This is a genomic window from Streptomyces sp. Act143 (genome assembly GCF_003143935.1).
GTDB lineage: Bacteria > Actinomycetota > Actinomycetes > Streptomycetales > Streptomycetaceae > Streptomyces.
The window spans coordinates 8,448,850-8,644,242 of sequence record NZ_QFRX01000001.1; the positions used below are offsets into that span (position 1 = coordinate 8,448,850).

A 195,393-nucleotide genomic window follows, 5' to 3' on the forward strand; every position below is an offset into this window, starting at 1 on the left:
CTGGCCGACGAGGCCGCCGCCGCGTACGACGGGCTCGACGTCGTCTACAACAACGCCGCACTCCAGCGCTTCGGCCCCATGCCGGACTTCTCGGTGGAGGACTGGCGCATCACGGTGACCGGTGAACTCGACATCCCCTTCTTCGTGTCGAAGTTCACCTGGCCGCATCTGGTCCGCCGGGGCGGCGGCGTCATCATCAACGTCGCGTCGGTGGCCGGCCTGATCGCGGGCGCCACGCCCCCCATGGTCGCGCACACGGCGGCCAACGCCGGCGTCGTCGGCATGACGCGGCAACTCGCCCTGGAGGGGGCCCCGCACGGAATCCGCGCGGTGACGATCAGCCCCGGCCCGACACTCACCCCGGCCAGCGACCGCGACTTGGGCGACAACCAGGCCGCCCGGGACGCGATCACCAGCAAGACGCTCCTGAAGCGCTTCGCCCGCCCCGAGGAGATCGTCGAACTGGCCGCGTTCCTCGCCTCGGACCGGGCCGGCTACATCACGGGCGCCAACTACCCGGTCGACGGCGGCGCGAGCGCCTGGTGACGCGATCGGTCCCCGTGCTCCGCACGACCAGCGTTCTGTCCCGGTCGGGAGGCGGCTGTGCCGCCCCCGGCCGGGACAGCCGCGCATGAGGGCCGTACCCGGACCTGGCAGGTGTCGACGGGCCACATGGCCGGGCCAAGGCAGGTGTCTGCTGTCGTCCCGCGCGCAGGGGACGCGCGGTGCCGCCCCTCAGTCCTGTTTCTTCAGCCGCTCGGCGACGGTGTTCAGCAGTTCGTCGGACAGGTTCTCGTCGGCCACGGCGCGGGACATGAGGACAGCTCCGACGAGGGCGCTGAGCGTGAGCATCGCCTCGGCACGGGCGTCGTCGGTGACCTCACCGCCGAGACCGGCGATCAGGTCCAGATAGGTGCGGACCTGCTTCTCGTAGGCCTCTTTGAGTTCCTGCTCACCGCGTCCGGTGGCGGCTCCCAGGGTGACCAGCGCACAGCCGGTGGCCGGAGCGTCGCGATGCCGGGCGGCGAGGTAGGCGTCGATCAGGCCGGCGCGGGGGTCCTGGTCGTTCTTGCGGGCGGACCGCTCCATCTTCGCGGTGCCGTCGGCGAGTGCCGTGGCCGCGGCCTGCGTGATGAGGTCGTCGCGTGAGGCGAAGTGCTTGTAGAAGCCGCCGTGGGTGAGGCCGGCCTCCTTCATGAGATCCGCGATGCCCGGGCGGTTGAGGCCCTCGGAGCGGACCTTGCGGGAGGCGATGCGCAGGACCCGTTCACGGGTCGCCGCCTTCTCCGCCTGCGAGTGGCCCATGGCCGACCTGCCTTTCGTCGGGGCGCGAACCGGAAAACACCGCGCAACTGGATGTTTTGCATCATACAACCCGGCTGTCAAACCCTCCGTGAGCTAAACCTCCCTTGACTTTCTGGATGTCGAGGATAATCCTCAATCTAGATGACGCACAGCATCCAGATTGGAGTGGGAGCCATGTCTGTCACCTACGACCCCCGCCACACGGCAGTCCTGCTGGTCGACCCCTACAACGACTTCCTGTCCGAAGGAGGCAAGGTCTGGCCCCGTTTGCGGACGATGGCGGAGGAGACCCGCCTCCTCGACCACCTCCGCGCCGTCGTCGGCTCCGCCCGCGAGAACGGCATGCCGGTGGTGTTCGTCCCGCACCGGCGCTGGCAGCCGGGCGACTACGAGACCTGGGCGTTCCCCAACCCCACCCAGCTCGGGATCATGGAACGACAGAGCTTCGCCCGCGGCACCTGGGGCGGGGAGTTCCACCCCGACTTCCAACCGCAGCCGAACGACATCGTGGTCGCGGAGCACTGGGCGCAAAGCGGCTTCGCCAACACCGACCTCGACCTCCGCCTCAAGCAGCACGGCATCACCCATGTCGTGCTCATCGGCCTGCTCGCCAACACCTGCATCGAGTCCACCGGCCGGTTCGCCATGGAACTCGGCTACCACGTCACCCTCGTCCGAGACGCCACCGCCGCGTTCCTGCCCGAGATGATGCACGCCGCACACGAGCTGAACGGCCCCACCTACGCCCACGCCATCACCACCACCGACGAGCTCACCGTCGCATTCAAGGAAGCGAGGTCATGAAGACAGTCGCCTGACCGATGCACTCCCTCCCTGCCCGGCAGATGCTTGGAGCCTGTGAACACCTTGCTGAAGGAGCGAGCCATGAGCGGACCCGACGCCGGCACCGAGAAGGAGATCCTCGGCCGCATCACGCAAATGATCTCTGAAGAGAGGCACCTGCGTGACAGCTTGGCCCAGCACACCATCGACCAGACTGCGGAGCACTCCCGTCTGGCAAGGCTGGAGACCGAACTCGACCAGTGCTGGGACCTGCTGCGCCAGCGCCGGGCCCTGGCCGCCGCAGGCCAGGATGCGTCAACCGCGCAGGTACGGCCGGCGTCTCAGGTGGAGCGGTACCTGTCCTGATCACAGGGTCCGGGGACGCCCCGCACACCCGTGATCAGCAGGCCGTACCGCGACAGCCGGTTCGCGGTACGGCAGGTCGCGTGGACGCGTAGCAATCCTCCCGGAAGGACACCGAGTAGCAGCCGTCTCCGAGGCCCTGACGGACCCCACCGAACCGTCCTTCACCGCGCCGCCAGACCGGTGTCCGGCATCATGAGGTTGTGGACTTCGAGCCGTACCGGGGTGAGTTGGTGGCGTTCTGCTACCGGATGCTGGGGTCGGTGCACGAGGCCGAGGATCTGGTGCAGGAGACGTTGCTACGTGCCTGGAAGGCCCGTGACCGCTACGATCCGGCGCGCGCGTCGGTGCGGACCTGGCTGTACCGGATCGCGACCAATGTGTGCCTGACCGCGCTGGAGGGGCGCGGGCGGCGTCCGCTGCCGTCCGGACTGGGGGCACCGAGCGACGATCCCGAGGCGCCGCTGGTACCAGCGCTCGACGTGCCCTGGCTTCAGCCGTTTCCTGACGCGCGGTTCGATGTGGAAGTCAGGGCCGATCTGCGGCTCGCCTGGGTGGCGGCGGTACAGGTCCTGCCCGCACGGCAGCGGGCAGTGCTGGTGCTGCGCGAGGTGCTGGCGTTCAGCGCGGCCGAGGTCGCCGAGCAGTTGGGTACCACGGTCGCGGCGGTCAACAGCGCGTTGCAGCGGGCCCGTGCCGCTCTCGCCGACGTGGGTGATGCCGACGCGGTCACCGAGCCGGACGACCCCGAGGTACGGGCGGTCATCCAGCAGTACCTGCAGGCATTCGAGGCGGCGGACGTACCCGCGCTGGTGCGGCTGCTGGCCCACGACGCGGTACTGGAGATGCCGCCGGTGCCGCTGTGGTACCGAGGCAGCCGCGACTACGGCCGGTTCCTGGAGCGGGTGTTCCGTGTACGCGGCAGGGGCTGGGCCATGCGGGAGCTCACCGCAGGCGGGCAGCCCGCGCTCGCCGCATACGCGCCGCAGCCCGGTGGCAGCCACCGGCTGCACACCCTCCAGGTCTTCACCGTCACCGGCGGCCGCATCGCGCACAACATCGTGTTCGCCGATCCGCGCGTCTTCGACGCCTTCGAGCTGCCGGATGAGATTCCCGCAAGCGAGTTCCGCCAGGAGCGATGAGTCGGGGCGGTGCGGCCGGTACATACCGGTGAGCACCGAACCGAAGGGAAACTCACCGTGAGCGTCATCGTCATCGAGTTCACCACCCTGGACGGAATCGTCACCGACCCCGACGGCTCCGCCGGCACCCCTCTGGGCGGCTGGGCCTTCCGGCACGGCCCCAAGCCGGTCGCCGGGGACAAGTTCCGGCTCGGCCGCACACTGGACGAAGGGGTACTGCTGCTCGGGCGCGCCACCTGGCAGCTGTTCTCACAGATCTGGCCGGGCCGCGACGACCCGTTCGCCGCGCGGATGAACACCGTCCCGAAACTGGTCGCCTCCCACACCCTGACCCACGCCGACACATCGGCATGGGCGAACTCCCAGCTACTCGACGGCGACCTGGTCGACGCCGTCAAGCGCGAGCGCCGGGACGTGATCGTCACCGGGAGCCTGAGCATCGTGGACAGGCTGAGGGCCGCGGACATGATCGACGAGTACCGGCTGCTGACCTTCCCCACCGTCCTCGGCACCGGCCGGCAGCTCTTCCCGACGGACGGCCATCACGCCGAACTGGAATGCCTGTCCGCCGAACAGATCGGCGCCGCCCTCCTCACCCGCTACCGCAGGACCGCCCGATGACCACTCGCTCCACCGCCCAGCACGAGACACCCGCCAACCCCACGGCATCCGACTGCCACTACCGCACCGCCCACATCCCGCCGGCCCACCGTCTCCCCAGCACGATCAGCATGCTGGAGGCGACCTTCTCCCGTACGCGTACCGAACGAGACTGAGCAACTCCTGCCGTCCGCGTCCGCGAAGACACCCACTCGCCCGAGCGTCCGAAAGCAACCAGCTGCCGACGCTCGGGCGAGCCGACGCAGCGCGCCAGCTCACGGCGCCGATCGCGGCTCCGCACGGCACTTGGGCCGTATGGCAGTGCGCGCCCCGTGAAGCCTCATCTGCAGCATGTACTCACGGCTGCGGCGATTGACCTTGTGCGGATCGACGCCTGGCTGGATGAAACACCCACAGCACCAACCCGCACGTCCCACTTCGCCTCCCTGCTGTTCACCGGGTAATGCCGGAAAGGGACTTCGCCGACAGGGGCAAGGATCGACGGGCCGTCACGAACTGTCGAGGCCAGGTCGAGGTCGAACACGGTTGCCGACCGGCCGCGGCGCTCGGTAGACCCGGGAGCCGCGGCCGCATCCTTGGAGTCCTGGAGGAACCAGCGCTGGTCGGGTGAGCCTTCGACCTCGTCCTGCGCGAACAGCCCGCCGCCCTTCTGGGGCGCCGTGAGGTACTGCTTGGTCTTGTAGTTCTGCAAGGTCCAGGTGCCGTCGCCCTCGTAGGAGATGCCGAAAAGCGGGGGTAGTTGAGTCCGGGTTTTCGAGGGGCGAGGAAGATGGGTGAAGCTGACTGGTACTAATAGGCCGAGGGCTTGTCCTCAGTTGCTCGCGTCCACTGTGTTAGTTCTGAGGCAACGACCGTTGCCGGTTTTTTGAGCAGAACGCATCACTAATAACTACAGAGTGTGCTTGTTCGCTCGAAACCATTAGGGTTTCGGTGGTCATAGCGTGAGGGAAACGCCCGGTTACATTTCGAACCCGGAAGCTAAGCCTTACAGCGCCGATGGTACTGCAGGGGGGACCCTGTGGGAGAGTAGGACGCCGCCGAACAATCTTTGGAAGGACCCCTGGTCCCAGCGTTCAGCTGGGACCAGGGGTCCTTTTGTTTTTACAATGCTTGCAGTACCGAGACAGGAGTCACCGATGTCCACCAACTCTCCCGACGACCGACCGGAGCGCGACCAGCGGCGACGGGACAGTGGGGACCGTGGCGATCGCGGCGACCGTGGTGGTTTCCGGCGCGATGACCGCGGTGTCCGTGGCGACCGTGGTGGCTTCCGGCGCGACAACGACCGGGGTGGCGACCGCGGTGGTTACGGTCGGCGCGACGACAACCGGCGTGACGACAACCGGGGCGGCGGCTACGGCCGGCGCGACGACCGGCGTGGCGATGATCGTGGTGACCGCGGTGGCTTCCGGCGCGATGACAGCCGTGGAGACAACCGCGGTGGCGGCTACGGCCGACGGGATGACCGGCGCGATGACCGGCGCGGCGACGACCGCGGGCCTCGTCCGGCGTTCCGGCGTGACGACCGCCCCAGCGGCCCGCGTCGGGACGACCGGGACCGTGGCTTCCGCCGGGACGACCGGGACCGGGACCGGCCTGCCTTCCGCCGCGATGACCGGGACCGGGGCGAGCGTCGCGACGACGACCGTGGGCCTCGTCCGGCGTTCCGGCGTGACGACAACCGGGGCGGTGGCTACGGCCGCCGCGACGACCGGGGTGGCGACCGTGGTGGCTTCCGGCGTGACGACAACCGGGGCGGCGGCTCGTACGAACGGCGTGACGATCGCCGTGACGACCGTCGTGACGACCGGGGTGGCGACCGCGGTGGTTTCCGGCGGGACGACCGGGACCGTGACCGCGGATTCCGCGGCGATGACCGCGGCGACCGTGGTGGTTTCCGGCGCGATGACCGCGGTGACCGCGGGGAGCGTGGCGGGTTCCGTCGGGACGACCACCGCGGTGGCTCGTACGACCGGCGCGATGACCGGCGTGGCGATGACCGTGGTGACCGCGGTGGCTTCCGGCGCGATGACAGCCGTGGGGACAACCGCGGTGGCGGTTCCTACGAGCGGCGTGACGACCGTCGTGACGACCGGGGCGGGTTCCGTCGGGACGACCGCGGCTCCCGCGGGCCCCGTCGCGACGACCGCGGTGGGCGTCCCGGCGGGTTCCGTGGACGGGACGACCGGCGTGACGACAACCGGGGCGGCTACGACCGGCGCGACGACCGGCGCGGTGGCTTCCGTGGGCGGGACGACCGGGACAGGGACCGTGAGCCGATCAAGCGGCTGCCGATCCCCGAGGACGTCACGGGCGACGAGATCGACGGCGATGTGCGGCAGGAACTGCAGAGCCTGCCGAAGACGCTGGCGGACGACGTCGCGCGGAACCTGGTGATGGTCGCCCGGCTCATCGACGAGGACCCGGAGGGCGCGTACGGCTACTCCAGGGTGGCGCTGCGGCTGGCGTCGCGGGTCGCCGCCGTACGCGAGGCGGCTGGGTTCGCGGCGTACGCGACCCAGAAGTACTCCGAGGCGCTCGCCGAGTTCCGGGCCGCGCGGCGGATGACCGGCAGTGCTGAGCTGTGGCCCGTCATGGCCGACTGTGAGCGTGGGCTCGGGCGGCCGGAGAAGGCGCTGGACATGGCCGGGGCGCCCGAGGTGAACAAGCTGGACAAGGCCGGGCAGGTCGAGATGCGGCTCGTCGCGGCCGGTGCTCGGCGTGACATGGGGCAGCTGGACGCGGCCATCGTGACGCTGCAGAGCCCCGAGCTGGCCTCCAACTCGGTGCAGCCGTGGACCGCGCGCCTGCGGTACGCCTACGCTGACGCGCTGCTTGCCGCCAAGCGCGAGGACGAGGCGCGGGAGTGGTTCGCCAAGGCCGTCGAGGCCGACCGGGACGGCAGCACGGACGCCTCGGACCGGCTGGCCGAGCTGGACGGTGTCGAGTTCGTCGACGCCTTCGACGACAGCGAGGGCGAGGGCGACAGCGCGGGCGAGAGCGGCGGCGACGGTGACGTCGAGGTCGTGGTGGACGACGAGGACGTTCCCGCCGAGGACGACGACAAGGACTGACGTTCCTCAGTGAAAGGGCGGGACCCCGGCCTCGGGGTCCCGCCCTTTCGCGTGTTCAGAGGTCCAGCGCGCGCAGGACCAGGCCGGAGGCCGGTTTGGGGCCGAAGGACGTCGACTTGCGGGGCATCGTGACGCCTTGGCGGGCCAGGTCGCGGACGACCTCCTCGCGGACCGGGTGCATGAGGACGGCCGTACCGCCGTCGCGTTCCGCCTTGCGGACGGTGGCGGCGGTGTCGTGGATGTAGGCGATGCGGGCGGGGTCGTCCTCGGGGATGTGCCAGACGTGGTCGAGGAGGGTGGCGTGCAGGACGGTCGCGTCCAGGGTGCGCCACGCCGCCGGGCGGTCGGCCGGGATCGTGCGGGCGAGGAGGTCCGGGTCGGGGCGGTCGACGAGGTGGAAGGCGCCGTCGCCGGCGAGGAGGAACGCGTTGCCCGCGCAGGCGGCGTCGGCCAGGACCTCCAGCGCCTCGGGGAGAGGGCTGTGCAGGTGGCGTACGCGGAACAGGCCGTCGAGTGCGGCCAGGGCGTCCGTCACCGGCAGGCCGTGCAGGAGGCGGTGGATGGCGCGGACGCGGAGCGGATAGCGGGCCGTGTCGACCAGGAGGACCAGGCCGTAGTCCCAGGGGCTCGGGGAGGGGTGTTCCGCGCGCAGTCGGCGGTAGGTCGCCCAGCGGTGGTGGCCGTCGGCGATGAGGGCCTGGTGCCGGGACAGGTCGGACTGGATGCGGGCGACGTCCGCCGGGTCGGTGATCGACCACAGGCGGTGGCTGTAGCCGTCCTCGGTGGTCGTGGAGAAGAGGGGCTCCTGCTCGGCCGTGCGTTCGACCACGGTGGTGGTGTCGGCGGCCGTTCCGTTGCCGCGGTACGTCAGGAGCAGCGGCTCCAGGTTGGCGGAGGTGGCGCGCATGAGGGCGGCGCGGTCCGCGATGACGTGCGGCATGACGTCTTCGTGGGGCAGGACCACCTGGTCCGCGGGGTCCGAGACGCGCAGGGCGCCGATGATGCCGCGCTGCAGCATGCCCGCGCCGTCGCGCTGCTCGTACACGTACAGGCCCGGCACCGGGTCGGCGGCCAGGACGCCTTCGGAGAGCCAGTGGCGCAGGGTCGCGGCGGCCTGTTCGTTGCGGGCGGCGGGGGTGGCGGCCTGCGGGAGGATCAGGCGGACGATGTTGTGCGGGTCGTTGGACTGCAGGTGGTAGAGGCCGTCGGGGCGGACGACGACGTCGTACGGCGGTGATGTCACGGCGGCGAGGCTGCCGACCCGGTCGGGGTCGTAGCGAAGGCCGCGGAACGGGGTGAGTTCCAGGCCCCGGCGCGCCGTTGCTTCCGAGTGACCTGCGGTGTTCATCCCGGCATCGTACGTGTGTCAGTGGTGTGCGAGATGATCGGGGGAAAGCCGTCGAGCGAGGAGCGATGTGGAATGAGCCAGAGCGTCAGGACGAGGCCCGCGGGCAGTGGCCAGGCCCTGAGCGAGGCGTACGACACCGCGCTGCTCGACCTCGACGGTGTGGTGTACGCGGGCGGGAACGCGATCGTGCACGCGGTCGAGTCACTGGCCACCGCTCGGGCGGGTGGGATGCACCTCGCGTACGTCACCAACAACGCGCTGCGGACGCCCGACACCGTGGCGGAGCATCTGACCGAGCTGGGGATACCGACCGGGGCCGACGACGTCATCACGTCCGCCCAGGCTGTCGCGCGGCTGATCAGTGAGCAGGTGCCGGCGGGGGCCCGGGTGCTGGTGATCGGTGGTGAGGGGCTGCGGGTCGCCTTGCGGGAGCGGGGGCTCGTGCCGGTGGAGTCGGCCGATGACGATCCCGCGGCCGTGGTGCAGGGGTTCGGCGGGCCCGACCTGCCGTGGGGGCGGTTCGCCGAGGCTTCGTACGCCGTCGCGCGCGGGGTGCCGTGGTTCGCGTCCAACACCGACCTGACGATCCCGAGCGGGCGGGGGATCGCACCGGGGAACGGGGCCGCGGTGGAGGTCGTGCGGATCGCGACCGGGGCCGAGCCGCAGGTCGCGGGCAAGCCGTTGCCCCCCATGCACCGGGAGACGATCCTGCGTACCGGTGCGGTACGGCCGTTGGTGGTGGGGGACCGGCTGGACACGGACATCGAGGGGGCGTTCAACGGCGAGGTCGACTCGCTGCTCGTCCTGACCGGGGTGACGGACGGGGCGCAGCTGCTGGCCGCGCCGCCGCAGCACCGGCCGACCTATGTCGACGCCGATCTGCGGGGGTTGCTGACCGGGCAGCCCGAGGTCGTCGCGGCGGACGGCGGGTTCCGGTGCGGGGGATGGACCGCCGCGGCCGGTACCGAGCGGCTGGAACTGGACGGTGACGGGGACGCGTTGGACGGGCTGCGGGCGTTGTGCGCGGCGGCCTGGACGGCGGCGGGGGCGGGAAGCTGCGAGCTGGACGGGGGGAAGGCGCTGGCGCGGCTCGGGCTGTGACGCCCCCGCGCGAGTCGGGCTCCCTGTGAACCCCGGCAGCGGGATCGTGGCCGGATTGGAGGGTAGGCTAACCTAACTGCGTGTTGGTCGACAGTCCTCCCGAACAGCGCGCGGCGACCGCCCCCGCGCCCCCGACCCGCCGGGCGATACGCGTCCTCGGGTTGCTCGTGTCCGTCGTGATCCTGGTGCTCGTCGCGCTGGCGAGCATCGCGATCGGGGCCAAAGAGCTGTCGATGGGGCAGGTGTGGCACGGCCTGTTCGAGGACTCGGGGACGTACGGCGATGTCGTGGTCACCGAGCGGCTGTGGCGGACGTTGCTCGGGCTGCTGGCCGGCGCCGCGCTCGGGCTCGCCGGGGCCGTCCTCCAGGCGCTCACCCGCAATCCGCTGGCCGACCCGGGACTGCTCGGCATCAACGCGGGCGCGTCCGCGGCGGTCGTCACGGCGATGACGTACTTCGGGGTGACGAGCCTGAGCGGGTACGTGTGGTTCGCGTTCTTCGGCGCGGCCGCGGTCGGGGCGCTCGTATGGTTCCTCGGCGGGAGCCGCGGGGCGACGCCGGTGCGGCTGGCGCTGGCCGGTACGGCGATCAGTGCCGCGCTCTACGGCTATCTCCAGGCCGTGATGATCACCGACGAGGCGGCGCTCGGCAAGATGCGCTTCTGGACGGTCGGTTCGCTGACCTCGGCGAGCGAGTCGACGATCCTTCAGGTCCTGCCGTTCCTGGCGGGCGGCACGCTTCTCGCCCTGGCGCTCGCCCGGCCGCTGAACGCCATGGAGATGGGCGACGACACCGCCCGGGCCCTCGGCGCCCACCTCAACCGCACCCGGGCGCTGTCGATGCTCGCCGCCGTGGTGCTGTGCGGGGCGGCGACCGCGGCCTGCGGACCGATCGTGTTCGTCGGGCTGATGGTGCCGCACGTCGTGCGCTCGTTCACCGGACCCGACCTGCGCTGGATCCTGCCGTACGCGGCCGTCCTGTCGCCGGTGCTGCTGCTCGGCGCCGATGTCATCGGCCGGGTCGTCGCGCGGCCCGCGGAGCTTCAGGTCGGCATCGTCACCGCGATCATCGGTGGCCCGGTCTTCATCTTTCTCGTACGACGGCGGAGGACGGCGCAGCTGTGAGGACCAACCCTGCCGAACGCGCTCATCGGCCCCACCGTGCCGTCCGGACGCCGGGCGGGCTGTCGGTCCGGCTCGACGTCCGGGCCTTCGTGGTCGTCGTCCTGCTGGTGGCCGCCGCGCTCGCCGCGAGCGTCGTGCTGATCGGCACCGGCGACTTCCCGATCTCGGCCGGGGACGTGCTCAAGACCCTGGCCGGGGACGGGAACGCCGGGCAGGAGTTCATCGTCAACGAGCTGCGGCTGCCGCGTGTTCTCGTCGGGCTGCTGGTCGGTGCCTCGCTCGGGCTCGGCGGGGCCCTGTTCCAGGCCGTGTCACGCAACCCGCTGGGCAGTCCGGACATCCTCGGGCTGGGGCAGGGGGCGACGGCCGGGGCGCTGACCGTGATCGTGTTCTTCTCCGGGAGCGCGGGCGAGGTCACCGTCGGAGCCCTGCTGGGCGGGCTGGGGGCCGGGCTCGCCATCTATCTGCTCGCCTGGAAACAGGGCGTGCACGGATACCGGCTCGTGCTGGTCGGCATCGGGGTGTCCGCGATCCTCACGGCGGTCAACGGCTATCTGCTGACCAAGTCCACCATCACGGAAGCCGCCCAGGCCGTCGTCTGGATGACCGGCTCGCTCAGCGGGCGGGGCTGGGAACAGGTGTGGCCGCTGCTGTGGCTGTGCGCCGTGCTGGTTCCGCTCGTCCTCGGCAACGCGCGGGCGCTGCGGATGATGGAGATGGGCGACGACGTGTCCAACGCCCTCGGCGTGCGCGTCGAGCGCACCAGGGCGCTGCTGATGGTGGCCGCCGTGCTCCTCACCGCCACCGCCACCGCCGCCGCGGGGCCGGTCAGCTTCGTGGCGCTCACCGCGCCGCAGCTCGCCCGGCGGCTGACCCGCTCGCCCGGCCCGAACCTGCTGCCGTCGCTGTGCATGGGCGCGGCCCTGCTGGTCGCCGCCGATCTGCTGTCGCAGAAGGTCTTCGGCGCCGACCAGATGCCGGTGGGCGTGGTCACCGGCGTGCTCGGTGGCGGCTATCTGCTGTGGCTGCTGGTCACCGAGCGCAAGGCGGGCCGGATATGAGTGCCGCCGACCGCGCCGACCGCACCCTGGACAACCGAAGGAGCACCGTGAACCGCCTCTCCGCCGAGGACGTCACCCTCGCCTACGACCAGCGCGTCATCGCCGAGCAGCTGTCGGTGGAGATCCCCGACAACTCCTTCACGGTGATCGTCGGCCCGAACGCGTGCGGCAAGTCCACGCTGCTGCGGGCGCTGTCACGGATGCTGAAGCCGAGTCGGGGCCGGGTGCTGCTCGACGGGCAGGTCATCCAGTCGATGCCGGCGAAGAAGGTCGCGCGAACCCTGGGGCTGCTGCCGCAGTCGTCGATCGCGCCGGACGGGATCACCGTCGGCGACCTGGTGGGCCGCGGCCGGTACCCGCACCAGGGCCTGCTGCGGCAGTGGTCGACCGAGGACGAGCGGGTCGTCCAGGAGTCGATGGCGCAGACCGGCGTCGCCGAGCTCGCCGACCGGTATGTGGACGAACTGTCCGGCGGCCAGCGGCAGCGCGTGTGGATCGCGATGGCGCTCGCCCAGCAGACGCCGCTGCTGCTCCTCGACGAGCCGACGACCTATCTGGACATCCAGCACCAGATCGACGTGCTGGACCTGTGCGCCGAGCTGCACGAGGAGCAGGGGCGCACGCTGGTGGCCGTCCTGCACGACCTCAACCACGCGGCCCGGTACGCCACGCATTTGATCGCCCTCAAGGGCGGCAGCGTCATCGCCGAGGGCGCGCCGAACGACATCGTCACGGCCGACCTGGTCGAGGAGGTCTTCGGGCTGCGCTGCCAGGTGATCGACGACCCGGAGACGGGGACGCCGCTGGTGGTGCCGGCGGCGCGGAAGGCGCGTGAGCGCGTGACCGCTAAAGAAGCTTCCTGAGCTGGAAGAGGTCCTTGAGGCCGGCTTCCAGCTTCACCCGGCCCGCGCCCCAGGCCTTGGCGAAGTGCAGCTCGCCGTTGACCAGGGCCACCAGGTCGTCGCCCTTCATGGTGAGCCTGATCTGCGCCTTCTCCTTCGGAGCGCCCTGGATCGTGTCCTGGACCACGATCCGGCCGCCCGTCATACGGCCCACGAAGGTGATGTCGAGGTCGGTGATCCGGCAGCTGACCGAGCGGTCCAGGGCGGTCGCGGCGGCGACGTCCCCTTCGGCGTGCTGCATGGTGTCGGAGAGCTTCTCGAGTGCGGCGCGGCACTCCTCGATCGTGGCCATCGCGATCGACGGTACCCCAGGGCTTCGGGGTAGCGTCTGGGCATGAGCGACTCTGTGCCCGAGGCCACGGAGGCGGCGGAACCCGTCGACGTCGAACCCGCGGACGACCCTGCCGCCCCTGCCCCTCTGAACGTCCCCCGGACCCCCACCGGCAACCCCGAGGTCGACGCCCAGCTGGAGCGGCTGACCGACGCCGACCACCTCGCCACGGACGGACACGTCGAGGTGTACGAGGATGTACACCGGGGGCTGCGCGACGCGCTCACCGCGCTCGACGCCCGGCCGGGACCTCCGGCGCCCCCGTCGTCGTACCGGAACAGGAGCTGAACCGAACGTGGCAGGAGTCGCACGTCGCCGTCTGGACGCGGAGCTGGTCCGCCGGAAGCTCGCGCGGTCGCGTGAGCACGCCAGCCAGCTGATCGCGGCCGGGCGGGTCACCGTCGGCAAGACCGTGGCGACCAAGCCCGCCACGCAGGTGGAGACCGCGGCGGCGATCGTGGTCCAGAGCGACGACAACGACCCCGAGTACGTCTCCCGGGGCGGGCACAAGCTCGCGGGCGCGCTGGCGGCGTTCGTGCCGCAGGGGCTCGTCGTGGAGGGGCGGCGGGCGCTGGACGCCGGGGCGTCGACCGGCGGGTTCACCGATGTGCTGCTGCGGGCCGGGGCCGCGCACGTCGTCGCCGTCGACGTCGGCTACGGACAACTCGCGTGGACTCTGCAGAGTGATGAACGCGTCACCGTCAAGGACCGTACGAACGTACGCGAGTTGACGCTTGAAGCGATCGATGGGGAACCTGTGGATCTTGTCGTGGGGGATCTGTCCTTCATTCCGCTCGGGCTGGTGCTGCCCGCCCTGGCGGGGTGCGTGAAGCCGGACGCCGACCTGGTGATGATGGTCAAGCCGCAGTTCGAGGTGGGCAAGGAACGGCTGGGCAGCGGGGGAGTCGTACGGAGTCCGCAGCTGCGGGCGGAGGCCGTGCGGGGAGTGGCGGAGAAGGCGTGGGAACTCGGGCTCGGGGTGAAGGGCGTCACGGCCAGTCCGCTGCCCGGGCCCTCGGGCAATGTCGAATACTTCCTGTGGCTGCGTGCCGGGGCGCCCGCCCTGGACCCGGCCGACGTTGACCGTGCAGTGGCGGAGGGGCCTCGTTGACACAGAACCGAGCTCGTACTGTTTTCCTGCTCGCCCACACCGGCCGGCCCGCGGCGATCCGCAGCGCCGAGCTGGTGGTGAAGGGGCTGCTGCGCGAGGGCATCGGCGTGCGGGTGCTGGAGTACGAGGCCGCGGACCTGCCGCTGCCCGAGGAAGTGGAGCTCGTCAAGGAGGCCACCCCGCAGTGCCTCGACGGGTGTGAGCTGCTGATCGTGCTGGGCGGGGACGGGACGCTGCTGCGCGGCGCCGAGTTCGCCCGGGCGTCCGGGGTGCCGATGCTGGGCGTCAATCTCGGACGGGTCGGGTTCCTCGCCGAGGCCGAGCGGGACGACCTCGACAAGGTCGTCGACCGGGTGGTGACCAAGTCGTACGAGGTCGAGGAGCGGATGACCGTCGATGTGGTGGTCCACAGCAACGGGGACATCGTGCACACCGACTGGGCGCTGAACGAGGCGGCGGTGCAGAAGGCCGGCGCCGAGAAACTGCTCGAGGTCGTCTTGGAGATCGACGGGCGGCCGGTCACCGGGTTCGGGTGCGACGGGATCGTGCTGTCGACGCCGACCGGGTCCACCGCTTACGCGTTCTCCGCGGGTGGTCCGGTGGTGTGGCCGGAGGTCGAGGCCCTGCTGATGGTGCCGATCTCGGCGCACGCGTTGTTCGCCAAGCCGTTGGTGACCTCGCCGGATTCCGTGCTTGCCGTGGAGGTGCTGCCGCACATTCCGCCGGGGGTGCTGTGGTGCGACGGGCGGCGGACGGTCGAGCTGCCGCCGGGGGCCCGCGTGGAAGTGCGGCGGGGGGCCGTGCCGGTACGGCTCGCCCGACTGCATCACGCTTCGTTCACGGACCGACTGGTGGCGAAGTTCGCGCTGCCGGTGTCCGGATGGCGGGGGGCGCCTCACTAGCCGGGGTACTCCACTCGGGCGGGTGACAGGGCGCCTCGCGCTTCTTGCTTCCTACCTCGTAAGGTCTTCACCGTGCTGGAAGAGATGCGGATACGGTCGCTCGGAGTCATCGACGATGCCGTCGTCGAGCTGTCGCCCGGGTTCACCGCTGTCACCGGTGAGACGGGTGCGGGCAAGACCATGGTGGTCACCAGCCTGGGACTGCTGCTTGGTGGGCGGGCGGACCCGGCGCTCGTGCGGATCGGGGCCGAGAAGGCCGTGGTGGAGGGGCGGATCGCGCTCCCCACGGGTGCCTCGGCCGTGCTGCGGGCCGAGGAGGCCGGGGCCGAGCTCGACGACGGGGCGCTGCTGATCAGCCGTACCGTTTCCGCCGAAGGGCGGTCCCGGGCGCACCTGGGCGGGCGGAGCGTGCCGGTCGGTGTGCTCGCCGAGCTCGCCGACGAACTGGTCGCCGTGCACGGGCAGACCGACCAGCAGGGACTGCTGAAGCTGTCGCGGCAGCGGCAGGCGCTCGACCGGTACGCCGGGGACGCCGTCGCCGTGCCGCTCGCCAAGTACGGCGAGGCCTACCGGCGGCTGCGAGCCGTCTCCACCGAGCTCGACGAGATCACCACGCGCGCGCGTGAGCGGGCTCAAGAGGCCGACATGCTGCGGTACGGGCTCGACGAGATCGCCGGGGTCGAGCCGCGCGCGGGTGAGGACGTCGAGCTGGCCGAGGAGGCCGAGCGGCTCGGGCACGCCGAGGCGCTGTCGTCCGCCGCCACGGCCGCCCACGCGGCGCTCGCCGGGAACCCCGAGGACCCCGAGGGCATCGACGCCGCCACGCTCGTGGCGGGAGCTCAGCGGGCCCTGGACGCCGTGCGGTCGCACGATCCGGCGCTGGCCGCGCTCGCCGACCGGATCGGGGAGGTCGGGATTCTGCTGGGGGACGTGGCCGGGGAGCTGGCGGGGTACGCCGACGACCTCGACGCCGATCCCCTGCGGCTGGCGGCCGTCGAGGAACGGCGGGCCGCCCTCACCGCGTTGACACGGAAGTACGGCGAGGACGTCGCCGCCGTGCTGGCGTGGGCCGAGCAGGGTGCCGCGCGGCTCACCGAGCTGGACGGGGACGACGAGCGGATCGGTGAGCTCACCGACGAGCGGGACGCGCTGCGGGCCGAACTGGGCGGGCTGGCGCAGGCGTTGACCGATGCGCGGGCGGAAGCGGCCTCGCGGTTCGCGGCTGCCGTGACCGCCGAGCTGGCCTCGCTGGCGATGCCGCACGCGCGTGTGTCCTTCGACATCCGGCAGACCGAGGACCCGGACGGCGTCGAGGTCGGCGGTCGGGCGGTCGCCTACGGTCCGTCCGGCGTCGACGAGGTCGAGCTGCTGCTCGCGCCGCACCCGGGTGCTCCGCCGCGGCCCATCGCCAAGGGGGCCTCCGGTGGTGAGCTCTCGCGCGTGATGCTGGCCGTGGAGGTCGTGTTCGCGGGGACCGACCCGGTGCCGACGTACTTGTTCGACGAGGTCGACGCCGGTGTCGGTGGCAAGGCGGCGGTGGAGATCGGGCGGCGGCTGGCGAAGCTGGCGAAGACCGCGCAGGTCGTGGTCGTGACCCATCTGCCGCAGGTCGCGGCGTTCGCCGACCGGCAGTTGCTCGTCGAGAAGACCAACGACGGGTCCGTCACGCGGTCCGGTGTGAAGGTGCTCGAAGGGGAGGAGCGGGTACGGGAGTTGTCCCGGATGCTGGCTGGACAGGAGGACTCGGAGACGGCTCGGGCCCATGCGGAGGAGTTGTTGGCGGCGGCGCGGTTGGACGCGTGAGGCTGTTGCGCCGCTCCGCGGCGAAGACCTGACCGCTCCGCGGTCCGCGCTTCGCCGCTCCGCGGCGGCTCCCCACCCGCCCACCCGCGTTCACCGGCTCCACAGCCGCCCACATCCGGCCCGCTCCGCGGGCCCAAGCGGCGGGCCAAGATAAGCGGCTCTCTCAGGGTGATCACATGATCAACCGCCCCGACAGCCCCCACTGGCACCGCGACAACTACGCCGGCCGCACCGTAGACCTCCACGCCGGCCCCGCCACCGCCGTCGCCGCCACCCTCACCGCCGCCCGTGTGCACCCCGCAGCCGCCCTCGCGATCGCCACTGCCGGTGCCTGCGGTGCCTACGACGACATCGCCGGTGCCACCGACCCCCGCCGCGGTTTCCGCGCCCACCTCTCCGCCCTGCGTGGCGGCGAAGTCACCAGCGGAGCCGTCAAGTTGTTCGGGATCTCCGCCGCCGGGCTCGTCGCCGGGGCGATGCTGAAGGAGAAGGCGCTGGACAAGATCCTCGCCGGAGTCGTCATCGCCGGTGCCGCGCACTTCGTCAACCTCGTGGACGTGCGCCCGGGACGGGCCGCCGCCGCGGTCATCGGCCTCGGCGTGCCGGGGATGCTCCGCAAGGGACCCGGCGGTGAGTTGGCCGCCGCGGCGGTGGGGGCCGCCGCCGCTGTCCTGCCGGACGACCTCGGGGAGCGCTCGATGCTCGGCGACACGGGGGCGCACACGCTGGGCGCCGCCCTGGGAGCGGCGGTCGTCGCGGGCAACGGGCGGGCGGGGCTGGTCGCGCACGCCGTCGCGGTCGTTGCCGCCGCCGTGTACGGGGACCAGGTCACCGAGGCGGCTCGGTCCCTGTGACAGACCCCCGCTCCCTCACCCGTGTGGGTGACCCACGCCACCTCCACCCCGAACCCGCACACCCCCGCCGTTCCCGGAACACCCGTACGTGCTGGCATCCTTGGCCCAGCACGCAGTACGCGTAGGAAGCGCGCGGTACACCCCTCCGCTCGATACCTTCTGTACGTTTCCTCGTGACCGCCCGACGCCGAACCAGGAGCCCCGGCCACGTGAGCCCCGTGAGCAGCCACTCACCGCACGGTCAGTCACCGCTCGGTCAGTCACCGCTGCGCACCGTGCAGGTGCTCGGCGGCGGCAACGCCGGCAGCAGCGCTCATGTGCGGTCCCTGACCTCCGGGCTCGTCGCGAGGGGCGTGAAGGTCACCGTGTGCGCCCCTGTCGAGGCGGATCGCATCTACGACTTCACGGGGGCCGGTGCCGAGCATGTGCATGTGCCGAGGAGCAGCGATCCCGGGTCGGTCGCCGCGCTGCGGGCCGCCTGCGCGGACGCCGATCTCGTGCACGCGCACGGGCTGCACGCCTCCTTCCGTGCCGTCCTCGCGCTCAGCGGGCGGCGCACTCCGCTCGTCGTGACATGGCACGACCGGGCGCGTGCCGAGGGCGCGCGGGCCCATCTCGTGCGGCTGTTGGAGCGCCGGGTCGTGAAGGCCGCCTCCGTGGTGCTGGGGGCCACCTCCGCCCTCGTCGACCGGGCCCGTGCCACCGGTGCCCGGGACGCGCGGCTCGCCGCCGTCGCCCTGCCCGCCCGCCGCCGGACCGCCGGGCCGGAGGACCCCGACCGGCCGCGGCCCAAGGTGCGGGCGGAACTCGGCGCCACCGGGCGGCCGTTGCTGATGGCCGTCGGCTCGCTGGACCGGCATCGTGGGTACGACACGCTGCTGGACGCCTCGCGCGTGTGGCTCGCGCTCGACCCGGTGCCGCTCGTGGTGATCGCCGGGGAGGGGCCGCTGCGGGGCGAGTTGCAGCGCAGGATCGAGGACGAGGGGCTGCCGGTCCGGCTGATCGGGCGGCGTGACGACGTCGCCCAGTTGCTGACCGCTGCCGACCTCGCCCTGCTGTCGAGCAGTTGGGAGTCGCGTTCCCTGCTCGCCCAGGAGGCCCTCCACGCGCGCGTGCCGCTCGTCGCGACCGACGTCGGCAGCATGCCCGAACTCGTGGGCGACGCCGCCGAACTCGTGCCGTACGGGGATGCCGAGGCGCTCGCGGACGCCGTCGTGCGGCTGCTCGGTGATCCCGAGCGGTGCGAGGAGCTGCGGGAGAAGGGCGTACGACAGGCCGCCACCTGGCCGACCGAGGACGAGACCGTCGCCCAAGTGCTCAGCGTCTACGACGAGTTGACCCAGCCGCGCCCCATGATCTAGGCCACGTGCCTGCGGGCTCGCAGTGCCAGGCTCAACGCCAGTACCGTCTGCGGGTCGTCGAGGTCCGTGCCCAGCAACTCGCCGATCCGGGCGAGGCGGTTGTAGAGCGTCTGGCGGTTGAGGTGGAGCTCGCGGGCCGTCTCCGCCTTGCGGCCGGCGTGGGCCAGGTAGGTCTCCAGGGTCGGCAGCAGCGGGGGCTTGGAACGGGCGTCGTGGTCCCGTACCGGGCCGATCGCGCGGTCGACGAAGGCCGCGAGGTCGGGATGGTCGCGCAGCCGCCACAGCAGCAGGTCGATGTCGAGGCGCCGGGCGTCGTACCAGGGGCGGTCCGACAGGCCCTGGGCCGCCGTCGCCGTCTCGGCCGCGTGCCTGAGCCCCGCCGAGGCCGCCGCCCAGCCGCCCGCCACCCCGGCCACGACGACCGGCGCCTGGGCGCCCGGCCGCTGCATCCCGGCCCGCTCCACCCCGGCCCGCAGCGCCGCCGCGACCCGGTCCGCGACCGCCGACCGCTCCGACTCCGAACGCAGGCCCAGCAGGACCAGGACGCGGCCTTCGAGGGGCCGTACGCCCAGCAGGACCGGGACCCCCACCGAGGCCAGCTCCTCGGAGACCGCCCTCGCCAGGACCGCCCAGCCGCCGCCCGGCGACAGCGTGTCGCCGAGTCTCATCACCACCGGCATGAGCGGGCTGCCGCCCGGCTTGAAGCCCAGTACGCGGGCCTGTGCCGGGGCGTCGTCCGCGGTGATCCGGCCCTCGGCGAGGTCGGTGAGGAAGTCGCCGCGGCCCCGCGCGGCCAGCTCCTCCTCCTGGCGGGCCTGCATCAGCACCACGGCGAGGATGCCGGCGGCCCGCTCGGCGGCGATCCGGTGGACGGGGGCCAGCGGGGACCGGACCGGGAGCAGGACCAGACGCGCACGTACCGAGCCCGTGCCGGGCCCGCCGCCCGGTACGTCCACCAGCACCGAGCCCGCCGGCGGCGCGTCCTTGTGCTGGGCCCGCAGCCCCTCCCACACCTGGAGCGGGTCCGCGCCCTCGGGCCCGGCGCCGGCGGCGTAGAGGAGCTGGCCGTCGGTGGTCTCCAGGAAGACCGGGTTGTCGCTGAAGCCGGCCAGGATGCCCAGCACCTGGGGGACCCCGCCGCCGCCCAGCAGGGCCTCCGTGCAGCGGCGGTGGACCTCCTCGGCGCGCTGGAGGAGCGCGTAGTGGCCGTTGACGATCTCGGTGTGGATCTCCTCCGTGACCGTCACGAAGGGCACCTCGCGGTGGAGTTGGACGAGGGGGAGGCCGGTCGCGCGGGCCGTGTCCACGAGGGCCGCGGGCAGGCGGGTGAAGCGCGGGCCCAGTTCGATGACGAGGGCCGCGATGCCGCGCTCGGCGAGGGTGCGGACGAATGCCCGCTGTTCGGCCGGGCGGGTGCCGAGCCCGTAGCCGGTGGTCAGCAGCAGCTCGCCGCCCTTGAGGAGGCTGGCGATGTTGGGCACCTCGCCCGCGTGCACCCAGCGCACGGACCGCTGCAGCCGGTCGGCGCCCGCGAGGATCTCGGGCAGCCCGCTGCGCAGGCCGGGCAGCTCCAGCGCGCGTTGAACGGTGATGCCGGCGCCCTGGTTGTCGAATCTGCTGTCCATGAGCCGGACGGTACCCGCGCGCATGCTTCGACGACATCTCCGGGCGGTTACGGCGACGATCACCGCGGCCCTGTACACGACAATCCGTCGCGCCCGCGGCCCAATTGCACGACCGCGTGTCGCTTGTGGCATCTGTCACTCCGCCGCCACACTGGCGCATCCGAAAGGCAAGGCGTATTTCGGCTTCGGATTTCGTTGCGCAAGCACGTTGAGAGGGGCGGGAATGGCAGAAAAACCCACGCGAGAAGTGCACCGGCTCAAGGCGAATTCCGTAGGTCTGGTGGGCGTGGTCTTCATGGCCGTCGCCACCGCCGCGCCGATCACCGCGATGACCGGCAACCTGCCGATCGCCGTCGGCTTCGGCAACGGCACGGGCGCGCCGGCGGGCTATCTCTTCGCGACGCTCGTCCTGACGGTGTTCTCCGTCGGATACGTCGCCATGGCCCGGCGGATCACCGCCGCCGGTGCCTTCTACGGCTACATCTCGCACGGCCTGGGCCGGATCGCCGGCATGGCCTCGGGGATGCTGGCCGTGCTGGCGTACGTCGTCTTCGAGGCGTCCATCGTCGGCGTCTTCTCCTACTTCGCGAAGACCACCGTCCACGACCAGCTGGGCGTCGATCTGCCCTGGGTCCTGTACGCCGCCGCGATGCTGCTGGTCACGGCCGTGCTGGCCTACTTCGACATCAACCTCACCGCGAAGGCCCTCGGCGTGATGCTCATCGCCGAGATCGCCGTCCTCTTCGCGGTCGCCACCGCCGTACTCCTGCACGGCGGCGGCCCCGACGGCATCCCGGTCGAGCCCGTCAACCCGAAGAACGCCTTCACCGGCGCCTCCGCCGGGCTCGGCCTGTTCTTCGCCTTCTGGTCGTGGGTGGGCTTCGAGTCGACCGCGATGTACGGCGAGGAGAGCAAGGACCCCAAGCGCGTCATCCCGCGCGCGACCCTCATCTCGGTCGTCGGCGTCGGCCTCTTCTACATCTACGTCTCCTGGATGACCATCGCGGGCAACGGCCTGGAGAAGTCCGTGGCCGTCTCCGCCGGGACCAGCCCCCTCGACCTCTTCTTCGACCCGGCGCACTCCTTCATCGGCGCCTGGGCCGTCGACGCCTTCCAATGGCTGCTGATCACCGGGTCGTTCGCCTGCGGGATGGCCTTCCACCAGTGCGCGGCCCGCTACCTGTACGCCATCGGCCGCGAGGGCTTCCTGCACCCGGCCCTCGGCCGTACGCACGCGCGGCACGGCTCGCCGTACCTCGCCTCCTTCGTGCAGTCGGTCATCGCGGTCGCGCTCGTGGCGGCCTTCTGGCTGACCGGTCAGGACCCCTACATCCACCTCTACACGCTGCTGGCGATCCTCGGCACGATGGCCATCCTCATCGTGCAGACCCTGTGCTCGTTCGCGGTCATCGGCTACTTCCGCAAGAACCACCCCGAGGACCGCCACTGGTTCCGCACCTTCACCGCCCCCCTCCTCGGCGGCATCGGCATGATCGCGGTCGTCGGGCTGCTGGTGACGAACCTCGACACCGCGGCCGGTACGGCGGCCGACTCGCTCTTCTTCAAGGCCATCCCGTGGATCGTGGGCCTGGTCTTCTTCGGCGGCCTGGGCCTGGGCTTCTACCTCAGGGCCCGGCAGCCGGAGCGCTACGAGATCATCGGCCGGATCGTCCTGGAGGACGCGGCCGAGCGCACGGACGAAACCCCCGTCAACGTCTGAGGAGCGTGGCCGTCGTGTCCCGAACCCCTTCGATGCACGTCCTGCGTTCCCTGTTCGCCGACCACGCCGCCGCCGAGCGGCTCGGAGTGCCCGTGGCGGAGGCGCGGGTGCGCCGCCGCACGGTCCTGAAGGGCGCGCTCGGCGCCACCGCCGTGACGGCGGCCACGGCCCCGAGAGCCGTCGCCGCCTCCGCGCCGCGGATCGCCGTCGTCGGCGCGGGGATCGCCGGTCTGACCGCCGCGCTCACGCTCGCCGACGCCGGCTACCGCTGCACGGTGTACGAGGCCCACCCCGACCGGGTCGGCGGCCGGATGTACACCCAGCGCGACCACTGGTCGTGGGGCCAGACCTCGGAGATCGGCGGCGAGCTGATCGACACCAGCCACAAGAAGATGCTGGAACTGTGCCGCCGCTTCTCCCTGCCGGTCGAGGACTTCCTCGGCGGCGGGCCCAACGGGGCCGAGGAAGTCCTGTGGTTCAACGGCGAGTACTACCCGCGCGCCCAGGCCGACGAGGACTTCAAGGACGTCTACCAGGCCCTCCACAAGGACTTGCAGGACTCCGGCGAGGTGTTCTGGAACCAGACCACCCCGACCGGCACCGCCCTCGACACCATGTCCCTGTACGACTGGATTGAGTCCCGCGTCCCCGGCGGCCACGACTCGCCGCTCGGCCGGTTCTTCGACGTGGCCTACAACGTCGAGTACGGCGCCGACACGACCGACCAGTCCTCGCTGGCCCTGGTGCTGCTGATGGGTTATCAGACCAATCCGGGCAACTTCAACATCTGGGGGCTGTCCAACGAGCGTTACCACATCGTCGGCGGCAACGACCGGCTCCCGCACGCCATCGCCGACTCCCTGCCCGACGGCACGGTCCGGCGGGGCTGGTCGCTGACCGCGGTCAAGGCGAACGGGGACGGCACCCAGACCCTCACCTTCGAGGAATCCGGCGCCGTACGGACGGTCACGGCCGATCACACCGTGCTGTGCGTGCCGCTGCCCGTCCTCCAGCGACTCGACCTGAGCAAGGCCGGGTTCGACACCCGGATGACCAACCTGCTGCGGGACGCCCGCATGGGGTACTGCACCAAGCTCAACATGCAGTTCGCCGGCCGCCCTTGGCGCGGCACCGGCCCCTGGCCGGGCGTCTCCGCGGGCGACTGCTTCACCGACGGCCGGGTCCAGCAGACCTGGGACACCACCAAGGTCCAGCCCGGCACGGGCGGCATCCTCCTCCAGTACGGCGGCGGCAGCCTCGCCAGGTCGCTGACTCCGGCGACGCCGTTCGCGTACGAGAGCGATCCGTACGTCACCAAGCTCGCGACCACGTACCTCGCGGACATCGACGCGTTCTTCCCGGGCACCTCCGCCGCCTGGACGGGCCGCGCCCAGCTGTCCGCCTGGCATCTCAACCCGTATGCGCTGGGCGCCTACTCGTACTGGCCGGTGGGCTACCTCCACCGGTACGCGGGCTACGAGGGCGTGGCCCAGGGCAACATCCACATCGGCGGCGAGCACTGCTCCTACGACTTCCAGGGGTTCATGGAAGGCGGCGCGACCGAGGGGGAGCGGGCGGCCAAGGAGGTGATAGCCGCGGTGAGTTAGACCCGCGGTGCAGCGCATGGATCTCGGCGTGGCCGCCGGCACGGTCGGGCCGTACCGGCGGCCACGGGCGAGGCGGCGGGGGAGCGGACGCCGATGGCGCTCGCGCCCGCGCCGCGCCGGTCACGCCGGTCTGATGTTGTGGTTGAAGCGGAACACGTTGTCCGGGTCGTACCGCCGCTTCAGGGCCGCCAGCCGGCCGGTGTTCTCGGCGCCGACCCCGGCCACGACCCGGTCGGTGCCCTCGTCCCCGATGAAGTTCAGGTAGACCGCGCCGGTGCTCCACGGCCGGGTGTCCGCGCGGACGTCCCGCACCCACTGGATCACCCGCTCGTCGTCCGCCGGGTCCTCCCACATCGCGAACGGATGGACGGCCCACGGCGCGTCCCGATAGGGCACCGGGTACTCGCGCGGCCCACCGGCGATCGCCCCGCCCTGCGGGAGCAGGACATGGAGGGTCCCGGTGGGTACCGGCATCGACGCCGCCCGGGCGCAGAAGACGTCCAGCAGCGCGTCCGGCGCGCCCGTCAGATACTCCGCCGACCAGTAGTTCCGCATCCCCGGCGGATCGTCGAGCATGCACTGGACGTCGGCGTACGGCATCGCCCCGACGATCTCCGTCTCGTGCGGCAGCGCCAGCAGCGGCTCGGCGAGCTTGCGCAGGTCCGCCTCGGCGCCCGCGTACGTCAGCATCGCCCCGCACAGCAGGGTACCGACCAGCTGCGGCGGGACGAACTCCTCGGGCGGGCCGGTGAGATAGATGACACCGCCGCCCGCCTCGTCCGGGCCGGTGGCGATGATGTCGCGGAAGGTGCGCACCACCTCGGGGCCGAACTCCGGCAGGTACAGCAGGAACGCGATGGAGAACTCGGGCAGCGCGTGCAGCCGGAGCGTGAGCGCGGTGGCGATGCCGAAGTTCCCGCCGCCGCCGTGCAGTCCCCAGAACAGCTCCGGGTTGTCGTCGGCGCTCGCGTGCACCCGGCTGCCGTCGGCGGTGACCAGGTCGACGCCGAGCAGGTTGTCGACGGCGAGCCCGCACCAGCGGTCCAGCCAGCCGGTGCCGCCGCCGAGGACGAAACCGCCCACCCCGGTGGTGGAGACCCGGCCGCCGGTGGTGGCGAGACCATGCGGCTGGCAGGCGCGGTCCAGGTCGCTCATCGTGGCGCCACCGGCGATCCGTACCGCCCGCGCCGCGGGATCGACCGTGACCGACCGCAGGTGGCGCAGGTCGACGACCAGACCGCCGTCGTTCAGCGCCATGCCCGCCACGCTGTGCCCGCCGCCGCGCACCGCGATCGGCAGGTCCAGGTCCCGGCCGAAGCGCACCGCCCGCACGACGTCGGCCTCGTCCACGCACTGGGCGATCACCGCCGGACGCCGGTCGATCATCGCGTTGAAGACGGTACGGGCCGCGTCGTAGCCCGTGTCCCCCGGGGCGAACACGTCGCCGACCAGTTCCTCGCGCAGTGCGGCGAGCGCCGCACCCGCCTTCGATGGGGAGGCCATGGGGCGCCCCCTTTCGTGCAGGGGCAGATGGTTACAGCGTAGGCGCGGCGAGGGCGCCGGTCCTGTTGTGCGCTCAGGAAGTGCCTGTGGTGCCCAGGAACAACGGGAGGCATCCGAGGACCCGCTCGGCGCGGCGGGCGGGCGGGTGCCGGCAGGCGGTCAGCCGGCCGATGTCGCCACCACGAGTCCGAGGCCGATCAGTACGCCCCCCGTGGCCCAGGTGAGGGCGCCGTGCACCCGCGGCCGTCGCAGCACGGGCCCCGGCCCTGGCCGGCAGCAGCACGCAACCGCCGAGCCAGGTCAGGGTGAGGGCGGCGTGCAGCAGGACGAGGAGCGCCCTGGCCCCGGCCACGGGCAGGCGGGGCGGGGCCAGGGTGGGAAGGTGCCAGGACGCGGGCTTCGAACCCGACGTGCGGTTCGAGACCACCGACCTTCTGCTCCGTCTGCGGCTCGTGGAGCAGGGCCACGCGGCGGCCTTCCTGCCCGACCTCGTGTGGTGCGGGCGCCCGCCGACCGTCCCCGTGCGGCGGCTGGGGCGCACGCGGCGCGTCTTCACCGTCGCACGCCGGGGCCGGGGCGCGCACCCGGCGATCGTGGCGTGCCGCGCCGCGCTGCGGCAGGCGGCGGCACGCCGTGAGGCCGGTCGCCCCCCTCGTATGCCCGTGAGGCCGGTCGCCCCTTCGGTATGTCCGTGAGGCCCGTCAGCCTCCGTAGGCCCCGGACGCCGTCAGCCGCAGTGCCGTGTCGATCAGCGGGACGTGGCTGAAGGCCTGCGGGAAGTTGCCGACCTGGCGCTTCAGGCGCGGGTCCCACTCCTCCGCGAGCAGACCGAGGTCGTTGCGCAGCGCGAGGAGCTTCTCGAACAGCTTGCGGGCCTCGTCGACGCGGCCGATCATCGCGAGGTCGTCCGCCATCCAGAACGAGCAGGCCAGGAACGCCCCCTCGTCACCGGGCAGGCCGTCGACACCCTCGCTGTCGCCCTCGGTCGGGTAGCGCAGGATGAAGCCGTCCGAGGTGGACAGCTCGCGCTGGATCGCCTCGATGGTGCCGATGACCCGCTTGTCGTCCGGCGGCAGGAAGCCCATCTGCGGGATCAGCAGCAAGGAGGCGTCCAGCTCCTTCGAGCCGTACGACTGGGTGAAGGTGTTGCGCTCCTTGTCGTAGCCCTTCTCGCAGACGTCCCGGTGGATGTCGTCGCGCAGCTCGCGCCAGCGCTCCAGCGGGCCGTCCGCGTCCCCGGACTCGATGAGCTTGATCGTGCGGTCGACGGCGACCCAGGCCATGACCTTGGAGTGCACGAAGTGCCGGCGCGGACCGCGCACCTCCCAGATGCCCTCGTCCGGCTCGTCCCAGTGGTCCTCCAGGTAGCGGATCAGCTTGAGCTGGAGCAGGGAGGCGTAGTCGTTGCGGGCCAGGCCCGTCATGTGGGCCAGGTGCAGGGCCTCGGTGACCTCGCCGTACACGTCCAGTTGGAGCTGGTGCGCCGCGCCGTTGCCGACCCGGACCGGCGCGGAGTTCTCGTAGCCCGGCAGCCAGTCCAGCTCCGCCTCGCCCAGCTCCCGCTCACCCGCGATGCCGTACATGATCTGCAGGTTCTCGGGGTCGCCCGCGACCGCCCGCAGCAGCCACTCGCGCCAGGCGCGGGCCTCCTCGCGGTAACCGGTGCGCAGCAGGGAGGACAAGGTGATCGCCGCGTCCCGGAGCCAGGTGTAGCGGTAGTCCCAGTTGCGGACGCCGCCGATGTCCTCGGGCAGCGAGGTCGTCGGGGCCGCGACGATGCCGCCGGTCGGGGCGTACGTCAGCGCCTTCAGCGTGATCAGCGAGCGGACGACGGCCTCGCGGTAGGGGCCGTGGTACGTGCAGTGCTCCACCCAGTCGCGCCAGAACTCCTCGGTGAGCTCCAGGGACTGCTCCGGCTCGGGGAGCGCGGGCGGTTCCTTGTGCGAGGGCTGCCAGGAGATGGTGAACGCGATCCGGTCACCCGGGGCGACCGTGAAGTCCGAGTACGTGGTCAGCGACTTGCCGTAGGTCTCGCAGTCGGTGTCGAACCACACCGAGTCCGGGCCCGCCACGGCGACCGTGCGCCCGTCGTGCTTGTGCACCCACGGCACGACCCGCCCGTACGAGAACCGCATCCTGAGGGCCGAGCGCATCGGGACCCGGCCCGAGACGCCCTCCACGATCCGGATCAGCTGCGGCGCGCCGTCACGCGGCGGCATGAAGTCGGTGATCCGGACCGTGCCGCGCGGGGTGTCCCACTCGGACTCCAGGATCAGCGAGTCGCCGCGATAGGTCCGCCGGGCCGCGGTGGGCGGCTCGGCGTCCGCGGCATGCGCGGGTCCCAGGCGCCAGAAGCCGTGCTCCTCGGTGCCCAGCAGACCGGCGAAGATGGCATGCGAGTCGAAGCGGGGCAGGCACAGCCAGTCCACTGTGCCGTCCCGGCAGACCAGCGCAGCGGTCTGCATGTCTCCGATGAGTGCGTAGTCCTCGATGCGCCCGGCCACGTGCAACTCCAGTCGAACGGCCACGTCACCCCCTCAGGGAAAAGGGGGCTGTCGCTAGTGCGGTCAAAGGGTCGTTGTAATGCGTCGTTGAGCGGTGAAGCAAAGCAGTCGCTCTGCCGCTGGGCAAAACGACGATCTCTTCTCAACGAACTGACGAGCTCACGTTGTTCCGGTGCTTACGGGCGGGGGGTGGTGCCGTGTTGCCGGCCGGGCTCGGCAGCGAATGTCCGAGCAGGATACGACGCACGTAGATGATCTGTGTGCCGCTCCGGGCAACGCGGGTGAGCCGAACGGGTGAGCAGCTGGTAAGAAACCCGTGACGGGTGAGCGTCTGTGTCGACACGAGCGCGGAGCGTGGCCGGAAGCCATCCCCCCGAGGCGCTGATACCCTGGTAGCCCGTGGACCGGTGGTGGACAAAGCCCCCGACCGCAGCGACGGCGACGCCGGGAATCCCCGGCCGCAGCGCCGCCCCGCACCCCAGATCGCGACCACGGGAGCCCCCTCTTGGCCATGCCGCCGAAATCTACGACGACCAAGCACATCTTCGTCACCGGGGGTGTCGCCTCCTCTCTCGGCAAGGGCCTGACGGCCTCCAGCCTGGGGATGCTGCTCAAGGCCCGCGGCCTGCGCGTCGTCATGCAGAAGCTCGACCCGTATCTGAACGTCGACCCGGGCACGATGAACCCCTTCCAGCACGGAGAGGTCTTCGTCACCAACGACGGCGCCGAGACCGACCTGGACATCGGACACTACGAGCGCTTCCTCGACCGTGACTTGGACGGCAGCGCCAACGTCACTACAGGCCAGGTCTACTCCACGGTCATCGCCAAGGAGCGGCGCGGCGAGTACCTCGGCGACACCGTGCAGGTCATCCCGCACATCACCAACGAGATCAAGCACCGCATCCGCCGTATGGCCACCGACGAGGTCGACGTAGTCATCACGGAGGTCGGCGGCACGGTCGGCGACATCGAGTCGCTGCCGTTCCTGGAGACGGTCCGCCAGGTCCGCCACGAGGTCGGCCGTGACAACGTCTTCGTGGTCCACATTTCCCTCCTGCCGTACATCGGCCCGTCGGGAGAGCTGAAGACGAAGCCCACCCAGCACTCGGTTGCGGCCCTTCGGAACATCGGTATCCAGCCGGACGCGATCGTGCTGCGCTGCGACCGCGAGGTGCCGACCGCGATCAAGCGCAAGATCTCCCTGATGTGCGACGTCGACGAGGCCGCCGTGGTCGCCTGCCCCGACGCCCGCTCGATCTACGACATCCCCAAGACCGTGCACGGCGAGGGCCTGGACGCCTACGTGGTCCGCAAGCTGGACCTGCCGTTCCGCGACGTGGACTGGACGACCTGGGACGACCTGCTCGACCGCGTCCACAACCCCGACCACGAGATCACCCTCGCCCTGGTCGGCAAGTACATCGACCTGCCCGACGCCTACCTCTCGGTCACCGAGGCGCTGCGCGCGGGCGGCTTCGCCAACCGGGCCCGCGTGAAGATCAAGTGGGTCACCTCGGACGACTGCAAGACCCCGGCCGGTGCCGCGGCGCAGCTCGCCGACGTCGACGGCATCTGCATCCCGGGCGGCTTCGGTGACCGCGGCGTGCTCGGCAAGGTCGGCGCGATCCGCTACGCCCGCGAGAACAAGATCCCGCTGCTCGGCCTCTGCCTGGGTCTGCAGTGCATCGTGATCGAGGCCGCGCGCAACCTCGCCGGCATCCCGGACGCCAACTCCACCGAGTTCGACTCCGCCACCGCCCACCCGGTCATCTCCACCATGGCCGAGCAGCTCGACATCGTCGCCGGTGAGGGCGACATGGGCGGCACCATGCGGCTCGGCATGTACCCGGCCAAGCTGGCCGAGGGCTCGATCGTGCGCGAGGTGTACGACGGCAAGGAGTACATCGAGGAGCGGCACCGCCACCGCTACGAGGTGAACAACGCCTACCGCGCGGAGCTGGAGAAGAAGGCGGGCATCCTGTTCTCCGGCACCTCCCCGGACGGCAAGCTCGTCGAGTACGTCGAGTACCCGCGCGAGGTCCACCCCTACCTGGTCGCCACCCAGGCGCACCCGGAGCTGCGCTCGCGGCCGACGCGTCCGCACCCGCTGTTCGCGGGCCTGGTGAAGGCCGCGGTCGAGCGGAAGACTTCGAAGTAACACAACAGTTGTACGGTGGCCGGGGCGTCCGCATTCAAAGGCGGGCGCCCCGGTTTTCCTGGTGCACGTGCGGAAGGACAGGGCATGACGATCAAGGACACCCCCGAGGAGTGGGAGATCCGGGCGACGGAGACCCCCTTCGTGGGCAACAAGACCTCCGTCCGCACCGACGACGTGGTCATGCCCGACGGCACGGTCGTCCGCCGCGACTACCAGGTCCACCCCGGCTCGGTCGGCGTCCTTGCCCTCGACGACGAGGGCCGGGTGCTGCTGATCAAGCAGTACCGCCACCCGGTCCGGCAGAAGCTGTGGGAGATCCCGGCCGGCCTGCTCGACGTGCCCGGCGAGAACCCGCTGCACGCCGCTCAGCGCGAGCTGTACGAGGAGGCGCACGTCAAGGCCGAGGACTGGCGGGTGCTGACCGACGTCTACACCACGGCCGGCGGCTGCGACGAGGCCGTGCGGATCTTCCTGGCCCGCGATCTGTCCGAGGCCGACGGCGAACGCTTCGAGGTCGAGCACGAGGAGATCGACCTGGAGTACGCGCGCGTGCCTCTCGACGAGCTCGTACGGGGTGTCCTCGCGGGCGAGCTGCACAACAACTGCCTGGTGGTGGGCGTGCTTTCGCTGGTGGCCGCGCAGCAGGGCGACGGGCTCGACGCCCTGCGCCCCGCGGACGCCCCCTGGCCGGCCCGTCCCTTCGCCTCCTGAACACTCCCGGTGTGACCATCGGTTGATCCGATCGGGCGACCTGTCCGCCGCGCTCCACCAGGAACGTTGCAGAGCGTGAACTACGCTCTGTAAATGCCCGTTCGGAGTCCCGGCGGGCTTGCGCGTGCGGTGGGACGGGAGTGTGGCCCGTGACGGATCAGGCGGTGGACACGAGCGGCGTTCAGCTGTCGGCCGAGGGTCATTTCCTGGGCCGGACACGGGAGTTGAAGGAGCTCCGCGCCGACATCGAGCGGGCGGGTCTCGACACCCTGTCCGGGAAGAAGGCGCCCCGCGCGCGTGTGCTGCTCATCGCCGGCCGCCCCGGCTCCGGCCGCACCGCGCTCGCCGAGGAGCTCGTACGACAGGTCGCGGACCGTTACGGCGACGGAGTGCTCAAGGCCCGCCTGAGCGAGCCCGACGGCACCCCCGTCCCCGTCGAGCGCACCGCCCGTGAACTGCTCGCCGCCCTGGACCGGCCCACTCCGGCCGGTGCCGCCGAGGACGACCTCACGGCGGCGCTCCGGGAGGCCCTCGCCGACCGCAGCGCGCTGCTCCTGCTCGACGACGCGGTGACCGTCGACCAGGTCGACGCCCTCCTCCCGGACACCCCGGACTGCCTGGTGGTCGCGGTGTCCGACGGCCCGCTCACCGGCATCTCCGACGTCCGCCCGTGCACCCTCGGCGGCCTCGACACCAAGTCCGCCCTGGAGCTGCTGACCCGGCACACCGGCTCGGTCCGCATCACCGTCGACCCCTGTGCCGCCGAGGGCCTGGTGGAGGTGTGCCAGGCCCAGCCCGCCGCGCTCACGATGGCCGGCGGCTGGCTCGCCGCCCGGCCGAAGGCCGCCGTCGCCGACCTCGCCAAGCACCTGCACGCCGAGGGCGACGAGGGGACGCCCCTGACCCGGGTCTTCCGCCTCGCCTACGGCTCGCTGCCCAGCCCCGCCGCCCGGATACTGCGCCTGCTCTCCCTCGCCCCGGCCGGCCTGGTCGACCCGCACACCGCCTCCGCCCTCGCCGGCTGCTCGGTGGGCGGTGCCCGCACCACCCTCGACGACTTCGTCGCCCTGGGCCTGCTGCACGCCGTGGAGTCCCCGCTGCCGCAGTACGAGGTGCCGGCCTGTCTGCACCCCCTGCTGACCTCCCTCGCCGAGACCCAGGACCGCCCCGCCGAGCTCCAGCTGGCCCGCGCCCGGATGCTGGAGCGGACGGTACGGCTGCTCCAGTCCTGCCGTGCCATCACCGAGACGGACAACCCCGAGGCCCGCGAGAAGCTCCAGGGCATGCCCCGCTCCCTGCGCTTTCCCAGCCCCCGGGCCGCCGAGGACTGGCTGCGCATCCGCAGACCCGCCCTGCTGGCCGCCGCCCGCCTCGCGGTCGCCGACGGCGAGCTCGACACCCTGGCCCGACGGCTGATGTCCCAGCTGGTCAGGGCGATGGTCGCGCACTTCGGCACCCAGGCCGCGGCCCCCGACCTGTACGGCATCCACCGGCTCGTCCTGGACGTGGCCGAGCGCCGGGAGCTGCCCCGGGAGAAGGCGGCGGCACTGCTGAACCTCGGTGATCTGGACGCGCAGACGGGGCGCACGGCCGACGCGCTGGTCCGCTATCGGGCCGCCCTGGACGCCGGACGCGCAGCAAATGATCCGTATGCGACCGGCCGCGCGATGGAATCCGTAGGCGGCGCGCATCTGGAGCTCGGGGACTACGACCGGGCCGCCGACTGGTTCGGCCGCGCCCTGGCCCAGCGCCTGGCCCGCGACGAGCGCGCGGACGCCGCCCGGCTGTACGGCCGTATCGCCGCCGCCCACACCTACGCGGGCCGCTACGGCGAGGCGCTGCGGGGCTGGCGGGCCGCGGTCGCCGGGTACCGCAAGGAGGGCGATGTCGGCGCCCACGCCCGGGCGTTGAGCGAGCTCGCGCGCGTCCAGGAGTACGCCGGACGCCCCGAGGAATCGCTGCGCACCTGCCAGGAGGCGGTGGAGTGGGCGCGGCGCGCGGAGGACGTACGGCTGCAGGCCGCGTTGCAGCTGAGGCTGGCCGACACCCTGGAGCACCTGGGCGATCCCACCGCCGCGGCGCTGCACCGGGGGGCCGCGGAGCGGCTGCTGGGGGAGGAGCTCGCGGAGCCGGAAGCGGAACCGGAACGGCCCGATCCTCCGAAACATGACCCTGATGCCTGCGAAATCCGTAGTACACCCGCTGAAGATTGATGCAATGAAAGGCTAGACAGCGGGAACACCTTCATTAGACTGGCTCTGCCGCACCTTCTCCTGCGGTGCATCCTGGTGTGCTCATGCATGGCCGGGTATGTGTTGTATTGCCCCCTGTGGCGCCTTCTGTATTGCCCACACCCTCTGAGCCAAGGACCGTGATCGACGTGAAGGTCGGCATCCCCCGCGAGGTCAAGAACAACGAGTTCCGGGTGGCCATCACCCCCGCCGGCGTGCATGAGCTGGTGCGCCACGGCCACCAGGTCGTCATCGAGCAGGGCGCCGGTGTCGGCTCGTCGATCCCGGACGAGGAGTACGTCGCCGCGGGCGCACAGATCCTCGGCACCGCCGACGAGGTGTGGGCCACCGCCGACCTGCTGCTGAAGGTCAAGGAGCCCATCGCCGAGGAGTACCACCGCCTCCGCAAGGACCAGACGCTCTTCACCTACCTGCACCTGGCCGCCTCCAAGGAGTGCACCGACGCGCTCATCGAGTCCGGCACCACCGCGATCGCCTACGAGACCGTCGAGCTGCCGAGCCGCGCCCTGCCGCTGCTCGCCCCGATGTCCGAGGTCGCGGGCCGCCTGGCCCCGCAGGTCGGCGCCTACCACCTGATGCGCTCGGCCGGCGGCCGCGGCGTCCTGCCCGGTGGCGTCCCCGGCACCCAGCCCGCGAAGGCGGTCGTCATCGGCGGCGGCGTCTCCGGCTGGAACGCCACCCAGATCGCCGTCGGCATGGGCTTCCACGTCACGCTGCTCGACCGCGACATCAACAAGCTCCGCGAGGCCGACAAGGTCTTCGGCACCAAGGTCCGGGCGATCATGTCCAACTCCTTCGAGCTGGAGAAGGCCGTCCTCGACGCCGACCTCGTCATCGGCGCGGTGCTCATCCCGGGCGCCAAGGCCCCGAAGCTGGTCACCAACGAGCTCGTCGCCCGGATGAAGCCCGGAAGTGTCCTTGTCGACATCGCGATCGACCAGGGCGGCTGCTTCGAGGACTCCCACCCGACCACGCACGCCGAGCCGACCTTCCAGGTCCACGACTCGGTCTTCTACTGCGTCGCCAACATGCCCGGCGCGGTGCCCAACACCTCCACCTACGCGCTCACCAACGCGACGCTGCCCTACATCGTCGAACTGGCCAACCGCGGCTGGGTGGAGGCGCTGCGCCGCGACCCCGCGCTCGCCAAGGGTCTCAACACCCATGACGGCAAGGTCGTTTACCGCGAGGTCGCCGAGGCGCACGGCCTGGAGCACGTGGACCTCGAGACGCTGATCGGCTAAGTCACCTTTTCGTAAAGGCGATACGTCAACAAGGCGCGTCAACGACGCACACGCGGCCGGACCTTGCCCGACAAGGTCCGGCCGGATGTGTGTATGGTCACTTTGCGGCTCTCGGCCAACTCGCCTCGAACGTAACCCTTTGGTCGATTCGCACACCGGTGAAACCTGCCGTGCGACGGCCGTACGCCCTTGACAGCGGGATGTTTCATTGCCGACACATCGGGCCGGGTCCGGTGGATTGTGTTGCTGCGGACGCCCGACACGCCATAGAGTCGCCGACTGTCGGCATGGTGCAACGCTGACCTGTCTAGAAGTTTCCTGGTCACCAAGGAGGTAAGACGACTTGTGAATGAGTCGACATTTACTCCCGGGGGTGGTCAACCAGGAATGCCGGTACGGGACCAGGGTCCCGCGGGGTTCGAGGCTGTCGGCTCCGTTGCGGTGCGCACCTTCGCAGCCCACCAGAGTCACCAGACGACAGGGACGACTCTGTCAGCACACCAGAGCATGGATGGCCATCACGTGAACGCCATGGCCGGCGACGGAAGTGGCGCGCCCCACAACCACTTCGCCGACTACGACGAACTGCCCGAGGGGCACTTCTACGACCCCGACGCCGAGTACGAGCCCGACCCCGAGTACGCGGCCACGCTCGCTCCCGACGCTGCCCGCCAGCGCCGCGAGCGCATCGGCCCGACCGGTCGCCCGCTGCCGTACTTCCCGATCCCGGGCCCGCTGACCGACCACGGACCCGCGAAGATCATCGCGATGTGCAACCAGAAGGGTGGCGTCGGCAAGACCACGTCGACCATCAACCTGGGTGCCGCGCTCGCGGAGTACGGACGCCGGGTGCTGCTCGTGGACTTCGACCCGCAGGGCGCGCTGTCGGTGGGTCTCGGTGTCAACCCGATGGAGCTCGACCTCACCGTCTACAACCTGCTCATGGAGCGGGGCATGGCGGCCGACGAGGTCCTGCTGAAGACCGCGGTCCCCAACATGGACCTGCTGCCGAGCAATATCGACTTGTCGGCGGCGGAGGTCCAGCTGGTCTCCGAGGTCGCCCGTGAGTCGACCCTGCAGCGCGCCCTGAAGCCGCTCATGGCCGACTACGACTACATCGTGATCGACTGCCAGCCGTCACTCGGCCTGCTGACCGTGAACGCGCTGACGGCCGCGCACAAGGTGATAGTGCCACTGGAGTGTGAGTTCTTCGCGCTGCGTGGTGTCGCCCTGCTGACGGAGACCATCGAGAAGGTCCAGGAGCGGCTCAACCCCGACCTGGAGCTCGACGGCATCCTCGCCACGATGTACGACTCGCGCACGGTCCACAGCCGCGAGGTCCTGGCCCGCGTGGTCGAGGCGTTCGACGATCACGTCTACCACACGGTCATCGGGCGCACGGTCCGCTTCCCGGAGACCACGGTCGCCGGTGAGCCGATCACCACGTACGCCTCCAACTCCGTCGGTGCCGCCGCCTACCGCCAGCTCGCCAGGGAGGTGCTCGCCCGGTGTCACGCCGAGTGAGTCTGCCGGGGGCCGACGAACTCTTCCGTACGACAGGGGGAATGGCGCTCCAGCCGTCCACTCCGCGGCGGGGGGCCAACGGCGACGCCCGGGTGCCCGCGCCCGCCGGTGAGAGCGACGGGGTGGTGGCGGAGGACGCGCCGCACTCCGTGCCCGCCCAGGGCGGGGACGGCGACGGGGCGGAGCACGTGGCCACGGAGCCGACCGAGACCGGGGAGTCCCGCAGCCGGGGCACCACGGCCGAGCGCTCCACGCGACGTCAGGACGCGCAGGAAGGTTCTGCCGCCGCCGCGCCGCGCAAGCAGCGGGGCGGCGGAAGGGCGGCAGCGCGCCGCCCCAGTGGCCGTGAGCGGCACGACGAGAAGATCACCGTGTACGTCTCCGCCGAGGAGCTCATGGACCTGGAGCACGCGCGCCTGGTCCTCCGCGGCGAGCACGGACTGGCCGTCGACCGCGGGCGCATCGTCCGCGAGGCGGTCGCCGTGGTGCTGGCCGATCTGGAGTCCCGCGGAGACGCGAGCATCCTCGTACGACGGCTTCGCGGGCGGTAGCGGTAGCCTGCGGGGGCCATGACCTCGAACGACGTTCCCGTCCCCGCCTCCGGCGCAGCCGCCGGTCGGCGGCGTGCGCTGGGCCGGGGGCCGGGGGTGTCCGAGGCGCCTGAGGTACATGAGGTGCCAGAGGTGCCCGAGCCGGTCGTGGTCGAAGAGCCGGTCGTGGTCGAAGAGCCGGTCGCGGAAGAACCCGACGGCGGTGTCTTCAAGGTCCGGCTCGCCAACTTCGAGGGCCCCTTCGACCTCCTCCTCCAGCTGATCTCCAAGCACAAGCTGGACGTGACCGAGGTCGCGCTGTCCAAGGTCACCGACGAGTTCATGGCGCACATCCGGGCGATGGGCCCGGACTGGGACCTGGACCAGACGACCGAGTTCCTCGTCGTCGCCGCCACCCTGCTCGACCTGAAGGCCGCCCGGCTGCTGCCCGCCGCCGAGGTCGAGGACGAGGCCGACCTGGCCCTCCTCGAGGCGCGGGACCTGCTCTTCGCGCGGCTGCTCCAGTACCGCGCGTACAAACAGATCGCGGACATCTTCAACCAGCGCCTCGACGACGAGGCCCGCCGCCACCCCCGTACCGTCGGCCTGGAGCCGCACCACGCCGAGCTGCTGCCCGAGGTCGTCATCAGCATCGGGGCGGAAGGATTCGCCAAGCTCGCCGTGAAGGCGATGCAGCCCAAGCCCAAGCCGCAGGTGTACGTCGACCACATCCACGCCCCGCTGGTCAGCGTGCAGGAGCAGGCCGGGATCGTCGTCGCCCGGCTCAAGGAACTCGGCGAGGCCAGCTTCCGGGCGCTGGTCGAGGACACCGACGACACCCTCACCGTGGTCGCTCGGTTCCTGGCGCTCCTTGAGCTGTACCGGGAGAAGGCCGTCGCCCTGGACCAGGAGACCGCGCTCGGGGACCTGATCGTGCGCTGGACCGGTGGCGAGGGGGACGAGACGCCGATGGTGACCGACGAGTTCGACCGGCCGCCCGAGCCGCCCAAGGAGGACAAGCCGTGAGCGAGGAGACCACCGAGATCCCGGCCGGGCTGCGCACCGTCGCCGGCCTCGACCTCAAGCCGGCCCTGGAGGCCGTCCTCATGGTCGTGGACGAGCCCGCGACCGAGGAGCACCTGGCGAAGATCCTCCAGCGGCCCAAGCGGCAGATCGGCGACGCGCTGCGGGAGCTGGCCGACGAGTACACCGTGCAGGGGCGCGGCTTCGAGCTGCGGCTGATCGCCGGGGGCTGGCGGTTCTACTCCCGGCCGGAGTTCGCGGCGGCCGTCGAGGGCTTCGTCCTGGACGGGCAGCAGGCCCGGCTCACCCAGGCGGCGCTGGAGACGCTCGCGGTCGTCGCCTACCGGCAGCCGGTCAGCCGCAGCAGGGTCTCGGCGGTGCGCGGAGTGAACTGTGACGGGGTGATGCGCACCCTTCTCCAGCGGGGTCTGGTCCAGGAGGCGGGCACGGAACCCGAAACAGGTGCGATCCTGTACACGACGACGAACTACTTCCTGGAGCGGATGGGCCTGCGCGGTCTGGACGAGCTCCCGGAGCTCGCGCCCTTCCTCCCGGAGGCGGAGGCGATCGAGGCCGAGACCCAGGAAGGGGTGCCGTCGTTCGATCCGGACGCTCCGGATTCCGAGGACGCAGACGACAAGACGGAACTTTGATGCGAAGCAGCAGCGGCAGGAACAGCAGCGGAAACAACGGCGGGAGCCGTGGTGGCAACAGCGGCGGCCGCGGCGGGAGCAGCGGTGGCCGCGGTAACTACCGCGGCGCCGGCAACTCCCGTGACGACAAGCAGGGCGGCCGGCCGAAGAAGCCGCGCCCCGAGGAGCGCCAGTACGACGTCGGTCCCGGAGCCTCTCCGCAGGGTCCGAAGTCCGGGCGCGGCGCTTCGGCGCGCGGCGGCGCCAAGGGCGGACCCAAGCAGGGTGGCACCGGGCGTGGCCGCTGGGTGCCGGCGACCTCCCGTGAGTACGAGGCGCGGGCCGAGGAGCGCAACCGGGAGCGGTACGCGAACAAGAAGGACGTGAAGCTCCCCAAGACCTTCCCGGGCGCCGAGCAGGAGGGCGAGCGGCTCCAGAAGGTCCTCGCGCGCGCGGGCTACGGCTCCCGCCGGGCCTGCGAGGAGCTCATCGAGCAGGCGCGGGTCGAGGTCAACGGCGAGATCGTCCTGGAGCAGGGCAAGCGCGTCGACCCGGAGAAGGACGAGGTCAAGGTCGACGGCCTGACCGTCGCCACCCAGTCGTACCAGTTCTTCTCGCTGAACAAGCCCGCCGGTGTCGTCTCCACCATGGAGGACAACGAGGGCCGCCAGTGCCTCGGCGACTACGTCACCAACCGGGAGACGCGGCTCTTCCACGTCGGCCGGCTCGACACCGAGACCGAGGGCGTCATCCTGCTCACCAACCACGGCGAGCTGGCGCACCGCCTGACCCACCCCAAGTACGGCGTGAAGAAGGTCTACCTCGCGCACATCGTCGGCCCGATCCCGCGCGACCTGGGCAAGCGGCTCAAGGACGGCATCCAGCTGGAGGACGGGTACGCGAAGGCGGACCACTTCCGGGTCGTCGAGCAGACCGGCAAGAACTACCTGGTCGAGGTCACCCTGCACGAAGGCCGCAAGCACATCGTGCGCCGCATGCTGGCCGAGGCCGGCTTCCCGGTCGACAAGCTGGTGCGCGTGGCATTCGGCCCGATCACCCTGGGCGACCAGAAGTCGGGCTGGCTGCGTCGGCTGTCCAACACCGAGGTCGGCATGCTGATGAAGGAAGTCGACCTCTAGGCCCTTCGCGGGTTTCCTTGGACGTTCCTCGGGTCTGCCCGTGGCCGTGCGCACCGATGTGTTCTGGCCCTCTCGCCGGTCTGTATGTGTGATCGGCGAGAGGAGTGGCCATGAGGAGCGCCACCAGCATGTGTCTGACGGCCCTGCGGGGCCGCGGGCGACGTCCGCTGCCCGCGGGGCTCGGGAGCCGCTCAGCGGCGCCTGAGGAGCCGCTGAGGGCCTCCGCGCCGACGGGGGTGCCGGCGTGAACGTGGGGGAGCTGCTGGAACGGTCGCTCGCCTACGCGCTCGGGAGCGTCGCCGGCGCGGAGTCCATGGGCCTCGGCCGGGCCACTCCGTGCGCCGAGTGGGACCTGGGGGAGCTGCTCGGGCATCTCGACGACTCCCTGGACGCGTTGCACGAGGGGCTGACCGGCGGCCGGATCGGGCTGCTGCCGCAGGCCGACCGGGGCTGCGGCTTCCGTACGCGCGCGTGTGCCGTGCTCGGCGCCTGGGCGGCCGGGGCCGAGGGTGCGGTGCTGGTCGGGGAACGGCCGCTGGACGTGCGGGTGATGGGCGCGGTCGGCGCCGTCGAGATCGCCGTGCACGGCTGGGACGTCGCCCAGGCGTGCGGCCGGTCACGGCCCATCCCGGCGGCCCTGGCCGCCGACCTGCTGCCGGTGGCCCGGTGCGTGGTCGCGGCGGAGGACCGGGGTGTGCGCTTCGCCGCGCCGGTCGCGGTGGCGCCCTGCGCGCCGCCGGACGCCCGGTTGTTGGCTTTTCTGGGGCGCCGCGACGTCCTTCCGGGATGAGTCCGGTGCCCGCCTTGCGTGCGGGACCCTCTCGGCTTCCGTCCGAGACGCCCTGCTGACCGGGAGACCGGTGCGACCGGCGAGGTTCGTCGGCTACTGCTCCCGCACCGACTTCCCCGCCTGCCGAGGACCCTCGCTGCGGGCGCCGGCGCGCCTCGTAGCCCCCGGCGCCGGGCCGGCAGCGCCCGCGTCGTCCCGTGCCGCCGTGCGGTGAGCGTCCCGTGCCAGCAGGTGCTGCATGGTCTCGGCCGCGCGGACGGCCGCGGTGCCGCAGCAGTTGTTGAACAGCACGTGCAGCGCGTCGACCCGCCCGGCCAGCGAGCGCAGCCGGGGCAGCCACTCGGCGAGTTCGGCCTCCCCGTACTCGTACCGGAACCGGTCCTCCTTGCTCCCCGTGCCCCAGGCGGAGCTGCGTCCGTGGAAGCGCACGACGGACAGGCGTCGCGAGGTGACCGCGGCGACGGGCGGGATCGACGAGGAGAGCGACTGCGTCATGTCGACGGCCACGGCGGCCATGCCGTACCGGGCGAGCAGGGCGGTGGTCACGTCCGCCCACTCCCGGCGCCACCAGCCGGGATGCCGGAACTCCACGGAGACCGGCCACCCGGCGGTCCGCTCGGCGCACTCCCGCAGGAAGGCCCCGGCCCGCTGTCCGGGCCGGAACCAGGGCGGGAACTGGAACAGCACGCTGCCGAGCCGGCCGGCCGCCCGCAGCGGTTCGATCCCCTCGGTGAAGCGCGCCCACACCGCGTCGAGCACCGCCGGGTCCCCGGGCTCGGCGGGCAGCCCGCCCGGCATCACGGAACTCCGGGTCGGATGACCGGTGAGCAGTGAGAACGCCTTCACGTCGAAGACGAAGCCGCTCGGCGTCCGCTCCACCCACCGCGCGCTGGTGCGGGCGTCGGGCAGCGCGTAGTACGCCGAGTCGGCCTCCACGACGGGGAACCGCCCGGCGTAGTGCCGCAGCCGCCCCTCGGCGTCCCGCCGCCCCGGCGGATACCAGCCGCTGCCGGTCAGTGCCCGGTCGGTCCACGAACACGTGCCCACGAGGATCTCGCCCATGCGGATGCGGTTACCCGGGTTGTGCCGACCCATCCCGCCTCTTTATAGTCGTCCTGACTATTAAAGGAGGGGGGCTGGGCATGGCCGCTTACGACAAGTACGCCTACGAGCCCTTCGCCGTCACCGTCGACCTCGCCGTCCTCACCCTGCGCGCGGGCGCCCTGCACGTACTGCTCGTCGAGCGCGGGGAGGAGCCGTACGCCGGCCGCTGGGCGCTGCCCGGCGGCTTCGTGCGGCCGGACGAGTCCGCCGAGACGGCGGCCCGGCGCGAACTCGCCGAGGAGACCGGCCTGTTCGACGTCTCCGGGCTGCACCTGGAGCAACTGCGCACCTACAGCGAGCCCGACCGTGACCCCCGGATGCGGGTCGTCTCCGTCGCTTTCGCCGCCCTGCTGCCCGACGCGCCCGAGCCGCACGGCGGCAGCGACGCGGCCGACGCCCGCTGGGTGCCGTACGGCACGGCCCGGCCGCTCGCCTTCGACCACGACCGCATCCTCGCCGACGCGCACGACCGGGTCGGCGCCAAGCTGGAGTACAGCTGCCTCGCCACCGCCTTCTGCCCGGCCGAGTTCACCCTCGGTGAGCTCCAGCAGGTCTACGAGACCGTGTGGGGCACCGCGCTCGACCGCCCCAACTTCCGCCGCAAGGTGCTTGCCACGCCCGGCTTCGTCGAACAGGTCCCCGGCGCCGCGAGATTGACCGGCGGCCGCGGCAAACCGGCGGCCCTCTACCGCGCGGGACCGGCCACCGCCCTGCACCCGCCCCTCCTCCGACCGTCCCGGGAAGGACGCCCCGCATGACCGCTACCACCGTCAGGAAGCGCGCCGCGACCGGCACGCTCATCGGGCTCGCCCTCGGGGACGCGCTCGGCTTTCCGACCGAGTTCAACGACGTGCCGTCGATCCTCGCCAAGTGCGGGCCGTGGCGGGAGATGCCGCTGCCGAGCCGCGCGTTCGTCTCCGACGACACCCAGATGACGCTGGCGGTCGGGCGCGCTCTGCGGACCGCCACGGACCGGGGGGCGCTCGGCCCCCAGGGGCTGGCGGCCGCCCTGCGACCGGAGTTCATCGCCTGGAACCGCTCCCCGGAGAACAACCGCGCTCCGGGACGCACCTGCCTCGCGGCGTGCGATCTGCTGGAAGGCCCCGGTCCTTGGCAGGACGCCAGCCAGCTCGGCTCCAAGGGCTGCGGCGCCAACATGCGCGTCGCGCCCATCGGGCTCGCCCCCGGCCTGAGTGACGAACAGCGTTCCGGCGCCGCCCAGTTGCAGTCCGCGCTCACCCACGGCCACCCCACCGCGCTCGCCGCCTCCGACCTCACCGCGCACGCCGTACGGCTGCTCGCGCAAGGAGCCGAGCCGACCGGGCTGGTCGGGCTGCTGCGGTCGTACGCCATCGAGAACCGCGCCCGCTACCAGGAGCGTTGGCTCGGCGACCTGTGGACCCGGAGTCAGGACCCGACGCCCGAGCACTTCATCGCACGCGGCTGGGACGAGTGTCTGCAGATCCTGGACCGGCTGCGGGAAGCCGTCCGTACCGTCTCGCCGGAGACCGACCCGTGTCTGGCCACCGGCGCGGGGTGGATCGCCGAAGAGGCACTGGCGACCGGGCTGTTGTGCTTCCTGCTCTTCGTCGACGAGCCGGTGACGGCGCTGCGGCGGGCCGCTTGCAGCTCCGGTGACTCCGACTCGATCGCCTGCCTGACGGGCGCGTTCGCGGGGGCGTACCACGGCGCCGACGCCTGGCCCGTCGCATGGGCGGACCGGATCGAGTACCAGAGCGAGCTGGTGACGCTCGGCGCGCTCTGGGACTAGGGCGTGTTTTAGAACTCGCTGACCTGCTTGGTGGGCCGTCCGGGGAAGTCGCGGGCGGCCATCTCCCACGTGATCAGCCCGTCCGCATCCGCCCGGGCCTGCAGCCGGGTCAGCAGTTCGGGCCAGGTACCGTCACGTTGCCAGCGGCGAAAGAGCCCGTAGACGGTCTGCCACGGCCCGTACCCCGACGGCAGATCCCGCCACGGAGCACCGGTCCGCACCCGCCAACGGATCCCGTCGATCAGTCTCCGCCGACCCAACGATGGCCGCCCCAGCACCGCGACCGGCAACAGCGGCTCCAGCACAGCCCACTGCCCGTCAGAAAGATCCCCTCGCCCCACACCGCGATCATCACGGCACAGGGCAAGGGGCGAGGCCCACTTCTAAAACACGGCCTAGCGGAGCGGGGCTAGGCCAGTTTGATCGAGTCGCCCTCGACCGCGATCTTCTTCTCGGCCAGGGGGCGGGGCGCCGGCGGGTGGACCACCGAGCCGTCCTTGATGCTGAACTTGCTGCCGTGGCAGTTGCAGTTGATGGTGCCGCCCGACACGCTCGCCACCGGGCACTGCTGATGGGTGCAGATGTTGGTGAAGGCCTTGAACTCGCCCTTCTCCGGCTGGGTGACGACGACCTTCTCGTCCTCGAAGATCTTGCCGCCGCCGACCGGGATGTCGCTCGTCTTCGCCAACTCGGTTCCCGCGGAGGCCTCGACCGTCCCGGAGCCGGAGTCGTTCTCGTCGCCGTACTGGCCGCACCCCACGGTGAACGCCGCCGCGCCCGTCGCGAGGAGCACCGAACGTCGCGTCGGGCCTTGCATCGTCATGTCGTCACTCCGAACGTGCGGAAGAACCAGAGGGCGGAGGTCAGCCAGAGGATCGTGAGCGCGGCGAAGACGAGCCCGCCGACGATCGGCAGCAGCCAGTCGGGAAGGCGCTCCGAGCGGAGCAGCAGCATCTTGGCACTGAAGGCGCCGAAGAAGAAGCAACCCAGGAGGGAGTGCCAGAAAACGCGCGTTTCGTACGTCTGATAGCCGAGCGCGTACAGGCAGTGCACCGCCACCGGCACCGCCACCAGGAACGCCGCCCGGCCCGACCAGCGGTGCAGCGTCCCGGACCAGCTCGGGCCCGGCAGCTTGCCGTACATCATCAGCGCGGAGGTGAGCTGGACCAGCGCGAAGAACACCGCGACCGTCGCCAGCCAGGACTTCACGGCTCCCGTGCTGCTGAAGCCGGCGAGGTTGAAGGCGGTGCCCGCCGGGTCGTGGACCTTGCCGTACACGCCGAGGGCAACCGCCACCGCGGCGGCGACCAGGGCCGGGATCAGATAGCGGGCCGCGCCCGGCTGCCGGTGGTCGGGCTGCGGGGACGGAAATCCTTGGGTGGCGGCGTTCGGGTCGACGGTCATGGTCGGCTCCCAGGGCTGAAGGCGATCAGGGTGTGACGGGGCGGGCCGTGAGCTGCCGGCCGTCGATCGTCACCGCGCCGGTCTCCGGGTCGATCTCGGGGGCGGGGGAGGGCTTGCCGTTCTTGTTGAGGATGCCGACCTGGGTGCCGTCCTTCAGGACGATCCAGCCGCCGTCGAACTTCGCGCTCCGCACGGTGGCCGTCGCCCGGTACAGGCCGGACGGTTTGATCGCCTTGTCCGCGGTGAACGTGTAGTGCCCGCCGCCGATGTCGACCGTGCCGCTGATCCGCTTGCCCTGCTTCAGCGTGCCGTTCAGCTCGGCGCCGCCCTTGCCGGTGAGCTTCATGCTGCCGTCGTCCTCGACGTCACCCTTGAGCCACGACTCCTTGTCCCGGCCGTCGCAGAAGTACGCGATCGCCCTGCCGTCGCGCAGGGACACGGCGACCGCGGAGGAGTCGTCGTCGGTGCGGCCGGCGTAGTCGGCGTTCGGGACCGGCGACTTCGAGGGCGAGGGCGGCGGGGACGGCGACGGGGTCGTGGGCGGTGACGACGCCTTGGGGCTCGGTGACTCCGTCACCGACGCCGACGTCTTCTTCTCGCCCGTCGTCGCGTTGAGCGACAGCATGAACAGGCCTAGCAGCAGACCCGCGAGAAGAGTGAGCAGCGGTCCGGAACGCTTCATGAAAGGGCCTCCCCCGAGGCGGGCTTCCTGTCATGAGAGCGGAACCGGGGCCCCGAGTCCAGGGGCGCATCGGTGCGTTTTCGCCCCAAGTAGCGGAGCTGTGACATTCGGGTGACATTGTCTGCATCCGCACTCCCGAAAGGCGTCTGATCATGGCGGGAAATGATCTCGGTGGTCTGCTGGGCAGTCTGCTCGGCTCGGGCGGCAGCGCCCACGGGGGCGACATCCTGGGCGCGCTGCTCTCCGCCCTCGGCAAGCAGGGCGGCAACGGCGACAACCCGCTGGGCGGACTGCTCGACACCCTGGCCAGGTCGGGTCTCGCCGAGCAGAAGGACTCCTGGCTCGGCACCGGCGAGAACCAGCCGGTGACCGGTCCGCAGCTCCAGCAGGCGCTGCCCGGCGACACCCTCCGGCAGGTGGCGGAGGAGGCGGGCGTCTCCCCGGACCAGGCCGCCGACGCACTCGCCCAGGAGCTGCCGCAGGCCGTCGACCGGCTGACCCCGAACGGGGAGGTGCCCGCCTCTCTGGAGGAGCTCATCAGGCAGCAGACCGTGTAGCGGCGCGCAGCGCACCGCGCCCGTCTCAGCGGGCGGGCGCCGTGCGCCCGCCCCCACGCGGGCTGACTAGGCTGGATGTACCAAGAGCCGTACATCAGCAAGGAGCATCGCCGTGGCGGTACGAGCGGTCCGGGGCGCCGTCCAGCTCGAACGGGACGACGCCGGTCACATGGACGAGCAGGTCGGAGCCCTGCTCACCGCCGTCCTGGAGCGGAACGACCTCACCGCGGACGACGTCATCAGCGTCTGGTTCACGGCCACGCCGGACCTGCACAGCGACTTCCCGGCCGCCGCGGCCCGCAAGCTCGCCGGGTTCGCCGACGTACCGCTGATCTGCGCCCAGGAACTCGACATCGAGGGCGCCATGCCCCGCGTCGTGCGGATTCTCGCGCACATCGAGTCCGACCGGCCCCGCGCCGACATCAACCACGTCTACCTCGGTGCCGCCGCCGCCCTGCGCAAGGACATCGCCCAGTGAGAACCGCACTCGTCATCGGCACCGGCCTCATCGGCACCTCCGCCGCGCTCGCCCTGACCCAGCGGGGCGTCACCGTGCACCTCGCCGACCACGACCCCGAGCAGGCCCGTACGGCGGCAGCGCTGGGCGCCGGCACGGACGAGGCCCCGGACGGTCCCGTCGACCTCGCGATCGTCGCCGCCCCGCCCGCCCATGTGGCCGGCGTGCTCGCGGACGCCATGCGCCGCGGGCTCGCCCGCGGCTACATCGACGTGGCCAGCGTCAAGGGCGGCCCGCGCCGCGAGCTGGAGGCGCTGGGCCTGGACCTCGCGTCGTACATCGGCACGCACCCCATGTCGGGCCGCGAGAAGTCCGGCCCGCTGGCCGCCACCGGCGACCTCTTCGAGGGCCGCCCCTGGGTGCTGACGCCGACCCGGGACACCGACACCGAGGTGCTGAACCTGGCCCTGGAGCTGGTCTCGCACTGCCGCGCGGTGCCGGTGGTCATGGACGCCGACGCCCACGACCGCGCCGTGGCGCTCGTCTCCCACATGCCGCACCTCGTCTCCAACATGGTCGCCGCGCGTCTGGAGCACGCCGAGGAGTCCGCCGTACGGCTGTGCGGGCAGGGCATCCGGGACGTGACCCGGATCGCCGCCTCCGAACCCCGGATGTGGGTCGACATCCTGTCCGCCAACCCCGGGCCGGTCGCCGACCTGCTCTCCGACGTCGCCGCCGACCTGGAGGAGACGGTGCAGGCCCTGCGGGCCCTGCAGTCCTCCGACGAGGCCAAGCGCGGGGTCGGTGCCGTCGGCATCGAGGACATCCTGCGGCGCGGGAAGGCCGGCCAGGTGCGGGTACCCGGCAAGCACGGCTCGGCGCCGCGGGCGTACGAGATCGTGGCCGTCCTCATCGACGACCAGCCCGGTCAGCTGGCCCGCATCTTCGCGGACGCGGGACGGGCCGGGGTCAACATCGAGGACGTACGCATCGAGCACGCGACCGGGCAGCAGGCGGGTCTGGTGCAGCTGATGGTGGAGCCGCAGGCGGCGCCGGTCCTGACGGCGGCCCTGCGGGAGCGGGGCTGGTCCATCCGCCAGTGACTCCGCCGGGCCGGAGGCGGTTCATCCGCCCGTAAGGACGCCTCTGGCGAGCCAGTACCCTTGTGCGGGGCACTTTCCCGCCCCGTCACCCCACCACACCGCACCAGGAAGGTGTCCCCCCGTGGAAAACGGCGCCGCCCAGCCCGTGATCGTCGCCATCGACGGTCCCTCCGGCACCGGCAAGTCGAGCACGTCGAAGGCCGTCGCCGCGCAGCTCGGTCTGAGCTACCTGGACACCGGCGCCCAGTACCGGGCGATCACGTGGTGGATGGTGACCAACGGGATCGACATCGAGGACCCGTCCGCGATCGCCGCCGTGGCGGGCAAGGCCGAGATCGTCTCCGGCACCGACCCGGGCAACCCGACGATCACCGTCGACGGCACCGACGTCGCGGGCCCGATCCGCACCCAGGAGGTCACCTCGAAGGTCAGCGCGGTCAGCGCGGTGCCGGAGGTGCGGGCCCGGGTCACCGAGCTGCAGCGGTCCATCGCCGCCTCCGCGGAGAACGGCATCGTCGTCGAGGGCCGGGACATCGGTACGACCGTGCTGCCCGACGCCGACCTCAAGATCTTCCTCACCGCCTCGCCGGAGGCGCGCGCCGCCCGCCGCAGCGGTGAGCTCAAGGGCGCCGACGTCAACGCCACCCGTGAGGCCCTCGTCAAGCGGGACGCGGCGGACTCCTCCCGCAAGACCTCGCCGCTCGCCAAGGCGGACGACGCGGTCGAGGTGGACACCACCGAGCTCACGCTGGCGCAGGTCATCGAGTGCGTCGTCACCCTCGTCGAGGAGAAGCGGGCCGGGAAGTGACCACTCCCTCCGTGAAGGGCGCCGAGGTCGGGCGGCGGATCGGCGTCGGCCTGATGTACGGGCTGTGGAAGCCGCGGGTGCTGGGTGCCTGGAAGGTGCCCGCGTCCGGCCCGGTGATCCTCGCGGTCAACCACTCCCACAACATCGACGGCCCGATGGTCATGGGTGTCGCGCCCCGGCCGACGCACTTCCTGATCAAGAAGGAAGCGTTCATCGGCCCGCTCGACCCGTTCCTGCTCGGTATCGGACAGGTCAAGGTCGACCGCTCGGGTACCGACCGCACGGCCATCACCCAGGCCCTGGACGTGCTCTCGGCCGGCGGTGTGCTCGGGATCTTCCCGGAGGGCACCCGCGGTGAGGGCGACTTCGCCGCACTGCGCGCCGGGCTCGCCTACTTCGCGGTCCGCAGCGGCGCCCCGATCGTCCCGGTCGCGGTGCTGGGAAGTTCCGAGAAGCGGGGACGGTTGATAAAGGGGCTGCCTCCGCTGCGCAGCCGCGTCGACGTGGTCTTCGGCGACCCGTTCGAGGCGGGCGACGGCTCCGGGCGGCGCACCCGCAAGGCCCTCGACGAGGCGACCGAGCGCATCCAGAAGCAGCTCACCGCGCACCTGGAAAACGCCAGGCGCCTGACCGGGCGCTAGGCGACACTGAGTAGTGGATCAAAATCGGAGAAACCGGTTGATCCACCGATCACCACGATGAACGAGGTACGGACTTCATGAACGACCACATCCATTCCGATGGCTCGGGCGAGCAGCACGACCACGGAGCGCTTGGCGACGCCGAGTACGCGGAGTTCATGGAGCTCGCCGCGGAAGAGGGCTTCGATCTCGAGGACGTCGAGGGCGCGATCGAGGAGGCCGGTCATGGACCGCTGCCCGTGCTGGCCGTCGTCGGCCGCCCGAACGTCGGCAAGTCGACCCTGGTGAACCGCATCATCGGCCGCCGTGAGGCCGTGGTGGAGGACAAGCCCGGCGTCACCCGGGACCGGGTCACCTACGAGGCCGAGTGGGCGGGCCGCCGCTTCAAGGTCGTCGACACCGGCGGCTGGGAGCAGGACGTCCTCGGCATCGACGCCTCCGTGGCCGCCCAGGCCGAGTACGCGATCGAGGCGTCCGACGCCGTCGTCTTCGTCGTCGACGCCAAGGTGGGCGCGACCGACACCGACGAGGCGGTCGTACGACTGCTCCGCAAGGCCGGCAAGCCGGTCGTCCTCTGTGCCAACAAGGTGGACGGGCCCAGCGGGGAGGCGGACGCCGCCTATCTGTGGTCCCTCGGCCTCGGCGAGCCGCACCCCGTCTCCGCCCTGCACGGCCGCGGCACCGGCGACATGCTGGACGCCGTCCTGGAGGTCCTCCCGGACGCGCCCGCGCAGACCTTCGGCGGCGCCGGGATCGGCGGCCCGCGCCGCATCGCCCTCATCGGCCGCCCGAACGTCGGCAAGTCCTCCCTCCTGAACAAGGTGGCGGGCGAGGAGCGCGTCGTCGTCAACGAGCTGGCGGGCACCACCCGCGACCCCGTCGACGAGATGATCGAACTCGGCGGCGTCACCTGGAAGTTCGTCGACACCGCCGGTATCCGCAAGCGCGTCCACCTCCAGCAGGGCGCCGACTACTACGCCTCGCTGCGCACCGCGGCCGCCGTCGAGAAGGCCGAGGTGGCGGTCATCCTGATCGACGCCTCCGAGTCCATCTCGGTGCAGGACCAGCGGATCGTGACGATGGCCGTCGAGGCGGGCCGTGCCATGGTCATCGCCTACAACAAGTGGGACACCCTCGACGAGGAGCGCCGCTACTACCTGGAGCGGGAGATCGAGACGGAGTTCGGCCAGGTGGCGTGGGCGCCGCGGGTCAACGTCTCGGCGCGCACCGGCCGCCACATGGAGAAGCTGGTCCCGGCGATCGAGACGGCGCTGGCGGGCTGGGAGACGCGTGTCCCCACCGGCCGCCTCAACGCCTTCCTCGGTGAGCTGGTCGCCGCCCACCCGCACCCGATCCGGGGCGGCAAGCAGCCCCGCATCCTCTTCGGTACTCAGGCCGGCACCAAGCCGCCGCGGTTCGTGCTCTTCGCCTCCGGCTTCATCGAGGCCGGCTACCGCCGCTTCGTGGAGCGCCGCCTGCGCGAGGAGTTCGGCTTCGAGGGCACCCCGATCCACATCTCGGTGCGGGTCCGCGAGAAGCGCGGCGCCAAGAAGAAGTAGGCGCCAGGATGAAGTAGGCGTACGACAGGCGCGAAGGGCGGCCCCCGTTTCAGTGGGGGACCGCCCTTCCGGCTTTCTCAGAAGCCCCGGCGCTGACCCGGTGGCAGCGCCGGCACGTGCTGCACCATCGTGCCGTGCTGCCCGACCTGTCCGACGCGCTGCCACTGCGACTGCTGCTGCCCGACCCGGGCGCTGTGCGCCCCCGCGCTGTAGGCGCTGTACGAGCTGCTGAACGACCCCGGCCGGTGTCCGCCGTACGAGTCCGCGCCCTGCGGGAGGTTCCCGAGGACCCCGAACGCGGTGAAGTCCAGGCCGTCCTCACCGCTGCGGTCACCCGGCAGTGTCCGGAAGGACTTGACGTACTCGGCGTAGAGCGCGTCGTAGATCGGTGTGGCCGATGGGCCGCCCAGCGGGTCCGGGGCCGACCGCGACGACGGGATCGGCTGGAAGGACGGGCGGCGGGGAACGTCGTAGGTGTGCACGTATGTCCAAACGACCGCGGTGTTCAGGGGATGCGGGCGCGTTCGGGCGCACGGCGGCGGCGGGCTCAGGTTCCGGCGAGCGGGAGGGCCGAGGCGACCAGCTTGCCGTTGGCGGCGGCCTTGTCGATCGCGCCGCGCAGCAGATCCTCGCGCGGCTGACGGCCGATCGACCCCACCGGCGCCGCGAACATCAGCACCTGCTGGTGCTTGTTGGCGGCGGCCCGCCAGCCCTCCGTGACCTGGAGCGGCTGGTGCGCCTGCCACCAGGCCACCGGCTGCCCGCCGTTGGCCGACGGCTGGAGCACCGCGTGCAGTTGGCCCATGGCCAGCAGCACCGACCAGCCGTGCAGCACCGGCGGCACCTCGGTCAGCTCGGTGACCGGCATGAACCCCTGCTCGATGAGGAGCGGCAGGAAGTCGTCGCCGGCGCCGGTCGCACCCGGGCGCACGATCGGTCCCGTCGGCTCGACCACGAGCGCCGGGTGCAACTCCCCGGCGATCAGCACGAGTCCGCTGGTGACGCCGAGCACTGCCTGCTCGGGCGCGACCTTCGCGGGCTCCAGGTCGACGGAGTCGCCGGTGATGGACCGCACGGCCCCCTGGAGCTGCTCCTCGGTCACCTGGACGACCTGCGAGGGCAGACAGGTGGCGTGGGCGAAGGCGAGCACCGCGGTCTCGTCGCCGATGAACAGGACGGTGCTGGTGCGCTCCGCCTCGGAGTCGCCCGGGGTGCGGCAGGACGTGCAGTCGTAACTGCCGGGGGCGTTGTCTCCGGCGAGCAGCCGGTCGGCTTCTTCGTCGCCGATCTCGGCGCGAACTTCGTCGCTGACGTCGAGCAAGCGCGGCACGGGTGACTCCCTCGGGAAGCGGCGCCCGGGTGGGTCCCGGGCTCATGAAGAAGACAACGGGCGATCTGTGGCGGGAGTCACGCTCCAGAGCGAACGGAATCGAACCATCCGGCGCAACGGGTCACCGCCGGTGCGGAATCGGGCACTCAACGTCAAGTCTTCGGAAATCCAAGGAAGTTGGTTGCGTGAAGTGGGTCACAGATCGCGATGGCGGCTGGTTGAAAAATCAGGAAATAAGCGAATGAAGTGGGTGGCCGGAAAATGCCGCTACCTTCGGTAACGTCGAACTGGCCTGGAATGACAAGGAGTTGGTTGATACCGGGCAGCCGCCCTCTCTACATTCCTCGGCCGTGTGCAACGAGCACCGCTCGGGTTCGTCCGCCGGCCGCACCAGCCAGCTCGAAGCACCAGTCTCCGGCGGACGGGGCGGAGCGCCACGGCCCTGTCCCTGTGCAGGGTGTGCGCCCCGCCTTGGGGGACCCCGGGTCCTTCGAGAGGGAACTTCATGTCCGAATGTGCCGATACCACGCACGACAACGCTCGTAAGACTCCGGTCCGCACGACGGCGGTCCTCGCCGGGGCGGCCCTGCTCGCCCCGCTCGGACTGCTGGCCGCGACCGGCAACGCCGCAGCGGCGGACGGCGGAGTGTGGGACCGCATCGCCCAGTGCGAGAGCGGCGGCAACTGGCACATCAACACCGGAAACGGCTACTACGGCGGGCTCCAGTTCTCCGCCGGCACCTGGCGCGCGTACGGCGGCACGGCCTACGCGGCGACGGCCGACAAGGCCGGCAAGGCTCAGCAGATCGCCGTGGCGACCAAGGTCCAGCGCGCGCAGGGGTGGGGCGCGTGGCCGACCTGTTCGGCACGGGCAGGGGCCTACGGCAGCGCACCCTCGGTCTCCTCCGGCTCGGCCACCACCCGATCCGCCCCCTCCGAGCCGTCGAAGGCGCCGGCGCGTTCCCGGAGCCACACGGACCGCAGCGCGTCCCGTGGCGACTACACCGTCCGCGTGGGAGACACGCTGAGCGGGATCGCCGCCCGGCACGGCACCACCTGGCGGCAGCTCTACGCCGCCAACAGGGACGTCATCGGCGGTGATCCGAACATGATCGTGCCCGGGCAGCGACTCGCACTCTGAGCTGCTCCCCCTCCCCGGGCACGGGGCCCCGCCCGGACGGTCCGCCGACCGGGTGGGGCCCTGTTCGCGCCGGTCGCGTATCGACGGCCCGGCGGGACGGGCCGCTTAGCGTGGGCCGATGTTCCGCAAGCTTCTCGCCGTGGCCTGCCTGCTCACCGCACTCGCCCCCGGCCTCGCGCACGCGGCCCCGCCGCCCCCGGCCCCCGGCCCGAACCCGACACCCGTGCGGTACGACTGCGCCCGCGACGGCTGGCCCTGGGCCTGCGTCGCGGAGTGCGAGAGCAGCGGGCGCTGGAACGTCAATACCGGCAACGGCTTCTACGGCGGGCTCCAGTTCTGGCAGCCCACCTGGGAGGAGTTCGGCGGGCTCACCTACGCCCCGCGCGCGGACCTCGCCACCCGCGCACAGCAGATCGCGGTCGCCCAGGAGGTGCTGGCCGTACAGGGCTGGGGGGCCTGGCCGGTCTGTTCGCGCCGGTACGGGCTCCAGGGCCGGATGCACACCGTGAAGCGCGGCGACACGCTCTCGGTACTCGCCCGCACGTACCGCGTCCCGGGCGGGTGGCGGGCGCTGTACCGGGCCAACAAGGACATGATCGGGCGCTATCCGGACCGGCTGAACGCGGGGACGTTGCTGGTCATTCCGAAGGGCTCGGGGGGTGTGCGGGGCGCGAGCCGGGCTGTCGCCGTGTTCGGGGCGCCGCTCGCTCCGGTTCCCGCTCGGCCGCCTCTCCGCTGAACACCACCGCGCCGCGCCGCAGTTCGTACACGAGGACCGGGGTCCGGGGCGCCGCCCGATCGCGCAGGGCGGGTGGCAGACGTTGTTCCGCCAGGACCACGCAGGCGTCCAGACCGGCCAGCAGGGCGTACGTGCGGGCCGCGACCGCCGGCGACATGCCCTGCGTGGGCTCGTCGACGAGGAGGACACGCGCGCGGGTCAGCAGCGCGCGGGCGAGGGCCAGCATGCGCTGCTCGCCGCCGGAGAGGGTGCCCGCGCGGCGCGCGAGGAGGGCCTCCAGCTGGGGGTACGCCTCGAAGGCCGGGGCGTGGGCGTGGGCCGGCGCGGCCAGTTCGAGGTTCTCGCGGACGGTGAGGGAGCCGAACACCGCCTGGCGTTCGGGGACCAGGTGGAGGCCGCGGCGGGCGCGTTCGTGGGCGGGGGTGCGGGTGATGTCGGTGCCGTCCCAGACGACGGCGCCGCCCGACAGGGGGACGGTGCCGGCGAGGGCGCGCAGGGCGGTCGTCCGGCCGGAGCCGTTGCGGCCCAGCAGCACGGTGAGGCCGGGGGCGGGGGCGGCGAGGGTGATGCCGTGGAGTGCCTCCAGGGGGCCGTAGCGCACGCGCGCGTGGCGCAGGGAGAGGGCCGTCATGGGGCGGGCTCCCGGGCACCGAGGCGGTCGAGTACGTGCTCGGGTGGGCCGGAGGCGATGATGCGGCCCGCGGCCATGACATGGACGACGTCCGCGAGGTCGGCCACGAGGTCGAGATCGTGCTCGACGACGAGCAGGGCCGTGCCGTCGGCGGCGAGGGCCTTCAGGACACGGGCCAGTGCGGTCACCTCGGTGGTGTCGAGGCCGGCGGCGGGTTCGTCGAGGAGGAGGACGCGAGGGGCGCCGGCGAGGGCTCTGGCGAGTTCCACCCGGCGGAGGGTGCCGGTGGGGAGGTCGGCGGCGGGGAGAGCGCTGAGCGGGCCGTCCAGGGCGAGGAGTCTGAGGGCCTGGTGGGTGGCGGCGGCCGGGTCGGGGGCGTGGCTCTGTTCGGCGCCCACGCGCACGTTCTCGGCCACGGTGAGGGTGGGGAAGACGGCGAGTTGCTGGAAGGTGCGGGCGACACCGAGGCGGGTGCGGGCGTGGGCGGGGAGGCGGGTGATGTCCTGGCCCGCGTAGCGGACTTCGCCGTGGGTGGGGCGGTGGGTGCCGGCGAGGCAGTTGAAGAGGGTGGTCTTTCCGGCGCCGTTGGGCCCGATGACGGCGGTGATGCGGCCGGGGTGGACGGTGAGGTCGACCCCGTCGAGGGCGGTGAAGGTGTCGTAGCGGGCGCGGAGACGGTGCGTGGTGAGCACACGGCCCGCACCCGCGCCCGGTTTCCCGCCCGCACGACCCGTGCGGGTCTCGTGGCCGGGCGCGGGTGGCCCTTGCGGGGGTTGAGCGGCGTCGGCGGTTGCGGCTGCGGTTGTGCCGGGTTTCCTGCGTGTGTGGGTGGTGTGGGTCTCGTCGTGGGGTGCGGGTGGTGCTTGAGGGGGTGGGGCGGCGTCGGCGGTTGGCGCCGTGGTCGTGCCGGGTTTCCTCTGCGTGCGGGCGGTGCGGGGCTCGTGGCCGGGTGTGGGTGGCTGCGGGGGTTCGGCGTCCGTGGCGGTACGTGCGGGCGGCGCTGCGTGCCGTTGCGTGGACCTGAGCCGTTCCCGTACCTCCACCCCGGCCGCCGTCAGCCGTACCCCCCTCCGCAACCGCAGCCGTTCCACCCCAGCCCTGAGCGCTTCGTACGGTCCCCCCGGGAACCGGCCCACCAGCACCGCCAGCACGCCGATCAGCGCCGCCGCCACCCCGCCCCGGGCCCCCGCGTCCAGGCCGACCAGCAGGGCCGCCGCGGTCAGGGCGCCCAGGGTGCTGTCGGCGCCCAGGACCATGACCGCGGCGAACCAGAGCAGGCCGCGGACCGGGTCGAAGGCGCCGGGGTCGAAGGCGCGTACGCCCATGCCGAGCATGCCGCCGCCCAGCGCGGCGAGGGCGGCGCCCGCCACGAAGGCCAGGAGCTTCAAGGACGGGACCTGCACGCCCGCCGCCGACGCTCCCGACTCGTGGTCCCGCATCGCCGCCAGGGCCCGGCCCGTGCGGCCCGTACGCAGCAGGCGGGTCGCGCACAGGGCCGCCGCCAGCAGGGCCAGCTCCAGGACGTAGTAGGCGCGGTCGCCTTCGAAGCCCGCCGGGCGGCCCAGGCCCAGGCCCGCCGTGGCGTACGGCTGGGCGAAGACGAAGCGGCTCACCCCCACGCCCACCGCGAAGGTGGCCAGCGCCAGGGCCAGGCCGCGGCGGGTGATCGCCGGCCAGCCCGTCAGGAGGCCCAGCGGGGCGACCAGGAGGACCGACAGGGCCAGGGCCGGCAGTTCGGGCACCTGGGGGAGGCCCGGGAAGCGGCCCGTGGACAGCAGCGCCGTGAACAGGGCGCCCAGGCCCGCGTACGCCGCCTGGCCGAGGGAGATCTGGCCGCCCCTGCCCGTCACCACCACCAGCGACAGCAGCACCACGCCCAGCGCCGGCACCTGCACCGACGTGTGCAGGTCCGAGCCCGCGAAGCCCAGCGGCAGCAGGAACAGCACCACCGCCACGATCCAGGCGCCCGGCGGTGTCGGCACGCGCGCGGTGGCCGTGCGGGGCAGGGCGTCCCGGGTGCCGATGCGGGGGAGGGCCAGAGCTGCCAGCAGCAGGGCCACGACGAAGAGGTTCGCGCCCATCGCCTGGAGCAGCGGCTCGGCCCAGCCGGACGGGTGCAGACGGGTCAGCTGGCTCTGTCCCACACCCACGGCCAGCGCCACCAGCACCGCCACCGGCAGGCTGCGCATCCGGGCCGCCACCGCCACCGCCACCACCTCCATGACCAGCAGCGGCAGGCCGTACGGGTCCAGGCGCACGTACGGCGCCAGCAGCACGCCCGTCAGACCCGCCGTGAACGCCCCGAACGCCCAGCCCGCCGCGGCCACCCGGTCCGCGTCGATGCCGCCGAGCACGGCCAGGTGACGGTCGTCCACCACCGCGCGCAGCTCCCGGCCGAAGCGTGTCCAGCGGATCACCGCCCCCACGCCCGCCGCCAGGACCAGGGCGACCGCCAGCTGACCCCACGGGTCCGCCGACACCAGCTCCGGCGCGTCGTCCCTCGCCCCCTGCCCCCACACCAGCGCGGCCCCGCCCACCAGCAGCACGAACACCCCGATGGACGCCACCAGCGTCTGCGCGGGATCGTCGCCCAGCACTGACAGGGGGCGGAAGACGAAACGCTCCAGCACCACCCCGAGCCCCGGCGCCAGCACCAGCAGCGTCGCCGTCGCCCCCGCCCACAGCGGCCAGCCCCACTCCACCACGCACTGCCGCAGCACGTACGCGCACACCATGGCGATCGCCCCGTGCGCGAAGTTGAGGACGCCCGTCGCGCGGTACGTCACGATCAGGCCGATCCCGGTGAGCGCGGCGGCGCTGCCGACGGACAGGCCGGCGAGCGTGAGGTCGTAGGTGAGGGAGGACATCGGCGGCGGCGCCTCAGTCGGTCTCTTCGGCGGGCTCGCAGATGGGGCAGGCGCCCAGCTCGCCGCTCGCCACCAGCTTCGCGTCCACCGGAACCGCCTCCACCTTCCCGGCCACCAGAGGACAGTCCGCGCGGTGCCACAGGGTGCCGCCCGGCACCATCAGCAGATCCACGCTGATCGCGAGGGGAGCCGTGGCCGGTTCCGCAGGTGTCTCCGGCTCGGCGGCCACCAGGAGGCCGTACAGCTCCTCCACGCGCGCGGCGGCGATCGTGTCCCGGCCACGCGCCAGCAGCACCGCACCCGCGACGATCAGCGCGGCGCCGGGGATCGTGCAGGAGGCCAGATAGGGCAGCTGGCGTTCGGCGAACCGCTCGCCGGAGACGCCGTACCAGCCGAGGACGCACAGCACCGCACCCGCGGCGAGCGCGGCCCAGCCCGCCCACTGGGCGGGGTGCACGGTCCGCAGTCGGGCTGTCCGCATCTCTGGCTCCCACATGTCGCGTGGCTGTCCATGCCGGCCAATCTTTTGCACTATGCCTTCTGGAAGCTGACCCTGAAAGCACCGGGCGCACATGGCCCGGACCGACACCCGGTGGTGAGCCAGATGGTTCTCGGGAGCGACCGCAAGTGGGGGAACGGCAGCCGGGGGCTGGTGGCGGTGGTGTTCGTCCTCGCCGCGTCCCTCACGGCCTGCAGCGACGACAGCGGTGGCGGCAGCGACAGCCCGCCGCCCACCCCGACCCCGGAGACGACGACGAGCGCGCCCGCCAGTCCCTCCGCGAGCGGGCCCGCCGACGAGGCGGCGGCCGAGAAGGAGATCAAGGAGAACTGGCAGAAGTTCTTCGACCCCAAGACGTCCACCAAGGACAAGCAGGCCGTCCTGGAGGACGGCGACAAGATGGGCCCCGTCCTGGCGGCCTTCAGCGGTGACGACCGGGGCGGGCAGGTGAAGGCCCAGGTCACCGAGGTGGAGTTCACCGCGCCGACCGAGGCGAACGTGACGTACACGCTGCTCCTGAACGGTGCCACCGCCCTGCCGGACGCCTCCGGGAAGGCCGTGGCGCAGGACGGCACCTGGAAGGTGTCCGTGACGACGCTGTGCGCCCTGGTCCAGCTGAGCGGGAATGCGTCGGCGTCGGCCCTGCCGGGCTGCTGAGGCCGCGGCCGTGGTGCTGCTGCTCGCCCTGGGGACGGCGTGCGGCAGCCGGCTCCCGGAGAGCGACTTCGAGGCCCGCGACCGGACCACGCCTGCCCAGGACGCCGGCCCGATCCGCGTCGGCATCGTCAGCAGCGCCACCAGCCCGGTCGGCGGCGACACCTTCACCGGCCCCCGCGACGGCGCCAAGGCGTACTTCGAGCGTCTCAACGCGCGCGGGGGCATCGACGGCCGCCCGGTCGAGGTGCGGGAGTGCGACGACGGCGGCAGCGGCGTCGGCAACAACACCTGCGTCCACCGGCTGATCGACGAGGACCGGGTCGTCGCCCTGGTCGCCACCACGTCCCTCGACTACGCGGGCGCCTCCCGCGTCTCCCACGCGCGCGTGCCCGACATCGGCGGCCAGCCCATCGGCAACGCCTACGACACCTGGCCGCACCTCTACGGCATCTACGGCAGCCTCGCGCCCCGCAACGGCACCACCGGCTGGGACGGCAAGCAGTACGGCGGCACCGAGGTCTACCGGTACTTCAAGCGCGAGCACGGGGCGCGCACGGCCGCCGTCGTCTCGTACAACCAGGCCGCGTCCGCCGCCTACGCCCGGCTCGTCGTCCAGGGACTGAAGGCCGAGGGGTACGAGGTCGTCAACGAGCAGGTCGACTTCGCGCTGCCCAACTTCCGTGCCGTCGCGGCCGACCTCAAGGACCGGGGCGTCGACCTCGTGTTCGACGCGATCGACACGCACGGCAACGCCCGGCTGTGCGAGGCGATGGACGACGCCGGAGTCCGGGTCACCGCCAAGGTCACCAACGTCCAGAACTGGACCTCCGACGTCCCCGACGACTACCAGGACTCCCCGCGCTGCCGCAACGCCCTGTGGGCCACCGGGTCCAGCCGGAACTACGAGGACACGGGCCAGGCAGCCGTACGGGAGTTCCGGGACGCCACCAAGGGCCTGAAGTCGCACTCCCAGTGGCAGCTGGAGGGGTGGGCGGCGGCGATGTGGTTCACGGACACCGCGAGGGCCTGCGCGAAGACGGCCGGCGGCATCACGCGCGCGTGCGTCGACGACCGGATGAACCACGGCGCGGACCACACCGCGGACGGGCTGCTGCTCCCGGTCCGGTTCGAGCGGCTGGCCGAGCCGCCGAAGACCCGCCGGACCTGCCTGTCCGTGGCCCGCTGGCAGGACGGGAAGGGGTGGGTCTCCCAGGGCGACATGAACGACACCTGCTTCGACGTTCCGCAGCTTTCCTATCGGCAGTAAGGCAACCAAAAGGCAAAGTCGTGGGTCTAACCAGGCAGCACAGCCGAGGAAGGATCCGTACCGCATGACAACGTTGGCCCGGCCGACGGCACCCCTGCGTGCCGACTGCATCGCCGACACCGCGGGCGGGCTGACCTTCGACGTCACCGTGGACGCGAGGGGCGGCGCCGCTCACCTCGTGCTGCGCCGACGCGAGGGGCACCAGGAGGTGTTCCTGCCGCTCACCCCGGGCACCGGCGGCAGGCTGCGCGCCGCGCTGCCGAGCAGCGTGCTGCTCCCGGAGGGCTGCTGGGACGCGTACGCGCGCGTGGCGGACGACGAGTGGCGTCTGATGCCCGGCGTCATGGACCTGCGGGCCGCCGACGGCCGCGTCCCGTACGAGACCCGCCACGGCAACCTCAGTCTCCGCTGCGGCCCCGCCGGCTGACCCGTTGCGGACCGCGGCTGTCCTCGATCGCTGGCAGACTCGGCCCCATGTTGGAGACCTCGGCACGACTCCTGCGCCTGCTCTCGCTCCTCCAGGCCCACCGCGAATGGTCCGGCGCCGACCTCGCCGACCGCCTCGGTGTCACCCCGCGCACCGTGCGCCGGGACGTCGACCGGCTGCGCGAGCTGGGCTACCCCGTCAACGCCAGCCCCGGCACCGGCGGCGGCTACCAGCTGGGCGCGGGCGCCGAGCTGCCGCCGCTGCTGCTGGACGACGACGAGGCCGTCGCCGTCGCCGTCGGCCTGCGCACGGCCGCCGGACAGGGCATCGAGGGCATCGGCGAGACCTCGGTACGCGCCCTCGCCAAGCTGGAGCAGGTCCTGCCGAACCGCCTGCGCCGCCGGGTGGGCGCGCTGAACGCGTTCACCGTGCCGATGCTGCGCGGCCCGCAGCCGAGCGCCGTCGACCCGGCCGTGCTGACCGAGCTCGCCAACCTCTGCCGGGACGCCGAGCGGCTGCGCTTCGAGTACAGCGACCACGGGGGCGCGCCCAGCCGCCGTACCGTCGAACCGCACCGCCTGGTGTGCACCGAGCGCCGCTGGTACCTGGTCGCCTGGGACCTCGACCGGGACGACTGGCGGACCTTCCGCGTCGACCGCGTCACCCCCAAGCCGCCGCACGGCCCCCGTTTCACCCCGCGCACCCCGCCCGCCGAGGACCTCGCCGCCTACGTCTCCCGGGGCGTCTCCACGCGCGCGTACGCCGCCCATGCCGTCGTCCGGCTGCTGGTGCCCGTCGAGGAGGCCGCCGAGCGGATCTCACCGAGCGCGGGGCAACTGGAGGCGGACGGACCCGACGCCTGCATCCTGCGCACCGGGGCCGCGAGCCTCGACGTGATGGTCATTCACGTGATGATGACCGGCTTCGAGTTCGAGGTGCTGGAGCCCGCCGAGCTGACGGAGGCGATCAGGACGGCTCACGGCCGGCTTGCTCGGACTCTGGCTCGGGCTGCGGAGCCAGCGCCGCGTACTCGGGATGGTGCAGGTCGAACGCCGGGGACTCGGAGCGGATCCGTGGCAGCGTCGTGAAGTTGTGCCGGGGCGGCGGGCAGGACGTCGCCCACTCCAGCGAACGGCCGTAACCCCAGGGGTCGTCGGTGTCGACCTTCTCGCCGTACTTGGCGGTCTTCCAGACGTTGTAGAGGAACGGCAGCGTCGAGAGGCCGAGCAGGAACGCGCCGATCGTCGAGAGGGTGTTCAGGGCGGTGAACCCGTCGGCGGCGAGATAGTCGGCGTACCGGCGCGGCATGCCCTCGGCGCCCAGCCAGTGCTGCACCAGGAACGTGGTGTGGAAACCGACGAACAGCGTCCAGAACTGGATCTTCCCGAGCCGCTCGTCGAGCATCTTGCCGGTGAACTTGGGCCACCAGAAGTAGAAGCCGCCGAAGATCGCGAAGACGACCGTGCCGAACACGACGTAATGGAAGTGCGCCACCACGAAGTAGCTGTCCGAGACGTGGAAGTCCAGCGGCGGCGACGCCAGGATCACCCCGGTCAGACCGCCGAACAGGAACGTCACCAGGAAGCCGCACGCCCACAGCATCGGCGTCTCGAAGGACAGCGAGCCCTTCAGCATGGTGCCGATCCAGTTGAAGAACTTCACGCCCGTCGGGACGGCGATGAGGAACGTCATGAAGGAGAAGAACGGCAGCAGCACCGCGCCGGTGACGAACATGTGGTGCGCCCACACCACGATCGACAGGCCGGTGATCGCCATCGTCGCCGCGACCAGCGTCAGATAGCCGAAGAGCGGCTTGCGGCTGAAGACCGGCAGGATCTCCGTGATGATCCCGAAGAACGGCAGCGCGATGATGTAGACCTCGGGATGCCCGAAGAACCAGAACAGGTGCTGCCACAGCAGCGCTCCGCCGTTGGCCGACGCGAACACCTGCGAGCCGAACCGGCGGTCGGCCTCCAGCACCAGCAGCGCGGCCGCCAGCACCGGGAACGCCATCAGGATCAGGATCGACGTGAACAGCGTGTTCCAGGTGAAGACCGGCATCCGGAACATCGTCATGCCGGGCGCGCGCATCCCGATGATGGTGGTGATGAAGTTGACCGCACCGAGGATCGTGCCGAAACCGGCCAGCGCCAGGCCCATGATCCACAGGTCGGGGCCGACACCCGGCGAGCGTTCCATGCTGTTGAGCGGCGCGTAGGCGAACCAGCCGAAGGCGGCCGGTCCGGACGGCACCAGCAGCGAACCCATCACGATGAGACCGCCGAACAGGAACAGCCAGTACGACAGCATGTTCAGCCGCGGGAACGCCACGTCCGGCGCGCCGATCTGCAACGGCATCAACTCGTTGGCGAAGCCCGCGAAACTCGGCGTCGCGAACAGCAGCAGCATGATCGTGCCGTGCATCGTGAACAGCTGGTTGAACTGCTGGTTGTCGAGGAGTTGCAGGCCCGGCCGGGCGAGTTCGGCGCGCATCAGCAGCGCCATGACCCCGCCGATCAGGAAGAACACGAACGACGTGATCAGGTAGAGATGGCCGATCTTCTTGTGGTCGGTGGTGGTGAGCCAGTCGACGACGACCCGGCCGTGATGCCTGCTCCGCACGGGTCGTACCGTCGTCTGCACGGTCTCGGTCCCCATCGCTGGTTCGCCCCTTCGCTTGTCGCGCCTCGGGTGTCGTCATGATGCTCGCGTCGCCGTGCACAGCGACAGAGGGCGTACGGGGGTTCTGGGGCGGATCCGTGTTTTTCCTGTGCGGCGTCAGATCCACCGGCCCCGCACGGAATCGGAAGGAAAAGGTTCCGGCGACACATCTCCTGGCACTTTCCGGCCGGTTATCGGAAGGCCATCCACGACACGCGGGAATTACGTCCGATTGCGCGCGAAAGGCCTAGGGAACCGCTCGTACGTGTGACGCGGACCCGGGGAAACGGCTGTCGGGATCTTGTGACAGAAGCGTGACCGGAGGCGGACCAGTGACCGACAGCGGCCTGATCCCTGGCCCGGGCACGCGCGGAGGGCCTAGCGTGGCCGTATGGCACCGATACCGACACCCCCTGCCGAACCTCACGACAGCCCGGACGCGTACGTCGGCCTCGACCAGGCACGGGCCGAGCGGCTCGCCCGCGAGAAGGGCTGGACGACGGTCCGCTCGCTGCCGCCCGGGACGATCATCACGATGGAGTACCGCGTGGGACGGCTCAACTTCGAGGTGAAGGACGGCCGGGTGGCCCGCGCCTGGAAAGGCTGAGGGTCCCGCGCCCGAAGTTGCCGACGCACGACGACGGCCCCCACTCGAAGGGAGTGGGGGCCGTCGCTGCGGGGTGGGTGTGTGCGTACCGTCCCCGCTGTCCGCCGGCGGGCTCAACCGCCTGTCAGGGGGCGGGCCGCCGAGGCCGTACCGCGTGCGACGCGGTCGGGATGGGGTGGCCGGCGAGGGCCGACCGGGGTGACCGGGGTGCGCTCCGAGCGGCTGGTGTGCGGGCCCGGCGCCAGATAGGCGGGCGTCCGGGTGGAGCGGGCCGCGGGTTCGCTCTGCGGAGCGGTGCGCGGCTTGAGCGGCACCGGGACCTCCACGGGCTTGACGGCCGCGGGGACCGCGCGGCGGGCCCGCCAGCGGTCGCGCAGGTCGAAGATCGCGGTCTCGGCACGGGCGATGAGCGGCTCGCACCACGGCAGCGCCAGCAGGACCAGCAGACCCGCGGTCCAGCCGAGGAGGACGTCGCTCAGCCAGTGCGTACCGAGATAGACGGTGGCGAGGCCGACGCCGAGCGAGGTCACCGCGGAGACGGCGGACAGCCATCTGCGGGCTCTCGGGGTGGAGGCCAGATAGGCCAGGATGCCCCAGGTCACCACGGCGTTCGCGGTGTGGCCGCTGGGAAATATATCGCCGCCCAGACCCATCTCGTTCGAGCCGATGGTGGTCGCGTAGTGCGGTCCGAGACGGCCCATGCCGATCTTGGCGGCGCCGACGGTGATGTTCAGCAGGAGCAGTGAGGCGCCGAGGGTGAGCAGCGGACGCAGGGTGTGCTGCCGCCAGGAGCGCCAGCCCAGCCAGGCCGCGACCATCACGGCGGTCGGGCCGCGCTGGCCGAGCACCACGTAGTAGTCCACGAACCAGTGGATCTCCGACCACTGCTGGTACGGCCGGAAGAACATGACCTGCCAGTCCAGCCGGACCAGCCACGACGTGTCCACCACGAGCCACACGATCGCCAGGTAGAAGGCGAGGGTCCCCGCGAGCAGGGCGACCCGGTGCCGGCTCATCTTCGGCACGTCGAGGTGAGCCGGTCGTTCCGGCTCACGGTCCAGCCTGGCGAACACCCGGTCCAGACGGGTGAGGTTTCGTTCGGTACGCACCCAATCGACGTTACAGCGAGTGAGCTCAGTTCCCGGTCGAATCCACGGCTTTGTGATGACGATGTGATGTGGGATTCCTCTCAGGAAGAGGTTTATTTCCGAGGAATCCACTATCGAGTCACGCCCGCCCCTTCAATTCCTTTGATCATTCCGGGTTCCGGTTTATTGCCGCTTATGAATTCGTTCACCGAATCATGGGGCGGAATTCTCCGGGCGCTCATCGGGGCCGCCGGCCCGGTCATGGCGGGCCGGAACCGTTCAGCCAGAACGCCCCGTACACCGCCGACGCCAGGGCGACACCGCCCACCACCAGCGCCGACCTGGACGTCCGCGACCGGGCCAGGGCCCGGGCGAGCGGCAGCAGCAGCGGGAAGGCGGGCAGCAGCAGGCGCGGTTTCGAGCCGAAGTAGCTCGACGCGCACAGCGCGAGGGCGGTGACGACACCGGCGTACACCAGCAGCGGCAGCGGCTGGCCCTGGCGTACGCAGACGACGTACAGCCACACCACGAGCCCGACCCCGGCGATCAGACCGACGCCCGCGAGGGCCGCCGGGAACGACGTGAACTTCTCGGCGACGAAGCGGGCGAAGGCGTAGCCGCCGTCGAAGCCGTTGCGCCAGCCCGCCTGGACGTCGAGATAGCCGAGCGGGCCGTCGCCGGTGCGGTGGCCGACCCACAGGACGTAGCCGGCGGCGCCGAGGGGGGCGAGGAGCATGCCCAGGGCGCGTCGCCGGGCCGGCGCGCCCCCTCTTGGCATGTCAGGGGTGGGGGAGGGGGCGTGTTCCGTGTCGTGGGCGCCCTGCGCGGCGGCCGTGCTGCGGTGTCGCCCGAACGAGGCAATACCGGCCGCCCACACCGCCGCGACCACCGCGAGCCCCACCGGCCGGGTCAGTCCCGCCAGTGCCGCCAGGGTGCCCGCGGTCAGCCAGCGGCCGGTGAGGACGGCGTACAGCGACCAGGCGGCGAGCGCGGTGAACAGCGACTCGCTGTACGCCATCGACTGCACGATCCCGACGGGCAGCACGGCCCACAGCAGCACGGCGCAGACCCCTGCCCGGCGGCCGTGCACATGGTCCGCGACCGCGAAGATCCCCCAGGCCGCCGCGAGCGAGGCGAGCAGGCTGACGACGAAACCGGCGTCGGCGTACGACAGGGGCGTCACCGCGGCGACGCCCCGCTCCAGCCACGGCAGCAGGGGGAAGAAGGCGAGATTGGAGTGCACGTCCCCGTTGGGGAGCCGGACCTCGTAGCCGTATCCCAGCTCGGCCACCCTCGTGTACCAGAGGGAGTCCCAGCGGGCCGTCAGCAAGGTGTACGCGCTCTTGTCGCGCGCCGCGCTCCACAGCACCAGCGCGAGCAGGCCCAGGGCGCGCACGGCCGTGTACCCGAGGAGGGCCGGGGCCGCGCGGCGCAGGGCGGTTCCCGGTGGCGCCGCGCGCGTCTCAAGATCGGTCACGGGCCTGATTATCGAACGCCGGGTGAACCGCCGGCGCCGCAGGGGCGTGTCCGCAAGAGGACGACGGAGGGATGGAGCGTGGCGTACGCCACACGTGTTCTCGCCGGAGTGTGAGAGGTCCACCACTTGGCCGAGGCGTGAACTCGCGTACGCTGACGTGTCACTCGCCTTCGTTGCGCGGGCCGGAGATCACCGCTCTTCTCCGGCCGAGATCACGGGGAGTCCCCACCCCGCGGTGCCCGCCGAACGCGAGGGAACATCTGGGAGGTACGTACATGTCCGGGACGACCACGGCCGCCGCAGCGCTGCGCCGTCGGGCGGCCGGGGCCGGTGCCGACCGCTGGGTCGTCCTCGTCGTCCTCTGCGTGAGCCTGCTGCTGGTCGCGGTCGACGCGACCGTGCTGCACGTGGCGGTCCCCGCCGTCACCGAGGACCTCAAGCCCGGCGCGATAGAGCTGCTCTGGATCGTCGACGTCTACCCCCTCGTCTGCGCCTCGCTGCTGATCCTCTTCGGCACGCTCGGCGACAAGGTCGGACGCAGACGTGTCCTGCTCCTCGGGTACGCCCTTTTCGGCCTCGCCTCCGGCCTGGCCGCCCTCGCCGACAACGCCCAGGTGCTGATCGTGGCGCGGGCGCTGCTCGGGGTCGGCGGCGCGATGATCATGCCCGCGACGCTGTCGATCCTCCGCCAGGTCTTCCCCGACCGGCGGGAGCGGGCCCTCGCCATCGGCATCTGGAGCGCGGTCGCCGCGGTCGGCGCGGCGGTCGGCCCGCTCCTCGGCGGCTTCCTCCTGGAGCACTTCTGGTGGGGCTCGGTCTTCCTGGTCAACATCCCGCTGATGCTGGTCAGCCTGCCGGTCGGGCGGCTGCTGCTGCCCGAGTCGAAGGGCAGCGGCCAGGGCCCCTGGGACGTGGTCGGCGCGCTGATGGCCGCGGCCGGTCTGTTCGGGGTCGTGCTGGGCGTGAAGCGGCTCGGCGGCGGGGAGATCGACGGGATCACCGCGGTGCCGCTGGTGGTGGGCGCGGTACTGCTGGTTCTTTTCGTACGACGGCAAAGGCGCCGTACGCATCCGCTGGTGGACCTGCGGATGTTCGCGCGGCCCGCCTTCTCCACCTCCGTCGGCTGCATCGTGCTGGCGATGCTGGCGCTGGTGGGCCTTGAGCTGATCGCCGCGCAGTACCTCCAGCTGGTGCTGGGGCTGTCCCCGCTGGAGACCGGACTGCGGCTGCTGCCGCTGACCATCGCGGCGATGGCGTCGGGGCTGGCCGGGGCGCGGATGCTGCGGCGGTTCGGGCCGCGGCGGATGGTGTGCTTCGGGTTCTGCCTGACGGCCGGGGCGGTGCTGACGCTGCTCGCGATGGGCGGCGAGGACAACGCGTCGCTGCTGCTGGTCGGGTTCGTGCTGCTCGGGTTCGGGCTGGAGACGACGCTGTTCGGGGCGTACGAGTCGATGCTGAGCGAGGCTCCGCCGGAGCAGGCGGGGGGCGCGGCGGCGATCGGGGAGACGTCGTACCAGCTGGGCGCGGGCATCGGGATCGCGCTGCTGGGCAGCGTGATGAACGCGGCGTACACGCCTGGACTGTCGTCCGTGCAGGGAGTGCCGGCGTCGGCTTCTGCCGCGGCGGGGCATTCACTGGGGGAGGCCTACGAGGTCGCCGGGCGGTTGGGGGGACCGGCGGGGGACGTGCTGCGGCGCACCGCCCGGGACTGCTTCGTGCACGGGCTGCATGTGACGTTGCTGGTGAGTGCGGGGTTGTTGCTGCTGGGGGCGGTGATGGCGTTGCGGTTGCCGCGGGTCATGCAGTGCGAGGCGGTTCCGGCCGAGGTGGAGGTGCCTGCGCCGCGGGACGTGATGGAGTCCCGCGTCTCCGCGTGAATCTCCCACCCGCGCACCGTCCGTGACGGTCGGCTGGAGGGTGGGCGTTTCCTGTGGGGGTGCTTCGCCGTTGGCGGCTGCGGGTGCTTCCACTGGACGGGCGTCACACCGCCCCGTAACGTCTGGACCCAGTTCTGATTAGCGGTGCTAGTTTTCTGTGTCGGAGGGTGTTCCCATGTCCGCGTCCGCGAAGCTGCCCCCGTTCGACCCCGCCGATCCCCTCGGCATCGACGATCTGCTCGAACCCGAGGACCTCGCCGTGCGGGACACCGTGCGGGCCTGGGCCGCGGACCGGGTGCTGCCGTATGTCGCCGAGTGGTACGAGAGCGGGGAGCTGCCCGGAATCCGGGAGCTCGCCCGGGAACTCGGCGGTATCGGGGCGCTCGGGATGTCGCTCGACGGATACGGGTGCGCCGGGGCCAGTGCGGTGCAGTACGGGCTCGCCTGTCTGGAGCTGGAGGCCGCCGACTCGGGCATCCGGTCCCTCGTCTCGGTGCAGGGCTCCCTCGCCATGTACGCCATCCACCGCTTCGGGAGCGAGGAGCAGAAGCAGGCATGGCTGCCGCGGATGGCCGCCGGCGAGGTCATCGGCTGCTTCGGGCTGACCGAGCCCGACCACGGGTCCGACCCCGCGTCCATGCGGACGTACGCGAAGCGGGACGGCGCCGACTGGGTGCTCGACGGGCGCAAGATGTGGATCACCAACGGGTCCGTCGCCGGGGTCGCCGTCGTGTGGGCGCAGACCGAGGAGGGGGTGCGCGGGTTCGTCGTGCCGACCGACAGCCCCGGCTTCTCCGCCCCCGAGATCAAGCACAAGTGGTCGCTGCGGGCGTCCGTGACCAGCGAGCTCGTCCTCGACGACGTACGGCTGCCCGCGGACGCCGTGCTGCCGGACGTCGTCGGACTCAAGGGGCCGCTGAGCTGTCTGTCGCACGCCCGGTACGGGATCGTGTGGGGGGCGATGGGGGCGGCGCGCAGCTGTTTCGAGGCCGCCGTCGACTACGCGAAGACGCGGGAACAGTTCGGGCGGCCCATCGGCGGGTTCCAGCTGACCCAGGCCAAGCTGGCCGACATGGCGGTCGAACTGCACAAGGGGATTCTGCTCGCCCACCATCTGGGGCGGCGCATGGACGCCGGCCGCCTGCGTCCCGAGCAGGTCAGCTTCGGCAAGCTCAACAACGTGCGTGAGGCCATCGAGATCTGCCGGACCTCGCGGACCATCCTCGGTGCCAACGGGATCTCCCTCGAATACCCCGTCATGCGGCACGCGACGAATCTGGAGTCGGTGCTGACGTACGAGGGGACCGTCGAGATGCACCAACTGGTGCTGGGCAAGGCGCTCACCGGGCTCGACGCCTTCCGGTGAGGCGTCGTCGAACTGTGTGAGCCTTACGGACACCTGCGCGGGGGCAGGGCCGGTGAGCGGCCCTGCCTCAGCTCTGGTTGAAGAAACCGTCCGTGCGGTGCGCGGCCGGGTCGCCGTTCACGATCTCCGTGTGGGCGGGGGTCAGCAGGAACACGCGGGTCGAGACACGCTCGATCGAACCGCGCAGTCCGAAGATCAGGCCGGCCGCGAAGTCGACGACACGCTTGGCGTCGGCCGGCTCCATCGCCGTCAGGTTCATGATGACGGGAACCCCGTCCCGGAAGAGCTCGCCGATGGCGCGCGCGTCCCGGAAGCTGTCCGGGGTGACCGTCCCGATCCGGCGGCCCTTCTCCTCGGCCACGTCCGAGGCCACCTTGACCCGGGGGTCGGTGACCCAGGCATCCCCGGCCTCGGTCCCTTCGGAGTATCCGTCGTCGTCGTAGTAACGCTCGTCATCGTTGTCGTCAACGAGGCCCAGCCAGGCACTCGCCTTGCGCACCGATCCCATGGACGCCTCCTCTCACAGCGGTCTGTTTTGCTTTCCGCATCCCTATGGTCATCCATGATGCGGACGTCGCGCCAAGTGGATAGACGCCGCGCGGGGGGTTTGTGACGGTACTGGTGCACAGCGAATCCGTACAGAGCCCGGGTGCCCCAAGGGTCGTTTCCCATACGGCTGCTGACTGTGAGTGAAATATGATTCTTCGCGGCGTATGGGTGACGGGCGGAGCGTACGGGTGAACGGCGTGATCGGCGCGGTCGATACGATGCCGCCGCTGAACGTCACCAGCACCACGGGGGATCGCCATGTTCGGAATCGTCAGACCCTGCCGCCATCGGCTCGGTGAGCAACTCAAGACCCAATGGATGGCGCATTTGTGCGGGCTGTGTCTCGCACTGCGCAAGGACCACGGGCAGTTCGCGCGGATCGTCACCAATTACGACGGGCTGCTGATATCGGTTCTGACGGAGGCTCAGGCGCCGAGTGCCGCCGGGGGGAGGCGTACGGCGGGGCCCTGTCCGTTGCGCGGAATGCGCACCGCCTCCGTCGCCGACGGTGAGGGGGCGAGGCTCTCCGCCGCCGTCTCGCTGGTGCTCGCCTCGGCCAAGGTCCGGGACCATGTCGCCGACGGGGACGGGCTGCTGGCCCGCAAGCCGGTCGCGCTCGCGGCGCGCCGGGTCGCGTCGAGCTGGGGCGCGGCGGGGGCGCGCAGCGGGTCCGCGGTCGGGTTCGACACCGCCGTACTCGTCGACGCCGTCGACCGGCAGCTCGGCATCGAGGCGCTCGCCGGACCCGGGACGCCGATCCTGACCGTCACCGAACCGACCGAGACCGCGACGGCGGCCGCCTTCGCGCACACGGCCGTGCTGGCCGGGCGGCCGGGCAACGCCGCACCGCTCGCCGAGGCCGGGCGGCTCTTCGGGCGGCTGGCGCATCTGCTGGACGCCGTGGAGGACAGGGAAACTGACGCCGCGTCGGGTGCGTGGAACCCGCTGACGGCCACGGGGACCTCGCTGACGGAGGCGCGGCGGCTCGCCGACGACGCGGTGCACGGGATTCGGCTGGCGTTGCGGGAGGTGGAGTTCGGCGACGCCAAGCTGGCGCATGTGCTGCTCGTGCATGAGCTGCGGGGGTCCGTGGACCGTGCCTTCGGTTCGGCGTCGTGCGGACACGGGGGTGCGGCCACCCTGTCCTCGCCGTACGCCCCTTCCGGCCCCGGTGGCCCCGGCGTTCCGCCGCCCCCGGAGCCGCCCCGCCGGGACCGGCGCGGGCTGCTCGCGGGGTGTGCGGTGTGGCTGGGGCTCGCCTGCACCTGCCAGATGTGCTGCGGGGAGTTCGAGGACCCGTGGAGCCGGCAGCGCCGGGAAGGGCTGTGCAATCAGTGCGACGGGTGCGGCGACTGCGGTGACTGCTGCAGTTGCTGCGAGTGCTGCGGGAACTGCTGCGACGGCTGCGACTGCGGGTGCGACTGCTGAACCGCCGCAAACCGGCCGCCCGGTGCCGCGGCACCGCCGTGAGGGCGTTCCGTCCGGGGCGTCTACGCGGCCCGGCGGCTGGTCGCGCTGGTCCGTGAAGGGGTGCGGGGCGTAGGGCCCTGGCCCTCCGCCCCCGAGAAATGGCCAACTCTTGGTCGACACATGGGTGGTTCAAAGCTTGACGGCCGAAAGGCGCCCTTGCGCCGACCGGTCGTTCGGCCGAATACTCCCCCCAGCGCTTGTCAGGGGCACGGCGTGTTCGGAATCCGGACATGCGAGGTCCCTGGCTGCGCCTCACGGGCCCCGACCCCACGCGGGCCCCCGACTTCCCCTGGGAGGGAACGAAAAGTGAGGATCAAGCGCACCACCCCCCGCAGCGGTATCACGAGACGGACCCGGCTGATCGCCGTCTCCACCGGACTCGTGGCCGCCGCCGCGATCGCGATCCCCAACGCGAGCGCATCGGATGTGTCCACCTTCAGCACCACCCAGCTCAAGAGCGCCAGTAACTCGGTGCTCAAGGCCGACATCCCGGGCACCGCCTGGGCGGTCGACAGCAAGACCAACCGTGTCGTCGTCACCGTCGACAGCACCGTCTCCAAGGCCGAGATCGCCAAGCTCAAGCGGCAGGCGGGCGCCAACGCCGATGCGCTGACGATCAAGAAGACCCCGGGCAAGTTCCAGAAGCTCATCTCCGGCGGCGACGCCATCTATGCGAGTAGCTGGCGCTGCTCGCTGGGCTTCAACGTCCAGGACAACAGCGGGAACTACTACTTCCTGACCGCCGGTCACTGCACCGACGGCGCGGGTACCTGGTGGTCGAACTCGTCCCACTCGACCACGCTCGGCAGCACCGCCGGCTCCAGCTTCCCGACCAACGACTACGGCATCGTGCGCTACACGAACACGTCGGTCACCAAGTCGGGCTCCGTGGGCAGCCAGGACATCGCCAGTGCCGCCACGCCTTCCGTCGGCACCACGGTGTACCGCCGCGGCTCCACCACCGGCACGCACAGCGGCCGGGTCACCGCCCTCAACGCGACCGTCAACTACGGCGGCGGCGACATCGTCTACGGCATGATCCAGACCACGGTCTGCGCCGAGCCCGGCGACTCCGGCGGCCCGCTGTACGGCGGCACCGTCGCCTACGGTCTGACCTCCGGCGGCAGCGGCAACTGCACCTCCGGCGGGACGACGTTCTTCCAGCCGGTCACCGAGGCGCTGAGCGCGTACGGGGTCCACGTCTACTAGGCCTCGGCCGGTAGTCGCCCAGCGTTCACGAGCCCCCGTACGCGACTCGCGTGCGGGGGCTCCCCCTTGGTCGCGTGGCGGAGTTACCGTCGAACCACGGGAAGTACTCCCTGTGCACGTCCACGACGGACCCTGGGGGCCGTGATGGTCGAGGAGTTGGTGGCGGCGGGGGTGGCTCTCACGTCCGCCGGAGCGGTGTACGCGATGGCCGCGGCGCGGGTCGTCAAACAGTACGAACGGGGTGTGGTCTTCCGCCTCGGCAAGCTCCGCTCACAGGTGCGCGGCCCGGGATTCACCATGATCATCCCGGGCGTCGACAAGCTCCGTAAGGTCAACATGCAGATCGTGACGATGCCGGTGCCCGCGCAGGAGGGCATCACCCGGGACAACGTCACGGTACGGGTCGACGCCGTCGTCTACTTCAAGGTGACCTCGCCGGCCGAGGCGGTCGTGCGGGTCGAGGACTACCGGTTCGCCGTCTCGCAGATGGCGCAGACCTCGCTGCGGTCGATCATCGGCAAGAGCGAGCTGGACGACCTGCTCTCCAACCGCGAGAAGCTCAACCAGGGGCTGGAGTTGATGATCGACAGCCCGGCCGTGGAGTGGGGTGTCACCATCGACCGCGTCGAGATCAAGGACGTCTCCCTGCCCGAGACCATGAAGCGCTCCATGGCCCGGCAGGCCGAGGCCGACCGGGAGCGGCGGGCCCGGGTCATCAACGCCGATGCCGAACTCCAGGCGTCGAAGAAGCTCGCCGAGGCCGCCAAGGAGATGTCCGAGCAGCCCGCTGCGCTGCAACTGCGGCTGCTGCAGACGGTCGTGGCGGTCGCCGCCGAGAAGAACTCCACGCTCGTGCTGCCCTTCCCGGTGGAGCTGCTGCGGTTCCTGGAGAAGGCCCAGCAGGGCGTCGCGGCGGCCCCGCCGGCGTCGGTCGGTCCGGCGGCGCAACCGGTGCAGGAGCAACGCCCGTCCCCGCAGCCCCGCTTGGACCCGGACCCGGAGGGGTCGATTTCAAGACAGGACTAGACCTCGCAGGCTGACGGGCAGTTACTCGCTCGTAGTGTTTGCGGTGCGAATTCGCCTGGTCTGACTGTTTGCGGTCAAGTTCGCGGGGGCGTGCAACCGCGTTCTACGCGCGTCCGGAAGTCAACCTTGTGCACTCCCTGCGGGGTTCGGAAGAGTAGGCGCTCGTCAACCAGCCTTCCGGCCCGCGAGGTCCCCACAACCGACCGGGCCGACCCCCCACAGGAGGACGCGAGTTGAAGCACCGACGCATACCCAGGCGGCGGGCCGCCGTGGCAGGTGCGGGAATCGCCGCACTGGTCGCCGCGGGAGTCACCTTCCAGACTGCGAACGCCAGCGAGCCCGCGAACGACCCCACGCCGAAGGTTCTCTCGGCTCTCGCGGCCGGAAACCTCGCCTCGACGCTCGACAAGGAACTCGGCGGCGACGCGGCGGGAACGTACTACGACGCGAAGAGCAAGGCCCTCGTCGTCAACGTCCTCGACGAGGCCGCGGCCTCGGTCGTCGAGGAGGCCGGCGCCCGGGCCCGGGTCGTGGAGAACTCCCTCGCCGAGCTCAGAAGCGCCCGTGCGACCCTCAAGGACGACGCGACCATCCCGGGCACGTCCTGGGCGACCGACCCGGCCACCAACAAGGTGGTCGTCACCGCCGACCGCACGGTCTCCGACGCCGAGTGGGCCAAGCTCACGAAGGTCGTCGACGGGCTCGGCGGAACGGCGGAACTCCAGCGGACGAAGGGTGAGTTCAAGCCCTTCATCGCCGGTGGCGACGCCATCACCGGCGGCAGCGGGCGGTGCTCGCTCGGCTTCAACGTGAGCAAGGGCGGCGAGCCGTACTTCCTCACCGCCGGGCACTGCACCGAGGCGATCTCGACCTGGTCGGACTCGAGCGGCACCCAGATCGGCACCAACGAGGTGTCCAGCTTCCCGGACAACGACTACGGGCTGGTCAAGTACACCGCGGACGTCGACCACCCGAGCGAGGTGGACCTCTACAACGGGTCCGCGCAGGCGATCACGGGCGCGGCTTCGGCGACCGTCGGGATGAAGGTCACGCGCAGCGGGTCCACGACCCAGGTGCACGACGGGACCGTCACCGGGCTGGACGCCACCGTGAACTACGGCAACGGTGACATCGTCAACGGGCTGATCCAGACCGACGTCTGCGCGGAGCCGGGGGACAGCGGTGGGTCGCTGTTCTCGGGGAGCAACGCGATCGGGCTGACGTCGGGGGGCAGTGGTGACTGCACCTCCGGTGGGGAGACGTTCTTCCAGCCGGTGACGGAGGCTCTGTCGGCCACCGGTACGTCCATCGGCTGACGGCTCGTTGTGGTGCGGGTGGTTCTTGGTCTCCCACCCGCATCATCCGCACCACCCGTGCGACTTTCGTCGTCGAGTGCGGGCGGCCCCTGTGCGGGTCGCCCGCCGTCGGCGGCTGCGGGGCCCCGCGACTGCGGGGCCCCGCGACTGCGGGGCCCCGCGACTGCGGGGCTCCGCAGCCGACCGCGGGGCTTACGGTGTCCGTGTCGGCAGGGCTTCGCCCTCGCGTCGTGCGCGCAGTACCGACGCTCCCAGCGTGATCGCGATCCCGGCCGCCGCCCATGCCGACAGCACCAGCAGGGCGGCGGTCGTGTCGTTGCCCTTGAAGTACGCGATCGAGCGGGCCACCCAGGTGCCCGCGCCCGGCGGCAGCGCCGGGCCGATCGCCTTCCAGAACGGCGGCAGCATCGGCAGCGGGAAGGCACCGCCCGCGCTCGGATTGCCCGCGATCACCACGAGCAGGATCGCCAGGCCGATGCCGACGATCCCGAAGACGCCCTGGAGGGCCAGGGTCGCCGCCCCCACCGCGAAGGTGACCAGCGCGCCCAGCCCCCAGAAGGCCATCACGCTGCCGGGCAGCGCGTCCAGGATCGGGCCCACGATCACCGCGCCGCCGAGCCCGCCGGCGATCGACACCAGCGCCATCACGACCAGCCGGATCAGCGCGCGGCGCGGGTTGGCGGGCCGGGCGCCGGTGCTGATCGCCAGGATCGAGGCGCACAGATAGCCGCCGACGCACCAGCCGACGACGACGTAGAACGACGACAGTCCGTCGAAGTCGGTGGCGGAGGCCGGAGCCACGTCCACCGTGCGGATGCCCCGCTGCTGGGAGGCCTCCAGGGCGGTGAGGTACTTCTCCAGGGTGGTGGCGAGGACGGTGCCGCCGCCGCTCGCGACCAGGAGCGTGTCCTTCGCCCCGGTCACGTTGACGATCAGCGCCCCGTCGATGTCCCGGTTCATGATCTGCTCGCGGGCCGTCGCCTCGTCGGCCACCGTGCGCGGGTCCAGGGGTGAGCCGGGCAGCTGCTCCAGCCGGGTCACCGCCTGCTGGGCGGCGGCCCGCGGTGCCACCACCCCGAAGGGCACGTCTTTCGGCTTCGGATTGTGCAGCGCCCCCACGTAGGAGGCGATGAACAGCAGCTGGAGGGCGAGCACGCCGAGGACGAGCACGGTGGCCCGCGGGGTGACCGCGTCCTTCACTTCGGCGAGGAAGCCGCCGGTCTGGGTGCCGTTCTGTGTCATGTCCCCACAGTCCGAGGCGGCGGACGTTTTCGCAGGTGGGAGGCGGCCGAACGGTTATCGCACAGACGTTCGGGATAGGAGGTATGGTGGGGGTGAGGCTGTTGGGAACTGATGTTCGAAAATGGAGGCGCGGGTGCCCGGGTTCACGCATCTGCACACCGTCTCCGGGTTCTCCCTGCGGTACGGGGCTTCCCACCCGGAGCGCCTTGCCGAGCGTGCCGCCGAGCGGGGCATGGACGCCCTCGCCCTCACCGACCGCGACACCCTCGCGGGCACGGTCCGCTTCGCCAAGGCCTGCGCCAAGGCGGGGGTGCGGCCGCTGTTCGGCGCCGAGCTGGCCGTCGAGGAGTACGAGCCGGTACGGCAGGAGCGGCGCCGTGCCCCCGTCCGCGGCGGTGCCTTCATCGACGAGTCGACCCCCCGCGTCACCTTCCTCGCCCGGGACGGTGCCCGCGGCTGGGCCGACCTGTGCCGGCTGGTCACGGCGGTGCACGCGGGGGAGGGCGGGGTGCCGCTGCTGCCCTGGGCCGAGAGCCGCGGCGACGGCCTGACCGTCCTGCTCGGCCCCGACTCCGACGTCGGCCGCGCCCTCGCCGCCGGCCGCCCCGACCGGGCGGCCCGGCTCCTCGCCCCCTGGCGGGAGCGGTACGGCGACGCGCTGCGCCTGGAGGCCGTCTGGCACGGCCGCAAGGGCACCGGCCCCGGCTCCCTGCGCCTCGCCGCCCGCACCGTGGGCTTCGCCGCCGAGCAGCGCGTACGTCCCGTGCTCGGCAACGCCGTCCGGTACGCCGACCCCGGCCAGGGCCCGGTCGCCGACGTCCTGGACGCCGCCCGCCGGCTCGTCCCCGTCGGCGCCGCCAAGGAGCTGGACTCCGGCGAGGCCTGGCTCAAGGACGCGCCCGCCATGCTGGCGGCGGCCGAGCGGATCGTGGAGGCCGCGGGCTTCCGGCGCGACACCGCCCACCGGCTCCTGGAGCAGACGCAGGCGACGGCCGCCGAGTGCCTGGTCGACCCCGAGGACGACCTCGGCATCGGTACCGTCCACTTCCCCGAGCCGCACCTCGTGGGCGCGGGCCGCCGCACCGCCCAGCGGACGCTCGCCTCCCGGGCGGCGGCCGGGATGGTGCGGATGGGGTACGCCGGCCGGTACGCCTACTGGGAGCGGATGCATCAGGAGCTGGACATCATCGCCCACCACGGCTTCGCCTCCTACTTCCTGACGGTCGCTCAAGTGGTGGACGACGTGCGGGGAATGGGCATCCGGGTGGCCGCGCGCGGCTCCGGCGCGGGGTCGCTGGTGAACCACCTCCTCGGCATCGCCCACGCCGACCCGGTCGAGCACGGGCTGCTGATGGAGCGGTTCCTGTCCAAGCGGCGGCTGGTGCTGCCCGACATCGACATCGACGTGGAGTCCGCGCGCCGGCTGGAGGTCTACCGCGCGATCATCGGCCGGTTCGGCACCGAGCGGGTCGCGACGGTCGCGATGCCGGAGACGTACCGGGTGCGGCACGCGGTCCGGGACGTGGGGGCGGCCCTGTCCATGGACCCCGCCGACATCGACCGCATCGCCAAGTCCTTCCCGCACATCCGGGCCCGTGACGCCCGCGCCGCGCTGGAGGAACTGCCCGAACTGCGGTCGCTGGCGAAGGAGTTTCAGCGGGAAGGGGCGGAGCACGGGCGGCTGTGGGAGCTGGTCGAGTCCCTCGACGCCCTGCCGCGCGGTGTCGCCATGCACCCGTGCGGGGTGCTCCTGTCCGACGCCTCCCTGCTCGCCCGTACGCCGGTCATGCCGACCAGCGGCGAGGGCTTCCCCATGTCGCAGTTCGACAAGGACGACGTCGAGGACCTCGGGCTGCTCAAGCTCGACGTGCTGGGCGTGCGGATGCAGTCGGCGATGGCGCACGCCGTCGCGGAGGTGGCGCGGGCGACGGGAGAGGCGGTCGACATCGACGCGATCGCCCCCGGTGACCCGGCGACGTACCAGCTCATCCGGTCCGCCGAGACATTGGGCTGCTTCCAGATCGAGTCGCCGGGGCAGCGGGACCTGGTCGGGCGGCTCCAGCCGGCCACCTTCCACGACCTCGTCGTCGACATCTCGCTGTTCCGGCCGGGTCCGGTCGCCGCCGACATGGTGCGGCCGTTCATCGAGGCACGGCACGGGCGGGCGCCCGTCAGGTACCCGCACCCCGATCTGGAAGGGCCGCTGAAGGGGACGTACGGGGTCGTCGTCTTCCATGAGCAGATCATCGACATCGTCGACATCATGACCGGCTGCGGACGCGGCGAGGCCGACCGGGTGCGGCGCGGGCTGTCCGACCCGGAGTCGCAGGGGCGGATCAGGTTCTGGTTCGCACAGCACGCGGCGGCCCGGGGCTATGACGCGGAAACGATTCAGCGGACCTGGGGGATCATCGAGGCCTTCGGGTCGTACGGCTTCTGCAAGGCGCACGCGGTCGCCTTCGCCGTCCCCACCTACCAGTCGGCGTGGCTGAAGGCGCACCACCCGGCCGCCTTCTACGCCGGACTGCTCACGCACGACCCCGGGATGTATCCGAAGCGGCTGCTGCTGGCGGACGCGCGGCGGCGCGGGGTGCCGATCCTGCCGTTGGACGTGAACAAGTCGGCGGTCGCACACCGTATCGAACTGGTGTCTGATTCGGGGGTGTGGGGTCTCCGGCTCGCCCTTTCCGACGTGCACGGCATCAGCGAGGCCGAGGCCGCGCGGATCGCGGACGGACAGCCGTACGCCTCGCTGCTCGACTTCTGGGAGCGGGCCCGGCCCAGCAGGCCGCTGGCCCAACGGCTTGCTCAAGTGGGCGCGTTGGACGCCTTCGGTGCCAACCGTCGTGATCTGCAACTGCACTTGACCGAGCTGCACCGGGGTGCGCGGGGCGGTGGCGGCGGTCAACTGCCGCTGTCCGGCGGGCGGAGGACCGCCTCCGCCGGGCTGCCCGACCTCTCCTCCGCCGAGAAGCTCAGCGCCGAGCTGGGAGTGCTGTCCATGGACGCCTCGCGCAACCTCATGGACGACCACCGGGAGTTCCTGGCGGAGCTGGGGGTGGTCGGCGCACGCCGGCTGCGGGAGGCGCGGCACGGGGAGACGGTCCTCGTCGCCGGCGCCAAGGCGGCCACCCAGACGCCGCCGATCCGGTCCGGCAAGCGGGTCATCTTCAGCACCCTGGACGACGGCACCGGCCTGGTCGACCTCGCCTTCTTCGACGACTCCCACGACGCCTGCGCCCACACCGTCTTCCACTCCTGGCTGCTGCTGGTGCGCGGGACGGTGCAGCGGCGCGGCCCGCGCAGCCTCAGTGTGGTGGGCGCCGCCGCCTGGAACCTCGCCGAACTGGTCGAACTGCGGGCCGAGCAGGGCCTCGACGCGGTGGCGGCACGGCTGGCGGAGCCGGTGCCGCAAGCCGCCGGGGATTCGACCGGCGGCCGACGCATCCAGATGCCGACGGGATACGAACTGCATCCGTGGGCCGATCTGCGACCTGCGGGTCAAGAGACTTCACAGCCAAGGAAGTTGTGGCACCAGAGTCCGGGGAGTGCGGGATGACCATCCTCTGCGTACGTTTCCAGCTGCCGCCGGCGCACGAGGCGGCCCTGCCGGGCCTGCTCGGGCTGCTGGAGGACTTCACCCCCGTGGTCGAGGCGCTGCCACCGGACGGGGCGCTGGCCGATCTGCGGGGCGCCGAGCGGTACTTCGGACGCGACGCCGTCGAACTGGCCTCGGTGATCCGGGTCCGCACCCTCGCCCACCACGGCGTCGACTGCATGATCGGCGCCGGACCGGGACCGATGCTGGCCCGTATGGCGCTGCGCGACGCCCGCCCCGGGGTGACCCGTGTGGTGACCGAGGCGGAGGGGGCGGACTTCCTCGCCGGGAAGCCGGTCGTCGCGCTCCCCGGCGTCGGCGCGGCCACCGCCCGCACCCTGTGCGAGTACGGCCTCGACACCCTCGGCCGGGTCGCCGCCGCACCCCTGTCCACACTCCAGCGCCTGGTCGGCGCGAAGGCGGGCCGCGAACTGCACGAGAAGGCGAACGGCGTCGACCGCGGCCGGGTCGTGCCCAATGGCGTCTCCCGCTCCCTGGCCACCGAACGCCCCTTCAGCCGGGACGAGTTGGACCCCGACCGGCACCGCCGCGCCCTGCTCTCCGCGGCCGGCGAACTGGGCGCCCGGCTGCGCGCCCTGGACAAGGTCTGCGGCGCCCTCACCCTCACCGTGCGCTACGCCGACCTCCCCCGCTCTCGAACAGGCTCGAGCGGGGGGACCCCCATCTCGACGACCCGCACCCGCACCCTGAAGGAACCGACCGCCCACTCGGCGGCGTTGACCAGGACCGCCTACGAGATGTACGAGGCGCTCGGCCTCCAGCGCGCCCGGGTCCGCGCGATGTCGCTGCGCGCCGAGGGCCTCGGCCCCGCCGAACAGGCCTCCCACCAGCTCACCTTCGACCCCACCGACGACAAGCTCCGCCGCATCGAGGAGGTCGCGGACCGCGTGCGAGCCAAGTTCGGACCGCGCGCGGTGATGCCGGGGACGCTGGCGGCGTGACGCCCCCGGTGGCCGCGCTCAGTTGGCCCACGGCGGAGTGATGACCGAGCCGTCGGCCAGCGTCGCCGACAGGCCGATGGACGTGGTGACCCAGGTGACGGCGGTTTCGTCGGTCGGGTTCTCGACGCTCAGGGTGGCGCCGGGGTTCACGATCACCGTGTCGCCCGGGGTGACCCGGTGGGTGTCGCCGTCGAGGGTGATCAGCAGCTCGCCGGCCAGGAGATGGAGGATCTCCTCCCGGTTGACCGTGTGAGCGGGGGCCTTCGTCCCCGCAGGGATCTCCCCGCGCCAGGCGCACAGCTCCTCGCTGCCGCTGAGGGGAGTGGCGTACGAGACGAAACGGGCGCCGTGGATCTCGTGGGTGACGGCTTCGGACGGGTGGATGACAGGCATGGGTGGCCCCCCGGATCGGTAGATGGTCAAGCAGGTTGACTATGTGCTCCTATGGTCAAGCTGCTTGACCAATTCGTCAAGGGTGTTTCAATGCGGGTGTGCAGAACTCCGAAGCCCTCGCCCTGACCGCCGTCCTGCTCGCCGCCGCGGGTGATCTGACGCAGCGCATCAACGACGGTGTCGTCGCGCGCGGATTCGAGGCGCGGCCCGCCTGGGGGTTCGCGTTCACCCGGCTCTCCGCGGGCGGTGCCACGGTCACCGAGCTCGCCGCGCATCTCGGGGTGACCAAGCAGGCCGCCAGTCAGCTCGTCGACGAGCTGGTGCGCAGGGGTTATGTGGAGCGCAACGCGCATCCCGGTGACGCGCGGGCCCGGCTCGTGGTGCTGACCGAGCGGGGGTGGGCGTGCACGCGGGCCGCCGAGGAGGCCGCCGCGGACGCGGTCCGGCCGTGGGTCGAACTGCTCGGGGAGAGTGAAGTGCGGGCGTTGCGTGATCAATTGGCGCGCATCGCGCCCTATGGTCCGATCAGGCCCGCCTGGTGACGGTTCACCTGCAGTCCCGCTCGTCTCTTGCTAGCACTGGAAGTTTTTACTGACGCGTAACTTCACACTTGCGCTACTCGTCCGTAACTTGACGAATGAACAGCATCCTCGTGATCCGGATCACAGGGCGTAAGGCCGTCGCAACTCCCTTGAGCCGCAAGGAGATCACCCGATGCTGCCCTGGAAACGACTGCTCAGACCCCTGACCGCGCTGCTGCTGACCGCCGCGGTCGCCGTCGTCCCCGCCACCGCCGCCCGAGCCGCGGACGCCCCCCACTCCGGCTGGAACGACTACTCCTGCCGGCCCTCCGCCGCCCACCCCCGCCCCGTCGTCCTCGTGCACGGCACCCTCGGCAACTCCGTCGACAACTGGCTCGGCCTCGCGCCCTACCTGGAGAAGCGCGACTACTGCGTCTTCTCCCTCGACTACGGACAGCTCCCCGGCGTCCCCGTCTTCCACGGCCTCGGCCCCGTCGACAAGTCGGCCGAGCAGCTCTCCGCCTTCGTCGACAAGGTGCTCGCCGCGACCGGCGCCGCCGAGACCGACGTCGTCGGCCACTCGCAGGGCGGCATGATGCCCCGCTACTACCTCAAGTTCCTCGGCGGAGCCGCCAAGGTGAACGCCCTCGTCGGCATCGCACCCAGCAACCACGGCACCACCCTCAACGGCCTCACCCAGCTGCTGCCCTACTTCCCCGGCGCCGCGGACCTGCTCTCCACCAGCACCCCCGCCCTCGCCGACCAGGTCGCCGGATCGCCCTTCCTGACCAAGCTCAACGAGGGCGGCGACACCGTCCCCGGCGTCAAGTACACCGTCCTCGCCACCAAGTACGACGAGGTCGTCACCCCGTACCGCAGCCAGTACCTCAGCGGGACCGGCGTCCGCAACGTCCTGCTCCAGGACCTGTGCCCGCTCGACCTCTCCGAGCACGTGGCGATCGGCCTGTTCAGCCTGATCGCCTTCCACGAGGTGGCCAACGCGCTCGACCCGGCGCACGCCACCGCGACCACCTGCGCGTCGGTCATCGGCTGACACGTGCCACGCACGACCGGGGGGTGCCCGGCCTGAGCCGCCGGACACCCCCCGCCCCCCGTGAGGCCCCGGCCTCAGCGGCCGTGCCTGCCCCCGCTCACCGCGCGCCGTCGCACCGACCCGAAGAGGATCGCCGCGCCGGCCGCTAGGACGGCGGTGCCGCCCATGGCCAGGTACGCGGTGCTGCTGTCGCCGCCCGTCTCGGCGAGGTCCTGCGAGGCGCCGGCCGCCTTGACGCCGGTCACCGGGCTCGACTCCGGGGCCGCGGCGGTGGTCGGCTCGGCCGACGTGGACGCGTCCTGGTCGCCGTGCCCGCCGTGCTCCACCGTCGACTTGTCCGCGCCCTCCTCGATCTGCTCCTCGGACGGGGCGGAGGCGCTCGGGGCCGGGGACGCGCTGCCCGCCGTACCGCTGCCACTGCCGCCACCGCTGCCGCCGTATGTCACGTCCGAGCAGGAGTAGAACGCCTCCGGGCTGTCCGAACGCTGCCAGATCGCGTACAGCAACTGGGCGCCGGAGCGCTCCGGGAGGGTGCCGGCGAACGTGTAGTAGCCGTTCGTCGCGACCGGGTCGGTCGCCGTCGCCACCGGGTGGTCCAGGTCCAGGTCGTCCCAGGCGAGCGGCTGCGTCGGGTCGTAGCCCTCCTTGGTCAGATAGACCTTGAAGGTGCCCTTGTGCGGGGCCGTCACGCGGTACTTGAAGGTGTACGGCCCACTGCGCACGCTCGTCGCCGGCCAGTCCGCGCGAGCCAGGTCCAGACCCTTGAACTCGTCGCTGTTCGCGCTGCACAGCCTGCCGTCCGGGATCAGCGTCTGGTGCTGCCCGTTCGCGTCGCCGATGCGGACGCCGTTCCAGTCGTAGAGCGCCTGGGTGCCTCCCCCAGAGGGGGTGCCCCCAGCCGCGATCACTGCCTTGCACGCGTCCGACTTCGGGCTCTCGGGACCCTCCGCGTAGCACTGGGCGACCCGGCTCACCGGATCGCCGAGCGTGCCGTGCGCCGACGCGGGCGCCGCGGCGAGCGCGGTGAGGGCGAGCGGGGTCAGGCCGAGGGCGGCGACGGTGGCGGCCGTGCGGCGTGCGGGCATGAAGGGACTCCTCGGAAGCGGTGCTGACGGATGCCGGAATGGCAGGTGCCGGAACCAAGAAACCGTGAAATCCCCCGCTTGTGGCGGCCGGGAACGATCTTTATGGCCCGCTTAAGGGAGTGCTGAGACTGCGATCAGGCAGATAGCGTGCGCGCATGGCGAACGAGGAGATCCGGCAGGCCACCGCGGCCGACGTGCCGGCCGTGAAGGCCGTGACCGACGCGGCGTACCACCACTACATCGAGCGCATCGGCGTGGTGCCGCAGCCCATGGAGCGCGACCACGCGGCGAGCGTGGCCGAGGGGCGGGTGTTCGTCACCGGCGAGCCCGTGTGCGGACTGGTGGTCGTCGAGGCGTACGAGGACCATCTCTACCTCGACAACATCGCCGTCCACCCCGACGCCCAGGGAACGGGCGTGGGCGGACGGCTGCTGCGGTTCGTGGACGCACACGCGCGTGCGCTCGGCCTGCCCGAGGTCAGGCTCTACACGAACGCGATGATGTGGGAGAACCAGAAGATCTACCCGAAGTACGGGTACGAGGTCGTGGAACGGAGAGTGGACGGGCCCTACGACCGCGTCCACTACCGCAAGCGACTCGGCTGAGCCTGCTGCCGTCAGCCGTCCGGCCACCAGGTGCGTGCGATGTCCTTTCGCACCTCCGGGCGTCCTGCGGGGCGCTCTTCGGCCTCCTCGCGGATCCGGCGGGCGTCCGTCCTCTTCAGGGGCTTCTGCACGGTAGTACGGCGCATGGCTGCCTCCTTCAAGGCCTACCGAGTTCCGCGTTCTCACGGAGGTAGACCCTTTTGGGGAGAGTTCCTCATCGGCGGCGATCTGTCAGTGGCGGTCATCACGATTTCGACTGACTTTCGAGCGATGTTCCAGCGGCGTCTGATTGTCAGTGGCGGGTGCAAGTCTGGTGACCATGACCGATCACAGGGAATTCGAAGCCGACGCGGATCCGGATTGGAACGCGTCGGCGGCCACGTTCGACGAGGAGCCGGACCACGGCCTGCGCGACCCCCGGGTGCGCGCCGCCTGGGCGGAGCGGCTGCGCACCTGGCTGCCCGGCCGGGCCTGTGACGTGCTCGACCTCGGCTGCGGCACCGGCAGCCTGTCGCTCCTCGCGGCCGAACAGGGACACCGCGTCACCGGAGTCGACAGCGCCCCGGCGATGGTGGACCTCGCCCGCGCCAAGCTCGCCGGACGTGACGCGGTGTTCCTCGTCGGTGACGCGGCGGCACCGCCGGTGGGGGAGCAGCGCTTCGACGTCGTCCTCGTACGGCACGTGCTGTGGACGCTCCCCGACCCGGGGCGCGCCCTGCGGCACTGGCGGCAACTGCTGCGCCCCGAGGGCCGCCTCGTCCTCGTCGAGGGCGTCTGGGGCGCGGTCAGCCCGGTCGGCATACCCGCGGACCGCCTCACCGCCCTCGTCGAGCCGCTCGCCGGGCAGGTACGCGTGGAACGGCTGTCCGGCGATCCGCTGCTGTGGGGGAGGGCGGTGGAGGACGAGCGGTACGTGGTGGTGGCGACGGCGGCCTAGAGCCGGTGGTGAAAGTCCCGCCGGCCCTGGACGAGGAGCCCGGCGAGGCCCCCCTCCGTGCGGGCCAGTTTCTCCAGCTCGTCGAGGGCAGCCACGGCGGCCGCCGCCGCGCCGGGGTCCCGCTCCGCCAGACCGCTCTCGGCGAACTCGTCCTCGTCCAGGCGCAGTACGGCCGTGCCGTCGGCGGACCGCCACAGGTCGAGGTCGAGGTCCTCCACGACCAGCTCGGCGCCGTCCAGCACGGCCGGGCGGGTCATGTCGCAGTACCAGCCCTTGAGCGTGCCGTCGCCCGCGCGGACCTCCTTCACCGCGTACCAGCGGTCCCGCCAGTAGTGCTCCGTGAACACGTCCCCGGGCTCGAAGCGGACGAAGCCGAAGTCGCGGACGCCCTCGCCCGCCCAGGCCGCACGGACGGCGATGTGGTTGCCGTCGTCCCGCAGGAGCTCGCTCCGGTAACGGATCTTCGTGCGGCCCGCCTTGACCAGGACGACCTCCAACTCGGTCTTCCTCTCAGCCGAGTTCACGGACATACCGAACCTCCGTAGCACTGATCTCGTACCCGAACCACTTGTTGATCGCGATCATCGGGCCGTTGCCCGTGTCGTTGCCGGTGAGCGCCTCCGTGCAGCCCGCCGCGCGGGCGCGGTGCAGGGAGTCGTTCTTGGCGAGCTTGGCGAGACCCCTGCCCCGGAAGTCACGGGCGGTGCCGGTCATGACGGTTCCGTAGCGGGTGCCGCCGTCGGTGCGGGCCAGGCTGAAGGCGGCCGGACGGCCATTGACGACGGCCACCGAGGTCAGCTCCTGGCTGATCAGCGGGTGGTGCCAGGTCTCCCGCAACCAGGCCTCGTAGTCGGTGAACTCGTTGTCCACGTCGCTCGGTTCGTCCGCGACCGTCGCCGCGTCCAGCTCGAACAGCGGGCGCGGGTCGGCGGCGAAGTCCACGCCCGTACGCAGTTCGACGCCGGGCGGCGGGTCCTGCAACGGGGGCAGCGTGCCGTGCGCGAGGTCCAGGCGCAAGAAGTACGCGGAACGGCTCGCGCGGTAGCCGCGGTGTCCGGCGAAGGCGCGGTTGACCGGCTCGTCCAGGACCCACGCGTACAGCCTGCTCGCGCCGAGGCCGGCGAGGTGCTCCTCGGCGGTGTTCACCAGCAGCGTTCCGGCGCCGCGGCGCGTCCGCTCCGGGTGCACGTACACGTTGACGTACCCCTGGCCGGGCTCCGGGCTGTCGTGCACGAGCCCCACCTGGGCCGTGCCGATCACCTCGCCGTCCTCCTCCGCCACCAGGGGACGGTAATGGGCGTCGGGGTGCATGTGGGCGAGGTCGTAGGCCACGGAGCCGGGCGTGTAGATCATGAACGGGAGGGCGCTCTCGCGGACCCGGACGAAGTCCTCCAGGTCGGCTCGGGCCTCGGGGCGCAGGTCGCGCACGGTGATTGCCATATGGCCGGAGACTAAGGCGGTGAGGTCGGCGGCTGCCTCCCATTTTCCGGCCGGTGCGGGAGAATCGGGGCGTGACCTTGAAGATCCACATCGATGACAGCGCGCCGTCGTACGAGCAGGTGCGGGCGCAGATCTCCGAGCAGGCGCGGTCGGGGGTGCTGCCCGTCGGGTACCGGCTGCCGACGGTGCGTGGTCTGGCCGAGTCGCTGGGGCTCGCCGCGAACACCGTCGCCAAGGCCTACCGGGCGCTGGAGACGGACGGCGTGATCGAGACGCGGGGCCGCAACGGGACGTTCGTGGCCGCGGCGGGCGCGGCGGCGGACCGGGAACTGGCGTCGGCGGCACAGGCGTACGTCGAGCGGGCCCGGCGGCTGGGGGCGGAGCGGGACGCCGCACTGGCCGCCGTACAGGATGCGCTGCGGGCCGCTTACGACGGCTGAGTCTCACCGGAGCAGGCTCTCGAAGGTCCTCGCGTTCTCCACCGCCGCCGCGTTCGGGTCGTTGTTGAAGTACGCGTACACGTCCTCGTCGTCGGACCAGGTCTCCCCGAGCCGCTGCGCCCACGTCTCCAGCGACCGCCTGCCGTAGCGCGGCCACTGCTTCGCCCGGCCCTCGTGGAAGCGGACGTACCCCCAGTCCGCCGTCCGCCACAGCGGCGTGACCGGGCGGGCGCGGACGTCGGCCCAGCACAGGGCGGCGGAGCGGGACTCCAGGACCTTCCGCACCTCCGGCGTCCACCAGGACTCGTGCCGGGGCTCGACCGCCACCCGGGTGCCGGCGGGGAAGCGGGCGAGACAGGCGTCCAGCAGCTCCGGATCGGCCTTCAGTGTCGGCGGGAGCTGGAGCAGCACCGGGCCCAGCCGGGAGCCCAGCCCCTCGGCGTGGGTCATCAGCCGGTGGACCGGCTCCCCGGGGTCCTTCAGGCGCTTGATGTGGGTGAGGTAGCGGCTCGCCTTCACCGCGACCACGAAGTCCGCCGGCACCCGGTCCCGCCAGGCCTCGAAGTTCTCCCGGGACGGCAGCCGGTAGAAGGCGTTGTTGATCTCGACCGTCGGGAAGTGTGCGGCGTACTCCTCCAGCCAGAGCCGCGTCGGGCAGCCCGCCGGGTAGAAGGCGCCGCGCCAGTCCTTGTACTGCCAGCCCGACGTGCCGACGTACCGGGTCATACCTCCATGGAACCACTCACAGGTACAGCCCCGCGTCCGCCCCGTCCCGCGGCTCCGGCAGCGCCGTCGGGGACGTGCCCCGGCGCAGCGCGTACAGCTCCGCCAGCGTCGCGCCCTCGCGGCCCACGCCCTCCTCCGAGCCCAGCCAGCCCACCGCCTCCCGCCGGGTCAGCCGGCCCACCTCGATCCGGGCCAGACAGCGGCCGGGGCGGACCACCGCCGGGTGCAGGCGCTCCAGGTCCTCGTTGGTGGTGACCCCCACCAGGACGTTGCGTCCCTGGCCCAGCAGGCCGTCGGTGAGGTTCAGCAGCCGCGACAGGGCCTGGCCCGCGGTGTGCTTGGCCTCGCCGCGGATCAGTTCGTCGCAGTCCTCCAGGAGCAGCAGCCGCCAGCGGCCCTTGCCCGTCGCGTCGTCCTCGCCGATCGCGATGTCCATCAGATAGCCGACGTCGGAGAAGAGCCGCTCGGGGTCGAGGACGCAGTCCACCTGGCACCAGTCCCGCCAGGAACGGGCCAGCGTGCGCAGCGCCGAGGTCTTGCCGGTGCCCGGCGGGCCGTGCAGCAGGAGCAGCCGGCCCGCGATGTCCTCGGGGGTCGTCCGCATCAGGCGGCCCATCGCATCGGCGACCGGCGCGGTGTAGTTCTCCCGCACCTCGTCCCAGGTGCCCGCGGAGATCTGCCGGGTCGTGCGGTGCGGGCCGCGGCGCGGGGAGACGTACCAGAAGCCCATCGTCACGTTCTCCGGCTGGGGTTCGGGCTCGTCGACCGCGCCGTCCGTCGCCTCGCCGAGCACCTTCTCGGCCAGCTCGGGGCTGGTCGCCGTCACGGTGACGTCGGCGCCGCGGCTCCAGCGGGAGACCAGCAGGGTCCAGCCGTCGCCCTCCGCCAGCGTCGCGCTGCGGTCGTCGTCGCGGGCCACGCGCAGCACCCGGGCGCCGTCCGGGAGGAGGGAGGCACCGGAGCGCACGCGGTCGATGTTCGCCGCGTGCGAGTACGGCTGCTCGCCCGTCGCGAAGCGGCCGAGGAACAGCGCGTCGACGACGTCGGACGGCGAGTCGCTGTCGTCGACGGTGAGCCGGATCGGCAGAGCGTCGTGTGGGTTCGCAGACATGCCGCCATGATCCGGCACGAGAACGCCGATCGCACCCGGTTTCCGCAGTGCGTCCGGAGTGTCGGATGGAACCCCTTGCACCCGCTCCGTCCTGTTACAGAGCTGTGCATTCACAAGACCTGCCCCATGCGCGGTTCCCGCGTCTACTGTTGCCCTTGATGGGACGTCATGGGTGGAATTCGGGGGCACTGCGGTGGCGGCTCACCGCACTGCTCGGTGTGGGCGCGGCGGCTGTGGCGCTGATCGTGACCCTCCTCAACACGCTGCCGGGCAACGGCACCAGCACAAACGGCACCACGAGCAACGGAAGCAAGGCGCACGGCACCCCCACCAGCACACCGGACGCGAGGACCCCGGACGTCGGCTGGGGGTTCACACACACCCAGCACAGCGCCGACGAGGGCAACTCCACCGCCGTCGAACGGGTCGAGGGGCGGATCGCGGACCTCGGCGGGCTGCCGCAGAACCAGTACCTCATGGGCTGGGGCGCCGACAACCCCGAGCCGGTGAAGGGGCGTTACGACTTCGAGGACATGGACCGGCGCATCGACTTCATCCGCGCCTCCGGCTCCACCCCGGTCGTCACCCTGTGCTGCGCCCCCGACTGGATGAAGGGCGGCGAGCCGGGCGTCGGCAACACCGACTGGAGCCAGGCCGCGCTGGAGACCGCCCCGGACCGGGCGCACTTCAAGGACTTCGCCGCGCTCGCCGCGACCGTCGCCCAGCGTTACCCGGACGTCCGCCACTTCATCGTCTGGAACGAGTTCAAGGGCTTCTGGAACGACTCCGAGGCCCGCTGGGACTACGAGGGCTACACCGAGCTCTACAACCTCGTCTACAAGGCGTTGAAGAAGGTCGACCCGGACATCATGGTCGGCGGGCCGTACCTCGTGATGGACAGCGTCGACCCCCGCTCCGACGACGCGTCCAAGACCTTCAAGGGCCCGTGGGGCGCCATGGACCAGCGCATCCTCGACGCCTTCGGCTACTGGAACAAGAACAAGGCCGGCGCCGACTTCGTGGTCGTGGACGGCTCCAGCTACACCAACGACGACGAGATGCTGCCGAACGAGTTCGCTGCGACGGACAAGTTCACCGCCGTCAGCCAGTGGGTGCGGGAGCGGACCGGCAACCTGCCGCTGTGGTGGGCCGAGTACTACGTCGAGCCCGCCGACGCCCAGGACGAACGCGAGGGCTGGTCCGAGAGCCGCCGCGTCGCCGTCCAGGCCGCCGGGATGATCGCCCTCGCCAAGGGCGGCACCACGTCCGCGTTCTACTGGAACCCGGAGAACGAGAGGGGCACGGACTGCGCGGGCTGCCTGTGGACGCCGACGAGCGGGAAGGACGGCGGGCAGCAGCTGCCCATGTTCGACCTGGTCAGCAGGTTCAGCAAGGCGTTCCCGCCGGGGACCGACTACACGACGGTGTCGGTCGCGGCGGACGACGTGCCCAACGTCCGGGTCCTCGCCACCGACAAGGCGGTCCTGGTGGTCAACATCCTCGACCGGCAGATCAGCGCGAAGATCGACGGACGGCGCTTCGACATGGCGGCCTACGAGGTCAAGTGGCTCACCCGGTGAACCGCTCGACCGCGCAGGACCTCACCGCGTCGTCACTTCATCGTCATGAACCGCTGCACCAGTGAAGCGAACAGCACCGTCAGCAGCGGCAGCGAGAACCAGAAGCTGCTCTGCAGCCAGCGCAGTTGCCGCACCCCCGGCCGCACCGCGACCCGGACCACCTCGCGCGCGGTCAGCAGCACGATCAGCGCCAGCGCCGCGAGTCCGCCGACCACCGACCACGGCGTCCAGGTCACCTGCGGCCCGATCGGCCCCGGGTCCGCCTTCGCGACCTTGCCCGCGGGCTGTTTGGCCAGCGCGTACATGGTGACGTCCGGGTTGACGAAGACCTTCCTCAACTCGGCCCGCTTGTCCAGGTTCTGGATCAGCCGCGGCTCCCAGGACTTCGAGTAGCCGACGTCCATCTCCAGATACGTCACCTGACTGCGGTTGATCATCAGATACGAGTTCGGGCCCGCGTCCTTGAGCGCCTTGACCAGGCTGGACACCAGCACCGGATCGGTCGGCGCCAGCGTCGGCACGTACTCGACCTTCTCCATGTCCCGCGCTCCCCACGGCATCGCCGGGGTCACGTTGTTCAGCGTGTCGTTGCTCAGCCACAGCAGCCGGACCGTCGGATCGTCATGGGCGTACACGTACTCCATGGCGGTGACCTCGCCGGGCCGGATCCGCTCGAACGGCTCGTTGCCCCAACGCGCCACCAGGAAGCCGAACATGAGCAGCAGCCCCGCCAGCACCGCGGCCATCGGCGCCAGACTCACCCGGTCCTTGTCGCGTTCCTTCGCCGTGACGCCGGTGCGCGGGAAGAGCGCGAGCCCCATCAGCAGGGCGGCGCCCGGCAGCGCGAACATGAACACGCGCAGCGCCATCTCGCCACCGTACGACTGCATGCCGAAGCCGAGGAACGGCACGAAGGTCAGGACCAGCAGCGAGCGCTCCCGGTAGTGGTGGTCGCGCCGGCGCCACCAGCCCCAGCAGGCGAAGGCCATCACACCGCCGGCGAGCAGCACCCGTGTGTAGAGGACGAGCTTGTGCGTGGAACTGCCGCCCTCGATACGGCCCGACACCGACGAGGACACATTGCCGCCGACCCCGCCGACCCCGCCGAACAGGTCGTCGAAGTGCCCCGACCAGTACGGCTCGGCCATGAAGCCCACCCACACCGCCACCAGCACGGCGAACAGGATGGGCAGGCCGCGCAGTTCGGACCTGCCGATCAGGACCAGCGCCGCCAGCACGCCCAGCATCACGAACGGGGTGAGCTGGTGGGCGGGGACGCTCGCCGCGAACAGCCCTATGACCACCATGAGCAGGACGGCCCGCTGGCGGCGGTTCGTCGGCTCGACCTCCACCTCCCCGGGGCGCTTCTTCGTCCAGATCACGCGCGGGGCACGGAAGTAGACGAGCAGGATCGCCGCGAAGACCAGATAGAGGAGGTAGGTGAAGCCCTGCGGGGAGAAGTAGTCCTGGCCGACCCAGCCGGACAGCACGAACACCCACAGGCCGGTCCACTTGGCCTTCCAGCTCGCCCGCATCGAGCGCACCAGCAGGAACATCGGTGCCAGATAGAGGAGTTGGATGGCCAGCGGCCACCAGCGGATCAGTTCGGTGAGGTCCGTGACCCCGCAGGCCTGGGCGACGAACGAGGCCGCCGCGAAGAACCCCGGCCAGCTCCAGCGCGCGTCCAGGTCGGGCACCGCCGACCCGGTCCGGTCGATGTAGTCGAGGAAGCCCAGATGCTGCCAGGCGGTCGCGAACCGGGGTTCCGCCTCGAGCACCGCGGGCAGCGCGTGCAGCGACACCACGGTCGCGAGCAGCGCGATCATCAGCAGCGCCTTGTGCTCGCGGTCCAGCCACAGCAGCGAACCGAACGACACCACCAGCAGCCCCGCGCCGATCAGGGTGGCCGTCGGCAGCACCGAGATCAGCCCGAGCCCGCCCATCCGGTCCAGGTCGGCCTCGCCGAGCCCCAGCGCGGGCACCCAGTACAGCAGGAGCGCGACGGTCAGCAGAGCGCCGACGACGGCGCCGACGCGGCTGGGGTGGAGTCGCGCACGCCAGGACAGCGGCGGCTCCGGTTCGTCCGGGCCCGCGGCGGCCTCCTGCCGTGCGAACTCTCCGAGCCGTAAGGTGCCTTCCTCGCGAACCGGCCGCACCCCGGTGGCGAACGGCGCGTCCACCTCCGCCTCCGGCCGCTCCACCGGCCCGAGCGACGCCTCCGACCCGGGTTCCCGTGCCTCCACCGGCAGCCCCACCTCGGGCAGCTTCTGCGCCCAGGTCGGCCGGTGCGGTGCGGGGCTGACCACCGGCATGCCCGTGGGCGGGGTGCCCGGGCCCGGCCGGACGTCCGGGCGGCGTTCCAGGTGGTCGAAGTCGACGTGGATGCCGAGGGCGAGGGTGTCCTGGTCGAGCGCCCAGGCCGGCCCGCGCCTGCGGGCACCCGGCACGACGGGCGCCTCGCGTGCCCCCAGGTCGGCGAGGTCCCCGTCGGGCGCCGCGTCCTCGGGGACGGCACCGCCCGGCACGGCCCGCACGGTCCGGTACAGCTTCGGCGCGGCGATGGCCACGATCACCGCGAGTGAGGAGATCTCGGCGACACCCGCACCGGTGAGCCCCATCCGGGGGAGGAGGAGCAGCGTCAGTCCGAGCACCAGCGCGCACAGCAGGCCCTGCAACCAGGCGAGTCCGGCGGTGCGGCTCTGGGCGCGCAGCACCGCGAAGTACGTCTCCATCACGACCCGCAGCACCGCACCGATCGCGAACCAGCGCAGCAGCGGGGTGGCCGCGTCGGCGTACCCCGAGCCGAACACGCCGAGAATCCAGGGGGCGCCGAAGAACAGCACCCCGGCCACCGGCAGCATGATCCGCGCCATCCGCCTGAGCGCCGCCCGGGTGTTGGCGGCGAGCCGCCCGGGGTCGTGCGAGCCCTCGACGGTCAGCGAGGCGCCCATGTTGATGGCGAGCAGGTTGCAGGTGCCGCCGATGGTGGTGGTGATGTAGAAGTACGCGTTGTCCTCGGAGCTGACCTGCGAGGCCACGATCACGGGGACGAGATAGACCACGGCGAGCGAGAACAGCGAGCCGGTGTAGTCGCCCGCGAGGAAGCGGCCGACCTCCTTCAGGGTCGGCGGGCGGGCATGGTCCTCGGTGGCCTTCACATGCCGGGGCACCAGCCGCCGGAACACCAGCCAGCCCAGCGGCAGCACGGACACCGCGATCGCCGCGACCCACGACACGAAGACCCCGGCCGTCGGGATCGCCACCGCGAACGCGACCAGCAGCCCCAGCTTCACCGCCGAGAACACGGTGTTGCCGAGCGGCACCCAGATCGCGCTGCGCAGCCCGGTCAGCACCCCGTCCTGGAGCGTGAGGAGGTTCCAGGCGACGACGGCCGCGATGAACCCGAGCCCGTTCACCGTCCCGTGCAGGAAGCGGTACGAGGGCCCCCACACGTCCAGCGTCAGCAGGAAGACGGCCGCCGCGACCGCCACGAGCACCGAACTGCCCGCGTAGGTACGGAAGATGAGCTGCCCGGTGGCCCGGCCGGCGACGGGGATGAAGCGGGCCAGGGCGCCGGTCAGGGTCACCGCGGTCAGGCCCGCGAGGAACTTCATCGCGGCGATCGCGGCGGAGCCCTGGCCGACCGCGGACTCGGAGTAGTAGCGGGCGGCGGCCAGCCAGAAGCCGAGGCCGAGCACGGCGGAGATGCCCGTGTTCAGCATCAGGGCGTAGGCGTTGCGGAACAACTGGTTGCCGCCCGACGAGCCCCTCATCCCGGGCAGGCGCAGCCGGCGCCCCGACTGCTCGGGCGCCTCGGTCCCGGGCTCGGTCGACTCGGTCGTGGTCGTCGTGTCAGACACGGGAACGGATGGCCTTCCGGCGGACCTGGCGTGCTCTTCGGACCATGGCGTACCCCTTGGTGAACGCGCGGTCCCGGGCGAAGGTGCGGGCGATGGCCCGGCCTTCGATCAAACGCTGGAACTCCTCGGCGTCCGTACTGCGGCGCACGGTGACCCGCAGCAGCGCGTACGGCCCCTGCCGGCGCCGGGCCAGGCCGTTGCCCACGGCGAGAGCCTGGGCGTACCCCGTCTCGCGCACCTTCTTGCGGACCCGGCGGCTGGAGTAGCCGTACGGGTAGGCGAACGAGGCCGGAGCGGTGCCGAGTTCGTCGGCGACGATCTCCTTGCACAGGATCAGTTCGCGGCGCAGGCTGTCGTCGTCGAGCTGGTCGAGCTGCGGGTGGGTGTGGCTGTGCCCGCCGATCTCCACGCCCTCCGCGGCGAGTTCGCGCACCTGGTCCCAGTCCAGCATGGCGCCCAGCGCCCGCCCGTTGTCGTGCGGGCCGCGCAGCCACGCGGTGGACACGAACAGGGTGGCCGCGAAGCCGTGCTTGGCGAGCACGGGCAGCGCGTGCCGGTGGACGCCCTCGTAGCCGTCGTCGAAGGTGACCAGCACCGGGTGTTCGGGCAGCGGCCGGCCGTCGCGCCAGTGCGCCGCCAGCTGGGCCGTGGTGATCGGTGTGCGGCCCAGGTCCCCGATGAGATCCATCTGCTGGGCGAAGGCCTCCGGTGTCACCGACAGCTCACGGGTGGCCTCGTTCGGGTCGGCGGCGACGGCGTGGTACATCAGAATCGGCACAGTCATCCGGATTCCCCCTCGATCGCCGCGACCTGGAACGTGGCGCCCCCCTTGCGCGCCCGTACGCTCCCCACCACGTACCCACCGGCGGCCGTCAGCACCCCCGCGACGATCGCGCCCGCGCGCCCCGCGCCGCCCGGCCGGGCCAGCACCGCGTCGCGCAGCCCGCGGGCCACCCCGGCGGGCAGCACCCGGGTGGCGTACCGGCGTTCGGACTCGAGTCCCTTGTCCGCGCCGACACTCCGGGCCACCAGCGCCTTCGACAGACCCTCGGCGTACGCGCGCGTGCGGAAGTACCCGAAGTGCTCCCGCGCCTCGGGCACCCGGTGGTGGATCACCGCCCGGTCGTCGATCAGCAGCACCGCGTCCGGTCTGGCCCGGGTGAGCCGGATGCACAGCTCCGTCTCCTCGCAGCCCAGCGGCCGCTTGTCGCCGTCGCGCCCGATGCCGGTGGCGAACCCGCCGGCCGCGTCGAACGCCGTACGACGGAACGATGCGTTGCCGCCGAGGACGTTGCGCACCCGTACCCGGCCCTCGGGCAGGCCCTTGTACGTGCAGCCCACCACCCAGTCGAACTCCGCGGGAAACCAGGCGGGGCGGCGGCCCGACGCCCAGATCGGCAGGGTGCGCCCGCCGACCGCCATCACCTTCGGGTCGGCGTACCCGGCGGCGAAGTGGCGCAGCCAGTCGCGCTCGGCGACGGCGTCGTCGTCGAGGAAGGCGATCACCTCGCCGTGCGAGGCGGCGATCCCGGTGTTGCGGCCCGCGGACAGTCCGCGCGGGCCCGCGTTGGCGAGCACCCGCACCTCCCCGGCCTCCTTGTACTCCTTGGCCAGCCGGTCCAGGAGTGCCGGATTGTGGTCGACGACCAGCAGCGTCTCCCGCGCCGGGTACGACTGCGCCCGCACCGAGGAGACCGCCGCGAGGATGTCCTCCCAGCGGTCCTCGGTATAGACGCAGATCACGACGGAGACGTCGGGACCGCTCAAGACACCTCTCCCCGTACCGAGTCGAGCAGCGGGGAGTGGTGGGCCTGGCGGCGCAGCTCACGCCGGTTGGAGCGCTCACCGAGGATCACCTTGAGCACCCGGAACCCGTCGCGCACCGCGCGCAGGTTGCTCGCGCCGTGGATGCGGAGGTACTCGTAGCTCGGTATCTCCTGCACCTTGAGCCCCGCCTTGACCACCCGGATGTTGATCAGGGTCTCGATCTCGAAGCCTGTGCAGTCGAGGTCGATCTTGTCGAGGCAGCGCCGCCAGAACGCGTTGTATCCGTAGCAGAGATCGGTGTAGCGGGCGCCGAACTTGCGGTTGACGATCGTGCACAGGGCCCAGTTGCCGAGCTTGCGGATGAAGGTCATGTCGTCGGTGCCGCCGCCGTTGGCGAAGCGCGAGCCCTTGGCGAAGTCCGCGCCCGAGACCAGGGCGGAGACATAGCTGAGGATCTCGTGCCCGTCGGCCGAGCCGTCCGCGTCGACCATCACGATGATGTCGCCGGTGCACGCCTTGAACCCGGTGATCAGCGCGTCGCCCTTGCCCTTGCCGGACTGCCGGACGACCTTGACGTCCGGCCACAGCTCGCGGGCCACTTCGACGGTGTTGTCCGTGGAGTTGCCGTCCACCAGGACCACTTCGTGGATCCAGTCGGGCAGCGTCTTGAAGACGTACGGAAGGTTCTCCGCCTCGTTCATGGCGGGTATCACGACGCTCACCGGCGGTGCGATGGCCAGGTGAGTGGAGACGGGCCGGTATTTGCCGGCTGTGGACAGATCCTTGCCCGTGGCCGCCGGGCGCAGAACAGAGCTCATGAGTCTGGTTCCCTCTCGTCCGGTCGGACCGCCCGCCCCTGGGCGGTCCGGCTTCGTATCCGGTTCGAAAGGGGGGTTTGTCACCTACGGCATGACGAAAGGGATCTCCGAGCATGCCCGGGTGAGCTGGCATAGCTGGCCGGCCGCCGAAACGGCCGCCGGTCGCGCGGCACGACTCGGTCACGTGTGCGGTCACCGAGCACGGCACCCCCCTACCGCGCCCCGCGCCGGTCTGTCGCGGTCCTTGAGCCCTCCCCTAGTACCGCTGACGACGGACCGATGCGGGTGAGATGTACGACGGTATTGATGATTGAACCCGTATGGCAAGACCTGGAACGAGGCCTCCCGATTTTGTTGGTTTGGCCGTTACCGAACCTATTGGTTCCGTGATCGGACCTTTCCGATCTTCTTCAGCATCCGGTCCGCCGGCGCGAACAGCTCCGGCCGTGACTGGACGGTGTTGCGCAGCGCCCGGACCGGAGCGCGGCGCGCCCGATGCCCGATCGCGACCGGGTGACGCCGGGTCACCCACCCCTCCGACACGGTGATCTCCCGTGTCTTCAGGGAGTCCTTGTACTCCTTCTGCCCCCGGCCCAGATCGAGGTACGCGATCCCGTCGGCGGCGGCCGCCTCGGCCATCCGCAGATGCAGGACGAGGCCGGGCGAGTACCTCGCGTACCCCGGGTCGTACGCCGGGAACCAGCACGCGAGGATGCGCTCGGTGCGCAGCCCGAAGTGCGCCGCGACGGGCCTGCCGTCCGCGTACAGCACCGACAGGATGCCCGCGAACGGCTCGGAACGGGTGTGGAAGAGCTGCTGCACGAGCCGGCTGATCCATTCGTGCGCGAAGCGGTCGCTGCGCCCGGTCCTGCGGTACTGCGCGGACTTCCAGCCCATCAGGGTGCGCAGCACCGCCGGGTCGCGCTCGTCGTGGACATAGCGCACCCCGCCGGCGTCCCGGCCGAGCTTGCGCTCCTTGGCGAGCGTGGTCCGGGTGAACTTCGGCGCCTGGGACCGCAGGTGGCGGAGGTAGGCGTCATAGCCCTGGTCCACGTCCATGACCGGGGACGGGAAGGCGGCCCGGGCCCCCGCGGCGAACGGCTCCTGGCCCTCCACCAGGTGGTCGAACTCCCAGACGGCCAGCCCGCAGGCGCGCAGCAGTTCCCGCGCGTCCCAGACGAAACCGGGCCGGTGGACCAGCCCCTGGGCGTCCGAGACGCCCAGGCCGACGGCCCGGCCGACCCCGGTGGCCGTTCTCTGGAAGGGGAAGAAGGCGGCGGGCTCCCCGTCCTCCCGCACCACGGCGATCCGCACGCCCCGCCGGCACCTGCCGACCGCGAGCGCGAACTCCGGAGACAGGAAGGGATTCGCCAGCTCGGGCGAGCCCTGCAGATGCGCCTTGGACTGCAACGACGTCCACGCCGCCCGATCGGCCGCGCTCAGCTCACCGGGGCGGTACACACTGATGTCCACGTCAGGGAGTCCGTCCCGTCGTCGTACGGCCGCGTCGCCGTGCCCACACCAGCAGCAGGAGCAGCGCGCTGATCGTGGTCACCGCCACGACGCCGCCGCGGTAGGACCACCGGTGGGTGGCCAGCATGCCCTGGGCCACCAGCATGTTGACGACGACCGAGCCGGCCAGGGCGGTGAGCACCCGGGCGAGCGGTTCGAGGCCGCGCAGCGCGGCGGCGATGGCGACGGCGGGCGCCGTCAGCAGGAAGAACAGGGTGAACGGTCCGCGCAGCGGCGAGTCGGAGCCGGTCAGCGCGAGGAGCGCGCCGAAGGCGCCGACCGCTGTCGCGGCGCCCGCGAGCAGCGGCGTCAGGTCCTTCCCCGAGCCTTGCCCCGCTCCTGGTCGCGCGCCCTCGGCGCGGTCCCTTGAAGATGTCCTGATACGTATGGTCTGCATTGGCGACTTTGCCCCCCGAAGCGCCGGATGCCGGGCTTCAATGTGACCCAGTCCCGCGGCGGCCGTCAAGGGCCGAAGGGCCCCATGCGGGGGATGGTGCGGACCGCGGGACAAGCGTTCCCCGAAGGCGTAAGTCGCCTCCGGGGAACGGGCGTTCAGGTGTGCGCTACGGGACGAGCTTGAGGAGCTTGTTCGGCGAGCCGGTGCCCGCGCTGGTCACCACGCCCGAGGTGGCGCCGTTCACCAGGGCCGAGGCGACGGTGGCCGGGGTGGCAGAGGTGTGGCCCGCGAGGTAGACCGCCGCGGCGCCCGCGACGTGCGGGGTGGCCATCGACGTGCCCGAGAGGGTCGCGGTGGCGGTGTCGCTGGTGTTGTAGCCCGCGATGATCGACGAGCCGGGGGCGAAGATGTCCAGCGCGGAGCCGTAGTTCGAGTAGCTGGCCCTGGCGTCCGAGCTGGTGGTGGCGCCGACGGTGATCGCGCTGGCGACGCGGGCCGGGGAGTACGAGGAGGCGTTGGCGGAGCTGTTGCCCGCCGCGACCGCGTAGGTCACGCCGCTCGCGATGGAGTTGGCGACCGCCGTGTCCAGGGAGGTGGAGGCGGAGCCGCCGAGCGACATGTTGGCGACGGCCGGGGTGGTGTGGTTGCCGGTGACCCAGTCGATGCCGGCGATGACGCCCGCCGTGGTGCCGGAGCCGCTGTTGTCGAGCACCCGGACCGCCACGATGTTCGCCTTCTTGGCGACGCCGTAGGTGGTACCCGCGATCGTGGTGGCCACATGGGTGCCGTGGCCGTTGCCGTCGGAGGCGGTGGTGTCGCCGTCGACCGCGTCGTAGCCGTAGGACGCACGGCCGCTGATCTGGGTGTGGGTGATCCGCACGCCGGTGTCGATGACGTACACCGTCACGCCGCTGCCCGCGGTGTCCGGGTAGGTGTACGTGCCGGAAAGCGGAAGCGCCGCCTGGTCGATGCGGTCCAGGCCCCAGGGGGCGCTGGACTGTGTGGTGTCGGCCAGCTCGAAGACCTGGTTCTGCTCGACGGAGGCCACCGACGGGTCGGCGGCGAGTCTCTTCGCCTCGGTCGCGGAGAGGGTGGCGCTGTAGCCGTTCAGCGCGGTGCCGAACGTCTTCTTCACCGTGCCGCCGTACTTCTTGATCAGGCCCTTGCCCTCGCTGGAGGACGCCTTGAAGCCGGCGCCCGTCTTGAGCGTGACGATGTAGCTGTCCTTGATCGCGGTGGGGGAGTCGGCGGCAAGGACCTTGCCCTCGGCCGGAGCGGCCTGTGCGGGGAGGGTCGTGAGCCCACCGACGAGGGCGGCGGTCGCCAGACCGGTGGCGGCGGCGAACCGGAGTGTGCTGCTACGCAGTTGTGCCATTACGAGGGAGTCCTCCTCATAGGCGGCGCACGCCTGGGTGGGGCGTGCGTCTGTGGGGGGCGTGCGCGTGATCGCGCACACGACCCGGAACGTCGCGTTCCCGTCCCGGGCTGAGTAAAGAGTGGGTCATGTGCCGAAGGGGAACAAGAGAGTTGAGCACCCGTCAACAAACCTGTCATGCCCACGTAATCAAACGCACTGCGAACGCACAGGGCGCGGTGTGCGGGGCCTGAAAAGTCTTGGCATGGACACTTCCCATCAACGCGCGTAGTTGCTACGACAGTTATGGCAGAGATCCTGCTAAAGGGAGGTTCCATGAGACGTTCCCGACTTGCCGCATACGTCACCTCACTCCTCCTCGCCGCCAGCGCCGCGCTCTTCGGGGCAACCCCGGCCCAGGCGGCGACCGGCCCCTACGTGGCCCTCGGCGACTCCTACTCGTCCGGGGTCGGAGCCGGCAGCTACATCTCCTCCAGCGGCGACTGCAAACAGAGCACGAAGGCGTACCCCTACCTGTGGGCCGCCGCCAACTCACCCTCGTCGTTCAGCTTCAAGGCCTGCTCGGGCGCTCGAACGGGTGATGTTCTGGCGAACCAGCTGGGCACCCTCAGCACCAGTACCGCGCTCGTCTCCATCAGCATCGGCGGCAACGACGCCGGCTTCGCCGACGTCATGACCACCTGTGTGCTGCAGTCCGACAGCTCCTGCCTGTCCCGCATCAACACCGCCAAGGCGTACGTCGACTCGACGCTGCCCGGACAGCTTGACAGCGTCTACTCGGCGATCAGCAGCAAGGCCCCCAACGCCCATGTGGTCGTCCTCGGCTACCCGCGCTTCTACAAGCTCGGCACCACCTGCCTGGGCCTGTCCGAGACCAAGCGCTCGGCGATCAACGGCGCCGCCGACTACCTCGACGCCGCCGTCGCCAAGCGCGCCGCGGACCACGGCTTCACGTGGGGCGACGTCCGCGGCACCTTCACCAACCACGAGATCTGCTCGGGCAGCTCCTGGCTGCACAGCCTGAACTGGCTCAACGTCGGCGAGTCGTACCACCCCACCGCGGCCGGCCACTCCGGCGGCTACCTGCCCGTCATGAACAGCGCGGCCTGACCGTCACCCGCTCGAAGAGGGAGTGAGGGAGGAGGCCCCGCCCGTCGGGGTCTCCGTCTCACAGGTCACCGAGAACGGCACCGAGTTGGACGTCGTGTGCTGCGGGTCCCGCACCTCGACACTGATCTCGTTCTGATACGTCCCGCTGCCGTCGTACGTCGTCACGAACGCCGTGTCCTGCTTGGACCTGCCGCCCCCTTCCGGGAACGACAGCGTCTTCCAGCCCTGGTCCATGACCTGCCCGTCCTTGGACTTCCAGCGGTACGTCACCTCCGCCGGCAGCCGGCCCACCGTGATCGTCGCCGTGAAGGACGGCGCCTCGGCCTGCGGCGGCGGACAGGCCCCCGTGTACTCCGTGTTGGCGCCGGTCAGCACGGCCTGCACGGTCTGCGGCGGGGGCGCGCTCGTGGTGGGGGTGGTCGGCCCGGACGAGGTCGGCGGCGGCGCCTCGCTGGTCTGCTCCGACTTGCTGGGGGTGGTCTCGCTCCGGGTGGTGCTGCTGCCGGTGCCGGCACCGGCTCCGTCACCGCCGCTGTCGCGGTTGAGCAGGGCGTACGTCAGTCCCCCGATCGCCAGCGCCAGGGCGGCGAAGCCCGCGATCAGCACGACCGCGGCACGGCGGCTGCGGTCGGGCTGCGGTTCGGGAGCGGTCGTCGCGGCGGGCCGCGTGGGCGCCGTGGGCGGCAGCGCCGCCGTCGGCGGCTCCTCGCGGTACCCGGCGACCGTCGGTGTATACGGAACGGGGACGGGCGGCACCGCGCCGGTGCGGGGCACGCCTCCCCCGGAGGGGGTACCCCCGGCCCCGATGACCCGCAGCTCCTGCTCGGCCCGGTCGGCGGGCAGCCGCTGGGCCGGGTCCTTGCGCAGCAGCCCCTCGATGACGGCGGTGAGGGGACCGGCCCGGTGCGGCGGCGGCAGCTCCTCGTCGACGATCGCGCGCAGGGTGCTCAGCGGGGTGTCCTGCCGGAACGGGGAGTTGCCCTCGACCGCCGCGTACAGCAGCACCCCCAGCGACCACAGATCCGACTCCGGACCCGGCGTACGGCCCAACGCCCTTTCCGGGGCCAGGAATTCGGGCGAGCCGATCACCTCGCCGGTCATCGTCAGCGCGGAGCTGCCCTCGACCATGGCGATGCCGAAGTCGGTGAGCACCACCCGGCCGTCGTTCGACAGCAGCACGTTGGCCGGCTTCACGTCCCGGTGCAGCACGCCCGCCTCGTGCGCCGCCCGCAGCGCGGACAGGATCTCGGCGCCGATCTGCGCCGCCCGCTGCGGCGGCAGCGGCCCCTCGGCGTCCAGGACCTCGGCGAGCGACACCCCCCTGACCAGCTCCATGACGATCCAGGGGCGGCCGTCCTGGGTGGCCACGTCGTACACCGTCACCACGTTCCGGTTGGCGACCCGCGCCGCGGCCCACGCCTCCCGCTCCAGCCGGGCGTACATCCGCTCCACCTCGGAGGCCGGCAGCCCGGCGGGCGCCCGTACCTCCTTGACGGCCACCTCACGCTGCAACACCTCGTCACGGGCGCGCCAGACGGTTCCCATGCCGCCCTCGCCCAGCGGGGACAGGAGGCGGTAGCGGTCGGCGATCACACGTTCACGGCCCGGCTCTTCGGACACGGGCGCCCCCTCTTCGCAGCATTCGCAGCGTTCGCAGCATGCGCCGCGTTCGCAACTCCGCATGACGTCGCGTGATTTCTCCCCAAAAGTAGCTCAGCCAAGTGCGGATGCCGCCCCTTTGAGCACCAATCCAGCCCCGAGCGCCACCACGAGGAACGCGGACATCAGCGGCGCGTACCGGCGCACCAGAGCGGTGAGCGGATGCATGGTCCAGCGGGGGCGGCGGTCCAGCAGCCGGTTCATCCCGGTACCCAGCCTGACGACGGCGAACCCCGCCGCGGTGAGGGTGAGCGCGAGCCCGACGCCGTACGCGACGACGAGCAGGAACCCGAACCAGGCCTGCCCGAGCGCCATGGCGCCGACGAGCACCACGACCGCGGAGGGACTGGGCACCAGCCCACCGGCGAAGCCGAGAAGCAGCGTGCCGCGGAGGGTGTGGGCGGTGGAGTGCGTGTGGGTGAAGCCGCCGTGCGTGTGTGTATGCGTGAGGGAGTGACCGTGGTCGTGGTGGTGGTCGTGCGAGTGACCGTGGTCGTGGTGGTGGTCGTGCGAGTGACCGTGGTCGTGAGGGTGGGTGTGGGTGCCGACCAGTGCCGGCTCGCGCCGGGGAGCCGCGGCGGGCGCGTGCCCGTGCCCGTGCTCGTGCCCGTGTGCGCGCTGGTGCCAGGCCCGTCGTACGAGCGTCAGGCCCGCCCCCGTCACCAGCACCCCGCTCGCCACCCCCAGCCAGGTGATCACCGAAGGCGCCGCCCCCGATCCCGCCGTGACCAGGAGGCCCAGGGCGACCACACCGAGGGTGTGGGTGACCGTGACCGACGCGGCCAGCGGCATGACGTCCTTGAGGCGCGCCTTGCCGCCGCGGGCCGTGGCCACCGCCGCCATCAGGGTCTTGCCGTGTCCCGGAGCGAGCGCGTGCAGCGCGCCGAGGGCCACGGCGATGAGGACGGCGAGCGCGGCGAAACCGACGGTGAGGTCATGGCGGGCGACCAGGGAGTCCAGCGCCCGCGTCCAGCGGTCCGCGCCGCGCGGCAGGACGGAGGCTGCGGGGGCGCTCTCGCGGTCCTCGGCGAGGGCGGGGCCGCCGGGCCGGACGCGCAGGGACGCGGTGGTGGTGTCGGCGGGGGAGGTGAGCAACTTGCCCGGGTAGCTGGTCAGTTCCCGGGAGACCGAGGCCTTCGGTACGTCCGACCGTGCGAGCGTCATCCGGTCGCCGCGCGCGGTGATCTCCCGCCAGCCGGGCCCGGAGTCCGTCCCCGCGCTGCGGAAGCCCAGCGACACGGTCGCGTCCTCGGGGAGCGGTGCCGTCAGCTCGCACTCCACGCGCAGGGTGCCGAGCCCGGCCTGACCGGGGCGCTCCACGGCCTTGCTGCTCTTGACGCGCAGGGCCGCCGCGGTGCCGTCGACCGTGACCTCGCTGCGCTGCGCGGCCGTCGCGCAGCGCTGCCGGGCCCACGCGCCCATGCCCTGCTTCTCGATGTCCGGCTTCGCCTGGGTCGCCGGGATCTCGGCGAGGTCCTCGACATGGTCGACGCGGAGCTCACCGGGGGCGGCGACGAGACCGTCGTAGCGGTTGACGGTGAAGTTGCCGAGGGGGTGCGCGCTCGCGCCGCCGGCGGGGACGAGCACGAGCGCGCACACGGCCGTCAGGACGGCCGCACCGGAGGCGGACAGGCGACGGGAGTTCACTTGGCCGCCTCCAGTGTCTTCAGTGCCGCACGGGCTTCCGCGGCGCCCAGCGGAGAGAAGCCCGGGTTGAGCTTCAGGGCCGCGGTGAGGTGGGTGCGGGCATCCTTCGTGCGGCCCGTGGCGCGCTCGATCATGCCGCGGTGGTAGAGGAACGCCGCGTTGCGGTAGCCGGTGGCGGTGGCCTCGCGGGCGTGGGGCAGGGCTTCGGCGTCCTTGCCGTTGACGTGCAGGGCCCAGGCGAGGGCGTCCGCGGTGTGCACGGTGTGCCGGCGCTGCCATTCGGCGCGGGCCGCGCGCAGCGCCGCGGCCTTGTCGCCGTGGTCGGCGGCGGCCAGGGCGGTGTCCAGGTCGGCGTTGACGCCGTTGGCGCGGGCCAGGGCGGTCCAGGCGTCGACCAGGGCGTACTGGTCGTCGGCCTGCTCCTGGTTGCCGGCCTGCTCGTACAGCTCGCCGAGCTCGACCAGCGGCCCGGGCAGCGGATAGCGGGCGACGACGTCCGCCATGTTCTTGATCGCGCCGGCCCGGTCGCCGCTCGCGGCCTGCGCGCGGGCCCGGCCCTCGAGCGCGGGGACGTAGTCCTCGTCGGCGGCGAGGGCGCGGGCGTAGTGGGTGAGGGCCGTGTCGTAGTCGCCCTGGTTGAAGGCGAGTTGGCCGAGCTGGGCGGCGACGTACGCCACGTCGCCCGGAGTGGTCGCGGAGCCGAGGGCCTGCTCCAGGACCCGCTCGGCGGCGGTGACGTCACCGCGCAGCTCCCGCACGTACGCGTACCGCGTGAAGACGGGAACGCCGGGCTTGCGGGCGTCGGCCGTGTCGGCGGCCTGCGCGGCCTCGTCGTAACGGCCGAGTTCGACCAGGGCGTCGACGCGGGAGGAGAGGGCGCGCTCGTCATAGGGGTTCTGCCGCAGCACCTGGTCGGCGTACTTCAGGGCGTCGCCGAAGTCGTGCCGGGCCGCGGCGAGGGCGGCGCGGCCGGCCAGGGCCTGTTCGTTGTCCGGCCGCAGCTTCAGCGAGCGCTCCAGGGCCCGGTCGGCCTGCGCGTAGCGGGACGGGTCGCCCTTGGTGCGGGCCTGCTCGACGTAGGCGAGACCGAGGGTGGCCCAGCCGCCGAAGTCCTTGGGCTGGGACCGCAGATGGTCCTGGAGGGAGGCGATGCTCGTGTCGAGGTCGGCACCGGAGAGCAGCGCCGGTGACACGGCGCTCGGCGCGGCGGCGGCCGTCGTCGTACCGCCGCCGTCCCGCAGTGCGCCGACGGCGATGGACCCCGCGGTCAGCGCGATGGCCAGCAGCACGGCCGATCCGCCGAGCCGCGCGGCCCGCAGCCGCCGCCCGGCGGCTACCCGCTCGTCCTCCTGCGGGACATCGCCCTCGGGCGGCGTCTCCGGCTCATCGGCGTTCGTACGCGAGGCCATGCCCTCTCCTAGTTACGAGGCGTGCGGTGCACGGGAGTTGATGCAACGTGCGGCGCGGCCCGCACCGTGGGGGACGAGTACGTGCGGGCCGCGCCAGCTGAAGGAGCGACGACTGCGGGCACCTAGGGGCGCGGGGAACTGCGTGACAGGCCCCCACGAACCCGCACCCGAAGAACCGGCCTAGTACGCCCGGGTCCTCATCCGCCGCCACCACATGAGGCCACCCCCGATGAGCACGATCCCCGCGGCACCCGCCCCGGCCGACGTGGCGATCAGCGTGGTGTCATCGCTCGAACCGCCGGAGGTGATCGCGTCGCCGAGCTGGTTGCGGACGTCGTTGCCGCCCGTCGTGCCCTTGGCCAGCGGGCCGCGTGACCCCTCGGTCGGCAGGGCGACGTACGGGAAGGACTTCTCGAAGTCCTTGTCGTTCTTGTCGACCGCGTCGCCCAAGTCGTTCTTGGAACCGACCAGTTCGCCCTCGACGACCTGGAGCGAGGCGTCGATCACGTCGTCCGTCAGACGGCGCCCGTTCGGGAACCCGGCGTTGTCGCCATCAAGCACACCGAGCCGCTTCGGAGAATCGGTGGGCTTGATGGACGTGTTGAGGCGCAGCTCTTCGGCCGCGCGGACATGGGGCGGCTGGTTCAGCCCCTTCACCCCCTTGAGGAACACGTCCACGAGGTCGTTGCGCGGCTCGGCCGGCGCCTTGATCTTGTAGATCGCCTCGATGAGCTTGGGCAGCTCGGGGTTGGTCACGTTCTTCAGGAACTGCGCGTCGTCCCACGGCGAGGACGCGTTGAACTTGTCCTTGTCCTTCAGCGGGTTGACGACCTCGTTGACCAGCGGGTTGCCGAGGCGCGAGACCTGTGAGTAGTACCCCTGCGCGTTCTTGCGCTGGGTCGTCGACCAGATGCCGACGACCGGCTGGTCCTTGGACTCGGTGATCATGTCCGTGGGGACCTGGAGGGCTATGGAGTTGACGTTGTAGCCCTTGAGGGTGTCGTTGCCGACCTCGGTGAGGTTCCCGCCGTACAGCAGGTCGAAGACGCGCAGGTCCAGGAAGAACGGGTCGTCGGCCTGGCCCGCGAACGAGGTCGCGTCCCCGGGCAGCTTGTACACGGCCTGGTCGCGCAGCTTCTCGTAGTTCGGCATCGACGCCTTGCCGACGTTCGACGGCGCCACCGGGACGTCGTCGGCGACCTTCGTCCTGTACTCGACCTTCTGGTGCTTGAGCCGGAACAGGTCGATGTCGTAGGTCTGCGTGATGTTCAGGTCGGGATCGTCGAGGCTGTCGACCACACCGGTGTTGTACAGGAACGTCTTCTTGTTCTTCGTATGCGTCTTGAAGGTGAAGCGGTAGAGCAACTCGCCCTGTCCGTCACCGTTGTTGTCGATGTGGATGTCGTACTGCGCGTCCTCGGCGAACTGGTAGAAGTTCGGCCCGCCCGCCGGGTCCTCGAAGGGGATCCAGTTGGCGACGATCGTCGTCGTGTCCGGCTTGTCCGGGCTGACGAACGCGTACACGTCCGTGTTGTCGTACTGCGGGTCGCCCGAGATCAGCGGGGCCTCCCGGTGACTGGAGGCGGAGGCCGCCCCCGGTTCCAGCGTGGCCACGCCGGCGGCTGCGAGCGCCCCGGCGGCCAGCGCACCGCAGACGAGGGTCGCGAGGCTCCTGCGCCCCGCACCGCTCCTGGAGTTAGGTGTCATGCCGTCCGTCCTCAGTCCAACTTGCCTGACGCTGGGACATTCGGAGTGGGTGGCGGGCCGGATTGGTCGAACCCGAAAACTTATTTCCCCGCAGCTCGACCCGCGTTTTCGGCTTTCTGATCCGTAACCCCATCCGGAGGTGTGTTCGTTGCGAATACCTCGCGGGACGGGACGACCCAGATGCGAGCTGGCGGGAGGGGGAGACGAGTTGGAGGCGGACGAGCTTCTGCTACTCGTGGCCGGCGGTGACCAGAAGGCATTCGAGAAGCTGTACGGACTGGTGTCCGGGCCGGTGTTCGGCCTCGTACGGCGCGTGGTGCGCGATCCGGCGCAGTCCGAGGAGGTGGCCCAGGAAGTGCTGCTGGAACTCTGGCGGTCCGCGGCGCGGTTCGACCCCGGCCGGGGCAGCGCCCTGTCCTGGGTCCTGACCCTCGCCCACCGGCGGGCCGTGGACCGGGTGCGCAGCGCCCGCGCGGCCGGCGAGCGCGAGCAGCGGGAGGCCTGGCGGGCCCACCACCCGGCCTTCGACCAGGTGACCGAGGAGGTGGAGGCGGGGCTCGAACGCGAGTGGGTGCGCCGCTGCCTGGACCGCCTCACCGACCTCCAGCGCCAGTCCGTCACCCTCGCCTACTACGACGGCTACACGTACCGTGAAGTGGCCGAGCGGCTCTCGCTGCCGCTGGGCACCGTCAAGACCCGGATGCGCGACGGGCTGACCCGGCTGCGCGAGTGCCTGGGAGGTGTGGCGTGAGCCTCCTCGACAAGCTGCTGCGCCGCGACGATCCGCACTCGCTGGCCGCTCCCTACGCCCTGGACGCTCTGGAGCCGGCCGAGCGGACCCGCTTCGAGAAGCACTTGAGGACCTGTCCGGCCTGTGCCGCCGAGGTCCGCGCGCTGTCCGAGGACGCGGTCCGGCTGGCCTGGTCGACGGCCGCCCCGCCGCCGCCCGCGATGCGCGACCGGGTGCTGGCCGCCGTCCGCACGACCGCGCAGGAGCCCGCACCAGGGCGTGCCGCGCAGGCGCGCGCCCGGGAACCGCAATTGCCGCCGCACGTCTGGGGCACCCGGCCGCCGCCGTCGCGCTCCCACGTGTCCCGGGCGCGCCGCCCCCTCTTCGTCCCCTTCGCCACCGCCACGGCCGCCGCGGCCCTCGTCGTCGCCTCGCTGTTCGCCGTGCAGGCGAACCGGACGCAGGACCAGCTGAACGCCGAGCGCAGCCAGGCGCGTGAGATCGCCCACGTTCTCGCGGCCCCGGACGCCCGGGCCAGTACCGGGAAGGACGCGCGGGGCCGCAGCATCGGGGTGGTCGCCTCCGCGGCGGAGGGACAGGCGGTCGTCACCCTGAGCGGATACGACGACCTCCCGAGCGGCCGCGTGAACCAGCTGTGGCTGATGCGCCCCGGCGCACAACCGCTCTCTCTCGGGCTCTTCGACGCCGACACGCCCTTGGTCGCGACCGGTCTCGACAAGACGGCCACATCACTCGCTGTAACCGTCGAGCCCGACGGTGGCTCAGCGCAACCCACCAGTCAGCCGGTTGTCCAACTCGCCCTGAAATCGGTTGGATTCGGAGAGTAATCAAAGAGGCGTCGTCAACACCCTTACGGGGAAGGTGAATCCTGTGACCTCGATACACGCGTGCCCCGTGGGGGCGATAGGGTTACCCTGCCCGGGCCGGGTGGACTCGTACGGGTGGGGAGTGACATGGAACAGATAACAGTGCGCAGCAGGGCGAGGGTCCCTGCGATCACCTGCGGGAGCAGCGCGACCAGTTCGCGTCTCGACCGCCATCTCGCGGTGCTGGCGGGTCCCGCCGTGCCGCAGCAGAAGACGGCCGAGGCCACCACGCTGATGCGTGAGCTGACAGCGCGTGAGCCCGTACGCAACCACAGCGACCAGAAGGCGCGGGTCCGCCGGGTCTCGCTCTTCGCGCCGCTGCGCCGACTTCGTCGTTCGCTGTTCGGCGGGCACTGAGCTCCCGACTCGCGCTCGGGCGGTCGCACCGGTCCGGCACGGCGCCGCGATCCCGTCGTCCGTCATCCCCACGGCATGCGGCACCCTCCGGGTGCCACCGCCCGGCGCGAGTACGCACGTTCCCCCGCCCCGCTCGTCCCGCCCCGCGCCCTCGCTCGAACTCACCTACGGGCCCCACCGGTTGACGTAGGAGCCCCAGGCATCCCTGGGGCTCCGGCAGCTCAAGATCATCCAACTCGCCCGTCGGGCGGGGTGGTTCAGTCCTGGCCGCGTGCGTACCGGCGCACCCCGAGCGGCAGGAACACCCCCAGCAGTACCGCGCACCAGGCCAGCGACCCCGCGACCGGATGCGTCACCGGCCAGGCGGCCCCCTCCGGCACCGGCGCGTTGCCGAACAGGTCCCGCAGGGCCGTGGTGAGCGCGCTGATCGGATTCCACTCGGCGATGGCGCGCAGCCAGCCCGGCAGATTGCCGGTCGGGATGTAGGCGTTGGACAGCAGCGGCAGCATGAAGGTCGCGCTGCCCAGCTGGCCGGCCGCCTCCTCGCTCCGTGTCAGCACCCCGAGGAAGATCCCGGCCCAGGTGCAGGCGAACCGGAACAGCAGCAGCAGGCCCACGGCCGCCACCGCCGCGAGCGCCGACCCCTCGATCCGCCACCCCACCGCGAGCCCGACGAGCAGGAACGGCACCGTGCCGACGGCCGCGACGACGAGGTCGGCGACCGCCTGCCCGAGCGGCACGGCCGCCCTGCTGACCGGCAGGGTGCGCAGCCGGTCCGTCACGCCCCGGTGGACGTCCTGCGCGGCCTGGAACATGCCGGTCATGATCCCGTTGGCGGCGGTCGCCACCAGCAGCCCCGGCACCAGGAACGCGCGGTACTCCGCACCCGGCATCGCCAGCGCGCTGCCGAAGACGTACCCGAAGAACAGCAGCATGCTGATCGGCATGGTCTGGGTCAGGATCACCAGCGCCGGGTTGTTGCGGACCCGCAGCAGCTGGCGGCCCAGCATGGCCGTGCCGTCGTAGGCGAGGGTGCTCATGCGGCGACCTCCTGCTCCTTGTCGGCCGTCAGACGCAGGAACACGTCGTCGAGCGTGGGTGGTTCGAGACGCGCGTCGAGCAACGGCACCCCGGCCGCGTCCAGTTCGCGCACCAGCCGGGGGAGGGTGAGGGTGGTGTCCCGGGTGACCGCGCCGACGGCCACCCGCTCGTGGTCGAACGTCGGCTGTCCGCCGGTGAGCCGGTCGAGCACCCCGGCCGCGGCCATGAGGGCCTCCGGGTGCGCGACGACGACCTCGACGTGGGTGCCGATCACCGCCTTGAGCTGGGCGGGCGATCCGGTGTGGGCGACCAGGCCCCGGTCCACCAGGGCGATGTCGTCGGCGAGCTGGTCCGCCTCCTCCAGGTACTGGGTGGTCAGCAGGACCGTCGTGCCGTCCTGCTTCAGCTCCCGCACCGCGTCCCGGACGGCGCCGCGGCTCGCCGGGTCCAGGCCGGTCGTCGGCTCGTCCAGGAAGAGGATCTCCGGGCGGCGCACCAGGCTCGCCGCGAGGTCCAGGCGCCGCCGCATGCCGCCCGACCAGGTGGACGCGGGCCGGTCGGCGGCCTCGGTCAGCCCGAAGCGCTCCAGCAGCTCGCCGGCCCGCTCGTTCGGCGCCCGCATCCGGTGCAGCCGGGCGAACAGCCGAAGGTTCTGCCGCCCGGTGAGGTCCCCGTCGACCGACGCGTACTGCCCGGTCACGCCGATGGCGCGGCGTACGGCCGCGGCCTCGCGGACCAGGTCGTGCCCCGCGACCGTGGCCGACCCCGCGTCCGGGCGCAGCAGCGTGGTCAGCAGCCGTACCGCCGTCGTCTTGCCCGCCCCGTTCGGTCCGAGAATCCCGCAGACCGTGCCCCGCGGGACGGCGAGGTCGAGCCCGCGCAGGGCGCGCACCTCGCCGAACCGCTTCTCCAGACCCTCACTAAGTACAGCGTACGTAGTAGTCATGGGTCGACCATAGCGCACTACGTACGCTGTACGTAACTAAGATGGTGGCCGAGGTGATGATCGATGGCGGGCCGAGCGGCCGTACCCGAAGTGATCTGGGCGCGCCCCGAGCGCACCGGGCGTGGGCCGAAGCCGGCGTACACCCGCGCCGACATCGCGGCGGCGGCGGTGCGGATCGCCGACGCCGAGGGCCTGGACGGGGTGTCGATGCGGCGCGTCGCGGCCGAGCTGGGCTGCGGCACCATGTCGCTCTACAACTACGTCCCCCGCAAGGAGGACCTGTACGAGCTCATGATCGACGCGATCGGTGCGGAGCACGAGATCCAGGAGCCCTCGGGGGACTGGCGGGCCGACATGGTCCGCAACGCGATGGAGACGCGCGGGATCATGCACCGGCACACCTGGGTGCCGCGGCTGATGTCAGGGTTCTACGGCTTCAGCCCCAACAGCCTGCGCTACCTGGAGCACTGCCTGGACTGCCTGGCGCCCCTCGATCTGCCGTACGCCGCCAAGACGGAGCTCGTCGCGCTGCTCAACGGGGTCGTGACGACGTACACCGCGAACGAGATCGCCACCGCCGAGCGCACCCGGTCGCTGCCCTGGACCGAGGAGGAGGAGAACGCGGTCCGGATCGCCTACCTCGGGAGTCAGGTGGCGACGGGGGCGTATCCGCGGCTGGCGGCGGCGTTCATGGAGCAGAGCGGGCCGATCGATCTGGAGGGGGTGTTCCGGCGGGCGCTGGAGCGGGTGCTGGACGCGTTTGATCCGGAGAGGCGCTAAAGCAGGGCGAGTTGACCCTCGGGGCCCTCTTCGTGACCGTCGAGCACCGACGCCGGCCCCCGTGCCCAGTCCGGTACCGGCAGCACCCCCGCCCTGCGCAGGTCCGCCGTCCTGATCCCGGACGTCAACTCCTCCTGCACCGGCTCCACTTCCGCCAGCAGCGCCAGGATCGTGATCAGCTCCAGCAGCTCCGACGTCCAGGTCTGGGTCCAGGTGGCCGGGCGGATCGCCGCCAGCGTGCCCGGCCCGGACTCCGCCGTCCGGGCCGTGAACCACTCCTCCAGGACCCGTACTCCACCCACCTCGTAGTCCCAGGCCTCCGGCGGTACCGGCGAGATGCGGCCCTCGTCGAGGTGGAGGGTCTCCTCGTCGCGGTCGTAGTGCAGGGTGAGCGGACGGGACGGCAGGGGAGCGCGGACGTAGGGGCGGCGGCCGCCCGGCAGCCGGGGGCGTTCGCCGTCACGGCGCATCAGCCACAGCAGCCGGTGGCCCGACTCCACGCCCCGCGCCCACAGTTCGGGGTCGCCGGTGAGCGGGACGGTCAGGTCGGGGCGGACCGCGGCCATGATCCAGGCGAGGACGTCCGGCGGGGACGGGGTCTGCCCGAGACGCTCGCCCAGAACGGTCAACAGGCCCGGCGCCAGATTCGGTTCGGTGCCTCCCGGGCGGCGGTACAGCGGGCGGACCCGGCCGGGCCGCAGCAGCGGGAACAGCGAGGTGGCCACCAGCAGCGGGCCCGGTCCGCCACCCGCCGTCTCCGCCACGAACACCTGGTCGTCGTCGGCCACCCGCCACAACTCCGGGCGGGCGGTGTCGATCAGACGGTGGTCCGGGATCAGCCACTGTTCGTCGAAGGGGGCGTACAGGACGCGGACGGGCTCGGGGCAGGGGCCGGTCGCCCGGACGAGTTTCTCCGTGCCGCCGGTACGGCCCGGCAGTTGGCCCACCGCCGAGCGCAGGGTGCGCGAGCGCGTCGGCTCGAACAGGGCCTCGCGGTCCGGCCCTTCGGCCTTCAGCAAGGCGTCCCAGCGGGCTTTCAGGGAGGCCGCGTCGGGACCCGCCGGCCACCCCCGGCCGAGCCGCGGCGGTGCGACGGACCACGGCATGAGGTCCGCGAGCAGCGGAGCGTCGTCGTGCGTCACGCTGGGCATCGTACGACTTCGCCGCGACACCGGGGTCAGGTCGCCTCCAAGGTCACCGTGAAGGAGAAGCGGTCGCCCCGGTAGTGGATGACCGCCACGTCCAGCACCCGCCCCTCCGTGTCATAGGTGACGCCCGTGTAGTGCAGGATCGGGCTGAGCAGCGGCACTCGGAGCAGCTGGGCCGTCTCCGGGTCGGCCAGCCGCGCCTCCACGGTGTCCGTGATGCGGCTGATGTCCGCCCCGACGACATCCCGCAGCACCTTGGTCATCGGCCGGCGGACCAGGTCCTCGGGGTCGATGCGGGCGGCGAGTTCGGGACGGACCCAGTTGCGCGCGTGGTTCGTCGGCTCACCGGTCTTCTCGTCCGAGCGCAGCCGGTGGTATGTCCCCAGCTCGTCCAGGTCGGGGTAGTGCTCGGCGAGTTCGGGCGGCACCGGACCCCTGCCGTGCTCCAGCAGTTCCGTGGTCATGCCGGACTGCTGGGCCACGATCGCGTCCACCGAGCCGAGCAGCCGCACCGGAGCGGTCCGCAGCGCGTTCGGCTCGATGAAGGTGCCGCGCCGGCGGTGGCGCGTGATCAGCCCCTCGTCCTCCAGCTCCTTCAGCGCCTGCCGCATGGTCAGCACGCTCACCCCGTAGTGGCCCGCCAACTGCTCCTCGGTGGGCAGTCGCAGCGGGTCCTGGGGCGAGCGGCCCAGTATCGAGGCGCGCAGCGACTGCGACACCTGGTACCAGAGCGGCAGCTTGCGGTTCAGGACGATCGAGTCCGGGGCGAAGGAGGTCACAGGGCCATCCGTACCGGTCGGGGATCTTCAGTGCAAGGGGCGGAAGTGGCGCTCCAGGCCCTGCCACACGTCGTCGTAGTGGCGTTGCAGGTGGTCCGCCTGGGCGGCGTGGGCGGTCAGCGTCACCGGCCACCGCGTCTCGAACATGAACGCCAGCCCGTCGTCCACCTTCTGCGGCTTCAGCTCGGCCGCGCTCGCCTTGTCGAAGGTCTCCCGGTCCGGTCCGTGCGCCGACATCATGTTGTGCAGCGAGCCGCCGCCGGGCACGAAGCCCTCCGCCTTGGCGTCGTAGGCGCCCTCGATGAGGCCCATGTACTCGCTCATCACGTTCCGGTGGAAGTACGGCGGCCGGAAGGTGTCCTCGCCCACCAGCCAGCGCGGCGCGAAGACCACGAAGTCCACCCCGGCGAGACCGGGGGTGTCGCTCGGCGACGTCAGCACCGTGAAGATCGACGGGTCCGGGTGGTCGTACGAGATCGTCCCGATGACATTGAAACGGCGCAGATCGTAGACGTACGGCACGAGGTTGCCGTGCCAGGCGACCACGTCCAGCGGGGAGTGGTCGTAGCGGGCCGTCCAGAGGTTGCCGCAGAACTTGTTCACCACCTCCACCGGGCCCTCGGTGTCGTCGTACGCCGCGACCGGCGCCTTGAAGTCCCGGGCGTTGGCCAGGCCGTTGGCGCCGATCGGGCCGAGGTCGGGGAGGCGGAAGGGGGCGCCGTAGTTCTCGCAGACGTACCCGCGGGCCGACTCGTCGAGGAGTTCCACCCGGAACCGCACGCCCCGCGGGATCAGCGCGACATGGCCGGGCTCGGCGTGCAGCAGTCCGAACTCGGTGTGCAGGAGGAGCCCGCCGCGCTCGGGGACGATCAGCAGCTCGCCGTCGGCATCGCTGAAGACGCGGTCCATGGAGTCGGTGGCGTGGTACAGGTGCACGGCCATGCCGGTGCGCTGGGCCGCGTCGCCGTTGCCGCCGAGGGTCCACAGGCCGGCCAGGAAGTCGGTGCCCTCCGTGGGTTCGGGGAGCGGGTTCCAGCGCAGCCGGTTCGGGTCGGGCACGGACTCGGTGAAGGGTGCCGTGCGGAGCCATCCGTTGTGGGCGTGGGTGAACGCCGGGTGCGCGGCCGACGGGCGGATGCGGTACAGCCAGGAGCGGCGGTTGTGGGCGCGGGGCTCGGTGAACGCCGTGCCGCTCAGCTGCTCCGCGTACAGGCCGAGAGGGGCGCGTTGCGGTGAGTTGCGGCCCTCGGGCAGTGCCCCCGGGACCGCCTCCGAGCTGTGCTCGTTGCCGAAGCCGGAGAGGTAGGTCAGGCCTTCCGCGGTCTTCCGCGTGTCCCCGCTCATGATCGCTCCCTTGCGGTCTGATTCCTATGGGACACCGTAGGATTGCGATTTCGCCCGCGCAAGGGGTAGTCCGGAGGTCCTCATCAGGGAGGAGGAGAACCAGCCTCCAGGGGGATCCGACTGCCGGACGGCTGTTCTACGCTCCCGGGCATGACGTGGACGCGGGCCCTCCCGGCCGCGCTCGCGGTCTGTGTCCTGCTGCTGACCGGAACCGCGAGCTGCGACTCCGGCGATGCGGGGCAGAAACAGAGAGCGGTGTCGCCCTCGCCGGTGGGCAAGGTGCTCAAGGACACCGACGAGCAGGGCCGGCACTACCGCGAGGTGGACGGCAAGGACGCCCCCGACGTCGGCATCGAGGTGCAGCCCGACACCGACGACAGCTGGGACGTACGCCTGACCGTCACCCGCTTCCGCTTCTCCCCGCCCGGCGCCGGGGCGGCCCCGGTGGAGGGCCGCGGACTCGCCTACCTGTACGTCGACGGCGGCCTCGTCACCCGGCTGCGCACCCCCGAGTACCGCATCCCCGGCGACCTCGTCCCACGCGGTACCCATACGGTCACCGTCCGCCTCTACGCCGACGACGGCACCGTGTGGGCGGTCGACGGCGACCCGGTGGAGAGCGCGGCGGACATCACGGTGTCGGGCGCCGAGGCGTCGCCGGACGCGGAGATCTCGCCGGGAGCCGTGGCTTCGCCGGGCTCGGTGACCGCGCAGGGCTCTGCGGCCTCGCCGGGCTCGGTGACCGCGCAGGGCTCTGCGGCTTCGCCGCACTTCGCCGCTTCGCCGCACGCCTCGGCCTCGACGGACGTCGCCGCCGTCGCTGCCGCCGCTGACGCCTCCGCGTCCCCTTCCGGCCCGGCCGTGCTGAGTGCACCCGGCACGTATGTGCGTACTGGGGGGCGAGGTTCACCGGACTGCGCCGGAAAGGCATCATGAAGCCCGTGCCCCACGCGACATCCGCGACATCGCTCCGCCGAGCGCCCGTGCAGCGGCGCAGTGCCGAACGGCTGACCAGGATTCTCGACGCCTGCGCCGACCTCCTCGACGAGGTCGGTTACGACGACCTGAGCACGCGGGCCGTCGCCCAGCGGGCCGGCGTCCCCATCGGCTCCGTCTACCGCTTCTTCGGCAACAAGCGGCAGATGGCCGACGCCCTGGCCCAGCGCAACCTGGAGCGCTTCAGCGAGCAGGTCGCCGAGCGCCTCCGGGGCGCCGACGGGCACTGGCGGGCCGCCCTGGACGCCGTCCTCGACGAGTACCTCGTCATGAAGCGCTCGGTGCCCGGCTTCTCCCTCGTCGACTTCGGCAACCAGATCCCCGTCGGCTCCCGCGCCGAACCCAACCACCGCGTCGCCGACCGCCTCACCGAGCTCCTCTCCGGCTACCTCCACCGCGAGCCCGACGACGATCTGCGCCGCACCTTCCTGATCGCCGTGGAGACCGCCGACACCCTCGTCCACCTGGCCTTCCGGGTGGCGCCGGGCGGCGACGAGCGGATCATCGCGGAGGCCCGCGAGATGCTCCGCGCCTATCTCGCCCGGGTGCTGGACTGACCGCCGCCGCACGGCCCGGCGCGCAGGGACTCCCCACCATGCCTACTGGTCGGTATGCTCGGCCGGGACCGGCACCGCTGCCCCGGGAGGACCCGTGTCCCGCACCGCCCTGCGTATCTGCCCCCTGTGCGAGGCCACCTGCGGCCTGACCCTCACCATCGAGGGGACCCGGGTCACCGGTGCCCGCGGCGATCGCGACGACGTGTTCAGCCAGGGGTTCATCTGCCCCAAGGGCGCCGCCTTCGGTGCCGTCGACGGCGACCCCGACCGGCTGCGCACCCCGCTGGTCCGCAAGGACGGCGAGCTGCGCGAGGCCACCTGGGAGGAGGCCTTCGACGCGGTGGCCGCCGGCATCCGGCCGGTCGTCGAGCGCCACGGCCCGCACGCGGTGGGCGTCGTGCTCGGCAACCCCAACGTCCACACCATGGCCGGCGCCCTCTACCCGCCGGTCCTGCTCGCCGGTCTCGGCACCCGCAGCGTCTTCACCGCCTCGACGGTCGACCAGATGCCCAAGCACGTCTCCAGCGGGCTTCTCTTCGGCGACGCCAACGCGATCCCGGTCCCGGACCTCGACCACACCGACCATCTGCTGCTCATCGGCGCCAACCCCCTGGAGTCCAACGGCAGTCTGTGCACCGCCCCCGACTTCCCCGGCAAGCTCAAGGCGCTCAAGGCCCGCGGCGGCACCCTCACCGTCATCGACCCCCGCCGCACCCGCACCGCGAAGCTCGCCGACCGCCACCTCGCGATCCGCCCCGGCGCGGACGCGCTGCTGCTGGCGGCGATGACGTACACCCTGTTCGAGGAGGGCCTCGTCGACCCGGGGGAGCTGACCCCGCACCTGCAAGGGCTCGACGAACTCCGCGATGCCGTAGGGGACTTCACGCCCGAGGCCGTCGCCGGCGCCTGTGACGTCGACGCCGCCACCATCCGCACCCTCGCCCGCGAGCTGGCCGCCGCCCCCACCGCCGCCGTCTACGCCCGCATCGGCAGCTGCACCGTCCCGCACGGCACGCTGGCCAGCTGGCTGGTCGACGTGCTGAACATCCTGACCGGCAACCTCGACCGGCCGGGCGGCGCCCTCTTCCCGCAGGCCGCCACCGACCGCACCCCCCGGCCCGCCGGGCCCAGCCACGGCTTCGCGCTCGGCCGCTGGCACTCCCGGGTGAGCCGGCATCCCGAGGCCAAGGGCGAACTGCCCATCTCCGCCCTCGCCGAGGAGATCGACACCGCGACCGAGGAGGGCGAGCCGGTCCGGGCGGTCGTCACCGTCGCCGCCAACCCCGTCCTGTCGGTGCCCGACGGCGACCGGCTCGACAAGGCCCTCGACGGGCTCGACTTCATGGTCAGCGTCGACCCCTACCTCAACGAGACCTCACGCCACGCCCACGTCGTGCTGCCCCCGCCGCCGCCCTCGCAGAGCCCGCACCACGACTTCGCCTTCAACACCCTCGCCGTCCGCAACCAGGTCCGCTACACCCGCCCCGCCGTTCCGCTGGAGCCCGGCCGCATGGCCGAGACCGAGATCCTGGCCCGACTGGTCCTCGCCGCCACCGGCATGCACGGCGCCGACCCGTCGGCCGTGGACGACCTGGTCATCGGACAGACCCTCGGCAAGGCCGTCAAGGAACCCCACTCGCCGGTGCACGGCCGTGACGCCAGGGAACTCGCCGGTCTGCTGACCGGTGTCTCCGGCCCCGAGCGGCGGCTCGACATGATGCTGCGCCTCGGCCCCTACGGCGACGGGTTCGGCGTACGACCGGACGGGCTGAGCCTGGAGAAGCTGCTGGCGCATCCGCACGGCCTCGACCTCGGACCGCTCGCCTCCCGGCTGCCGCAGCCGCTGAAGACGCGCAGCGGGAAGGTGGAGTTGCTGCCGCAGCCGATCGCCGACGACCTGCCCCGGCTGCGGCAGGCCCTGACCGAGCGTCCGGAAGGGCTGGTCCTCGTCGGCCGCCGTCACCTGCGCTCCAACAACAGCTGGATGCACAACGTCCCGGCCCTCACCGGCGGCACCAACCGCTGCACCCTGCACATCCACCCCGAGGACGCCGACAGGCTGGGCGTGGGCGACGGGCAGGCGGTACGGGTCAAGGGCGCCGGGGGAGAGGTCGTCGCGCCCGTGGAGGTCACCGACACCGTGCGGCCCGGCGTGGTCAGCCTCCCGCACGGCTGGGGCCACGACCGCCCCGGAACCCGCCTCGGCCATGCCGCCACCGACCCCGGCGTCAACGTCAACCAGCTCCTCGACGGCAGCCTGCTCGACCCCCTGTCGGGCAACGCGGTACTCAACGGCGTCCCCGTAAAACTGGCCACCGCGTCGGCCCCGTGAGCAGCGCAAAGCCGTGACCTGCAGTTTTGCGCTTATTGCTCGCACGTCAACGTCTTGTTAACACCGCTCGACGGCACCTAACGTCCATCGCACCGCCGGCCCTGGTGGGATGTTCAAGGGCGAACGTTAGGTATCCACTCATGTTGACCATCCTCGGCTTCGCCATGATCGCGACCTTCCTGGTCCTGATCATGATGAAGAAGATGTCGCCGATCGCGGCGCTCGTGCTGATCCCGGCATTGTTCTGCGTGTTCGTAGGAAAGGGCGCCAAGCTCGGTGACTACGTCATCGACGGCGTCACCAGCCTCGCCCCCACCGCGGCGATGCTCATGTTCGCGATCGTCTACTTCGGTGTGATGATCGACGTCGGCCTCTTCGACCCGATCGTCCGGGGCATCCTGAAGTTCGCGAAGGCCGACCCGATGCGGATCGTCGTCGGCACCGCGATCCTGGCCGCGATCGTCTCCCTCGACGGCGACGGCTCGACCACCTTCATGATCACGGTCTCGGCGATGTACCCGCTGTACAAGCGCCTCAAGATGAGCCTGGTCGTGATGACCGGTGTGGCCGCCATGGCCAACGGCGTGATGAACACCCTGCCGTGGGGCGGCCCGACCGCCCGTGCGGCCACCGCGCTCAAGCTCGACGCCAGCGACATCTTCGTCCCGATGATCCCGGCCCTGGCCGTCGGCCTGGTGGGCGTCTTCGTCCTGTCGTACTTCCTCGGCCTGCGCGAGCGGAAGCGGCTCGGTGTGCTGACGCTGGAGGAGGTCCTGGCCGAGGAGAAGGAGACCGAGACGGTCCTCGTGGGCGCCGGTTCCGGCGGCACGGGCGCGAGCAGGACCACCGGCGGCTCCGGCACCGGCTCCGGCTCCGGCACCGGCACCGGCTCCGGCTCCGGCTCCGGCACCGGCACCGACGCCGAGGACGACGAGGAGCAGGAGCGCTTCACGGTCCTCGACCCGAACCGCGCCACCCTGCGCCCCAAGCTGTACTGGTTCAACGCGCTGGTCACCGCCACCCTGCTGACCGCCATGATCATGGAATGGCTGCCGATCCCGGTGCTGTTCCTGCTCGGCGCCGCGCTCGTGCTCACGGTCAACTTCCCGCACATCCCCGACCAGAAGGCCCGGCTGGCCGCCCACGCCGACAACGTCCTCAACGTCTCCGGCATGGTCTTCGCCGCCGCCGTCTTCACCGGCGTCCTCCAGGGCACCGGCATGGTCGACCACATGGCCCGCTGGATGGTCGACGTCATCCCCGAGGGCATGGGCCCGCACATGGCCCTCGTCACCGGTGTGCTGAGCCTGCCGCTCACCTACTTCATGTCGAACGACGGCTTCTACTTCGGCGTCCTGCCCGTCCTCGCCGAGGCCGGTGCCGCGCACGGCGTCTCCCCGCTGGAGATGGCCCGCGCCTCCCTCGTCGGCCAGCCGCTGCACATGTCCAGCCCGCTCGTCCCGGCCGTCTACGTCCTGGTCGGCATGGCCAAGGTGGAGTTCGGCGACCACACGAAATTCGTGGTCAAGTGGGCCGCCCTCACCTGCCTGATCATCCTCGGGGCAGGCATCCTCTTCGGCATCATCTGATCCTCGCAAGGAGACTCCGATCATGGCGCCCGGCAGGAACCGCGGCTGGCTGCTCCGCCTCGTCATCGCCTTCAGCTTCGCGCAGGGGGCGGTGTCGATGGCCCGGCCCGCCGTCTCCTACCGGGCCCTCGCGCTGGGCGCGGACGAGCGGGCCATCGGTGTCATCGCGGGGGTCTACGCCCTGCTCCCGCTGTTCGCCGCGGTCCCGCTGGGCCGGCGCACCGACCACGGCCGCTGCGCACCCCTGCTGCCCGTCGGCGTGGTCCTGATAGCGGGCGGCTGCGCACTGAGCGGCATCGCAGGCTCCCTGTGGGCGATGGCGGTCTGGAGCGGGGTGATGGGCCTCGGCCACCTCTGCTTCGTGATCGGCGCCCAGTCCCTGGTCGCCCGCCAGTCCGCCCCGCACGAACAGGACCGCAACTTCGGCCACTTCACCATCGGCGCCTCCCTCGGCCAGTTGGTCGGCCCGGTCGCCGCGGGCGCGCTGATCGGCGGCCAGGACATGGCGGGCACCAGCGCCCTCGCCCTGCTCGTCGCGGGGGCGGGCGCCGCGGTCGCGGTCACCTCCCTGTGGCGCATCGAGGACCGTACGGCGGTCAAGTCCCGTACGGAACAAGGCGACCGGGTCCCCGTGGGGCGCATCCTGCGTGCCCGGGGCGTCCCGGCGGGCATCTTCATCAGCCTCGCCGTCCTCTCCGCGACCGACATCCTCACCGCCTACCTCCCGGTCGTCGGCGAGCACCGCGGAATCGCCCCCTCCGTGATCGGTCTCCTGCTCAGCCTCCGCGCGGCCGCCACTATCGCCTGTCGCCTGGTGCTGACCCCGCTGCTGCGGCTGCTGGGCCGCGCCATGCTGCTGACCGTCACCTGCCTGCTGGCCGCCGTGCTGTGCGCCGGCATCGCCCTGCCGGTGCCGGTGTGGGCGCTCGCGCTGATGCTCGCGGTGCTCGGCTTCTGCCTCGGCGTCGGGCAGCCGCTGTCCATGACGACGGTCGTGCAGGCGGCCCCCGACGGCGCCCGCTCCACCGCCCTCGCCCTGCGCCTGACCGGCAACCGCCTCGGCCAGGTGGCCGCGCCCGCCACGGCGGGCCTGGTCGCGGGGGTCGCAGGGGTGGCGGCGCCCTTCGTGATGCTGGGCGCGCTGCTGCTGCTGTCGGCGGGGGTGGCGCTGCGCTCGCCGGAGCGGCCGGCCGGGGAGCCGGGGACGGCGTCCGGAATCCGCCGTTCGGGAGCGGCGGTGGGCCGTAAGGAGGACGCCTGACGGAGTGTCGGGGCGTGTTCCCGCACAAGAAGTGGCGTATGTGACACAGAGTCAGACGCGATGCGATTTGTATGAAAATCGCCTGACTCGGAGGAAATGCGCATGCCCATCGTCGCCCGCCCCCGCCGCGCCCGCGGCCGTACCGCAGCCCTCGCGGCGCTCACCGTCGCAGGCACCGCTCTGATCGGCGCACCTGCCGCAGCGGCGCCCGGCGACAACGGAGACGTCAAGATCCACGAGAACGGCACGCCGTTCGACGACCAACGGGACGAGTCGAAGGTCTGCGACTTCTACCTCGCGGCCTTCGGCTTCGACCAGCAGGAGGACGTCAGCTGGAGCATCGACCCGCAGGGCCAGGGGCCGAACGCGGGTGCCGGACACCTCGAGGGCGACATCACGACCGACGACCAGGGCGCCGCGCACACCGTGCCGCTGGGGCTGCCCAACGGGCTGTACAAGCTCACCTGGAAGACCGCCGACGGCAACGGTGCGGGCAAGTTCAAGGTGTTCACCGTCGACTGCGCGAGCCCGAAGCCGACGCCGAGCATGCCGGGCGGCGGTCCGGGCGGCCCCAACGGAGGTCCTCCGGCGGGCGGCGGCGGACTCGCCCGGGACGCGGCGATGGGGCCCGTGGCCGGTGCCGCCGTGGTGGGCCTGGCCGCCGTCGGCGGTGCGGTGTGGCTGCGGCTCCGCCGTCGCCCGCACGGCGCGTCCTAGACCGTGTCCTTCGGATCGGCCCGACCCGGGGCCACCGCACCTGAGGGCGCGGGGGAGCGGGGCGTGGGCGCGCAGCCGCACGGCGCAGGAGGGAGCCGCCGCGACCGGGGCCACCCCTCCGGGACCGGGCGCGCCACGCCCCGCGGCCCCGGGGTGATCCGAGCGGCACGGACCGGGCCCCGGCGAACTCCCCGGCGCCGGAGCCGCGCCTACCGGCTGGTGCGGACGGCCGCGGTGGCCGGCTGCCTGATCCTGGCGGGTGTCCTCTGGACGCACGACGAGGTTCCCGACGACACGGCGGTGCCCGGCGATACGGTCACCGCCGCGGGGCGGGGTGCCGCGGCCGGGGCGGAGGACGCCGTGGGGTCGGGTGCCGCGGCCGGGCCGGGGGACGCCGTGGGATCGGGCGCCGGGGGCGGGCCGGGCGCCGTGGCCGGGACGGGAAGCGCCGTCGGGCAGGGTGCCGCGGCCGGGACGGGAAGCGCCGCTGGGCAGGGCGCCGCCGTCGGCCCGGGCGCCCGGGCCGACGGACGTGCGGCAGCACAGGAGGCGCCGGCCAGGGGCACCGGCCTGCACGCGCCCCCGTCCGCCCCGACCGGCGGCGGCGTGGCCGGAACGGGGCCGGAACCAACCGCTCCCGACCCGGGCGCGGCCCGGTCCCGGCCGACCGCCCCCGAAGCGCAGGGGGCACGCACCCCGCAGCCCCGTACCGGCGCTGACGGCGTACGGCGCCCGGGGCGCCCCGCGGTGTCGGCGCCCCGCCCCCTGCCGCCTTCGCGGGCCACCCGGCTTCTGATCCCGTATCTGGACGTCGACGCCCCGGTCACGGACCTGCGGCTCGACCGGCACCGGCGTCTGGAGGCACCGCCGGGCGATGATCCGAACCTCGTGGGCTGGTACAAGGACGGCCCGGCCCCCGGCGGACAGGGGACCGCCGTGGTGGTGGGTCATCTGGACACCGACACCGGCCCCGCGGTCTTCGCGGGCCTGTCCGAGCTGAAACGCGGGCGCCTGATCGAGGTGCGGCGTGCGGACGGACGTACCGCTGTCTACCGCGTCGACGCCGTCCGGGAGTACGACAAGGCGCACTTCCCCGACCGGGAGGTGTACGGCTCCCGGGGCCGCCCCGAACTGCGGCTCATCACCTGCGGCGGCGCGTACGACCGCAGGACCGGCTACTCGGGCAACCTCGTCGTCTTCGCCCGCCTCGTGGCGGCCCGGGACGCCCCGGCGGCAGCCGCCCGACGCTGACCCCGGCGCTTTCCGAGGCTGAATATGACCGTCCGGTTTCTCACGTGCTGGACCACACCGTCCGATCCTGCCCGTTCTCTTCCCCCGGCCGCGCACATTCCGTTAACTTCCGTGACTCATAGGCCCCGTGCGACTCGCCCGGGGCATTCGGCCACGGAGCAACAGCGCTCAGTCAGCCCCCGGGGGCACCTGCCATGACACGCGCCATCTCTCTGCACGACGTGAACAAGAGCTATACGCGAGGCACTCGGGTGGTGGACCGGCTCACGCTGGACATCGCGCCGGGCGAGTTCCTCGTGCTGCTGGGCCCCTCCGGCTGCGGCAAGTCCACCGTCCTCAGGATGATCGCGGGTCTTGAGGAGATCGACGAGGGCGAGCTGCTGCTCGACGGCGAGTACGCCAACGACCTCCCGCCGTCCGAGCGGGACATCGCGATGGTCTTCCAGAACTTCGCCCTCTATCCGAGCATGACGAGCCGCGACAACATCGGCTTCCCGCTGCGCATCGAGGCCCCCGGCGCCGACCCGCGCCCGCGCGTGGACGCCACCGCCCGCATGCTGGGCATCGAGGAGCTCCTCGACCGCTTCCCCGCCCAGCTCTCCGGCGGTGAACGCCAGCGCGTCGCCATGGGCCGGGCCATCGCCCGTCACCCCTCGGCGTTCCTGATGGACGAGCCGCTGTCCAACCTCGACGCCAAGCTCCGCAACCACCTGCGCGCCGAAATATCCGCGCTCACCCGCGAATTGGGCGTCACCACGGTCTACGTCACCCACGACCAGGCCGAGGCCATGTCGCTCGGCGACCGGGTCGCCGTCCTGCGGGGCGGCGTCCTGCAACAGGTCGGCAGCCCGCGCGAGGTGTACGCGCTGCCCCGCAACGTCTTCGTCGCCGCCTTCATCGGCACCCCGCGGATCAACCTCCTCCAGGGCCTGGTCCGCGCCCCGCTCGACGGCGCGATGACCATCAGCCTCGGCAAGCAGTACCTGCGGCTGCCCGAACCCCTGTCCCTGGATCACCAGTTGCTCCGCGTCCAGCAGGGCCGCGAGGTCATCGTGGGGCTGCGTTCGGAGGCGGTGCGCATCGCCAAGCCGTCCGCCGCCCGCCCCGGCGAGATGCCGCTCACCGGCCTCGTGGAGCACGTCGAGTTCCAGGGCCACGAGAACCTCGTCCACTTCAACACCGGCTCCCGCCCGGCCGTCGTGCCCGACCTGGAGGCCCCGCGACCCGCCGCCCGCCCCGCCCGGCGCCGCCGCCGTGAGGGGCCGGGCGTCCTGGACCGGCTCCGGCAGCGCGCGGACGCCCTGCGCGCGGGCCCGGTGGTGGTCCTCGACGAGCCGCCGGACAACACCCCCGTGGCGCCGCCGGAGGGCCGCCTCCCCGGCGACCTGATCGTCCGCACCACCCCCGACCTCCAGCTCCGCCACGGCATGCACGTCCCTCTCCTGGTCGACCTCGCCCACCTGTTCGTCTTCGACCAGCACGGCGAACGCATCAGCCCGGCCCCGGCACGCCTGCCGGACCTGGAGGAGTGACGGCCGGGCACGGTGTCCGGGCGCGGGGCGCGGGTGCCGCACGCGTATCTGCCTGCCTGACCTGCCCCTGCGCTTACCTGTATGACCTGCCAATATGCATGTCTGTATGAACGCGCACCTCACCTGACCCGCGCCACCCCCGACCAGCAGTTCACGGGCGGACGGTCGGGGGTCGGTGGGGAGGGGTGACGGCCGGGTCGGGGCCGGCTTCTGATGGCATGAGTGCATGAGCGTCTGGCATTCGAAAACTAACGTCGCTAGTTTATGAGCCGGACGACGACACGGCCACGCCCCCGCCGGGAGGACGCACGATGAAGGCACACGACGGCATGTACATCGACGGCACATGGCGGCCCGCCGCCGGCCGGGACACGATCGAGGTCGTGAACCCGGTCGACGAACAGGTCATCGGCCGGGTCCCGGCCGGTACCGCCGAGGACGTCGACACCGCCGTACGGGCCGCCCGTGCCGCCCTCCCGGCCTGGGCCGCCACCCCGCCCGCCGAGCGGGCCGCGCGGCTGGCCGCCCTCCGGGACGCCCTCGTGGCCCGCAAGGACGAGATCGCCGAGACGGTCACCGCCGAGCTCGGCTCACCCCTGAAGTTCTCCGAGAACGTCCACGCGGCCGTCCCGATCGCCGTCGCGGGCTCGTACGCCGAGCTCGCCGCGACCCACGCCTTCGAGGAGAAGGTCGGCAACTCCACCGTCCTCCACGAGCCCATCGGCGTGGTCGGGGCCATCACGCCCTGGAACTACCCCCTGCACCAGATCGTCGCCAAGGTCGCCCCGGCCCTCGCGGCCGGCTGCACGGTGGTGCTCAAGCCCGCCGAGGACACCCCGCTGGTCGCCCAGCTCTTCGCCGAGGCGGTCCACGAGGCGGGCGTCCCCGCCGGCGTCTTCAACCTGGTCACCGGTCGCGGCCCGGTCGCGGGCCAGGCCCTTGCCGAGCACCCGGGGGTCGACCTGGTCTCCTTCACCGGCTCCACCGCGGTCGGCCGCCAGATCGCCGTCACGGCCGGGGCCGCCATCAAGAAGGTCGCCCTGGAACTCGGCGGCAAGTCCGCCAACGTGATCCTGCCGAGTGCCGACCTCGCCAAGGCCGTCAACGTCGGCGTCGCCAACGTCATGTCCAACTCCGGCCAGACGTGCAGCGCGTGGACCCGCATGCTCGTCCACCGCGACCGGTACGACGAGGCGGTGCGGCTCGCCGCCACCGCCGCCGCCAAGTACGGCGACCGCATCGGCCCGGTCGTCAACGCCAAGCAGCGGGACAGGGTGCGGAGTTACATCCAGAAAGGGCTGGCGGAGGGCGCCCGGCTGGTCGCCGGTGGCCCCGAATCCCCGCGTGAGCAGGGATACTTCGTCGCCCCGACGGTCTTCGCCGACGTCACCCCCGAGATGACGATCGCCCAGGAGGAGATCTTCGGCCCCGTCCTCTCCGTCCTCCGCTACGACGACGAGGACGACGCCCTGCGCATCGCCAACGGCACGGTGTACGGCCTCGCGGGCGCCGTCTGGGCCGGCGAGGAGGCCGAGGCGGTGGCCTTCGCGCGCCGGATGGACACCGGGCAGGTCGACATCAACGGCGGCCGTTTCAACCCCCTGGCCCCGTTCGGCGGTTACAAGCAGTCCGGCGTCGGCCGCGAGCTCGGCTCGCACGGTCTCGCCGAGTACCTCCAGACCAAGTCCCTCCAGTTCTGAGGAGCGTTTCCGTGGTTCGCGCAGCAGTCCTTCGCGCCGTGGGCGCCCCCCTGGAGATCACCGACATCGAGCTCCCGGACCCCGGCCCCGGCCAGGTCCGCGTCCGGCTCGCCGCCGCCGGCGTCTGCCACTCCGACCTGTCGCTGTCCAACGGCACCATGCGGGTACCGGTCCCGGCGGTCCTCGGCCACGAGGGCGCGGGCACGGTGGTCGCCATTGGCGAAGGCGTCACGGGGGTGGCGCCCGGTGACCCCGTCGTCCTCAACTGGGCCCCGGCCTGCGGCGGCTGCCACGCCTGCGCGCTCGGCGAGGTCTGGCTGTGCGCCAACGCCCTCAACGGCGCCGCCGCCGTCCACGCCCGCACCGCGGACGGCACCGACCTGCACCCCGGCCTGAACGTCGCCGCGTTCGCCGAGGAGACCGTCGTGTCCGCCTCCTGCGTCCTGCCGCTCCCCGACGGCATCCCGCTCACCGACGCGGCCCTCCTCGGCTGCGCCGTCCTCACCGGCTACGGCGCCGTCCATCACTCGGCACGCGTCCGCGAGGGCGAGACGGTCGCGGTGTTCGGCGTCGGGGGAGTGGGCCTGGCCACCCTCCAGGCGGCCCGGATCGCGGGCGCCTCGAAGATCGTCGCGGTCGATGTCTCCCCGGAGAAGGAGGAGCTGGCGCGTTCGGCGGGAGCCACCGACTACGTCGTCGCCTCCGACGCCACCGCCCGCGAGATCAGGGCCCTCACGGGCAAGCAGGGCGTGGACGTGGCCGTCGAGTGCGTGGGCCGCGCCACGACCATCCGCGCCGCCTGGGACTCCACCCGCCGCGGCGGCCGTACGACGGTCGTCGGCATCGGCGGCAAGGACCAGCAGGTCGCCTTCAACGCCCTGGAGATCTTCCACTGGGGCAGGACCCTGTCGGGCTGCGTCTACGGCAACTCCGACCCCGCGACGGACCTGCCGGTGCTCGCCGGACACGTCCGCGCGGGCCGCCTGGACCTGGGCGGCCTGGTGACGGAGCGGATCGCTCTCGACGGCATCCCGGCGGCCTTCGAGAACATGCTCGCGGGCAAGGGCGGCCGGGCGCTGGTCGTCTTCTAGCCGGTCGCCCGGTGTCCCCGGCCTGCGGTCAGGCCGGGGACACCGGCATGCCCACCCGCCCCTTGAGTGCTCCGGGCAACCTTCGCACCCACCCATTGCCTCCATACCGTCCGGTTAGTATGTTCGCCGCCAACGTCCCCACCGCACCCATCGGAGTGTGCACGCATGGACATGGCCCCCTCCGCTCCCTCGCTCCCCACGACCGGCCTCCCCACGGTCAACCGCCGCCGAGTGGCCACGGCGGCCGCCCTCGCCTCCGCGGTCGAGTGGTACGACTACTTTGTCTTCGGCATAGCCGCCGCACTGGTCCTCGGCGACCTGTACTTCCCGGCGGGCAGTTCCACCGCCGGCGTCCTCGCCTCCTTCGCGACCTTCGCCGTCGGCTTCCTGGCCCGCCCGCTCGGCGGCATCGTCGCCGGTCACCTCGGCGACAAGCGCGGCCGCAAACCGATGCTGGTCCTGGCGCTCACCCTCATGGGCCTCGCCACCACGGGCATCGGCCTGCTGCCGACCTACGACACGATCGGCGTCGCCGCCCCGATCCTGCTGGTCGCCCTGCGCGTCGTGCAGGGCGTCGCGGTCGGCGCGCAGTGGGGCGGCGCGATGCTGCTGGCCACCGAGTACGCCCCCGAGGGCAAGCGCGGTGTCTACGGCAGCGTCGTCCAACTCGGCGTCCCCATCGGCGTGGTCACCGCCAACACGGTCTTCCTGCTGGCCGGCGCCTTCACCACGGACGCCGGGTTCGCGGCCTGGGGCTGGCGGGTCCCGTTCCTGATCGGCCTGTTCGTCCTCGCTCTCGCCTGGTACATCCACGCCAAGGTCGAGGAGACCCCCGAATTCCGGGATGCCGAGCGGGCGTTGGCCGAGAAGGAGAAGTCGGAGCAGAGCTCCCCGCTGCGCACGATCCTGCGCGACCACCTCGGCACGGTCCTCCTCGCCGGCGGTTCCTTCGCCGTGAACACCGCGACCTTCTACATCCTCATCACCGGTGTCCTCGACTACACGACCCGCGAACTCGACATGAGGAAGAGCGCGGTGCTCACCGTCTCGCTGTGCGTCAGCCTCACCCAGCTCGTCCTGATCCCGGCCGCGGCGGCACTCTCCGACCGCTACGGCCGCATCCGGATCTACACGATCGGCGCGATCGGCATCGCCGCATGGGCGATCCCCCTGTTCCTGCTGATCGACACCGGCTCGCTGCTCTGGCTGGCGGTCGCCACCTTCGTCGCCAGCTGCTTCCTGAGCATCATGTACGGCCCCCAGGCCGCCCTGTTCGCCGAGCTGTTCACGCCGGAGATGCGCTACACCGGCGCCTCCCTCGGATACCAGATCGCGGCCGTGGCGGGCGGCGGCCTCGCGCCCTTCCTGATGGTCCTGCTCCTGGAGGCGACCGGCACCTCCATGGCGGTGTCCGGCTACATCATCGCCCTCTCCGCCATCGCCCTGATCTCCATCAAGGTCCTTGCGGGCAGGGCGCGTTCACGCTGAGTCGGTGACCTTCGCGGGCTGCGGCACGCCGGCCGCCGCGGCCCGCGAGCGGGACACCGCGACCCCCGCGAGACACAGCACACCGCCCGCCAGGGTGAGCGACCCGGGCACTTCACCGAGCATCGCCCAGGACATCAGCACGACCAGCGCGGGCACCGCGTAGGTGGTCGCGCCCATCCGGCTGACGGTCGTACGGGCGAGGGCGTAGGCCCAGGTCGTGAAGGCCAGCGCGGTCGGGAAGACGCCCAGGTAGACCATGTTGAGCGTCGCGGAGAGAGGCGCCTCGCCGACCTGCCGCACGAGCTGCCCGCCGAACGGCAGACAGACCACGGCGCCCACGAGACAGCCGTACGTGGTGACTTGCAGGGCACTGGCGGTGCCGAGGGCCGGCTTCTGCGCGACGACGCCACCGGCGTACGCGACGGCCGCCAGCAGACACAGCACCACCCCGAGCACCGACGACCCGCCCCCGCCCGACATCGACAGCCCCACGGTCACCGCCCCCGCGAACGACACCGCCATCCCCGCCAGCAGCCGCTGCGGCATGGCGTCCCCGAGCAGTCGCGAGCCGAGCAGCGCGATGAGGACGGGCCCGATGTTCACGACCAGCGCGGCGGTACCGGCGTCCACCTGCTGTTCGCCCCAGTTGAGGACGACCATGTAGAGCCCGAACCAGAGCAGTCCGGACACGGCGATGCCGGGCCAGGCGGACCGGGGCGGGGGCGCTTCGCGTCGTACGAGACACAGGGCGCCGAGCGCGATGACCCCGGAGAGCAGCCGCCCGAGGGCGAGGGCACCGGGGGAGTAGGCGTCCCCCGCGCTCCGGATGGAGACGAAGGCGGAAGCCCACAGCAGGACGGTGACGACGGCAGCACCGGCGGCGAGAGCAGCGGGACGGCGGGAGGGGGACATCATGCTCCTGAGGTTGGGAAGATCCGGTGACCGGAACTCGCGGGATTCGGACGTGAGACTCTGCGGGTCCCTCGGGGCTGGTGGCGCCCACGCGGCGGGCCGCACCTCGGCACCGCCCCGCGCCCCGGAAAGCCCTCAGCGCAGCGCCGCCGCTTCGATGCCCAGCAGCTCCGCCAAGGCCCGCTCGCCTTCCGTGGTCACCCGCACCGCACGTTCCGACCCGATGCGTACACACCATCCCGCCTCCAGCGCATGCCGGCACAAGGCCGCCCCGGCCACCCCGGCGAGATGCGGCCGCCGCTCGGTCCAGTCCAGGCACCCCCGCGCCAAGGGCCGCCGACCCGAACGGTCAAGGTCGATGCCCGCGCTGTCGAACCACGCCAACCCTCCGTCCGTGAGGGCGAACCCGGCGTCCTGGGTGAGCAGCAGCCGTGTCGTCATGGCATCGGTCACCGCCATCCCCAGGCGGCCCGCCAGATGGTCGTAACAGGTACGCCCCCGTGCCATCGCGGACCCCGCAGACGACTCCCGAAGACTCCGTGGCCGCGGCACCGCCTCCGGCCCCGCCTGCGCCGACAGCTCCTCCACCCACTGCGCCACCCGCGCGTCGGCGATCCGCACATACCGGTGCCGCCCCTGCCGCTCCTCCGCGAGCAACCCGCCCGCGACGAGCTTGCCGAGGTGTTCACTGAGCGTCGACGCGGCGACCCCGGCGTGCCGGGCGAGTTCGCCCGCGGTCCACGCCCGCCCGTCGAGCAGCGCCAGCAGGCACGCGGCCCGCGTCTCGTCCGCGATGAGCCCGGCGAGCCGGGCCAGGTGGGTCGCCCGGGGATTCCTGGAGGTCATGCCCCCAGCATGGAACACCGACACTTCGGCGCCCACCGAAGCGTCCTACGCGGGCCGCCCGACCTGCTCGTACTGCCGCGCCAGCCCGTCCAGCAGCGCCGCGAGCCCCGTCTCGAAGGCCCGCTCGTCGATCTTCTCCTGCTGCTCGGCGAGGAGGTGCGCCTGCCCGAGGTGCGGGTAGTCGGCGGGGTCGTACGCGCTCTGGTCGTCCACGAAACCCCCGGCGAAGGAGCCGAGCGCGGAGCCCATGATGAAGTACCGCATCAGCGCGCCGATGGACGTGGCCTGCGCGGGCGGCCAGCCCGCCTCGACCATCGCGCCGTACACCGCGTCCGCGAGCCGCAGCCCGGCCGGCCGGCGGCCCGGCCCCTGGGCGAGGACGGGAACGATGTTCGGGTGGTCCCGCAGGGCGGAGCGGTAGGAGACGGCCCAGTCGTGCAGCGCGGTCCGCCAGTCGCGGCCGTCCTCGAACATCGACAGGTCGACCTGGGCGCTGACCGAGTCGGCGACCGCCTCCAGGATCTCGTCCTTGGTGCGGAAGTGGTTGTAGAGCGAGGGCCCGCTGACCCCGAGCTCGGCGGCCAGCCGCCGGGTGGACACGGCCGCGAGGCCCTCCGCGTCCACGAGGGCCCGAGCCGTCTCGACGATCCGGTCGGTGCTGAGGAGGGGCTTGCGCGGTCGGGCCATGGCGCACATAGTAGGGCTGCAACCAGAAACTAGCAGTGCTAATTTAAATGTACGCCTTTCAAGTGGGGTGATCTCGTGGTGAACCTGGGACTCAGCGAGGAGCAGGAGGCCGTACGGCAGCTCGCCCGGCACTTCGTGGCACGTGAGATCACCCCGCACGTCATCGCCTGGGACCGCGCCGAGGAGGTCGACCGGGGCATCGTGAAGAAGCTCGGCGAGGTCGGCTTCCTGGGGCTGACGATCGACGAGGAGTACGGCGGCTCGGGCGGCGATCACCTGGCGTACTGCCTGGTCACCGAGGAGCTGGGCCGTGGTGACTCCTCCGTGCGCGGCATCGTCTCCGTCTCCCTCGGCCTGGTCGCCAAGACGATCGCCGCGTGGGGGAGCGAGGAGCAGCAGCGGCAGTGGCTGCCGGGACTCACCGCCGGTGACCACGTCGGCTGCTTCGGGCTCACCGAGCCCGGCACCGGCTCCGACGCCGGCAACCTCGCCACCCGCGCGGTGCGCGACGGGGACGACTACGTCATCAACGGCACCAAGATGTTCATCACCAACGGCACCTGGGCCGACGTCGTGCTGCTGTTCGCCCGCTCCACCGACGCCCCCGGCCACAAGGGCGTCTCCGCCTTCCTCGTCCCCACCGACACTCCCGGTCTGAGCCGCCGCACCATCCACGGCAAGCTCGGCCTGCGCGGCCAGGCCACCGCCGAACTGGTCCTGGAGGACGTGCGCGTCCCCGCCGCCGCGCTGCTGGGGGAGGAGGGCAAGGGGTTCGCGGTCGCCATGTCGGCGCTCGCCAAGGGGCGGATGTCGGTCGCGGCGGGGTGCGTGGGCATCGCGCAGGCGGCCCTGGACGCGGCCGTGCGGTACGCCGGTGAGCGCGAGCAGTTCGGCAAGCCGATCGCGGGTCACCAGCTCGTGCAGGAGCTGATCAGCGACATCGCCGTGGACGTCGACGCGGCCCGGCTGCTGACCTGGCGGGTCGCCGACCTGATCGACCGCGGTCTGCCCTTCGCCACCGAGTCCTCCAAGGCCAAGCTGTTCGCCTCCGAGGCCGCGGTCCGCGCCGCCAACAACGCCCTCCAGGTCTTCGGCGGCTACGGCTACATCGACGAGTACCCGGCGGGCAAGCTGCTGCGCGACGCCCGCGTGATGACCCTGTACGAGGGCACCAGCCAGATCCAGAAGCTGGTCATCGGGCGGGCGCTCACCGGGGTTTCGGCCTTCTGAGTAGGTGCGTCGGCGGGTCTGAGTATCTCGGCGGATGTGGCGTGCGCCGCGTCCGCCGAAGCTGGTCCCCATGAGCGACACACCGGTCAAGCAGCAGAGCACGGCAGCCTTCTACGGCCAGGCCGTCGCGTCCTTCGCCGTCGCCATGGCGGCCACCGCCATCGGCATCCTCCGGCTCGACGCCGACGCCTGGGTGCGCGGCTTCCTCGGCATCGCCGTGCTGTACCTCGTCACCTCCGCCTTCACCCTCGCCAAGGTCATCCGGGACCGCCAGGAGGCCGGGCAGATCGTCAGCCGGGTCGACCAGGCCCGCCTGGAGAAGCTGCTCGCCGAGCACGACCCGTTCGAGAAGCTCTGACATCGTGCTGCTGGACTGCGGCCGCCCCGACCCGCTGTCTAAGCGGTCGCTCACCTTCGGCGGTATGGTGGTCCCTCTGTCAGTGGAGAGGGGCGAACGAGCGATGAGTACGGCGGAGGAGACGGCCGGCGGCGAGACGTCGGCGTGGGGCGAGGTCACGCCCGACGCGGCACGGCGACTGCTGATCGCCGCGGTGGAGGCCTTCGCCGAGCGCGGCTACCACGCCACGACGACGCGCGACATCGCGGGCCGCGCGGGCATGAGTCCCGCCGCGCTCTACATCCACTACAAGACCAAGGAGGAACTCCTCCACCGCATCAGCAGGATCGGCCACACCAAGGCCCTGGAGATCCTGCAGACCGCGGCCCGCCGCGAGGGCACCGCCACCGAGCGGCTCGCGGACGCCGTCAGCTCCTTCGTTCGCTGGCACGCGGGCGGCCGTACCACCGCCCGGGTCGTCCAGTACGAACTGGACTCCCTCGGCCCGGACGCCCGCGAGGAGATCCTCGACCTGCGCCGGCAGTGCGATGCCGAGATCCGTCGGATCATCGAGGACGGCGTCGCCTCCGGCGAGTTCGACGTCCTGGACGTCAAGGGCACCACCCTCGCCGTCATGTCGCTCTGCATCGATGTCGCCCGCTGGTTCAACGTCGACGGGCCCTGGACCCCCGACGAGGTCGGCGCGCTCGACGCCGACCTCGTGCTGCGGATGGTGGGAGCGGTCAAGTAGCCGCTCAGAGGTAGTAGCGCGACACCGACTCGGCGACACAGACCGGCTTGTCCCCGCCCTCGCGCTCGACGCTGAAGGCGACGGTCACCTGGATGCCGCCCGGCACGTCCTCGACCCCGGTGATCACCGCGGTGGCCCGCAGGCGCGAGCCGACCGGCACGGGCGCGGGGAAACGCACCTTGTTGGTGCCGTAGTTGACGCCCATCTTCACGCCCTCGACCTTGATCAGCTGCGGCCCGAACAGCGGCAGCAGCGACAGGGTGAGGTACCCGTGCGCGATGGTCGTGCCGAACGGCCCGGCGGCGGCCTTCTCCGGATCGACGTGGATCCACTGGTGGTCACCGGTGGCATCGGCGAACAGGTCGATCCGCTTCTGGTCCACCTCCAGCCAGTCGGTGTACCCGAGCTGCTCGCCCACGGCCGCCTTCAGCTCGTCGGCGCCGGTGAAGATCCTCGGCTCTGCCATGTTCCGCCTCCTCGTCCCAAACTCTAAGCGACTGCTTAGCATGGTCGGCCGCGGGGGTCGTGTCAACGGAAGCCTGGGTAAGGTTCGAGGGGTGCCCCAGATCCCCGACAAGATCCACGAGCTCACGGTCGGCCAGCTCGCCGCGCGCAGCGGCGCCGCCGTCTCCGCCCTGCACTTCTACGAGTCCAAGGGCCTGATCAGCAGCCGTCGCACCAGCGGCAACCAACGCCGCTACTCCCGTGACGCGCTACGGCGGGTCGCCTTCGTGCGGGCCGCGCAACGCGTCGGCATCCCGCTCGCCACGATCCGCGAGGCGCTGGCCGAGCTGCCGGAGGAGCGCACGCCCACGCGGGAGGACTGGGCGCGGTTGTCGCAGGCGTGGCGGTCCGAACTCGACGACCGGATCAAGCAGTTGAACCGGCTGCGGGATCACCTCACGGACTGCATCGGGTGCGGGTGTCTGTCCCTGGAGTCGTGTGTGCTGTCCAACCCGGACGACGTGTTCGGCGAGCGGCAGGGGGCGGGGTCGCGGCTGCTGGTGGAGAAGCGGCGCGACAGCGGGGAGCGGTGCGACAGCGCGGAGCGGTGCGGCTGAGGGGAGCGGTGCGGCTGAGGGGGCGCGGCTGTCCTGTGCCGAGATCGCGGGATGCTGCGACTGACTGCTTTCATCGTCGACCAGGACGGCAGTGACGAGCACTGGGCCGGTATCCGGTTCGGCGAGGTCGAACGGGCCTCCATCCGGGTGGAGGACTACCGCGCCGCGTCCTGGCCCTCGGCGCGAGCCTGCAACGGGACTGCGCCGGCCCCGGCGGCTACGGCTTCCGCGTCTGCACCGACCCCGTCGGCCACCCCTCCTGTCTCTGCCGCAACAAGGGCGTCCTCTGGACCGATCAGGGCCTCGGCCGGCCCGAGCGCACCTAGGGCCAGTCTGCCCGGCGGGCCATGCCGCAGACACCGGGTCCGGCACCCCGGCCTGCGCGCGGACCCGCCGCGCAGCGCGGGCCTACTCGTACTCTGTTCCGTTCTTCCTGGTCAGATAGGCCGGACTGACCGCTTTCGCTATCGCCCTGCCGCCCGTCACCTCGCTGTGGCGCTCGGTCGCCGGACGGATCACGACGCCCTCTCTCAGGTGCAGTTCACGTCCGGACACCGTCTCTCTCCCGCTCGCCACCTCCAGCACCCGCCCGATGTCGTACGGCCCTTCATGCAGCCGGGGCACCAACGGCAGCTCGCCGTCCAGCAGTTCGGCCGCGTCCAGCCACCGCACCGCGCCGTCGATCTCCGCGGACACGTCGAAGACCGCGTACCCGAGCGTGTCCCGTCGCCCGTCGGCGCCGTACGTCAGGTCCTGGACACCCGCGCCGTACACCTCGCCGAAGATCCCGACCCGGCGGGCACCGAGGCGTGCGGCCAGCCGGGCGGCCGCGTCGGCGACGGCGTGGGCCTGCACCGCCCGCCAGTACAGGTTCCGCGGGTCCGCCTTGAGGGCCAGCGACTTGGCGCCGAACCCCTTGGAGGAGACGTAGGTCCGCTCCTCGTCCGCGACATAGGTGACCAGGCACGCCGAGCCGTGCAGCTTCTCCGTCAGCACCACCGGCTCGCCCGGGGTGAAGACGTCGGGGTAGCGCTGGATGTTCTCGATGTCGACCCAGGGGAGCAGGTCGGGCGCCGACTCCACCTCGCCGCTCATCGTGGGCGGGATCGGCGGCACCCACTTGGTGATGCCGAGCAGTTCCGCGAAGTCGGTGCCGTCCTCGGCCGCCCGCTCCAGGTCGACCCCGGCCAGCGCCGACGGCCGGCACACGATGCCCTGCGAGAGCTCACCGCGCAGCCGCACCGCCTTGACCCGGTCCGCGTTGCCGCCGGCCAGCCGTCCGGTGAGGCCGAGCTCCTCGATCAGGGCGGCGGGCAGCACGGACTGCTCGGGGATGTAGACGGCCGCGTCGCCGGTGCGGTAGGCGCCCTTGGCGACGACGGCCCGGTACAGGCCCACCTGGGCCAGTTCGAGCGCGTCGGCGTTCGGATGGGCGTGGACGGTCAGGACTTCGGCGGTGACGCGCAGCGTCGACATCGGGGCTCTCCTCAGTGGTGCTCAGGTGCGTTTCATCGCCTCCAACTGTCCGTATGCGAAAGGGGTGGAGCGAGCGCATTTGTGACTGATACCGTCGCCGCTCCGCTACGACGAGCGCCGGGCCCATCCGTACTGGACCAGCCCCGCTGCCACCAACTGGGCGTTGGAAGCGGCCGGTTCGCCGTCCGGCAGCAGCAGGGTGTCCTCCAGGCCGACGCGGGTCGCCAGGCCCAGCCGTCCGGCCAGCCGCAGCACCGGCCATGCGCCGCCGTCCTCGCCGTGCAGCAGCACCGGGCGGCCGTGGGGTGCCGCGCCGAGGCCGGCCAGCAGGGCGCGTGCCGTGTCCTGGGCGGTGTCCGGAGAGGTGTCCGTCACCTCGGCCAGTACCCGGAGCACCCTCGGGCCGAGCGGCGAGTGCGCGAACCGCGCCGCCGCGTCCGTCCCGGACCAGATCCCGGCCTCCACGCCCACGCCCCGGTCGAGCAGGGCGGCGGCGAGCTCCTCCGCGCCCGGCTCGTGCCAGTTGACCGAGGCGTGGTCGGGGAGCACGGTCCAGCTCCGTATCCGCTCCAGGCGCGTCGCGGGGTCCGGTTCCGCCCAGGCGCCCGTGGTGACGCCGACCGGGACCGACACCCGCGCCCGTATCGCGTCGAGGGTCGCCGCGAGCACCCGTGGCGACAGCGTGTCGCTGCCGCAGGGCGTCTTGGGGTGGACATGGACGTCCGTGGCCCCGGCCGCGACCGCCGCCGCCGCGGCCTCGGCCATCGCTTCCGGCGACAGCGGCACCACCGCGCCGTCGGCGGCCCCTCGGGGCCCGTTGAGACACACCTGAACCATGACTCGATGGTGCCAGCCGGCACCGACAACGACCCCGGCGAGAGCCGTGCCTGTGGACAACCGGGCCGATGTGGAAAACCAGGACGACGAGCGTGGACGGCGAGCCCCGGACGACAAGCCCCGGACGACGAGCCCGGATGACAAGCCCGGATGACAAACCCCGGACGACAAGCCCGGGATGACAAGCCCGCACCATGGCGACGGACACCATCCGCCGCCCCGCAACACGGCGGCAGTCGTCCCCCACCGCCCCGCACCACGGCGACAGTCGTCCCCCACCGCCCCGCACCACGGCGACAGTCGTCCCCCATCGCCCCGCACCACGGCGACAGTCGTCCCCCACCGTCAAAGAGGGGGTGCGGCATCCCCGGCGCACCCCCGGTCGCGCTGCTCAGGCGGACATCAGAAGCCGCCCGCGCCTGGACGACGCCAGGGCCTCGGGCGTCAGCACCGGACGCGGCACGACGATCCCGCAGTCCGTGCAGACCGGGCCCGATGAGGGTTCGTGGGCCAGGTCGTACTTCCAGATCAGTCGCTCCCCGCGGCACACCGGGCACACCGAGCCCGGTTCGCGTTCCAGCGCGGAGATCAGTTTGCGCAGCACGTCGGCCAGCGGCTCACGGGGGTGGAGTCGCGGGTCGTCGCACCAGGCGACGCCGAAGCCGCCCCAGGTCAGCCGGTGCCAGTCGTCGACACTGCCCGGCCTGCGCAGTCCGTCGTGCTTCTCCTTCTTGCGCCGCTCGGCGAACTCGACCTCGTAGGCCAGCCAGACCGAACGCGCTTCTTCCAGCTCGTCCAACGCGGCCACGAGCCGCGCCGGATCGGGGGACCGGTCCTCGGGACCGAATCCGGCCCGGGAGCACAAGTGGTCCCAGGTCGCCCTGTGCCCGTAGGGAGCGAACCGCTCCAGGCACTTGCGCAGTGAGTAGCGTCGCAGCGCCAGATCACACCGCGGATCTCGCACCTGTCTCGCCAGACTCCGGAAACCGGCCATCGCCCTGCACCTCCGTCACACCTGCACCTGTACTTCGGTCACTTCGGCGTCGTCGAACGGACGTCGCCGAATAGACGTATCGACAAGCGATTTGGCTCCATCCGATTTCCGATGACCCCCATTCGTCCCCGGACCGGGTACCAAAACTTGACGCATGTTCATCTTCAATCCCGGGGATACCGGCGGTAACGTCCGGCCCACCCCCGTCGGTAGGAGCTGCCATGCCACGGCGCACCTCACGCACCGCCCTCGACAGACTGAGAACTCCCGGCAGAGTCACCGGGTTCCTGAAGACCGCATCCGTATGCGCCCTGATTGCCGGTCTTTTGTCCCCTCTTGGCCAAGCAGCGGCGGCAGCCGAGGCGACGGCCGCGGCGACGGCCGCCAACGACTACTGCGGCAGCCAGTGCTCCGACATCCTGCCGCCCGGCGAGAACGGCAACGCCACCCTCGCCCAGATCCTCCTCAACCAGGCCTTCGGCACCCAGCCCGACCACGCCGAGGACCAGCTCGGCCCCTACGCCAACCTGGCCAAGGGCTATCCCTCGCTGTCCAACGCCACGATCAACACCTTCTTCAACGACGCCTCGTTCGGCGTGGCCTCCGACCAAGTCGCCTCCACCCTCAGTCCCGCCGGCCGCAGCGACGTGACGATCGTCCGCGACAAGAAGACGGGTGTGCCGCACATCACCGGTACCACCAGATACGGCACCGAGTTCGGCGCGGGCTATGCGGCGGCCCAGGACCGGCTGTGGCTGATGGACGTCTTCCGGCACGTCGGGCGCGGCCGGCTGACCACCTTCGCGGGCGGAGACCCCTCCAACCAGGGCCTGGAGCAGCAGTTCTGGCGCAACGCCCCCTACAGCGAGGCCGACCTCCAGGCGCAGATCGACAACGCCGTCGCGAACAACGGCACCCGCGGCCAGCAGGCCCTGGCGGACGCCAACGCCTACCTCGCCGGCATCAACGCCTACATCGACGCCTCCGACAGCGGGCGCTACTTCCCCGGCGAGTACGTCCTGACCGGCCACAAGGACTCCGTCACCAACGCCGGCACCATCGAGCACTTCAAGCTCACCGACCTGGTCGCGCTGGCCTCCGTCATCGGCGCCCTGTTCGGCTCCGGGGGCGGCGGCGAGGTCAACAACGCGATATCACTGCTCGCCGCGCAGGAGCAGTACGGCGTGACGAAGGGCACCGAGGTCTGGGAGTCCTTCCGCGAGCGCAACGATCCCGAGGCCGTCCTCACCGTCCACAACGGCGAGAGCTTCCCGTACGCCGGCAAGCCCGCCACCCCGCAGGGCGAGGCACTCCCCGACGCCGGCACGGTGGCCACCGAGCCGCTGGTGTACGACCCGACCGGCACCGGCGGCGACCAGAGCGCCTCCGAGGCCGCCGCCACCGCGACCGCGAACGCCCTGACCTCCGCCAAGCGCGGCATGTCCAACGCCCTGGTGGTCAGCGGCGCGCACACCGCGAGCGGCCACCCGGTCGCCGTCTTCGGCCCGCAGACCGGCTACTTCGCGCCCCAGCTGCTCATGCTCCAGGAGATCCAGGGCCCCGGCATCAGCGCGCGCGGCGCCTCCTTCGCGGGCCTGAGCATGTACGTCGAACTCGGCCGCGGCCAGGACTACTCGTGGTCCGCCACGACCTCCGGCCAGGACATCATCGACACCTACGCCGTCGAGCTGTGCCAGGACGACTACCACTACCTGTACCACGGCACCTGCACGGCCATGGACAAGATCGAACAGAAGAACTCCTGGTCCCCGACCACGGCCGACGGCACCGCCGCCGGTTCGTACACCATGCGGGTCTGGAGGACGAAGTACGGCCCCGTCTCCCACCGCGCCACGGTCGGCGGCAAGAAGGTCGCCTACACGACCCTGCGCTCGTCGTACATGCACGAGGCCGACTCGATCATCGGCTTCCAGATGCTCAACGACCCCGACTACGTGAAGAGTCCGCAGACCTTCCAGAGCGCGGTGCAGCACATCAACTTCACGTTCAACTGGTTCTACGCCGACTCCACGCACACCGCGTACTACAACAGCGGCGACAACCCGGTCCGCGCGAGCGGCGTGGACGCGGAGTTCCCGGTCTGGGCGCAGGCGTCGTACGAGTGGAAGAACTGGAACCCGGCGACCAACACCGCCGACTACACGCCCGCCTCCGCACACCCCAACTCCATCGACCAGGACTACTACATCTCCTGGAACAACAAGCAGGCCAAGGACTACACGACCGCACCCTGGGGCGACGGCTCGGTCCATCGCGGCAACCTGCTGGAGGACCGGGTGAAGAAGCTGGTCGCCGCGGGCGGCGTCACCCGGGCCTCACTGGTGAAGGCGATGGCGGACGCGGCCCTGGCCGACCTGCGGGCCGAGGACGTCCTTCCGGACCTCCTGAAGGTGATCAACAGCAGTACGGTCACCGACTCCACGGCCGCCGCGGCGGTGACCAAGCTCCAGACCTGGCTCACGGCGGGCGGCAAGCGCACCGAGACGTCGGCGGGTTCGAAGACGTACGCCGACGCCGACGCGATCCGCATCCTGGACGCCTGGTGGCCGCTGCTCGTGGAGGCGGAGTTCGAACCCGGCCTCGGCAGCGACCTGTTCACCGCCTTCCAGGCCAACCTGCCCGTCGACGAGTCACCGTCGGCCGCGCACGGCCCGACCGGCTCGCACGCGGGCAGCTCCTTCCAGTACGGCTGGTGGTCCTACGTCGACAAGGACATCCGCGCGGTGCTCGGCGAGAGCGTGCGGGGACCACTGACGGACAAGTACTGCGGCGGCGGCAGCCTCAGCTCCTGCCGGGACATCCTGATCAGCACCCTGAAGACGGCGGCCGGCAAGACCGCGGCCCAGGTCTACCCGGGTGACGACCTGTGCTCGGCGGGCAACCAGTGGTGCGCCGACTCGATCGTCCAGCGCACCCTGGGCGGCATCAAGCACTACAACATCAGCTGGCAGAACCGGCCCACTTACCAGCAGGTCGTGGAGTTCACCTCGCACCGGTGAGGTGAAGCGGACGGTGGCGGCGGGTCAGCGGATGCGGCCCGCCGCCACCACCAGGTGCGCCAGCTCCCGGTGCACGATGTCGCTGTGCGCCCCGGCCGGTGCCTTGCCGTCCTTCACCACCGAGGCGGCGTCGATGTTCACGCAGCCCGAGGCCGGCATGGTCGCCCGCAGCGCGTCGGTGAGCTTCCACGTGCGTGTGCCCGGCACCGCCTGCACCCCGTCGTGGCCCATCGCCCCCCACTTGGCGCCCAGCATCCGCCCGATGTCCATCCCCGCCCCCTCCGAGTCCCCGGCCATGCGCGAGGCCAGCGGGTACATGGTGCTCAGCGCCGAGTCGAAGCGGGAGAAGCAGCACACCAGGGGGCCGTCGATGCGGTTCTGCTGCCCGTGCAGCACTCCGCCCGCGCGCGTGTCGTGCGGCAACCGGGCCGCGAACGCGTAGTGCGAGAAGGCTCCTTGGAGCAGCGTCACCGACTTCACCGTGCGCACCCCCTCGGGCAGCCCGCGCAGCGCGAACGACACCAGCCGCCCGCCGAAGCTGTGCCCGACGAGATGGACCCGCACCTCGGGCCGCTGGGCAGCGAGCTGCCCGACGACCCGCCCGAGCCCCCGCTCACCGACCGTCCCGGCCCGCCGTTTCATCGCGTAGTACGTGGTCTGCCGCAGCAACTCGTGCGCCCCGTCCCAGGGGTTGGGGATCGTGAAACCCTCCGGCACGCCGTCCGGCGACTCGACCTCGGCGAGCCCCCGCGCGAAGTCCTCGCACACCCCCGTCACGGGCCCGGAGAACATGTCCGGCTCGCTCTGCGGCACCCCCTCCGCCAGGGTGTCCGCCCCGAACAGCGCCTGCGGCCCCGGCGGCACCACCTCGACCAGCAGCCGCACCAGCCGCCCGAACTCCTCCAGCTCGGCCTCCTCGCGCGGCTGCTGGTCCAGCAGCCGCGCGAGCTGGTCGATCACGGTCGCCCGGCCGGGGAAGGTCTCCAGCAGCGCGTGCCGGGTGTCCTTGTCCAGCGCCGGGCGCCGGGTGGTCTCGGCCGCCACGGACCGCGGGAAGTCCGGGATCGACTCGTCGGAGAACCGCATCGACGGCCACACCACCCCCACGTACCCGAGCCTCGCCTTCGGCGCGAGTTCGGGGATCGGCGCGAAGAAGCGGCTGTAGAGCTTCGTCGCCCCCGTACGGTCGTTGTTCCAGCCGTGCGCGAAGACGATCAGATCCTTGACGCCGCGCTCGGCGACCCCGGCCAGCAGCCGGTCCCGCCGCCCGCCGTCCGGGTCGCCGTCCGCGTCGAAGGTCAGCTCCCAGTACGGGCTCACGCTCATCGCCGGATCCGCCATGACAGGCCCCCTTGTCCCCCGAAACGGTGCGATGCCGTCGCATCGTCCTCCTGTGGGGCGAAGTTGGCCATACGTCACGACTCAACTGCCGGCCGCGGCCCGGGGGATCATCTGTACAGCAGGTACTCCTTACGGATGCGTCGGAACGCGGCCAGCTCCTCCCGCCAGCCCGCCACCACCGCGTCGACGTCCGCACCCGCGTCGATCGCGGTCCGCACCTGCGTGGAACCCGTGAGCTTGTCGATCCAGTTGTCGGACCGCCAGGCGAACCCGGCCCACACCCGCTTGGCGGTCACCAGCAGGCCGATCCCGGTGCGGACGGGGTCGTACGCCGCCCGGTCGTGCACATGGATCTGCACCCCGCCGACGGTCCTGCCCTGGAACTTGGAGAACGTGGGAGCGAAGTACGCCTCCCTGAAGTGCACGCCCGGCAGCCCGAGTCCGTTCGCGGCGGCGGCCCAGCGCCCGTCGATCCCCTCCGCGCCGAGCAGTTCGAACGGGCGGGTGGTGCCACGCCCCTCGGACAGGTTCGTCCCCTCGAAGAGACAGGTCCCCGAGTACACCAACGCGGTGTCCGGCGTGGGCATGTTGGGGCTCGGCGGCACCCAGGGCAGCCCGGACGCGTCGTAGAACTCCGACCGCCTCCACCCGGTCATCAGCACGGTGTCCAGCTCCACGGGGGCGGTCAGGAACTCGCCGTTGAACAGCCGCGCGAGCTCGGCGACCGTCATGCCGTGCGCCTGCGAGACGGGCTGCCGGCCGACGAAGGTCGCGAACTCCTTGTGCAGGACCGGCCCTGCGGCGGACCGGCCGGTGACCGGGTTGGGGCGGTCGAGGACCACGATCCGCTTCCCGGCCAGCCGGGCCGCCTCCATGCAGTCGTAGAGCGTCCAGATGTACGTGTAGAAGCGGGCACCCACGTCCTGGATGTCGAAGACGACGGTGTCGACGCCGGACGCGGTGAAGACGTCGGCGAGGGGCTGGCCGCTCTTCAGGTACGTGTCGTAGACGGGGAGCCCGGTGGCGGGGTCGTCGTAGCGGCCCTCGGAGCCGCCCGCTTGCGCGGTGCCGCGGAAGCCGTGCTCCGGGCCGAAGACGGCGCGCAGGTCCACCTGAGGGTCGGCGTGCATGACGTCGACGATGTGCCGGGCGTCCCGGGTGATGCCGGTGGGGTTGGTGACGATGCCGACGCGTTGGCCGTCGAGAAGGGCGTAGCCGTCGGCGGCCAGTCGCTCGAAACCGGTGCGGAGTTTTCGCGGGCGGTCGGCCGCGACCGCCGACGGTGTCGAGGAGAGCGATGCCGCTGCCGTTGTTGCTGCCGTTGTCGCTGCGAGGAGAGCTCGTCTGGATAGGCGCATGGGGTGCACGGTATTGCCCGCGCGGGTCAGGGGGAACGACCTGACCCCCTTCCTTGGCACATACCGACCGGTTAGTCTGGCCCTCTCCGCAGAGCCGCAGTCGAAGGAGACCGATGGTGGAAGCCGTGCAGGGTGCTGGTGTCGTCGTCACGGGGGCCGGAGGAGGGATCGGAGCCGCCCTCGCCCGGCGGTTCGCCGCCGAAGGGGCCCGCGTCGTCGTCAACGACCTCGACGCCGACCGCGCCAAGACCGTCGCCGAGAAGATCGGCGGCATCGCGGTACCGGGGGACGCCTCCGCCGTCGTCGCCGACGCCCGGACCGCGCTCGGCGGCACCGTCGACGTCTACTGCGCCAACGCCGGCGTCGCCTTCGGCGGCCCCGAGGTGGACGACCTCGCCGACGCCAGGGCCTGGGAGCTGTCCTGGGACGTCAACGTCATGGCACACGTGCGGGCCGCGCACGAGCTGCTGCCGGACTGGCTGGAGCGGGGGAGCGGACGGTTCGTGTCGACCGTGTCCGCGGCCGGACTGCTGACCATGATCGGGGCCGCTCCCTACGCCGTCACCAAGCACGGGGCGTACGCCTTCGCCGAGTATCTGTCACTGACCTACCGGCACCGCGGGATCAAGGTCCATGCCATCTGCCCGCAGGGCGTGCGCACCGACATGCTCGCCGCCACCGGCACCGCCGGCGACCTGGTGCTCAAGCCGACCGCGGTCGAGCCGGAGGACGTGGCCGAGGCGCTGTTCCGGGGCATCGAGGAGGACCGCTTCCTGATCCTGCCGCACCCCGAGGTCGCCGGGTACTACCAGGCCCGCGCCGCCGAGCCCGACCGCTGGCTGGCCGGCATGAACCACATCCAGCAGAAGTGGGAGGAGACCCGGTGACCGACTCCCGCTACGCGGCCAAGCCCTGGCTCGCCCTCCTCAACGACGCCCAGCGGTCGCCGATAGACCCCGCCGACTCCCTCGTGCACGCCCTGCGGAAGCCGGCCTCCGAGGTCCCCGACCGCACCTTCCTCGCCTACTTCGACGGCCGCCTCACCTACCGCGAGGTCGACGAGCTGAGCGACTCCGTCGCCGGGCACCTCGCGGCCCGCGGCCTGGAGCGCGGCGACCGGGTGGCGATCCTGCTGCAGAACTCCCCGCACTTCCTGCTCGCGCTGCTGGGCGCCTGGAAGGCGGGCGCGATCGTCGTGCCGGTCAACCCCATGTACAAGGCGGGCGAGGTCACCCATGTCCTGCGGGACGGCGAGGTGGCCGCGCTGATCTGCTCCGACCGGGCCTGGGAGTCGTACCTGCGCGAGACGGCCGCCGACTCTCCGGTGCGGATCGTGCTCACCGGGTGCGAGTTGGACTTCCAGACGCGGAACGACGCGCGCGTGCTGAGCTTCGAGCGGCTGCCCCAGGCCGCCGACGCCGAGGACCTGACGACCGTGGCGCGGGCCGGCCTGAAGGCACCCGGCGACCGCGACCCCGGACCGGACGACATCGCCCTCATCAGCTACACGTCCGGCACCAGCGGCGCCCCCAAGGGAGCCACCAACACGCACGGCAACATCATGTACAACGCCGAGCGGCAGCGGACCGGCCTCGATCTGCCCGAGGCGCCCGTCTACTTCGCGCTGGCGCCGCTGTTCCACATCACCGGCATGGTCTGCCAGCTCGGCGCCTGCCTGAACAGCGCGGGCACGCTCGTGCTGGCGTACCGCTTCGAGGCGGGCGTCGTCCTCGACGCGTTCGCCGAGCACGGCCCGCACTACACCGTCGGCCCGTCCACGGCCTTCATGGCCCTGGCCGCCCACCCGGCCGTCACCCGCGACCACTTCGCCTCCTTCCGGATGATCTCCTCCGGCGGCGCCCCGCTGCCGCCCGCGCTGGTGGAGAAGTTCCGGGCCGGATTCGGGCCGTACATCCGCAACGGCTACGGCCTCACCGAGTGCACCGCCCCCTGCGCCTCCGTGCCGCCCACCCTGGAAGCCCCCGTCGACCCGGTCTCCGGGACGCTCGCCGTGGGTCTGCCGGGCCCCGACACGGTCGTACGGATCGTGGACGACCAGGGCGCGGAGGTGCCCTTCGGCGAGCAGGGCGAGATCGTCGTGCGCGGCCCGCAGGTCGTGCCCGGCTACTGGCACCGCCCCGACGCCACCGCCGAGACCTTCCCCGACGGCGAACTGCGCACCGGCGACATCGGCTTCATGGACGAACAGGGCTGGCTGTACGTCGTCGACCGCAAGAAGGACATGATCAACGCGTCCGGCTTCAAGGTCTGGCCCCGCGAGGTCGAGGACGTGCTGTACACCCACCCGGCGGTGCGCGAGGCAGCCGTCGTCGGCGTGCCCGACGGGTACCGCGGGGAGACCGTGAAGGCGTACATCAGCCTCCGTCCGGGCGTCGACACGGACCCGGATGAACTCGCGGTGTACTGCAAGGAGAGACTGGCCGCCTACAAATACCCGAGGCAGGTGGAGATACTCCCCGACCTGCCGAAGACGGCGAGTGGGAAGATCCTCCGGCGGGAACTGCGTTCCCGCGGGCAGGAGCAGCAGTAGCGCACAGCGAGCGGTAGCGAACGGAAGGGCAGGCGACACAGTGGCCAGGACGAACGACGGGGACGGTACGCCCGTCCCGCAGCGGCTGCTGGCCGCCGCCACCCGGCTCTTCGCCGAGCAGGGCTACGACCGCACCTCCGTGCAGGAGATCGTCGAGGCGGCCGGCGTCACCAAGGGGGCGCTGTACCACTACTTCGGCTCCAAGGACGATCTCCTGCACGAGGTGTACGCGCGCGTGCTGCGCGTCCAGCAGGAGCGCCTCGACGCGTTCGCCAACGCCGACGAGCCCATCGAGAAGCGGCTCAGGGGTGCGGCGGCGGACGTCGTCGTGACGACCATCGAGAACCTCGACGACGCGTCGATCTTCTTCCGCTCCATGCACCACCTGAGCCCCGAGAAGAACAAGCAGGTGCGCGCCGAGCGCCGGCGCTACCACGAACGCTTCCGCGCGCTCGTCGAGGAGGGCCAGGAGGCGGGCGTCTTCTCCACCGCCACCCCGGCCGACCTGGTCGTGGACTATCACTTCGGTTCGGTCCACCACCTGTCGACCTGGTACCGCCCCGACGGGCCCATGAGCCCGCAGGAAGTCGCCGACCACCTGGCGGACCTGCTGCTGCGCGCCCTGCGCCCGTGACCACGCGCGGGTGAGGGGCGGTCGCCATGGACGACCGCCCCTCACCCGTGACCCATGTCCCGCTACAGGTACTTCTTCAGCTCCCGCCGCGCCAGCGACCGCTGGTGCACCTCGTCCGGCCCGTCGGCGATCATCAGCGTCCGCGCTCCCGCGTACAGCTCGGCCAGCGGGAAGTCCTGGCTGACGCCGCCCGCGCCGTGCAGCTGGATCGCGCGGTCGATGATGTCGACCACCGCGCGCGGCGTGGCGATCTTGATGGCCTGGATCTCCGTGTGGGCGCCGCGGTTGCCGACGGTGTCCATCAGCCAGGCGGTCTTCAGCACCAGCAGCCGCAGCTGCTCGACGGTCACCCGCGCGTCGGCGATCCAGTTGTGGACCACCCCCTGCTGGGCCAGCGCCTTGCCGAAGGCGTCGCGGGACACCGCCCGGCGGCACATCAGCTCGATGGCCCGCTCGGCCATGCCGATCAGCCGCATGCAGTGGTGGATACGGCCCGGACCGAGGCGGGCCTGCGCGATGGCGAAGCCGCCGCCCTCCTCGCCGACCAGGTTGGCGACCGGCACGCGCGCGTGGTCGAAGATCACCTCGGCGTGGCCGCCGTGGTAGTGGTCCTCGTATCCGAAGACCTTCATGGCGCGCTGCACGGTGACGCCCGGAGTGTCCCGCGGGACCAGCACCATGGACTGCTGGCGGCGGATGTCCGCGCCCTCCGGGTCCGTCTTGCCCATCACGATGAAGATCTTGCAGTCCGGGTTCATCGCCCCGGAGATGTACCACTTGCGGCCGGTGACGACGTACTCGTCGCCGTCCCGCTCGATGCGTGTGGTGATGTTGGTGGCGTCCGAGGAGGCCACGTCCGGCTCGGTCATCGCGAACGCCGAGCGGATCTCACCCGCCAGCAGCGGCTCCAGCCACTGCTTGCGCTGCTGCTCGTCGCCGAACTGTGCGAGCACCTCCATGTTGCCGGTGTCCGGAGCCGCGCAGTTCAGCGCGGTCGGCGCCAGCTGCGGGGAGCGGCCGGTGATCTCGGCGAGCGGGGCGTACTGGAGGTTGGTCAGCCCGGCACCGTACTCGGCGTCGGGCAGGAAGAGGTTCCACAGGCCCTGCCTGCGCGCCTCCGCCTTGAGCTCCTCGACCACGGCCGGGGTGTCCCACGGGGACGCCAGGGCGGCCCGCTGCTCCTCCGCCACCGCCTCGGCCGGGTAGACGTGCTCGTCCATGAAGGCGAGCAGCTTGGCGCGCAGTTCCTCGGTGCGCGCGTCGAACGCGAAGTCCATGGCGGGTCAGCCTTCCTGAAGGGTGGTGAGGCCGTGCTGGATGAAGACGGGGACGAGGTCGCCGATGCGGTCGAAGCCGTGACCGACCGTCTGGCCCAGGGTGTAGCGGTAGTGGATGCCCTCCAGGATCACGGCGAGCTTGAACCACGCGAACGCCGTGTACCAGGAGACCTGCGAGGCATCGCGCCCCGAGCGGGCCGCGTAGCGCTCGACCAGTTCGGCCGGATCGGGGTGCCCGGGCGCCTCGGCGGTCGTGGAGACGGGGGAGTCCGGCATGCCCAGCGGCAGGCTGTACATGACCAGCAGGCCCAGGTCGGTGAGCGGATCGCCGAGGGTCGACATCTCCCAGTCGAGGATGGCCTTGATCCGGTCGTCGTCGCCGATGAGCACGTTGTCGAGCCGGTAGTCGCCGTGGATGACCGTCGGCGCGGACGAGGTCGGCAGCCGCCGTCCCAGCGTCGCGTGCAGCTCGTCGATGCCGGCCAGCTCGCGGTTGCGGGAGGCGTCCAGCTGCTTGCCCCAGCGGCGCAGCTGGCGGTCCAGGAAGCCCTCGGGCCGGCCGAAGTCGGCGAGACCGACCCCGGCGGGGTCCACCGCGTGCAGTTCCACGAGCGTGTCCACCAGCCCCAGCACCGCGTCACGCGTGCGTGCCGGACCGAGCGGGGCCAGCTGGTCGGCGGTGCGGTACGGGGTGCCCTCGACGAACTCCATGACGTAGAACGGCGCCCCGAGGACGTCCTCGTCCTCGCACAGCACCAGCGGTTCCGGCACCGGCACACTCGTCGGGTGCAGGGCGCTGATCACCCGGTGCTCACGCTTCATGTCGTGCGCGGTGGCCAGGACGTGGCCCAGCGGCGGCCGGCGTACGACCCAGCGCGAGGCACCGTCGGAGACCGTGTACGTGAGGTTCGACCGCCCGCCCTCGATCAGCCGTCCGGTCAGAGGGCCCTGGACCAGGCCGGGTCGCTCGCGGTCGAGCAGACCGCGCAGCCGGTCGAGGTCGAGTCCGGGCGGGTGGTCGGGGCTCATGCATCGCTCCTACGGGCAGGTGAACGGGACTGGAATCCATGATGCCGACCGGTCGGTATGCCGTCCAGTGCGTGGGGCGAAAGTGGGCGTGAAAGTGATCCGGGCCACCATGCGCCGACGGCTCCCCGCGCGGTGCGCCGGGGAGCCGTCGTGAGCCGGGAGTGGTGCGGTCAGGAGGTCAGTGGTCGTCCCAGTGGCCGTTGTGCGCGGCGTGCCGGTGGCCGTCGTGCAGGTAGTCGACATGGTCGCCGTGCAGCACGCTCTCGTGGCCGCAGGCGTCCCCGTGCTGGTGCTCGTGGCTCTCGTGGGCGACATGGCCGTCCGCCTCGCACTCGTCCCAGTGGCCGCCGTGCTCGCGGTGCAGATGCCCGCCATGGGCGTAGTCGACGTGGTCGCCGTGCGGCACCTCGGTGTGCCCGCAGTCGGGGCCGTGGACGTGTGTGTGGGAGGTGTGTTCCTGGTGGAGGGTGGTCATGGTGCTCACCTTCGGAGATGGTGCCGATGACGGCCTTGCCGATGACGTCGGACAGGCTGCCACGCGAACGCCGCATATCCGGGCATCCCGCTTGCGTGGCGTCCGACTACCCCGGAGGGTCGGTGCCATGAAGGGCATCAGCTACTCACGCTACGGCGGCCCCGAGGTCCTCGCATACGGCGAGGTCCGCGACCCCACGGTCGGGGTCGACTCGGTGCTGGTCAAGGTCCGCGCGGCGGCCGTCAACCCGGTCGACTGGCACTGCCGCGAGGGACATCTGGACCGGGTCCTCGACCCGGTGTTCCCGGTGGTCCCCGGCTGGGACGTCTCCGGGGTGGTGGTCCAGCTCGGTGTGTCCGTCACGGAGTTCGCGGTCGGTGACGAGGTCATCGGCTACGTTCGCGAGGACTTCCTGTCCCGCGGCACCTTCGCCGAGTACGTGGCCGCCCCCGTGCGCACCCTCGCCCGCAAGCCCCGCAACCTCTCCTTCGAGGAGGCGGCCGGCCTGCCGCTGACCGGTCTGACGGCCTACCAGGTGCTCGTCAAGGCGCTCCAGGTCAAGCGCGGCGAGACGGTCCTCGTGCACGCCGCGGCCGGCGGGGTCGGCTCGATCGCGGTGCAGCTCGCCCGGCACTTCGGCGCCCGGGTCATCGGCACGGCGAGCCCCGCCAACCACGACTTCGTACGGAGCCTCGGCGGCGAGCCGGTCGCGTACGGCGAGGGCCTGGCCGAACGGGTGCGCGGGCTCGCCCCCGAGGGCGTGGACGCGGCGTTCGACACGATCGGCGGCGAGACCCTGACGGTCTCGGCCAACCTCCTGGCCCCCGAAGGCCGCCTGGTCTCCATCGTGGACGGCGAGGTCGTCGCCTACGGCGGCCGTTACTACTGGGTCCGCCCCGACGCCGAGGACCTCCAGCGCCTGTCCGAACTGGCGGAACAGGGCGTGGTGTCGGTGCACGTCTCACAGACGTTCCCGCTGGAGCGGGCGGCGGAGGCGCAGCGGCTGAGCCAGGAGGGCCGGACCAGGGGGAAGATCGTGGTGACGGTGGACTGGGAGACGGAGACCGAGGAGCCGCAGACCGAGGAGCCGCAGACCGAGGAGACGGAGAAGGGCTAGGGGCGCCGGGACCGGGCGGCTAGAAGACCAGAGCCGCCCCGCACACCGCCACGGCCACCGTGCACAGCGCCGCGGCCGTGGCGTGGCGGGGGGTGAGAGCCGAAGGGGCGCCCGGTGAGGCGAGCGCGCGGATGCGTCGGTGCGCGAGCAGCAGGAAGCCCAGCCAGAGGGCGACGCACAGGGCGCACGCGACGACACCGACCGCGGACGGGCCGCCGTGCAGCGCGGTCTTCACGGCGAGTACGGCGGAGACGGTGCCGGACAGGGTCGTACGGCGCCAGGCGAGCCGGGTGCGTTCCGGCTGGAGCCCGGGATCGCGTCCGACGTCCGCAGCCGCGGCGCTCACCCCTTCCATCCGGCGCTCACCCCTCCCACCCGACGAGCACGATGACGGCCATCGCGAGCGCGACGACCGCCACGACCACGCTCAGCAGCGTCGGGAAGCGCGACACCGGCAGGTCCTCGCCCCGGCGCATCGCCCGCTCGCAGCGCACCCAGTGGTTGACCGCGCGCAGCGAGCAGAGCACACCGGCACCGAGCAGCGCGAGCGCCAGCCCGACCCGCCAGCCCCAGCGCAGGTCCGGCAGGAACTGGTCGACGGCGAAGCCCCCGCCGATCAGCGCGAGCGCGGTGCGCAGCCAGGCCAGGAAGGTGCGCTCGTTGGCGAGCGAGAACCGGTAGTCGGGCGTACCGCCTTCCTCCCGGACCTGCTCGGGCGCGAACCAGAGCCGGACGTTCCGTGCGAATTCGATCACGCCCAGGACCCTACCGGGCGGGCGTGCGGCCGCTGTCCGTGGCGGCCGTCACGGTTCGCGCCGCGGGCCCCGAGCTGCCGCTCGGCAGCGGATCGGGCCACCCCGCCCCGTTCCTCCGGGCGGGCTCAGCTCTCCTTCTTCCGGTACTCCCTGAACCGCGCGTACGCGTCGAGCCCGTCCGGCACCCACTCCCACTCCGGCAACCGCCGCTGCACCTCGTCCTCCGCCAGGAAGTCGTGCCAGGCGACCTCCTCGACCTGCGGATTCACCGGCAGCTCGCACCGCACCTCGTACACGGCCGACCACCACGTCCGCCCGGCCCCGTCGTCGTACAGGAACTTGAAGAGGAAGGCCGGCTTCGGCAGGCCGGAGACGCCCAGCTCCTCCTCGGCCTCGCGCAGGGCCGCGTCGTCGTAGGACTCGCCCGCACCCACCACCCCGCCCACCCACATGTCGTACAGGGAGGGAAAGACCAGCTTGGTCGGGGTGCGGCGGTGGACGAACAACCGGCCGTCGGCGTCCCGCGCCTGGATGAACACGCACCGGTGACGCAGCCCCCGGGCGTACGCCTCAGCGCGCGGGGACTGCCCGACGACCCGGTCGTGCTCGTCGACGATGTCGAGGATCTCGTCAGCAGCGCTCATGCACCCATCCAAGCAGCCCCGCCACCGACCAGGCGCCCTGGCATCGCGCCCGCCCAACTCGGCCGACCTTCGCGGCCCCCTCAGCCAGGCCGGGAGTCGCCACTCGCCTGTTCACCCAGCAGCCGGCAGCCGGCAACCGCCGCCCGTTCAGTTCGGCTGGAGCCGCCGCGCCCGCGTCGGCTCCGCCGCTCCGCACGGCATCGCCGGATGCAGGCCGAGGAGCACGATGCCGACCACGACCGCCGCGAGCCCCGCCGCCTCCCACGCCAGTGCCCCGGTGTCGGTGCGCAGCCGGTCGCCGAGGAAACCGACTCCGCAGATGATCCCGGCGAGCGGCTGGGCGGCGGTCAGGGCGGGCAGCGACATCCGCAGGGAGGCCGTCTCGAACGCGCTCTGGACGAGGACCAGGCCGGTCACGCCGAGGGCGAGGACGGCGTACGGCTGCCAGCCGGTGAGGAGTTCCATGAGGCCGCCCTCGGAGAAGCGCTGTCCGCTCACCCGGGTGAGGGCGTCCTGGACGCCGTAGAGGAGCCCGGCCGCCACCGCCAGCAGGGCCGGTCCCGAGCTCAGTCGCGAGCGCTTGGCGTACGTCGTCAGCAGCAGTGCGAGACCGATCATGGCGCCGATGATCAGCCAGTGGCGGAAGGGATCGATCACCGCCGAACCGCCGCGCGGCTCGCCCGCCATGATGAACGCCGTCACTCCGCCCGCGAGCAGCAGCAGCCCCGCCCAGCCCTGCCGGCCCAGCGACTGCTTGGTCTGGTGGCGGGAGAGGGCCATCGCGAAGAGGAGGTTCGTCGCCAGCAGGGGTTCCACGAGCGAGATCTCGCCCTGGCCCAGCGCGATCGCGCCGAGCACCATGCCGGCCACCATCAGGCCGATGCCGCCGAGCCAGCGGGGCACCCGCATCAGGTCGAGGAGCAGCCTGGGCGAGAGGAAGTCGTTCAGGGGCGCGCGCTGGGCCGCGTTCTGCTGGAGGACGAAACCGATGCCCAGGCAGCAGGCCGCGCTCACGGCGAGAACCAGAACCAGAACCGACACGCTGCGTACCTCGATCACTCGGCCGGGCCACGGGGCGGGTTAAGGGCCGACTGTAGCGCCGTTGAGCCCGGCCTGCTCCCGGGAGTACCCGGATCCGGGCGGTTGACTCGGTCGCGTGCGGGGCGGTGCGACCTTTCCGCCATGGTGGGCGCCCCGGTCGAGCCGCGCCATGGCGTGCGCCACATCGAGGCGAGGTCGGGGTGAGCCGGCCGGCGGCGCGCATTCACAACTGCCCCACCAGTCACACAAGTTGATGCGTGTAACAGGCGCCCGAAGCTTGACGGGGACCATTGGCTGAGGGTTGGCTGTCCGTGATCAGTCGCCCACGCCCTGATGATCAGACCCGTGGGCCAGTTGCCCCTGCCGACCGTCGACGCGATTGACCTCGCACGAGGAAGTCTCCGCGGTGTCACCACCCCCGCCACCCCTCGGCCGTGGCCGCCGACGCGCGGCCCACGCCTTCGACGCCGCCCTCGACGACGCCGAACTCGGCGCCGCTCGCGCGGCCCTGGCGCAGGGACGCTGGCAGGCGGCCCGATCCCTGCTCGCCCACACGGGGGACGACTGGGACCTGCGCGGCCACCGCGTGACCGTCCTCGCCATGGAGCCGTACAGCGCCGCCTGGACCCGCGACTGGCTGCTCGCCGAACCCGAGTCCGCCGACGCCGCCGTCCTGCTCGCGCTCGCCCAGGTGCAGCGCGCCCTGCGCGGCAAGGAGAAGCCCGACCGCGCCCGTGAGGCCTGCCGCACCGCCGCCGACCGGGTGCCCGCCGACCCCACGCCCTGGCTGGGCATGCTCATGCTGGAGCAGGGCTCGACCGCCGCCCAGAACGCGGTCCGCCTCTTCGAGCAGATCCGCGCCCGTCACGCCGACCACCACCACGCCCACCACCTGTTGGTCGCCCGCCTCGCCGAGCACCGCGCCGCCGCCGGACCCGACCCGCTCCACGAGGTCTACGACTTCGCCAACTGGGCCGCCGAACAGGCCCCCGCCGACTCGCCGCTCGCCATCCTCCCGGTCATCGCGCACGCCGAGCGCTACCGCGTCCTCGCCACCGCGGGACACGAGCCCCCCGACCCCACCGCCTCCGGCCACTGGGTCGGCCGCCGGGCCCGCCAGGTGATGAAGTCGGCCTTCGACTGGTGGCTGGAGTGGGAGCACGAAGGCCACCCCCGCCGTCTCGTCGACCTCAACTTCCTCGCCCACGCCAAGGTCTGCGAGGGCCGCGGCGCCGAGGCCGCCGCCCTCTTCCACCGCATCGGCGAGCACCCCACCCCGGCGCCCTGGTCGTACCCCGACCGCGATGCCCACCCCGCCTTCCGTGCCGCCCGCGACAGCGCGCTCGGCACGGCGTAACGCCCCCGAACCCAGCCCCAGCCAAGGACGGTCCCGATGGCCACGAGCAAAGCCAGAGCCGGTGACGGCATCAGTACCTACAAGGGCCAGGAGCGGGCCCTGCGCGCCGACCGCCTGGGCACCGGCGGCCTGCTGCTCTCGGTCCTCGCCGCGACCGCCCCCCTCATGGTCGTCGCAGGTGTCATGCCCACCACATTCGCGGTGATGGGCATCGTCGGACAGCCGCTGCTCTTCGTCGCCCTCGGCGCGATCCTGATCCTCTTCAGCGTCGGCTACGCCGAGATGAGCCGGCACGTCCACAACGCGGGCGCCTTCTACGCCTACATCTCCCGCGGTCTCGGCGGCACCGCCGGCGCGAGCGCGGCCCTCGTCGCCCTCGTCGCCTACAACGCCCTCCAGGTCGGCATCTACGGCATCTTCGGCTTCGAGGTCTCCGGCCTCTTCGCCACCTACGCCGACCTGGAGATCGCCTGGTGGATACCGGCGCTCACGGCCGTCGCCGCCGTCGGCGCCCTCGGCTGGCTGAAGATCGACGTCAACGCGAAGGTGCTCGGCGTCCTGCTCGTCATCGAGGTGGCCCTGGTCGTCATCTTCGACATCGCCGCCGTCGCCGACCCCGCCAAGGAGGGCCTGTCCCTGCACGCCTTCAACCCGGACACCCTCAGCGGCGCCGGCGTCGGCACCGCGCTCTGCTTCTGCATCGCCGCGTTCCTCGGCTTCGAACAGGCGCCCGTCTACGCCGAGGAGACCAGCCGCCCGCACGTCCTGGTGCCGCGCGTGATGTTCCTCGCGGTCGGCGGCGTCGCCGTCTTCTTCGCGCTCAGCAGCTGGGCCCTCACCGTCGCCACCGGCCCCTCCCAGATCGTCGGCGAGTCCCAGAAGCAGAGTGCCGGACTGCTCTTCGGCCTCACCGAGTCCCGCCTCGGCGGCACCTTCACCGACGTCCTGCACGTGCTCTTCGTGACCGGCATGTTCGCGGCCATGGTCAGCTTCCACAACGTCGTCGCCCGCTACGCCTTCGCCATGGGCCGCGAGGGCCTGCTCCCGCGCTCCTTCGGCCGGACGACGGGCGCGAGCGGCGCCCCCGGCACCGGCTCGCTCCTCCAGACCGCCGTCTCCGCGGTGATCGTGATCGCCTTCGCGGTCGCCGACGACAAGCCCACCGGCGACCCCACCGAGCCCGTCCTGCACCTGTTCACCTGGGGCGGCAACATCGGCGCCCTCGGCGTGATCGTGCTGATGGCCGCGGCCTCCTTCTCGGTCGTCGTCTTCTTCGCCCGCCGCGGCGCCGCCGGCGCCCAGGCCTGGCGGCTGGTCACCTCCGCCGTCGCGGGCCTCGCCCTCCTCGTCATCGCCGGCTACACGGTGAAGGACTTCGACGTCCTCGTCGGCGCGGGCCCGGACTCCGCCCTGAGCCGGCTCCTGCCCGGCATCATCGGCGCGTCCGTGGTCGTCGGCCTCGTCCAGGGCCTGTACCTGCGCTCCCGCTCGCCGGAGGCGCACGCCCGCATCGGCCTGGGCAACGAGGCGTTCCAACTGGACAAGGCGGCGCAGTCGTAAGAAGTGGTTACGGAAATCTGACGGGCACCCGCGAACCCTGGTCCGCCACGGTCCGCGGGTGCTCGAATGAAGGCGTGAACACCGAACCACCCGAGGCGGACGACCCGCACCCCGAGGCGGCGGGCAGGCCCGTCGGCCGCCGCGTCCTCCTCGGCACCCTCGGCCTCGGCGCCCTCGGCGTGGTCACCGCGCCGACCCTGCAACGCGGCCTGGAGGCCTTCCTCGGCAGCGCGGCCGACAAGGACCCCACCGGCCTGACCGGCCTGCTCCCCAACGGCGGCGGCTTCCGCTACTACTCGGTGGCCTCCTCCGTGCCCCACAAGAACGCCGCGAACTACCGCCTGCGCATCGACGGCCTCGTCGACCGCCCGGCCACCTACACCCTCAACGACCTGCGCGCGATGCCCCAGACCCGGATGGTCAAGGACGTCCAGTGCGTCACCGGCTGGCGGGTCCCGGACACCCCGTTCGAGGGCGTGCGCCTGTCCCATCTGCTCGACACCGCCGGAGTACGGGCCAAGGGCACGGCGATCCGCTTCTCCTGCTTCGACGGCACGTACACCGAGAGCCTCACCCTCGACCAGGCCCGCCGCGCCGACGTCCTGGTCGCCCTGCGCATGCAGGACAAGGACATCGGCCACTCCCACGGCGGCCCGGTCCGCCTCTACGTGGCCCCCATGTACTTCTACAAGTCCGCCAAGTGGCTCTCCGGCATCACCGTGACCGAGGACGTCGAGCCCGGTTACTGGGAGGACCGCGGCTACGACGTCGACGCCTGGGTGGGCCGTTCGAACGGACGGGACGATGACCCTACGAGCTGACGCCCCGCCCCGGACCCGGATCCGCCGCTTCGGACGTCCGCAACGCTGGGTGCACCGCACCACGGCCGCCCTGATGGGCGTCTGCGTGGCCACCGCCGCCTGCCTCTACCTCCCCCAATTGGCCGAACTCGTCGGCCGCCGCGAGCTGGTGGTCCGCATCCACGAGTGGGCCGGCCTCGCCCTGCCCGTCCCCGTCCTGGCGGGCCTCGCCTCCCGCGCCTTCCGCGCCGACCTGCGCTTCCTCAACCGCTTCGGCCCGCACGACGGTATCTGGCTCCGCGCGGCGCTGCGCCGTGACAGACGGCGCTCGTCACGCCCGGCGGGCAAGTTCAACGCCGGGCAGAAGATCTACGCCGCCTGGATCGCCGGCGCCTCCCTGGTCATGCTCGGCACGGGCCTGCTGATGTGGTTCACGCACCTCACCCCGATCCAGTGGCGCACCAGCGCGACCTTCGTCCACGACTGGCTGGCCCTGACGATGGGCATCGTCATCGCCGGCCACATCGGCATGGCCCTGGGCGACCCGGAGGCCCGCCGCGGACTGCGGACGGGGCTGGTCAGCCGTGAGTGGGCCGAGCGGGAGCACTCCCTGTGGCGACCCTGACCCGGTCGGCGTCGCGGCCGCATCGGGCGCCACGACGGTGAAGGCGTCCTCCGCCCGCACCTCGACGCCGCCGAACTGCACGGACACGTCGACGCTCCTGGGCAGCCCGCCCGGGTCGAGCGCCGGCACCACCACGTCCAGCACCACTTGGTCACCCCGCTGAGAGCCGAGCACCGGCGGCCCGTCCGGCAGCCGCCCGTCGATCAGCACCCGCCCGTCCCGCAGCAGCTCGGCGGGGTCGAAGTAGATGCCGGTCAACTCGACGGCCACCGTCTCACCGGCCCGCGCCTCGCCGTCGCCGCCCGCGTCGACACCGGCCACCCGGTAGGCACACGCGGGGACGCCGCCGGAGGAGGCGACCGGCCGCGCGGTGCCGGCGGGGTGCCGCCGGTGGAAGTCCAGCAGCCCGCCCAGGACGGTGTACGCGGCCCGCCCCTTGCAGGTGTCGGCCCGCCCGGCGAGGGCGGTGTACTCCTCGGCCGCCGACGCCCAGCTGCCGCCCTTGCCCTGCACGGCGAGACACGCGGAGGCCAGCCCGCGCAGCAGCTGCCACTCCGGGTCGGCCGATGCGGCCGGGATGTCGTCGAGGACGGCCCGGCACTCGGCGGGGGCGCGCAGTTGGTCGTAGACGCTCGACGGGTCCGAAGTGCCGTCGGTGTTCGGCGAGTCCGGGCCGGGAGGCAGCCAGGGCGGGCTCTGGAGGAGCCGGTTGCCCGGCGAAGGGGCGGGAGTGGGGGAGGGGCTGGGGCTCGCGGGCGCGCGCGGGCTGTCGGTGACGTCCGGGGTGTGCGCGTGGCCGTCGGGCGACGGCCGGGCCGGGGTGAGGGACGGCAGCGGTCTGACGTCGCGTGCGGTGGGAGTGGCGCTCGACGGACCGGCGGTGACGACTCCGCCGCCCCCATATCCCCTGTCCGGTGGGTCACTCCCGTCCCCGGTGAAGGCCGCGGCGGCCACCGCCACCGCTCCGACCAGGAGCAGCCCCGAGACACGCATCCCGAGGGAAACCGCCATGACGCCCCCCACGACGACGGTAGGCCCCTGGGGCCAGAACCCAGGGGCCTACCATCATCGGGCCATCGGCGCCCGATACGGAAGCCGGTGACCGAAGCCGGTGACCGTGACGTCGTACGGTCGAACGTCGTACCGCTAGATGATCAGCGAGAGCAGCAGCACCACACCGCCCGCGACCACCGAGATGATCGTCTCCATGACGGACCAGGTCTTGATGGTCTGGCCGACGTTCAGGCCGAAGTACTCCTTCACCAGCCAGAAGCCGGCGTCGTTGACATGGCTGAAGAAGAGCGAGCCGGCGCCGATCGCGAGGACCAGCAGGGCCGTGTGGGTGGTCGACATGTCGGCGGCCAGGGGGGCGACCAGACCGGCCGCGGAGACCGTGGCCACCGTCGCCGAACCGGTCGCGAGCCGGATCGCCACCGCGATCAGCCAGGCCAGCAGCAGCGCCGGGATCGACCAGTCCTTGGAGATGTCCAGGATCATCTGGCCCACACCGGTGTCGATCAGCGTCTGCTTGAAACCACCGCCCGCGCCGACGATCAGCAGGATGCCCGCGATGGGCGCGAGGCCCTTCTCGACCAGCGGCGTGAGCCGCTCCTTGCCGAACCCGGCGGGCCGCAGCAGCGTGAAGATGCCGAGGATCACCGAGGTGAGCAGGGCGATCAGCGGGGAGCCGATGACGTCGAAGACGCGCTGCGTGGTGTTCTCCGGGTCGTCGATCACGATGTCGACGAGCGCCTTGGAGAGCATCAGCACGACCGGCAGGAGGATCGTCGCCAGCGTGGCGCCGAAGCCGGGCCGCTTCTCCAGGTCCTCCGAGGCGCGCTGCGGAACCATCCGGTCCGGCGCCTGGACGTCCACCCAGCGGGCGGCGTACCGGGAGAACAGCGGACCCGCGATGATCACCGTCGGGATGGCGACGAGGACGCCGAGCGCCAGCGTGACGCCCAGGTTCGCCTGGACGGCGTCGATCGCGACCAGCGGGCCGGGGTGCGGCGGGACCAGCCCGTGCATCACGGACAGACCGGCGAGCGCCGGGATGCCGATGCGCATGAGCGAGTAGTTGCCGCGCTTGGCGACCATGAGCACGACCGGGATCAGCAGGACGACGCCGACCTCGAAGAACAGCGGCAGACCGATCACCGAGGCGATGAGCACCATGGCCCACGGCATCGACCGGCCGCCCGCCTTGGCGAGGATCGTGTCGACGATCTGATCGGCGCCGCCGGAGTCGGCGAGCATCTTGCCGAGGATCGCGCCCAGCGCGATCAGTACGCCCACACCGGCGACGGTGGTGCCGAGACCGCCGGTGAAGCTGGTGATGACCTTGTCGAGCGGCGCCCCGGCGAACGCGCCCAGCGCGAGCGAGCCGATGGTCAGCGACAGAAAGGCGTGGAGCTTGAACTGGGTGATGAGCAGGACGATGACGGCGATGCCCGCCAGGACGGCGATGCCCAGCTGGGCGTGACCGGCCGAGGTGATGGGCTCGACGGGGTCCGCTGCCAGCAACTCGGCGCTGAGTCTGGTCACGGGGGATTCCCTTGCAGGTACGGGGATACGGGGGTGGGTGCGGGGGGTGTGGGGTGGTGCTACGGGAGTTCGGCGAGCGCCTTGGCGGCCCGTCCGGTGATCTCCTCGGGGCTGCCGGCCACGTCCACCACGACGCCCGGTTCGTCCGCCTCGAGCGGCTGGAGGGTGGCGAACTGGGAGTCGAGCAGCGCGGTCGGCATGAAGTGGCCCTGCCGATGGGACATGCGGTCCTCGATGAGGGCACGGTCGCCCGCGAGGTGCACGAAGACGAGGCCGGGTGCGGCGGCGCGGAGCCGGTCGCGGTACGACCGCTTCAGCGCCGAGCAGCTGACCACCCCGCCGAGCCCCGCCCGCCCGTGCGCCCAGTCGCCGATGGCGTCCAGCCACGGCCACCGGTCGTCGTCGGTGAGCGGAGTACCGGCCGTCATCTTGGCGATGTTGGCCGGCGGGTGGAAGTCGTCGCCCTCGGCGTACGGGACACCGAGCCGGGCGGCGAGCAGCGGACCGATGGTGGTCTTGCCGGTGCCCGCGACGCCCATCACCACGACGACATGGGGGGTGTTCATCACTGCCTCACTGTCCGTTGTCTTCATCGACAGGTCGACGCCCTCGGGCGTCGACGCCACTGAAGCCCATTAGGTACGACGAATTCAAGACTCTGTGACAAATAAGTCTGACTTTTTGTTCCCGTGACGTGCCCCGTACGCTGAGTGCATGAGCACTTCGGGCCGGGGGCTGCACGGCCAGGTACTGGACACCCTCGGCCCCGCGATCACCGCGGGCGAGTACCCGCCGGGCAGCGTTCTGCGCACGGATGAACTCGCACAGGAGTTCGACGTCTCCCGCTCGGTGATGCGCGAGGCCGTCCGCGTCCTGGAGTCCATGCACCTGGTCGAGTCCCGCCGCCGCGTCGGCGTCACGGTCCGCCCCGAGTGCGACTGGAACGTCTACGACCCGCAGGTCATCCGCTGGCGCCTGGCCGGCGCCGACCGCCCCCGGCAGCTGCGCTCCCTCACCGTCCTGCGCTCCGCGATCGAACCGGTCGCGGCGGGCCTGGCGGCGAAGCACGCCACGGCGGAGCAGTGCGCCGAACTCACCGAGTGCGCCCTGGGCATGGTCGCCCACTCGCGCGGCCACCAGCTGGAGGGCTATCTGGTCCACGACATGGCCTTCCACCGGGTGATCCTCGCGGCCTCGGGCAACGAGATGTTCGCCCGCCTCGGCGACGTCGTGGCGGAGGTCCTCGCGGGCCGCACCCACCACGAGGTCATGTTCGAGGACCCCGACCCGGCCGCGGTCACCCTGCACGTCCAGGTCGCGGAGGCGGTCCGCGCGGGCGACGCGGTACGGGCGGAGGAGCTGACCCGCGAGATCACGGTGGGCGCGCTTCAGGAGCTGGACATCCTCGCTCCCTGAGCGCTTCTCAGGCGGGGAACTCCCCGTCCACGTAGACCCACGCCCCGTCCACCCGCTCGAACCGGCTGCGCTCGTGCAGCGACCCGCCCCGGTAGGACGCCCGGAACTCCACGGCCCCGGTGGTGTGGAAGGCGGACCCGTCAGCCGTGCCCAGGATCTCCAGACCCGTCCACCGCATCCCCGGATCGAGATCGAGCCGCGCCGGCCGCGTCCGCGGATGCCAGGTCCGCAGCAGATACGCCGGGTCGCCCTTCACGAAAGCGGAGTACCGCGACCGCATGAGCGCCTCGGCGGTCGGCGCGGCGGCGGTGCCGGAGTGGTACCGGCCGCAGCACTCGGCGTAGGACTCGGGCAGGCCGCAGGGGCAGGAGCGGGTGTTCATGGCGGCCATTCTCGCCGACCTAGCCCGCCGCCCTGCTCTGCGGCACCGGCAACGGCGGCAGCGCCGCCCCGTGCACCCACGCCTCGAACACCTCGTCCAGGGGTTCCGCCGCGAACCGGGCCACATGCGCGGTGAACGTCGTGGTCGTCACCGCCCCGCCCCGGTGCAGCCCCGCCCAGCCGCGCAGCATCCGGAAGAAGGCGTCGTCGCCCATCGCGCAGCGCACCGCGTGCAGGGCAAGACCGCCGCGTTCGTAGAGCCGGTCGTCGAACATCGACTTTCGGCCCGGGTCGGCCAGCCGCAGATCCTGCGGCAGCCCCGACAGCAACCGGTGCGCGGCGGCGGCCAGTTGCTGGGCGGTACGGCCGCCCGAGCGCTCCGACCACAGCCACTCCGCGTACTTCGCGAACCCCTCGTTGAGCCAGATGTGCCGCCAGTCCGCGATCGAGACGCTGTTGCCGAACCACTGGTGCGCCAGCTCGTGCGCGACCAGCCGCTCCGAACCCCGGGCCCCGTCCACGTGGTTGGAGCCGAAGAGCGACAACCCCTGTGCCTCGACGGGCACATCGAGCTCCTCCTCCGTCACCACCACCGCGTACTCGTCGAACGGGTACGGGCCGAACAGCTCCTGGAACAGGTCCATCATCCGCGGCTGCCGCGCGAAGTCCCGGGAGAACTGGGGGAGCAGATGCGCCGGGATGTGCCCGTGCTGCGGCACCCCGCCCGGCCCCGGATCACCCAGCAGCACCGTCTGGTACTTGCCGATCGCCAGCCCCACCAGATAGCTGGACGTCGGCGCCGCCTGCTCGTACACCCAGGTCGTCGTCGACGCACGCGTCGTACGGGTCAGCAGCCGCCCGCCCGCGACCACCGCGTACGCCGACGGCGTCGTGATCGAGATCTGGTACGACGCCTTGTCCGCGGGCCGGTCGTTGCACGGGTACCACGACGGCGCCCCGATCGGCTGGCTCGCCACCAGCGCCCCGTCCTCCAGCTCCTCCCACCCCAGGCCGCCCCACGGGCTGTTCACCGGCTTGGGATTGCCGGACCAGTGCACCTCGACCGTGAAGGCCGCCCCGGGCCGGACCGGCTTCGCGGGGCGGACCCGCAGCTTGCCGCCGCGGTGCGTGTAGTGCGGCTGACGGCCGTCCACCCGCACCCGCCCGATCCGGAAGTCGGCGAGGTTCAGGAAGAACTCGGTGAGCGGCGAACGTCCCGCTATGGCATTGATCCGGGCGGTGCCCGACAGCCGGTTCGGGCCCGGACGGTAGTCCAGCGCGAGCTCGTACCGGTGCACCCGGTACCGCGCGTCACCGTTCTCCGGGAAGTACGGGTCGGACCCCGCCGACTGCTGAACCGCCACTGGTGCTTCTACTCCCTGCGCCGCGCTGCCACTCCGATTGCCGCCCATCGGCTCCGAGTGGCCCGCGCTCAGGGACGCCATGCCTCGATCGGGTTGCCGAGCCAACGGGTGTCGTCGGGAACGGACTCCGCGGCCATGACGAGCGACGCGGGACCCAGGGTCGTACGGGCCCCGATCGTGCTGCCGGGCAGCACGATCCCGCCAGGACCCAGCGTCGCGCCCTCACGGAGGACCACAGTATCCGTCCGCAAGATCCGGTCGTGGAAGAGGTGCGTCTGGAGCACACAGCCCCGGTTCACCGTCGCCGCGTCCTCCAGGGTCACCAGATCCGACTCCGGCAGCCAGTAGCTCTCCACCCACACACCCTTGCCGATGCGCGCCCCGAGCCCCCGCAGCCACGCCGTCATCAGCGGCGTGCCCGGCACCGCGCCCGCCAGCCACGGCACCGCCACCACCTCGACGAACGTGTCCGCGAGCTCGTTGCGCCACACGAAGGAACTCCACAGCGGATGCTCCCCGGCGCGATGCCGCCCCACGAGCAGCCACTTCGCGACGATCGACAGCAGCGCGGCGGCGCCACCCGCCGCGAGCAGCACCAGGCCCGACAGCGCCCACGCCCACCCGCCCAGCGCGCACAGCGCCGCCACCGTCAGCACCCCGATCGCCGCCGAGCAGAACACCGGCACGATCCGGCACAGCTCCACCAGCCCGCGCGCCCACAGCAGCCGCGCCGGCGGGTCGTAGGTCCGGCTCTGGTCGCCGCCGGCCGCGCTGCGCGGCAGCTTCACCGGCGGCAGCCCCAGATACGAGCTGCCCTTCTTCGCCTTCTTCGGCGTCGCCGACAGCACCCCCACCAGGCCGCCGTCCGGCACGGACCGCCCCGGCGCGGTCATCCCCGAGTTCCCGAGGAAGGCCCGCCGCCCGATCTCGGCCCGCCCGATCCGCATCCAGCCGCCCCCGAGCTCGTACGGCGCGGTCAGCGTGTCGTCGGCGAGGAACGCCCCCTCACCGACCGTCGTCAGGCTCGGCAGCGCGAGCACGGTCGACACCTCGGCGCCCCGCCCGACCCGCATCCCGAGCAGCCGCAGCCACACCGGCGTGACCAGCCCGGCGTACAGCGGGAACAGCGTCTCCCGGGAGCGGTCCATCAACTGCGTCACCGTCCACGCCTGCCACCCGACCCGGCTGTGCGTCGGATACGTCCCCTCCCGCAGCCCCGGACTCAGCAACCGCACCCCGACCAGGATCAGCAGCGCGTACGCCAGCCCGAAGGCGAGCGTCGCCGGCACCAGGGCGAGCACGGCACCCTTGAGGGGCTGCTCCGGCGTGAAGAACACCCGGCCCACCAGGAACGCGGCCGCCCCCGCCGACACCGGCAGCGCGCTCAGACCGAAGCCGGTCACGCCGTACATCAGGCGCCAGTACGTGCCCCGGCGCGGCCGCTCCTTGGGCCAGGTGCGCTTGGCCTTGCCCAGCTTGACCGCGGGCGCCCCCGCCCAGCGCTGACCGGTCGGGATCTGCCCGCCGACCGCCGAACCCGGCGCCACCTCGGCCCGCTTGCCGACCCGCGCGCCCGGGAAGAGCATGCTGCGCGTCCCGACCACCGCGTGCGCGCCCACCTTGACCGGGCCGACCTCCAGCCGGTCGCCGTCCAGCCACCACCCGGACAGGTCCACCTCGGACTCGACGGCCGCGCCCCGCCCCAGCTTGAGCATGCCGGTCACCGGCGGCAGCGAGTGCAGATCGACATCCGGGCCGACCTTCGCGCCCAGCGCCCGCGCGTACCGCTCCAGCCACACGCCGGTCAGCGCGGTCGCCCCGCTGAACTCGGCCAGCCGCTCCGCGGCCCACAGCCGCACGTGCGCACTCCCGCCGCGCGCGTACCGCCCCGGCCGCACACCTCGCAGCAGCAGCCGCGCCCCGCCCGCCGCGACCGCGAGCCGCCCCGGCGGACTGAACAACAGCACCGCCCCAGCGCCCACCAGCCACCAGGGCGCGCTCGGCAGCCACGCGTAGGGCAGAACATTGCCCAGCGCGGCCAGTACCACCGTCCAGCGCAGTCCCAGCAGCGTGAACAGCGGCACCAGCACCAGCAGTTGCAGAAGCTGAGCGCGCACCGGCACCGGCGCGACGGACCGTGTGCCGCCGTCGTCCTGCGCCGACTTCTCCAGACGGCGGGCCAGCTTCCGCAGCACCGGCTGCTGATAGACGTCCAGCACCGCCGCGCTCGGGTAGCGGGTGCGCAGCCGCGTGGTGAGCTGCGCGGCGGCGAGGCTGCCGCCGCCGATCGCGAAGAAGTCGTCGGAGGCACTGGTGACCGGGATGCCGAGGACCTCCGCCCACTGCTCGGCGAGCCAGGCCTCGGTGCCGTACAACTGCTCGGCCGGGCCGGAGGTCTCCAGGTTCTCCAGCGGCCAGGGCAGCGCGTTGCGGTCGACCTTGCCGCTCGTCCGCGTGGGCAGGTCCGAGACCGGCGCGAGCAACGGCACGAGTGCGGCGGGCAGTTCGGCGCGCAGCTTCGCCACGGCCGCCGCGTGGTCCCAGCCGTCCTGCGTGACGACGTACCCGACGAGCAGCTGGTTGCCGCCGCGGGAGGTGCGCACGGCGGCCGCGGCGCCGGCCACACCCGGCAACGCCTGGAGCGCGGCATCCACCTCACCGAGCTCGATCCGCCGCCCACCGAGCTTGATCTGCTCGTCGGCCCGCCCGAGGAACACCAGCCCCTCGGGTTCCGCCTTCACCAGATCCCCGCTGCGGTACGCCCGTTCCCAGCCCAGCGACTCAAGGGGCGCGTACTTCTCCGCGTCCTTCTCGGCGTCCAGATACCGCGCGAGTCCGGCCCCGCCGATCACCAACTGCCCACTGGCGCCCATGGGCACGGGCTCCCCGGCCTCGTCGACGACGGCCAGCTCCCAACCGCGCAACGGCAGTCCGATGCGGATCGGCTCCTCGCCGGTCATCAGCGCCGCACAGGCCACGACGGTCGCCTCAGTCGGCCCGTAGGTGTTCCACACCTCGCGCCCCTCGGTCACCAGCCGCTGCGCCAGCTCGGGCGGACAGGCCTCACCGCCGAAGATCAGCAGCCGGACGTCGTTGAGGGTCTCCGGCTCCCAGAGCGCGGCGAGCGTCGGCACCGTCGACACGACGGTGATCTCCTGCTCCACCAGCCAGGGCCCGAGATCGGCACCGCTCCTGACCTGCGACCGCGGCACGGGCACCAGACAGGCCCCGTACCGCCACGCCAGCCACATCTCTTCGCAGGACGCGTCGAAGGCGACCGACAGACCCGCCATGACCCTGTCACCCGGACCGATGGGCTCGTCGGTGAGGAACAGTGCGGCCTCGGCGTCCACGAACGCGGCGGCACTGCGGTGACTGACGGCGACACCCTTGGGCTTCCCGGTGGACCCGGAGGTGAAGATGATCCACGCGTCGTGCTCGGCCCCGGGCCGCGCGGCGGCCGTCTCCCCGTGCCCGGTGACGGTCAGCTCGTGCCCGGCGCCGACGACGGCCCTGACCTCCGCCTCCCCGAACACCAACTCGGCCCGCTCGTCCGGGTCCTCGGCGTCCACCGGCACATACGCGGCACCGGCGGACAGCACGGCGAGGACGGCGACATAGAGGTCATTGGTGCCCGACGGGACACGGATGCCCACCCGGTCCCCGAGCCCGACCCCGGCCGCCGCGAGCCGCCGCCGCAGCCGCTCCACCTCGACGGCCAGCGCACGGTAGGTCAGGCACGTCGTGCCGTCGTCCAGGGCGGGCTCGTCGGGGCAGGAGCGTACGGACGCGTCGAAGATGTCGACGAGCGTGCGCGCAGAGGCCGCCGGCCCCCCGGAGAAGCGTGCCGTGTCCCCGAACCGCTCGCGGAACTCCTCGTCGAGCAGGCCGAGAGCACTGCCCTCGTGAATGGCTGCCATCGGTCCTCGCGTCTCGATCCGGAGAGGCCTCCGGGCGCTGGCGGGCCCGCAGGTCTGCCTGGGGTTGTCCGGCTCCAGCTCGGTAACAAGCCGGAAATTTTAGTACGACGCTAGGTCCGCGCCCTGTGAGCGGCCACCGCACAGGCCCGTCCGGGTGGGGGCCCGGACCGTTCGGACACTGCCTGACCTGCGGCTCCCGGCGGTGGACGAGACATGCCCCACATCGGCCCCACATCGCCCAAGAGCTCCGAGAACAGGCCGAGTTGGTGCTTTTGCCGACGCGGCCCGGCAGTCGGGAAAATCGCCCCGGAAAAGCAGAAAACCCCTGGTCAACAGGGGTTTTAGCTGGTGTCCGAGGGGGGACTTGAACCCCCACGCCCGATAAAGGGCACTAGCACCTCAAGCTAGCGCGTCTGCCATTCCGCCACCCGGACAAGGTGTCTGTCGTGCGGGGTTTCCCTCGCGGCGACAGAGGAAACATTACCAGGCTTTCGAGGTGCTCCGATCACCCCCTCGCTCCCGCGTGAACGGCGTGTGACGGGCCGGGTCCGGTCTTGGGCGCGGCGGGTCGGAGAGAGAGGATGAGGGGAACCACCAGCAGTGACAGCGGGAGGAAGCAGCGTGAGCGGGACGGACACGACCAGGCACGTCACCGGCGAGGACGAGGTCGTGGACCTCTGCCGCGAGCTGATCCAAATCGACACCAGCAACTACGGCGACCACTCCGGGCCGGGGGAGCGCAAGGCGGCCGAGTACGTCGCCGAGAAGCTCGCCGAGGTGGGCCTCGATCCGCAGATCTTCGAATCCCACCAGGGCCGCGCCTCCACCGTCGCCCGCATCGAGGGCGAGGACCCCTCCAAGCCCGCGCTGCTCATCCACGGCCACACCGACGTGGTACCGGCCAACGCGGCGGACTGGACCCACCACCCCTTCTCCGGCGAGGTCGCCGACGGGTGTGTGTGGGGCCGTGGCGCGGTCGACATGAAGGACATGGACGCGATGACCCTCGCGGTCGTCCGTGACCGGCTGCGCAGCGGGCGCAAGCCCCCGCGCGACATCGTCCTCGCCTTCCTCGCCGACGAGGAGGCGGGCGGCACGTACGGCGCCCGGTACCTCGTCGACAAGCACCCCGATCTCTTCGAGGGCGTCACCGAGGCGATCGGCGAGGTCGGCGGGTTCTCCTTCACCGTCAACGAGAACCTGCGGCTGTACCTGGTGGAGACCGCCCAGAAGGGCATGCACTGGATGCGTCTCACCGTGGACGGCACCGCCGGCCACGGCTCGATGACCAACGACGACAACGCGATCACCGAGCTGTGCGAGGCCGTCGGCCGGCTCGGCCGGCACAAGTGGCCGGTGCGGGTCACCAAGACCGTGCGGTCCTTCCTCGACGAGCTCTCCGACGCCCTCGGCACCGAGCTCGACCCCGAGAACATGGACGAGACCCTCGCCAAGCTGGGCGGCATCGCCAAGATGGTCGGCGCGACCCTCAGGAACTCGGCGGCGCCCACCATGCTCGGCGCCGGCTACAAGGTCAACGTCATCCCCGGCCAGGCCACCGCCCACGTCGACGGGCGCTTCCTGCCGGGCTACGAGGAGGAGTTCCTCGCCGACCTCGACCGCATCCTCGGCCCGCGCGTGCGCCGCGAGGACGTGCACGGCGACAAGGCGCTGGAGACCGACTTCGACGGCAGGCTCGTCGACGCCATGCAGAGCGCCCTGAGTGCCGAGGACCCGATCGCCCGGGCCGTGCCCTACATGCTCTCCGGCGGCACCGACGCCAAGTCCTTCGACGACCTCGGCATCCGCTGCTTCGGCTTCGCGCCGCTCCAGCTGCCGCCGGAGCTGGACTTCGCGGGCATGTTCCACGGGGTCGACGAGCGGGTGCCGGTGGAGGGCCTGAAGTTCGGGGTGCGGGTGCTCGACCGGTTCATCGACGCGTCCTGACGGCGGGTTGACGCCGGTAATCGACAGCGTGTGCGGACATGACTGAGACGGGTGAATGCACTCATAAGCTCGTAGCTCCATTACTCCCTCCTCGTTACAGGTGATGCGATCCGCTACTTGGGACCGCATTGCCAACAAGGAGGAATAATGATCAAGAAGGTCGTCGCCGCTGCGGCTGCCACTGGTGGGCTGGTTCTCGCGGGCGCGGGCCTCGCTGCTGCCGACTCGGGTGCTCAGGGTGCCGCGGTGCACTCCCCGGGCGTCCTGTCCGGCAACGTCGTCCAGGTGCCGGTTCACGTTCCGGTGAACGTGTGCGGCAACACGGTCTCCGTGATCGGCGTGCTGAACCCCGCCTTCGGCAACACCTGCATCAACAAGTGACGTTGTGCCTCGCCCATAGGGGCTGAGCCCGTCGGCCTCGGAGCGCGCGCCATGCGCTCCGGGGCCGACCGGTCTTTTCACGAGGATTGCAGGTCGGAATCGAAAAGGCAGGGGGAATTCAGGAATGCGACAGGTCACCCGCAAAGGCCTGATGACGATGGCGGCCGCGACCGGTGTGATCGCCGCGGCAGGCGGCGCCGCGCACGCCGACTCGGGGGCGAGCGGCTCGGCGTCGAACTCACCCGGCGTCCTCTCGGGCAACACGGTGCAGGCGCCGGTGCACGCGCCGGTGAACGTGTGCGGCAACACGGTCAACGTCGTCGGTGTGCTCAACCCGGCGGTCGGCAACAAGTGCGCCAACCACAGCGGGTCGTCCGGCTCGGGCGGATACGGGGACTCCGGCGGGTACGGCGGCTCAGGGGGACACGGAGGCTCCGGCGGCGGCGCGTCCTCCGGTGGCCACGCCTCGGACTCGCCTGGTGTCGGCTCGGGCAACCACGTCGAGGCGCCGGTGGACGTTCCGGTCAACGTCTGCGGCAACAGCGTCGACATCATCGGGGTCGGCAACTCCACGACGGGCAACGACTGCGCGAACGGCGGCGAGAACCCGGGCGGCGGCCACCCGGGCACGCCGCCGGGCGGTGGCGGCCACCAGACTCCGCCCCCCGGCGGCCCGGAACAGCCGGGCAACCCGGGCACTCCGGGGAACCCCGGCACCCCTGGAAACCCGGGCACCCCAGGGACCCCCGGCACTCCGGGCAACCCGGGCAACCCGGGCAACCCGGTGGAGCCGGTCCACCCCGGCACCCCGAGCGCCCCGCCCTCCGCGGGCAACGAGACGCCGGGCGGCAACCACCCGGGGACCCAGACGGTCACGCAGCCCCGCGGTGCCGCCCAGCTCGCCCACACGGGCAGCGACCTGCCGCTGGGCCTGACCCTGCCGGTCGGCGCGGGCGCGCTGCTGGCGGGCACGGTGCTGTACCGCAAGGCTCGTGCCTCGGCGTAGCGCAGCGGACACGAAACGGAGCGGGCCCCGCCGATGCGGGGCCCGCTCCGTGTTCCTGGCCTCACCTCACCAAGTGGCACGCACCTGGCGGATGATCCTGCGGCGCAGCCGCACCTTGCGGCTTCCGTCACGCAGCAGGCTCAGGCGGTCCAACTCCCAGTGTCCGTACTCGGCATGGTCCGTCAGCAGACGTGTGGCGTCCTTGCGGGAGACCCCGCGCGGCACGTACACGTCGACAAATTCGTATTCCGGCATCGCATCTATTGTGCGGGCTGGGGCCTGGTACGGATAGCGTCTGCACTATGTCTGATGCTGAGCAGCCCACCGCTGCCGAGGTACGCGCCGCCGCCGAGGCGGTCAAGACCGCGCTCGACCGCCACCTGGCGGCGGTCGAACGCCGGTCGGGGGAGGACGACCAGGCCGTCTACGAGGCGTTCAACGAACTCGCCGCGGCCGCCGAGGCGTACGACGAGCTGCTCTACGACCGTTACGACGAAGTCACGCCCTTCGAGATCCCCGGCGCGGAGGAACTGCCGCCGTACGCGGGTCCCGAGGAACCGAACGCGCTGAGCGTGCTGATCCGCCGTGACTACGCGGTCGCGGAGCCGCAGCGGCTGCTGGCACAGGCCCAGCGCATCGAGTCCGCTGACTCCGACGCCGGGCCCTCCGGCGAGGGGGCCTCCGGCACGGTGCACGGGGCGCTGGGCCTGCTCTTCGGTGAGTACGAGCCGGACGAGATCGCCTCGCGGCACAAGGAGTTCGGCCTGGAGGAGGGCGACTCCACGCTGTGGGTGACCGCGGCGGAGGAACCGGCCGAGCCGGGCGAATGGCTGGACGCGCCCTTCGACGGGGTCGATCCGCAGCAGGTGGTGTGCCGGTTCGATGTGAGCGCGGTCTTCGACGACGAACTTGATGACGAGGTCGACGACGAGGGTGACGACGTCGACGAGATCGACGAGATCGACGAGGGCGACGACGTCGATGACGAGCTGGACGACCTGGAACCGCTGGACGCGGAACGCTAGCGCCGGCCTCCAGCCGGAACGGCGGCGGTCATGGGGATTGCTCCTCCGTGACCGCCGCCGGTTTGTGCACGGATGCGCCGTGCGCCTCCGGTGACTGCGGGGCGGCGGGGGCCGGTCGCGCGGCTTCCCGCACGCTCCGGGGGGTCAGCCCGACGTCGGCTGCGCGGCGAGCAGCACCGGAAGCCGGGTCGTACGCGGCTTCGCCTCGATCTCTGCCACTGCCCTCGGCAGGGCTTGGTCCGCGCCGTGGACCACCGACAGGTGGCGGGAGGCCCTGCCGAACGCCGTGTACACCCAGGGGCGGCTCAGAGCCTGGGTGGCGTCGCCCGGCAGGACCACGACCACGGCCGGCCAGCGTCCGGCCGCCGCCTGGTGAGCGGTCAGGGCCCAGCCATGGCGCACGGACTGCTCCACCCGCTCCTTCGGTACGACGACGTCCTCACCGGCGCAGGACAGGTGCAGGCCCTCGGCGTCCGCCTTCACCACGCGGCCGGGCAGGACGCGGCCCGGCGTGGGGGAGTAGGCGACACGGTCGCCGGGATCGAAACCGCCGAAGCGGCCCGGGCCCGGGTTGAGGCGCTCCTTCAGGGCCGCGTTGAGGACGCGGGTGCCCGCCGCCCCGCCGTGCCCCGGGGTGATGACCTGGGTGTCCTCGGCCGGGACGCCGATCGCCCGCGGCACCGAGTCGGCGACGAGCTGCACGGTCCGGTGCACCGCCTCGCCCGCGTCCCGCACCGGCACGATCACGACCTCCTTGCCGGGGGCCTCGACCTGGTTCAGCTCGCCGATGCCGATACCTGAGACCAGCTCGCCCAGCGGCCCGGGGTCGGGTCGCCGGGAGGCGACCTGGGGGCAGACGCGCGCGGCCAGCAGATCGGCGAACACCCGCCCCGGGCCCGCCGACCAGAGCACACCCGGGTCACCGGCCAGCACCAGCCGCGCCCCGTCGGGCAGGGACTCCACGAGCAGCGCCGCCGTCTCCACGTCCAGCTGGGGGGCGTCGACGACGAGCAGGAGATCCAGGTCGAGGGCGCCCTCGGCGTCCCGGCCGGGGCCCTCGGCGCCGGAGAGCAGGCCGCCGACCGTGGTCACGGTGGTCGCCCCGGACGCCAGGGCCGCGAAGCGGTCGCGCCCGAGGGGGCCGTGGGCCGTCGCCCAGACGCGCAGGCCGAGTTGCTCCGCCGCGTGCAGCAGTGCCGCCGGTTCCGCCAGGGACGCCTCGCCGCCCGTGTGGAGTACCAGGCCGTGGCCCGCGACCGCGCGGATCAGCTCACCGGCCGACGCCGGTGCGGAGCCCGCCGCGCGCTCCCACTCCTCGACCGACCCGTCCTGCTTCGGCGCCGAGTTGATGAGGCGGGCCAGCCCGTCGGCGAGGCTCTCCTCGGCCAGTGCGTACCGCTCCAGGCCGACCAGGACCCGGACCGGGCGCTCCTCGTCCTCGTCCTCGGGCTCCGGGGCCCGCGGGTCGAGGGCGTCCTGGAAGACCAGGGCCTCGCCCTCCGCGAGGGTGCTCTGCACGGCCGCGTCGGCGTCCGGCACGCCCTGCTTGCCCAGCGCGGCGGTGAGCGTGGGCAGTTCGAGCGCCGTGTGCCCGGCCGGGGCGGCCTGCTCCAGGAGCCAGACGGTGACGGCACGGCCCCGGCGCTCGTCGTCCGGGCCGCACTCCGCGCCGAGCAGTGCCCGCGCGAAGCCGTCGGCCTGCTCCGGCCGCACCCCGCCGACCCGCAGCAACTGCCAGGGATCGGCCCGCAGCCGCTCGGCCGCGCCCTCGCCGAGAGCGGCGGCGACCTGCGGGACGAGGGCCTCGGGGGCGCCGCCCTCGGCCAGGACGGCACGCACGGACTCGACGGCCTCCGCGGCCGGGGCCGCGGGCCCGGCCGGGGAGACGGGCCGGGGACGCGGCACGGGTTCCGGCGCGGGCCTACGCGGTGCCGGGGGCTCGCTGAAAACCGCCGCCACCGGCTTGGCCCCGCTCTCGACCGCCCGCACGGCCGCGAGCAGATCGGCCGCCTTGCCGCTGAGCTTGGCCCCGCTCTCGACGGGCCCCTGCTTCTCGGCCTTCCGCCGCGCGATCCGCTCCCGCTCGACCTTCTGCGCCGCGAGCTCGGCGGCGGCCTCGGACACCTGGGCAGCGGCCTCGCCCTCGGTGCCGGCGGCCTCGGCGGCAGGTTCCTCCGGGGTTTCCGCGTCGGCGGCCTCGGCAGCTTCCTCCGCGGTCTCCGCGCCGGCGGCCTCGGTGACGGCCTCCCCCGTGGTCTCCGCGGCGCCGCTCTCGGCGGCGGCCTGTCCGGTCGCCGCCGAGGCGTCCTCCCCGGTCGGTGCCTCCTCCGGCTCGGTCTCCTCCGTGGGCCCCGGCTCCGTGCTCACAGCGTGCTCCAGTCGTGATCGGGATAGCGGTGCACGGGCGCCGACACGTCGTCGAGCGCCCGGCAGATCTCGTCAGGAAGACTAAGGGCCTCCACTGACAATGCCGCCGTGAGCTGCTGCGCGTTGCGCGCGCCGACGATCGGGGCGGTCACCCCGGGCCGGTCGCGGACCCAGGCGAGGGCCACCTGGAGCGGGGTCACGGCGAGCCCGTCGGCCGCGGTCTGCACGGCGTCCACGATGCGGCTCGCCGTGTCGTCGAGGTAGGGCGCGACGAACGGCGCCAGATGTTCGGAGGCGCCCCGGGAGTCGGCGGGCGTGGCGTCCCCCCGGTACTTGCCGGTCAGCACGCCCCGGCCGAGCGGGGAAGACGGCAGCAGGCCGATGCCCAGGTCCAGCGCGGCCGGCAGCACCTCGCGCTCCACGCCCCGCTGGAGCAGCGAGTACTCCAGCTGCGTGGCCGCCAGCCGGGTCCGGGTGCCCGGTGCCGCCAGCTGCCAGGTCGCGGCCTTGGCGAGCTGCCAGCCGCAGAAGTTGGAGACGGCGGCGTAGCGCGCGCGTCCGCTGCTGACCGCCAGGTCGAGCGCCTGGAGCGTCTCCTCCAGCGGGGTCTCCGGGTCGTAGGCGTGGACGTGCCACACGTCGACGTGGTCCGTGCCGAGGCGGGTGAGGGAGGCGTCCAGCGCGGAGAGCAGGTGGCCGCGCGAGCCGTCGAAGCGGCGGTCCGGGTCCGGCACGCTGCCCGCCTTGGTCGAGATCACCAGGTCCCGGCGCGGGACCAGCCCGTCTATGAGACGTCCGAGCAGATACTCGGCCTCCCCGTCGCCGTACACGTCCGCCGTGTCGACGAGGCTGCCGCCCGCTTCCCAGAACGTCTTCAAGAGGTCCGCGGCGTCGTGCTCGTCGGTGTCCCTGCCCCACGTGAGAGTGCCGAGTCCGATACGGGACACGCGCAGGCCGGTGCGGCCGAGATGCCTCTGCTCCATGAGCGCCGACATTACTGGCCTGAACCAGTGGTGTGGGGGCCTGTGGACGACCAGTTTTCCTGATCGTCACGGCCACCTGTGTGGGCCGCGGAACACGACCGCGACCTGCCCCGATCCGCACCCCCGCGCTAAGGTCGGCGCACAAGGACGTTACTGATCGGTAAGGGGAATCCGCCATGCAGCTCGGGATCAACCTCGGCTACTGGGGCGCCGGAATGGACGCGGACAATCTCGCCGTCGCCCAGGAGGCCGACCGGCTCGGGTACGCCGTGTGCTGGGCCGCCGAGGCCTACGGGTCGGACGCGGCGACGGTGCTCAGCTGGGTCGCGGCGCAGACCGAGCGCATCGACGTGGGCTCCGCCATCTTCCAGATCCCGGCCCGCCAGCCGGCCATGACCGCGATGACCGCCGCGACCCTCGACTCGCTCTCCGGCGGCCGCTTCCGCCTCGGCCTCGGCGTCTCCGGGCCGCAGGTCTCCGAGGGCTGGTACGGCGTCAAGTTCGACAAACCACTGGCACGCACGCGTGAGTACGTCGAGATCGTGCGCAAGGCCATGACGCGCGAGCGGCTGTCGTACGACGGCGCGCACTGGACGCTGCCCCTGCCCGGCGGCCCCGGCAAGCCCCTCAAGCTGACCGTGCACCCCGAGCGCGAGCACATCCCGCTCTACATCGCCGCGATCGGCCCGAAGAACCTGGAGCAGACCGGTGAGATCGCCGACGGCGCGCTGCTGATCTTCCCCTCCGCCGCGCACCTGGAGGAGACCACGATCAAGCACCTGCGGGCCGGGCGCGAGAAGGCCGGGAAGACGCTCGAAGGGTTCGACGTCCACCCGACGCTGCCGCTCGCGGTGGGCGAGGACAAGGACGTGGCCACGCTCGCCGACACCTTCCGCCCCTACACCGCCCTCTACGTCGGCGGCATGGGCAGCGCCAAGCAGAACTTCTACAACCAGCTCGCCCAGCGGATGGGCTTCGAGGCGGCTGCCGCCGAGGTCCAGGAGAAGTACCTCGCGGGCGACAAGCAGGGCGCCGCCGCCGCGATCCCGCACGAGCTGATCGACCAGACGACGCTGCTGGGCTCCGTCGACCGCATCGCGGACCGGATGAAGGAGTACGCGGCGGCCGGTGTCACCTCGCTGAGCCTGGCTCCCGCGGGCTTCACGCTCGACGAGCGGATCGCCTCGCTCCGCGCCGGCGCCGAGGCCCTGGAGCGGGCCGGGCTCGCGTAACACGCCCGTCGGGAGCGCCGGAGGTTTCTGCGGCCGTGGTGGGGGCTCGGGGGTCTTCCCCGCCACGGCCGTCACGCAGAACAACGCGCGCGGGCCCGCCGGGTTACGCCCCCGACGTGACCCCGTGGGTCCTCCTTTTGGCGGAGTTGTCCGACACAACTGTTGCAGCACCCCTCGCGCCGCATTTGACTCGTTCTTTGCGGAATGCCGCGGAGTCCGGCAGAGAGGTGCCCACGATGCTTTCGGCCAAGAGTCTGTTCACCGAGATCCTCGACAACGACGATTCCTTCCGCCTGTTCTGCTCCATCGCCGCCAGCGGGGAGTCGCAAGGAGGCTGGGAGAACGCCCGCATCGCCGCCCTGGTCCCGAAGGACGAGCGCGCACTCGCCCCCAAGATCACCCGGCACGGGGCTGACGAGGACAAACACGGCCGGATCTTCAACGCCCTGATGAAGAAGCGCGGTCTCGAACCCGTCCCCGTACCCCCGGAGACCGACTACACGATGCTCCTGGAGCGGAACGGCATCGGCCTCGCCCACGACAAGCTCAAGGCCGACCAGCCCCTGACCGTGCAGGACATCGTGACCTACCTCGCGCACAGCAGGGTCACCGAACAGCGCGCCTCCGAGCAGATGGAGCTGCTGCGCAAGCACTTCGCCGACCATCCCGACCTCGGCCGGGCCGTGAGGATGATCTCCAACGACGAGGACAACCACCTCGCCTACTGCCACGAGGAACTGCTGCGCTTCGCGTACGCCGGCCACGGCCGGGACATCCAGCGCATCCTCCGGGAGTGCGCGCTCGCCGAGATCCGCGTCTACCGGGACGTCAGCCTCGCCGTCATGGCCCACATGGGCCGCATCCTGGGCTGGCCGCGGGCCAGGTCCGCGGTCCTCGCGGCGGGCATCCACGCGGTGTACGCCTACGAACGCGCCGCGGGCTGGCGCCGCATGGTGTCCCTGAAGATGCCCGAACGCCGCGACGCACTCGGCGGCCCCGCCACCGCCGCCCCCGAGTTCGCCTGAGCCGCGGGACGGCCCGGCCTACAGCCAGCCCCGGCGCTTGAACGTCCGGTACAGCAGCACCTCCAGCACGGCCATCAGCGCGATCACCGCCGGATACGACCACACCCAGTGCAGCTCCGGCATGTGGTCGAAGTTCATGCCGTAGATCCCCGCGATCATCGTGGGGATCGCGGCCATGGCCGCCCACGCGGAGATCTTCCGCATGTCGTCGTTCTGCCGGACGCTCATCTGCGCCAGATGCGCCGACAGGATGTCCGACACCAGCCGGTCCAGCCCCTCCACGGACTCGTTCACGCGCGTGAGGTGGTCGTTGACGTCCCGGAAGAAGGGGCGCGCCTTCTCGCTGACGAAGGGCACCGCGCCGCCGAACTGGCCGATTCCCGCCAGCCGGGTCAGCGGCAGCGCGAGCGGGCCGGTGGCCCGGCGGAACTCCAGGATCTGCCGCTTGAAGGTGTAGATCCGCGACGCGGTGTTGCGCGAGCCGCCGCCCCCGTCCGGCGAGAACACCTCCGCCTCCAGCTCCTCCAGGTCCGTCTGGAGCTCGGTCGCCACCTCCACGTAGTGGTCGACCACGGCGTCCGAGACCGCGTACAGCACCGCCGTCGGGCCCTTGTGGAGCATCTCCGGCTCCTGCTCCAGACGCCGCCGCACGGCCTTCAGCGGGGCGCCCTCGCCGTGCCGGACGGTCACCACGAAGGAGTCGCCGAGGAACAGCATGACCTCGCCGGTGGAGACCCGGTCGCTCCTCGGCTCGTACACCACCGGCTTCAGGACGAGGAACAGCGAGTCGTCGTAGACCTCCAGCTTCGGCCGCTGATGGGCCTTCAGGGCGTCCTCCACCGCCAGCGGGTGCAGCCCGAACTCCTGGGTGACGAGGCCGAACTCGCGCTCCGACGGCTCGTGCAGCCCGATCCAGACGAACCCGCCCGCCGCCCGCGCCTCCTCCAGGGCGGCGGAGAGGTCGTCGGGGCCCTCGGTGCGGTGTCCGTCGCGGTAGACGGCGCAGTCCACGATCACGGTGCGTATTCTCCCGTCGCCGGCCCGCCGGTGCACGCCCGCGTGCGCCTACCCTGGGCCGCATGCCCACGCTGATCCTCGTCCGGCACGGACGATCCACCGCCAACACCGAGGGCCTGCTCGCCGGGTGGACGCCCGGTGTCGCCCTGGACGAGCGCGGCCGGGCGCAGGCCGCCGCGCTGCCGCAGCGGCTCGCGGAACTGCCCCTCGCCGAGATCGTCACCAGCCCCCTCCAGCGCTGCCAGGAGACCCTCCAGCCTCTTCTGGACGCCCGCCCCGGACTGACCGCGCACACCGACGACCGCATCGGCGAGTGCCACTACGGCGACTGGTCCGGCCGCAAGCTCGCCGAGCTCGGGGACGAGCCCCTGATGCAGGTCGTCCAGGCCCACCCGTCCGCGGCCGCGTTCCCCGGCGGGGAGTCGATGCGGGCCATGCAGACCCGCGCCGCCGAGGCCGTACGGGAGTGGAACGCGCGCGTGGAGCGCGACCACGGCGCCGACGCCGTCTACCTCATGTGCTCGCACGGCGACATCATCAAGTCGCTGATCGCGGATGCTCTCGGTCTTCATCTCGACCTCTTCCAACGGATCTCCGTCGAACCGTGTTCCATCACAGCGATCCGTTACACCCGTCTGCGCCCGTTCCTCGTACGTCTCGGCGACACCGGTGATTTCACGTCCCTCGTGCCGCGCGAGGCACCCGAGGGCGGCGACGCCCCGGTCGGGGGTGGTGCGGGCGCACCGTGATCGTCGGGCGCAGTAGGGTGAAGCGGTCGCAAGTGCGGCGCACCCATCCACGACTCCAGGAGACAGGACGTGTCCCGTCAGGTGTTCCTCTACGACCCCCCGGACCGTTTCGTGGCCGGTACGGTCGGACTGCCCGGGCGCCGTACGTTCTTCCTCCAGGCCACCGCCGGCTCCCGGGTGACCAGCGTGGCCCTGGAGAAGACCCAGGTGGCCGCCCTCGCCGAGCGCATGGACGAGCTGCTGGACGAGGTGGTCCGGCGCAGCGGCGGCAACGCCTCCGTCCCGGCCGTGGCGCCCACCGAGATCTCCGACACCGCCCCGCTGGACACCCCCGTCGAGGAGGAGTTCCGTGTCGGCACCATGGCGCTGGCCTGGGACGGTGAGGAACAGCGCATGATCGTCGAGGCGCAGGCCCTCGTCGAGCTCGACGCGGACTCCGAGGAGGACCTCGCCGAGGCCGAGGAACGGCTCCTCCAGGACGAGGAGAACGGCCCCCCGATGCTGCGGGTCCGGCTCACCGGCGCGCAGGCGAGAGCCTTCGCCAAGCGGGCCCTGGACGTCGTCAACGCCGGGCGGCCGCCGTGCCCGCTGTGCAGCCTCCCGCTCGACCCGGAAGGACACGTATGTCCGCGCCAGAACGGATACCGCCGCGGAGCGTGACCACGGCAGAGCTGCTCACCCGCGGTGAGCTGACGGTGCGCGGACAGATCCGGGACGCCTCCAACGCGGTGCTGTACTGCTCCGTCGCCCACGAGGGCGAGGAGGCCTTCTGCGTCTACAAACCCGTCCGCGGCGAACGCCCCCTGTGGGACTTCCCGGACGGCACCCTCGCCCAGCGCGAGGTCGCCGCCTACGAGGTGTCCGAGGCGACCGGCTGGGGCCTGGTCCCGCCCACCGTGCTGCGCGACGGGCCCTTCGGCGAGGGCATGGTCCAGCTGTGGATCGAGGGCGCGCCCGGTGCCGAGCTGCTCGCCCTGGTCGAGGGCGAGGAACCCGAGCCCGGCTGGAAGGCGATCGGCTTCGCCGAGGCCGGCGACGGCAAGACCGCGCTGCTGGTCCACGCCGACGACGAACGGCTGCGCCGGCTCGCCGTCCTCGACGCCGTGATCAACAACGCGGACCGCAAGGGCGGCCACCTGCTGCCCGCCGAGGACCGCCTCTACGGCATCGACCACGGCGTCACCTTCAACGTCGACAACAAGCTCCGCACCCTGCTGTGGGGCTGGGCCGGGGAGCCCCTGACGGGGGAGGCGGTCGACGTCCTCAAGGGCCTCAAGGAGGCGCTCGGCGCGCAGGGAGCCCTGGCCGCTCGTCTCGCCGTACTGATCACGCCCGCCGAACTCGACGCCACCCGCGCGCGGGTGGACGAACTGCTCGCCACCGGCAGGCACCCGGAGCCGAGCGGCGAGTGGCCGGCCATTCCCTGGCCGCCCGTGTAGCAGCACAGGGGGCCGGTGGCGCGCAAGGACGCCTTACCGGCCATCCGGCCCGGTCCGGTTCGTATACGGAACATCCGTCCGGTTAGGCTCATGACATGCATGCCTGGCCCGCTTCCGAGGTCCCCGCCCTGCCTGGTCAGGGCCGCGACCTGAGGATCCACGACACCGCGACCGGCGGTCTGGTCACCCTCGACCCCGGTCCCGTCGCCCGTATCTACGTCTGCGGCATCACGCCGTACGACGCCACCCACATGGGGCACGCGGCGACCTACAACGCGTTCGACCTCGTGCAGCGCGTGTGGCTCGACACCAAGCGGCAGGTTCACTACGTCCAGAACGTCACCGACGTGGATGATCCGCTCCTGGAACGCGCGGAGCGGGACAGCGTCGACTGGGTCGCCCTCGCCGAGAAGGAGACGGCCCTCTTCCGCGAGGACATGACCGCCCTGCGGATGCTCCCGCCGCAGCACTACATCGGCGCCGTCGAGGCGATACCCGGGATCGTTCCGCTCGTCGAACGCCTGCGGGACGCCGGAGCCGCCTACGAACTCGAAGGCGACATCTACTTCTCCGTCGAGTCCGACCCGCACTTCGGCAAGGTCTCGAACCTCGACGCCGCCGCCATGCGGCTGCTGTCCGCCGAGCGCGGCGGCGACCCCGACCGGCCGGGCAAGAAGAACCCGCTCGACCCGATGCTGTGGATGGCCGCCCGGCCGGGTGAGCCCAGCTGGGACGGCGGCTCGCTCGGCCACGGGCGCCCGGGCTGGCACATCGAGTGCGTCGCCATCGCCCTCGACCACCTCGGCATGACCTTCGACGTCCAGGGCGGCGGCTCCGACCTCGCCTTCCCGCACCACGAGATGGGCGCCTCCCACGCCCAGGTGCTGACCGGCGAGTTCCCCATGGCCAAGGCGTACGTCCACGCCGGCATGGTCGCCCTGCACGGCGAGAAGATGTCCAAGTCCAAGGGCAACCTGGTCTTCGTCTCCGCGCTGCGCCGCGAGGGCGTCGACCCCGCCGCCATCCGGCTCGCCCTGCTCGCCCACCACTACCGGGCCGACTGGGAGTGGACCGACCAGGTGCTGGAGGACGCCGTCGCGCGGCTCGGACGGTGGCGTGCCGCCGTCTCCCGGCCCGACGGCCCGGCCGCCGAGGCGCTCGTCGAGGAGATCCGCGAGGCCCTCGCCGACGACCTGGACGCCCCGGCCGCGCTCGCCGCGGTCGACCGCTGGGCGGCCCGCCAGGAGGAGGCGGGCGGCACCGACGAGAGCGCGCCCGGCGTCGTCTCGCGCGCGGTGGACGCGCTGCTGGGCGTCGCGCTGTAGCCGACGGGAAGGGCGCTTCCGCCGCGCGGCGGAAGCGCCCTTCGTGTCACCTGGTGCCGGTCAGAGCTTGCGGATCTGGATGCTGCGCAGGATCTGCGGGGTCTGGGAGTCCCAGATGCCGATGACCTGGTGGCCGAAGGCGAACGCCTCCTGGACCTGGTCGTGGGTCTGCGCGTTCGGGTTGAACAGGACCCTCAGCTGGCCGGCGATGACCAGCCCGATCACGCTCGGCTGCCCCGGCAGCGGCTGGACGACGTCGACGTAGCCGTTGGCGATACCGGCCTGGAGCGCCTGCGTCTGGACCTGCTGCTGCACGTACTGGACGGCGGCCTGGGCGATCTGGTGGATGTGCTGCTGCACCTGCTGCTCGACCTGCTGCTGCTGTTGCTGCTGGCCCATCTGCTGCTGGCCGAAGCCCTGTTGCTGGCCGAGGCCCTGCTGCCCCAGCTGCTGGAGCAGTTGCTGATAGGGCTGCTGCTGGCCGAGCTGCTGGAGCTGCTCCAGCGACCCGCCCATGCCCATACCCATACCCATGCCCATGCCGGGCTGCTGCTGGCCGAACGGCTGCTGCTGGCCCTGGCCCTGGCCCTGGCCCTGCTGCCCGAACGGCTGCTGCTGTTGCTGGTAGGGCGAGGTGCTCGGGAACTGCTGTCCCTGCTGCTGTCCCGGTTGGCTCATCTGCGGGGTGGTGCTCATGCGGGTGCCACCTTCCCTTGATGGGTTGGGATTGCGTCAGCCGGTGACGACCAGGCCGACGATCTCGTCGTCCGCGAACCACACGCGGACGTCGGGCCGTCCCCCCGCGAAGGCGGAGTGCACCGCCTGGCGGATCTCCGGGGACGGGTGGTTGAGGTTCCGCCAGTCACCGGCCACGAACAGCCGGAGCCGCGGCGGGAGTTCGCGCGGATACGGCAGCAGCTCGTCCCAGTACCGCTCGGCCTGGCCCGAGCCGACCGCGTGCGGCAGCAGATGGGTGACCGCCGCCTTGATGTCGGGCCGGTTGCCGATCCGCTGGGAGGCCGGCCGGCCCGGCGCGTCCTGCTGCGGGGAGCCGGTCGCCCGCAGCGTCGCGCGGGCCTGCTCCGGCGACATCGGCGCCTGTGCGGCCGCCTTCAGCATGCCCTGGAGCGTGGCCAGGGCGCCCACCACCATCGGTGAGGCCGAGGAGGTCCCGGAGAACGCGTCCGTGTACCAGGCGATCTCCTCGGGACCGCCCTGGAGGTCGCCCGGCCGGTCCCAGAAACCGCCGGTGGTGGTGACCTCGCGCCCCCAGCCCTGGGCGTCCACGCGGGCACCGTAGTTGGAGAACGCGAGCCGGGAGCGGTCCGGGCCGTGGTCGCGGCCGTGCGTGCCGGGCGGCGGGGCGCCCGCGCCGACCAGGACGGCGCCGGAGGACTGGTTGGACGGGTTGAACGGGTTGCGCCACCACTCCGGGAATTCGTCGGGGCGACGCTCGTACACGGCGTCGTCGAGGGACTCGGCCCCGTTGCCCGCGGCTGCCACGACGATCACGCCCTTGGCGGTGGCGTGCCGGACGGCCGCGAAGTCGTCCGGCCACCATTCGAGGGCGACGTAGCCCTTCTGGTCGTCGCGGTCGGCGAAGTCCAGCCGCGGGCCCGGGCGGTGCAGCTCGATCAGCACGATGTCGCCGGGGCCGAGCCGGTCCGCCGCCGCGTGGATCGCGGCCGCGGTGCCGATGCCCTGGAAGGACGCGGCGGCCGTCACCGCGTCCGGCACGATGCCCGTGATCCCGTGCTCGTTGCGGTCGCCGCCGATCACGCCGATCACGGCCGTGCCGTGGTTGCGCCAGGCGATGTCGGTCAGCGGGGTGCCGACCACGACACCGGCGAGCTTGGCGGCCAGATCCTCGTGACCGAGCTGCCAGGAGCCCTCGACGTCGATCACCGTCACGCCCTGACCGGTCCCACCGGGCCGCTGCCAGGCCCAGTGGGCGTCGATCCCCTCGGGTGCGGGCCGCAGATATCCCTGTCGGCTGCTGAAGTCGGGGGTGGCCGGGGCGCCTTCCTTGAGCCGGCCGCCTTCCTTCGACCGCCCGCCCTCGTCCGGGCGACCGCCCTCCCGCAACCGCCCGCCGTCCTCACCGAGTTGCCCGAGCGAGGCGGGGACGGCCGGCGGCTTCACGTACGCTGTGTCGATGCCCGGCAGCGCGGCGATCCGCGAGCGCAGTTCCTGGGCGCGGCTCTGATCGCCCCGCACCCGGTAGAACAGCGCGAGGTCGGGCACGTTCTCGACGCTCGCCGTGGCCGACTGCTGCAACCTTTCTTCGCTTCCGAACAGCGGTTCCAGAGCGAGCTGTTCGTCGCTGAGGAACATATTGAGGGCCGATACGTCCGCGCCCGCCGCCGACCGGACGCCCTCCGCGCCGGCGCGCAGCCGGGCCTCGGGGCGGGCGACGACGATCAGTTCCTGCTCGGCTCCTCGATAGGTGAATCCCGCTCCGTCAGGCCCCGGCCCGGACGCTCCCGGGCCCTGCGCCGGCTGTACCTGGTCGGTCATCGGGTACCGCTCCCTTCGGTCCGTGCGGGTGCCTGGTTGGGGTGCGACAACTGGGGACTTGGTGCGCCTCCGGGGGACAACCAAGCACTCCTGCGGCCCCTCGTCCACCCCTGTCTTCGCCAACTCGGTTTGAAACAAGTTGAATTGGGTAACGTGTGCAATCCGCCCTGAAACAGATGTCACGTCATAATCCGGCCAAAGGCTGCGGAGGTGGCTGTCATGTGATGGGGTGGGAGCGTCTGTTGACCGTTCGGCCGGTGATCACCGGCCCCTTGGCAGAAGGACGCACAGTGGCACCCACAGCACGTTCCTTCGCACGTAGAAGACTGTTCACCGGAGCCGTGGCACTCACCGGAGCCGCCCTCCTCGGCGGCACCGCGCACGCGGCCGACAAGCCGAAGCCCGCCTGGCCCGACCAGTTCCCGCTGCCCGACGGCTTCCAGCCCGAGGGCATCACCATCGGCGGCACACCCTTCGCGTACTTCGGCTCCCTCGCCAACGGCGACATCTACCGGGCGAACCTCGCCACCGGCCGGGGCTCCGTCGTCAGCAAGGGCCTCGGCGCCGGACACCCCACCGTGGGCCTGAAGACCGGCCACGGCAGGCTGTTCCTCGCCGGCGGCGACAGCGGGGAGATCCGCACGGTGGACCTCCGCTCGGGCGCGATCGAGAAGGTGTACGCCACCGGCGGCACCTTCGTGAACGACGTGATCCTCACCCCGGGCGCCGCCTGGTTCACCGACTCCTTCAAGGCGCAGCTCTACCGTGTCGCCCTCGGCAAGCACGGCGAGCCCGGCAAGCTGACGGCGCTGCCCCTGTCCGGCGACTGGGTCCAGGGCGACGACTTCACCGCCAACGGCATCGAGCGCACCCCCGACGGCCGCGCCCTGCTCGTGGTGAACTGCTTCGCCGACGGCGGCACCCTCATGCGCATCGACCCGCGCACCGGAGCCGCGACCGCCGTCGACCTCGGCACCGCCAAACTCCCCAACGGGGACGGCATGTTGCTGCTCGGGCGGACGTTCTACGTCGTCCAGCAGGCCCAGAACGCCATCGACGTCTTCCGGTTGAACGCGGCCGGGACCAAGGGCACGGCGATCACCCGGATCACCGACCCGCGCTTCCGCATCCCGACGACCGTGGCGGCCTGGGGCGACCGGCTCTACCTGCCCAACGCCCGCTTCGACGTGGAGCAGCCGACGCCCGACACCGACTACGACGCGGTGGCCGTCCCGCAGGTGTGACGGCGGCCCTCGGGGCATGAAAAGGGGCGGTGCGCGCTGCGCGCACCGCCCCTGCCGCTACCCGGCCTCACTCCTCCGACGAATCCTCGCCGTCCGAGCCCGTCTCGGTCCCCGGCTCCCGATCCGGGTCCGTGCTCGGCCGGGTCGGCTTCGAGGGCCTGCTGCGTCCGGTGGGGTTGTCCCGGAGATACGACGCGCCGTCGCCGCTCTCCGTCGCGTGCCCGCCCGGCTGGCTGCCGCCGTCCCGGCGCCGCAGATACCGCTCGAACTCGCGGGCGATCGCCTCACCCGACGCCTCCGGCAGCTCGGCGGTGTCCCGGGCCTCCTCCAGCGTCTGGACGTACTCGGCGACCTCGCTGTCCTCGGCGGCCAGTTGGTCCACACCCACCTGCCAGGCCCGCGCGTCCTCGGGCAGCTCGCCCAGCGGGATGCGCACGTCGATCAGGTCCTCCAGCCGGTTGAGCAGGGCCAGCGTCGCCTTCGGGTTCGGCGGCTGCGAGACGTAGTGCGGCACGGCCGCCCACAGCGACACCGCGGGCACCCCGGCGTGCGTGCACGCCTCCTGGAGGACCCCGACGATGCCCGTGGGCCCCTCGTACTTGGTCTCCTCCAGGTCCATCCGCCGGGCCAGGTCCGGATCGGACGTCGTCCCGCTGATCGGGACCGGACGCGTGTGCGGGGTGTCGCCCAGCAGGGCGCCCAGGATCACGACCAGCTCCACGCCCAGTTCATGGGCGAAGCCGAGCAGCTCGTTGCAGAACGAGCGCCAGCGCATGGACGGTTCGATACCGCGGACCAGTACGAGATCGCGCGGCTTCTCACCGCCGACCCGGACCACCGAGAGCCGGGTCGTGGGCCACGTGATCTTGCGTACCCCGGCGTCCATCCACACCGTGGGCCGGTTCACCTGGAAGTCGTAGTAGTCCTCGGCGTCCAGCGCCGCGAACACCTCGCCCTTCCACTCCCTGTCCAGATGCGCGACCGCGGTGGAGGCGGCGTCGCCGGCATCGTTCCAGCCCTCGAACGCGGCCACCATGACCGGGTCGATCAGCTCGGGAACCCCCTCGAGCTCGATCACCCAGCGCCTCCTTCCGACGTGCCCTCCCGTACGCCCCAACCTTACGGCGTCCGGCGGGGGCGTCCGCAGCCCCCTTGCACGGGGGAGTGAACGCATCACTGCCCCATTAGCCACCCCGGAACACCCCCGGTCATCCGAGCTGTGCCGAATCACCCTGCACGGATGTCCCGCGGGCCGGTCGGTGACCCGGGTAGACGTCGGACCACGGCAGGCGAACCCGGGTAGGTCACAGCGACGCGCGCAGCCACTGCTCCACGCTCGCGATGTGCACCGTCGCCCACGACCGCGCCGCCTCCGCGTCCCGGTCCCGCAGGGCGGCCAGGATCATGCGGTGCTCGTGCAGGGTGCGGCTGACGGCGTCCTCCTGGGTGAGGCCGCGCCAGATCCGGGCCCGGGTGGTGGGGCCCGACAGCCCGTCGAGGAGCGAACAGAGCACGGAGTTGCCCGAGCTCTGCACGATGCCCCGGTGGAAGTCCAGGTCGCAGGCGACCAGCTCCTCCACGGACGGGGTGTCGCCGAGCTTGTCCAACTGGGCCGACAGCGCGTTGAGTTGCTGCTCGCTGATCCGGGAGGCGGCCATCGCGGTCGCGGCCGGTTCCAGGATGCGGCGCACGGCCAAAAACTCCAGGACGGTGTCGTCGCGGTGGAAGTCGACGACGAAACTCAGTGCTTCCAGGAGCAGTTGGGGATCGAGGCTCGTCACGTACGTGCCGTCGCCCTGCCGTACGTCCAAGATCCTGATCAGCGACAGGGCGCGCACGGCCTCACGCAGGGAGTTGCGGGACAGGCCCAGTTCCGCGGCGAGTTCGCTCTCCTTCGGCAGCCGGTCGCCGGGGCGCAGGGCGCCGGAGACGATCATGCCCTTGATCTTCTCGATCGCCTCGTCGGTCACTGCCATGAACGGCCTCCCCTGTGGTCCACGCGCCGGTCCGCCGAGACGTCCGATGTCTCACGCCATTATGGGGGCCGACAGGCCACGCAGGGAGCCGAATTCCCCGGTCAGGGCGGCCGGAACACCCCGCGGGACGGTGGACGAAGCGTGGTGCGCGACCACACGGCGCAGGAGAGGGGGCGGCTCCATCGGCGCGGAGCCGCCCCCTCTCGCCTGCCGGCCCCTAGGGGAGTAAGGGCCGTTTCCCGGTGCTTCCGGCGCCCGGTCAGGGGTGGGGCCGGACCGAGGGCTACTTCTTGTCGAGCAGGTCCTGGACCTTCGCCCGGACCTCGTCCGTCGCCAGACCCCGGATCGTCAGCGTCGTACGGCGACGCAGCACGTCGTCCGCCGTCTCGGCCCACTCGGTGTCCCGGGCGTAGACGACCTGCGCCCAGATCTCGGGGGCGTCGGGGTGGACGCGCTCGCCCAGCTCCGGGTTCTCGTTCGCCAGCCGGGCGATGTCGAACGCCAGGGAGCCGTAGTGCGTCGCCAGGTGCTTGGCCGTGTCGGCCGCCATGCGCGGGCCGGGGGCCGGGTTGTCGACCAGCAGGCGGTGCGCGACCGCACGCGGGTTGGCGACACCGGGCAGCGGCAGCTTCTTCGGCAGGGACGAGATCGGTTCGAAGTCGTCGCCCAGCGGGTGACCCGGCAGGGCCTCCAGCTTCTTCATGACCGTACGGCCGATGTGCCGGAACGTCGTCCACTTGCCGCCCGCCACGGACAGCATGCCGCCCCTGCCCTCGGTCACGACCGTCTCGCGCTTGGCCTTGGCGGTGTCACCGGGGCCGCCCGGCAGCACCCGCAGACCCGCGAAGGCGTACGTGATGAGGTCACGGTCGAGCTGCTGGTCCCGGATGGAGAACGCGGCCTCGTCCAGGATCTGGGCGGTGTCCTTCTCGGTGACCTTGACGTCCGCCGGGTCGCCCTCGAACTCCTCGTCGGTCGTACCCAGCAGGAGCATGTCCTCCCAGGGCAGGGCGAAGGTGATCCGGTACTTGTCGATCGGGGTGGCCAGCGCGGCCTTCCACGGCGCGGTCCGCTTCAGGACCAGGTGCGCGCCCTTGGAGAGGCGGATGGAGGGGGCCGCGTTCGGGTCCTCCATCCTGCGCAGGTGGTCGACCCACGGGCCGGTCGCGTTGAGCACGAGACGCGCGTTCACACCGAACTCGTCGCCCGACAGCCGGTCCCGCAGCTCGGCGCCCGTGACCCGGCCCTGGGTGAAGCGCAGGCCCGTCACCTCGGCGTGGTTCAGGACCACCGCACCCGCCTCGACGGCCGCGCGGACCGTCATCAGCGCCATGCGGGCGTCGTTCATCTGGTCGTCACCGTAGACGGCGACGGCCTTGAGGTTGTCGGTGCGCAGCTCGGGCACGTCCTGCGCCGCCTTCGCGGGGGACAGGAGGTGGCCGACGCCGTCACCGAAGGCGGAGAGCGCGGAGTAGGCGAAGACGCCCGCCCCGAGCTTCGCCGCGCCGTGCGGCCCGCCCTTGTACACGGGGAGGTAGAACGTGAGCGGGTTCGCCAGGTGGGGAGCCACCTGGCGGGAGACCGCACGGCGCTCGAAGTGGTTCTCCGCCACCAGCTTCACCGCGCCGGTCTGCAAGTAGCGCAGACCGCCGTGGAGGAGCTTGGAGGAGGCGGAGGAGGTGGCGCCGGCGAAGTCACCGGCGTCGACCAGAGCCACCCTCAGGCCGGACTGCGCGGCGTGCCAGGCGGTGGAGATGCCCAGGATGCCGCCGCCGATCACGAGAAGGTCGTACGACGCCTTGGCGAGCTGCTCCCGGGTCTCGGCGCGGCTCGGGTTGGAGCCGGAGGCCGGGCGCGTACCGAGGGCAGGCACGGACTGCAGGGTGGACTGACTGGTCATATCGGGTTCTTACTCCTCATCAGAGACGCCGAAGGGGGGAGGCCCTCAGCTCTCGTCCTCGAGCCAGCCCATGGTCCGCTCGACGGCCTTGAGCCAGTTCTTGTACTCACGGTCGCGGTGCTCCGCGTCCATGCGGGGGGTCCACTCGGCGGCCCGGCGCCAGTTGGCACGCAGGTCGTCGGTGCTGGTCCAGAAGCCGACGGCGAGACCGGCGGCGTAGGCGGCACCGAGGCAGGTCGTCTCGGCGACCATCGGGCGCACCACGGGGGCGTCCAGGAAGTCCGAGAGGGTCTGCATCAGCAGGTTGTTGGAGGTCATGCCGCCGTCGACCTTGAGGGCGGTGAGCTCGACACCGGAGTCCTTGGTCATGGCGTCCGTGATCTCACGGGTCTGCCAGGCGGTGGCCTCCAGGACGGCGCGGGCCAGGTGCGCCTTGGTGACGTACCGGGTCAGGCCGGCGATCACACCGCGGGCGTCGGAGCGCCAGTACGGGGCGAACAGGCCGGAGAAGGCGGGCACGAAGTAGGCGCCGCCGTTGTCCTCGACGGAGAGCGCGAGCGTCTCGATCTCGGCGGCGGTGGAGATCAGGCCCATCTGGTCCCGCATCCACTGCACCAGCGAACCGGTGACCGCGATCGAGCCCTCCAGGGCGTAGACCGGCTTCTGGTCGCCGATGCGGTAGCCGACGGTGGTGAGCAGACCGGAGTACGAGTTGATGATCTTCTCACCGGTGTTCATCAGCATGAACGTGCCGGTGCCGTACGTCGACTTGGCCTCGCCCTCGGCGAAACAGGTCTGCCCGAACAGGGCCGCCTGCTGGTCACCGAGCGCCGAGGCGACCGGGATGCCGCCGAGCAGCTCGCCGAGCTTGCCGCCGCTGACCTCGCCGTAGACCTCGGCGGAGGAGCGGATCTCCGGGAGCATCGACAGCGGCACGCCGATGGACTCGGCGATCTTCTCGTCCCACTCCAGCGTGTGCAGGTTCATCAGCATGGTGCGGGAGGCGTTGGTGACGTCGGTGTAGTGCTTGCCGCCGTTGACACCGCCCGTCAGGTTCCAGATGACCCAGGTGTCCATGGTGCCGAAGAGGATGTCGCCGGCCTCGGCGCGCTCGCGCAGGCCCTCGACGTTGTCCAGCAGCCAGCGGGCCTTCGGGCCGGCGAAGTACGAGGCGAGGGGGAGGCCCGTCTCGCGGCGGAAGCGGTCCTGGCCGACGTTGCGGCCGAGCTCCTTGCACAGGGCGTCGGTGCGGGTGTCCTGCCAGACGATGGCGTTGTGGACGGGCTCACCGGTGTTCTTGTCCCACAGCAGCGTGGTCTCACGCTGGTTGGTGATGCCGATGGCCTTGATGTCGTCCCGGGTGATGCCGGCCTTGTCGATGGCTCCGGCGACCACTTCCTGGACGTTGGTCCAGATCTCGGTGGCGTTGTGCTCGACCCAGCCCGGCTTGGGGAAGATCTGCTCGTGCTCCTTCTGGTCGACGGAGACGATACGGCCGTCGCGGTCGAAGACGATGCAGCGGGAAGAGGTCGTGCCCTGGTCGATCGCGGCGATGAAGGGGCCGGCGGTGTGCGCGTCGGTCACTGTGTGCTCCTGAGGTTCCGTGGATAAGCGGTCTGTCTACGGCTGCTTGCTACGAGTGCTTGCCACGCGGGCGTGCTCGCTGCGGGGGCTGGCCACGCGTGCGTGCTCGCTTGCGCGTGCTGCTTCTAAGCGAAAGCGACGTTGTAGATGCCTGCAGCGATCGCGGCGCCGATCAGGGGACCGACCACCGGGACCCAGGCGTAGCCCCAGTCGGAACCGCCCTTGTTGGGCAGCGGCAGGAGGGCGTGCACGATGCGCGGACCGAGGTCACGGGCCGGGTTGATGGCGTAACCGGTCGGGCCGCCGAGGGACAGACCGATGGCGACGACGACCAGGGCGGTGATCAGGGCGCCCAGGGTGCCCAGGCCGTTGCCGCCGTCGTTGAGGCCCTGCGTGAGGACGGCGAGCACCAGCACGATGGTGCCGATGACCTCGGTGGCGACGTTCTGCCAGGCGACCCGGATCTCCGGACCGGTGGAGAAGACGCCCAGGACCGGGCCGGCGCCCGCCTCCTGCGCCTCGACGGCCTTGGTCTTGGTGGCCTGCGCGCCCGGACCGCCGACGATCTCCCGGTCGGTGAGGTGCGCGTGGAACTGGCCGTAATAGGCGATCCAGACCAGAGCCGCACCGATCATGGCGCCGAGCAGCTGCCCGCCCCAGTAGATCGGCACGTCGCTCCAGGAGATGCCGTCATCCTTGATCGCGAGCGCGAGCGTGACGGCCGGGTTCAGGTGCGCACCGGACAGCGGTGCGGAGGTGTAGACGGCCGTGAGAACGGCGAAACCCCACCCGAAGGTGATGGCGAGCCAGCCGGCGTTACGGGCCTTGGAGGCCTTCAGCGTCACGGCGGCGCACACGCCACCGCCGAGCAGGATGAGTATGGCGGTACCTATGGTCTCGCCGATGAAGATGTCGGAGCTGGACACCCGCGACTCCTTTGTCCTTCGTCCAGGGAAAGCGGAACCCCGGGTCCCTCCGGTGGTTCGCGTGCCCTCGGGGGTGAGAGCGTTGCCGGCCCTTGGCGTTGTCACACTCTAGCGCGTATTGCCGGTAGGTGTTCGACAATGCCGACCGATGGACGGGAGTCTTGCTCCGGCGTTACGTGCGCGTCAAGGGTTCTGTTATCGAAAGTACGATCGTTATTGATTGCTGTGGGCTATTGATCTTCAGGCGGGACACCTGTGGCACCTCGCCCGATATGTCCACTTCAGGGTATGGCGAAGTCCGGGGCGCCGTCGCGGCGTCCCGGTGGCTCTTACCGAGTTCTCAGCGCTTCTGGGGCCCTAGAAGCGGCCGGCGCCCAGGTCCCGGGACACCGCGCGGGCGCAGTCCCGTACCGCGGCGATCAGCTCGGGCCGCAGCTCGCCGTCCCGGCACAGCCGCTCCACGGCGCCGGTGATGCCGACCGCGCCGACCGGCATCCGCCGCCGGTCGTGAATGGGGGCGGCGACACCCGCGACGCCCTCCCAGGTTTCCTCCACGTCCGCCGCGTAGCCACGCGCGCGCGTGATGTCCAGGACGTTCTCGAAACTCTCCAGCTCGCACACCGTGCGGTCGGTGAACGGCTTGCGGTCCGCCTCGATCGCCTCGCTGTGCGCCACCGGGTCGTACGCCGACAGCACCTTGCCCAGGGCCGTGGAGTGCAGGGGCTGCATGGCCCCGATCTCCAGCACTTGACGGCTGTCGTCCGGCCGGAAGACGTGGTGCACGATCAGCACGCCCTGCTGGTGCAGGACCCCGAGATAGACGCTCTCGCCGCTGGAGCGGGCCAGGTCGTCGGTCCACACCAGGGCCCGCGCCCGCAGTTCGTGCACGTCGAGATAGGTGGTGCCCAGCCGCAACAGCTCGGCGCCCAGCTGGTAGCGGCCCGAGGCGTCGTCCTGCTCGACGAAGCCCTCCTGCTGGAGCGTGCGCAGAATCCCGTGCGCGGTGCCCTTGGCGAGGCCCAGGGCCGAGGCGATGTCCGACAGGCCGAGCCGCCGCTCGCCGCCCGCGAGCAGCCGCAGCATCGCGGCCGCCCGTTCGAGCGACTGGATGTTCCGTGCCATCGCCGTCCTGCCTCCGTCCCCTTCGACCGTCGACCCGCGACGTCCGCTGCCGCCGTTCGGCAATGTCGAACACTACTAGTCCATGCCGACCGACCGCCAATGGTTGGGCGACACGTTTGCGCCACTCGACGCGCAGTCTTACGTCACTCGTATCCCGCTGGTGACCTGCCCGTCATCCTCGTCCGCCCCGTGGACGCCCTGACCATCCGGCTCCGGTCCCGGCTACCCTGGCGGCGTGCGTCCACCGCGGGAGGTCCCGCGGAAGGGCGCAAAGCCGACAGCCGTCGCACCCAAAGGGAGCCCTTTCATGGCCTCGTTGCCACCGTCCCCTTCCGCCGACAGCCGGACCCGCGTGTCCGCGCTCCGCGAGGCGCTCGCCACCCGTGTGGTGGTCGCCGACGGAGCCATGGGCACCATGCTGCAGGCCCAGGACCCCACGCTCGAGGACTTCGAGAACCTCGAAGGCTGTAACGAGATCCTCAACGTGACCCGCCCGGACATCGTCCGCTCCGTCCACGACGCGTACTTCGCGGTGGGCGTCGACTGCGTCGAGACCAACACCTTCGGGTCCAATTACACGGCCGCCTCCGAGTACGACATCGCCGACCGGGTCCACGAGCTGTCCGAGGCCGGCGCCCGCATCGCCCGCGAGGCCGCCGACGACCACACCGCCCGCGACGGCCGCCAGCGCTGGGTCCTGGGCTCCGTCGGCCCCGGCACCAAGCTGCCCACCCTCGGCCACATCGACTACGCCACCATCCGCGACGGCTACCAGGCCAACGTCGAGGGGCTGCTCGCCGGCGGCGCCGACGCCCTGATCGTCGAGACCACCCAGGACCTGCTCCAGACCAAGGCCTCCGTCCTCGGGGCTCGCCGCGCCATGGCGGCAACCGGCGCCGACGTGCCCCTCGTGGTCTCCATGGCCTTCGAGACCACCGGCACCATGCTGCTCGGCTCGGAGATCGGCGCCGCGCTGACCGCGCTGGAGCCGCTCGGCATCGACATGATCGGCCTGAACTGCTCCACCGGCCCCGCCGAGATGAGCGAGCACCTGCGCTACCTCACCCGGCACTCCCGCATCCCGCTGCTGTGCATGCCGAACGCCGGCCTGCCCATCCTCACCAAGGACGGCGCCCACTTCCCCCTCGACCCCGAGGGCCTGGCGGACGCGCAGGAGAACTTCGTCCGCGACTACGGCCTGAGCCTCATCGGCGGCTGCTGCGGCACCACCCCCGAGCACCTGCGCCAGGTCGTCGAACGCGTCCGCGACCTCACCCCCGCCGAGCGCCACCCCCGGCCCGAGCCCGGGGCGGCTTCGCTGTATCAGACGGTGCCGTTCCGTCAGGACACGTCCTATCTGGCGATC

The 195,393-nt window shown here is 71.8% G+C and carries 178 protein-coding genes, 1 tRNA gene, 1 rRNA gene and 2 pseudogenes (1 of these 182 only partly in view); 102 read left to right on the top strand and 80 right to left on the bottom strand.

Annotated elements, in window-relative coordinates:
- Positions 1 to 546, top strand: partial view of an SDR family NAD(P)-dependent oxidoreductase gene (locus DI272_RS38590; RefSeq protein ID WP_109499817.1) — the 3' portion only. The gene continues 219 nt to the left of window position 1, outside the view; only the last 546 of its 765 coding nucleotides appear in the window; the start codon falls outside the window, past its left edge; its stop codon occupies positions 544 to 546.
- 189 nt (positions 547 to 735) lie between these two features.
- Here DI272_RS38590 and DI272_RS38595 read toward each other — a convergent pair whose 3' ends face one another.
- A complete protein-coding gene (locus tag DI272_RS38595; protein ID WP_109499818.1) occupies positions 736 to 1,305 on the bottom strand; it encodes a TetR/AcrR family transcriptional regulator in 570 nt (189 codons plus the stop codon).
- A gap of 174 nt (positions 1,306 to 1,479) precedes the next feature.
- Here DI272_RS38595 and DI272_RS38600 point away from each other — a divergent pair, with 174 nt between their 5' ends.
- The 5 genes and pseudogenes from DI272_RS38600 (at position 1,480) to DI272_RS44770 (ending at position 4,369) form a co-directional block, all read left to right on the top strand.
- Complete coding sequence (locus tag DI272_RS38600; protein WP_109499819.1) at positions 1,480 to 2,109, top strand: isochorismatase family cysteine hydrolase; 630 nt, start codon at positions 1,480 to 1,482, stop codon at positions 2,107 to 2,109.
- A gap of 81 nt (positions 2,110 to 2,190) precedes the next feature.
- A complete protein-coding gene (locus DI272_RS38605) occupies positions 2,191 to 2,454 on the top strand; it encodes a DUF2630 family protein (protein WP_109499820.1) in 264 nt (87 codons plus the stop codon).
- Positions 2,455 to 2,630: 176 nt separating this feature from the next.
- Positions 2,631 to 3,593, top strand: a pseudogene (locus DI272_RS38610) (sigma-70 family RNA polymerase sigma factor); the annotation flags it as partial.
- A 57-nt stretch (positions 3,594 to 3,650) separates the two neighbouring features.
- Positions 3,651 to 4,214: a dihydrofolate reductase family protein gene (locus DI272_RS38615; protein ID WP_109499822.1), complete on the top strand. Its 564-nt coding sequence runs from the start codon at positions 3,651 to 3,653 to the stop codon at positions 4,212 to 4,214.
- Complete coding sequence (locus tag DI272_RS44770; RefSeq protein WP_181387455.1) at positions 4,211 to 4,369, top strand: hypothetical protein; 159 nt, start codon at positions 4,211 to 4,213, stop codon at positions 4,367 to 4,369. Before DI272_RS38615 ends, DI272_RS44770 begins: the two co-directional genes overlap by 4 nt.
- A gap of 164 nt (positions 4,370 to 4,533) precedes the next feature.
- Here the strand turns inward: DI272_RS44770 and DI272_RS44775 are convergent, their stop codons facing one another.
- On the bottom strand, positions 4,534 to 4,905 hold the full coding sequence (locus DI272_RS44775) for a hypothetical protein (RefSeq protein WP_181387588.1): 372 nt from the start codon (positions 4,903 to 4,905) through the stop codon (positions 4,534 to 4,536).
- A 235-nt stretch (positions 4,906 to 5,140) separates the two neighbouring features.
- Between DI272_RS44775 and rrf the strand changes: the two genes are divergently transcribed.
- Positions 5,141 to 5,257 (top strand): 5S ribosomal RNA (rrf, locus tag DI272_RS38620).
- A gap of 87 nt (positions 5,258 to 5,344) precedes the next feature.
- On the opposite strand, the gene DI272_RS44970 is transcribed toward rrf, so the two are convergent.
- Positions 5,345 to 6,169 carry a hypothetical protein gene (locus DI272_RS44970; protein WP_219933915.1) on the bottom strand — a complete coding sequence of 275 codons (825 nt, stop codon included), beginning with the start codon at positions 6,167 to 6,169 and terminating at the stop codon, positions 5,345 to 5,347.
- 333 nt (positions 6,170 to 6,502) lie between these two features.
- Between DI272_RS44970 and DI272_RS44975 the strand changes: the two genes are divergently transcribed.
- The gene (locus DI272_RS44975) at positions 6,503 to 7,288 is read left to right on the top strand and encodes a tetratricopeptide repeat protein (protein ID WP_219933913.1); all 786 of its coding nucleotides are present in this window, start codon (positions 6,503 to 6,505) and stop codon (positions 7,286 to 7,288) included.
- 55 nt (positions 7,289 to 7,343) lie between these two features.
- On the opposite strand, the gene DI272_RS38630 is transcribed toward DI272_RS44975, so the two are convergent.
- On the bottom strand, positions 7,344 to 8,636 hold the full coding sequence (locus DI272_RS38630) for a DUF1015 domain-containing protein (RefSeq protein WP_109499824.1): 1,293 nt from the start codon (positions 8,634 to 8,636) through the stop codon (positions 7,344 to 7,346).
- A gap of 72 nt (positions 8,637 to 8,708) precedes the next feature.
- On the opposite strand from DI272_RS38630, the gene DI272_RS38635 reads away from it, so the two are divergent.
- The 4 genes from DI272_RS38635 (at position 8,709) to DI272_RS38650 (ending at position 12,785) form a co-directional block, all read left to right on the top strand.
- A complete protein-coding gene (locus DI272_RS38635) occupies positions 8,709 to 9,737 on the top strand; it encodes an HAD hydrolase-like protein (protein WP_109499825.1) in 1,029 nt (342 codons plus the stop codon).
- Between the two features lie 80 nt (positions 9,738 to 9,817).
- Positions 9,818 to 10,861 (top strand): iron ABC transporter permease, encoded by a 1,044-nt coding sequence (locus DI272_RS38640; RefSeq protein WP_109499826.1) that lies wholly within the window; start codon positions 9,818 to 9,820, stop codon positions 10,859 to 10,861.
- Positions 10,858 to 11,922, top strand: a complete 1,065-nt coding sequence (locus DI272_RS38645; protein ID WP_109499827.1) for an iron chelate uptake ABC transporter family permease subunit — start codon at positions 10,858 to 10,860, stop codon at positions 11,920 to 11,922. Before DI272_RS38640 ends, DI272_RS38645 begins: the two co-directional genes overlap by 4 nt.
- Positions 11,919 to 12,785, top strand: a complete 867-nt coding sequence (locus DI272_RS38650) for an ABC transporter ATP-binding protein (protein ID WP_109499828.1) — start codon at positions 11,919 to 11,921, stop codon at positions 12,783 to 12,785. Before DI272_RS38645 ends, DI272_RS38650 begins: the two co-directional genes overlap by 4 nt.
- On the opposite strand, the gene DI272_RS38655 is transcribed toward DI272_RS38650, so the two are convergent.
- Positions 12,769 to 13,116, bottom strand: coding sequence for an SCP2 sterol-binding domain-containing protein (locus DI272_RS38655; protein WP_109499829.1), 348 nt, complete (start codon positions 13,114 to 13,116; stop codon positions 12,769 to 12,771). The genes DI272_RS38650 and DI272_RS38655 overlap by 17 nt on opposite strands.
- Positions 13,117 to 13,158: 42 nt before the next feature.
- On the opposite strand from DI272_RS38655, the gene DI272_RS38660 reads away from it, so the two are divergent.
- From DI272_RS38660 to DI272_RS38685, 6 genes are all read left to right on the top strand, one after another.
- Positions 13,159 to 13,443 carry a hypothetical protein gene (locus DI272_RS38660; RefSeq protein ID WP_109499830.1) on the top strand — a complete coding sequence of 95 codons (285 nt, stop codon included), beginning with the start codon at positions 13,159 to 13,161 and terminating at the stop codon, positions 13,441 to 13,443.
- Positions 13,444 to 13,450: 7 nt separating this feature from the next.
- Positions 13,451 to 14,266: a TlyA family RNA methyltransferase gene (locus tag DI272_RS38665; protein ID WP_109499831.1), complete on the top strand. Its 816-nt coding sequence runs from the start codon at positions 13,451 to 13,453 to the stop codon at positions 14,264 to 14,266.
- Positions 14,263 to 15,168 (top strand): NAD kinase, encoded by a 906-nt coding sequence (locus tag DI272_RS38670; protein ID WP_079312609.1) that lies wholly within the window; start codon positions 14,263 to 14,265, stop codon positions 15,166 to 15,168. Before DI272_RS38665 ends, DI272_RS38670 begins: the two co-directional genes overlap by 4 nt.
- An 84-nt stretch (positions 15,169 to 15,252) precedes the next feature.
- Positions 15,253 to 16,971 carry a DNA repair protein RecN gene (recN, locus tag DI272_RS38675; RefSeq protein WP_109499832.1) on the top strand — a complete coding sequence of 573 codons (1,719 nt, stop codon included), beginning with the start codon at positions 15,253 to 15,255 and terminating at the stop codon, positions 16,969 to 16,971.
- Positions 16,972 to 17,147: 176 nt separating this feature from the next.
- Positions 17,148 to 17,825 (top strand): hypothetical protein, encoded by a 678-nt coding sequence (locus tag DI272_RS38680; protein ID WP_258314804.1) that lies wholly within the window; start codon positions 17,148 to 17,150, stop codon positions 17,823 to 17,825.
- 209 nt (positions 17,826 to 18,034) lie between these two features.
- Positions 18,035 to 19,186, top strand: a complete 1,152-nt coding sequence (locus DI272_RS38685; protein WP_109499833.1) for a glycosyltransferase family 4 protein — start codon at positions 18,035 to 18,037, stop codon at positions 19,184 to 19,186.
- Here the strand turns inward: DI272_RS38685 and DI272_RS38690 are convergent.
- Positions 19,183 to 20,811 (bottom strand): PucR family transcriptional regulator, encoded by a 1,629-nt coding sequence (locus tag DI272_RS38690; RefSeq protein ID WP_181387456.1) that lies wholly within the window; start codon positions 20,809 to 20,811, stop codon positions 19,183 to 19,185. The genes DI272_RS38685 and DI272_RS38690 overlap by 4 nt on opposite strands.
- A 223-nt stretch (positions 20,812 to 21,034) precedes the next feature.
- Here DI272_RS38690 and DI272_RS38695 point away from each other — a divergent pair, with 223 nt between their 5' ends.
- Both DI272_RS38695 and DI272_RS38700 read left to right on the top strand, forming a co-directional pair.
- Positions 21,035 to 22,531: an APC family permease gene (locus DI272_RS38695; RefSeq protein ID WP_109499835.1), complete on the top strand. Its 1,497-nt coding sequence runs from the start codon at positions 21,035 to 21,037 to the stop codon at positions 22,529 to 22,531.
- A gap of 14 nt (positions 22,532 to 22,545) precedes the next feature.
- A complete protein-coding gene (locus DI272_RS38700) occupies positions 22,546 to 24,138 on the top strand; it encodes an NAD(P)/FAD-dependent oxidoreductase (protein WP_109501269.1) in 1,593 nt (530 codons plus the stop codon).
- A 120-nt stretch (positions 24,139 to 24,258) separates the two neighbouring features.
- On the opposite strand, the gene DI272_RS38705 is transcribed toward DI272_RS38700, so the two are convergent.
- Positions 24,259 to 25,641 (bottom strand): FAD-binding oxidoreductase, encoded by a 1,383-nt coding sequence (locus tag DI272_RS38705; protein ID WP_109499836.1) that lies wholly within the window; start codon positions 25,639 to 25,641, stop codon positions 24,259 to 24,261.
- Between the two features lie 410 nt (positions 25,642 to 26,051).
- Between DI272_RS38705 and DI272_RS44980 the strand changes: the two genes are divergently transcribed.
- Positions 26,052 to 26,336, top strand: a complete 285-nt coding sequence (locus tag DI272_RS44980) for a hypothetical protein (protein ID WP_258314932.1) — start codon at positions 26,052 to 26,054, stop codon at positions 26,334 to 26,336.
- Positions 26,337 to 26,342: 6 nt separating this feature from the next.
- Here the strand turns inward: DI272_RS44980 and DI272_RS38715 are convergent, their stop codons facing one another.
- The gene (locus DI272_RS38715; protein WP_109499838.1) at positions 26,343 to 28,145 is read right to left on the bottom strand and encodes a glycoside hydrolase family 15 protein; all 1,803 of its coding nucleotides are present in this window, start codon (positions 28,143 to 28,145) and stop codon (positions 26,343 to 26,345) included.
- 511 nt (positions 28,146 to 28,656) lie between these two features.
- Here DI272_RS38715 and DI272_RS38720 point away from each other — a divergent pair.
- The 10 genes from DI272_RS38720 (at position 28,657) to DI272_RS38770 (ending at position 40,151) form a co-directional block, all read left to right on the top strand.
- Entirely contained in the window at positions 28,657 to 30,306 is a 1,650-nt protein-coding gene (locus DI272_RS38720) for a CTP synthase (protein WP_109499839.1), read from the top strand.
- 84 nt (positions 30,307 to 30,390) lie between these two features.
- Positions 30,391 to 31,017, top strand: a complete 627-nt coding sequence (locus DI272_RS38725; RefSeq protein WP_109499840.1) for an NUDIX hydrolase — start codon at positions 30,391 to 30,393, stop codon at positions 31,015 to 31,017.
- 149 nt (positions 31,018 to 31,166) lie between these two features.
- On the top strand, positions 31,167 to 33,230 hold the full coding sequence (locus DI272_RS38730; RefSeq protein WP_109499841.1) for a tetratricopeptide repeat protein: 2,064 nt from the start codon (positions 31,167 to 31,169) through the stop codon (positions 33,228 to 33,230).
- Positions 33,231 to 33,388: 158 nt separating this feature from the next.
- Positions 33,389 to 34,513 (top strand): alanine dehydrogenase, encoded by a 1,125-nt coding sequence (ald, locus tag DI272_RS38735; RefSeq protein WP_181387457.1) that lies wholly within the window; start codon positions 33,389 to 33,391, stop codon positions 34,511 to 34,513.
- A gap of 387 nt (positions 34,514 to 34,900) precedes the next feature.
- On the top strand, positions 34,901 to 36,037 hold the full coding sequence (locus tag DI272_RS38740; protein WP_109499842.1) for a ParA family protein: 1,137 nt from the start codon (positions 34,901 to 34,903) through the stop codon (positions 36,035 to 36,037).
- Complete coding sequence (locus DI272_RS38745; protein WP_109499843.1) at positions 36,022 to 36,588, top strand: hypothetical protein; 567 nt, start codon at positions 36,022 to 36,024, stop codon at positions 36,586 to 36,588. The genes DI272_RS38740 and DI272_RS38745 overlap by 16 nt, the downstream gene beginning before the upstream one ends.
- Positions 36,589 to 36,606: 18 nt before the next feature.
- Positions 36,607 to 37,593, top strand: a complete 987-nt coding sequence (locus tag DI272_RS38750; RefSeq protein ID WP_109499844.1) for a ScpA family protein — start codon at positions 36,607 to 36,609, stop codon at positions 37,591 to 37,593.
- A complete protein-coding gene (gene scpB / locus DI272_RS38755) occupies positions 37,590 to 38,243 on the top strand; it encodes an SMC-Scp complex subunit ScpB (protein WP_109499845.1) in 654 nt (217 codons plus the stop codon). The genes DI272_RS38750 and scpB overlap by 4 nt, the downstream gene beginning before the upstream one ends.
- Positions 38,243 to 39,361: a pseudouridine synthase gene (locus DI272_RS38760; RefSeq protein ID WP_109499846.1), complete on the top strand. Its 1,119-nt coding sequence runs from the start codon at positions 38,243 to 38,245 to the stop codon at positions 39,359 to 39,361. The genes scpB and DI272_RS38760 overlap by 1 nt, the downstream gene beginning before the upstream one ends.
- 244 nt (positions 39,362 to 39,605) lie before the next feature.
- Complete coding sequence (locus tag DI272_RS38770) at positions 39,606 to 40,151, top strand: TIGR03086 family metal-binding protein (RefSeq protein ID WP_109499847.1); 546 nt, start codon at positions 39,606 to 39,608, stop codon at positions 40,149 to 40,151.
- Between the two features lie 93 nt (positions 40,152 to 40,244).
- On the opposite strand, the gene DI272_RS38775 is transcribed toward DI272_RS38770, so the two are convergent.
- Complete coding sequence (locus tag DI272_RS38775; RefSeq protein WP_109501271.1) at positions 40,245 to 41,213, bottom strand: DUF72 domain-containing protein; 969 nt, start codon at positions 41,211 to 41,213, stop codon at positions 40,245 to 40,247.
- Positions 41,214 to 41,293: 80 nt separating this feature from the next.
- On the opposite strand from DI272_RS38775, the gene DI272_RS38780 reads away from it, so the two are divergent.
- Both DI272_RS38780 and DI272_RS38785 read left to right on the top strand, forming a co-directional pair.
- Positions 41,294 to 42,013, top strand: a complete 720-nt coding sequence (locus tag DI272_RS38780; RefSeq protein ID WP_109499848.1) for an NUDIX domain-containing protein — start codon at positions 41,294 to 41,296, stop codon at positions 42,011 to 42,013.
- Positions 42,010 to 43,026 carry an ADP-ribosylglycohydrolase family protein gene (locus tag DI272_RS38785; RefSeq protein ID WP_109499849.1) on the top strand — a complete coding sequence of 339 codons (1,017 nt, stop codon included), beginning with the start codon at positions 42,010 to 42,012 and terminating at the stop codon, positions 43,024 to 43,026. The genes DI272_RS38780 and DI272_RS38785 overlap by 4 nt, the downstream gene beginning before the upstream one ends.
- A gap of 8 nt (positions 43,027 to 43,034) precedes the next feature.
- On the opposite strand, the gene DI272_RS38790 is transcribed toward DI272_RS38785, so the two are convergent.
- The 4 genes from DI272_RS38790 to DI272_RS38805 all read right to left on the bottom strand — a co-directional run bounded on the left by DI272_RS38790 (position 43,035) and on the right by DI272_RS38805 (position 45,112).
- The gene (locus DI272_RS38790) at positions 43,035 to 43,367 is read right to left on the bottom strand and encodes a transposase (protein ID WP_258314805.1); all 333 of its coding nucleotides are present in this window, start codon (positions 43,365 to 43,367) and stop codon (positions 43,035 to 43,037) included.
- A gap of 68 nt (positions 43,368 to 43,435) precedes the next feature.
- Complete coding sequence (locus tag DI272_RS38795) at positions 43,436 to 43,849, bottom strand: Rieske (2Fe-2S) protein (protein ID WP_109499850.1); 414 nt, start codon at positions 43,847 to 43,849, stop codon at positions 43,436 to 43,438.
- Complete coding sequence (locus tag DI272_RS38800) at positions 43,846 to 44,430, bottom strand: DUF6529 family protein (RefSeq protein WP_109499851.1); 585 nt, start codon at positions 44,428 to 44,430, stop codon at positions 43,846 to 43,848. The genes DI272_RS38795 and DI272_RS38800 overlap by 4 nt, the downstream gene beginning before the upstream one ends.
- 25 nt (positions 44,431 to 44,455) lie before the next feature.
- The gene (locus tag DI272_RS38805) at positions 44,456 to 45,112 is read right to left on the bottom strand and encodes a hypothetical protein (RefSeq protein WP_109499852.1); all 657 of its coding nucleotides are present in this window, start codon (positions 45,110 to 45,112) and stop codon (positions 44,456 to 44,458) included.
- 152 nt (positions 45,113 to 45,264) lie between these two features.
- Here DI272_RS38805 and DI272_RS38810 point away from each other — a divergent pair, with 152 nt between their 5' ends.
- From DI272_RS38810 to der, 6 genes are all read left to right on the top strand, one after another.
- Positions 45,265 to 45,669 carry a YidB family protein gene (locus tag DI272_RS38810; protein WP_109499853.1) on the top strand — a complete coding sequence of 135 codons (405 nt, stop codon included), beginning with the start codon at positions 45,265 to 45,267 and terminating at the stop codon, positions 45,667 to 45,669.
- A 112-nt stretch (positions 45,670 to 45,781) separates the two neighbouring features.
- On the top strand, positions 45,782 to 46,147 hold the full coding sequence (gene aroH / locus DI272_RS38815; RefSeq protein ID WP_109499854.1) for a chorismate mutase: 366 nt from the start codon (positions 45,782 to 45,784) through the stop codon (positions 46,145 to 46,147).
- Positions 46,144 to 47,229: a prephenate dehydrogenase gene (locus DI272_RS38820; protein WP_109499855.1), complete on the top strand. Its 1,086-nt coding sequence runs from the start codon at positions 46,144 to 46,146 to the stop codon at positions 47,227 to 47,229. The genes aroH and DI272_RS38820 overlap by 4 nt, the downstream gene beginning before the upstream one ends.
- Positions 47,230 to 47,350: 121 nt before the next feature.
- Positions 47,351 to 48,037 (top strand): (d)CMP kinase, encoded by a 687-nt coding sequence (cmk, locus tag DI272_RS38825; protein WP_109499856.1) that lies wholly within the window; start codon positions 47,351 to 47,353, stop codon positions 48,035 to 48,037.
- Positions 47,995 to 48,678: a 1-acyl-sn-glycerol-3-phosphate acyltransferase gene (locus tag DI272_RS38830; protein WP_109499857.1), complete on the top strand. Its 684-nt coding sequence runs from the start codon at positions 47,995 to 47,997 to the stop codon at positions 48,676 to 48,678. The genes cmk and DI272_RS38830 overlap by 43 nt, the downstream gene beginning before the upstream one ends.
- 77 nt (positions 48,679 to 48,755) lie before the next feature.
- Complete coding sequence (der, locus tag DI272_RS38835) at positions 48,756 to 50,237, top strand: ribosome biogenesis GTPase Der (RefSeq protein ID WP_109499858.1); 1,482 nt, start codon at positions 48,756 to 48,758, stop codon at positions 50,235 to 50,237.
- A 77-nt stretch (positions 50,238 to 50,314) separates the two neighbouring features.
- Here the strand turns inward: der and DI272_RS38840 are convergent, their stop codons facing one another.
- Positions 50,315 to 50,719, bottom strand: coding sequence for a hypothetical protein (locus tag DI272_RS38840; protein WP_109499859.1), 405 nt, complete (start codon positions 50,717 to 50,719; stop codon positions 50,315 to 50,317).
- 65 nt (positions 50,720 to 50,784) lie between these two features.
- Positions 50,785 to 51,567 carry a hypothetical protein gene (locus DI272_RS38845; RefSeq protein ID WP_109499860.1) on the bottom strand — a complete coding sequence of 261 codons (783 nt, stop codon included), beginning with the start codon at positions 51,565 to 51,567 and terminating at the stop codon, positions 50,785 to 50,787.
- A 505-nt stretch (positions 51,568 to 52,072) separates the two neighbouring features.
- Between DI272_RS38845 and DI272_RS38850 the strand changes: the two genes are divergently transcribed.
- A complete protein-coding gene (locus DI272_RS38850) occupies positions 52,073 to 52,708 on the top strand; it encodes a transglycosylase family protein (protein ID WP_109499861.1) in 636 nt (211 codons plus the stop codon).
- A gap of 118 nt (positions 52,709 to 52,826) precedes the next feature.
- Complete coding sequence (locus DI272_RS38855; protein WP_109499862.1) at positions 52,827 to 53,447, top strand: transglycosylase family protein; 621 nt, start codon at positions 52,827 to 52,829, stop codon at positions 53,445 to 53,447.
- Here DI272_RS38855 and DI272_RS38860 read toward each other — a convergent pair.
- Genes DI272_RS38860 through DI272_RS38870 form a run of 3 tightly spaced genes read right to left on the bottom strand, consistent with a single transcriptional unit; the run spans position 53,347 to position 57,426 of the window.
- A complete protein-coding gene (locus DI272_RS38860) occupies positions 53,347 to 54,078 on the bottom strand; it encodes an ABC transporter ATP-binding protein (protein ID WP_109499863.1) in 732 nt (243 codons plus the stop codon). The genes DI272_RS38855 and DI272_RS38860 overlap by 101 nt on opposite strands.
- Positions 54,075 to 56,945 (bottom strand): ATP-binding cassette domain-containing protein, encoded by a 2,871-nt coding sequence (locus tag DI272_RS38865; RefSeq protein ID WP_109499864.1) that lies wholly within the window; start codon positions 56,943 to 56,945, stop codon positions 54,075 to 54,077. The genes DI272_RS38860 and DI272_RS38865 overlap by 4 nt, the downstream gene beginning before the upstream one ends.
- A gap of 13 nt (positions 56,946 to 56,958) precedes the next feature.
- Positions 56,959 to 57,426: a hypothetical protein gene (locus DI272_RS38870; RefSeq protein WP_109499865.1), complete on the bottom strand. Its 468-nt coding sequence runs from the start codon at positions 57,424 to 57,426 to the stop codon at positions 56,959 to 56,961.
- 123 nt (positions 57,427 to 57,549) lie between these two features.
- On the opposite strand from DI272_RS38870, the gene DI272_RS38875 reads away from it, so the two are divergent.
- The 4 genes from DI272_RS38875 (at position 57,550) to DI272_RS38890 (ending at position 60,883) form a co-directional block, all read left to right on the top strand.
- A complete protein-coding gene (locus tag DI272_RS38875) occupies positions 57,550 to 58,101 on the top strand; it encodes a hypothetical protein (RefSeq protein WP_181387458.1) in 552 nt (183 codons plus the stop codon).
- The gene (locus DI272_RS38880) at positions 58,070 to 59,368 is read left to right on the top strand and encodes an ABC transporter substrate-binding protein (protein WP_109499867.1); all 1,299 of its coding nucleotides are present in this window, start codon (positions 58,070 to 58,072) and stop codon (positions 59,366 to 59,368) included. Before DI272_RS38875 ends, DI272_RS38880 begins: the two co-directional genes overlap by 32 nt.
- A 64-nt stretch (positions 59,369 to 59,432) precedes the next feature.
- Positions 59,433 to 59,795, top strand: coding sequence for a hypothetical protein (locus DI272_RS38885; RefSeq protein WP_109499868.1), 363 nt, complete (start codon positions 59,433 to 59,435; stop codon positions 59,793 to 59,795).
- Positions 59,796 to 59,842: 47 nt separating this feature from the next.
- Complete coding sequence (locus DI272_RS38890; RefSeq protein ID WP_109499869.1) at positions 59,843 to 60,883, top strand: YafY family protein; 1,041 nt, start codon at positions 59,843 to 59,845, stop codon at positions 60,881 to 60,883.
- Positions 60,884 to 60,926: 43 nt separating this feature from the next.
- On the opposite strand, the pseudogene ctaD reads toward DI272_RS38890, so the two are convergent.
- Positions 60,927 to 62,453 (bottom strand): annotated as a pseudogene (gene ctaD / locus DI272_RS38895) (cytochrome c oxidase subunit I); the annotation flags it as partial.
- 394 nt (positions 62,454 to 62,847) lie between these two features.
- On the opposite strand from ctaD, the gene DI272_RS38900 reads away from it, so the two are divergent.
- Entirely contained in the window at positions 62,848 to 63,063 is a 216-nt protein-coding gene (locus DI272_RS38900) for an I78 family peptidase inhibitor (protein ID WP_109499870.1), read from the top strand.
- Between the two features lie 113 nt (positions 63,064 to 63,176).
- On the opposite strand, the gene DI272_RS38905 is transcribed toward DI272_RS38900, so the two are convergent.
- Both DI272_RS38905 and DI272_RS38910 read right to left on the bottom strand, forming a co-directional pair.
- Positions 63,177 to 64,172, bottom strand: coding sequence for a phosphatase PAP2 family protein (locus DI272_RS38905; protein WP_109499871.1), 996 nt, complete (start codon positions 64,170 to 64,172; stop codon positions 63,177 to 63,179).
- A gap of 238 nt (positions 64,173 to 64,410) precedes the next feature.
- Positions 64,411 to 65,628, bottom strand: a complete 1,218-nt coding sequence (locus tag DI272_RS38910; RefSeq protein ID WP_109499872.1) for a mannosyltransferase family protein — start codon at positions 65,626 to 65,628, stop codon at positions 64,411 to 64,413.
- A 275-nt stretch (positions 65,629 to 65,903) separates the two neighbouring features.
- On the opposite strand from DI272_RS38910, the gene DI272_RS38915 reads away from it, so the two are divergent.
- Positions 65,904 to 67,505, top strand: coding sequence for an MFS transporter (locus tag DI272_RS38915; protein ID WP_109499873.1), 1,602 nt, complete (start codon positions 65,904 to 65,906; stop codon positions 67,503 to 67,505).
- A 175-nt stretch (positions 67,506 to 67,680) separates the two neighbouring features.
- Positions 67,681 to 68,871: an acyl-CoA dehydrogenase family protein gene (locus tag DI272_RS38920; RefSeq protein WP_109499874.1), complete on the top strand. Its 1,191-nt coding sequence runs from the start codon at positions 67,681 to 67,683 to the stop codon at positions 68,869 to 68,871.
- A 67-nt stretch (positions 68,872 to 68,938) separates the two neighbouring features.
- On the opposite strand, the gene DI272_RS38925 is transcribed toward DI272_RS38920, so the two are convergent.
- Positions 68,939 to 69,379: a cell division protein SepF gene (locus DI272_RS38925; RefSeq protein WP_109499875.1), complete on the bottom strand. Its 441-nt coding sequence runs from the start codon at positions 69,377 to 69,379 to the stop codon at positions 68,939 to 68,941.
- Between the two features lie 299 nt (positions 69,380 to 69,678).
- On the opposite strand from DI272_RS38925, the gene DI272_RS38930 reads away from it, so the two are divergent.
- The 4 genes from DI272_RS38930 to DI272_RS38945 all read left to right on the top strand — a co-directional run bounded on the left by DI272_RS38930 (position 69,679) and on the right by DI272_RS38945 (position 74,441).
- Positions 69,679 to 70,848, top strand: a complete 1,170-nt coding sequence (locus DI272_RS38930; RefSeq protein ID WP_109499876.1) for a DUF5685 family protein — start codon at positions 69,679 to 69,681, stop codon at positions 70,846 to 70,848.
- A gap of 348 nt (positions 70,849 to 71,196) precedes the next feature.
- The gene (locus DI272_RS38935; protein ID WP_109499877.1) at positions 71,197 to 72,099 is read left to right on the top strand and encodes a S1 family peptidase; all 903 of its coding nucleotides are present in this window, start codon (positions 71,197 to 71,199) and stop codon (positions 72,097 to 72,099) included.
- 144 nt (positions 72,100 to 72,243) lie between these two features.
- Complete coding sequence (locus DI272_RS38940; RefSeq protein ID WP_109499878.1) at positions 72,244 to 73,125, top strand: slipin family protein; 882 nt, start codon at positions 72,244 to 72,246, stop codon at positions 73,123 to 73,125.
- Between the two features lie 233 nt (positions 73,126 to 73,358).
- Positions 73,359 to 74,441 carry a S1 family peptidase gene (locus DI272_RS38945; RefSeq protein WP_109499879.1) on the top strand — a complete coding sequence of 361 codons (1,083 nt, stop codon included), beginning with the start codon at positions 73,359 to 73,361 and terminating at the stop codon, positions 74,439 to 74,441.
- Positions 74,442 to 74,633: 192 nt separating this feature from the next.
- Here the strand turns inward: DI272_RS38945 and DI272_RS38950 are convergent, their stop codons facing one another.
- Entirely contained in the window at positions 74,634 to 75,683 is a 1,050-nt protein-coding gene (locus tag DI272_RS38950) for a DUF3533 domain-containing protein (protein ID WP_109499880.1), read from the bottom strand.
- Positions 75,684 to 75,816: 133 nt separating this feature from the next.
- Here DI272_RS38950 and DI272_RS38955 point away from each other — a divergent pair, with 133 nt between their 5' ends.
- Together DI272_RS38955 and DI272_RS38960 are read left to right on the top strand one after the other, a co-directional pair.
- Positions 75,817 to 79,242 carry a DNA polymerase III subunit alpha gene (locus tag DI272_RS38955; RefSeq protein WP_109501272.1) on the top strand — a complete coding sequence of 1,142 codons (3,426 nt, stop codon included), beginning with the start codon at positions 75,817 to 75,819 and terminating at the stop codon, positions 79,240 to 79,242.
- Positions 79,239 to 80,243, top strand: a complete 1,005-nt coding sequence (locus DI272_RS38960; RefSeq protein ID WP_109499881.1) for a hypothetical protein — start codon at positions 79,239 to 79,241, stop codon at positions 80,241 to 80,243. The genes DI272_RS38955 and DI272_RS38960 overlap by 4 nt, the downstream gene beginning before the upstream one ends.
- An 18-nt stretch (positions 80,244 to 80,261) precedes the next feature.
- Here the strand turns inward: DI272_RS38960 and DI272_RS38965 are convergent, their stop codons facing one another.
- Positions 80,262 to 80,636 carry a cupin domain-containing protein gene (locus DI272_RS38965; protein WP_109499882.1) on the bottom strand — a complete coding sequence of 125 codons (375 nt, stop codon included), beginning with the start codon at positions 80,634 to 80,636 and terminating at the stop codon, positions 80,262 to 80,264.
- Between the two features lie 98 nt (positions 80,637 to 80,734).
- Between DI272_RS38965 and DI272_RS38970 the strand changes: the two genes are divergently transcribed.
- A complete protein-coding gene (locus DI272_RS38970; RefSeq protein WP_109499883.1) occupies positions 80,735 to 81,178 on the top strand; it encodes a MarR family winged helix-turn-helix transcriptional regulator in 444 nt (147 codons plus the stop codon).
- A gap of 172 nt (positions 81,179 to 81,350) precedes the next feature.
- Positions 81,351 to 82,211 carry a triacylglycerol lipase gene (locus DI272_RS38975; protein ID WP_109499884.1) on the top strand — a complete coding sequence of 287 codons (861 nt, stop codon included), beginning with the start codon at positions 81,351 to 81,353 and terminating at the stop codon, positions 82,209 to 82,211.
- Between the two features lie 74 nt (positions 82,212 to 82,285).
- Here the strand turns inward: DI272_RS38975 and DI272_RS38980 are convergent, their stop codons facing one another.
- Positions 82,286 to 83,296: a lytic polysaccharide monooxygenase gene (locus DI272_RS38980; RefSeq protein ID WP_109499885.1), complete on the bottom strand. Its 1,011-nt coding sequence runs from the start codon at positions 83,294 to 83,296 to the stop codon at positions 82,286 to 82,288.
- A 155-nt stretch (positions 83,297 to 83,451) separates the two neighbouring features.
- On the opposite strand from DI272_RS38980, the gene DI272_RS38985 reads away from it, so the two are divergent.
- Positions 83,452 to 83,901, top strand: a complete 450-nt coding sequence (locus DI272_RS38985) for a GNAT family N-acetyltransferase (protein ID WP_109499886.1) — start codon at positions 83,452 to 83,454, stop codon at positions 83,899 to 83,901.
- A gap of 11 nt (positions 83,902 to 83,912) precedes the next feature.
- Here DI272_RS38985 and DI272_RS45765 read toward each other — a convergent pair whose 3' ends face one another.
- Positions 83,913 to 84,047 (bottom strand): hypothetical protein, encoded by a 135-nt coding sequence (locus DI272_RS45765; RefSeq protein WP_020139373.1) that lies wholly within the window; start codon positions 84,045 to 84,047, stop codon positions 83,913 to 83,915.
- Between the two features lie 173 nt (positions 84,048 to 84,220).
- On the opposite strand from DI272_RS45765, the gene DI272_RS38995 reads away from it, so the two are divergent.
- Positions 84,221 to 84,838, top strand: coding sequence for a bifunctional 2-polyprenyl-6-hydroxyphenol methylase/3-demethylubiquinol 3-O-methyltransferase UbiG (locus tag DI272_RS38995; protein WP_109501273.1), 618 nt, complete (start codon positions 84,221 to 84,223; stop codon positions 84,836 to 84,838).
- On the opposite strand, the gene DI272_RS39000 is transcribed toward DI272_RS38995, so the two are convergent.
- A complete protein-coding gene (locus DI272_RS39000; protein WP_109499887.1) occupies positions 84,835 to 85,368 on the bottom strand; it encodes a DUF402 domain-containing protein in 534 nt (177 codons plus the stop codon). The two genes, DI272_RS38995 and DI272_RS39000, sit on opposite strands and share 4 nt — an antisense overlap.
- Positions 85,349 to 86,278 carry a GNAT family N-acetyltransferase gene (locus DI272_RS39005; protein WP_109499888.1) on the bottom strand — a complete coding sequence of 310 codons (930 nt, stop codon included), beginning with the start codon at positions 86,276 to 86,278 and terminating at the stop codon, positions 85,349 to 85,351. Before DI272_RS39005 ends, DI272_RS39000 begins: the two co-directional genes overlap by 20 nt.
- A gap of 71 nt (positions 86,279 to 86,349) precedes the next feature.
- Here DI272_RS39005 and DI272_RS39010 point away from each other — a divergent pair, with 71 nt between their 5' ends.
- Entirely contained in the window at positions 86,350 to 86,718 is a 369-nt protein-coding gene (locus tag DI272_RS39010) for a GntR family transcriptional regulator (protein WP_181387459.1), read from the top strand.
- A gap of 3 nt (positions 86,719 to 86,721) precedes the next feature.
- On the opposite strand, the gene DI272_RS39015 is transcribed toward DI272_RS39010, so the two are convergent.
- Together DI272_RS39015 and DI272_RS39020 are read right to left on the bottom strand one after the other, a co-directional pair.
- Positions 86,722 to 87,444, bottom strand: a complete 723-nt coding sequence (locus DI272_RS39015) for a DUF72 domain-containing protein (RefSeq protein ID WP_109499890.1) — start codon at positions 87,442 to 87,444, stop codon at positions 86,722 to 86,724.
- 16 nt (positions 87,445 to 87,460) lie between these two features.
- Entirely contained in the window at positions 87,461 to 88,555 is a 1,095-nt protein-coding gene (locus DI272_RS39020; protein WP_109499891.1) for a DUF5925 domain-containing protein, read from the bottom strand.
- Between the two features lie 158 nt (positions 88,556 to 88,713).
- Between DI272_RS39020 and DI272_RS39025 the strand changes: the two genes are divergently transcribed.
- Complete coding sequence (locus DI272_RS39025) at positions 88,714 to 90,135, top strand: xylan 1,4-beta-xylosidase (protein WP_109499892.1); 1,422 nt, start codon at positions 88,714 to 88,716, stop codon at positions 90,133 to 90,135.
- Between the two features lie 32 nt (positions 90,136 to 90,167).
- Here DI272_RS39025 and DI272_RS39030 read toward each other — a convergent pair whose 3' ends face one another.
- From DI272_RS39030 to DI272_RS39060, 7 genes are all read right to left on the bottom strand, one after another.
- Positions 90,168 to 93,995 (bottom strand): hypothetical protein, encoded by a 3,828-nt coding sequence (locus tag DI272_RS39030; protein WP_109499893.1) that lies wholly within the window; start codon positions 93,993 to 93,995, stop codon positions 90,168 to 90,170.
- Entirely contained in the window at positions 93,988 to 94,779 is a 792-nt protein-coding gene (locus DI272_RS39035; RefSeq protein ID WP_181387460.1) for a polysaccharide deacetylase family protein, read from the bottom strand. Before DI272_RS39035 ends, DI272_RS39030 begins: the two co-directional genes overlap by 8 nt.
- Complete coding sequence (locus DI272_RS39040; protein WP_109499895.1) at positions 94,776 to 95,762, bottom strand: glycosyltransferase family 2 protein; 987 nt, start codon at positions 95,760 to 95,762, stop codon at positions 94,776 to 94,778. Before DI272_RS39040 ends, DI272_RS39035 begins: the two co-directional genes overlap by 4 nt.
- Entirely contained in the window at positions 95,759 to 96,580 is an 822-nt protein-coding gene (locus DI272_RS39045; protein WP_109499896.1) for a glycosyltransferase family 2 protein, read from the bottom strand. Before DI272_RS39045 ends, DI272_RS39040 begins: the two co-directional genes overlap by 4 nt.
- A 375-nt stretch (positions 96,581 to 96,955) precedes the next feature.
- On the bottom strand, positions 96,956 to 98,053 hold the full coding sequence (locus DI272_RS39050) for a GNAT family N-acetyltransferase (protein ID WP_109499897.1): 1,098 nt from the start codon (positions 98,051 to 98,053) through the stop codon (positions 96,956 to 96,958).
- A gap of 1 nt (position 98,054) precedes the next feature.
- Positions 98,055 to 98,489, bottom strand: coding sequence for a hypothetical protein (locus tag DI272_RS39055; RefSeq protein ID WP_258314806.1), 435 nt, complete (start codon positions 98,487 to 98,489; stop codon positions 98,055 to 98,057).
- A 166-nt stretch (positions 98,490 to 98,655) separates the two neighbouring features.
- The gene (locus tag DI272_RS39060) at positions 98,656 to 99,864 is read right to left on the bottom strand and encodes a S8 family peptidase (RefSeq protein ID WP_109499898.1); all 1,209 of its coding nucleotides are present in this window, start codon (positions 99,862 to 99,864) and stop codon (positions 98,656 to 98,658) included.
- Between the two features lie 315 nt (positions 99,865 to 100,179).
- On the opposite strand from DI272_RS39060, the gene DI272_RS39065 reads away from it, so the two are divergent.
- Positions 100,180 to 100,974 carry an SGNH/GDSL hydrolase family protein gene (locus DI272_RS39065; protein ID WP_109499899.1) on the top strand — a complete coding sequence of 265 codons (795 nt, stop codon included), beginning with the start codon at positions 100,180 to 100,182 and terminating at the stop codon, positions 100,972 to 100,974.
- Positions 100,975 to 100,977: 3 nt separating this feature from the next.
- Here the strand turns inward: DI272_RS39065 and DI272_RS39070 are convergent, their stop codons facing one another.
- The 4 genes from DI272_RS39070 to DI272_RS39085 form a co-directional block, all read right to left on the bottom strand.
- Positions 100,978 to 102,594 carry a serine/threonine-protein kinase gene (locus DI272_RS39070; protein WP_109499900.1) on the bottom strand — a complete coding sequence of 539 codons (1,617 nt, stop codon included), beginning with the start codon at positions 102,592 to 102,594 and terminating at the stop codon, positions 100,978 to 100,980.
- A 93-nt stretch (positions 102,595 to 102,687) separates the two neighbouring features.
- Positions 102,688 to 104,280 carry a nickel/cobalt transporter gene (locus DI272_RS39075; protein WP_109499901.1) on the bottom strand — a complete coding sequence of 531 codons (1,593 nt, stop codon included), beginning with the start codon at positions 104,278 to 104,280 and terminating at the stop codon, positions 102,688 to 102,690.
- On the bottom strand, positions 104,277 to 105,689 hold the full coding sequence (locus DI272_RS39080) for a lipopolysaccharide assembly protein LapB (RefSeq protein WP_109499902.1): 1,413 nt from the start codon (positions 105,687 to 105,689) through the stop codon (positions 104,277 to 104,279). The genes DI272_RS39075 and DI272_RS39080 overlap by 4 nt, the downstream gene beginning before the upstream one ends.
- Positions 105,690 to 105,869: 180 nt before the next feature.
- Positions 105,870 to 107,396 carry a DUF4331 domain-containing protein gene (locus tag DI272_RS39085; RefSeq protein WP_181387461.1) on the bottom strand — a complete coding sequence of 509 codons (1,527 nt, stop codon included), beginning with the start codon at positions 107,394 to 107,396 and terminating at the stop codon, positions 105,870 to 105,872.
- A gap of 208 nt (positions 107,397 to 107,604) precedes the next feature.
- Here DI272_RS39085 and DI272_RS39090 point away from each other — a divergent pair, with 208 nt between their 5' ends.
- The 3 genes from DI272_RS39090 to DI272_RS39100 all read left to right on the top strand — a co-directional run bounded on the left by DI272_RS39090 (position 107,605) and on the right by DI272_RS39100 (position 109,370).
- Positions 107,605 to 108,147 carry a sigma-70 family RNA polymerase sigma factor gene (locus DI272_RS39090; protein WP_109499904.1) on the top strand — a complete coding sequence of 181 codons (543 nt, stop codon included), beginning with the start codon at positions 107,605 to 107,607 and terminating at the stop codon, positions 108,145 to 108,147.
- Entirely contained in the window at positions 108,144 to 108,974 is an 831-nt protein-coding gene (locus tag DI272_RS39095; RefSeq protein WP_109499905.1) for an anti-sigma factor domain-containing protein, read from the top strand. The genes DI272_RS39090 and DI272_RS39095 overlap by 4 nt, the downstream gene beginning before the upstream one ends.
- A gap of 126 nt (positions 108,975 to 109,100) precedes the next feature.
- Positions 109,101 to 109,370: a hypothetical protein gene (locus DI272_RS39100; protein ID WP_059196633.1), complete on the top strand. Its 270-nt coding sequence runs from the start codon at positions 109,101 to 109,103 to the stop codon at positions 109,368 to 109,370.
- 257 nt (positions 109,371 to 109,627) lie between these two features.
- On the opposite strand, the gene DI272_RS39105 is transcribed toward DI272_RS39100, so the two are convergent.
- Positions 109,628 to 110,410, bottom strand: a complete 783-nt coding sequence (locus tag DI272_RS39105) for an ABC transporter permease (protein WP_109499906.1) — start codon at positions 110,408 to 110,410, stop codon at positions 109,628 to 109,630.
- Entirely contained in the window at positions 110,407 to 111,357 is a 951-nt protein-coding gene (locus DI272_RS39110) for an ATP-binding cassette domain-containing protein (protein ID WP_109499907.1), read from the bottom strand. Before DI272_RS39110 ends, DI272_RS39105 begins: the two co-directional genes overlap by 4 nt.
- A gap of 63 nt (positions 111,358 to 111,420) precedes the next feature.
- On the opposite strand from DI272_RS39110, the gene DI272_RS39115 reads away from it, so the two are divergent.
- A complete protein-coding gene (locus DI272_RS39115) occupies positions 111,421 to 112,137 on the top strand; it encodes a TetR/AcrR family transcriptional regulator (RefSeq protein ID WP_109499908.1) in 717 nt (238 codons plus the stop codon).
- Here DI272_RS39115 and DI272_RS39120 read toward each other — a convergent pair.
- The 3 genes from DI272_RS39120 to hmgA are packed head-to-tail and all read right to left on the bottom strand — an operon-like array spanning position 112,134 to position 115,408.
- Positions 112,134 to 113,288, bottom strand: a complete 1,155-nt coding sequence (locus DI272_RS39120) for a type ISP restriction/modification enzyme (RefSeq protein ID WP_109499909.1) — start codon at positions 113,286 to 113,288, stop codon at positions 112,134 to 112,136. The two genes, DI272_RS39115 and DI272_RS39120, sit on opposite strands and share 4 nt — an antisense overlap.
- A gap of 26 nt (positions 113,289 to 113,314) precedes the next feature.
- Complete coding sequence (locus DI272_RS39125; protein ID WP_109499910.1) at positions 113,315 to 114,064, bottom strand: GntR family transcriptional regulator; 750 nt, start codon at positions 114,062 to 114,064, stop codon at positions 113,315 to 113,317.
- A gap of 27 nt (positions 114,065 to 114,091) precedes the next feature.
- Positions 114,092 to 115,408: a homogentisate 1,2-dioxygenase gene (gene hmgA, locus DI272_RS39130; RefSeq protein WP_109499911.1), complete on the bottom strand. Its 1,317-nt coding sequence runs from the start codon at positions 115,406 to 115,408 to the stop codon at positions 114,092 to 114,094.
- A gap of 150 nt (positions 115,409 to 115,558) precedes the next feature.
- Between hmgA and DI272_RS46335 the strand changes: the two genes are divergently transcribed.
- The 11 genes from DI272_RS46335 to DI272_RS39185 all read left to right on the top strand — a co-directional run bounded on the left by DI272_RS46335 (position 115,559) and on the right by DI272_RS39185 (position 129,922).
- A complete protein-coding gene (locus tag DI272_RS46335; protein WP_375138092.1) occupies positions 115,559 to 116,344 on the top strand; it encodes a hypothetical protein in 786 nt (261 codons plus the stop codon).
- A complete protein-coding gene (locus tag DI272_RS39140) occupies positions 116,341 to 116,961 on the top strand; it encodes a TetR/AcrR family transcriptional regulator (protein WP_109499912.1) in 621 nt (206 codons plus the stop codon). The genes DI272_RS46335 and DI272_RS39140 overlap by 4 nt, the downstream gene beginning before the upstream one ends.
- Before the next feature lie 94 nt (positions 116,962 to 117,055).
- A complete protein-coding gene (locus tag DI272_RS39145) occupies positions 117,056 to 119,293 on the top strand; it encodes a molybdopterin oxidoreductase family protein (protein ID WP_109499913.1) in 2,238 nt (745 codons plus the stop codon).
- A gap of 140 nt (positions 119,294 to 119,433) precedes the next feature.
- A complete protein-coding gene (locus DI272_RS39150; RefSeq protein WP_109499914.1) occupies positions 119,434 to 120,882 on the top strand; it encodes a CitMHS family transporter in 1,449 nt (482 codons plus the stop codon).
- Between the two features lie 22 nt (positions 120,883 to 120,904).
- Positions 120,905 to 122,143 carry an MFS transporter gene (locus tag DI272_RS39155; protein WP_109499915.1) on the top strand — a complete coding sequence of 413 codons (1,239 nt, stop codon included), beginning with the start codon at positions 120,905 to 120,907 and terminating at the stop codon, positions 122,141 to 122,143.
- 102 nt (positions 122,144 to 122,245) lie between these two features.
- Positions 122,246 to 122,860, top strand: a complete 615-nt coding sequence (locus tag DI272_RS39160) for a hypothetical protein (protein ID WP_109499916.1) — start codon at positions 122,246 to 122,248, stop codon at positions 122,858 to 122,860.
- A 63-nt stretch (positions 122,861 to 122,923) separates the two neighbouring features.
- Positions 122,924 to 124,111 carry a class F sortase gene (locus tag DI272_RS46100; RefSeq protein ID WP_309221690.1) on the top strand — a complete coding sequence of 396 codons (1,188 nt, stop codon included), beginning with the start codon at positions 122,924 to 122,926 and terminating at the stop codon, positions 124,109 to 124,111.
- Positions 124,112 to 124,305: 194 nt separating this feature from the next.
- Entirely contained in the window at positions 124,306 to 125,643 is a 1,338-nt protein-coding gene (locus tag DI272_RS39170) for an ABC transporter ATP-binding protein (protein WP_109499917.1), read from the top strand.
- A gap of 311 nt (positions 125,644 to 125,954) precedes the next feature.
- Positions 125,955 to 127,343, top strand: a complete 1,389-nt coding sequence (locus DI272_RS39175; RefSeq protein WP_109499918.1) for an aldehyde dehydrogenase family protein — start codon at positions 125,955 to 125,957, stop codon at positions 127,341 to 127,343.
- An 11-nt stretch (positions 127,344 to 127,354) separates the two neighbouring features.
- Positions 127,355 to 128,434, top strand: coding sequence for a Zn-dependent alcohol dehydrogenase (locus DI272_RS39180; RefSeq protein ID WP_109499919.1), 1,080 nt, complete (start codon positions 127,355 to 127,357; stop codon positions 128,432 to 128,434).
- A 165-nt stretch (positions 128,435 to 128,599) separates the two neighbouring features.
- The gene (locus tag DI272_RS39185; RefSeq protein WP_109499920.1) at positions 128,600 to 129,922 is read left to right on the top strand and encodes an MFS transporter; all 1,323 of its coding nucleotides are present in this window, start codon (positions 128,600 to 128,602) and stop codon (positions 129,920 to 129,922) included.
- On the opposite strand, the gene DI272_RS39190 is transcribed toward DI272_RS39185, so the two are convergent.
- The 3 genes from DI272_RS39190 to DI272_RS39200 form a co-directional block, all read right to left on the bottom strand.
- A complete protein-coding gene (locus DI272_RS39190) occupies positions 129,914 to 130,837 on the bottom strand; it encodes a DMT family transporter (protein WP_109499921.1) in 924 nt (307 codons plus the stop codon). The genes DI272_RS39185 and DI272_RS39190 overlap by 9 nt on opposite strands.
- Before the next feature lie 132 nt (positions 130,838 to 130,969).
- Positions 130,970 to 131,680, bottom strand: coding sequence for a helix-turn-helix transcriptional regulator (locus DI272_RS39195; protein WP_109501276.1), 711 nt, complete (start codon positions 131,678 to 131,680; stop codon positions 130,970 to 130,972).
- 45 nt (positions 131,681 to 131,725) lie between these two features.
- The gene (locus DI272_RS39200; protein ID WP_109499922.1) at positions 131,726 to 132,367 is read right to left on the bottom strand and encodes a TetR/AcrR family transcriptional regulator; all 642 of its coding nucleotides are present in this window, start codon (positions 132,365 to 132,367) and stop codon (positions 131,726 to 131,728) included.
- A gap of 78 nt (positions 132,368 to 132,445) precedes the next feature.
- Here DI272_RS39200 and DI272_RS39205 point away from each other — a divergent pair, with 78 nt between their 5' ends.
- The 3 genes from DI272_RS39205 to DI272_RS39215 all read left to right on the top strand — a co-directional run bounded on the left by DI272_RS39205 (position 132,446) and on the right by DI272_RS39215 (position 134,685).
- Entirely contained in the window at positions 132,446 to 133,597 is a 1,152-nt protein-coding gene (locus DI272_RS39205; protein WP_109501277.1) for an acyl-CoA dehydrogenase family protein, read from the top strand.
- Positions 133,598 to 133,667: 70 nt separating this feature from the next.
- The gene (locus DI272_RS39210) at positions 133,668 to 133,955 is read left to right on the top strand and encodes a YiaA/YiaB family inner membrane protein (protein WP_109499923.1); all 288 of its coding nucleotides are present in this window, start codon (positions 133,668 to 133,670) and stop codon (positions 133,953 to 133,955) included.
- A 103-nt stretch (positions 133,956 to 134,058) separates the two neighbouring features.
- On the top strand, positions 134,059 to 134,685 hold the full coding sequence (locus DI272_RS39215; RefSeq protein WP_109499924.1) for a TetR/AcrR family transcriptional regulator: 627 nt from the start codon (positions 134,059 to 134,061) through the stop codon (positions 134,683 to 134,685).
- A 4-nt stretch (positions 134,686 to 134,689) separates the two neighbouring features.
- Here DI272_RS39215 and DI272_RS39220 read toward each other — a convergent pair whose 3' ends face one another.
- A complete protein-coding gene (locus DI272_RS39220) occupies positions 134,690 to 135,151 on the bottom strand; it encodes a MaoC family dehydratase (protein WP_109499925.1) in 462 nt (153 codons plus the stop codon).
- Between the two features lie 91 nt (positions 135,152 to 135,242).
- On the opposite strand from DI272_RS39220, the gene soxR reads away from it, so the two are divergent.
- Positions 135,243 to 135,746, top strand: coding sequence for a redox-sensitive transcriptional activator SoxR (gene soxR / locus DI272_RS39225; protein ID WP_109499926.1), 504 nt, complete (start codon positions 135,243 to 135,245; stop codon positions 135,744 to 135,746).
- A gap of 408 nt (positions 135,747 to 136,154) precedes the next feature.
- Here the strand turns inward: soxR and DI272_RS39235 are convergent, their stop codons facing one another.
- From DI272_RS39235 to DI272_RS39245, 3 genes are all read right to left on the bottom strand, one after another.
- Entirely contained in the window at positions 136,155 to 137,222 is a 1,068-nt protein-coding gene (locus DI272_RS39235; protein WP_109499927.1) for an RNA ligase (ATP), read from the bottom strand.
- Positions 137,223 to 137,327: 105 nt separating this feature from the next.
- Positions 137,328 to 138,059: a 3-keto-5-aminohexanoate cleavage protein gene (locus DI272_RS39240; RefSeq protein WP_109499928.1), complete on the bottom strand. Its 732-nt coding sequence runs from the start codon at positions 138,057 to 138,059 to the stop codon at positions 137,328 to 137,330.
- Between the two features lie 391 nt (positions 138,060 to 138,450).
- Complete coding sequence (locus tag DI272_RS39245) at positions 138,451 to 139,053, bottom strand: hypothetical protein (RefSeq protein ID WP_109499929.1); 603 nt, start codon at positions 139,051 to 139,053, stop codon at positions 138,451 to 138,453.
- Positions 139,054 to 139,274: 221 nt separating this feature from the next.
- Between DI272_RS39245 and DI272_RS39255 the strand changes: the two genes are divergently transcribed.
- Positions 139,275 to 142,073 (top strand): penicillin acylase family protein, encoded by a 2,799-nt coding sequence (locus tag DI272_RS39255; RefSeq protein ID WP_109499930.1) that lies wholly within the window; start codon positions 139,275 to 139,277, stop codon positions 142,071 to 142,073.
- Positions 142,074 to 142,097: 24 nt separating this feature from the next.
- Here the strand turns inward: DI272_RS39255 and DI272_RS39260 are convergent, their stop codons facing one another.
- Positions 142,098 to 143,414: a serine-threonine protein kinase gene (locus DI272_RS39260; protein WP_109499931.1), complete on the bottom strand. Its 1,317-nt coding sequence runs from the start codon at positions 143,412 to 143,414 to the stop codon at positions 142,098 to 142,100.
- A gap of 107 nt (positions 143,415 to 143,521) precedes the next feature.
- Positions 143,522 to 144,772: an exo-beta-N-acetylmuramidase NamZ domain-containing protein gene (locus DI272_RS39265; protein WP_109499932.1), complete on the bottom strand. Its 1,251-nt coding sequence runs from the start codon at positions 144,770 to 144,772 to the stop codon at positions 143,522 to 143,524.
- A 113-nt stretch (positions 144,773 to 144,885) separates the two neighbouring features.
- Between DI272_RS39265 and DI272_RS39270 the strand changes: the two genes are divergently transcribed.
- The 3 genes from DI272_RS39270 to DI272_RS39280 are packed head-to-tail and all read left to right on the top strand — an operon-like array spanning position 144,886 to position 147,957.
- The gene (locus DI272_RS39270) at positions 144,886 to 145,659 is read left to right on the top strand and encodes an SDR family oxidoreductase (RefSeq protein ID WP_109499933.1); all 774 of its coding nucleotides are present in this window, start codon (positions 144,886 to 144,888) and stop codon (positions 145,657 to 145,659) included.
- A complete protein-coding gene (locus tag DI272_RS39275; protein WP_109499934.1) occupies positions 145,656 to 147,323 on the top strand; it encodes a class I adenylate-forming enzyme family protein in 1,668 nt (555 codons plus the stop codon). Before DI272_RS39270 ends, DI272_RS39275 begins: the two co-directional genes overlap by 4 nt.
- A gap of 40 nt (positions 147,324 to 147,363) precedes the next feature.
- Entirely contained in the window at positions 147,364 to 147,957 is a 594-nt protein-coding gene (locus DI272_RS39280; RefSeq protein ID WP_109499935.1) for a TetR/AcrR family transcriptional regulator, read from the top strand.
- 62 nt (positions 147,958 to 148,019) lie between these two features.
- On the opposite strand, the gene DI272_RS39285 is transcribed toward DI272_RS39280, so the two are convergent.
- From DI272_RS39285 to DI272_RS39295, 3 genes are all read right to left on the bottom strand, one after another.
- Positions 148,020 to 149,234 (bottom strand): acyl-CoA dehydrogenase family protein, encoded by a 1,215-nt coding sequence (locus tag DI272_RS39285; protein WP_109499936.1) that lies wholly within the window; start codon positions 149,232 to 149,234, stop codon positions 148,020 to 148,022.
- A gap of 6 nt (positions 149,235 to 149,240) precedes the next feature.
- A complete protein-coding gene (locus tag DI272_RS39290; RefSeq protein ID WP_109499937.1) occupies positions 149,241 to 150,263 on the bottom strand; it encodes a phosphotransferase family protein in 1,023 nt (340 codons plus the stop codon).
- 178 nt (positions 150,264 to 150,441) lie between these two features.
- Positions 150,442 to 150,738 carry a hypothetical protein gene (locus DI272_RS39295; RefSeq protein WP_109499938.1) on the bottom strand — a complete coding sequence of 99 codons (297 nt, stop codon included), beginning with the start codon at positions 150,736 to 150,738 and terminating at the stop codon, positions 150,442 to 150,444.
- 127 nt (positions 150,739 to 150,865) lie between these two features.
- Between DI272_RS39295 and DI272_RS39300 the strand changes: the two genes are divergently transcribed.
- Positions 150,866 to 151,855, top strand: a complete 990-nt coding sequence (locus tag DI272_RS39300) for an NADP-dependent oxidoreductase (RefSeq protein WP_109499939.1) — start codon at positions 150,866 to 150,868, stop codon at positions 151,853 to 151,855.
- A 19-nt stretch (positions 151,856 to 151,874) separates the two neighbouring features.
- On the opposite strand, the gene DI272_RS39305 is transcribed toward DI272_RS39300, so the two are convergent.
- The 4 genes from DI272_RS39305 to DI272_RS39320 form a co-directional block, all read right to left on the bottom strand.
- A complete protein-coding gene (locus DI272_RS39305; protein ID WP_109499940.1) occupies positions 151,875 to 152,210 on the bottom strand; it encodes a DUF202 domain-containing protein in 336 nt (111 codons plus the stop codon).
- Positions 152,211 to 152,217: 7 nt separating this feature from the next.
- Positions 152,218 to 152,610: a YidH family protein gene (locus DI272_RS39310; RefSeq protein ID WP_109499941.1), complete on the bottom strand. Its 393-nt coding sequence runs from the start codon at positions 152,608 to 152,610 to the stop codon at positions 152,218 to 152,220.
- 125 nt (positions 152,611 to 152,735) lie between these two features.
- The gene (locus DI272_RS39315; RefSeq protein ID WP_109499942.1) at positions 152,736 to 153,254 is read right to left on the bottom strand and encodes an NUDIX hydrolase; all 519 of its coding nucleotides are present in this window, start codon (positions 153,252 to 153,254) and stop codon (positions 152,736 to 152,738) included.
- 147 nt (positions 153,255 to 153,401) lie between these two features.
- Complete coding sequence (locus DI272_RS39320; RefSeq protein WP_109499943.1) at positions 153,402 to 154,295, bottom strand: DMT family transporter; 894 nt, start codon at positions 154,293 to 154,295, stop codon at positions 153,402 to 153,404.
- Positions 154,296 to 154,701: 406 nt separating this feature from the next.
- Between DI272_RS39320 and DI272_RS39325 the strand changes: the two genes are divergently transcribed.
- The 4 genes from DI272_RS39325 (at position 154,702) to DI272_RS39340 (ending at position 158,637) form a co-directional block, all read left to right on the top strand.
- Complete coding sequence (locus DI272_RS39325) at positions 154,702 to 155,652, top strand: hypothetical protein (protein WP_109499944.1); 951 nt, start codon at positions 154,702 to 154,704, stop codon at positions 155,650 to 155,652.
- A gap of 36 nt (positions 155,653 to 155,688) precedes the next feature.
- Positions 155,689 to 157,212 carry an APC family permease gene (locus DI272_RS39330; protein ID WP_109499945.1) on the top strand — a complete coding sequence of 508 codons (1,524 nt, stop codon included), beginning with the start codon at positions 155,689 to 155,691 and terminating at the stop codon, positions 157,210 to 157,212.
- A 74-nt stretch (positions 157,213 to 157,286) separates the two neighbouring features.
- Positions 157,287 to 158,033 carry a molybdopterin-dependent oxidoreductase gene (locus DI272_RS39335; RefSeq protein ID WP_109499946.1) on the top strand — a complete coding sequence of 249 codons (747 nt, stop codon included), beginning with the start codon at positions 157,287 to 157,289 and terminating at the stop codon, positions 158,031 to 158,033.
- On the top strand, positions 158,017 to 158,637 hold the full coding sequence (locus DI272_RS39340; RefSeq protein WP_109499947.1) for a cytochrome b/b6 domain-containing protein: 621 nt from the start codon (positions 158,017 to 158,019) through the stop codon (positions 158,635 to 158,637). Before DI272_RS39335 ends, DI272_RS39340 begins: the two co-directional genes overlap by 17 nt.
- A 1,146-nt stretch (positions 158,638 to 159,783) precedes the next feature.
- Here the strand turns inward: DI272_RS39340 and DI272_RS39350 are convergent.
- Both DI272_RS39350 and DI272_RS39355 read right to left on the bottom strand, forming a co-directional pair.
- A complete protein-coding gene (locus DI272_RS39350; RefSeq protein WP_109499949.1) occupies positions 159,784 to 161,181 on the bottom strand; it encodes a GntP family permease in 1,398 nt (465 codons plus the stop codon).
- Positions 161,182 to 161,240: 59 nt separating this feature from the next.
- On the bottom strand, positions 161,241 to 161,747 hold the full coding sequence (locus DI272_RS39355; protein ID WP_109499950.1) for a gluconokinase: 507 nt from the start codon (positions 161,745 to 161,747) through the stop codon (positions 161,241 to 161,243).
- Between the two features lie 148 nt (positions 161,748 to 161,895).
- On the opposite strand from DI272_RS39355, the gene DI272_RS39360 reads away from it, so the two are divergent.
- Entirely contained in the window at positions 161,896 to 162,597 is a 702-nt protein-coding gene (locus tag DI272_RS39360; RefSeq protein ID WP_109499951.1) for a FadR/GntR family transcriptional regulator, read from the top strand.
- A 7-nt stretch (positions 162,598 to 162,604) separates the two neighbouring features.
- Here the strand turns inward: DI272_RS39360 and DI272_RS39365 are convergent, their stop codons facing one another.
- The 4 genes from DI272_RS39365 to DI272_RS39380 form a co-directional block, all read right to left on the bottom strand.
- On the bottom strand, positions 162,605 to 162,979 hold the full coding sequence (locus DI272_RS39365; protein ID WP_109501278.1) for a YchJ family protein: 375 nt from the start codon (positions 162,977 to 162,979) through the stop codon (positions 162,605 to 162,607).
- A 19-nt stretch (positions 162,980 to 162,998) separates the two neighbouring features.
- Positions 162,999 to 164,342, bottom strand: coding sequence for a M1 family metallopeptidase (locus tag DI272_RS39370; protein WP_109499952.1), 1,344 nt, complete (start codon positions 164,340 to 164,342; stop codon positions 162,999 to 163,001).
- Positions 164,343 to 164,410: 68 nt separating this feature from the next.
- On the bottom strand, positions 164,411 to 168,262 hold the full coding sequence (locus DI272_RS39375) for a Pls/PosA family non-ribosomal peptide synthetase (RefSeq protein WP_109499953.1): 3,852 nt from the start codon (positions 168,260 to 168,262) through the stop codon (positions 164,411 to 164,413).
- A gap of 346 nt (positions 168,263 to 168,608) precedes the next feature.
- Positions 168,609 to 168,696 (bottom strand) — tRNA-Leu (locus tag DI272_RS39380).
- Positions 168,697 to 168,883: 187 nt separating this feature from the next.
- On the opposite strand from DI272_RS39380, the gene DI272_RS39385 reads away from it, so the two are divergent.
- The 3 genes from DI272_RS39385 (at position 168,884) to DI272_RS39395 (ending at position 171,596) form a co-directional block, all read left to right on the top strand.
- Positions 168,884 to 170,209 carry a M20/M25/M40 family metallo-hydrolase gene (locus tag DI272_RS39385; RefSeq protein WP_079308594.1) on the top strand — a complete coding sequence of 442 codons (1,326 nt, stop codon included), beginning with the start codon at positions 168,884 to 168,886 and terminating at the stop codon, positions 170,207 to 170,209.
- Between the two features lie 147 nt (positions 170,210 to 170,356).
- Complete coding sequence (chpH, locus tag DI272_RS39390; RefSeq protein ID WP_109499954.1) at positions 170,357 to 170,590, top strand: chaplin ChpH; 234 nt, start codon at positions 170,357 to 170,359, stop codon at positions 170,588 to 170,590.
- Between the two features lie 124 nt (positions 170,591 to 170,714).
- Entirely contained in the window at positions 170,715 to 171,596 is an 882-nt protein-coding gene (locus DI272_RS39395) for a chaplin (RefSeq protein ID WP_109499955.1), read from the top strand.
- Between the two features lie 66 nt (positions 171,597 to 171,662).
- Here DI272_RS39395 and DI272_RS39400 read toward each other — a convergent pair whose 3' ends face one another.
- Positions 171,663 to 171,851: a DUF5703 family protein gene (locus DI272_RS39400; RefSeq protein WP_030053310.1), complete on the bottom strand. Its 189-nt coding sequence runs from the start codon at positions 171,849 to 171,851 to the stop codon at positions 171,663 to 171,665.
- Between the two features lie 47 nt (positions 171,852 to 171,898).
- Here DI272_RS39400 and DI272_RS39405 point away from each other — a divergent pair, with 47 nt between their 5' ends.
- Positions 171,899 to 172,621 carry a hypothetical protein gene (locus DI272_RS39405; protein WP_109499956.1) on the top strand — a complete coding sequence of 241 codons (723 nt, stop codon included), beginning with the start codon at positions 171,899 to 171,901 and terminating at the stop codon, positions 172,619 to 172,621.
- 144 nt (positions 172,622 to 172,765) lie between these two features.
- Here the strand turns inward: DI272_RS39405 and DI272_RS39410 are convergent, their stop codons facing one another.
- Positions 172,766 to 174,988 (bottom strand): helix-hairpin-helix domain-containing protein, encoded by a 2,223-nt coding sequence (locus DI272_RS39410; RefSeq protein WP_109499957.1) that lies wholly within the window; start codon positions 174,986 to 174,988, stop codon positions 172,766 to 172,768.
- Complete coding sequence (locus DI272_RS39415) at positions 174,985 to 175,971, bottom strand: aldo/keto reductase (protein ID WP_109499958.1); 987 nt, start codon at positions 175,969 to 175,971, stop codon at positions 174,985 to 174,987. Before DI272_RS39415 ends, DI272_RS39410 begins: the two co-directional genes overlap by 4 nt.
- 176 nt (positions 175,972 to 176,147) lie before the next feature.
- Between DI272_RS39415 and DI272_RS39420 the strand changes: the two genes are divergently transcribed.
- A complete protein-coding gene (locus tag DI272_RS39420) occupies positions 176,148 to 177,203 on the top strand; it encodes an LLM class F420-dependent oxidoreductase (RefSeq protein WP_109499959.1) in 1,056 nt (351 codons plus the stop codon).
- Between the two features lie 236 nt (positions 177,204 to 177,439).
- The gene (locus DI272_RS39425; protein WP_109499960.1) at positions 177,440 to 178,228 is read left to right on the top strand and encodes a ferritin-like domain-containing protein; all 789 of its coding nucleotides are present in this window, start codon (positions 177,440 to 177,442) and stop codon (positions 178,226 to 178,228) included.
- Between the two features lie 18 nt (positions 178,229 to 178,246).
- Here DI272_RS39425 and corA read toward each other — a convergent pair whose 3' ends face one another.
- Positions 178,247 to 179,245, bottom strand: coding sequence for a magnesium/cobalt transporter CorA (gene corA, locus DI272_RS39430; protein WP_181387462.1), 999 nt, complete (start codon positions 179,243 to 179,245; stop codon positions 178,247 to 178,249).
- A 62-nt stretch (positions 179,246 to 179,307) separates the two neighbouring features.
- Here corA and DI272_RS39435 point away from each other — a divergent pair, with 62 nt between their 5' ends.
- The 4 genes from DI272_RS39435 to mshC all read left to right on the top strand — a co-directional run bounded on the left by DI272_RS39435 (position 179,308) and on the right by mshC (position 182,758).
- The gene (locus tag DI272_RS39435; protein WP_109499961.1) at positions 179,308 to 179,994 is read left to right on the top strand and encodes a histidine phosphatase family protein; all 687 of its coding nucleotides are present in this window, start codon (positions 179,308 to 179,310) and stop codon (positions 179,992 to 179,994) included.
- 69 nt (positions 179,995 to 180,063) lie between these two features.
- Complete coding sequence (locus tag DI272_RS39440) at positions 180,064 to 180,654, top strand: DUF3090 domain-containing protein (RefSeq protein WP_109499962.1); 591 nt, start codon at positions 180,064 to 180,066, stop codon at positions 180,652 to 180,654.
- Positions 180,618 to 181,433, top strand: a complete 816-nt coding sequence (locus DI272_RS39445; RefSeq protein WP_181387463.1) for an SCO1664 family protein — start codon at positions 180,618 to 180,620, stop codon at positions 181,431 to 181,433. Before DI272_RS39440 ends, DI272_RS39445 begins: the two co-directional genes overlap by 37 nt.
- A gap of 95 nt (positions 181,434 to 181,528) precedes the next feature.
- A complete protein-coding gene (gene mshC / locus DI272_RS39450; protein WP_109499964.1) occupies positions 181,529 to 182,758 on the top strand; it encodes a cysteine--1-D-myo-inosityl 2-amino-2-deoxy-alpha-D-glucopyranoside ligase in 1,230 nt (409 codons plus the stop codon).
- 60 nt (positions 182,759 to 182,818) lie between these two features.
- On the opposite strand, the gene DI272_RS39455 is transcribed toward mshC, so the two are convergent.
- Both DI272_RS39455 and DI272_RS39460 read right to left on the bottom strand, forming a co-directional pair.
- Positions 182,819 to 183,454 (bottom strand): hypothetical protein, encoded by a 636-nt coding sequence (locus tag DI272_RS39455; RefSeq protein ID WP_109499965.1) that lies wholly within the window; start codon positions 183,452 to 183,454, stop codon positions 182,819 to 182,821.
- Positions 183,455 to 183,490: 36 nt separating this feature from the next.
- Complete coding sequence (locus DI272_RS39460) at positions 183,491 to 185,275, bottom strand: S8 family peptidase (protein WP_109499966.1); 1,785 nt, start codon at positions 185,273 to 185,275, stop codon at positions 183,491 to 183,493.
- Between the two features lie 290 nt (positions 185,276 to 185,565).
- Here DI272_RS39460 and DI272_RS39465 point away from each other — a divergent pair, with 290 nt between their 5' ends.
- Entirely contained in the window at positions 185,566 to 186,519 is a 954-nt protein-coding gene (locus DI272_RS39465) for an SMP-30/gluconolactonase/LRE family protein (RefSeq protein WP_109499967.1), read from the top strand.
- A 67-nt stretch (positions 186,520 to 186,586) separates the two neighbouring features.
- Here DI272_RS39465 and DI272_RS39470 read toward each other — a convergent pair whose 3' ends face one another.
- The 6 genes from DI272_RS39470 to DI272_RS39495 all read right to left on the bottom strand — a co-directional run bounded on the left by DI272_RS39470 (position 186,587) and on the right by DI272_RS39495 (position 194,027).
- Entirely contained in the window at positions 186,587 to 187,597 is a 1,011-nt protein-coding gene (locus DI272_RS39470; protein WP_109499968.1) for a PAC2 family protein, read from the bottom strand.
- Between the two features lie 226 nt (positions 187,598 to 187,823).
- The gene (locus DI272_RS39475) at positions 187,824 to 188,495 is read right to left on the bottom strand and encodes a FadR/GntR family transcriptional regulator (RefSeq protein WP_109499969.1); all 672 of its coding nucleotides are present in this window, start codon (positions 188,493 to 188,495) and stop codon (positions 187,824 to 187,826) included.
- Positions 188,496 to 188,778: 283 nt separating this feature from the next.
- The gene (locus DI272_RS39480) at positions 188,779 to 190,395 is read right to left on the bottom strand and encodes a glycerol-3-phosphate dehydrogenase/oxidase (RefSeq protein WP_109499970.1); all 1,617 of its coding nucleotides are present in this window, start codon (positions 190,393 to 190,395) and stop codon (positions 188,779 to 188,781) included.
- 45 nt (positions 190,396 to 190,440) lie between these two features.
- A complete protein-coding gene (glpK, locus tag DI272_RS39485; RefSeq protein WP_109499971.1) occupies positions 190,441 to 191,979 on the bottom strand; it encodes a glycerol kinase GlpK in 1,539 nt (512 codons plus the stop codon).
- A gap of 125 nt (positions 191,980 to 192,104) precedes the next feature.
- Positions 192,105 to 192,905: an MIP/aquaporin family protein gene (locus DI272_RS39490; protein ID WP_109499972.1), complete on the bottom strand. Its 801-nt coding sequence runs from the start codon at positions 192,903 to 192,905 to the stop codon at positions 192,105 to 192,107.
- 357 nt (positions 192,906 to 193,262) lie between these two features.
- Positions 193,263 to 194,027: an IclR family transcriptional regulator gene (locus DI272_RS39495; RefSeq protein ID WP_109499973.1), complete on the bottom strand. Its 765-nt coding sequence runs from the start codon at positions 194,025 to 194,027 to the stop codon at positions 193,263 to 193,265.
- Positions 194,028 to 194,334: 307 nt separating this feature from the next.
- Between DI272_RS39495 and DI272_RS39500 the strand changes: the two genes are divergently transcribed.
- A partial coding sequence (locus DI272_RS39500; protein ID WP_181387464.1) for a homocysteine S-methyltransferase family protein occupies positions 194,335 to 195,393 on the top strand: 1,059 nt, incomplete at its 3' end.

What these genes read in the sequence shown, in the direction of transcription:
- DI272_RS38595 (WP_109499818.1), bottom strand. Translation starts at nt 1,305, where the DNA reads ATGGGCCACTCGCAGGCGGAGAAGGCGGCGACCCGTGAACGGGTCCTG.
- DI272_RS38600 (WP_109499819.1), top strand. Translation starts at nt 1,480, where the DNA reads ATGTCTGTCACCTACGACCCCCGCCACACGGCAGTCCTGCTGGTCGAC.
- DI272_RS38605 (WP_109499820.1), top strand. Translation starts at nt 2,191, where the DNA reads ATGAGCGGACCCGACGCCGGCACCGAGAAGGAGATCCTCGGCCGCATC.
- DI272_RS44770 (WP_181387455.1), top strand. Translation starts at nt 4,211, where the DNA reads ATGACCACTCGCTCCACCGCCCAGCACGAGACACCCGCCAACCCCACG.
- DI272_RS38630 (WP_109499824.1), bottom strand. Translation starts at nt 8,636, where the DNA reads ATGAACACCGCAGGTCACTCGGAAGCAACGGCGCGCCGGGGCCTGGAA.
- DI272_RS38635 (WP_109499825.1), top strand. Translation starts at nt 8,709, where the DNA reads ATGAGCCAGAGCGTCAGGACGAGGCCCGCGGGCAGTGGCCAGGCCCTG.
- DI272_RS38650 (WP_109499828.1), top strand. Translation starts at nt 11,919, where the DNA reads ATGAGTGCCGCCGACCGCGCCGACCGCACCCTGGACAACCGAAGGAGC.
- DI272_RS38655 (WP_109499829.1), bottom strand. Translation starts at nt 13,116, where the DNA reads ATGGCCACGATCGAGGAGTGCCGCGCCGCACTCGAGAAGCTCTCCGAC.
- DI272_RS38660 (WP_109499830.1), top strand. Translation starts at nt 13,159, where the DNA reads ATGAGCGACTCTGTGCCCGAGGCCACGGAGGCGGCGGAACCCGTCGAC.
- recN (WP_109499832.1), top strand. Translation starts at nt 15,253, where the DNA reads ATGCGGATACGGTCGCTCGGAGTCATCGACGATGCCGTCGTCGAGCTG.
- DI272_RS38680 (WP_258314804.1), top strand. Translation starts at nt 17,148, where the DNA reads ATGATCAACCGCCCCGACAGCCCCCACTGGCACCGCGACAACTACGCC.
- DI272_RS38690 (WP_181387456.1), bottom strand. Translation starts at nt 20,811, where the DNA reads ATGGACAGCAGATTCGACAACCAGGGCGCCGGCATCACCGTTCAACGC.
- DI272_RS38695 (WP_109499835.1), top strand. Translation starts at nt 21,035, where the DNA reads ATGGCAGAAAAACCCACGCGAGAAGTGCACCGGCTCAAGGCGAATTCC.
- DI272_RS38705 (WP_109499836.1), bottom strand. Translation starts at nt 25,641, where the DNA reads ATGGCCTCCCCATCGAAGGCGGGTGCGGCGCTCGCCGCACTGCGCGAG.
- DI272_RS38720 (WP_109499839.1), top strand. Translation starts at nt 28,657, where the DNA reads ATGCCGCCGAAATCTACGACGACCAAGCACATCTTCGTCACCGGGGGT.
- DI272_RS38725 (WP_109499840.1), top strand. Translation starts at nt 30,391, where the DNA reads ATGACGATCAAGGACACCCCCGAGGAGTGGGAGATCCGGGCGACGGAG.
- DI272_RS38740 (WP_109499842.1), top strand. Translation starts at nt 34,901, where the DNA reads ATGCCGGTACGGGACCAGGGTCCCGCGGGGTTCGAGGCTGTCGGCTCC.
- DI272_RS38750 (WP_109499844.1), top strand. Translation starts at nt 36,607, where the DNA reads ATGACCTCGAACGACGTTCCCGTCCCCGCCTCCGGCGCAGCCGCCGGT.
- DI272_RS38760 (WP_109499846.1), top strand. Translation starts at nt 38,243, where the DNA reads ATGCGAAGCAGCAGCGGCAGGAACAGCAGCGGAAACAACGGCGGGAGC.
- DI272_RS38775 (WP_109501271.1), bottom strand. Translation starts at nt 41,213, where the DNA reads ATGGGCGAGATCCTCGTGGGCACGTGTTCGTGGACCGACCGGGCACTG.
- DI272_RS38780 (WP_109499848.1), top strand. Translation starts at nt 41,294, where the DNA reads ATGGCCGCTTACGACAAGTACGCCTACGAGCCCTTCGCCGTCACCGTC.
- DI272_RS38785 (WP_109499849.1), top strand. Translation starts at nt 42,010, where the DNA reads ATGACCGCTACCACCGTCAGGAAGCGCGCCGCGACCGGCACGCTCATC.
- DI272_RS38795 (WP_109499850.1), bottom strand. Translation starts at nt 43,849, where the DNA reads ATGACGATGCAAGGCCCGACGCGACGTTCGGTGCTCCTCGCGACGGGC.
- DI272_RS38800 (WP_109499851.1), bottom strand. Translation starts at nt 44,430, where the DNA reads ATGACCGTCGACCCGAACGCCGCCACCCAAGGATTTCCGTCCCCGCAG.
- DI272_RS38805 (WP_109499852.1), bottom strand. Translation starts at nt 45,112, where the DNA reads ATGAAGCGTTCCGGACCGCTGCTCACTCTTCTCGCGGGTCTGCTGCTA.
- DI272_RS38810 (WP_109499853.1), top strand. Translation starts at nt 45,265, where the DNA reads ATGGCGGGAAATGATCTCGGTGGTCTGCTGGGCAGTCTGCTCGGCTCG.
- der (WP_109499858.1), top strand. Translation starts at nt 48,756, where the DNA reads ATGAACGACCACATCCATTCCGATGGCTCGGGCGAGCAGCACGACCAC.
- DI272_RS38850 (WP_109499861.1), top strand. Translation starts at nt 52,073, where the DNA reads ATGTCCGAATGTGCCGATACCACGCACGACAACGCTCGTAAGACTCCG.
- DI272_RS38855 (WP_109499862.1), top strand. Translation starts at nt 52,827, where the DNA reads ATGTTCCGCAAGCTTCTCGCCGTGGCCTGCCTGCTCACCGCACTCGCC.
- DI272_RS38860 (WP_109499863.1), bottom strand. Translation starts at nt 54,078, where the DNA reads ATGACGGCCCTCTCCCTGCGCCACGCGCGCGTGCGCTACGGCCCCCTG.
- DI272_RS38865 (WP_109499864.1), bottom strand. Translation starts at nt 56,945, where the DNA reads ATGTCCTCCCTCACCTACGACCTCACGCTCGCCGGCCTGTCCGTCGGC.
- DI272_RS38870 (WP_109499865.1), bottom strand. Translation starts at nt 57,426, where the DNA reads ATGCGGACAGCCCGACTGCGGACCGTGCACCCCGCCCAGTGGGCGGGC.
- DI272_RS38875 (WP_181387458.1), top strand. Translation starts at nt 57,550, where the DNA reads ATGGTTCTCGGGAGCGACCGCAAGTGGGGGAACGGCAGCCGGGGGCTG.
- DI272_RS38880 (WP_109499867.1), top strand. Translation starts at nt 58,070, where the DNA reads ATGCGTCGGCGTCGGCCCTGCCGGGCTGCTGAGGCCGCGGCCGTGGTG.
- DI272_RS38885 (WP_109499868.1), top strand. Translation starts at nt 59,433, where the DNA reads ATGACAACGTTGGCCCGGCCGACGGCACCCCTGCGTGCCGACTGCATC.
- DI272_RS38890 (WP_109499869.1), top strand. Translation starts at nt 59,843, where the DNA reads ATGTTGGAGACCTCGGCACGACTCCTGCGCCTGCTCTCGCTCCTCCAG.
- DI272_RS38900 (WP_109499870.1), top strand. Translation starts at nt 62,848, where the DNA reads ATGGCACCGATACCGACACCCCCTGCCGAACCTCACGACAGCCCGGAC.
- DI272_RS38915 (WP_109499873.1), top strand. Translation starts at nt 65,904, where the DNA reads ATGTCCGGGACGACCACGGCCGCCGCAGCGCTGCGCCGTCGGGCGGCC.
- DI272_RS38920 (WP_109499874.1), top strand. Translation starts at nt 67,681, where the DNA reads ATGTCCGCGTCCGCGAAGCTGCCCCCGTTCGACCCCGCCGATCCCCTC.
- DI272_RS38925 (WP_109499875.1), bottom strand. Translation starts at nt 69,379, where the DNA reads ATGGGATCGGTGCGCAAGGCGAGTGCCTGGCTGGGCCTCGTTGACGAC.
- DI272_RS38930 (WP_109499876.1), top strand. Translation starts at nt 69,679, where the DNA reads ATGTTCGGAATCGTCAGACCCTGCCGCCATCGGCTCGGTGAGCAACTC.
- DI272_RS38940 (WP_109499878.1), top strand. Translation starts at nt 72,244, where the DNA reads ATGGTCGAGGAGTTGGTGGCGGCGGGGGTGGCTCTCACGTCCGCCGGA.
- DI272_RS38950 (WP_109499880.1), bottom strand. Translation starts at nt 75,683, where the DNA reads ATGACACAGAACGGCACCCAGACCGGCGGCTTCCTCGCCGAAGTGAAG.
- DI272_RS38960 (WP_109499881.1), top strand. Translation starts at nt 79,239, where the DNA reads ATGACCATCCTCTGCGTACGTTTCCAGCTGCCGCCGGCGCACGAGGCG.
- DI272_RS38965 (WP_109499882.1), bottom strand. Translation starts at nt 80,636, where the DNA reads ATGCCTGTCATCCACCCGTCCGAAGCCGTCACCCACGAGATCCACGGC.
- DI272_RS38975 (WP_109499884.1), top strand. Translation starts at nt 81,351, where the DNA reads ATGCTGCCCTGGAAACGACTGCTCAGACCCCTGACCGCGCTGCTGCTG.
- DI272_RS38980 (WP_109499885.1), bottom strand. Translation starts at nt 83,296, where the DNA reads ATGCCCGCACGCCGCACGGCCGCCACCGTCGCCGCCCTCGGCCTGACC.
- DI272_RS38985 (WP_109499886.1), top strand. Translation starts at nt 83,452, where the DNA reads ATGGCGAACGAGGAGATCCGGCAGGCCACCGCGGCCGACGTGCCGGCC.
- DI272_RS45765 (WP_020139373.1), bottom strand. Translation starts at nt 84,047, where the DNA reads ATGCGCCGTACTACCGTGCAGAAGCCCCTGAAGAGGACGGACGCCCGC.
- DI272_RS38995 (WP_109501273.1), top strand. Translation starts at nt 84,221, where the DNA reads ATGACCGATCACAGGGAATTCGAAGCCGACGCGGATCCGGATTGGAAC.
- DI272_RS39000 (WP_109499887.1), bottom strand. Translation starts at nt 85,368, where the DNA reads ATGTCCGTGAACTCGGCTGAGAGGAAGACCGAGTTGGAGGTCGTCCTG.
- DI272_RS39005 (WP_109499888.1), bottom strand. Translation starts at nt 86,278, where the DNA reads ATGGCAATCACCGTGCGCGACCTGCGCCCCGAGGCCCGAGCCGACCTG.
- DI272_RS39015 (WP_109499890.1), bottom strand. Translation starts at nt 87,444, where the DNA reads ATGACCCGGTACGTCGGCACGTCGGGCTGGCAGTACAAGGACTGGCGC.
- DI272_RS39020 (WP_109499891.1), bottom strand. Translation starts at nt 88,555, where the DNA reads ATGTCTGCGAACCCACACGACGCTCTGCCGATCCGGCTCACCGTCGAC.
- DI272_RS39025 (WP_109499892.1), top strand. Translation starts at nt 88,714, where the DNA reads ATGGGACGTCATGGGTGGAATTCGGGGGCACTGCGGTGGCGGCTCACC.
- DI272_RS39035 (WP_181387460.1), bottom strand. Translation starts at nt 94,779, where the DNA reads ATGACTGTGCCGATTCTGATGTACCACGCCGTCGCCGCCGACCCGAAC.
- DI272_RS39045 (WP_109499896.1), bottom strand. Translation starts at nt 96,580, where the DNA reads ATGAGCTCTGTTCTGCGCCCGGCGGCCACGGGCAAGGATCTGTCCACA.
- DI272_RS39055 (WP_258314806.1), bottom strand. Translation starts at nt 98,489, where the DNA reads ATGCAGACCATACGTATCAGGACATCTTCAAGGGACCGCGCCGAGGGC.
- DI272_RS39060 (WP_109499898.1), bottom strand. Translation starts at nt 99,864, where the DNA reads ATGGCACAACTGCGTAGCAGCACACTCCGGTTCGCCGCCGCCACCGGT.
- DI272_RS39065 (WP_109499899.1), top strand. Translation starts at nt 100,180, where the DNA reads ATGAGACGTTCCCGACTTGCCGCATACGTCACCTCACTCCTCCTCGCC.
- DI272_RS39080 (WP_109499902.1), bottom strand. Translation starts at nt 105,689, where the DNA reads ATGGCCTCGCGTACGAACGCCGATGAGCCGGAGACGCCGCCCGAGGGC.
- DI272_RS39085 (WP_181387461.1), bottom strand. Translation starts at nt 107,396, where the DNA reads ATGACACCTAACTCCAGGAGCGGTGCGGGGCGCAGGAGCCTCGCGACC.
- DI272_RS39100 (WP_059196633.1), top strand. Translation starts at nt 109,101, where the DNA reads ATGGAACAGATAACAGTGCGCAGCAGGGCGAGGGTCCCTGCGATCACC.
- DI272_RS39105 (WP_109499906.1), bottom strand. Translation starts at nt 110,410, where the DNA reads ATGAGCACCCTCGCCTACGACGGCACGGCCATGCTGGGCCGCCAGCTG.
- DI272_RS39110 (WP_109499907.1), bottom strand. Translation starts at nt 111,357, where the DNA reads ATGACTACTACGTACGCTGTACTTAGTGAGGGTCTGGAGAAGCGGTTC.
- DI272_RS39115 (WP_109499908.1), top strand. Translation starts at nt 111,421, where the DNA reads ATGGCGGGCCGAGCGGCCGTACCCGAAGTGATCTGGGCGCGCCCCGAG.
- DI272_RS39120 (WP_109499909.1), bottom strand. Translation starts at nt 113,288, where the DNA reads ATGCCCAGCGTGACGCACGACGACGCTCCGCTGCTCGCGGACCTCATG.
- hmgA (WP_109499911.1), bottom strand. Translation starts at nt 115,408, where the DNA reads ATGAGCGGGGACACGCGGAAGACCGCGGAAGGCCTGACCTACCTCTCC.
- DI272_RS46335 (WP_375138092.1), top strand. Translation starts at nt 115,559, where the DNA reads ATGACGTGGACGCGGGCCCTCCCGGCCGCGCTCGCGGTCTGTGTCCTG.
- DI272_RS39140 (WP_109499912.1), top strand. Translation starts at nt 116,341, where the DNA reads ATGAAGCCCGTGCCCCACGCGACATCCGCGACATCGCTCCGCCGAGCG.
- DI272_RS39150 (WP_109499914.1), top strand. Translation starts at nt 119,434, where the DNA reads ATGTTGACCATCCTCGGCTTCGCCATGATCGCGACCTTCCTGGTCCTG.
- DI272_RS39155 (WP_109499915.1), top strand. Translation starts at nt 120,905, where the DNA reads ATGGCGCCCGGCAGGAACCGCGGCTGGCTGCTCCGCCTCGTCATCGCC.
- DI272_RS39160 (WP_109499916.1), top strand. Translation starts at nt 122,246, where the DNA reads ATGCCCATCGTCGCCCGCCCCCGCCGCGCCCGCGGCCGTACCGCAGCC.
- DI272_RS39170 (WP_109499917.1), top strand. Translation starts at nt 124,306, where the DNA reads ATGACACGCGCCATCTCTCTGCACGACGTGAACAAGAGCTATACGCGA.
- DI272_RS39175 (WP_109499918.1), top strand. Translation starts at nt 125,955, where the DNA reads ATGAAGGCACACGACGGCATGTACATCGACGGCACATGGCGGCCCGCC.
- DI272_RS39185 (WP_109499920.1), top strand. Translation starts at nt 128,600, where the DNA reads ATGGACATGGCCCCCTCCGCTCCCTCGCTCCCCACGACCGGCCTCCCC.
- DI272_RS39190 (WP_109499921.1), bottom strand. Translation starts at nt 130,837, where the DNA reads ATGATGTCCCCCTCCCGCCGTCCCGCTGCTCTCGCCGCCGGTGCTGCC.
- DI272_RS39195 (WP_109501276.1), bottom strand. Translation starts at nt 131,680, where the DNA reads ATGACCTCCAGGAATCCCCGGGCGACCCACCTGGCCCGGCTCGCCGGG.
- DI272_RS39200 (WP_109499922.1), bottom strand. Translation starts at nt 132,367, where the DNA reads ATGGCCCGACCGCGCAAGCCCCTCCTCAGCACCGACCGGATCGTCGAG.
- DI272_RS39210 (WP_109499923.1), top strand. Translation starts at nt 133,668, where the DNA reads ATGAGCGACACACCGGTCAAGCAGCAGAGCACGGCAGCCTTCTACGGC.
- DI272_RS39215 (WP_109499924.1), top strand. Translation starts at nt 134,059, where the DNA reads ATGAGTACGGCGGAGGAGACGGCCGGCGGCGAGACGTCGGCGTGGGGC.
- DI272_RS39220 (WP_109499925.1), bottom strand. Translation starts at nt 135,151, where the DNA reads ATGGCAGAGCCGAGGATCTTCACCGGCGCCGACGAGCTGAAGGCGGCC.
- DI272_RS39235 (WP_109499927.1), bottom strand. Translation starts at nt 137,222, where the DNA reads ATGTCGACGCTGCGCGTCACCGCCGAAGTCCTGACCGTCCACGCCCAT.
- DI272_RS39240 (WP_109499928.1), bottom strand. Translation starts at nt 138,059, where the DNA reads ATGGTTCAGGTGTGTCTCAACGGGCCCCGAGGGGCCGCCGACGGCGCG.
- DI272_RS39245 (WP_109499929.1), bottom strand. Translation starts at nt 139,053, where the DNA reads ATGGCCGGTTTCCGGAGTCTGGCGAGACAGGTGCGAGATCCGCGGTGT.
- DI272_RS39255 (WP_109499930.1), top strand. Translation starts at nt 139,275, where the DNA reads ATGCCACGGCGCACCTCACGCACCGCCCTCGACAGACTGAGAACTCCC.
- DI272_RS39260 (WP_109499931.1), bottom strand. Translation starts at nt 143,414, where the DNA reads ATGGCGGATCCGGCGATGAGCGTGAGCCCGTACTGGGAGCTGACCTTC.
- DI272_RS39265 (WP_109499932.1), bottom strand. Translation starts at nt 144,772, where the DNA reads ATGCGCCTATCCAGACGAGCTCTCCTCGCAGCGACAACGGCAGCAACA.
- DI272_RS39270 (WP_109499933.1), top strand. Translation starts at nt 144,886, where the DNA reads ATGGTGGAAGCCGTGCAGGGTGCTGGTGTCGTCGTCACGGGGGCCGGA.
- DI272_RS39285 (WP_109499936.1), bottom strand. Translation starts at nt 149,234, where the DNA reads ATGGACTTCGCGTTCGACGCGCGCACCGAGGAACTGCGCGCCAAGCTG.
- DI272_RS39290 (WP_109499937.1), bottom strand. Translation starts at nt 150,263, where the DNA reads ATGAGCCCCGACCACCCGCCCGGACTCGACCTCGACCGGCTGCGCGGT.
- DI272_RS39295 (WP_109499938.1), bottom strand. Translation starts at nt 150,738, where the DNA reads ATGACCACCCTCCACCAGGAACACACCTCCCACACACACGTCCACGGC.
- DI272_RS39300 (WP_109499939.1), top strand. Translation starts at nt 150,866, where the DNA reads ATGAAGGGCATCAGCTACTCACGCTACGGCGGCCCCGAGGTCCTCGCA.
- DI272_RS39305 (WP_109499940.1), bottom strand. Translation starts at nt 152,210, where the DNA reads ATGGAAGGGGTGAGCGCCGCGGCTGCGGACGTCGGACGCGATCCCGGG.
- DI272_RS39315 (WP_109499942.1), bottom strand. Translation starts at nt 153,254, where the DNA reads ATGAGCGCTGCTGACGAGATCCTCGACATCGTCGACGAGCACGACCGG.
- DI272_RS39330 (WP_109499945.1), top strand. Translation starts at nt 155,689, where the DNA reads ATGGCCACGAGCAAAGCCAGAGCCGGTGACGGCATCAGTACCTACAAG.
- DI272_RS39340 (WP_109499947.1), top strand. Translation starts at nt 158,017, where the DNA reads ATGACCCTACGAGCTGACGCCCCGCCCCGGACCCGGATCCGCCGCTTC.
- DI272_RS39355 (WP_109499950.1), bottom strand. Translation starts at nt 161,747, where the DNA reads ATGAACACCCCCCATGTCGTCGTGGTGATGGGCGTCGCGGGCACCGGC.
- DI272_RS39360 (WP_109499951.1), top strand. Translation starts at nt 161,896, where the DNA reads ATGAGCACTTCGGGCCGGGGGCTGCACGGCCAGGTACTGGACACCCTC.
- DI272_RS39365 (WP_109501278.1), bottom strand. Translation starts at nt 162,979, where the DNA reads ATGAACACCCGCTCCTGCCCCTGCGGCCTGCCCGAGTCCTACGCCGAG.
- DI272_RS39375 (WP_109499953.1), bottom strand. Translation starts at nt 168,262, where the DNA reads ATGGCAGCCATTCACGAGGGCAGTGCTCTCGGCCTGCTCGACGAGGAG.
- chpH (WP_109499954.1), top strand. Translation starts at nt 170,357, where the DNA reads ATGATCAAGAAGGTCGTCGCCGCTGCGGCTGCCACTGGTGGGCTGGTT.
- DI272_RS39395 (WP_109499955.1), top strand. Translation starts at nt 170,715, where the DNA reads ATGCGACAGGTCACCCGCAAAGGCCTGATGACGATGGCGGCCGCGACC.
- DI272_RS39400 (WP_030053310.1), bottom strand. Translation starts at nt 171,851, where the DNA reads ATGCCGGAATACGAATTTGTCGACGTGTACGTGCCGCGCGGGGTCTCC.
- DI272_RS39405 (WP_109499956.1), top strand. Translation starts at nt 171,899, where the DNA reads ATGTCTGATGCTGAGCAGCCCACCGCTGCCGAGGTACGCGCCGCCGCC.
- DI272_RS39415 (WP_109499958.1), bottom strand. Translation starts at nt 175,971, where the DNA reads ATGGAGCAGAGGCATCTCGGCCGCACCGGCCTGCGCGTGTCCCGTATC.
- DI272_RS39420 (WP_109499959.1), top strand. Translation starts at nt 176,148, where the DNA reads ATGCAGCTCGGGATCAACCTCGGCTACTGGGGCGCCGGAATGGACGCG.
- DI272_RS39425 (WP_109499960.1), top strand. Translation starts at nt 177,440, where the DNA reads ATGCTTTCGGCCAAGAGTCTGTTCACCGAGATCCTCGACAACGACGAT.
- DI272_RS39435 (WP_109499961.1), top strand. Translation starts at nt 179,308, where the DNA reads ATGCCCACGCTGATCCTCGTCCGGCACGGACGATCCACCGCCAACACC.
- DI272_RS39445 (WP_181387463.1), top strand. Translation starts at nt 180,618, where the DNA reads ATGTCCGCGCCAGAACGGATACCGCCGCGGAGCGTGACCACGGCAGAG.
- mshC (WP_109499964.1), top strand. Translation starts at nt 181,529, where the DNA reads ATGCATGCCTGGCCCGCTTCCGAGGTCCCCGCCCTGCCTGGTCAGGGC.
- DI272_RS39455 (WP_109499965.1), bottom strand. Translation starts at nt 183,454, where the DNA reads ATGAGCACCACCCCGCAGATGAGCCAACCGGGACAGCAGCAGGGACAG.
- DI272_RS39460 (WP_109499966.1), bottom strand. Translation starts at nt 185,275, where the DNA reads ATGACCGACCAGGTACAGCCGGCGCAGGGCCCGGGAGCGTCCGGGCCG.
- DI272_RS39475 (WP_109499969.1), bottom strand. Translation starts at nt 188,495, where the DNA reads ATGGCAGTGACCGACGAGGCGATCGAGAAGATCAAGGGCATGATCGTC.
- DI272_RS39480 (WP_109499970.1), bottom strand. Translation starts at nt 190,395, where the DNA reads ATGACCAGTCAGTCCACCCTGCAGTCCGTGCCTGCCCTCGGTACGCGC.
- DI272_RS39495 (WP_109499973.1), bottom strand. Translation starts at nt 194,027, where the DNA reads ATGGCACGGAACATCCAGTCGCTCGAACGGGCGGCCGCGATGCTGCGG.